The sequence below is a fragment of the Pelomonas candidula genome (assembly GCF_043555985.1).
In the GTDB taxonomy this organism is placed as follows: domain Bacteria; phylum Pseudomonadota; class Gammaproteobacteria; order Burkholderiales; family Burkholderiaceae_C; genus Pelomonas; species Pelomonas candidula.
On record NZ_JBIGIC010000001.1, the window covers coordinates 330,043 to 551,489 of the forward strand.

At 70.4% G+C, this 221,447-nt stretch carries 208 protein-coding genes and 1 pseudogene (1 of these 209 running past the window's edge); 122 read left to right on the forward strand and 87 right to left on the reverse strand.

The features are described 5' to 3' along the window. The 3 genes from ACG04R_RS01600 to ACG04R_RS01610 form a co-directional block, all read left to right on the forward strand. On the forward strand, positions 1-317 hold the 3' portion of the coding sequence (locus tag ACG04R_RS01600; RefSeq protein ID WP_394405907.1) for a sensor histidine kinase. The gene continues 736 nt to the left of window position 1, outside the view; the window shows 317 of its 1,053 coding nt (coding positions 737-1,053); its start codon lies beyond the left edge, outside the window; the stop codon is at positions 315-317. Next, complete coding sequence (locus ACG04R_RS01605; protein ID WP_394405909.1) at positions 314-1,072, forward strand: LytR/AlgR family response regulator transcription factor; 759 nt, start codon at positions 314-316, stop codon at positions 1,070-1,072. The genes ACG04R_RS01600 and ACG04R_RS01605 overlap by 4 nt, the downstream gene beginning before the upstream one ends. Positions 1,073-1,179: 107 nt before the next feature. Continuing rightward, positions 1,180-2,901: a M14 family metallopeptidase gene (locus ACG04R_RS01610; protein ID WP_394405911.1), complete on the forward strand. Its 1,722-nt coding sequence runs from the start codon at positions 1,180-1,182 to the stop codon at positions 2,899-2,901. Between the two features lie 49 nt (positions 2,902-2,950). Here ACG04R_RS01610 and ACG04R_RS01615 read toward each other — a convergent pair whose 3' ends face one another. From ACG04R_RS01615 to ACG04R_RS01635, 5 genes are read right to left on the reverse strand one after another with little or no spacing between them, the layout of a single operon-like run. Next, positions 2,951-3,619, reverse strand: coding sequence for an alpha/beta hydrolase family protein (locus ACG04R_RS01615; protein WP_394405913.1), 669 nt, complete (start codon positions 3,617-3,619; stop codon positions 2,951-2,953). 37 nt (positions 3,620-3,656) lie between these two features. Further along, positions 3,657-4,370 (reverse strand): queuosine precursor transporter, encoded by a 714-nt coding sequence (locus ACG04R_RS01620; protein ID WP_394405914.1) that lies wholly within the window; start codon positions 4,368-4,370, stop codon positions 3,657-3,659. A gap of 28 nt (positions 4,371-4,398) precedes the next feature. Beyond that, complete coding sequence (locus ACG04R_RS01625; protein WP_394405916.1) at positions 4,399-7,707, reverse strand: PAS domain S-box protein; 3,309 nt, start codon at positions 7,705-7,707, stop codon at positions 4,399-4,401. 2 nt (positions 7,708-7,709) lie between these two features. Next, positions 7,710-8,513 (reverse strand): orotidine-5'-phosphate decarboxylase, encoded by an 804-nt coding sequence (pyrF, locus tag ACG04R_RS01630; protein ID WP_394405918.1) that lies wholly within the window; start codon positions 8,511-8,513, stop codon positions 7,710-7,712. A gap of 24 nt (positions 8,514-8,537) precedes the next feature. After that, positions 8,538-10,757, reverse strand: coding sequence for a putative bifunctional diguanylate cyclase/phosphodiesterase (locus ACG04R_RS01635; RefSeq protein WP_394405920.1), 2,220 nt, complete (start codon positions 10,755-10,757; stop codon positions 8,538-8,540). A gap of 84 nt (positions 10,758-10,841) precedes the next feature. On the opposite strand from ACG04R_RS01635, the gene ACG04R_RS01640 reads away from it, so the two are divergent. Continuing rightward, the gene (locus tag ACG04R_RS01640; RefSeq protein WP_394405922.1) at positions 10,842-11,351 is read left to right on the forward strand and encodes a GNAT family N-acetyltransferase; all 510 of its coding nucleotides are present in this window, start codon (positions 10,842-10,844) and stop codon (positions 11,349-11,351) included. Here ACG04R_RS01640 and purB read toward each other — a convergent pair. Genes purB through ACG04R_RS01655 form a run of 3 tightly spaced genes read right to left on the reverse strand, consistent with a single transcriptional unit; the run spans position 11,348 to position 14,992 of the window. Further along, complete coding sequence (gene purB, locus ACG04R_RS01645; protein ID WP_394405924.1) at positions 11,348-12,724, reverse strand: adenylosuccinate lyase; 1,377 nt, start codon at positions 12,722-12,724, stop codon at positions 11,348-11,350. The genes ACG04R_RS01640 and purB overlap by 4 nt on opposite strands. A 34-nt stretch (positions 12,725-12,758) precedes the next feature. Continuing rightward, on the reverse strand, positions 12,759-13,808 hold the full coding sequence (locus ACG04R_RS01650; protein ID WP_394405926.1) for a M48 family metallopeptidase: 1,050 nt from the start codon (positions 13,806-13,808) through the stop codon (positions 12,759-12,761). Continuing rightward, entirely contained in the window at positions 13,808-14,992 is a 1,185-nt protein-coding gene (locus ACG04R_RS01655) for a YjgN family protein (RefSeq protein ID WP_394405928.1), read from the reverse strand. Before ACG04R_RS01655 ends, ACG04R_RS01650 begins: the two co-directional genes overlap by 1 nt. Positions 14,993-15,190: 198 nt before the next feature. On the opposite strand from ACG04R_RS01655, the gene ACG04R_RS01660 reads away from it, so the two are divergent. Continuing rightward, positions 15,191-15,814: a glutathione S-transferase family protein gene (locus ACG04R_RS01660; RefSeq protein WP_394405930.1), complete on the forward strand. Its 624-nt coding sequence runs from the start codon at positions 15,191-15,193 to the stop codon at positions 15,812-15,814. 124 nt (positions 15,815-15,938) lie between these two features. Here ACG04R_RS01660 and ACG04R_RS01665 read toward each other — a convergent pair whose 3' ends face one another. Both ACG04R_RS01665 and ACG04R_RS01670 read right to left on the reverse strand, forming a co-directional pair. Next, the gene (locus ACG04R_RS01665; protein WP_394405932.1) at positions 15,939-16,586 is read right to left on the reverse strand and encodes a response regulator; all 648 of its coding nucleotides are present in this window, start codon (positions 16,584-16,586) and stop codon (positions 15,939-15,941) included. Between the two features lie 97 nt (positions 16,587-16,683). Further along, positions 16,684-18,336 (reverse strand): FMN-binding glutamate synthase family protein, encoded by a 1,653-nt coding sequence (locus ACG04R_RS01670; protein ID WP_394405933.1) that lies wholly within the window; start codon positions 18,334-18,336, stop codon positions 16,684-16,686. A gap of 85 nt (positions 18,337-18,421) precedes the next feature. Between ACG04R_RS01670 and sppA the strand changes: the two genes are divergently transcribed. Next, a complete protein-coding gene (gene sppA / locus ACG04R_RS01675; protein ID WP_394405934.1) occupies positions 18,422-20,302 on the forward strand; it encodes a signal peptide peptidase SppA in 1,881 nt (626 codons plus the stop codon). A gap of 4 nt (positions 20,303-20,306) precedes the next feature. Here the strand turns inward: sppA and ACG04R_RS01680 are convergent, their stop codons facing one another. Beyond that, on the reverse strand, positions 20,307-20,933 hold the full coding sequence (locus ACG04R_RS01680; protein WP_394405935.1) for a glutathione S-transferase family protein: 627 nt from the start codon (positions 20,931-20,933) through the stop codon (positions 20,307-20,309). A gap of 122 nt (positions 20,934-21,055) precedes the next feature. Here ACG04R_RS01680 and ACG04R_RS01685 point away from each other — a divergent pair, with 122 nt between their 5' ends. Beyond that, a complete protein-coding gene (locus tag ACG04R_RS01685; protein ID WP_394405936.1) occupies positions 21,056-21,691 on the forward strand; it encodes a DUF6515 family protein in 636 nt (211 codons plus the stop codon). Between the two features lie 155 nt (positions 21,692-21,846). Here the strand turns inward: ACG04R_RS01685 and ACG04R_RS01690 are convergent, their stop codons facing one another. From ACG04R_RS01690 to ACG04R_RS01700, 3 genes are all read right to left on the reverse strand, one after another. Then, positions 21,847-22,827 carry an XdhC family protein gene (locus ACG04R_RS01690; RefSeq protein ID WP_394405937.1) on the reverse strand — a complete coding sequence of 327 codons (981 nt, stop codon included), beginning with the start codon at positions 22,825-22,827 and terminating at the stop codon, positions 21,847-21,849. Positions 22,828-22,913: 86 nt separating this feature from the next. Beyond that, positions 22,914-24,665 carry a hypothetical protein gene (locus ACG04R_RS01695; protein WP_394405938.1) on the reverse strand — a complete coding sequence of 584 codons (1,752 nt, stop codon included), beginning with the start codon at positions 24,663-24,665 and terminating at the stop codon, positions 22,914-22,916. A gap of 89 nt (positions 24,666-24,754) precedes the next feature. After that, positions 24,755-25,291 (reverse strand): DUF924 family protein, encoded by a 537-nt coding sequence (locus ACG04R_RS01700; protein WP_394405939.1) that lies wholly within the window; start codon positions 25,289-25,291, stop codon positions 24,755-24,757. Between the two features lie 78 nt (positions 25,292-25,369). Between ACG04R_RS01700 and ACG04R_RS01705 the strand changes: the two genes are divergently transcribed. Next, entirely contained in the window at positions 25,370-25,657 is a 288-nt protein-coding gene (locus ACG04R_RS01705) for a hypothetical protein (protein WP_394405940.1), read from the forward strand. Between the two features lie 14 nt (positions 25,658-25,671). Here the strand turns inward: ACG04R_RS01705 and ACG04R_RS01710 are convergent, their stop codons facing one another. Further along, complete coding sequence (locus ACG04R_RS01710) at positions 25,672-26,574, reverse strand: hypothetical protein (RefSeq protein WP_394405941.1); 903 nt, start codon at positions 26,572-26,574, stop codon at positions 25,672-25,674. A 238-nt stretch (positions 26,575-26,812) separates the two neighbouring features. On the opposite strand from ACG04R_RS01710, the gene ACG04R_RS01715 reads away from it, so the two are divergent. The 6 genes from ACG04R_RS01715 (at position 26,813) to ACG04R_RS01740 (ending at position 34,072) form a co-directional block, all read left to right on the forward strand. Continuing rightward, complete coding sequence (locus ACG04R_RS01715; protein ID WP_394405942.1) at positions 26,813-27,133, forward strand: BON domain-containing protein; 321 nt, start codon at positions 26,813-26,815, stop codon at positions 27,131-27,133. A gap of 131 nt (positions 27,134-27,264) precedes the next feature. Beyond that, positions 27,265-28,347 (forward strand): acyltransferase family protein, encoded by a 1,083-nt coding sequence (locus ACG04R_RS01720; protein ID WP_394405943.1) that lies wholly within the window; start codon positions 27,265-27,267, stop codon positions 28,345-28,347. 217 nt (positions 28,348-28,564) lie between these two features. Then, positions 28,565-30,547: a ferritin-like domain-containing protein gene (locus ACG04R_RS01725; protein ID WP_394405944.1), complete on the forward strand. Its 1,983-nt coding sequence runs from the start codon at positions 28,565-28,567 to the stop codon at positions 30,545-30,547. Next, positions 30,528-33,302 carry an ATP-binding protein gene (locus ACG04R_RS01730; protein WP_394405945.1) on the forward strand — a complete coding sequence of 925 codons (2,775 nt, stop codon included), beginning with the start codon at positions 30,528-30,530 and terminating at the stop codon, positions 33,300-33,302. Before ACG04R_RS01725 ends, ACG04R_RS01730 begins: the two co-directional genes overlap by 20 nt. A 15-nt stretch (positions 33,303-33,317) precedes the next feature. Continuing rightward, positions 33,318-33,719 carry a DUF488 domain-containing protein gene (locus ACG04R_RS01735; RefSeq protein ID WP_394405947.1) on the forward strand — a complete coding sequence of 134 codons (402 nt, stop codon included), beginning with the start codon at positions 33,318-33,320 and terminating at the stop codon, positions 33,717-33,719. Next, the gene (locus ACG04R_RS01740; RefSeq protein ID WP_394405948.1) at positions 33,716-34,072 is read left to right on the forward strand and encodes a cupin domain-containing protein; all 357 of its coding nucleotides are present in this window, start codon (positions 33,716-33,718) and stop codon (positions 34,070-34,072) included. The genes ACG04R_RS01735 and ACG04R_RS01740 overlap by 4 nt, the downstream gene beginning before the upstream one ends. Positions 34,073-34,188: 116 nt before the next feature. Here the strand turns inward: ACG04R_RS01740 and ACG04R_RS01745 are convergent, their stop codons facing one another. Next, complete coding sequence (locus tag ACG04R_RS01745) at positions 34,189-34,866, reverse strand: helix-turn-helix transcriptional regulator (protein ID WP_394405949.1); 678 nt, start codon at positions 34,864-34,866, stop codon at positions 34,189-34,191. Between the two features lie 75 nt (positions 34,867-34,941). Between ACG04R_RS01745 and ACG04R_RS01750 the strand changes: the two genes are divergently transcribed. Then, the gene (locus ACG04R_RS01750) at positions 34,942-35,142 is read left to right on the forward strand and encodes a hypothetical protein (RefSeq protein WP_394405950.1); all 201 of its coding nucleotides are present in this window, start codon (positions 34,942-34,944) and stop codon (positions 35,140-35,142) included. A gap of 101 nt (positions 35,143-35,243) precedes the next feature. Here ACG04R_RS01750 and ACG04R_RS01755 read toward each other — a convergent pair whose 3' ends face one another. Further along, positions 35,244-35,639 (reverse strand): VOC family protein, encoded by a 396-nt coding sequence (locus ACG04R_RS01755; protein ID WP_394405951.1) that lies wholly within the window; start codon positions 35,637-35,639, stop codon positions 35,244-35,246. Positions 35,640-35,722: 83 nt separating this feature from the next. Here ACG04R_RS01755 and ACG04R_RS01760 point away from each other — a divergent pair, with 83 nt between their 5' ends. Then, positions 35,723-36,301 (forward strand): TMEM165/GDT1 family protein, encoded by a 579-nt coding sequence (locus ACG04R_RS01760; RefSeq protein WP_394405952.1) that lies wholly within the window; start codon positions 35,723-35,725, stop codon positions 36,299-36,301. 75 nt (positions 36,302-36,376) lie between these two features. Beyond that, positions 36,377-36,703 (forward strand): DUF805 domain-containing protein, encoded by a 327-nt coding sequence (locus ACG04R_RS01765; RefSeq protein WP_394405953.1) that lies wholly within the window; start codon positions 36,377-36,379, stop codon positions 36,701-36,703. Between the two features lie 61 nt (positions 36,704-36,764). Here the strand turns inward: ACG04R_RS01765 and ACG04R_RS01770 are convergent, their stop codons facing one another. Together ACG04R_RS01770 and glpK are read right to left on the reverse strand one after the other, a co-directional pair. Next, positions 36,765-37,871 (reverse strand): SGNH/GDSL hydrolase family protein, encoded by a 1,107-nt coding sequence (locus tag ACG04R_RS01770; protein WP_394405954.1) that lies wholly within the window; start codon positions 37,869-37,871, stop codon positions 36,765-36,767. 211 nt (positions 37,872-38,082) lie between these two features. Next, positions 38,083-39,582, reverse strand: a complete 1,500-nt coding sequence (gene glpK, locus ACG04R_RS01775; RefSeq protein WP_394405955.1) for a glycerol kinase GlpK — start codon at positions 39,580-39,582, stop codon at positions 38,083-38,085. Between the two features lie 23 nt (positions 39,583-39,605). On the opposite strand from glpK, the gene glpD reads away from it, so the two are divergent. Next, positions 39,606-41,099, forward strand: a complete 1,494-nt coding sequence (glpD, locus tag ACG04R_RS01780; protein WP_394405956.1) for a glycerol-3-phosphate dehydrogenase — start codon at positions 39,606-39,608, stop codon at positions 41,097-41,099. A 7-nt stretch (positions 41,100-41,106) separates the two neighbouring features. Here glpD and ACG04R_RS01785 read toward each other — a convergent pair whose 3' ends face one another. Further along, a complete protein-coding gene (locus tag ACG04R_RS01785) occupies positions 41,107-41,778 on the reverse strand; it encodes a hypothetical protein (protein ID WP_394405958.1) in 672 nt (223 codons plus the stop codon). A gap of 76 nt (positions 41,779-41,854) precedes the next feature. Here ACG04R_RS01785 and ACG04R_RS01790 point away from each other — a divergent pair, with 76 nt between their 5' ends. Beyond that, positions 41,855-42,817: a DMT family transporter gene (locus tag ACG04R_RS01790; RefSeq protein ID WP_394405959.1), complete on the forward strand. Its 963-nt coding sequence runs from the start codon at positions 41,855-41,857 to the stop codon at positions 42,815-42,817. Positions 42,818-43,021: 204 nt separating this feature from the next. Here ACG04R_RS01790 and ACG04R_RS01795 read toward each other — a convergent pair whose 3' ends face one another. Genes ACG04R_RS01795 through ACG04R_RS01805 form a run of 3 tightly spaced genes read right to left on the reverse strand, consistent with a single transcriptional unit; the run spans position 43,022 to position 45,480 of the window. Next, positions 43,022-43,789: a metallophosphoesterase gene (locus ACG04R_RS01795; protein ID WP_394405961.1), complete on the reverse strand. Its 768-nt coding sequence runs from the start codon at positions 43,787-43,789 to the stop codon at positions 43,022-43,024. A gap of 54 nt (positions 43,790-43,843) precedes the next feature. After that, positions 43,844-44,605 carry a UPF0149 family protein gene (locus ACG04R_RS01800; RefSeq protein WP_394405962.1) on the reverse strand — a complete coding sequence of 254 codons (762 nt, stop codon included), beginning with the start codon at positions 44,603-44,605 and terminating at the stop codon, positions 43,844-43,846. 20 nt (positions 44,606-44,625) lie between these two features. Further along, positions 44,626-45,480, reverse strand: coding sequence for a 23S rRNA (adenine(2030)-N(6))-methyltransferase RlmJ (locus tag ACG04R_RS01805; protein WP_394405963.1), 855 nt, complete (start codon positions 45,478-45,480; stop codon positions 44,626-44,628). 113 nt (positions 45,481-45,593) lie between these two features. Here ACG04R_RS01805 and ACG04R_RS01810 point away from each other — a divergent pair, with 113 nt between their 5' ends. Next, positions 45,594-46,685, forward strand: coding sequence for an alkene reductase (locus ACG04R_RS01810; RefSeq protein WP_394405964.1), 1,092 nt, complete (start codon positions 45,594-45,596; stop codon positions 46,683-46,685). On the opposite strand, the gene ACG04R_RS01815 is transcribed toward ACG04R_RS01810, so the two are convergent. Continuing rightward, positions 46,682-47,839: a hypothetical protein gene (locus ACG04R_RS01815; protein WP_394405965.1), complete on the reverse strand. Its 1,158-nt coding sequence runs from the start codon at positions 47,837-47,839 to the stop codon at positions 46,682-46,684. The genes ACG04R_RS01810 and ACG04R_RS01815 overlap by 4 nt on opposite strands. Before the next feature lie 86 nt (positions 47,840-47,925). Here ACG04R_RS01815 and ACG04R_RS01820 point away from each other — a divergent pair, with 86 nt between their 5' ends. Next, positions 47,926-49,290 carry a pyridoxal phosphate-dependent decarboxylase family protein gene (locus ACG04R_RS01820; RefSeq protein ID WP_394405967.1) on the forward strand — a complete coding sequence of 455 codons (1,365 nt, stop codon included), beginning with the start codon at positions 47,926-47,928 and terminating at the stop codon, positions 49,288-49,290. Here the strand turns inward: ACG04R_RS01820 and ACG04R_RS01825 are convergent. Beyond that, complete coding sequence (locus ACG04R_RS01825; RefSeq protein WP_394405968.1) at positions 49,262-49,828, reverse strand: MOSC domain-containing protein; 567 nt, start codon at positions 49,826-49,828, stop codon at positions 49,262-49,264. The two genes, ACG04R_RS01820 and ACG04R_RS01825, sit on opposite strands and share 29 nt — an antisense overlap. 108 nt (positions 49,829-49,936) lie before the next feature. Here ACG04R_RS01825 and ACG04R_RS01830 point away from each other — a divergent pair, with 108 nt between their 5' ends. Both ACG04R_RS01830 and ACG04R_RS01835 read left to right on the forward strand, forming a co-directional pair. Continuing rightward, complete coding sequence (locus ACG04R_RS01830) at positions 49,937-51,193, forward strand: cation:proton antiporter (protein WP_394405969.1); 1,257 nt, start codon at positions 49,937-49,939, stop codon at positions 51,191-51,193. Next, positions 51,190-52,305 carry a YbdK family carboxylate-amine ligase gene (locus tag ACG04R_RS01835; protein WP_394405970.1) on the forward strand — a complete coding sequence of 372 codons (1,116 nt, stop codon included), beginning with the start codon at positions 51,190-51,192 and terminating at the stop codon, positions 52,303-52,305. The genes ACG04R_RS01830 and ACG04R_RS01835 overlap by 4 nt, the downstream gene beginning before the upstream one ends. Here ACG04R_RS01835 and ACG04R_RS01840 read toward each other — a convergent pair. Further along, positions 52,302-53,162 (reverse strand): LysR family transcriptional regulator, encoded by an 861-nt coding sequence (locus ACG04R_RS01840; protein ID WP_394405971.1) that lies wholly within the window; start codon positions 53,160-53,162, stop codon positions 52,302-52,304. The two genes, ACG04R_RS01835 and ACG04R_RS01840, sit on opposite strands and share 4 nt — an antisense overlap. Positions 53,163-53,236: 74 nt before the next feature. On the opposite strand from ACG04R_RS01840, the gene ACG04R_RS01845 reads away from it, so the two are divergent. Beyond that, entirely contained in the window at positions 53,237-54,121 is an 885-nt protein-coding gene (locus tag ACG04R_RS01845) for a DMT family transporter (protein ID WP_394405972.1), read from the forward strand. A 7-nt stretch (positions 54,122-54,128) separates the two neighbouring features. Here ACG04R_RS01845 and ACG04R_RS01850 read toward each other — a convergent pair whose 3' ends face one another. Further along, entirely contained in the window at positions 54,129-54,758 is a 630-nt protein-coding gene (locus ACG04R_RS01850; RefSeq protein WP_394405974.1) for a TetR/AcrR family transcriptional regulator, read from the reverse strand. 123 nt (positions 54,759-54,881) lie between these two features. Here ACG04R_RS01850 and ACG04R_RS01855 point away from each other — a divergent pair, with 123 nt between their 5' ends. The 14 genes from ACG04R_RS01855 to ACG04R_RS01920 all read left to right on the forward strand — a co-directional run bounded on the left by ACG04R_RS01855 (position 54,882) and on the right by ACG04R_RS01920 (position 71,682). Next, the gene (locus ACG04R_RS01855; protein ID WP_394405975.1) at positions 54,882-56,195 is read left to right on the forward strand and encodes an NAD(P)/FAD-dependent oxidoreductase; all 1,314 of its coding nucleotides are present in this window, start codon (positions 54,882-54,884) and stop codon (positions 56,193-56,195) included. A 5-nt stretch (positions 56,196-56,200) separates the two neighbouring features. Continuing rightward, positions 56,201-56,956: a DUF1365 domain-containing protein gene (locus ACG04R_RS01860; RefSeq protein ID WP_394406486.1), complete on the forward strand. Its 756-nt coding sequence runs from the start codon at positions 56,201-56,203 to the stop codon at positions 56,954-56,956. Continuing rightward, positions 56,953-58,209, forward strand: coding sequence for a class I SAM-dependent methyltransferase (locus ACG04R_RS01865; protein ID WP_394405976.1), 1,257 nt, complete (start codon positions 56,953-56,955; stop codon positions 58,207-58,209). Before ACG04R_RS01860 ends, ACG04R_RS01865 begins: the two co-directional genes overlap by 4 nt. A gap of 41 nt (positions 58,210-58,250) precedes the next feature. Further along, entirely contained in the window at positions 58,251-58,751 is a 501-nt protein-coding gene (locus tag ACG04R_RS01870; RefSeq protein ID WP_394405977.1) for a chalcone isomerase family protein, read from the forward strand. Positions 58,752-58,755: 4 nt separating this feature from the next. Then, positions 58,756-60,021: an MFS transporter gene (locus tag ACG04R_RS01875; protein ID WP_394405978.1), complete on the forward strand. Its 1,266-nt coding sequence runs from the start codon at positions 58,756-58,758 to the stop codon at positions 60,019-60,021. Then, positions 60,018-60,554 carry a DUF3833 domain-containing protein gene (locus ACG04R_RS01880; RefSeq protein WP_394405981.1) on the forward strand — a complete coding sequence of 179 codons (537 nt, stop codon included), beginning with the start codon at positions 60,018-60,020 and terminating at the stop codon, positions 60,552-60,554. The genes ACG04R_RS01875 and ACG04R_RS01880 overlap by 4 nt, the downstream gene beginning before the upstream one ends. Before the next feature lie 4 nt (positions 60,555-60,558). Next, on the forward strand, positions 60,559-61,335 hold the full coding sequence (locus tag ACG04R_RS01885; RefSeq protein WP_394405982.1) for an SDR family NAD(P)-dependent oxidoreductase: 777 nt from the start codon (positions 60,559-60,561) through the stop codon (positions 61,333-61,335). 15 nt (positions 61,336-61,350) lie between these two features. Continuing rightward, positions 61,351-61,785 carry a nuclear transport factor 2 family protein gene (locus ACG04R_RS01890; protein WP_394405983.1) on the forward strand — a complete coding sequence of 145 codons (435 nt, stop codon included), beginning with the start codon at positions 61,351-61,353 and terminating at the stop codon, positions 61,783-61,785. Between the two features lie 31 nt (positions 61,786-61,816). Then, positions 61,817-62,863: a tRNA 2-selenouridine(34) synthase MnmH gene (gene mnmH / locus ACG04R_RS01895; protein WP_394405985.1), complete on the forward strand. Its 1,047-nt coding sequence runs from the start codon at positions 61,817-61,819 to the stop codon at positions 62,861-62,863. A 9-nt stretch (positions 62,864-62,872) separates the two neighbouring features. Further along, the gene (gene selD, locus ACG04R_RS01900) at positions 62,873-63,943 is read left to right on the forward strand and encodes a selenide, water dikinase SelD (protein ID WP_394405986.1); all 1,071 of its coding nucleotides are present in this window, start codon (positions 62,873-62,875) and stop codon (positions 63,941-63,943) included. 364 nt (positions 63,944-64,307) lie between these two features. Then, complete coding sequence (locus ACG04R_RS01905; protein ID WP_394405988.1) at positions 64,308-65,816, forward strand: family 43 glycosylhydrolase; 1,509 nt, start codon at positions 64,308-64,310, stop codon at positions 65,814-65,816. Between the two features lie 344 nt (positions 65,817-66,160). Beyond that, a complete protein-coding gene (locus tag ACG04R_RS01910) occupies positions 66,161-68,047 on the forward strand; it encodes a phosphoenolpyruvate carboxykinase (GTP) (protein WP_394405991.1) in 1,887 nt (628 codons plus the stop codon). Between the two features lie 113 nt (positions 68,048-68,160). Next, positions 68,161-68,844, forward strand: a complete 684-nt coding sequence (locus ACG04R_RS01915; RefSeq protein ID WP_394405992.1) for a CAAX prenyl protease-related protein — start codon at positions 68,161-68,163, stop codon at positions 68,842-68,844. Positions 68,845-68,982: 138 nt separating this feature from the next. Beyond that, positions 68,983-71,682 carry a carboxypeptidase regulatory-like domain-containing protein gene (locus tag ACG04R_RS01920; RefSeq protein WP_394405994.1) on the forward strand — a complete coding sequence of 900 codons (2,700 nt, stop codon included), beginning with the start codon at positions 68,983-68,985 and terminating at the stop codon, positions 71,680-71,682. Between the two features lie 19 nt (positions 71,683-71,701). On the opposite strand, the gene ACG04R_RS01925 is transcribed toward ACG04R_RS01920, so the two are convergent. After that, entirely contained in the window at positions 71,702-72,460 is a 759-nt protein-coding gene (locus ACG04R_RS01925) for a helix-turn-helix domain-containing protein (protein WP_394405995.1), read from the reverse strand. A 126-nt stretch (positions 72,461-72,586) separates the two neighbouring features. Here ACG04R_RS01925 and ACG04R_RS01930 point away from each other — a divergent pair, with 126 nt between their 5' ends. From ACG04R_RS01930 to ACG04R_RS01975, 10 genes are all read left to right on the forward strand, one after another. Beyond that, positions 72,587-73,810 carry an amidohydrolase family protein gene (locus ACG04R_RS01930; protein ID WP_394405998.1) on the forward strand — a complete coding sequence of 408 codons (1,224 nt, stop codon included), beginning with the start codon at positions 72,587-72,589 and terminating at the stop codon, positions 73,808-73,810. Positions 73,811-73,929: 119 nt separating this feature from the next. Beyond that, on the forward strand, positions 73,930-74,382 hold the full coding sequence (locus ACG04R_RS01935; RefSeq protein WP_394406000.1) for a YiaA/YiaB family inner membrane protein: 453 nt from the start codon (positions 73,930-73,932) through the stop codon (positions 74,380-74,382). A gap of 22 nt (positions 74,383-74,404) precedes the next feature. Then, entirely contained in the window at positions 74,405-74,827 is a 423-nt protein-coding gene (locus ACG04R_RS01940; protein WP_394406002.1) for a hypothetical protein, read from the forward strand. Then, positions 74,824-75,609, forward strand: coding sequence for a DUF2145 domain-containing protein (locus tag ACG04R_RS01945; protein WP_394406004.1), 786 nt, complete (start codon positions 74,824-74,826; stop codon positions 75,607-75,609). The genes ACG04R_RS01940 and ACG04R_RS01945 overlap by 4 nt, the downstream gene beginning before the upstream one ends. After that, the gene (locus tag ACG04R_RS01950) at positions 75,606-77,504 is read left to right on the forward strand and encodes an MFS transporter (protein ID WP_394406006.1); all 1,899 of its coding nucleotides are present in this window, start codon (positions 75,606-75,608) and stop codon (positions 77,502-77,504) included. The genes ACG04R_RS01945 and ACG04R_RS01950 overlap by 4 nt, the downstream gene beginning before the upstream one ends. Next, positions 77,501-77,758 (forward strand): hypothetical protein, encoded by a 258-nt coding sequence (locus ACG04R_RS01955; RefSeq protein ID WP_394406009.1) that lies wholly within the window; start codon positions 77,501-77,503, stop codon positions 77,756-77,758. The genes ACG04R_RS01950 and ACG04R_RS01955 overlap by 4 nt, the downstream gene beginning before the upstream one ends. Next, the gene (locus tag ACG04R_RS01960) at positions 77,755-78,483 is read left to right on the forward strand and encodes a prolipoprotein diacylglyceryl transferase (RefSeq protein ID WP_394406010.1); all 729 of its coding nucleotides are present in this window, start codon (positions 77,755-77,757) and stop codon (positions 78,481-78,483) included. Before ACG04R_RS01955 ends, ACG04R_RS01960 begins: the two co-directional genes overlap by 4 nt. Next, the gene (locus ACG04R_RS01965) at positions 78,480-79,955 is read left to right on the forward strand and encodes a radical SAM protein (RefSeq protein ID WP_394406012.1); all 1,476 of its coding nucleotides are present in this window, start codon (positions 78,480-78,482) and stop codon (positions 79,953-79,955) included. The genes ACG04R_RS01960 and ACG04R_RS01965 overlap by 4 nt, the downstream gene beginning before the upstream one ends. 137 nt (positions 79,956-80,092) lie before the next feature. Then, positions 80,093-80,923: a phosphate/phosphite/phosphonate ABC transporter substrate-binding protein gene (locus ACG04R_RS01970; RefSeq protein ID WP_394406016.1), complete on the forward strand. Its 831-nt coding sequence runs from the start codon at positions 80,093-80,095 to the stop codon at positions 80,921-80,923. Positions 80,924-80,933: 10 nt separating this feature from the next. Continuing rightward, positions 80,934-83,150, forward strand: coding sequence for a sensor histidine kinase (locus ACG04R_RS01975; RefSeq protein ID WP_394406017.1), 2,217 nt, complete (start codon positions 80,934-80,936; stop codon positions 83,148-83,150). A 6-nt stretch (positions 83,151-83,156) separates the two neighbouring features. Here ACG04R_RS01975 and ACG04R_RS01980 read toward each other — a convergent pair whose 3' ends face one another. Continuing rightward, positions 83,157-83,654, reverse strand: coding sequence for a hypothetical protein (locus tag ACG04R_RS01980; RefSeq protein WP_394406019.1), 498 nt, complete (start codon positions 83,652-83,654; stop codon positions 83,157-83,159). Between the two features lie 72 nt (positions 83,655-83,726). Here ACG04R_RS01980 and ACG04R_RS01985 point away from each other — a divergent pair, with 72 nt between their 5' ends. Next, positions 83,727-85,196 carry a tetratricopeptide repeat-containing sulfotransferase family protein gene (locus ACG04R_RS01985; protein ID WP_394406021.1) on the forward strand — a complete coding sequence of 490 codons (1,470 nt, stop codon included), beginning with the start codon at positions 83,727-83,729 and terminating at the stop codon, positions 85,194-85,196. A gap of 9 nt (positions 85,197-85,205) precedes the next feature. Here the strand turns inward: ACG04R_RS01985 and cysC are convergent, their stop codons facing one another. After that, positions 85,206-85,802 carry an adenylyl-sulfate kinase gene (gene cysC / locus ACG04R_RS01990; protein WP_394406023.1) on the reverse strand — a complete coding sequence of 199 codons (597 nt, stop codon included), beginning with the start codon at positions 85,800-85,802 and terminating at the stop codon, positions 85,206-85,208. Positions 85,803-85,812: 10 nt separating this feature from the next. Next, positions 85,813-86,940 carry a tRNA guanosine(34) transglycosylase Tgt gene (gene tgt / locus ACG04R_RS01995; protein WP_394406025.1) on the reverse strand — a complete coding sequence of 376 codons (1,128 nt, stop codon included), beginning with the start codon at positions 86,938-86,940 and terminating at the stop codon, positions 85,813-85,815. Between the two features lie 36 nt (positions 86,941-86,976). On the opposite strand from tgt, the gene ACG04R_RS02000 reads away from it, so the two are divergent. Next, on the forward strand, positions 86,977-87,750 hold the full coding sequence (locus ACG04R_RS02000; protein WP_394406028.1) for a substrate-binding periplasmic protein: 774 nt from the start codon (positions 86,977-86,979) through the stop codon (positions 87,748-87,750). Positions 87,751-87,776: 26 nt separating this feature from the next. Next, a complete protein-coding gene (locus ACG04R_RS02005; protein WP_394406029.1) occupies positions 87,777-88,382 on the forward strand; it encodes an IMPACT family protein in 606 nt (201 codons plus the stop codon). Here ACG04R_RS02005 and queA read toward each other — a convergent pair. Next, entirely contained in the window at positions 88,334-89,398 is a 1,065-nt protein-coding gene (gene queA / locus ACG04R_RS02010; protein WP_394406031.1) for a tRNA preQ1(34) S-adenosylmethionine ribosyltransferase-isomerase QueA, read from the reverse strand. The genes ACG04R_RS02005 and queA overlap by 49 nt on opposite strands. 119 nt (positions 89,399-89,517) lie before the next feature. Between queA and ACG04R_RS02015 the strand changes: the two genes are divergently transcribed. The 3 genes from ACG04R_RS02015 to ACG04R_RS02025 all read left to right on the forward strand — a co-directional run bounded on the left by ACG04R_RS02015 (position 89,518) and on the right by ACG04R_RS02025 (position 91,184). After that, positions 89,518-89,889 (forward strand): TraR/DksA family transcriptional regulator, encoded by a 372-nt coding sequence (locus ACG04R_RS02015; protein ID WP_394406034.1) that lies wholly within the window; start codon positions 89,518-89,520, stop codon positions 89,887-89,889. A gap of 23 nt (positions 89,890-89,912) precedes the next feature. Then, the gene (locus ACG04R_RS02020; RefSeq protein WP_394406036.1) at positions 89,913-90,281 is read left to right on the forward strand and encodes a hypothetical protein; all 369 of its coding nucleotides are present in this window, start codon (positions 89,913-89,915) and stop codon (positions 90,279-90,281) included. A 144-nt stretch (positions 90,282-90,425) separates the two neighbouring features. Then, the gene (locus ACG04R_RS02025; protein ID WP_394406038.1) at positions 90,426-91,184 is read left to right on the forward strand and encodes a substrate-binding periplasmic protein; all 759 of its coding nucleotides are present in this window, start codon (positions 90,426-90,428) and stop codon (positions 91,182-91,184) included. A gap of 6 nt (positions 91,185-91,190) precedes the next feature. Here ACG04R_RS02025 and ACG04R_RS02030 read toward each other — a convergent pair whose 3' ends face one another. The 3 genes from ACG04R_RS02030 to ACG04R_RS02040 are packed head-to-tail and all read right to left on the reverse strand — an operon-like array spanning position 91,191 to position 92,944. Beyond that, positions 91,191-92,039, reverse strand: coding sequence for an anti-sigma factor family protein (locus ACG04R_RS02030; RefSeq protein WP_394406040.1), 849 nt, complete (start codon positions 92,037-92,039; stop codon positions 91,191-91,193). Then, positions 92,036-92,551, reverse strand: coding sequence for an RNA polymerase sigma factor (locus tag ACG04R_RS02035; RefSeq protein WP_394406042.1), 516 nt, complete (start codon positions 92,549-92,551; stop codon positions 92,036-92,038). The genes ACG04R_RS02030 and ACG04R_RS02035 overlap by 4 nt, the downstream gene beginning before the upstream one ends. A gap of 15 nt (positions 92,552-92,566) precedes the next feature. Next, positions 92,567-92,944 carry a COG4315 family predicted lipoprotein gene (locus tag ACG04R_RS02040; RefSeq protein ID WP_394406044.1) on the reverse strand — a complete coding sequence of 126 codons (378 nt, stop codon included), beginning with the start codon at positions 92,942-92,944 and terminating at the stop codon, positions 92,567-92,569. 81 nt (positions 92,945-93,025) lie between these two features. On the opposite strand from ACG04R_RS02040, the gene recG reads away from it, so the two are divergent. Continuing rightward, entirely contained in the window at positions 93,026-95,086 is a 2,061-nt protein-coding gene (gene recG, locus ACG04R_RS02045) for an ATP-dependent DNA helicase RecG (RefSeq protein WP_394406046.1), read from the forward strand. 32 nt (positions 95,087-95,118) lie between these two features. Next, complete coding sequence (locus ACG04R_RS02050; protein ID WP_394406049.1) at positions 95,119-95,640, forward strand: DUF3237 domain-containing protein; 522 nt, start codon at positions 95,119-95,121, stop codon at positions 95,638-95,640. A gap of 10 nt (positions 95,641-95,650) precedes the next feature. On the opposite strand, the gene ACG04R_RS02055 is transcribed toward ACG04R_RS02050, so the two are convergent. The 6 genes from ACG04R_RS02055 to ACG04R_RS02080 form a co-directional block, all read right to left on the reverse strand. Further along, positions 95,651-95,845 (reverse strand): hypothetical protein, encoded by a 195-nt coding sequence (locus tag ACG04R_RS02055; RefSeq protein WP_394406051.1) that lies wholly within the window; start codon positions 95,843-95,845, stop codon positions 95,651-95,653. A 115-nt stretch (positions 95,846-95,960) separates the two neighbouring features. Continuing rightward, a complete protein-coding gene (locus tag ACG04R_RS02060; protein WP_394406053.1) occupies positions 95,961-97,082 on the reverse strand; it encodes a 6-phosphofructokinase in 1,122 nt (373 codons plus the stop codon). A 28-nt stretch (positions 97,083-97,110) separates the two neighbouring features. Next, positions 97,111-97,833, reverse strand: coding sequence for a LytR/AlgR family response regulator transcription factor (locus ACG04R_RS02065; RefSeq protein WP_394406055.1), 723 nt, complete (start codon positions 97,831-97,833; stop codon positions 97,111-97,113). Continuing rightward, positions 97,830-98,876, reverse strand: a complete 1,047-nt coding sequence (locus tag ACG04R_RS02070; RefSeq protein ID WP_394406057.1) for a sensor histidine kinase — start codon at positions 98,874-98,876, stop codon at positions 97,830-97,832. Before ACG04R_RS02070 ends, ACG04R_RS02065 begins: the two co-directional genes overlap by 4 nt. Positions 98,877-98,895: 19 nt before the next feature. Beyond that, positions 98,896-99,795 (reverse strand): alpha/beta fold hydrolase, encoded by a 900-nt coding sequence (locus tag ACG04R_RS02075; RefSeq protein ID WP_394406058.1) that lies wholly within the window; start codon positions 99,793-99,795, stop codon positions 98,896-98,898. Between the two features lie 120 nt (positions 99,796-99,915). Further along, complete coding sequence (locus ACG04R_RS02080; protein ID WP_394406060.1) at positions 99,916-100,626, reverse strand: peptidylprolyl isomerase; 711 nt, start codon at positions 100,624-100,626, stop codon at positions 99,916-99,918. Positions 100,627-100,766: 140 nt separating this feature from the next. Here ACG04R_RS02080 and ACG04R_RS02085 point away from each other — a divergent pair, with 140 nt between their 5' ends. After that, positions 100,767-101,249, forward strand: a complete 483-nt coding sequence (locus ACG04R_RS02085) for an FKBP-type peptidyl-prolyl cis-trans isomerase (RefSeq protein WP_394406062.1) — start codon at positions 100,767-100,769, stop codon at positions 101,247-101,249. Here ACG04R_RS02085 and panC read toward each other — a convergent pair. Then, entirely contained in the window at positions 101,242-102,078 is an 837-nt protein-coding gene (panC, locus tag ACG04R_RS02090; RefSeq protein ID WP_394406064.1) for a pantoate--beta-alanine ligase, read from the reverse strand. The two genes, ACG04R_RS02085 and panC, sit on opposite strands and share 8 nt — an antisense overlap. A 2-nt stretch (positions 102,079-102,080) precedes the next feature. Next, positions 102,081-102,887: a 3-methyl-2-oxobutanoate hydroxymethyltransferase gene (gene panB / locus ACG04R_RS02095; RefSeq protein ID WP_394406066.1), complete on the reverse strand. Its 807-nt coding sequence runs from the start codon at positions 102,885-102,887 to the stop codon at positions 102,081-102,083. 63 nt (positions 102,888-102,950) lie between these two features. Here panB and ACG04R_RS02100 point away from each other — a divergent pair, with 63 nt between their 5' ends. The 14 genes from ACG04R_RS02100 to ACG04R_RS02165 all read left to right on the forward strand — a co-directional run bounded on the left by ACG04R_RS02100 (position 102,951) and on the right by ACG04R_RS02165 (position 120,173). Further along, positions 102,951-103,871: a hydrogen peroxide-inducible genes activator gene (locus tag ACG04R_RS02100; RefSeq protein ID WP_394406068.1), complete on the forward strand. Its 921-nt coding sequence runs from the start codon at positions 102,951-102,953 to the stop codon at positions 103,869-103,871. 90 nt (positions 103,872-103,961) lie between these two features. Then, the gene (locus ACG04R_RS02105) at positions 103,962-104,444 is read left to right on the forward strand and encodes a hypothetical protein (RefSeq protein WP_394406069.1); all 483 of its coding nucleotides are present in this window, start codon (positions 103,962-103,964) and stop codon (positions 104,442-104,444) included. Continuing rightward, a complete protein-coding gene (locus ACG04R_RS02110) occupies positions 104,441-104,899 on the forward strand; it encodes a hypothetical protein (protein ID WP_394406071.1) in 459 nt (152 codons plus the stop codon). The genes ACG04R_RS02105 and ACG04R_RS02110 overlap by 4 nt, the downstream gene beginning before the upstream one ends. A gap of 122 nt (positions 104,900-105,021) precedes the next feature. Further along, a complete protein-coding gene (locus ACG04R_RS02115) occupies positions 105,022-107,829 on the forward strand; it encodes a hypothetical protein (protein WP_394406073.1) in 2,808 nt (935 codons plus the stop codon). An 81-nt stretch (positions 107,830-107,910) separates the two neighbouring features. Further along, the gene (locus tag ACG04R_RS02120; RefSeq protein WP_394406074.1) at positions 107,911-108,405 is read left to right on the forward strand and encodes a Dps family protein; all 495 of its coding nucleotides are present in this window, start codon (positions 107,911-107,913) and stop codon (positions 108,403-108,405) included. 5 nt (positions 108,406-108,410) lie between these two features. Beyond that, positions 108,411-109,160 carry a substrate-binding periplasmic protein gene (locus ACG04R_RS02125; RefSeq protein WP_394406076.1) on the forward strand — a complete coding sequence of 250 codons (750 nt, stop codon included), beginning with the start codon at positions 108,411-108,413 and terminating at the stop codon, positions 109,158-109,160. A gap of 54 nt (positions 109,161-109,214) precedes the next feature. Next, positions 109,215-110,843: a peptide chain release factor 3 gene (locus tag ACG04R_RS02130; protein ID WP_394406078.1), complete on the forward strand. Its 1,629-nt coding sequence runs from the start codon at positions 109,215-109,217 to the stop codon at positions 110,841-110,843. Between the two features lie 41 nt (positions 110,844-110,884). Next, the gene (locus tag ACG04R_RS02135) at positions 110,885-111,979 is read left to right on the forward strand and encodes a PQQ-dependent sugar dehydrogenase (RefSeq protein WP_394406081.1); all 1,095 of its coding nucleotides are present in this window, start codon (positions 110,885-110,887) and stop codon (positions 111,977-111,979) included. 157 nt (positions 111,980-112,136) lie between these two features. Then, complete coding sequence (locus tag ACG04R_RS02140) at positions 112,137-116,213, forward strand: hypothetical protein (protein WP_394406084.1); 4,077 nt, start codon at positions 112,137-112,139, stop codon at positions 116,211-116,213. A 34-nt stretch (positions 116,214-116,247) separates the two neighbouring features. Beyond that, entirely contained in the window at positions 116,248-116,745 is a 498-nt protein-coding gene (locus ACG04R_RS02145) for a hypothetical protein (protein WP_394406086.1), read from the forward strand. Between the two features lie 107 nt (positions 116,746-116,852). Continuing rightward, a complete protein-coding gene (locus ACG04R_RS02150; RefSeq protein WP_394406088.1) occupies positions 116,853-117,428 on the forward strand; it encodes a PAS domain-containing protein in 576 nt (191 codons plus the stop codon). Positions 117,429-117,466: 38 nt separating this feature from the next. Next, positions 117,467-117,967: a YgjV family protein gene (locus tag ACG04R_RS02155; RefSeq protein ID WP_394406090.1), complete on the forward strand. Its 501-nt coding sequence runs from the start codon at positions 117,467-117,469 to the stop codon at positions 117,965-117,967. Positions 117,968-118,025: 58 nt separating this feature from the next. Beyond that, a complete protein-coding gene (locus tag ACG04R_RS02160) occupies positions 118,026-118,817 on the forward strand; it encodes a hypothetical protein (protein ID WP_394406092.1) in 792 nt (263 codons plus the stop codon). A gap of 258 nt (positions 118,818-119,075) precedes the next feature. After that, positions 119,076-120,173 (forward strand): alpha-hydroxy-acid oxidizing protein, encoded by a 1,098-nt coding sequence (locus ACG04R_RS02165; protein ID WP_394406094.1) that lies wholly within the window; start codon positions 119,076-119,078, stop codon positions 120,171-120,173. Positions 120,174-120,177: 4 nt separating this feature from the next. Here the strand turns inward: ACG04R_RS02165 and ACG04R_RS02170 are convergent, their stop codons facing one another. Next, positions 120,178-121,119, reverse strand: a complete 942-nt coding sequence (locus tag ACG04R_RS02170; protein ID WP_394406096.1) for an MBL fold metallo-hydrolase — start codon at positions 121,117-121,119, stop codon at positions 120,178-120,180. A 266-nt stretch (positions 121,120-121,385) separates the two neighbouring features. Here ACG04R_RS02170 and ACG04R_RS02175 point away from each other — a divergent pair, with 266 nt between their 5' ends. The 15 genes from ACG04R_RS02175 to ACG04R_RS02245 all read left to right on the forward strand — a co-directional run bounded on the left by ACG04R_RS02175 (position 121,386) and on the right by ACG04R_RS02245 (position 137,803). Beyond that, positions 121,386-123,575, forward strand: coding sequence for a TonB-dependent receptor (locus ACG04R_RS02175; protein WP_394406098.1), 2,190 nt, complete (start codon positions 121,386-121,388; stop codon positions 123,573-123,575). A 92-nt stretch (positions 123,576-123,667) separates the two neighbouring features. After that, positions 123,668-125,176, forward strand: a complete 1,509-nt coding sequence (locus tag ACG04R_RS02180; protein ID WP_394406100.1) for a sigma-54 interaction domain-containing protein — start codon at positions 123,668-123,670, stop codon at positions 125,174-125,176. Beyond that, positions 125,169-125,801: a hypothetical protein gene (locus ACG04R_RS02185; protein ID WP_394406102.1), complete on the forward strand. Its 633-nt coding sequence runs from the start codon at positions 125,169-125,171 to the stop codon at positions 125,799-125,801. Before ACG04R_RS02180 ends, ACG04R_RS02185 begins: the two co-directional genes overlap by 8 nt. A 204-nt stretch (positions 125,802-126,005) precedes the next feature. Next, a complete protein-coding gene (locus tag ACG04R_RS02190; protein WP_394406104.1) occupies positions 126,006-127,208 on the forward strand; it encodes a substrate-binding domain-containing protein in 1,203 nt (400 codons plus the stop codon). Positions 127,209-127,221: 13 nt separating this feature from the next. After that, complete coding sequence (locus ACG04R_RS02195) at positions 127,222-127,965, forward strand: ABC transporter ATP-binding protein (RefSeq protein ID WP_394406107.1); 744 nt, start codon at positions 127,222-127,224, stop codon at positions 127,963-127,965. After that, positions 127,962-128,699, forward strand: coding sequence for an ABC transporter ATP-binding protein (locus ACG04R_RS02200; protein ID WP_394406109.1), 738 nt, complete (start codon positions 127,962-127,964; stop codon positions 128,697-128,699). The genes ACG04R_RS02195 and ACG04R_RS02200 overlap by 4 nt, the downstream gene beginning before the upstream one ends. Beyond that, a complete protein-coding gene (locus tag ACG04R_RS02205; protein ID WP_394406111.1) occupies positions 128,696-129,367 on the forward strand; it encodes a hypothetical protein in 672 nt (223 codons plus the stop codon). The genes ACG04R_RS02200 and ACG04R_RS02205 overlap by 4 nt, the downstream gene beginning before the upstream one ends. Beyond that, positions 129,364-130,338: a branched-chain amino acid ABC transporter permease gene (locus tag ACG04R_RS02210; RefSeq protein ID WP_394406113.1), complete on the forward strand. Its 975-nt coding sequence runs from the start codon at positions 129,364-129,366 to the stop codon at positions 130,336-130,338. The genes ACG04R_RS02205 and ACG04R_RS02210 overlap by 4 nt, the downstream gene beginning before the upstream one ends. Then, the gene (locus ACG04R_RS02215) at positions 130,338-131,420 is read left to right on the forward strand and encodes a branched-chain amino acid ABC transporter permease (protein WP_394406116.1); all 1,083 of its coding nucleotides are present in this window, start codon (positions 130,338-130,340) and stop codon (positions 131,418-131,420) included. Before ACG04R_RS02210 ends, ACG04R_RS02215 begins: the two co-directional genes overlap by 1 nt. Next, positions 131,417-132,259 (forward strand): alpha/beta fold hydrolase, encoded by an 843-nt coding sequence (locus tag ACG04R_RS02220; RefSeq protein WP_394406118.1) that lies wholly within the window; start codon positions 131,417-131,419, stop codon positions 132,257-132,259. The genes ACG04R_RS02215 and ACG04R_RS02220 overlap by 4 nt, the downstream gene beginning before the upstream one ends. A gap of 60 nt (positions 132,260-132,319) precedes the next feature. Further along, positions 132,320-133,090 (forward strand): ABC transporter ATP-binding protein, encoded by a 771-nt coding sequence (locus ACG04R_RS02225; protein WP_394406120.1) that lies wholly within the window; start codon positions 132,320-132,322, stop codon positions 133,088-133,090. Between the two features lie 738 nt (positions 133,091-133,828). Further along, positions 133,829-134,542, forward strand: a complete 714-nt coding sequence (locus ACG04R_RS02230) for an ABC transporter ATP-binding protein (RefSeq protein WP_394406123.1) — start codon at positions 133,829-133,831, stop codon at positions 134,540-134,542. A 24-nt stretch (positions 134,543-134,566) separates the two neighbouring features. Beyond that, positions 134,567-135,763 (forward strand): ABC transporter substrate-binding protein, encoded by a 1,197-nt coding sequence (locus ACG04R_RS02235; RefSeq protein WP_394406125.1) that lies wholly within the window; start codon positions 134,567-134,569, stop codon positions 135,761-135,763. A 160-nt stretch (positions 135,764-135,923) separates the two neighbouring features. Continuing rightward, positions 135,924-136,811: a branched-chain amino acid ABC transporter permease gene (locus ACG04R_RS02240; RefSeq protein ID WP_394406128.1), complete on the forward strand. Its 888-nt coding sequence runs from the start codon at positions 135,924-135,926 to the stop codon at positions 136,809-136,811. Next, positions 136,808-137,803, forward strand: coding sequence for a branched-chain amino acid ABC transporter permease (locus ACG04R_RS02245; protein WP_394406130.1), 996 nt, complete (start codon positions 136,808-136,810; stop codon positions 137,801-137,803). Before ACG04R_RS02240 ends, ACG04R_RS02245 begins: the two co-directional genes overlap by 4 nt. Here the strand turns inward: ACG04R_RS02245 and ACG04R_RS02250 are convergent. Further along, positions 137,724-138,647: a DMT family transporter gene (locus ACG04R_RS02250; RefSeq protein ID WP_394406133.1), complete on the reverse strand. Its 924-nt coding sequence runs from the start codon at positions 138,645-138,647 to the stop codon at positions 137,724-137,726. The genes ACG04R_RS02245 and ACG04R_RS02250 overlap by 80 nt on opposite strands. 101 nt (positions 138,648-138,748) lie before the next feature. On the opposite strand from ACG04R_RS02250, the gene ACG04R_RS02255 reads away from it, so the two are divergent. The 3 genes from ACG04R_RS02255 (at position 138,749) to ACG04R_RS02265 (ending at position 140,669) form a co-directional block, all read left to right on the forward strand. Next, positions 138,749-139,651: a helix-turn-helix domain-containing protein gene (locus ACG04R_RS02255; RefSeq protein ID WP_394406135.1), complete on the forward strand. Its 903-nt coding sequence runs from the start codon at positions 138,749-138,751 to the stop codon at positions 139,649-139,651. Between the two features lie 93 nt (positions 139,652-139,744). Further along, positions 139,745-139,879, forward strand: a complete 135-nt coding sequence (locus ACG04R_RS02260) for a hypothetical protein (protein ID WP_394406137.1) — start codon at positions 139,745-139,747, stop codon at positions 139,877-139,879. Between the two features lie 79 nt (positions 139,880-139,958). Then, entirely contained in the window at positions 139,959-140,669 is a 711-nt protein-coding gene (locus ACG04R_RS02265; RefSeq protein ID WP_394406138.1) for a tetratricopeptide repeat protein, read from the forward strand. Positions 140,670-140,766: 97 nt separating this feature from the next. Here ACG04R_RS02265 and ACG04R_RS02270 read toward each other — a convergent pair whose 3' ends face one another. Both ACG04R_RS02270 and ACG04R_RS02275 read right to left on the reverse strand, forming a co-directional pair. After that, complete coding sequence (locus ACG04R_RS02270) at positions 140,767-142,881, reverse strand: xanthine dehydrogenase family protein molybdopterin-binding subunit (protein ID WP_394406139.1); 2,115 nt, start codon at positions 142,879-142,881, stop codon at positions 140,767-140,769. 191 nt (positions 142,882-143,072) lie between these two features. Beyond that, positions 143,073-143,558: a (2Fe-2S)-binding protein gene (locus ACG04R_RS02275; RefSeq protein WP_394406140.1), complete on the reverse strand. Its 486-nt coding sequence runs from the start codon at positions 143,556-143,558 to the stop codon at positions 143,073-143,075. Between the two features lie 188 nt (positions 143,559-143,746). Between ACG04R_RS02275 and ACG04R_RS02280 the strand changes: the two genes are divergently transcribed. The 3 genes from ACG04R_RS02280 (at position 143,747) to ACG04R_RS02290 (ending at position 145,570) form a co-directional block, all read left to right on the forward strand. Next, positions 143,747-144,487 carry a hypothetical protein gene (locus ACG04R_RS02280; RefSeq protein WP_394406141.1) on the forward strand — a complete coding sequence of 247 codons (741 nt, stop codon included), beginning with the start codon at positions 143,747-143,749 and terminating at the stop codon, positions 144,485-144,487. Between the two features lie 36 nt (positions 144,488-144,523). Beyond that, entirely contained in the window at positions 144,524-144,910 is a 387-nt protein-coding gene (locus ACG04R_RS02285) for a YfeK family protein (protein ID WP_394406142.1), read from the forward strand. A gap of 69 nt (positions 144,911-144,979) precedes the next feature. After that, on the forward strand, positions 144,980-145,570 hold the full coding sequence (locus ACG04R_RS02290) for a hypothetical protein (RefSeq protein WP_394406143.1): 591 nt from the start codon (positions 144,980-144,982) through the stop codon (positions 145,568-145,570). 6 nt (positions 145,571-145,576) lie between these two features. Here the strand turns inward: ACG04R_RS02290 and ACG04R_RS02295 are convergent, their stop codons facing one another. Next, positions 145,577-146,374: a hypothetical protein gene (locus ACG04R_RS02295; protein ID WP_394406144.1), complete on the reverse strand. Its 798-nt coding sequence runs from the start codon at positions 146,372-146,374 to the stop codon at positions 145,577-145,579. Between ACG04R_RS02295 and ACG04R_RS02300 the strand changes: the two genes are divergently transcribed. After that, entirely contained in the window at positions 146,351-146,953 is a 603-nt protein-coding gene (locus ACG04R_RS02300; RefSeq protein ID WP_394406146.1) for a response regulator, read from the forward strand. The genes ACG04R_RS02295 and ACG04R_RS02300 overlap by 24 nt on opposite strands. Before the next feature lie 62 nt (positions 146,954-147,015). Here the strand turns inward: ACG04R_RS02300 and ACG04R_RS02305 are convergent, their stop codons facing one another. After that, on the reverse strand, positions 147,016-147,765 hold the full coding sequence (locus tag ACG04R_RS02305) for a hypothetical protein (protein WP_394406147.1): 750 nt from the start codon (positions 147,763-147,765) through the stop codon (positions 147,016-147,018). 219 nt (positions 147,766-147,984) lie between these two features. Between ACG04R_RS02305 and ACG04R_RS02310 the strand changes: the two genes are divergently transcribed. The 5 genes from ACG04R_RS02310 (at position 147,985) to ACG04R_RS02330 (ending at position 151,612) form a co-directional block, all read left to right on the forward strand. Next, positions 147,985-148,203, forward strand: a complete 219-nt coding sequence (locus ACG04R_RS02310; RefSeq protein WP_394406149.1) for a hypothetical protein — start codon at positions 147,985-147,987, stop codon at positions 148,201-148,203. A 150-nt stretch (positions 148,204-148,353) separates the two neighbouring features. Next, on the forward strand, positions 148,354-148,788 hold the full coding sequence (locus tag ACG04R_RS02315; protein ID WP_394406150.1) for a hypothetical protein: 435 nt from the start codon (positions 148,354-148,356) through the stop codon (positions 148,786-148,788). Next, a complete protein-coding gene (locus ACG04R_RS02320; protein WP_394406151.1) occupies positions 148,785-149,669 on the forward strand; it encodes a DUF2145 domain-containing protein in 885 nt (294 codons plus the stop codon). Before ACG04R_RS02315 ends, ACG04R_RS02320 begins: the two co-directional genes overlap by 4 nt. A 13-nt stretch (positions 149,670-149,682) precedes the next feature. Beyond that, positions 149,683-150,141, forward strand: a complete 459-nt coding sequence (locus ACG04R_RS02325; RefSeq protein ID WP_394406153.1) for a hypothetical protein — start codon at positions 149,683-149,685, stop codon at positions 150,139-150,141. A gap of 133 nt (positions 150,142-150,274) precedes the next feature. Next, positions 150,275-151,612: an aminotransferase class I/II-fold pyridoxal phosphate-dependent enzyme gene (locus tag ACG04R_RS02330; RefSeq protein WP_394406155.1), complete on the forward strand. Its 1,338-nt coding sequence runs from the start codon at positions 150,275-150,277 to the stop codon at positions 151,610-151,612. A 239-nt stretch (positions 151,613-151,851) separates the two neighbouring features. Here the strand turns inward: ACG04R_RS02330 and ACG04R_RS02335 are convergent, their stop codons facing one another. Beyond that, positions 151,852-152,559: a glutathione S-transferase N-terminal domain-containing protein gene (locus ACG04R_RS02335; protein WP_394406156.1), complete on the reverse strand. Its 708-nt coding sequence runs from the start codon at positions 152,557-152,559 to the stop codon at positions 151,852-151,854. Positions 152,560-152,643: 84 nt separating this feature from the next. Next, entirely contained in the window at positions 152,644-153,045 is a 402-nt protein-coding gene (locus ACG04R_RS02340; protein WP_394406157.1) for an OsmC family protein, read from the reverse strand. 75 nt (positions 153,046-153,120) lie between these two features. Here ACG04R_RS02340 and ubiA point away from each other — a divergent pair, with 75 nt between their 5' ends. Beyond that, positions 153,121-154,026 (forward strand): 4-hydroxybenzoate octaprenyltransferase, encoded by a 906-nt coding sequence (ubiA, locus tag ACG04R_RS02345; protein ID WP_394406159.1) that lies wholly within the window; start codon positions 153,121-153,123, stop codon positions 154,024-154,026. Between the two features lie 93 nt (positions 154,027-154,119). Continuing rightward, positions 154,120-155,718 carry a S41 family peptidase gene (locus ACG04R_RS02350; RefSeq protein WP_394406160.1) on the forward strand — a complete coding sequence of 533 codons (1,599 nt, stop codon included), beginning with the start codon at positions 154,120-154,122 and terminating at the stop codon, positions 155,716-155,718. A 115-nt stretch (positions 155,719-155,833) separates the two neighbouring features. Here ACG04R_RS02350 and ACG04R_RS02355 read toward each other — a convergent pair whose 3' ends face one another. The 5 genes from ACG04R_RS02355 to proC form a co-directional block, all read right to left on the reverse strand. Continuing rightward, positions 155,834-156,868, reverse strand: a complete 1,035-nt coding sequence (locus ACG04R_RS02355; protein WP_394406161.1) for a Gfo/Idh/MocA family protein — start codon at positions 156,866-156,868, stop codon at positions 155,834-155,836. Beyond that, positions 156,858-158,003 (reverse strand): HPP family protein, encoded by a 1,146-nt coding sequence (locus ACG04R_RS02360; RefSeq protein WP_394406163.1) that lies wholly within the window; start codon positions 158,001-158,003, stop codon positions 156,858-156,860. The genes ACG04R_RS02355 and ACG04R_RS02360 overlap by 11 nt, the downstream gene beginning before the upstream one ends. Positions 158,004-158,085: 82 nt before the next feature. After that, complete coding sequence (locus ACG04R_RS02365) at positions 158,086-158,634, reverse strand: hypothetical protein (RefSeq protein ID WP_394406165.1); 549 nt, start codon at positions 158,632-158,634, stop codon at positions 158,086-158,088. Positions 158,635-158,811: 177 nt separating this feature from the next. Next, positions 158,812-159,351, reverse strand: coding sequence for a chorismate--pyruvate lyase family protein (locus tag ACG04R_RS02370; RefSeq protein WP_394406166.1), 540 nt, complete (start codon positions 159,349-159,351; stop codon positions 158,812-158,814). A 5-nt stretch (positions 159,352-159,356) separates the two neighbouring features. Next, positions 159,357-160,169 carry a pyrroline-5-carboxylate reductase gene (proC, locus tag ACG04R_RS02375; protein ID WP_394406167.1) on the reverse strand — a complete coding sequence of 271 codons (813 nt, stop codon included), beginning with the start codon at positions 160,167-160,169 and terminating at the stop codon, positions 159,357-159,359. Between the two features lie 81 nt (positions 160,170-160,250). Here proC and ACG04R_RS02380 point away from each other — a divergent pair, with 81 nt between their 5' ends. Together ACG04R_RS02380 and ACG04R_RS02385 are read left to right on the forward strand one after the other, a co-directional pair. Then, positions 160,251-161,261: an alpha/beta hydrolase gene (locus ACG04R_RS02380; RefSeq protein WP_394406169.1), complete on the forward strand. Its 1,011-nt coding sequence runs from the start codon at positions 160,251-160,253 to the stop codon at positions 161,259-161,261. Positions 161,262-161,333: 72 nt separating this feature from the next. Beyond that, positions 161,334-162,347 (forward strand): DUF1444 domain-containing protein, encoded by a 1,014-nt coding sequence (locus ACG04R_RS02385; RefSeq protein ID WP_394406170.1) that lies wholly within the window; start codon positions 161,334-161,336, stop codon positions 162,345-162,347. 5 nt (positions 162,348-162,352) lie between these two features. Here the strand turns inward: ACG04R_RS02385 and ACG04R_RS02390 are convergent, their stop codons facing one another. Continuing rightward, complete coding sequence (locus ACG04R_RS02390) at positions 162,353-164,209, reverse strand: ABC transporter ATP-binding protein (protein WP_394406171.1); 1,857 nt, start codon at positions 164,207-164,209, stop codon at positions 162,353-162,355. Positions 164,210-164,409: 200 nt separating this feature from the next. Between ACG04R_RS02390 and ACG04R_RS02395 the strand changes: the two genes are divergently transcribed. Both ACG04R_RS02395 and ACG04R_RS02400 read left to right on the forward strand, forming a co-directional pair. Beyond that, on the forward strand, positions 164,410-164,841 hold the full coding sequence (locus ACG04R_RS02395; protein WP_394406173.1) for a C40 family peptidase: 432 nt from the start codon (positions 164,410-164,412) through the stop codon (positions 164,839-164,841). Further along, positions 164,838-165,314: a hypothetical protein gene (locus tag ACG04R_RS02400; protein ID WP_394406175.1), complete on the forward strand. Its 477-nt coding sequence runs from the start codon at positions 164,838-164,840 to the stop codon at positions 165,312-165,314. The genes ACG04R_RS02395 and ACG04R_RS02400 overlap by 4 nt, the downstream gene beginning before the upstream one ends. Before the next feature lie 3 nt (positions 165,315-165,317). Here the strand turns inward: ACG04R_RS02400 and ACG04R_RS02405 are convergent, their stop codons facing one another. From ACG04R_RS02405 to ACG04R_RS02435, 7 genes are all read right to left on the reverse strand, one after another. Next, entirely contained in the window at positions 165,318-169,397 is a 4,080-nt protein-coding gene (locus ACG04R_RS02405) for a hypothetical protein (protein WP_394406176.1), read from the reverse strand. Between the two features lie 85 nt (positions 169,398-169,482). Continuing rightward, complete coding sequence (locus ACG04R_RS02410; RefSeq protein WP_394406178.1) at positions 169,483-171,363, reverse strand: polysaccharide lyase family protein; 1,881 nt, start codon at positions 171,361-171,363, stop codon at positions 169,483-169,485. Between the two features lie 105 nt (positions 171,364-171,468). Then, complete coding sequence (locus ACG04R_RS02415; protein ID WP_394406180.1) at positions 171,469-171,741, reverse strand: DUF2164 domain-containing protein; 273 nt, start codon at positions 171,739-171,741, stop codon at positions 171,469-171,471. Continuing rightward, positions 171,738-172,169, reverse strand: coding sequence for a hypothetical protein (locus ACG04R_RS02420; RefSeq protein WP_394406182.1), 432 nt, complete (start codon positions 172,167-172,169; stop codon positions 171,738-171,740). Before ACG04R_RS02420 ends, ACG04R_RS02415 begins: the two co-directional genes overlap by 4 nt. 37 nt (positions 172,170-172,206) lie before the next feature. Beyond that, positions 172,207-172,602, reverse strand: a complete 396-nt coding sequence (locus tag ACG04R_RS02425; RefSeq protein ID WP_394406184.1) for an MAPEG family protein — start codon at positions 172,600-172,602, stop codon at positions 172,207-172,209. Positions 172,603-172,647: 45 nt separating this feature from the next. Next, complete coding sequence (locus ACG04R_RS02430; protein ID WP_394406185.1) at positions 172,648-172,926, reverse strand: DUF2277 domain-containing protein; 279 nt, start codon at positions 172,924-172,926, stop codon at positions 172,648-172,650. Positions 172,927-172,939: 13 nt separating this feature from the next. Continuing rightward, on the reverse strand, positions 172,940-173,113 hold the full coding sequence (locus tag ACG04R_RS02435) for an oxidoreductase-like domain-containing protein (protein ID WP_394406187.1): 174 nt from the start codon (positions 173,111-173,113) through the stop codon (positions 172,940-172,942). Between the two features lie 87 nt (positions 173,114-173,200). Between ACG04R_RS02435 and ACG04R_RS02440 the strand changes: the two genes are divergently transcribed. The 3 genes from ACG04R_RS02440 to ACG04R_RS02450 are packed head-to-tail and all read left to right on the forward strand — an operon-like array spanning position 173,201 to position 174,227. Beyond that, complete coding sequence (locus ACG04R_RS02440; RefSeq protein ID WP_394406188.1) at positions 173,201-173,527, forward strand: YbjQ family protein; 327 nt, start codon at positions 173,201-173,203, stop codon at positions 173,525-173,527. 3 nt (positions 173,528-173,530) lie between these two features. Then, complete coding sequence (locus ACG04R_RS02445) at positions 173,531-173,821, forward strand: hypothetical protein (RefSeq protein WP_394406189.1); 291 nt, start codon at positions 173,531-173,533, stop codon at positions 173,819-173,821. After that, positions 173,814-174,227, forward strand: coding sequence for a hypothetical protein (locus ACG04R_RS02450; protein ID WP_394406191.1), 414 nt, complete (start codon positions 173,814-173,816; stop codon positions 174,225-174,227). Before ACG04R_RS02445 ends, ACG04R_RS02450 begins: the two co-directional genes overlap by 8 nt. On the opposite strand, the gene ACG04R_RS02455 is transcribed toward ACG04R_RS02450, so the two are convergent. Beyond that, positions 174,211-174,531, reverse strand: coding sequence for a hypothetical protein (locus ACG04R_RS02455; RefSeq protein WP_394406193.1), 321 nt, complete (start codon positions 174,529-174,531; stop codon positions 174,211-174,213). The two genes, ACG04R_RS02450 and ACG04R_RS02455, sit on opposite strands and share 17 nt — an antisense overlap. An 85-nt stretch (positions 174,532-174,616) precedes the next feature. On the opposite strand from ACG04R_RS02455, the gene ACG04R_RS02460 reads away from it, so the two are divergent. The 7 genes from ACG04R_RS02460 (at position 174,617) to ACG04R_RS02490 (ending at position 179,584) form a co-directional block, all read left to right on the forward strand. Next, the gene (locus tag ACG04R_RS02460; RefSeq protein WP_394406194.1) at positions 174,617-175,825 is read left to right on the forward strand and encodes a helix-turn-helix domain-containing protein; all 1,209 of its coding nucleotides are present in this window, start codon (positions 174,617-174,619) and stop codon (positions 175,823-175,825) included. 36 nt (positions 175,826-175,861) lie between these two features. Further along, the gene (locus ACG04R_RS02465) at positions 175,862-176,515 is read left to right on the forward strand and encodes an NHL repeat-containing protein (RefSeq protein ID WP_394406196.1); all 654 of its coding nucleotides are present in this window, start codon (positions 175,862-175,864) and stop codon (positions 176,513-176,515) included. A gap of 78 nt (positions 176,516-176,593) precedes the next feature. Beyond that, a complete protein-coding gene (locus ACG04R_RS02470; protein ID WP_394406197.1) occupies positions 176,594-177,346 on the forward strand; it encodes a DUF899 domain-containing protein in 753 nt (250 codons plus the stop codon). Positions 177,347-177,350: 4 nt separating this feature from the next. Beyond that, positions 177,351-177,986 (forward strand): hypothetical protein, encoded by a 636-nt coding sequence (locus ACG04R_RS02475; RefSeq protein WP_394406199.1) that lies wholly within the window; start codon positions 177,351-177,353, stop codon positions 177,984-177,986. Beyond that, a complete protein-coding gene (locus ACG04R_RS02480; RefSeq protein ID WP_394406201.1) occupies positions 177,907-178,440 on the forward strand; it encodes a DUF2867 domain-containing protein in 534 nt (177 codons plus the stop codon). Before ACG04R_RS02475 ends, ACG04R_RS02480 begins: the two co-directional genes overlap by 80 nt. 8 nt (positions 178,441-178,448) lie before the next feature. After that, positions 178,449-178,826 (forward strand): DUF7674 family protein, encoded by a 378-nt coding sequence (locus ACG04R_RS02485; protein ID WP_394406202.1) that lies wholly within the window; start codon positions 178,449-178,451, stop codon positions 178,824-178,826. A 107-nt stretch (positions 178,827-178,933) separates the two neighbouring features. Continuing rightward, entirely contained in the window at positions 178,934-179,584 is a 651-nt protein-coding gene (locus ACG04R_RS02490; RefSeq protein ID WP_394406204.1) for an MSMEG_1061 family FMN-dependent PPOX-type flavoprotein, read from the forward strand. On the opposite strand, the gene ACG04R_RS02495 is transcribed toward ACG04R_RS02490, so the two are convergent. Both ACG04R_RS02495 and ACG04R_RS02500 read right to left on the reverse strand, forming a co-directional pair. Then, on the reverse strand, positions 179,578-180,357 hold the full coding sequence (locus tag ACG04R_RS02495) for a hypothetical protein (RefSeq protein ID WP_394406205.1): 780 nt from the start codon (positions 180,355-180,357) through the stop codon (positions 179,578-179,580). The two genes, ACG04R_RS02490 and ACG04R_RS02495, sit on opposite strands and share 7 nt — an antisense overlap. Before the next feature lie 41 nt (positions 180,358-180,398). Then, complete coding sequence (locus ACG04R_RS02500) at positions 180,399-183,953, reverse strand: L-glutamate gamma-semialdehyde dehydrogenase (RefSeq protein ID WP_419964739.1); 3,555 nt, start codon at positions 183,951-183,953, stop codon at positions 180,399-180,401. A gap of 87 nt (positions 183,954-184,040) precedes the next feature. Here ACG04R_RS02500 and ACG04R_RS02505 point away from each other — a divergent pair, with 87 nt between their 5' ends. Then, entirely contained in the window at positions 184,041-184,511 is a 471-nt protein-coding gene (locus ACG04R_RS02505; RefSeq protein ID WP_394406206.1) for an Lrp/AsnC ligand binding domain-containing protein, read from the forward strand. Between the two features lie 189 nt (positions 184,512-184,700). Continuing rightward, the gene (locus ACG04R_RS02510; RefSeq protein ID WP_394406207.1) at positions 184,701-185,891 is read left to right on the forward strand and encodes a DUF4382 domain-containing protein; all 1,191 of its coding nucleotides are present in this window, start codon (positions 184,701-184,703) and stop codon (positions 185,889-185,891) included. Positions 185,892-185,917: 26 nt separating this feature from the next. On the opposite strand, the gene ACG04R_RS02515 is transcribed toward ACG04R_RS02510, so the two are convergent. Then, positions 185,918-186,526: a uracil-DNA glycosylase family protein gene (locus ACG04R_RS02515; protein ID WP_394406208.1), complete on the reverse strand. Its 609-nt coding sequence runs from the start codon at positions 186,524-186,526 to the stop codon at positions 185,918-185,920. 9 nt (positions 186,527-186,535) lie between these two features. Continuing rightward, complete coding sequence (locus tag ACG04R_RS02520) at positions 186,536-187,231, reverse strand: dienelactone hydrolase family protein (RefSeq protein WP_394406210.1); 696 nt, start codon at positions 187,229-187,231, stop codon at positions 186,536-186,538. An 80-nt stretch (positions 187,232-187,311) separates the two neighbouring features. Between ACG04R_RS02520 and ribA the strand changes: the two genes are divergently transcribed. The 3 genes from ribA (at position 187,312) to ACG04R_RS02535 (ending at position 191,047) form a co-directional block, all read left to right on the forward strand. Continuing rightward, positions 187,312-187,926 (forward strand): GTP cyclohydrolase II, encoded by a 615-nt coding sequence (gene ribA, locus ACG04R_RS02525; protein WP_394406211.1) that lies wholly within the window; start codon positions 187,312-187,314, stop codon positions 187,924-187,926. Positions 187,927-188,012: 86 nt separating this feature from the next. Further along, entirely contained in the window at positions 188,013-189,740 is a 1,728-nt protein-coding gene (locus tag ACG04R_RS02530; RefSeq protein WP_394406212.1) for an ABC transporter permease, read from the forward strand. 11 nt (positions 189,741-189,751) lie between these two features. Then, entirely contained in the window at positions 189,752-191,047 is a 1,296-nt protein-coding gene (locus ACG04R_RS02535) for an ABC transporter ATP-binding protein (RefSeq protein WP_394406213.1), read from the forward strand. A gap of 22 nt (positions 191,048-191,069) precedes the next feature. Here the strand turns inward: ACG04R_RS02535 and ACG04R_RS02540 are convergent, their stop codons facing one another. From ACG04R_RS02540 to ACG04R_RS02595, 12 genes and pseudogenes are all read right to left on the reverse strand, one after another. Continuing rightward, positions 191,070-191,354 carry a hypothetical protein gene (locus tag ACG04R_RS02540; protein ID WP_394406214.1) on the reverse strand — a complete coding sequence of 95 codons (285 nt, stop codon included), beginning with the start codon at positions 191,352-191,354 and terminating at the stop codon, positions 191,070-191,072. A gap of 148 nt (positions 191,355-191,502) precedes the next feature. After that, positions 191,503-192,024: a DUF1697 domain-containing protein gene (locus ACG04R_RS02545; protein ID WP_394406216.1), complete on the reverse strand. Its 522-nt coding sequence runs from the start codon at positions 192,022-192,024 to the stop codon at positions 191,503-191,505. 53 nt (positions 192,025-192,077) lie between these two features. Then, positions 192,078-196,190 carry a PAS domain S-box protein gene (locus ACG04R_RS02550; RefSeq protein WP_394406218.1) on the reverse strand — a complete coding sequence of 1,371 codons (4,113 nt, stop codon included), beginning with the start codon at positions 196,188-196,190 and terminating at the stop codon, positions 192,078-192,080. An 86-nt stretch (positions 196,191-196,276) separates the two neighbouring features. Beyond that, positions 196,277-196,399: a hypothetical protein gene (locus tag ACG04R_RS02555; RefSeq protein ID WP_394406220.1), complete on the reverse strand. Its 123-nt coding sequence runs from the start codon at positions 196,397-196,399 to the stop codon at positions 196,277-196,279. 58 nt (positions 196,400-196,457) lie between these two features. Then, positions 196,458-197,075 (reverse strand): HD domain-containing protein, encoded by a 618-nt coding sequence (locus ACG04R_RS02560; protein WP_394406221.1) that lies wholly within the window; start codon positions 197,073-197,075, stop codon positions 196,458-196,460. Beyond that, positions 197,072-197,436: pseudogene (locus ACG04R_RS02565) on the reverse strand (VOC family protein). Before ACG04R_RS02565 ends, ACG04R_RS02560 begins: the two are co-directional and overlap by 4 nt. A 675-nt stretch (positions 197,437-198,111) precedes the next feature. Further along, entirely contained in the window at positions 198,112-198,678 is a 567-nt protein-coding gene (locus tag ACG04R_RS02570) for a nucleotidyltransferase family protein (RefSeq protein WP_394406223.1), read from the reverse strand. Continuing rightward, positions 198,675-200,336 (reverse strand): long-chain-fatty-acid--CoA ligase, encoded by a 1,662-nt coding sequence (locus ACG04R_RS02575; RefSeq protein WP_394406224.1) that lies wholly within the window; start codon positions 200,334-200,336, stop codon positions 198,675-198,677. The genes ACG04R_RS02570 and ACG04R_RS02575 overlap by 4 nt, the downstream gene beginning before the upstream one ends. Next, positions 200,333-201,217: a DMT family transporter gene (locus ACG04R_RS02580; RefSeq protein ID WP_394406226.1), complete on the reverse strand. Its 885-nt coding sequence runs from the start codon at positions 201,215-201,217 to the stop codon at positions 200,333-200,335. Before ACG04R_RS02580 ends, ACG04R_RS02575 begins: the two co-directional genes overlap by 4 nt. A 22-nt stretch (positions 201,218-201,239) precedes the next feature. Beyond that, positions 201,240-201,470 carry a cysteine-rich CWC family protein gene (locus tag ACG04R_RS02585; RefSeq protein WP_394406229.1) on the reverse strand — a complete coding sequence of 77 codons (231 nt, stop codon included), beginning with the start codon at positions 201,468-201,470 and terminating at the stop codon, positions 201,240-201,242. Then, the gene (locus ACG04R_RS02590) at positions 201,467-202,156 is read right to left on the reverse strand and encodes a hypothetical protein (protein ID WP_394406230.1); all 690 of its coding nucleotides are present in this window, start codon (positions 202,154-202,156) and stop codon (positions 201,467-201,469) included. The genes ACG04R_RS02585 and ACG04R_RS02590 overlap by 4 nt, the downstream gene beginning before the upstream one ends. A gap of 80 nt (positions 202,157-202,236) precedes the next feature. Further along, on the reverse strand, positions 202,237-203,577 hold the full coding sequence (locus ACG04R_RS02595; protein WP_394406232.1) for a DUF4397 domain-containing protein: 1,341 nt from the start codon (positions 203,575-203,577) through the stop codon (positions 202,237-202,239). 180 nt (positions 203,578-203,757) lie between these two features. Here ACG04R_RS02595 and ACG04R_RS02600 point away from each other — a divergent pair, with 180 nt between their 5' ends. Then, entirely contained in the window at positions 203,758-205,821 is a 2,064-nt protein-coding gene (locus ACG04R_RS02600; RefSeq protein ID WP_394406233.1) for an oxidoreductase, read from the forward strand. Between the two features lie 16 nt (positions 205,822-205,837). On the opposite strand, the gene ACG04R_RS02605 is transcribed toward ACG04R_RS02600, so the two are convergent. From ACG04R_RS02605 to ACG04R_RS02620, 4 genes are all read right to left on the reverse strand, one after another. Next, entirely contained in the window at positions 205,838-206,044 is a 207-nt protein-coding gene (locus tag ACG04R_RS02605) for a hypothetical protein (protein WP_394406235.1), read from the reverse strand. Between the two features lie 217 nt (positions 206,045-206,261). Beyond that, positions 206,262-206,948 (reverse strand): DNA alkylation repair protein, encoded by a 687-nt coding sequence (locus ACG04R_RS02610; protein ID WP_394406236.1) that lies wholly within the window; start codon positions 206,946-206,948, stop codon positions 206,262-206,264. A gap of 50 nt (positions 206,949-206,998) precedes the next feature. Then, positions 206,999-215,833: a YDG domain-containing protein gene (locus tag ACG04R_RS02615; RefSeq protein WP_394406238.1), complete on the reverse strand. Its 8,835-nt coding sequence runs from the start codon at positions 215,831-215,833 to the stop codon at positions 206,999-207,001. A 19-nt stretch (positions 215,834-215,852) separates the two neighbouring features. Continuing rightward, on the reverse strand, positions 215,853-217,511 hold the full coding sequence (locus tag ACG04R_RS02620) for a ShlB/FhaC/HecB family hemolysin secretion/activation protein (RefSeq protein WP_394406487.1): 1,659 nt from the start codon (positions 217,509-217,511) through the stop codon (positions 215,853-215,855). A 264-nt stretch (positions 217,512-217,775) separates the two neighbouring features. Here ACG04R_RS02620 and ACG04R_RS02625 point away from each other — a divergent pair, with 264 nt between their 5' ends. Further along, positions 217,776-218,525 carry a response regulator transcription factor gene (locus ACG04R_RS02625; RefSeq protein ID WP_394406240.1) on the forward strand — a complete coding sequence of 250 codons (750 nt, stop codon included), beginning with the start codon at positions 217,776-217,778 and terminating at the stop codon, positions 218,523-218,525. A 109-nt stretch (positions 218,526-218,634) separates the two neighbouring features. Further along, on the forward strand, positions 218,635-220,194 hold the full coding sequence (locus tag ACG04R_RS02630; protein ID WP_394406242.1) for a thioredoxin family protein: 1,560 nt from the start codon (positions 218,635-218,637) through the stop codon (positions 220,192-220,194). On the opposite strand, the gene ACG04R_RS02635 is transcribed toward ACG04R_RS02630, so the two are convergent. After that, positions 220,191-220,397, reverse strand: a complete 207-nt coding sequence (locus ACG04R_RS02635; protein ID WP_394406244.1) for a hypothetical protein — start codon at positions 220,395-220,397, stop codon at positions 220,191-220,193. The two genes, ACG04R_RS02630 and ACG04R_RS02635, sit on opposite strands and share 4 nt — an antisense overlap. Positions 220,398-220,491: 94 nt before the next feature. Further along, the gene (locus tag ACG04R_RS02640; RefSeq protein ID WP_394406245.1) at positions 220,492-221,376 is read right to left on the reverse strand and encodes a LysR family transcriptional regulator; all 885 of its coding nucleotides are present in this window, start codon (positions 221,374-221,376) and stop codon (positions 220,492-220,494) included. Positions 221,377-221,447: the final 71 nt, after the last annotated feature.

Below are 221,447 nucleotides of genomic sequence, written 5' to 3' on the forward strand. Positions count from 1 at the left end.
GGCTCGCCTTCGAGATCGACGTGCCGGCCGGCGTCGAGGCCCAGCTGCCACCTGGCGTCGTGCTGACGCTGGCCGAGAACGCCATCGCCCACGGCATCGAGCCGCAGCTCCAGGGCGGGCACATCGCCATCCACGCCCGCCACGACGGTACGCACCTCGTGCTGACGGTTCGCGACGACGGCCCCGGCCTCGCCACCGGCTGGGCCGAGGGCGTGGGCCTGTCCAACACGCGCCGCCGCCTGCGGCAGGCCTGCCCCACCGCCACGCTGACGCTGGCGGACGCCCATCCCGGCTGCATTGCCACGCTGACGCTATGACCTCCATCACCGCCCTCATCGCCGACGACGAGGAAGCGCCCCGCGAGCAGCTGCGAGCCGCGCTGGCCCGGCTGTGGCCCGAGCTGCACGTCGTCGCCGCCAGCACCAACGGCGCCGAAGCCTGGGACGACTGCCTCGAACACGAGCCCGCCATCGCCTTCCTCGACATCCGCATGCCCGGCCTCACGGGGCTGGAGGTGGCACGCCGGCTGTCGGCGCTGGCCGCGCCGCCGCTGATCGTGTTCGTGACGGCCTTCGACGACCATGCCCTCGCCGCTTTCGACGCCGGCGCGGTGGACTACGTGCTCAAGCCCGTCGACGACGAGCGTCTGGCCCAGTCGCTCACGCGACTGCGGGCCAGGCTCGCGCAGCCCACGCCCGACACGGCCGCGCTGCAGCGGCTGCTGGCCAGCCTGCCGCAGGCGAAGCCGAGCATGCGCCCCATCCAGGCCAGCGTGGGCCGCGAGGTGCAGCTGATCCCGCCCGAGGAGGTCGTCTACTTCGAGGCCGATGCGCGCTACACCCGCGTCGTCCACGAGGGCGGCGAGGCGCTGATCCGCACGCCGCTGCGCGAGCTGCTGACCCAGCTGGACCCGGACCAGTTCTGGCAGATCCACCGCAGCGTGCTCGTCAACAGCCGCTGCATCGCGCGGGCCATCCGCGTGGACGAAGGCACCATGGTCGTCACGCTGCGCGGTCGGGACGACAGGCTGCCGGTGTCGCGGCAGTTCCAGGGTCTCTTCAAGGGGCAGTAGGCCGACCGGCCCCGGGCAAACCCTGGGGTTGGCGTCTGGGCGAGTTCGGAGAATCCGCGCCACCGACAAGGCCCCGTTCGCGGGCCACACAAGCCAGAGAAGCCCCCATGCCCAGCGCCCTGCCCTCCCCACGCTTCGACCACTTCTACCGCTACGACGAGCTGACGGCGCTGCTTTTCGCCTACGCCGAGGCCCGCCCCAACCTCGTGTCGGTGCGGCCCATCGGCAAGAGCTACGAAGGCCGCGACATCTGGGTCGTCGTCGTCACGAACCTGGCCAGCGGCATGGACATCGACAAGCCGGCGATGTGGATCGACGGCAACATCCACGCCGCCGAGCTGACCGCGTCGACGACCTGCCTGTACTACCTGCACCAGGTGCTGAGCCTGCATGGCGGCACGTCGCCCGAGGCGCAGCAGATCAACCGCCTGCTGGACACGCGCACGCTCTACATCGTGCCGCGCCTGAACCCCGACGGCGCCGAGCTGGCGCTGGCCGACCGGCCGCGCCACATTCGCAGCTCCACGCGGCCCTACCCCTACACCGAGGAGCCGGTCGATGGCCTGACGGTGGAAGACATCGACGGCGACGGCCGCATCCTGACGATGCGCGTGCCCGACCCGCACGGCGGCTACAAGAAGCACCCCGCCGACCCGCGCCTGATGGTCGCGCGCGAGCCCGGCGAGCAGGGCGGCGAGTACTACCGCCTCATCCCCGAGGGCTTCATCAAGCAGCACGACGGCCTGACCGTGAAGGTCAACGGCGACCGCGAGGGGCTGGACCTGAACCGCAACTTCCCCGGCGAGTGGCGCCAGGAGTTCCAGCAGCAGGGCGCCGGCCCGTTCCCGACCAGCGAGCCCGAAGTGCGAGCGATGGTCGAGTTCATCACCAGCCACCCCAACATCGGCGCGGCCATCAGCTATCACACGCACAGCGGCGTCATCCTGCGCCCCTGCGGCACGCGCAGCGACAAGGACATGGCCACCGACGACCTGCGGCTGTTCCAGCAGTTCTCGGCCCTGGGCGAGAAGCACTCGGGCTACCCGGCCATCAGCATCTACGAGGACTTCCGCTACGACCCCAAGGACGTCATCAGCGGCACGCAGGACTGGGTCTACGAGCACCTGGGCGCGCTGTTCTGGGTGGTCGAGCTGTGGTCGCCCAAGAAGGAGGCCGGCGTCGCCGACGCGGGTGGCTGGATCGACTGGTACCGGGACCACCCCGTCGAGGACGACCTCAAGCTGCTGCGCTGGAGCGACGAGCACTGCGGCGGCCAGGCCCACGTGGCGTGGACGCCGTTCCAGCACCCGCAGCTCGGCGCCGTCGAGATCGGCGGCTGGGACAAGATGAACTACTGGCGCAACCCGCCGCCGGCCCTGCGCGAGCGCGAGGCCGCGCGCTTCCCCGCGTGGATGACGCAGATCGCGATGAGCCTGCCCAGGCTGGAGCTGATCCGCACCGAGGTGCGCGCGCTGGGCCCCGACATGTGGCGCGTGCGCCTGGCCGTGGCCAATGCCGGCTACCTGCCGGCCAGCGTCACGCAGCGCGCGCTGGAGCGCAAGACGGTGCGCGGCGTCATGTTCGAGCTGCACCTGCCCAGCGGCGACCCGGCCATCAGCCTCGTCAGCGGCAAGGAGCGGATGGAGGGCCCGCACCTCGACGGCCACGCGCCCAAGCAGAGCCAGCTGGCCTTCCTCGCCAACAAGCAGCCCACCGGCGACCGCGCGGTGGCCGAGTGGGTCGTGCGCGCGCCGGTAGGCACGCGGCTGGCGCTGAGCGCGAGCGCGGAGCGGGCGGGCGTGGTGCGGACCGAAGTCGTCCTGGATTGACGATCAGGCCGGCAGGCGGCCGCCTCTGCGGCGGGCGCCTCGGGAGGGCTTATCCCACCGGCCTTTCGTTCTCCTGCGCGGCGATCAAGGCCTCGCGCCACAGCCGCGCGGGGATGAAGGTGCGCAGCTGCTCCATCGCCTTGGCGATGAGCGCCGGGTGCAGGCCGTGGTCCAGGTGCGGCAACAGGTCGGCCGTCACGTCGGCACCCAGGTCGACAAGGGACTGCGCCGCGTCGACGACGTTGCGGTACGGATAGCGCTCGTCGGCCAGGCCGTGCAGCAGGTGCACGCAGACGTCCTGCGGCGCATGCTCGGGCCGCGACAGGTAGCCGCCGGCAAAGGCCAGCACGCGGCCGGCGAGTTCGGGCTCCGCCTGCAAGGCCTCCAGCGCCAGCAGCGCGCCGTCGCCCAGGCCGGCCAGCGCCACGCGCTGCCAGGGCAGGTCCAGCTTGGCGGCCTCGCGGCGCAGCCGGTCGATCAGGTGCGGCAGCGCCGCGGCCACGCCGTCGGGGCTGGGCTCGGCCTCCAGCCACCAGCGGCAGCGGCCTTCGGCGTCACGCAGCGGCGCGTGCAGCGTCAGCGTGGCGGCGTTGGGGTACTGGGCCTGCAGCGCGGCGGCCAACGGCGCCAGCGTGTCAGGGCCGTCGGGGGCCAGGCCGCTGTCGGGCAGCAGCGCAAACAGCAGGTCGGGCGCGGTCGCGTCGGGAGAGGAACTCATGGCGGCATTGTGAGCCGTCGCGGCGCGGCCAGGGCCTTCAGACCTTGATGCGGAACGGGTTGAAGTTGGTGCCGCGGTCGTAGAAGTCCACGCCCTCGGCACGCTTCAGGAAGCCGACCACCTTGGCCGTCACCGGATACATGACCGCTTCCCAGATCGTCTTGAAGAGGTACTGCGTGACGATGACGGCGAACAGCTGGTCGTTGGGCCAGATGCCGTAGAAGGCGATCAGGAAGAACACGCCCGTGTCGACCAACTGGCCCACGACGGTGGAGCCGACGATGCGGGCCCACAGGTACTTGCCCTGGGTGGCGATCTTCATCTTGGCCAGCACGAAGCTGTTGGCGAAGCTGCCGCAGGCGAAGGCGATCATGGAGCCGGCGACGATGCGCCAGGTGTTGCCGAACACGGCCTCCAGCTGCGGCTGGTAGACGGCCATGAAGTCGTTCTTGGCCGGCGGCAGGTGCACGACCACGAAGGCCATGAAGGCCGAGAACAGCAGCGCGCCGAAGCCCGCCCACACGACACGCCGGTCACGCCCGTAGCCATAGACCTCGGTCAGGATGTCGCCAAAGATGTAGCTGATCGGGAAGAAGAACAGGTCCGCGCCGAAGGTGACGGTGCCGATGACCGGCAGCGTCAGCTGCGCCGCCTTGGCCGCGCCGATGAGGTTGGAGCACAGCAGCACGCAGACGAAGGCCGCCATGATCAAGTCGTAGTACCTGAACTGGCGTGGCGTGTTGGCGTTCATCGGGCTCCTCCGGGTGAGGGCGGCATTGTCAACGCTTGGCCGTGAGGCGCAACAGCGTCTGATGAAGCTTGAGCGTGTCGATGGGCTTGGTCAGGAAGTCGTTCATGCCGGCCGCGAACGCGTCGTCGCGCTCGGAGACCAGTGCCGCCGCCGTCAACGCGACGATGGGCAGCTGCTCGGCGCTGAAGTGCTTGCGCAGCTCGCGCGTCGCGTCGTGGCCGCCCATGACGGGCATCTGCACGTCCATCAGCAGGATGTCGAAGGGCTTGCCGACGCTGGCGGCGGCATGCACGGCCTCGATGGCCTGGCGGCCGTCGCTGGCCTGGGCGACCTCCATGCCCCACTGCTCCAGCTGTGCGACGGCGATGAGCATGTTGACCGGGTGGTCCTCGGCGATGAGCACGCGGCGGCCGTGCAGGCCGTCGAGGGCGGCGCCAGGCGGGCGCGTCTCGCGCGGCTGGTGGGCCATGGGCGCGGGCGCGCCGGGCAGCGGCAGCTCGGCCCAGAACGTCGAACCCACGCCGACGGTACTGCGCACGCCGACCTCGCCGCCCATCAGCGAGGCCAGCTCGCGGCAGATGGACAGGCCCAGGCCCGTGCCGCCGAAGCGCCGCGTCGTCGATTCGTCCGCCTGCGTGAACGGCTGGAACAGGCGCTGCTGCTGCTCGGGCGCGATGCCGGCGCCGGTGTCGCTGACCTCGATGCGCACCCACTCGCCGGCGCTGCCGTGGCTGTTGCGGTTCAGCGCCTTCACGGTGACGGTGATGCCGCCATGGGCCGTGAACTTGAGCGCGTTGGTCAGGTAGTTGGACAGGATCTGGCGCGTGCGCAGCGGATCGCCGAAGACCCAGCCAGGCAGGCCCGGGTCGATCTCGACGGCAAACGTCAGGCCGCGCGCCTGCGCCAGCGTCAGGTAGGCCAGCCGGATGGAGGCCAGCAGTTCGCGCAGCGAGAACGGCTGGCTCTCCAGGGTCAGGCGGCCGGCCTCGATCTTGGAGAAGTCCAGGATGTCGGAGATCAGGCCCGAGAGGCTCTCGGCGCTGTCCATCATCTGGTTCAGGTAGTCGCGCCGCTGGGCCTCGGAGATGTCGGGCTGCTGGGCCAGCCGGCCCAGGCCGAGCAGGCCATTCAGCGGCGTGCGGATCTCGTGGCTGGTGTTGGCCAGGAAGGCGCTCTTGGCGCGGTTGGCGGCCTGGGCCTCGTCCTTGGCGTGGGCGAGCTGGTCCTCCACGCGGCGGCGCTCGGTGATGTCCTCGATGATCCAGATCGTGCCGCCGCGGCTGGGATGGGCAGGGTCCACGGCCTGGGCCAGCAGGCGGGCCAGGAAGGTGGTGCCGTCGCGGCGCCGCATCATGCGCTCGGCCTCGGCCTGCTGGCCTGCAGCGAGCGACGGGCCCAGGTCGCGGCCCACGGCCTGCCAGTCCTCCACGGTCGGCCAGACGACGCTGCCGTGCTGGCCGATCAGCGCGCCCCGCGGCCAGCCGAACATGGCCTCCACCCGCGGGTTGGCCAGCACGAACTGCTGCTCCCGCGTCAGTGCGATGCCGATGGACGCGTTCTCCAGGATGGCGCCGTGCACGAGGCGGGTGCGCTCGCTGTCGCTGATGTCGCGCCCGTACAGCACGAGGTAGTCCTGCCCGTCCAGCGCGAACGGCGCCACCGACACCAGCATGGACACCGTGCTGCCGTCCCTGCGGCGGAAGGCGATGGGCCGGTTGCTGGCCATGCCGTCGCGGCGGATGGCCTCGCGGATGGCTTCGCGGTCGGCGGGGTTCTGCCAGATGTTGATGTCGAGCGAGGTGCGCCCGATGACTTCGGCGCTGCTCCAGCCCATCAGCGACTCGAAGGCCTTGTTGACCATCGAGTAGCGGCCGCTCTCAGCCTCCGTCAGCGTGATGAGGTCGGGGCTGGTGGCCACGAGATGGGACAGCAGGCTCTCGCTGCGCCGCAGCGCGCCCTGCGCGCGGCTCTGCTCGGTCTGGTCGGTGAAGAAGGTCAGCGTGGCCGGGCCCGAGGCCGTCTCCACGCGCACGCTGGTCGCCTGCACGAGGCGGCGGCGGCGCGACAGCGTGCGCAGCCGGTATTCGGCCATCGGCTGCATCGCGCCGGGCGCCTGGCCCTCCAGGCGCGCAGCCTGCTGGCGCGCGGTCTCGTCGTCGCCAGGCTCGTAGTGGCTGAACAGGTCCTGGCCGATCATGCTGGAGCGCTGCGCGTAGCCGAACATGGCCATGGCGGCCGGGTTGGCATCGACGACGCGACCCCAGCGGTGCAGCACCAGCGGCGACGGCGAGCGGCGGAACAGTTCGCGGTAGCGCGTCTCGGTGGCGTGCACGGTCTGCTCGGCGGCGACCTCGTGCGTCACGTCGCGGCCCACGCCCCAGTAGCCGCGGAAATTGCCCTGCGCGTCGAAGCGCGGCTCGCCGCTGATCGACACCCAACGCGGGCTGCCGTCCTTGCCGACGCGCCGCGCCACCATGCCATGGAAGGCGCGGTGCGATTCGAGGTCGGCACGGTGAGCGTCGAGCTCGTCGTCGCTCAGGCCCATGCCGTCAATCTCCCACGGCGTCTTGCCCAGGCGCGCGCTCAGGTCCAGGCCCGACATGCCCGGCCGTTCCTCGGCCACATGGGTGAAACGGAACTCGCGGTCCATCTCCCAGTACCAGTCCACCGCCATGCCCAGCAGGCCGCGAAAGCGCGCGGTGCGCTCGTCCGCCTCGGCCAGCGAGCGCTTGACCATCTTCAGCAGGCCGATGCCGGCGATCAGCCCCGAGCCCAGCAGCGCCGCCTGCACGAAGACGCGCAGCAGCAGGCCGGAGGCCCCCATCGGGTGCGTCGCCCAGCCCCAGGCCTCTGCCAGCGCCATGCCGGCCAGTGCCAGGGCGGCCAGCGCCGTCAGCACGATGCCGGAGAACAGCCCCAGGAGCCCGGTGCCGAAGGCGACGATGAGGCTCATCAGCGGCAGGTTCAGCGACCACAGCCCCTGGTCGCGCGACACCGCGATGACGACCGGCAGCGCCAGCACCAGCACCATCAGCCCCAGCGACAGCAGCGGCCCCTCGCGGGAGCCCGGCGCACGGGCCATCAAGGTCAGCCGCAGCAGCGCCAGCACCGAGATCAGCAGCGCCAGCCCGGGCGGCAGCCAGCCCCCCTGCCACTCCTGCGCCTGGCGCGTGGCCCACAGCAAGCCCGACACCGGCACGAAGACGGGCCCGCAGGCCAGCAGGAACACGCGCGAGCCTTGCCAGCGCATGCTGCTGTGCAGACGCTCGCGCTGCTGCTCGGGCGGTTCGGCGTGGCCAACGAGGCTGCTGAGTTCTTCGCTGGCGCCGCGCGGCATGGTCAGGTGAGGCTGGTGCGGGTGGCTTCGGCCACCGCGCGGGCGCGCTGGGCGAAGTCGGCCCCGCTGCTCGCATAGAGGATGGCGCGCGAGGAATTGACCACCAGCGGTGCCGTGCGGCCGGCGGCCTGCACGACGGCCGCCGCGTCGCCGCCCTGGGCGCCGACGCCCGGCACCAGCAGCGGCAGCGTGGGCGCGAGTTCGCGCACGCGGGCGATCTCGGCCGGATAGGTGGCGCCCACGACCAGACCCAGCTGGCCGTTGCGGTTCCACTGCGACTCGGCCAGGTGGGCCAGGTGCTCGAACAGCCGCGGCTGACCCGGCACGTCGGCCAGGCGCTGCATCTGCCAGTCGTCGCCGCCCTTGTTGGACGTGCGGCACAGCAGGATGGCGCCCTTGCCCTCGTAGGCGAGGTAGGGCTCCACCGAGTCGAAGCCCATGAACGGCGACAGCGTCACCGCGTCGGCCTGGTAGCGCACGAAGGCCTCGCGCGCGTACTGCTCGGCCGTGGAGCCGATGTCGCCGCGCTTGGCGTCGAGGATGACGGGCACGCCGGGCGCCACGTCGTGGATGTGGGCGATCAGGCGCTCCAGCTGGTCTTCGGCGCGGTGGGCGGCGAAGTAGGCGATCTGCGGCTTGAACGCACAGACGAGGTCGTGCGTGGCGTCGACGATGGCGGCGCAGAAGTCGTAGATCTTGCTGGCGTCACCGGCCCAGGCGCCGGGCAGCTTGGACGGCTCGGGATCGAGGCCCACGCACAGGCGGGATTGCGGGGTGAGGGTGTGGAGCTGGGAGACGAAGGTCATGGGCAGCGATTGTCGATGCAGGCCTCAAACGGTCGCCAGCGCCCCGGCGCGCACGAACTCGACGAAGGCCTCCGCGGGCAGCGGCCGGCTGAACAGATAGCCCTGCACGGCCAGGCAGCCCTGGCGACGCAGGAAGGCCAGCTGGCCCTCGGTCTCGACGCCTTCGGCCAGCGTCTGCAGCCCCAATGCGCCGGCCATGCGGATGACGGCGTCGACGATGGCGCGGTCTTCCGCGTCGTCGGTCAGGTCGCGCACGAAGGACTGGTCGATCTTGAGCTTGCTGACGCGGAACTTCTTCAGGTAGCTCAGCGACGAGTAGCCGGTGCCGAAGTCATCGATGGACAGGCGCACGCCGCGCGCATGCAGCTCGTTCATGACGGTGATGGCGACAGCCGGGTTGTCCATCGCGGCTCCTTCGGTCAGCTCCAGCTCCAGCCGCTCGGCCGGCATGCCCAGCTCGCCCAGCACGCGCTCGACGAGTTGGGGCAGGTCGTCGTGGCGGAACTGCACGGCCGACAGGTTCACGGCCATCGACAGTTCGGGCAGGCCCGCGTCGTCCCAGCGGCGCAGCTGCGACAGCGCCTCGACCAGCACCCACTCGCCGATGGGCAGGATGAGGCCGGAACTCTCGGCGATGGGGATGAACTCCGCCGGCGACACCCAACCCAGCTCGGGGTGGTGCCAGCGCAGCAGCGCCTCGGCGCCGACGACACGGCTCTCGCCGTCGGCGTCCAGCGAGAACTGCGGCTGGTAGTGCAGGCTGAGCTGGCCGCGCTCCAGCGCCCGGCGCAGCGCGTTCTCCAGCAGCAGCGCGCGGGCCGACTGGGCCTGCATCTCGCTCGTGAAGAAGCGATAGGCGTTGCGGCCGTCACGCTTGGCGCGGTACATGGCCGCGTCGGCGCACTTGCACAGCGTGTCGAAGTCGTCGCCGTCGGTCGGGAACATCGCGATGCCCATCGACGGGGTGACGGTCAGCTCCTGCTGCTCGACCTGGAAGGGCGCGCTGGCCAGCGCCATCAGCTTGGTGGCGAGGTGGGCGGCGCCGGCCACGTCGGTCAGCGGCAGCACCAGCACGAACTCGTCGCCGCCGGTGCGGGCCACCGTGTCCTGCTCACGCACGGCGCCGCGCAGGCGTGCGGCAAGCTGGCTCAGCAGCGAGTCGCCAATGCGGTGGCCCAGCGAGTCGTTGACGTTCTTGAAGTGGTCCAGGTCCAGGAACAGCACGGCCAGCGGCTCGTCGCTGCGGCGGGCGATGTCGATGGCCTGGCTGGCGCGGTCGGCCAACAGGTGGCGGTTGGGCAGGCCGGTCAGGCCGTCGAACAGCGCCAGCCGCTCGGCGCGCGCCTCGGCGGCCTGCTGCTCGGCGACCTTGCGCTCCAGCGCCGCGACGGTTTCCTTGAGTTGCTGCGTGCGCTGCTCGACAAGCATCTCCAGCTGAGCCTTGGCCTGCTCCAGCGCCTGGGCGGCCAGCTTGCGGTCGGTGATGTCCTGCACGATCCAGATCGAACCGCGCGACAGGTCGGCGCTGTCGATGGCCTTGCTGCGGATTTCGCACCAGACCGGCGTGCCGTCCTTCTTGGCCAGCAGCATCTCGCCCTGGAAGGCCTCGCCGCGCGCCAGCGGTTCGTAGAGGATGTTGCCGGCCGCCTCGAAGTCGGCATCGCTGCGGTAGACGATGCGGGCCAGCTGGCCGTCCATTTCGCCGGGATCGAAGCCGAACAGCTGTTCCAGCGCCCGGTTGCAGCGCGTCACGCGGCGCCGGCGCAGGTAGAGGATGCCGACCATCGCGTGGTCGAAGATGAGCTGCTGCTCGGCGTGCAGGTCGGCCAGCGCGGCGTCGGCGAGGCGGCGCTCGTGAATGTCGTCGACGATCCAGATTGAGCCGTCGGCCGGGTCGGCGGGGTTGATGAGACGTCCGGTCAGATGGGCCCAGAACTGCTCGCCGCTCTGGCGCCGCATCAGCTGCTCGACGCGGAAGGTCTCGCCGGCGGCCAGCACCGGGTAGGCGCGGCGGCCCAGGCTGCGGGCGGCGGCCTCGCTCTCGTACAGCTCCACGCTGCTGCGGCCGACGGCGGCCTCCGGGCTGGCGAAGCCGTAGATCTCGGCGTAGCGCTGGTTGCAGCGCACCAGCGTCTTGGCCTTCACGAAGACCACGCCCACGCCCGCGTTGGCCAGGATGACGTCCAGCTCCCGCAGCGCCTGGCTGAGGGCGGGGTTGTCGCTGGGATCTGGCACGAGGCTCATGAAGGGCGAGACGTTGAAGCGAGGGGGCGAAGGTCTGGCGGGCGGCGGAGTATCTAGGGAACGAACCGGCTATTGTCTGGGTCCATGCACATCCTGGACACCCAACGCCTGTCGCTGCGTGAATTCACACCGCTGGACGCGCCCTTCCTGCTCGAGCTGCTCAACGAGCCGGGCTGGATTCGCAACATCAGCAACCCCGGCGTGCGCACGCCGGACGACGCGCTGGCCTGGGCCGAGGGCCGGCTCTTCAAGGTCTACCGTGAACTGGGTCACGGCTTCTGGGCCGTGCAGCGGCGCAGCGACGGCGAGCTGGTCGGCATGTGCGGCCTGTTCAAGCGGCCCGCGCTGCCGGAGCCCGACCTGGGCTACGCGCTGCTGGCCCGGCACGAGGGTCACGGCTACGCGCTGGAGGCCGCGCGCGGCTGCGTGGCGCTCGCTCGCGAGCGCTTCGGCTGGCCGGTGCTGATGGCCATCACGGCCGTCGACAACCCGGCAAGCGTCGCGCTGCTGGCCAGGCTGGGCTTCGTCGAGCAGGGCCAGAAACAACTCGAGGGCTACAGCGAGCCCTCGAGAGTGTTCAGCTTGAAGCTTTAGACCTTTTTGGCGAGGTCCGCTGCCAGACCCGTGTAGGAGCCCGGCGTCATCTTCAACAGCCGCGCCTTCTCGGCCTTGGGCAGGTCCAGGCCCTCGATGAAGGCGCGGATGGATTCCTGCGTGATGGCCTTGCCGCGCGTCAGTTCCTTGAGTTGCTCGTAGGGGTTGGGCAGGCCGAAGCGGCGCATGACGGTCTGGATGGGCTCGGCCAGCACTTCCCAGGCGGCGTCGAGGTCGTCAGCCAGCGCGGCTTCGTTGACCTCCAGCTTGCCCAGGCCCTTGGCCAGCGAGTCGTAGCCCAGCAGCGCGTAGCCCAGACCCACGCCCATGTTGCGCAGCACGGTGGAGTCGGTCAGGTCGCGCTGCCAGCGGCTCACCGGCAGCTTCTGGCTCAGGTGCGTCAGCACGGCGCTGGCCAGGCCGAAGTTGCCCTCGGCGTTCTCGAAGTCGATCGGGTTGACCTTGTGCGGCATCGTCGAGCTGCCGATCTCGCCGGCCTTGGTCTTCTGCTTGAAGTAGCCCAGCGAGATGTAGCCCCACACGTCGCGCGACCAGTCGATCAGGATGGTGTTGGCGCGCGTGAACGCGTCGAACAGCTCGGCCATGTAGTCGTGCGGCTCGATCTGGATGGTGTACGGGTTGAAAGTGAGCTTGAGCTGCTTCTCGATGACGTGCTTGGAGAAGGCTTCCCAGTCATGCCGGGGCCAGGCCGACAGGTGGGCGTTGAAGTTGCCGACCGCGCCGTTCATCTTGGCCAGCGGCTTGACGGCGGCGATGCGCGCACGGGCGTTGACCAGGCGGGCCACGACGTTGGCGATCTCCTTGCCCACGGTCGTCGGGCTGGCCGTCTGGCCGTGCGTGCGGGAGAGCATCGGCGTGGCGGCGAACTGGTGCGCCATCTTGCGCAGCGTGGCGACGATGCCGTCCAGCGCCGGCAGCATCACTTCATCGCGCGCGGCCTTCAGCATCAGCGCGTGGCTGGTGTTGTTGATGTCCTCGCTGGTGCAGGCGAAGTGCACGAACTCACTGGCGGCGAGCAGCTCGGGCTGGCCCTCGAAGCTGCGCTTGATCCAGTACTCCACGGCCTTCACGTCGTGGTTGGTCGTGCGCTCGATGGCCTTGATCTCCTCGGCATCGGCCTCGCTGAACTTCTTGACGAGGCGACGCAGGCGCGAGCGGGCGCTGCTGGACAGCGGCTTGAACTCCTTGAAGCCGGCGTCGCTCAGCGCGATGAACCACTCCACCTCCACCTGCACGCGGCGGTGCATCAGGCCGAACTCGGACAGCAGCGGGCGCAACGCGGCGACCTTGGCGGCGTAGCGGCCGTCCAGCGGCGAGAGGGCGCTGATGGCGGAGTAGTCGGAGGTGGTCATGGCGGGCCGGGCAGATCGTGGAAAACCCGCGATTCTAGTTTTTGGGGGCTGCCGCGGCTTCTTGCTTGAAAAAGGCAATCCGCTCGGCGTCGGCAGGGTGGGTGCTGAAGGCGATGGCCAGCGGGTTGCTGCCCACGGTGGCCGCGTGCTTCTGCGCCAGGCGCTCGAAGAACACCGCCATGCGCGACGCGTCCACGCCGCCGGCGCGGGCCAGCGTGCGGCCGTAGAGGTCGGCCTGTCGCTCGTTGTCGCGCGAATAGGCATTGCTCGCCAGCACGGCCGGCGCGGCGGCCAGCAGCGACGAGAAGTCGCCCACGATGACCGAGGCGACGATGCCGACCGCACCCGCATGCATCAGCATGCGCAAGCCGTGGCGGTGCTGCACATGGCCCAGCTCGTGGGCCAGCACGGTCAGCACCACGTCGGGCTCATCGTCCAGCAGCTTCAGCAGTTCGTCGGTGACGACGATGTCGCCGCCCGGCAGCGCGAAGGCATTGGCCCCAAGCGCCTTGCCGCCGTCGCGGAAGTGGATCTCGAAGTACGGCGGCACCACAGGCCCGCCGTTCGCGCGTGCCCTGGCGATGACGGCCGTCCAGCGCGTGCGCCAGGCCTGCTGCTGCGTGGCATCGAGGCGGCTGGGCTGGAGCCAGTCGCGGTCCAGCCCGGCCAGCAACTGCTGGCTGATGGCGTGCTCGGCGGACACGGGCAGCGCATCGACCGCCCGGTCCACCGCCCAGGGCAGGCCCCAGCGGTAGGCCGCAGCCAGGCCGGCGACGAGCAGCACCAGCGACAGCGACGCCAGCCGCCAGCTCTGCTGCCAACGCACGACGACGCTGTCGCCACGGCCCGACGCCAGCGCCCAGCCGTCGAAGGCCGCCGCATCGGCGAAGCTCAGCAGGCCGCCGCCCGGCAGCAGGATCTGCCGCTGGCCGTGGCGCTGGCGCTCGGGCCAGGTCACGCCGCGCAGCGGCGCGCTGTGGCCGCCGAAGTGCAGCGTCGCACCATCGCACCAGACCTCCACCGGCCGCGCGCGGGCGCTGCGGCCGTCGAACCAGTCCGCCGTCAGGCGGGGCGCCTCTGCCATCAAAGCCCCATGTCGATGCCGAAGAAGTCGCCGGCGATGTCGCCCGTCGCGTCGGCATGGCCGGCCTGGACGGCGGCAACCCAGTCGGCCGGGTCTTCCTGGCTGGTGATCGTCACGGCCTCCAGCCGCAGCTTCGCCGTCGCGACCGCGGCGAAGGGGCGGTACAGGCTCAGCGTCAGCGCGGTCAGCAGCCAGTTCTTCAACGTCAGGCCGAACAGCGAACGGAACTTCAGCGTGCTCCTGAAGCTCAGCGCCTCGCTGCGCGTGCCGTTCCACGCCAGGTTCTGCATGCGCGCGGCGCCGTAGGGCATGACGACGACGAACATCAGCAGGTAGCAGATCGACATGGCCACCATCACAAGCATGGTGCCAACGGCGGCACCGCCATCGCCCAGGCCGTACGCCACACCGAGGATCACCGCCGCGAACACGCCGGCCACGAACATCGGCAGCATGGCCACGCCCCAGGTCTTCAGGCCCAGCAGGTAGACCGTGGCGACCGACAGCTTGACGCGACTGCGCTGGCCGGCAATGCCGTAGCCGTTGTGCTGGTAGCGCTTGAACAGCGTCAGCGACCACGGCGCGAACACGAACAGGCACAGCGATGCGAGGCTGTACAGCATCAGGGCCGGCGTCATGCCGCCGGCGGCCTTCATCGCCTCGGGGTCCAGCCCGCGCGCGCTGGCGACGAGGATGAGGGCCGGCACGTAGCTGGGGACGCAGGCCAGGTAGGCCCCCTTCAGCGGCCCCTCGAAGCGCATGCGCAGGCCGCGCCAGCTGGTGTTGCCGAGGCGGAACTGCAGCGAGGCCCGCCATAGCGCCGGCCAGACGAGGCACAGGATCAGGAAGGCGACGACGGCCGCCACGGCCGACACCTTGCCGGCGATGCTGTAGGCGCCCATCAGCACGACCAGCAGCACGAAGCCGCGGAACATCTTCCACGGGTCGCCGTGGAAGCTCAGCGCCTGACCGTCGACCAGCGTGTTGGCGTAGAAGTAGCGGATGCGCCGTGCCTTGGCGAACGGCAGGTACAGGCCCAGCGTGACGAGGATGAGCAGCAGATTGACCGCCCAGATGCGGAAGTACTCGCTGCCCGAGCCCGTGAAGCGGATTTCGAGGACACGCGGAACAGCGACGGGCAACGGCGAAGACGCCGCGTCAGAGGCGGCGTTGAGGTCGGACATGGAATCTCCCTGGTGAACACGCCACCGTCTGCTGCAGTGGGCCGGGCGACACTTTGGGGGCGCCACGCAGGGCTGGCAACCCCTTTTTCCCAGGGCCTGTCGGGCCATGCCGACAGGCCTTTTTCACGGGCAGATCGTCAAGGGCCGCTGGCTAGAATCGTTTCGACTTGTGACCCCCGTGTTTGCCCTATGACTGCGATGAAGTTGATCGGTTCGCTCGCCAGCCCTTATGTGCGCAAGGTACGCATCGTGATGGCCGAGAAGAAGCTCGACTACCAGTTGGTGCTCGAAGACGTCTGGGGCAGCGACGCCATCCTGAAGATGAACCCGCTGGGCAAGGTGCCCTGCCTGGTCATGGAAGGGCAGGACTCGATCACCGGCGCGGTCTTCGACTCGCGCGTCATCGTCGAATACGTGGACACGCTGTCGCCGGTCGGCAAGCTCATCCCCGACCGCGGCCGCGAGCGCTGCGAGGTGCGCACCTGGGAGGCGCTGGCCGACGGCGTCATGGACGCCGGCGTCCTCGTGCGCCTGGAGCGCACCTGGGTGCACCGCCCGGACGAACAGCGCAGCCCCGCGTGGATCGACCGCCAGCTGGTCAAGGTCAATGCCGGCCTGGCAGCGATGAGCCAGGGCCTGGGCGACAAGGCCTGGTGCTCGGGCAACCATTTCTCGCTGGCCGACATCTCGGTCGGCTGCGCGCTGGGCTGGCTGGAGTTCCGCTTCCCGGAGATCAACTGGCGCGAGGACTACCCCAACCTGGCGCGTCACATGGACAAGCTGTCGCAGCGCCAGAGCTTCGCGGACACGATCCCCGCCTGATCCATCTGAGGGCTGCAGCCGCCGTCGCGAGCGGCCTCAGGGTGGGTCGAGCAGCACAGCCGTACACCCGTACGGCGAGCAGCGCAGGCCCGCCATGTGGCCGCGCAGCAGGCGGATGCGGCCCTCAGGCGATCAGCAGTTCGCGTGAGCGCACATGCAGCAGGCGCACCAGGCGCCAGATGCGGGCTTCGATCTCGGCGATGCCCAGCTTCCACAGCGACGCGATCTCGGCCAGCAGCAGGCCCTGCGCCAGCAGCGTCAGCAGGTGGCGGCTGGACTGGTCGATCTGACGGCCGGCGGGCGTGGTGTCCAGCGCCGCGGCCCCCTGGCAGGCCATCGCCAGCGGGCTGCGCTCGATGCCGAAGGCGGCCAGCGCCTGGCGGGCCAGTTGCGGGCTGAGCATGGCGCGCCGGTCGTGCAGCCGCGTCAGCGCCTCGACGAGGCCGGCGCCGCTGCCGTCATCCACGTGATACGCGTTGGCACCGGCGCTCAGCGCGGCGAAGAGTTGCAGATCGTCGGCCGTAGGCGTCAGCAGCAGCAGCTGCGGCCGCACCGGCAGGCGGCCCAGCTCGGCCGCGACGCGCATCGCATGGCTGTCCACCAGGCGCAGGTCGCTGGCGACGATGTCGGGCGCGAGCGAGGCGATCTCCCCCAGCGCATCCGTCAGGTTGCTCAGGCTGCCGGCCAGTTCGATATCGCGCGCCTGCAGCAGTTGCGAGCGCGTGCGCTGCAAGGTGGGCTCGCTGAGGCGGAGGAGGTAGACGGTTGGCATGGCGGCGGTAACAGCGCCGCGCATTGTGCGCCCCAACCCCCTAACTTGCAGTGCCCGAAACCGGATAACCCCCACGTCCAGGCGGTTGCCCCCCGAGTCAAGGTGAGCGCTGGATGTTGCCCTGTGGCGCGAAGCTGTGCGCGCTGGCCAGCGGCCAGTAGACGCGGAAGGTGTTGTGCGGCAGCTCGCCGCGCAGCACCGAGCCGGGCTCGACGAAGGGGATCAGGTTGGCCAGCAGCCGCACCTCGTGCTTGTCCAGCCGGTGCACGATGTGCTGCGCCGTGATCTCCTGCGGGTGGCACAGGCCGGCGGCCTCCACCAGCTCCTTCAGCGCCTTCAGCGTGTTCTGGTGGAAGTTGGCGACGCGCTCGGCCTTGTCGGGCACGACGAGGGCGCGCTGGCGCACCGGGTCCTGCGTTGTCACGCCGGTCGGGCAATGGCCGGTGTGGCAGGCCTGGGCCTGGATGCAGCCCAGCGCGAACATGAAGCCGCGGGCGGAGTTGCACCAGTCGGCGCCCAGCGCCATCAGCCGCACGATGTCGAAGGCGGTCGTGACCTTGCCGGCGCAGCCGATCTTGATCCGATCGCGCAGGTTCAGGCCCACCAGCGTGTTGTGGATCAGCAGCAGGCCCTCCTGCAGCGGCGCGCCGACATAGTTCGTGAACTCCAGCGGTGCCGCGCCGGTGCCACCCTCGGCGCCGTCGACGACGATGAAGTCCGGCGTGATGCCGGTCTCCAGCATGGCCTTGGCCAGCGCGAACCACTCCCACGGGTGACCGATGCAGAGCTTGAAGCCGGTGGGCTTGCCGCCCGACAACGTGCGCAGCCGTTCGATGAACTGCATCATCTCCACCGGCGTGGAGAACGCACTGTGGCGGGCCGGAGAGATGCACGCCACGCCCTCCGGCACGCCGCGCGCGGCGGCGATCTCGGCCGTGACCTTGGGGCCGGGCAGCACGCCGCCGTGGCCCGGCTTGGCGCCCTGGCTGAGCTTGAGCTCGATCATCTTGACCTGCGGGTCGACCGCGGCGGCCTGGAACTTCTCGGCGCTGAACGAACCGTCGTCGTTGCGGCAGCCGAAGTACCCCGAGCCGATCTCCCAGATCAGGTCGCCGCCGTGCACGCGGTGGTGGGCGCTGATGGAACCCTCGCCGGTGTCGTGCGCGAAGCCGCCCTGCCTGGCGCCCTTGTTCAGCGCCAGGATGGCGTTGGCGCTGAGCGCGCCGAAGCTCATCGCCGAGATGTTGAAGACGCTGGCCGAGTAGGGCTGGGCACGGCCAGCGCCGATGGTGATGCGGAAGTCGTGGCTGCTCAGGTGCGTGGGCGCCAGCGAGTGGTTGATCCACTCGTAGCCGCGCGCGCCCACGTCCAGCTGCGTGCCGAAGGGGCGCTGGTCGGCTTCGCCCTTGGCGCGCTGGTAAACGATGGAGCGCTGGGCGCGCGAGAACGGCGCGGCATCGGTGTCGCCCTCGACGAAGTACTGGCGGATCTCGGGGCGGATGAACTCCAGCAGGAAGCGCAGGTGGCCGATGACCGGGTAGTTGCGCAGGATGGAGTGGCGCGTCTGGCGCACGTCGCGCAGGCCCTGCAGCGACAGCGCGAGGAACACCAGTGCCATCACCCCGTCGGTGAGGCCCATCCTCCAGCGCAAGGCGAAGAACAGCGCGAGCAGCCCGCAGGCAACCCAGCTCAAGTAACGCAGGGGAAAGTGCTCGTTGAGACGTCGGGTCCAGCCGGGCCAAGCAAGCATGAGGTGTCCTCACAACCGTGACCGACGGATGCTAAGCGACTCACCCTCACAATCGCTGCGACTCAATCCTTCAAGGTCGCTGTCGATGAAGTCCCTGTTCTCCTCAATCGGCTGGTTGTTCTCCAAGGCCTGGTGGCTGCTCGACGGCACGCGCCGCGCGCTGACCAACCTGTTCGTGCTGCTGCTGATCGTCATCGTCGTGACGGCCATCCTCGCGCGCGGCCCCAAGCCGCTGCAGGAGAAAACGACGCTGGTGGTCAAGCTCGACGGCGCGCTCGTCGAGCAGTACTCCGGCAGCCCGCGCGAGCAGCTGCTCGCCCAGGCCCAGGGCCGCAGCGTGCCGCACCAGACCCGGCTGCGCGACGTGCTGGCCGTGCTGGACCACGCCGCCAAGGACGACAAGATCAGCGCCGTGCTGCTGGACGTCGACGAGCTGGGCGGCTCCGGCCTGGCCGGCCTGCACGAGGTCAGCGCGGCGCTGCAGCGCTTCAAGGCCTCCGGCAAGCCCGTGTACGCCTATGCCGACGACTACAACCAGCGCGGCTATTTCCTGGCCGCGCAGGCCAGCGAGGTCTATGTGCACCCGATGGGCGCGGTCATGCTGGAGGGCTTCGGCCGCTACCGCACCTACTACAAGGACGCGCTGGACCGCCTGGGCGTGACGGCCCACGTCATCAAGGTGGGCACCTACAAGAGCTTCGCCGAGCCCTACACCGCCAACGGCCCCAGCCCCGCGACGCTGGAGGCGGAAGGCCTGGTCTACGGCGAGCTGTGGAACGGCTTCACGGGCGCCATCGAGTCCGCACGCAAGCTGGAGCCCGGCAGCATCGCCAAGACCATCGCCGACCTGCCCCGGCTGCTCGCCGCCGTCCAGGGCGACGGCGCCAAGCTCGTGCTGCAGGCCAAGCTGGTGGACGGGCTGAAAACGCGCGACGAGATGCGCGACCTGCTCATCGCCAAGGGTGCCAAGGACGAGCAGGGCAAGACCTTCCGTCAGGTCTCGTTGAACGACTACCTGGCCCATGTGCCCGATGCCGCTGCGCCCAACAAGCTGCAGCCGGGCATCGGCATCGTCGTGGCCGAGGGCGAGATCGTCGACGGCGATGCCGGCGCGGGCCGCATCGGTGGCGACTCGACCGGCCGCCTCATCCGCAAGGCTCGCGAGGACGACGCCATCAAGGCCATCGTGCTGCGCGTGAACTCGCCCGGCGGAAGCGCCTTCGCGTCCGAGATCGTGCGCCGCGAGCTGGAGCTGACGCGCAAGGCCGGCAAACCGGTCATCGTGTCGATGGGTGACGTGGCGGCCTCGGGCGGCTACTGGATCTCCACCAGCAGCGACGCCGTCATCGCCGACCCCGGCACCATCACCGGCAGCATCGGCGTGTTCAGCCTGCTGCCGACGGCCGAAGGGCTGATGGACAAGCTGTCGCTGCACACCGGTGGCGTGACGACGACCTGGCTGGCCGGCGGCTACGACCTGCGCCGCCCGCTGGACCCGCGCCTGCAGACGGTCATCCAGTCCAGCATCGACAACGTCTACTCCCGCTTCACCGTGCTCGCCGCGCAGGCGCGCAAGAGCACGCCGGAGAAGATCGACACGGTGGCGCAGGGCCGCATCTGGACGGGTGCACAGGCCAAGGAGCGCGGCCTGGTCGACCGCCTGGGCAGCTTTGACGACGCAGTCCAGACGGCGGCAAAGCTGGGCAAGCTGGAGCTCAAGGACGGCGAGAAGCCGCGCGTGTCCTATGTGGAGCGCGACATGAGCCGCAAGGAACGCCTGCTGGCCTCGCTGACCGACGCCCTGGCGCCGTCAGTGGCCGCAGCCTTCGGCCAGGCGCTGGGGCTGGACGCGCTGCCGGCGCCGGTGGCCGAGGAACTGGCAGCGCTGAAGGACCTGGCGAAGCAGTCGGCCCAGGGGCGCTGGGAGCGCGCCGCGGCGGTGCACTGCCTGTGCGCGGCGCCTTGAGACGTCAGTACACCGGGTCTGCCAGCTTCTCCTTCGCCACCACCCGCTGCGTCGCCGGCCGCTCGAACACGCGCTTCAGGTAGGCACCCAGCGCCGGTCGCGCCTTGGCCGGCCGGGCCTGCATGCGCGTCCAGCGGCACAGCATGAAGGCCAGCGGGTCCACCGCCGTGTATTCCGAACCCAGGAACCAGTCGCCGCCATGGCGCGCGAGCTCGGCGTCCATCTGGTCCAGCATCGTCGCGACCTGCGCCTCGGCGCGGGCCTTCACCTCGGCGGCGTCGGTCGCCATGCGGTCCGGGTAGAAGTAGTGGATCAGCATGGCCTGCAGCGTGTTGGTCAGCCAGACCATCCACTTGTAGTACTGGGCCCGCTCGGGCGTGCCGGGCGCCGGCGCGAAGCGGCCGTGGCAGTCGGCCAGGTGCATGAGGATGGCGGCCGTCTCGTACAGCACCAGGTCGCCGTCCACCAGCACCGGGATCAGGCCGTTGGGGTTGAGCTTCAGGTAGGCCGGCGACTTGTGTTCGTTGTTGGCGCGGTCCACCGTGCGCAGCGTGAAGGGCACGCCCAGTTCCTCCAACAGGATGTGGGGCGCGAAGCTGGCGTTGCTGGGGTAGTAGTGCAGTTCGATCATGGGACGAAAGGCTGGAGAAGGCTGGGCGGCGAACTTTACGTGGCCGCAAAACCAGGGACGTCCACGCCGCGCAGGCTGGCGGCGTTGCATCATTTCCTTCCCGGCTACCCCGTGTGACGATCATGAAGGCTCTGCTCACCCCCTCCCTCGCCGCCGTGCTGGCCCTGTGCGCCACGCTGTCGGCCCCGGCCGCCCACGCCGACGTGCGCGTCAGCGCCAACATCGGCATGGTGTTCGACAACCGCTACCACCACGACCACTACTACCCCGCCCCGGGCTACGTCGCACCCTACGTGCCGCATGGCGCCGTCGTCGTCGGCGCCGGGCCGGGGCGCTACTGGTTCCACGGCGGCGTCTGGTACCAGCCCTGGGGCCCGCGCTACCGCGTCGTGCTGCCGCCGGTAGGCCTGGTCATCCCGCTGCTGCCGCCGTCCTACGTGACGGTCACCATCGGCGGCCTGCCCTACTACTACGCCAACGGCGTGTACTACCGCGCCGTGCCCGAGGGCTACATCGTGGCCGCACCGCCCCCGGAGGCCACGACGGCGGCCCAGGTCCAGCCGGCGCCGCCCCCGCCGCCGCCCAAGGCCGACCCCATCATCTACCCGCGCAACGGACAGTCCAACGAACAGCTGGAGAACGACCGCCGCGAATGCAACCGCTGGGCGACGACGCAGCCCAACGCGCAGGCCGACGCCAGCGTGTTCAACCGCGCCGTCGAAGCGTGCATGGACGGCCGTGGGTACACCATGAAGTAAGTGCCCCTCGCCCAGTCGCGTCTCGCTGAACGCGGACGCGTCTGGTCGGTCCCCCGAGGGGACGGCGATTGCCCGGGCATCGAGCCCGGGCAACATCGCCAGACGAGCCGGCTTGGGGCGGTCCGGCGCTCGGCCCGAAAAAGGGCACTACGCGTTCAAACGATGCAACCGGCTTCGGCCTTGACGCCACCCGCGCGGTAGCGCACGGCGGTCATCTCGGCCAGGATGCTGAGCGCGATCTCTGGCGGCGTGCGGGCGCCGATGTCCAGGCCCACGGGGCCGTGCAGGCGGTCGAGCTGCTCACCGGTCAGGTCGAAGTGCTCGGCCAGGCGAGCCTTGCGCTTGGCCTGGTTGACGCGCGAGCCGATGGCGCCGACGTAGAAGGCCGGGCTCTTCAGTGCCTCCATCAGCGCCAGGTCGTCGAGCTTGGGGTCGTGCGTCAGCGCGACGATGGCGGTGGCGTCGTCCACCTGGAAAGCCATGACGACGTCGTCGGGCATGTCGCGCGTGAGGGTCACGCCCGCGAGCGCGAAACCGTCGGCGTACTCCGCGCGTGGGTCGCACACGGTCACGCCGTAGCCCAGCGCCAGCGCCATCTGCGCGAGGTAGTCGGTCATCTGGCCGGCGCCGATGACCAGCAGCCGCCACTGCGGGCCGTGATGGCTGACGAGCCGGGTATCGGTCAGCTCCAAAGTGTCGGCACCACGCTCGGCGGGCGCCAGCGTCACGGCGCCGGTAGCCAGCTCCAGCACGCGGCGCACACGCTCGCCGCGCGTCAGGCGGGCCAGCAGTTCATCGACGGCCGACTGCGGCCCCAGCGGCTCCAGCATCAGCTCCAGCGTGCCGCCGCAAGGCAGGCCGAAGCGGCGCGCCTCCTCGGCGCCGACGCCGTAGCGCAGCAGCGTCGGACGGGCGAGCGCCAGGCTGCCGGCGCGCAGCTGGGCGACGAGGTCGTCCTCGATGCAGCCGCCGGACACCGAGCCGGCGATCAGCCCGTCGTCGCGCACCGCGACGAGCGAGCCTACCGGGCGGGGCGCCGAGCCCCAGGTGCGGGTGATCGTGCCCAGCACGACGCCACGGGCTTCCGCCCGCCAGCCGGCCGCCGTGCGCAATACGTTGAGGTCGAGGTTGTCCATGGCGTCGTTGCAGGTCGGTCGCGACCATACCGCGAACGCGCCCGCCCTGCAGCCACGAGGCCGGATCACCCACCACTCGCGTCACCTCAGGGGTAGTCCTTCAGCGTCGCCGTGTTGCTGCCGCCCTGGCAGCGCGCCGCGTCGCCGGTGTCGTTGATGATGTGCTCGATGCTGCCCTTGTCGACGAGGCAGACGGTGATCATGTGGTGGAAGCGCACGCCGGGCGCGCGCTTCGGATCCGGCGCCTCGATGGCGCGGTCCAGCACGACGTCGGGCTTCAGGAACACGCTGTAGATGCCCAGCCCCCAGGCCTCGTGGCGCGTCACGGTGTCGGCCACCTTGTACGACGCGAAGCCGCGGCCGCCGGCCGCGTCGGTCCACTCGGCTTGCGTCGGCGGGTCGTAGGGGATCTCGGACTGGTAGAAGTAGACCCGCCCGCCGTTGCCGCGCCAGACGACCTGCTCCTGCTGAAAGTGCTCGACGAACAGGCCGTAGATGGTCACGTCCTCGCCGTCGACGACGAGGCCGTGTACGGACGGGTTGCTCGTCCAGCCGACGCCATCGCCGTGGTCGGCGCGCCAGATCCACGTGTGGTCCACCAGCGTGTCGTGCGCGTGGATGCGCAGCGCCGTGTGAACTCGGCCCGCCGCCACGCCGCCGATGCGGAAGAAGACGTCGTGCAGCACGGTCGGGTCAGCGCGGTGACGGATCTTGCTGCCTTCGCGGCCCACTTCCATCAGCACACCGGCGTCCTGCCTGCCGGCATCCAGGAACAGGCCCGCCAACGTCAGCCCGTCCACGTCGGCCGTCTTCACCAGCGGCGCGCCGTTGTCCGAGCGCAGTGTCGGGAAGCCGATGCCCAGCACGACGGTGCCGGGGCGGCTGACCTGCAGCGGCTGCGTCAGCAGGTACTCGCCCGGCGTGAGCAGCAGGTGCCTGCCGGCGGCCAGCTGGGCGTTGAGCCTGGCCGCCGTGTCGCCGGGCCTGGCGATGAAGAACCGGCCGAGGGGCAGCGTCCTGCCCGGCTCGGCGGCGCCATGCGCCCACGACACGCCGGCGCTGTCGCGCTTGAGCGCCGGCACGCGCACGGCGTAGGCCCCATCCTTGTCGACGAAGAGATAGGGCTTCTCGCGCACCAGCGGCGTCCTGTCGACCTTCGTGAAGCGCTGGCCCGGCGTCGGGAACTCACCGGCCGGCGCCTGCGGCACGCCGACGAAGACCATGTTCCAGTTGGAGCCGGTCCAGCTCGCCCACTCGCTGTTGCGCGACAGCCATTGCTGCTGCGTCGCCGAGTTGACCTGGCCATCCACCAGCACGTCAGAGAACCAGCCGCCGCTGGCCCAGCCGTTCTTCTGGTTCAGCCGCATGTTGCCGCGCACATGCATGCGCCGGAACGGGATGGCCTGCGACACGGCCCACTGCATCGTGTTGTCGCCGATGCCCAGCGTCGGCGTCACCGCGAAGTTCTCGGCGCCGCGCCAGAAGTTGCTCGTCGCGTTGTCGTTGTCCAGCAGCGCCGAGGCGCGCAGGTCGCCGACGACATGCACGTCGTCCGGCTGGCGGCCCAGGCCCAGCACCTGCGTGTAGAAGCCGACGGGGATGCGCAGGTTCTCGTAGGTGCCCGGCAGCAGCAGGATGGCGTCGCGGCGCGGGCCGAAGTGGTTGGGCTGCTGGGCCTCGTAGATGTCCAGGATGCGCTGCTGCAGGCCCGGCGTGGACGGGCTCAGCACGTGGACGTTGGGGCCGAAGTCCGGCGTCGGCGGCGCGGCGGGGCTGGTCAGCGGCGCAGCCAGGGCGCTGGCGGAGAGAAGCATGGCGGCGATGGTCTTGCTGGGCATGTCGGGCGGCAGAAGTGGAATCGGTTCCAATGCCTGCATTGAATCACGACTGCACAGCCGGCCTCGCAGGGCTTGCCCGCGATGCCGGCTCAGAAGCTGGAGCCGGGCTGCGTCAGGAACGCCGCCTCCTCGGGCGTGGACGCACGGCCGAGGATGGCGTTGCGGTGCGGGTAGCGCCCGAAGCGGTCGACGATGGCCTTGTGCTTCAGCTCGAAGTCGTGGGTGTGCGCCGGCGCGCGCGCCTTCATCAGCGGCTCGGCCACCGCATGGATGGCGGCAGACTCGCTGTGCATGTAGGGCATGTAGAGAAAGGCGCGCTGCTCGACCGGCAGCTTCAGGTCGTCACCCGCCGCCACGGCCTCCTGCGCGAGGGCCAGCGCCAGCGGGTCCGCCGCGAAGGCCTGCGGCGTGCCGCGGTGGATGTTGCGGGCGAACTGGTCGATGGCGATGACCTCGGCCAGCCGGCCTTCAGGCGTGGAGCGCCACGAGAACAGCTCGGCGCAGCAGGCCTGGGCGTGCAATGCGCCGAAGCGGGTGCGGATCAGGTCGTCGAAGGCGGGATCGACGGTCCACCACTGGGCGGGTTTGATTTCGTGGAACCAGAAGGCGAGGACGGCGTTGGGCATGATGATGACCCGGTGCCCGGGGCACATTGAGAATTGCCCACGATCATCTCGCCAAGCGAACCACCTCATTCGTCCCCAATGAACTATCGCCTCTACTGTTCATCCGGGAATACTGTCGGCGTCGACGAGTACGTCAGCTACGCGGAAATCGACGCAGACGGCTATTACGTCCGGTACTTGGAAATCAACTCCAACGGCACCGCGCTCCGGTATACCGAAACACATGCGGCAGATCATTTGGGAATTCTTCCGGAAGGCCCATGGGATGACGCAGAAGCCTCGAAGCCGGAATACGGCCATTACTTCGTGATTTCCGCCCAGCTCTTCGAGTCGGTCTGGGCAGCGACGCGAGCAGTCAACGCATAGGCGCCCGACTCAGCTCACCACGCATAGCTCGCCCCCAGCACCCCGTAGTTCGTCCCAACACCGTTCGACGCCCGGCTGCGCCCCACGCCAGGCGTGAGGGTCCAGCCGCCGCCAGCCGCGATCTCGGCCTTCATCTGCACGGTGCGCAGGTTGCCGCCGTCGTGCAGCTTGTCCTGCATCACTTCGCCGTTCAACGCGACACGGTCGCTGACGCGGTAGGTGGCGCCGAGCTGGTGGCTGCGGTCCAGCGCGGCCTCGTCACGGTTGACGGCGGACGTGCTCGCCTGTTGCAGCAGCGGCACGCCGGCCAGCAGGCCGCCGCTGCCGGCGGTCGTCTGCGTCGTCGTGGTGGTCGTGTAGCGGTTGTGCATGGTTGCGCCGTAGACGGTGAAGCGCGGCGTCACCGCGACGGCACCGTGCACGCCCACGCCGTGGCCCTTCACGCGCTGCTCCACCGGCGTGGCGGCGCCGCCGCTGGCCGACGCGACCGTGCCGCGGGCGCGCGCATTGCGCTTCGTCGCGTCGAGGCCCACGACGACGCCGTCGACCGGCTTCCAGTCCACCGTAGCGGCGAGGTCGTTCTGACGCAGCTTGTCGCCGTCGCCGCGATGGCTGGCACTGACGCCGGCCTGCCAGCACTTGCCCGCCACGCCGCCGCCCAGCGACACCTGCTTCGGCTTGTACGTCGTGCCGGTCACGTCGTCGCGGCTCTTCGACTGGCCGACACCAGCCTGCACCCAGGCGCTGTCGCCCACCGGCAGGCTGACGGCCGCGGCGGCGCTCTGGTTGCTCTTGGCGTCGCGCTGCACGGCGAGGTTCAGGGCGCGCTTGTCGGCGTTGGGGGCGGCGTCCTCGGCGTGGGCCAAGCCGGCCAGCAGCAGGGCGGCAGCAGCAAAAGTGGGCTTGAAGGTGTTCATGAGCGGGCTCCTGGTTGTTCGGGTTGTGCGGGTCCGGATGACCCTTTCAAACCGACAACGCCCGCCGTGCCCGAATCCTTCCCGGCGCAGATGTAACGAGGCGCAGCCGCCTGGCGCGCCGTTCTCCTACAGGCACCGGTTGCACCGTCCGGCAGGCGCGCACCGCGCCGCTTCATAGATTGCAGTCCTGCGGTGCGCATCGGGCGCCACCGCTGTCGATGACCTGAAAGGACCCCTGATGAAGACATCCCACATCGCCTCGCTGATCGTCACCGCCGCCCTGGTCGGCCCGCTGGCCGCCCATGCCGACGACAAGCCCGCCAGCCCCGCCAAGGCCTGGGTCAAGGACTCTGTCGTCACCACCAAGATCAAGGCGCAGCTGGCCGCGAGCAAGGTGTCGTCGCTGGCCGTCGTTCACGTCGAGACTGACGCCGACGGCTTCGTGCAGCTGACCGGCAAGGTCGCCACCCAGGCGGACAAGGACCACGCGGAGAGCATTGCCAAGGCGGTGGAAGGCGTGAAGTCCGTCGACAACCAACTGACCGTGACCGGTCAGTAAACGGCAAGCATCAGTTCGTGACGACCTGCAAGTACCGGGTTTCCACCGAAGTGGCGCCGGTACAATTTCACGAGTCCGAAACAACGGGCCTGCCCACGCAGGCCCGTTCTTTTTGTGCCCTGCCCATCGCCATGTCCACCCCCTCCCGCCGACTGCCGCACATCGACGCCCTGAAAGCCATCGCGGCCCAGGTCATCGTGCTGCACCATCTGGTGAGCTACGGCCCCATCGCACGTGCCGCACACGCGGCGCTGCCGCTGCTGGCCGACGCGATGCACCAGTACGGCCGCATGGCGGTGCAGGTCTTCCTCGTCGTCGGCGGCTACCTGAGCGCCCGCGGCCTGTCGCCGCGTGGCGGCGCGATGCAGGCGCGTGTGCCGGAGCTGCTGTGGCGCCGCTACCTGCGCCTGACGCTGCCCTTCCTGGCCGCGCTGATGCTGACGCTGGGCGCCTGCGGCCTGATCGCGTCGTCCTGGCCCGAGATGGTGCCCACCGACATCAGCGTGGGCCAGCTGCTGGCCCACGCGCTGCTGCTGCACGACGTGCTGGGCTACGAGGCGCTGACGGTGGGCGCCTGGTATGTCGCCATCGACCTGCAGCTGTTCGCCGTGCTGGTGGGCCTGCTGTGGCTGGCGCGGCGCGGCTGGCGCCACCCGAGCCGCCTCGTCGTCGGGCCGCTGCTGGTGGCGGCTGCCGCGCTGGCGTCGGCCTTCGTCTTCAACCGCGATGCGACGCTGGATGCCTACGCGCCCTACTTCTTCGCGTCCTACGGACTGGGTGCGATGGTGCACTGGCTGGGCCTGTGGCGGCACCGCCGCGCCGGCCTCGTGCTGCTGGCCGTGGCCTTCGGCGCGGCGCTGTGGCTGGACTGGCGCGACCGCCTCGCGCTGGCACTCGCCACCGCGCTGTGGCTGGCCTGGGCCGAGGCGCGCCAGCAGCAGGGCCGCCCGCTGCTGCCGCAGCGCTGGAACGCGACGCTGGCCGGCTGGGCCACGCCGTCCTACGCGCTGTTCCTGCTGCACTTCCCAGTGCTGCTGCTGACGAATGCGCTGCTGGCCCACTTCGATGGCGCCTCGCCCGCCGTCGGCGTGCTGATGCTCGTCGCGACCTGGGCGCTGGCCAACTGGCTGGCCCGGCCTTTCCACCGCTGGGTGGAGGCCCCCGCCGCGCGCTTCGACCCCCTCGCCTGGCTGCCGCGCCTGCGCACCGCCTGACGTGGAGCCCCTCGTCCAAGGAGTACCTTGGCCGATCCCCCGAGGGGATGGCGATGCTTGCCGGCTCGACCGGCAAGCACATCGCCAGTGCGGGCCGGCTTGGGAACGGCCCGGCGCTCGGCCCGCAAAGCGCGCCCAGGCCTCCTGAAACCCCGGAGGCCCCGCGCGCCCCGCTGCGTTCTAATCTCCCGTGCCGCCTGCTGGAGGAGCCCCCACGATGACGAGCCCGTCGACCGCCGCGGTACCCAGCCGCGAGCAACTGCTGCACAGCCTCTACGAGGCCGCCGAGCTGGAGCACAACCTGATGTGCACCTACCTCTATGCGGCCTTCAGCCTGAAGCAGGGCGAAGCCGAGGGCCTGCAGGCTGACGAGGCTGCCGCCGTCGAGCGCTGGCGGCGCGAGATCATCGCCGTGGCCGTCGAGGAGATGGGCCACCTCGTCGCGGTCTGGAACATCACGGCCGCGCTGGGCGGCGCACCGCGCATCGGGCGCGGCAACTTCCCGCTGGACCCCGGCTACCTGCCGGCCAGCGTCGTCGTCAAGCTCGCGCCGTTCAACGACGCGACGCTGCAGCATTTCATCTTCCTGGAGCGCCCCGAGGGCAGCACCGAGGCCGACGGCCCGGGCTTCGCCGCCGAGCGGGCGTTCACGCGCGCCATCGCCACGCCGCGCGTCACGCCGATGGCGCGCGACTACGACACCGTGGGCCACTTCTACGCCACGCTGTCGGCCGACCTTCAGGCCTTCGTCGCGCAGCACGGCGAGGCGGCCAGCTTCTGCGGCGACCGCGCGCTGCAGCTGGGCCCCGGGGAGCTCAACCTGTGCGGCGCCAGGCCCGTGCTGTGCTCGAAGACGGCGCTGGCTGCCTTCGACGCCATCGTGCGCCAGGGCGAGGGCGCGCCCAGCGACAGCGAGACCTCGCACTACCAACGCTTCGCCGCCATCCGCGGCGAACTGGCCGCGCTGCGCGCCACCCACCCCGGCTTCGAGCCCGCCTGGCCGGCCGCCACCAACCCGGTGCTGCGCCGCCCGCCGCGCCCCGAGGGCCGCGTGTGGCTGGAAGACCCCGCCGCCGCAGCGACGGTGGACATCGCCAACGCCAGCTACCAGCTGATGCTGCGCCTGCTGGCCCAGGCCTACCTGCTGCCGGGCCCGTCGGCCGAGAAGAGCCTGCACGTGGACCTGGCCGTGGGCCTGATGCGCGCCTTCACGCCGCTGGCCGAGCATGCCGCCCGCCTGCCTGCCGGGCCCAGCCACCCCGGCTGCCACGCTGGCGCCAGCTTCACCGCGCTGCGCGACACCGCCGCCATGCCGCCCGGCCCCGGCGCGCGTCGCTTCGTCATCGAGCGACTGGCCCAGTTGGCCGACACCGCCGGCGCGCTGCACACCCAGTTGGGCGCGGAGCGCACCGGCCGTGCCGCCAGCCAGCTGCAGGCGCTGCACGACCGCGCCGCGCGCGGGCTGGACCTGGCCGCCCCGGTCGCCGCCGCGCCGGCCCCCTCGCCCGCGGTCGCAGCGCCACCACCAGCGGCACCGCCCATCGAGGTCCGCGACGGCATCGAGATCGTGCAGGGCGAGAAGCTGGAGCTGCGCTTCGAGGCCAAACGCTGCATCCACGCCCGGCTGTGCGTGACGGGGGCGCCCGAGGTGTTCCTGGCCAACGTGCAGGGGCCCTGGCTGCACCCGGACGCGATGCCCGTCGAGCGCCTCGTCGACATCGCCCACGCCTGCCCGTCCGGCGCCATCCAGGTGCGCCGCAAGGACGGCCAGCCCGACGAGACGCCGCCGCCCGTCAACCTGCTGTCGGTGCGCGAGGCCGGGCCCTACGGCATCCGCGGCGACCTGCACCTGCGCGGCACGCCGCTGGGCACGCGCGCCACGCTGTGCCGCTGCGGCGCCAGCAAGAACAAGCCCTTCTGCGACGGCAGCCACCACGACATCCACTTCGCCGCCAGCGGCGAGCCGGAGACCGGCCTGCTGGGCCTGCCCACCGACATGCCCGTCCGCCGCGACGGCCGCATCGACATCGAGCCCGAGCCCAACGGCCCGCTGCAGCTGCGCGGCCAGGTCGAGGTGCTGAGCGGCACCGGCCGCATGGTCTGCCGCGTCGCGCAGGCCCGGCTGTGCCGCTGCGGCGGCAGCCAGACCAAACCCTTCTGTGACGGGACCCACACGCGCAATGGCTTCAGCGCCGATTGAGGCCGACGAGGCCCGCGACGTGCTGCAACGCATTGCGGCGCGCACGCTGATCTGGATCGTCGTCATCGTCGGCTCGGCGGCGGCGCTGATCGGCGTCGTCGAGGCGGTTTTCGGCTCGCAGGGACGCTGGGACGGCCAGCGGCTGCTGGTGGGCCTGGCGCTGCTGGGCGTGGGCGGCGTCGCGACGCTGCTGTACCGCGCCGCGCTGCCGCGGCTGGCGACCACGCTGGTGCTGGTGGGCACGCTGCTCAGCCTGGTGGCGCACGCGGCCCACATCGGCCTGGGCGTGCACACGCTGATCCTCGCCGCCGGTGCGCTGCTCATCGCGCTGGCCGGCGGCGTGGCCGGCAATGCCGCGGCCATCGTGCTGGCGGTGATCTACCTCGCCGCCATCGGCGTGCTGGCAGCGCTGGAGACGCAGGGCCTGCTGCCCGGCCTGAAGGCGGCCGTGCTGCCCAACGTGCTGGACCGCCTCGTCGCCCACCTGCTCATCGCCGTGGCGGGGCTGGCGTCGGCGCTGCTGCTCAACCGCATCCTGGGCACCGCGCTGGCCCGCGCCATCACCGAGGAGGCCCGGCTGGCCCGCCTGGTGCAGGCCTCGCACAACTGGGCCTGGGAGGCGGACGCGAACTTCCGCGTCACCTGGCTGTCCGACGAGTTCGAGGCGCTGTCCACGCACAAGCGCGACGACTTCCTGCGGATGGGCCAGCCCGATGCCGCCGCCCTCGTGCGCGACGCCGACTACCACGCGCTGGTGGAGGACATCCGCGCCCGGCGCGCTTACCGCGACCGCATCAACGGCTTCCGCACGCCCGACGGCCGGCTGCTGTGGACGCTGAGCTCGGGCGAGCCCGTCTTCGACAACGCCGGCAAGCACGTCGGCTGGCGCGGCGTCAGCCACAACATCACCGGCGAGCGGCTGACGCTGCAGCAGCACGAACGCACCGCCAGCATGCTGGACCGGCTGCTGCGCGCCAGCCCCGACGCCATCTGCGTGGCGCACACCGCCGACGGCCGCATCCGCTTCGCCAACTCGGGCTTGTGCCATCTCATCGGCCGCAGCCGCGACGAGGTGCTCGGCCGCTCCGGCCGCGAGCTGGGCCTGTGGCCCGACAGCCGCGAGCCCAAGCGCCTGGTCACCGAGCTGGCCAGCACCGGCATCGCGCGCGACTTCCGCTCCGCCATCCTCGTGAACGGCGAGTGGCGCGACCTGCTCGTCTCCGCCGCGTCGCTGGACTGGGACGGCGAGCCGGCGACCATGCTGATCGCGCGCGACATCACGGAGCGCGAGCGCGCGCGCATCGAGGCCGATGCCATCCTGGACCACGCCAGCGTGGGCATCGCGCTGACACGAGGCCGGCAGTTCGAGCGCGTCAACCGGCACTGGCGGGAGATCTTCGGCGGCGACGCGCCGGAGCTGCCCGACGTGCGCGTCGCCGCCGATGAGACCCAGGACTTCGAGCTGGACTTCACCCGCCCCGACGGCGGCGTCATCACCGTGCGCCTGGACGCCCGCGGCCTGCCGCCGCTGTCGGGCCGCAGCGAGGCCGAGCGCGCGACGCTGTGGGTGGCCGAGGACGTCACCGAGCACCGCCGGCAACAGCGCGAACTGCAGGCCGCCAAGCAGCAGGCCGAGACCGCCAGCCACGCCAAGAGCGCCTTCCTCGCGACGATGAGCCACGAGATCCGCACGCCACTCAACGGCGTGCTGGGCCTGGCCCGGCTGCTGCAGCAGGGCGGCCCGGAAGACGCCCACCGCGACAAATACCTGGCCCACCTCGCCGCAGCGGCCGAATCGCTCAACGAGATCGTCTCCAACGTGCTGGACCTGTCCAAGATCGAGGCGGGTCATCTGGAGCTGGAGCAGGTCGAGTTCGACCTGCACGCGCTGGCCCAGGCCAGCTTCGAGGGCTGCGCCGCGCTGGGCCGCGAGCGCGGACTGGAGATGCGCCTGGACATCTCGGCCGACCTGCCCCGGCTCGTCATCGGCGACTCGGTACGGGTGCGCCAGATCCTCGCCAACTTCCTCGTCAACGCGCTCAAGTTCACCGAGCGCGGGCACATCCGGCTGAGCCTCACCTCGGCCGGCCCCGACCGCGTGCGCATCGCGGTGCAGGACAGCGGCATCGGCGTGCCACCCGAGCAACAGACGCGGCTGTTCCGCCCGTTCGCGCAGGCCGACGACTCGACGACGCGGCGCTTCGGCGGCACGGGCCTGGGCCTGTCCATCTGCCGCGAGCTGGCCGCGCGCATGGACGGCCATGTCGGCATCGACAGCGACGGCCAGCACGGCTCCACCTTCTGGGCCTCGCTGCGCCTGCCGCGCTCGCTGACCATCGACGACACCGCCACGCGCCGGCGCATCCCCATGCCGCCCAGCCACCCGCTGGCCGGCCAGCGCCTGCTCGTCGCCGAGGACAACCCGGTCAACCGCCTCATCATCACGGCGCTGCTGCAGCGCCTGGGTGCCGAGGTCGTCGAGGCCGAGGACGGCGAGGAGGCCATTGCCATCGCCCGCGACCAGGCCGGGCGGCTCGATGGTGTGCTGATGGACCTGCACATGCCCAAGGTCGACGGCCTCGAAGCCACCGCGCTGCTGCGCGCCGATCCGGCCACGGCCAGGCTTCCCATCCACGCCTTCACCGCCGCCGTGCTCGACCAGGAACGCCAGGCCGCGCTGGCTGCCGGCATGAACGGCTTCATCGCCAAGCCGGTGGCCGAGGCCGAGGTCATCCGAGTTCTCGGAAGAACCTGAGGAGACGGACGCGCCATGCCCATCCGCATCGTCCAGCTCGGCAGCCCGCGCGCGGCCGACGAAGGCCCCCGAATCGGCACCGTGCGCCGCCCGCCGCGGGGCGTGCCCAAGGCCGAGTTCGCCAGGCGCGATTACTACGACACCTGGTTTCCCACCCTCGCACCCAGCCTGGAGACGATGAAGCTGGGTCAGGCAGCCAAAACGGAGGCCGAGTGGAAGGCCTTCAAGAAGAAGTACCGCGCCGAGATGGCCGAGCCCGATGCCCAGCACGCGCTGGCGCTGCTGGCCACGCTGTCGGCGCACGCGAACTTCTCGGTCGGCTGCTACTGCATGGACGAAGCGCGCTGCCACCGCTCGGTGCTGCGCGAGCTGCTGGACGAGAAGGGCGCCACGCTGGCGAAAGACCGAAACGCATGAATCCCATCGTCCTCATCGACGGCACCGACGGCCTCGAACCCACGCTCGACCGCCCGCGCCCCGACCGCCTCGTCGCCGGCAACCCGCTGCGCCGGACCTGGGTGCTGCACGAGGCCGGGCCGATGACGGCCGGCGTGTGGGAATGCGAGCCGGGCCGCTGGCGCATCGTCTTCCCGGCCACGCGGCAGGAGTATTTCCACGTACTGAGCGGCCGCGTGCGGCTGCACGGGCCGCAGGGCGCGACCGACGTCGGCCCCGGCCAGGGCGGCGTGATCCCGCCAGGCTTCGAGGGCGAGTTCGAGGTGGTGGCGCCGGTGCGCAAGCAGTTCGTGCTGGTGGACACGGCCGGCTGAGCCCCCAAGGGGGGCCGTGGGCGATGTGCACGCGGCTCGATGCCGCGTGCATCGCCATCCCCCAGGGGGATCGATCAGGCGCACCCGCGTTCAGCGCGGTGCGACTGAGCGAGGGGTCAACAGTCCTCCCGCCGCCGGTTCATGTCCGCCAGCGTCTTGCCCGGCTCGTCGCGGAAGCTCTCCAGCGCCTCCAGCGTCTCGATGCGGTCGACGCGGAAGCTGCGGAAGTCGTTGCGCAGTTCGCACCACGCGGCCAGCGTCCACACTGGGCCCCAGAACAGGCAGGCCAGCGGCCGCACGATGCGCTCGCTCTTCACGCCGCCCAGGTCCAGGTAGCCCATCCTGAGCTTGCGGCGCGCCTCGGTGGCCTCGCGCAGCGCGGTCAGGTGGGCGCTCGTGGCCGGGTCCAGCGCAGGCAGCGGTGCGTACAAGGCCAGGCTCTCGGCCGCGGCGCGTGCGTCCAGCGGCAGCACGGCGAGGATCTTGGACAGCGCGTTCTCGGCCTGGCGGGCCAGCGCCGCGTCCAGCCGCGACTCGGCCATGCGCACGGTCGCGACCAGGGCTTGCGCTTCCTGCTTGCTGAACATCAGCGGCGGCAGGTCGAAGCCCGCCCGCATGCGGTAGCCCACGCCCGCCTCGCCCTCGATGGGCACGCCCTGCTGGGCCAGCGCGGCGATGTCACGGTAGACGGTGCGCATCGACACCTCCAGCCGCTGGGCGAGGTAGTCCGCCGTCGTGAGCCGGCGGCCACGGATGAGCTGGACGATCTGGAAGAGGCGGTCGGCACGGCGCATGGGTGGGCACTGTAGGGCAGCAGGCACACCCCTTGCTGAAGCCATGTGTCAGCAGTCACGACATCGAACACCACCATGGCCATCTACGCCTCCTCGCACACCCGCGGCACCCAGCGGGTGGATGTGGTTTCACTGGGCGCCATCAGCGCCCCGCAGCTTTCACTCGCACCCGGCCAGCTGTTCGTGGCCCAGGCGCTGCGCCCCAAGGCGGGGCGGGCAGAGGGTGAGAAGGGTTCCAGCGTGCCCGAAAGGGCGTCCCGAAGCGCCCCAATCTAGGCGCAAAGCGCAGCCGCAGTTCGACTGCGGCGAGCATTTGCAACGACGAGTGGGGCGCTTCGGGGCGTCAAGGCGGGCATGCAGGCCCCCCTGTCACCCTCTTAGCCCATCGCCGTGCAGAGCTCGACGAGCGTGCCGTCCGGGCAGCGCACGTAGGCCACCACCTGGCCCCAGGGCTTGGCGAGCGGCGCCGCCAGCGGTTTCGCGCCCGCGCCGACGGCCTTGTCGAAGGCCGCCTGCACGTCCACCACCGTGAAGCCGATCTCCATGCCCAGCGGGCGATCGCTCGTGTCTGCCGCGACGTAGTCGTGCTGCACGCTGCTGCGCGCCGTCGCGTGGTCGACGAAGGCCAGCTTGGCGCCGCTGGCGCCGGTCTCCACCTCGCCGTAGGCGCCGCTCTCGTGCAGGAAGCGCGTCTTCAGGCCGAAGGCACGGTCGAAGAAGGCGAGTGACGCGGCCACATCGGCGACGTAGACGAGGGTGTAGGCGAAGTTCATGGCAAGGCTCCCGGTTGGAAAGCCCGCATGCTGCGCGGGCCGCCTGCCAGCTCATGTCAGCAGCAGCCCGGACAATGCCGCCGATGCAAGCCTTCCTCATCGCCACCGGTCTGGTGGCCCTCGCCGAAATCGGCGACAAGACCCAGCTCCTCGCCTTCATGCTCGCGGCCCGCTTCAAGCGGCCGGGGCCCATCGTGCTGGGCATCTTCGTCGCGACCATCTTCAACCACGCCCTGGCCGGGGCCATCGGCGGCTGGCTGACCCACTTCATCGGGCCGGTGGCGCTGCGCTGGGTGCTGGGCCTGTCCTTCCTCGCGATGGCGGCCTGGATGCTGGTGCCCGACAAGCTCGACGAGGACGACGCGCCCAAGCCCGGACACGGCGTGTTCGTGACGACGGTCATCGCCTTCTTCCTCGCCGAGATGGGCGACAAGACCCAGATCGCGACCGTCGCGCTGGCAGCCCGCTTCCCGGCGGACTTCATCGGCGTCGTCTCCGGCACGACGGCCGGCATGATGTTGGCGAACGTGCCGGCCGTGCTGGTGGGCGGCAAGCTGGCGCAGAAGCTGCCGGTCAAGCTGGTGCACGGCATCGCGGCCGCCATCTTTGCGGCGCTGGGCGTGGCGACGCTGGCGGGCGCGGGCGAGAGTCTGGGTTTCTAGGGGTGCGACCTGGGCGGTGACGCCCTAGCATCCCGGCCGACCCACCACGCCAACCAACCGCTCGAGGGAGAGCCCGTGAACTTCCAGGAATCGATCAAGACCTGCTTCAACAAGTACGCCGACTTCTCGGGCCGCGCCAGCCGCCCGGAGTACTGGTGGTTCGCGCTATTCGTGTTCCTCGGCTGCGTGGTGACGTCGCTGGTCAGCCACTGGCTCTACATCGCCTTCGCCCTGGGTACGCTGGTGCCCCAGCTCGCGGCCGCCGCGCGCCGCCTGCACGACACCGGCCGCAGCGGCTGGTGGCAGCTCATCGCCCTGATCCCGCTGATCGGCACCATCGTGCTGATCGTCTTCCTCGCGCAGGAAAGCAGCAGCGAGGGCGAGGCGCTGATCGGCCAGTAACCGGCCAGCAGGCGCCGCCCAGCGCGCCGCCGCGGCATCCACTTGCGGCGATTGATCCGCTTCAGTGGCGGCCCGCGGGCCAGATGTTCTGCTGCCCGTCGAGATGCCGCGCGAGTGCATCGGCGATCCGGCGGTCGTCCGCGACGCTGGGATGCCAGTCGCAGCCGGCCATGCCCAGCCCGGGTACCGGCACGAAGCCGATGCGCGCGATGCCCGAGCGCCGGGCCTGCTCCACCACGCGCGCCACCTCGGTCTGCACCTCCGAGCCATCGGGCGCCGCGATCCACAACACGATGTAGGCGCCAGGGTGGCGGCGGTGCAGTTGTTCGGCGAAGCGGACGAAGGCGGCTTCATAGGCCTCGCGCAGCTGCTCCCGCGTGGCCCAGGGCTCGCCGGCACGCAGCGGCGTCGAAAAGTCGTTGGTGCCCAGACTGACGGCGATGACCTGCGGCCCCCACCCCGGAGGGTCGGCGGGCTGGCTCCTGTCGAACAGCGCGAAGGGATAGGCCTGCGGCAGCGTGTCGGCCGCGAAGCCGTCGTAGTTGCGCACGACGCCGCGGCCGGAAATGGCGTTGACCTGGTAGTCGGCGTCGTAATGCGCCGCGACGAGGGCGCCGACGCCCTGCGACGTGTCGGTGGTGGCCCAGACCTCGGCGGGCGTGCATTGCCGGACAGTGGAGGTGTTGCCGTAGCCGACCGTATGCGAATCGCCGATGAACTCGATCTGTCGGCTGCGGCCCGGCAACGCCACGGGCTCGGTGCCCGCCGCGGCGAAGAAACCTCCGAACGCCGTCGGCCCGCTCTGGCTTTCGCTGGCGACCGCGACCCGCAGGCGGTGGGTGCCGCTGCGCTTGAAGTGGGAGACGCGGTAGAGGCCGGGCGCCGGCTTGACCAAAGGAATTGCGGCTTCGCCGTCGACGCTCAGGCGCAGGCTGACGTCGCCCGGGCCGACGCGGAAGTAGACCTCGTCGCCGTTGAAGCCGGTCTCGAAGTAGGTGCCGGGCCATTGGCGCAGCAGGGAGCCGTCGGGCTGCTTGGCAACGCGGCCGTTCACGTTCGCTGACCACGGCTTCAGGCCGGCCGGCTCGGCGGCCACGTGGGCGACCTCCTGGGCCATGGCCCCTTGCAGGCACAGCGCGGCGCCCAGTCCCATCAGTGTCTTTCGCATCAATTCGTCCCGTCTGTATTCATTCGATAAGCGCAGCGTTTCACTCGTCGCTCGCTATCTCGTCCAACGCATCACGTGGCGCGACCCTCGCGAGTACAGCGCCTTCGTGTTCGATCACGACCAGGCAATCTTGCAGCGGATCGCCCACTGCGATCGCACTCGCGGGTCGCCGTTTCTGATGCCTGCTGCGCCTGCGGGACGTCATGAAGCCTCACGCGGCCAGCACCTGCCGCACCGCCTTGTCCCACTGCGCCAGCCGCGCAGCGGCTTCATCACGCGACATGCACGGCTCGAAGGCACGGTCCAGTTGCCAGATGGCCCCGATCTCGTCCGCCGACGCGTAGACGCCCGCGCCGATGCCGGCCAGCAGCGCCGCGCCAAGGGCCGTCGTCTCGATGACCTTCGGGCGCAGCACCGGGATACCCAGCAGGTCGGCCTGGAACTGCATCAGCAGGTCGTTGGCCGACGCGCCGCCGTCGACGCGCAGCTCCTTGAGCTGCGCAACTCCCGAACTTGGCAGCGCCGTCAGCCGCTCGGCGGCACCCACGTCGGCATTCATCGCCGACAGCACCGCCGCGCTCTGGAAGGCGATGCTCTCCAGCGCGGCACGGGCGATGTGGGCCTGCGTGGTGCCACGCGTCAGGCCCAGCAGCGCGCCGCGCGCGTCGGCCCGCCAGTAGGGCGCGCCGAGGCCGGCGAAGGCCGGCACGAACATGACGCCGCCGGCATCCGGCACGCTGAGCGCCAGCGCCTGCACCTCGCTGCTGGCGCCGATCGCATGCAGGCCGTCACGCAGCCACTGCACGACGGCGCCGCCGACGAAGACGCTGCCTTCCAGCGCGTACTGCGGCGTCGCGTCCAGCTGCGCGGCGCGCGTCGTTAGCAGGCCTTGCGTGGACGTGCGCGCCTGCGTGCCCGTGTGCATCAGCAGGAAGCAGCCGGTGCCGTAGGTGTTCTTGGCCTGGCCGGGCTGCAGTGCCGCCTGGCCGAAGAGGGCGGCCTGCTGGTCGCCCGCGATGCCGGAGATGGGCACGCCGAATTCAGCCGCCTGACCGTACATGCCCGCCGACGGCCGCACCTCTGGCAGCAGCGCGCGCGGGATGCCGAACAGCGACAGCAGCTCCTCGCTCCAGTCGCCGCGGTGGATGTCGAACAACAGCGTGCGCGACGCGTTGCTGGCGTCGGTCGCGTGAACCTTGCCGCCCGTGAGCTTCCACAGCAGCCAGCTGTCCACGGTGCCGAAGGCCAGTTCGCCGCGCTCGGCACGTGCACGGGCGCCGGGCACCTGGTCGAGCAGCCAGCGCAGCTTGGTGGCCGAGAAATACGGGTCCAGCACAAGGCCGGTCAGCTCGCGCACGCGCGGCTCCAGGCCTTGGCGCTTCAGGTCCTCGCAGAACGCGGCCGTACGCCGGTCCTGCCAGACGAGTGCCTTGTGGATCGGCTCGCCCGTCTTGCGGTCCCACAGCACGACGGTCTCGCGCTGGTTGGTGATGCCGATGGCCGCGACCTTCACACCCGTCTTGGCCACGGCTTCCCGCGCGCAGGCGATCTGCCCTTCCCAGATCTCGTTGGCGTCGTGCTCGACCCAGCCCGGCTGCGGGAAGTGCTGTGTCAGCTCGCGCTGCGCGACGGCCAGCAGCCGGCCGTCCCGGCCGAAGACCATCGCGCGCGAGCTGGACGTGCCCTGGTCCAGCGCCAGCAGTGCTTCCATCGCTTGTCCCTTAGAGTGAGTGCATGGCTGACGATTTTGACGTCGTGGTGGTGGGGGGTGGCATCAACGGCACGGGCCTGGCGCGCGACCTGGCCGGGCGCGGCTGGCGCGTGCTGCTGGCCGAGCGTGAGGATCTCGCCTCGCACACGTCGTCGGCATCGACGAAGCTCGTGCATGGCGGGCTGCGCTACCTGGAGACCTACGAGTTCTCGCTGGTCCGCAAGGCGCTACAGGAACGCGAGGTGCTGCTGCGCAGCGCGCCGCACCTGATCCGGCCGCTGCGCTTCGTGCTGCCGCACGCACCGCACCTGCGGCCGGCCTGGATGATCCGCATCGGGCTGTTCCTGTACGACCACCTCGCCAGGCGCGAGCTGCTGCCCGGCTCGCACGGCCTGCGCCTCGCCGGCGGCGTGTACGGCGCGCCGCTCAAACCTGAGTTCACACGCGGCTTCGTCTACTCCGACGGCTGGGTGGACGACGCCCGCCTCGTCGTGCTGAACGCGCTGGACGCCCAGGCCCGCGGCGCCGAGGTGCTGACGCGCTGCGCCGTCACGCAGGCGCAGCGTGGCGCGGACGACTGGCAGATCACGCTCGGCAACGGCCGCCGCCTGCGCAGCCGCGCCCTCGTCAACGCGGCTGGCCCGTGGGCCGAGCGCTTCCTGCGCGACCACACGCAGGGCGCCAACGGCAGGCCGCTGCCCGCGCGCGGCCTGCGGCTCGTGAAGGGCAGCCACATCGTCGTGGACCAGCGCTTCACGCACGACCACGCCTACATCTTCCAGAACCCCGACGGCCGCATCATCTTCGCCATCCCCTACCAGGAGCGCTTCACGCTGATCGGCACGACCGACGTGGAGCTGCCCGAGCACGAGGAGCCACCAGCGCGCGCTGCCATCGAGGCCGCCGAGGTGGACTACCTGTGCGAGCAAGCCAGCCGCTACCTGGCCCGCCCGGTGGCGCCCGCGGACGTGCTGTGGACCTACGCCGGCGTGCGCCCGCTGCTGGACGAAGGCGGCTCGGCGTCGTCGGTCACGCGCGACTACCTGCTGGAGGCCGACGCAGGTTCGGGCGAAGGCGGCGCGCCGCTGCTCAACGTCTGGGGCGGCAAGCTGACGACCTACCGCAAGCTCGCCGAGGACGGCGCGACGCAGCTGGGCGAGCTGCTGGGCAAGGCCGGCCAGCCGTGGACGGCCGGCACCCACCTGCCCGGCGGCGACCTCGGCCGGCATGGCGTGGACATGGCCGCCTTCACGGCCGAGCTGCAGGCGCGCCATGCCGGCCGCTCGCCGGCCGTCGTCGCGCGCATGGCCCACGCCTACGGCAGTGCCACGGCCGGGCTGCTCGCGTCGCCGGGGCGCGAGATCGCGCCCGGCCTGTTCGAGGCCGAGCTGCAGCATCTGCGGGACAAGGAATGGGCCTGCAGCGCCGAGGACGTGCTGTGGCGGCGCAGCAAGCTGGGCCTGCACTACACGCCCGACGAACGCGCAGCGGTGGCGGCCTGGTTCGACGCGCGCTGAATCGCGCTCAGAACGCGACCTTGAAGCCCGCCGTCATCAGGTGGGCACGGCCGCCGCCCAGGCGACGGCCCAGCGAGGCATCGACGAAGACCCGCTCCGGCACCAGCGCGACGCGCAGCGCCCCGTTCAGCCAGGGCCGGCCATGGTCGTCGCCGAAGACCTCGGCCATGGGCTGCCAGCGGCCCTCGTCGCCCAGGCCGTTGTGCTCGGCGGCCACGGCCCAGTTCGTGCTGCGCTGCCCGTGCACATCGTCGCGCTGGTGGCCCAGCATCAGGTGCATCAACCAGTCTCGCGAGACCGGCAGCGTGGCCGCCAGGTTGAGCACCACGCTGCTGCGTCGCCAGCCCACATCGACATGGTGGTGCGCCAGGCCCCAGGCCAGCGACAGCGCGGCCTCGCCGTCGCGCCAGGGCGCGGCCAGCAGCCGCGTCTTGCCGGCGATGCCGATCTCGCGCGGCTTGAGCACCTGCAGCCCGAGCTCGGTCCGCGCACTCACGCCGCAGGCCAGCTGCAGATAGGTCTGCGGCGTGTCGTCGCCGCCGGTGCGCCAGTCGGTGTAGGCGCCCTCGACCTCGCAGGCGTGCTCGTCGATCACGGGCGCGTCCTCGGACTGCAGCGGGCGCCCGGCCTGGGCGCTGCAGGCGGCGAGGGCGAGGCTCAGGGCGAAGGTGCTGCGCATGGCGCCAGCGAGGCTAGCAGAGCCTCATGTCGCCTGCCCAGGGGTGCAGCCCCGGCTTTGGTGGAAGATGCACGCCATGCTGTTGGGATTGCTGTTCGCCCTCGCCGCGGGGTTGATGTGGGGGCTGGTGTTCGTCGCGCCCGTGATGCTGCCGGGCTATGCGCCGGCGCTGTTGACCGTGGGCCGCTACCTGGCTTTCGGGCTGGTGGCGCTGCCGCTGGCGCTGCTGCTGGACCGCCGCGCGCTGCGCGAGCTGGCCCCCAGCGACTGGTGGGAGGCAGCCAAGCTCAGCCTGGTCGGCAACTTCCTGTACTACCTGTGCCTGTCGGCCGCCATCCAGCGCGCCGGCGCGCCGCTGCCGACCATGATCATCGGCACGCTGCCGGTGGTCATTGCCGTCTGCGCCAACCACCGCAACCGCGTGCGCGACGGCCAGCTGCCGTGGGCGAAGCTGGCGCCGTCGCTGGGCTTGATCGCGGCCGGCCTGGCCCTCGTCAACCGCGACGAGCTGCACGCGCTGCAGGCCGAGGCCGGCGACCCGCGCCGCTACGCCGAGGGGGCGCTGCTGGCCTTCTTCGCCGTGGCCTGCTGGACCTGGTACCCCATCCGCAACGCCGACTGGCTGCGGGCCCACGCCGACCGCTCGCCGCGCGCGTGGGCCACGGCGCAGGGCCTGGTCACGCTGCCGATGGCGCTGATCGGCGCGGTGCTGCTGGCCGCCCTCCACCTCGCCGCGCCGGGCACGCTCATCCCGGTCGGCTACGCCTTCCCGCTCGGCGAGAAGCCGTGGGCCTTCGTGGGCCTGATGGCCGCCGTGGGCCTGTTCGCATCGTGGCTGGGCACGCTGTGCTGGAACGAGGCCAGCCAGCGGCTGCCGACGTCCCTGTCAGGCCAGCTCATCGTCTTCGAGACACTGGCCGCGCTGGCCTACGCCTTCACGTGGAACCAGCGCATGCCACCGCCGGCGACGATCGCGGGCGTCGTGCTGCTGGTGGCGGGCGTGATGTGGGCGTTGCGGATCAAGCCGCAAAAGATCTGACGCCCCTCGTCCAAGGAGTACCTTGGCCGATCCCCCAAGGGACGGCGATGCTCACGGCATTGAGCCGCTCGCACATCGCCAGACGGGCCGGCTTGGTGAACTGGAGTCGGACACAAGCAGTCCCTGCGGACTGCTTGTGCCTACGGAAGGCCATGGGCCTCTGGCCCATGGCAGGCCCGGCGCCCGGCCCGCAAATACCGTGATTCACGGCGTGCCGAACACCTCGACGACGCGCTGACCGTCGAAGCCATCGGCCTCGCCCTTGCGGAAGTGGCCGCGCGCGTTGGCGACGACGCGGGTGTCGCCGAGCCGGTAGTCCTGTCGGCAGTGCAGGTGGCCGTGCAGCCAGAGCTGCGCGCCAGGCATCAGATCCTCGTCGTCGTTGCAGAAGCTGGCCGTGCCGGGCTGGCGGCCGTAGCGCGGGTCGGCGCTCTTCAGGCTGGGGGCGAAGTGAGTGATGGCGACCGTCGCGTCCCAGTCGCCGGTGCGCGCGAGCTCGTTGGCCAGCCAGGCGCGGCTTTCCAGCGCCAGCGCGCGCACGGCGTCGACACCGAAGACCTCGCCGTCGCGCGTGGCCTGCATGACCTTCTGGAAGTAGCCGCCGGCCCGCATCGCGCGGTCGCGGCCCGAGGGGCCGAAGGCGTCGAAGTCGCACCAGCGCGTGCAGCCGACGAAGCGCACGCGCCGGCCCTCGGCGTCGGCGATGACGACGGACTCGTCGTCCAGCATGCGCAGACCGATGGCATTCACATAGGCCCGCAGCGTCTCGCGCGCCTCGTCCACGTCACGACCGTCGAACTCGTGGTTGCCGGGCACGAACAGCACCGGCACCGGCCAGCCGCGGAACAGCTCGAAGCTGCGCCACGTCGTGTCGATGTCGCCAGCCAGGATCAGCAGTTCGGCGCCCGGGGCGGGCACCGGCTGATACGACTCCGTCTCGAGATGAAGGTCTGAAAGAAGCTGGAGTTTCAAGTCAGTGGGGGACAGAGCTTGGCGCTGCGCGCCGGCGGTCCGTCCCGCAAGTCATTAGTTCGCACCGTGGCACTGCTTGTACTTGCGACCGCTGCCACACGGGCACGGGTCGTTGCGACCGACCTTGGGCGTGTCGCGGCGGATGGTCTCGACGCGGTAGCGCTCGGCTTCGGTCAGGTCGGCCAGGTCCGCCACCGTGACGACCAGTTCCTCGATGGCGTCGTCCAGGTCCTTCAGCGGGTACTCGCGGTTCAGCGTCGCGACGACTTCCTTCTCCTCGTCGGTCTCGGCCGGCAGGTGGCGGTACAGCCGGGCCAGCGCGGCGGCGACGTCGTCGTTGGGCATGTCGGCCAGCTCGGGGAAGCACAGCGCCGCGTGCTGGAAGCCGGCGACCCAGGGCATCAGCGAGCGCGACAGCGGACCCAGCGCGTCGTAGCTGGCGCGCGCGGACTTCTCCTCGTCGGTCGCATCCTCGGGCAGCGGCTCGGGGGTCTGCTCCTCGTCGACCTCCAGGATGACGGGGTCGAACCAGCCGTCTTCCACCAGGCCCTTGTTCAGCGCGGCGTGGCGGCGCTCGACGAGCTGGGTCAGGCGATCCAGCCAGGCGGCGTCCACGGTGTCGGGCAGCAGGCCACCGTCGTAGTCGAAGATGTTGGGCAGCCACTCGTCGACGTCGATCAGGCGCGGCTGCACGATGACGCCGCAGAGGTAGCCGTCCAGCATGGAGGCGTCCAGCGGCTGCAGCGGCGCGGGCGTCGCCGCGAGGAGTTCGTCGAGTTCGGCGAACTCGGCGTCGGTCAGGTCTTGGGTGCTCATGGGGCGATTGTCCTTCCGGCTCAGGCGGCCTTCTGCTCCAGCACGAAATTCGCGCCGTCGTACTGGCCCAGGCGCTCCACCAGCAGCGGCAGGCACTCGGCCAGCTCGTCGTGCAGCGTGAACGGCGGGTTGGCGATGAACATGCCGCTGCCCATCATGCCGAAGCCCTTCTCGTCGGCCTGCGTGACGGTCAGGCGCACATGCAGCCAGCCCTTCTTGGCGGCGGCGTCGGCGCTGGCCTTCAGGCGCTGAGCGAGCTGGGTCGATTCCAGCAGCTGCAGCTGCGGGTACCAGATCATGACGACCGTGTCGGCCGCGCGCTCCAGCGCCTCGCGCAGCGCGGCCAGCACCTTGCCGTAGTCGGTCTTGATCTCGTAGGACGGGTCCATCAGCAGCGCGGCGCGGCGTGTGGGCGACGGCAGCTCGGCCTTGATGGCGCTGAAGCCGTCACGGTCGCTGACCTGCGTGTTGGCGCGGCCCTCCAGGTAGCTGGCCAGGATGCGGTGGTCGGTGGAGTGCAGCTCGTAGACGCGCAGCCGGTCGGTCTCGCGCAGCAGCATGTTGGCGATGGCCGGCGAGCCGGGGTACTGGCGCAGCTGGCCGTCGGGGTTGAAGGCGCGCACCAGGTCCATGTAGTCGGCCAGCGGCGCGGGCAGGTCGGTGGCGTCGTACAGGCGCGAGACACCGGTGCCGTACTCGGCGTTCTTCTGCGCGTAGCGGCCCTCGACCGAGTAGCCGCCGGCGCCGGCGTGGGTGTCGATGAGGGTGTAGGGCTTGTCCTTCTCACCCATGTAGCGCAGCACGCGGGTCAGCACGAGGTGCTTGAGGACGTCGGCATGGTTGCCGGCATGGAAGGCGTGGCGGTAGGCGAGCATGGGGTGATTGTCGCTAAGAGGTCGGTAACACAGCCCCATCAACCCCGCTCGGCCGGGGAAAGTGATGCGGCGGCTAGCCTTGCGGCCATCGATTCCGCCCCCATCTCCCCACGATGACCACCCTCTTCGACCCCGTCCGCTTCGGCGACATCCAGCTCGCCAACCGCATCGTCATGGCCCCGCTCACGCGCAACCGCGCGGCGGATCAGACGCCCCACGCGCTGCACGTCGAGTACTACCGCCAACGCGCCAGCGCCGGCCTGATCATCACGGAAGCGACCCAGATCCGCCCCGACGGCCAGGGCTATTTCGACACGCCGGGCATCCACACGCCCGAGCAGATCGCCGCCTGGAAGCAGGTGACCGACGCCGTGCACGCCGAAGGCGGCAAGATCGTCGTGCAGCTCTGGCACGTGGGCCGCATCTCGGTGAACAGCCTGCAGCCGGGCGGCCAGCGGCCCGTGTCGTCCACCACCCGCGCGGCCAAGACCAAGACCTACGCCGCCTACGGCGAGCTGGTGCCCACCGCCGAGCCGCGCGCGCTGGAAACGCACGAGCTGCCGCAGCTGATCGCCGACTACGTGCAGGCCGCGAAGAACGCGATGGCAGCCGGCTTCGACGGCGTCGAGATCCACAGCGCCAACGGCTATCTGCTGGACCAGTTCCTGCGCGACAGCGCGAACGACCGCAGCGACGAGTACGGCGGCAGCATCGAGAACCGCGCTCGGCTGCTGATTGAGGTGATGACGGCCGTGGCCGGTGCCATCGGCGCGGGCCGCACCTCGCTGCGCCTGAGCCCGGTCACGCCCAGCAACGACATCGGCCAGGACAGCAACCCGCAGGCGCTGTTCAACCACGTCGCCGAGCAGTTGGCGCCGCTGAAGCTGGCCTTCCTGGAAGTCGTCGAGGGCGCCACCGGCGGCCCGCGCGACAACGCGCCGTTCGACTACGCCGAGCTGCGCCGCCGCTTCAACGGCCCCTACATCGCCAACAACGGCTACGACCGCGCGATGGCGCTGGACGCCGTGGCCAGCAACCGGGCCGACGCGGTGGCCATCGGCCGGCCGTTCATCGCCAACCCCGACCTCGTCGAGCGCATCCGCGACGACCTGCCTTGGGCCGCGCCGCGCAAGGAGACCTTCTACGGCGGCGGCGCCGAGGGCTACACGGACTACCCGACGGTCCGGGCCACCGAGACCGCCTAGGACTGGAAGGCGCCCGGGTGCCTGGCCGGCCCGGTCAGGGCCACGCTGGTGTGCGGATGCCGGTACTCGCGCGTCGGCGTGAGCCGCACGCCCTCGGCCTCGCCGGCATCCTGGGCCTTGCCGCGCAACGATGACTCCGGCCTGAGCCGGAAGTCGTCGCGCGAGGCGCGCACGAACTCGTCCCATTCGGCCTGGAAGTTCGCGCGGCGCGTCCAGTGGCCTTCGGCGGCCAGCTGGGGGGTGCCGACGAGCAGGTTGTTGGCCAGCACCACGTCGATGTCCCGCGGCGTCACGCGCAGCCAGATGCCGCCACTGGGCTTCTGGTCCACCAGCGTGTTGTTGACAAGATAGAGCGCCTGCTTCGGCCACTTGGCGCCCTCCACGCCGAAGGAGATGACGTGGGGGTTCTCCGTCGTCGAGCTCTGCATGATGAGGTTGCCCATGACGACGGCGACGCCGCCGTTGGGAAACTCCAGCTCGTAGCTCGCGCGGCCGCCGATCTCGTCGGTGAGGCGGTTGTAGAGGATGTGGTTGACGGCCGCGCGGCTCTTCAGCAGGTGGCCCAGCAGGCCGTGGTGGAAGTAGCTGCCGGTGACGGCCAGCCGCTTGATGGCGCCGACGTAGCAGTTGTGCGTGAGGCCGCTGCGCAGCGGGATGGGGCCGAAGTCGCAGTCGACGATGTCCAGCTCGATGCTGTCGTCATTGGCCGTCAGCAGGCCGTTCTCGTTGTCGCGGAAGCCGCAGTCCACCAGCGTCAGCGAACCGGCCTCCAGGCGGATGCCGGCGCCGTTGCGGTCGGGCACCGTGCAGCCGATGAAGTCGAAGCCCTCGATGCGCTGGCGCCGGCCCGACATCACGAACAGGCCCTTGCCCTGCACATGCGCGCCGGCCGCGATGACACGAACCCGGCCGCCCACGGCGCGCAGGGTCAGATCATGCTGCGGCCAGGCGGCGGCGTCGCCGACATAGTCTCCCGCGTCGACCTCGACGACCATGTCGTCACGGGCCTGGCGCGCCGCCGCCGCCAGCGACTTGACGGCGCGGCGCGGGCCAACCTGCAGCACCGGGCCGGCATGCACCAGCCCTGGCGCCAGGCCGGCCATCAGCAGGGTTCGTCGGCGCAGCGCCGGCAGGCAGGCATCGGATCGCATCATGCGCAGGTCGTCACCCGTGTTGAGGAGGGCTGCATTGAAGCATGCAGCCCACAATCGCCGGCATCCGCAAGAGGAGGGCTCACGCCATGAAGGACCTACTCGAAGACGCCGCCCGGCGCGCCATCGGCTACCTGGAGGGCATGGGCGAGCGCCGCGTCGCGCCGGACGATGCCGCCGTGGCCGCGCTGGCGCGCCTGCGCGTGCCGCTGCCCGACGGCCCGCAGCCGGCGGCCCAGACGCTGAGCGAGCTGGACGAGCTGGGCTCGCCCGCGACGCTGGCCATGAACGGCGGGCGCTTCTTCGGCTTCGTCATCGGCGCGTCGCTGCCCGTCAGCATCGCGAGCAACTGGCTGACGACGGCCTGGGACCAGAACGCCGCGCTGCATGCCTCGTCTCCCGGCGTCGCCGTGTTCGAGAGCATGGCCCTGGGCTGGGTGCTGGAGTTGCTGCAGCTGCCCGCCACGGCCGGCGGCGCCTTCGTGACGGGCGCCACCATGGCCAACTTCTCCGCGCTGGCCGCGGCCCGCCATGCGCTGCTGCGGCGCGAGGGCTGGAACGTGGAGGCCGACGGCCTGTTCGGCGCGCCCCCCATCACCGTGGTCATCGGCGAGGAAGCCCACCCCACGCTGCTGAAATCGCTGGGCATGCTGGGCCTGGGGCGCAACCGCGTCGTGCGCGTGCCGGTGGACGGCCAGGGCCGCATGCGCGCGGACCGGCTGCCGGCGCTGCGCGGCCCGACCATCCTGTGCACCCAGGCCGGCAACGTGAACACCGGCGCCTTCGACCCCTTCGAGCCGCTCGTGGCCGCGGCCCACGCGCAGGGCGCCTGGGTGCATGTGGACGGCGCGTTCGGCCTGTGGGCGGCCGCCAGCCCGGCGCATGCGGGCCTGGTGAGCGGCATGGCCGCGGCGGACTCCTGGGCCACCGACGCGCACAAATGGCTGAACGTGCCCTACGACAGCGGCATCGCCCTCGTTCGCGACGCCCAGCCGCTGCGCGCCGCGATGGCCATCTCGGCCGACTACCTGCCCACCGAGAGCGAGTTCCGCAACCCATCGGACTACACGCCCGAGCTGTCGCGCCGCGCGCGCGGCGTGGACGTGTGGGCCGCGCTGCGCACGCTGGGCCGCAGCGGCGTGGCAGCGCTGGTGGAACGCTGCTGCGCCCATGCCCGCCACTTCGCCGACGCGCTGGCGGCCGAGGAAGGCTGCCAGGTGCTGAACGACGTGGTGCTGAACCAGGTGCTGGTGAGCTTCGGCGATGCCGACCGGACGCGGCGCGTCATCGCAGCGCTGCAGCAGGAGGGCAGCCTGTGGGCCGGCCCGACGGTCTGGCAGGGGCGGACGGCGATGCGGCTCAGCGTGAGCTCGTGGGCGACGACCGACGACGACGTGACGCGCAGCCTGGCCGCCATCCGGCGCGTCACACGCGCTTGCGCATCTTCGCCTTGAACAGCTCGGCGATGCCGACCTCGCGCGGCCCGGGGAGCAGCTCGAAGGCCTCGCCCGCCGCGATCGTTCCCTCGCGCTTCACGGCCAGATAGAAGCCGCAGTAGCCGCTCTGCGCCATCATCTTCACGGCGTGCTGGAAGCCCATGTGCGCGTTCAGCTTGAAGCAGGGGTAGCGCGGCTCGGAGACGACGAACTCGCAGTCGGGGAAGCGCAGCAGGTCGCCCTGCCAGACGCGGGTCTCGAGCAGGCCCGTGATCGTCAGGTTCTCGCCGAGGCCGCCCGGCTGCAGCTCGCCATCGACCTGGGCCTGGCGGCGCATCGTGGACCAGATGGCGTAGTGCTCCTGCGGGTAGGCATAGACGGCCTTGGCCGGGCCGCCGTGATGGCGCGGGTCGGCCTGCTCGTCGCCCTCCAGCCCCAGCGGGCCGACGGCGACCCGGCCCGGCCGGGTGCGCTTGTGGATGGCCGATTCGAGGCTCTCGCCGTTGGTCGCCGCGAAGCGCTCGATGCGGGCGGTGTTGACGCTGAGTAGCTGCATGGCCCGCATTGTCCGAGAGGCGCGGTGCGGCATTTCGGCGTCTTGGCCTACACGATTGGTCACAAGTCGCATCTAGTCTCGGGCAGCAAGCTTGAGAAGGGAGAGCGCATGACTGCACTCGACAGTGGCGCCAGGGTGTGGGCCGGTCTGGCCGTCACACCATCCAGCGAATTGATGTTCATCGTCGGCGTGCTGCTGGCCGGTGCGCTGGCTGGCGAATTCATTGCCGCGACGACGCGGCTGCCGCGCGTCGTCGGCTACACGCTGGCGGGCTGCTTCGCCGCCGCCTTCGGCCACGGCGTGGCCATGCCGCTCAACGGCGCGGCGCAGACGGTGACCGATCTGGCGCTGGGCCTGCTGCTGTTCGAGATCGGCAGCCGCGTGAACCTGCGCTGGCTGCGCCGCAACCCGGGCCTGCTCGCCACGAGCCTGGCCGAGTCGCTGCTGAGCGCCCTGGCCGTGGCCTTCGTGCTGCGCTGGTTCGACGTCGGCTGGCAGACGGCCGTGGCCTGCGCCATCCTCGCGATGCCGGCGCCGGCCGCCGTGTCGGGCCGCGTGTCGCTGGAGCTGGGGGCCGAGGGTCAGGTCACGCAGCGTGCGCAGCTGCTGACGGCGCTGAACACGCTGTACGCCGTCGTCGCGCTGACGCTGATGCGCACCTGGTGGGCTGCGGACGACGGCGGCAGCCTGCCGCAGGCGCTGGCCGGCTTGGCCATGTCGCTGCTGACGACGCTGGGCGTGGCCGCGCTGCTGGCCGGCGCCGTGTTCCTCGCCGCACGACGGCTGGACCTGCGCAACGAGAGCGCGGCGCTGCTGCTGTTCGGCCTCGTGGCGTTCGCCATCGTGGCCGCGCGCTCCATCGGCGTGTCCACGCTGCTGATGCCGTTGCTGGCCGGCCTTCTGCTGCGCAACACCAGCGAGCGGCCCTGGGTGTGGCCGCGCCACTTCGGCACGTCGGGCGGCGCGCTGGTGCTGATGCTGTTCGTCATCGCCGGCTCGGCCTGGTCGCCCAAGGTGCTGGTGGCCGGCGGCTTCGCGGCGCTGGCGCTGCTGGCGGCGCGCTTCCTCGCCAAGGCGGTGGCCATCGTCGCACTCGCGCCTGCCGCCAAGGCCAGCTGGCGGCAAGGCCTGGCACTGGCCATCACGATGACGCCGCTGTCCGCTACGGCCCTGGTCATGCTCAGCGAGCTGATGCGCGCCGAACCCGAGCTGGCAGCTGGTGCCGTGCCCATCATCCTGGCCAGCATCGCCGTGCTGGAGCTGGCCGGCCCCATCGCCGTGCAGTTCGCGCTGAGGCTCGCGGGCGAGCTGCCACCGACGCCGAAACGCGCGCCACGCAACAAGGACAGGGAGGTCGGCCCATGAGCCTCGGCGTTTTCTCGACATCGCAGCCGCTCACGCTCGGCGTGGAGCTGGAACTGCAGATCGTCAACAACGATGACTACGACCTCGCGCCCGTGTCGGGCGACCTGCTGCGACTGGTGAAGAAGCACAGCATCCCCGGCAACATCACGCCGGAGATCACCAGCAGCATGATCGAGCTGTCGACCGGCGTCTGCACAGGCTTCAACCAGGTGCTGTCGGAGCTGGGCCAGATCCGCGATGCGCTGGTGGACTGCGCCGAGCGGCTGGACGTGAGCCTGTGCGGCGGCGGCACCCACCCCTTCCAGCACTGGAAGCGCCAGCGCATCTTCGAGACGCCGCGCTTTCACGAGCTGTCGTCGCTGTACGGCTACCTGTCCAAGCAGTTCACGATCTTCGGCCAGCACGTGCACATCGGTTGCCCGAGCGCCGACGAGGCCCTGGTGCTGCTGCACGGCATGAGCCGCTTCATCCCGCACCTGATCGCGCTCGCGGCCTCGTCGCCGTTCGTGCAGGGCGAGGACACGGGCTTCGACTCGGCGCGGCTGAACTCGGTGTTCGCCTTCCCGCTGTCGGGCCGTGCGCCGTTCGTTCAGACCTGGAGCGAGTTCGAGCGCTACTTCACCAAGATGACGCGCACCGGCGTCGTCGCGGGCATGAAGGACTTCTACTGGGACATCCGTCCCAAGCCCGAGTTCGGCACCATCGAGGTCCGTGTGCTGGACACGCCGCTGACCATCGAGAAGGCGGCGGCCATCGCCGGCTTCATCCAGTGCCTGGCGCGCTGGATCACCGTCGCGAAGCCGTTCACGCTCAGCGAGGACGACTACCTGCCGTACACCTTCAACCGCTTCCAGGCCTGCCGCTTCGGGCTGGACGGCACCTTCGTCGACCCCGAGACCGGCGAGCACCGCGTGCTGCGCGACGACCTCATCAGCGTGCTGAGCAGGCTCGACACGCATGCCGGCGACCTGCGCGCCGAGGCCGCGCTGCAATACCTGCGCCGCGAGATCAACGGCGTCGGCAACGACGCGGCCTGGCTGCGCCGCATCGAGGACGAGAACCACCTGCTGCCCGAGGTTGTGCGCCAGGCATCGAGGCGCTGGCACGGCTAGGCGTTCGCCTGCCGCAGCGTCTGCACCAGCATCTGCTGCAGGCTGTCCACCGCCTTGTTGCCCCGGGACGCCTGGCTGCGGTAGACGGCCACCTGCATCGGCTCCAGCGGCCCCAGGCCGTGTTCCAGGCCCAGCACCTGCAGGTGAGGCGGCGCGCTGCACTGCGTCAGCGCGGCGATGGCCAGGCCGCTCTCGACGGCAGCGATCTGGCCGGCGAGGTTGGAGCTGTTGTAGACCACCTTGTACGGCCGGCCCTGCAGGGCCAGCGCGTTGATCGCGCTGCGCCGGCCAAGGCTCGCCTCCTCGTAGACGGCGATGGGCAGCGGGTCGCGCGCCCACACGTCGAACTGCGGCGAGCCCACCCAGACCATGGGCTCGTGGAACAGCAGCGTGCCGCGGCGCGCGTGGTCGCGCGAGACCAGCGCCAGGTCCAGCTCGCCGCGCTGCACGCGCGGGATCAGCGCGGTGGATTGCTCGCAGTCGAGCCGGATCTCTACGCCGCCATGGCGCGGCGCGAAGCGCTTCAGCACCGGTGTGAGGTATTTGCTGGCGTAGTCGTCCGGCACGCCCAGGCGTACGACGCCGGAGATCGCATCCGCCCGCAGCGCCGCCTGCGCCTCGGCCTGCAGGTCCAGCATGCGGCGCGCGTAGCCCAGCAGCGTGCGGCCCTCGTGCGTCAGCTCCAGCAGGCGCGGGCCGCGGCGCAGCAGCGCGTGGCCAACGGCGTGCTCCAGCTTCTTGATCTGCATGCTGACGGCCGGCTGCGAGCGGTGCACCTCGGCTGCGGCGGCAGACAGCGAGCCGGCGTCGACGGTGGCGACGAAGCACTTCAGCCAGTCGATCTGCAGATCCCTCATGGATTCGGTAAGCGAATGAATGCTCGTTGAATTATGAGCTTTTCGATTTGAAGACAGGCCTTCACAGTAACGGCATGTCCTCCCCCTCTCCCGCTCCTGTCGATGCCCGCGCCGGCGGCCTGATGGCGCTGCTGTGCGGGGTCTGGAGTCTGCAGCAGGTCTCACTGAAGGCCGTGACGGGTGACGCCAGCCCCATGCTGATGGTGGCGCTGCGCTCCGGCATCGCACTGGCCTTGCTGGCGCTGCTGATGCACCACCGCGGCGAGGCGCCGCAGCGCGAGCGCTGGAGGCCGGGCTGCGTGGCCGGCGCGCTGTTCGGGCTGGAGTACCTGCTCGTGGCCGAGGCGCTGCGGCTGACACAGGCCTCGCACGTCGTCATCTTTCTCTACACGGCACCGCTGTTTGCCGCACTGGGCCTGCACGCGAGGCTGCCGGCCGAGCGGCTGGCCGCGCCGCAGTGGGCAGGGCTGGCGCTCGCGTTCGCGGGCATCGCGCTGGCCTTCCTCGGCGGGCAGCAGGGCGAAGGCCACGGCGCGCTCGTCGGTGACCTGCTGGCGCTGGGCGGCGGCATGGCCTGGGGCGCGACGACGATCACGCTGCGCGGCTCCAGGCTGGCCGCCGCACCGGCCACCGAGACGCTGCTGTACCAGCTGCTGGGCGCCTTCGCGCTGCTGCTGCCGGCGGCGGCGCTGACAGGCCAGTGGCATTTCGAGTCGACGATGCGTGTGTGGGCGCACCTGGGCTTCCAGAGCCTCGTCGTGTCGTTCGCCAGCTTCCTGGCCTGGTGCTGGCTGCTGGGCCGCTACCGCGCGGCACAGCTGGGCAGCTTTGCCTTCCTGACACCGCTGTTCGGCGTGCTGCTGGGCGTGGGGCTGCTGGGCGAGCGGCCCGACGCCGGCTTCATCGCCGGCAGCTTGCTCGTGCTGGCAGGCGTCGCGCTGGTGGCGAGGAAGCGCTGACGCCGCGTCAGCCCGCGCGGCCGGCCAGGCCGTCGAAGGTGGTGGACGAGACCCAGTCCAGGATCTGCTCGGGCGTGTACTGGCCCGAGTCCTTGAGCAACGCCACGACAGGGTCGCAGGCGCGTGCGAACAGCGTGTAGAGCACCAGCTCCGGCGGCAGCGCGGCGCTCAACTGGCCGCTGGTCTGCGCCTCGGTGATCCAGATGCTGAGCCGGTTGCTGAGGGCCAGCAGCCGGTCCATGTAGTCGTCGTTGGACTGCAGCGACGCGCTGAGGTTGGAGTTGTGCGCCGGCAGCGACGGCATCTCGCCCTGCAGCTGCGTCTGCATGGCCCAGCGCGTCACGGCCTTGAGCTGGTCGACGGGCGTCACCGCCGGGTCGGCCTCGGCGCGGGCGCGCAGTTCGTCGACGAAGGCCAGCGCGCGATCCAGCACGCCCACCATCGCGGCACCGGCCAGGTCTTCCTTGGACGGGAACAGCTTGTACAGGCTGGCCTTGGCCAGGCCGGCGTCGGCGGCCACCTCGTCCACCGTCATCGCGTCGTAGCCCTTGGTGGCCAGCAGGCGGTTGACGGCGGCCACGATGGCGTCCTGCCGCACGCGCTGCAACTGGTCTCGGATCGATGGACGGGCTCCCATGGCGGTGGATTCTAGACCGTCGAGGCTGTCGCAAAAACCCGATAGTGCAATTTTCAGACTCATGAGTTATCGTTTGAACTCATCAGTTCACGTTTTGACCTGATTGGTTCAAAAGGAGTCTTCATGCGCCGTGTTGCAGTGGTCGGGTCGGGGGTGGCGGGTCTCGCCGCGGCATGGCGGCTGGCCACATCGCCGGGCGAGCGGCAGGTAACGCTGTTCGAGGCCGGCGCGTATTTCGGCGGGCATGCCAACACGGTGGACCTGACGCTGGACGGCGTCACGCATGGCGTGGACACGGGCTTTCTCGTCTTCAACGAGCGCACCTACCCGCTGCTGATCCAGCTGTTCGCGGACCTGGGCGTGGCCACGGCCCCGTCGGACATGTCGTTCTCCGTGCAGGTGCCGCGCGCCGATGGCCGCGCCGGCCTGGAGTGGAGCGGCAGCTCGCTGAACACGGTGTTCGCGCAGCGCAGCAACCTGCTGCGCCCGGGCTTCTGGCGCATGCTGAGCGAGATCCTGCGCTTCAACCGCCTGGCGACCGACCTGGCCCAGCGCGGTGACGACGCCGCGCTGCAGGGCGCCATCGGCGACTTCCTCGACACGCACGGCTTCAGCAGCGGCTTCCGGCGCGACTACCTGCTGCCGATGATCGGCTGCATCTGGTCCTGCCCCACCGACCAGATGCTGCGCTTCCCGATCGGCACGCTGATCCGCTTCTGCCACAACCACGGCCTCATCCAGGTCACGGACCGGCCGCAGTGGCACACCGTGCGCGGCGGTTCGCGCGAGTACGTGAAGCGCCTCATCGCAAAGCTGCCGGACGCGCGGCTGAACACGCCCGTGCTGGGCCTGCAGCGCGCCGACAACCACGTGCGCGTGCTGACCCGCCAGGGCGCCGAGTCGTTCGACGCCGTCGTGCTGGCCTGCCACAGCGACCAGGCGCTGGCGCTGCTGGGCGACGGCGCCCGCCCCGAGGAACGCGCCGTGCTGGGCGCCATCCGCTACCAGCCCAACGTGGCGGTGCTGCACCGCGACGCCGCCGTCATGCCGCAGCGCCGCGCCGCCTGGGCGGCCTGGAACTACGAACGCGCCGACGCACCGAGGGAGCAGGCCCAGGTCTGCCTGCACTACTGGCTCAACCAGCTGCAGCCGCTGCCGTGGCAGCAGCCGGTCCTCGTGTCGCTGAACCCGGCGCGGCCCATCCGCGACGAGCTGGTGCACCAGCGCATCGAGTACAGCCACCCGGTGTTCGACGCCGCGGCCGTCCAGGCCCAGCAGCGCCTCGGCGGGCTGCAGGGCCGCCAGCACACCTGGTTCTGCGGCGCCTGGTGCGGCTACGGTTTCCACGAGGACGGCCTGCGCGCCGGCTTCGCCGCGGCCGGAGGCGTGCTGCAGGCCGAGGCCCTCGCGCCGCAACAGGAACGGACGGCCGCGTGACGGCACTGAACAGCCCCTGCATCGGCTTCGGCGCCGTCTGGCACCGGCGCCTGCGGCCGGTCGTGCACGAGTTCCGCTACCGCAGCTACTTCCTGATGCTGCCGCTGCGCAGCCTGCGCACGCAGGACTGGCCGGCGCTGAACCGCAACCGCCGCGGCTGGCTGAGCTTCCACGACCGCGACCATGGCGACGGCGGCGAAGACGCGCTCACGTGGTTCGAGCAGCTGCTGGCCAGCGAAGGCATCACCGACGCCGACGGCGAGGTCTGGCTGCAGACCTTCCCGCGCGTGCTGGGCTACGCGTTCAAGCCCGTCAGCTTCTGGTACGCCCACCGCGCCGACGGCACGCTTGCGGCCGCGGTGGCCGAGGTCAACAACACCTTCGGCGAACGCCACGTCTACCTACTCGCCGGCCCCGACCTGGCCTGGGGCGCGGAGGCGACGGCGCGCAAGGTCTTCCACGTGTCGCCGTTCTGCAGCGTCGACGGCGACTACCGCTTCCGCTTCGAGCGCCAGCCGGCGCATGCGCTGGCCCGCGTCGACCTGCACGACGCCGGCGGCCCGCTGCTGCAGACCAGCGTCGCCGGGGCCCTCGAACCGATGACGGCCGCCGCCGTGCGCCGCGCCTTCTTCGGCACGCCGTTCATGACGCTGGGCGTCGTGCTGCGCATCCACTGGCAGGCCTTGCGCCTGTGGGTCAAGCGCGTGCCCTTCTTCCGCAAACCCGAGCCGCCGCAACAGGCCGTGAGCCGATCCGCATGAGCACCACCACCGCACTCTCCTCGACCGCCCGTTCCTCGCGCCGGCCCGCCGCGGCCCGCCGCGTGCTGCGCCTGCTGGAGCGCCTGCCCGTCGGCCAGCTGGACCTGCGACTGCCCGACGGCACGCAGCTGCGCCTGCCCGACCACGCCGACGGCCCGCGCGCGCAGCTGACCGTGAACGACTGGGCGCTGTTCGACCGCACGCTGAAGTCCGGCGACATCGGCTTCGCCGAGAGCTTCATCGCCGGCGAGTGGGACAGCCCCGACCTCGCCGCGCTGATGCGCCTCGTGCTGCTGAACCGCGAGCACATCGAGGGCGTCATCTACGGCAGCTGGTGGGGCCGCCTGGGCTACCGGCTGCGCCACCTGCTGCGCCGCAACTCCCGCGCCGGCAGCGCCCGCAACATCCACGCGCACTACGACCTCGGCAACGACTTCTACCGCCTCTGGCTGGACCCCGGCATGAGCTACAGCTCGGCCTGGTTCGAGGGGCGCGACGCCAGCGAGCTGAGCGGCGCCGACCTCGTCGCCGCGCAGGACGCCAAGTACCGCCGCGCGCTGCGCGAGGCCGGCGCGGCGCCGGGCGCGCGCGTGCTGGAGATCGGCTGCGGCTGGGGTGGCCTGGCCGAGCTGGCAGCGCGCGAGTTCGGCGCCCGCGTGACCGGCGTGACGCTGTCTTCCGAGCAGCTCGCCTGGGGCCAGCAGCGCATGCAGGCCACGGGCCTCGCCGCCCAGGTGGAGCTGCGCTACCAGGACTACCGCGACCTGCCCGCGCAGCACGCGGCCGAGCCCTTCGACGCCATCGTCTCCATCGAGATGTTCGAGGCCGTTGGCCATGAGTACTGGCGCGGCTACTTCGACACGCTCGCCGCCTGCCTCAAGCCCGGCGGCCGCGCCTGCATCCAGACCATCACCATCCGCGACGACCTGTTCCCGCGCTACCTGACCTCCACCGACTTCATCCAGCAGTACATCTTCCCCGGCGGCCTGCTGCCCAGCCCGTCGGCCTTCGAGGCCGAGGCGCGCCGCGCCGGCTTCGTCGTCGAGAACCGGCTGGCCTTCGGCGCCGACTACGCCGAGACGCTGCGCCGCTGGCGCGACGCCTTCGAGGCGAAGCTGGACGCCGTGCAGCGCCAGGGCTTCGACCGCCGCTTCCAGCGCATCTGGGGCTTCTATCTGGCCTACTGCGAAGCCGCCTTCGACACCGGCAGCACCGACGTCATGCAGTTCACGCTGCGCAAGCCCGCACCATGAACCGCCGCACCGCCGTCGCGGCCGCCCTTTGCCCCCTCGCCATGACTCCAGCCCTCGCCGCCGACCTTCCCCTGCCCACTGAACTGCAAACCGCCCTGCCGCAGGCGCGGCTGCGCGGCACCGGCGTGCTGCGCTTCTTCGGCCTGCGCGTCTACGAGGCGCGGCTGTGGACCGCGCCCGACTTCGACGCCGACGACTACGCCCGCCGCCCGTTCGCGCTGGAGCTGGTCTACGACCGCAAGCTGGAAGGCGCGGCCATCGCCGAGCGCTCGGTGGCCGAGATGCGCCGCGTCGGCCCCTTCGACGACGCGCAGTCCAAGCGCTGGCTGGCGCTGATGAAGCAGGCCTTCCCCGACGTCGTCGCCGGCGACCGGCTGCTGGGCCTCAACGACGGCCAGGGCGACGTGCGCTTCTTCTACAACGCCCGGCCCACGGCGCAGACGATGGACGCCGACTACGCGCGGCTGTTCTTCGGCATCTGGCTGGCCCGCCAGACCTCGGCACCGGCACTGCGCGACGCGCTGCTGGGGACCGCGCGCTGATCCCATGACGGCACTCGCGGCCCCGCAACCGACGCTCGGCTGGCGCCCCGGCCTGGCCTACGCGTCGCTGGGCGTGCCGCTGGCCTTCGTGTCGCTGCCGCTGTACGTGAACCTGCCGCACCACTACGCGTCGGTGCTGGGCGTGTCGCTGCCGGCGCTGGGCGCCGTGATGCTGGCCGTGCGCGGGCTGGACGCCGTCGTCGACCCCGCGCTGGGCCGGCTGACCGACCGGCTGTTCCGCCACGGCGCCGACGCGGCCTGGCGCGCGGCGGCGCTCGGCGCGCTCGTGCTGGCCCTCGCATTCGCTGCGTTGTGGCGGCCGCCGTCGGGCGCCGAGCTGCCGTGGCTGGCCATCGCGCTGCTGGCGAGCACGCTGGCCTACAGCGCCGTCGCCATCGTCCACCAGAGCTGGGGCACGCGCTGGGGCGGCGGGCCGGAACTGCGCGCCCGCGTGGCCGGCTGGCGCGAGGCCGGCACGCTGGTCGGCGTGCTGCTCGCGAGCGGGTTGCCGGCGTGGCTGGGCTGGAATGCGACGAGCGCGGCGCTGGCCGTGCTGCTGCTGATCGGCTTGCTGAGCCTGCGCAGCGGCGGCGTTGAGACCGCGCCGGCGCCCGAAGCCGCGGCGCTCGCCTCTCCCTGGCGCGATGCCGCCTTCCGCCAGTTGCTGGCCGTCTTCATGCTCAACGGCATTGCCAGCGCCGTGCCGGCCACGCTGCTGCCCTTCTTCCTCGCCGACCGGCTGCAATTGCCCGGCTGGCAGGCACCGCTGCTGCTGGCCTATTTCGGCTCGGCCGTGCTGGGCCTGCCGCTGTGGGTGCGCGCCGCCGCGCGCTGGGGCGTGGCGCCGACGTGGCGGGCCGGCATGGCAGCCAGCGTGGCGGCCTTCGCCGCGACGCCCTGGCTGGGCGCGGGTGACGGCGCCGCGTTCGCCGCCGTCTGCATCGCCAGTGGGCTGGCACTGGGCGCTGACCTGGCCCTGCCTGGCGCGCTGCTGACCGGCGTCATCCACGACGGCGGCGCCGGCCGCCGCGGCGAGGGCGCCTACCTCGGCTGGTGGGCCTGCGCCACCAAGCTCAACCTCGCGCTGGCCGCCGGGCTCGCGCTGCCGCTGCTGGCGGCCGTGGGCTACCGCAGCGGCGGCAGCGACGAAGCCGGCCTGCAGGCGCTGGCCTGGACCTACGGCGGCCTGCCCTGCGCGCTGAAGCTGGCCGCCGCCGCCGCACTGTGGCGCGCAGAACACCTGAACCCCCGCTGGAGGGACCGCGAATGAACCACCTCACCCGCCGCACGCTGCTGGCCGCCACGGCCGCGCTTGCGCTCGCCGGCTGCGCCGGCCCCGCCGTGCAGGACTACGCCGCCGAGAAGCCCGTGCTGGACCTGCGCACCTTCTTCAACGGCGACCTCACCGCCAAGGGCCTGTTCACCGACCGCTCGGGCCGCGTCGTCAAGCGCTTCACCGTGACGATGAACGGCCGCTGGGACGGCGACAACGGCGTGCTCGACGAGCGCTTCCAGTACAGCGACGGCACGACGCAGCGCCGCGTCTGGCGGCTGAAGTCGCTGGGCGGCGGCCGCTACACCGGCGCGGCCGACGACGTCGTCGGCGAAGCGCAGGGCGAAGCCGCCGGCAACGCCTTCCGCTTCGTCTACACGCTGGCGCTGCCGGTGGACGGCCGCGTCTGGAACGTCGCGCTGGACGACTGGATGTTCCTGATGGACGAGCGCACGGTGCTGAACCGCTCGGCGATGAGCAAGCTGGGGCTGCACCTGGGCGACGTGACGCTCGTCATCACGAGGAACTGAGCCCATGCCCCTCAATCCGCCACTGCGCGACTGGCAGGGCCGCTGCGCCTGGGTCATCGGCGCGTCGTCCGGCATCGGCCGGGCCACCGCCGCGGCGCTGCATGCGCAGGGCGCGCGCGTCGTCGTCTCGGCGAGGCAGGCCGATGCGCTGGAGGCCTTCACGCGCGAGCACGAAGGCAGCGTCGCACTGCCGCTGGACGTCACGCGCCCCGACGACGTGCACGCTGCCGCGCAGGCCGTGCGGAAGCTGGCCGGCGGCGCACCGGCGCTGGTGCTTTACTGCGCCGGCCACTACAAGGCGCAGCGCGCCACGCAGCTCGACCGCGCCGAGATGGAGCGCCACCTGGACGTCAACTACCGCGGCGTGCTGAACCTGCTGGACGCCGTGCTGCCGATGCTGACCGCTGCATGCGCGGGTCACCTCAGCCTCGTCGGCAGCGTGGCCGGCTACCGCGGGCTGCCGATGTCGCTGGCCTACGGCCCGACCAAGGCGGCGCTGAACAACCTGGCCGAGAACCTCTACCTGGACCTGCACCCGCTGGGCCTGGGCGTGTCCATCGTCAACCCCGGCTTCGTCGAGACGCCGCTGACGGCGCAGAACGCCTTCGCGATGCCCGCGCTCATCACGCCTGAGGAAGCCGCACGGCACATGCTGAAGGGCTGGGCGCAGGGGCGTTTCGAGATGAACTTCCCGCGCCGCTTCACCGCCTGGGTGCGGTTGCTGCGCTGCCTGCCCGACGCCTGGTACTTCGCCGCCGTACGCCGCATGACCGGCGCCTGACACCGACCGACGACCATGCCCGACACCCGCACGACCCGCCTCGTCGACGCCTACACCCAGCTCACACGCGACAACCTGCCCGCGCTGCTGGCGCTGTACGCCGAGAACGCCCGCTTCAAGGACCCGTTCAACGACGTGCGCGGCCACGCCGCCATCGGCCGCGTCTTCACGCAGATGTTCGAGGAGCTGCGCGAGCCGCGCTTCACGGTGCAGGTATCCGCCAGCGAAGGCGACAACGCCTTCCTGACCTGGGAGCTGCACTTCCTGCGAGAGCGCGGCGAGGCCATGGTCATCCGCGGCGCCACTCACATCCGCTACTCGCCCAACGGCCTCGTCCAGCTGCACCGAGACTACTGGGACGCCGCCGAGGAGCTGTACGCCAAGCTGCCCGTGCTGGGAGCACTGATGCGTGCGCTGCGCCGCCGCCTGGCCACGCCGCAGCCGGGGTGAAAAGCCGGCCGGTGTAATCTGCCGGGCTCCCATGAGTCACAAGCCCACCACCGTGAACGAGCTGGGTGAGTTCACGGTCCTCGTCGACGTGCGCTCCCCAGCCGAATACGCGCTCGACCACATCCCCGGCGCGATCAACTGCCCCGTGCTGGACGACGACGAGCGCCGCATCGTCGGCACGATCTACGTGCAGCAATCGGCCTTCGAGGCGCGCAAGATCGGCGGCGCCATGGTCGCCCGCAACATCGCCCGCCACCTGGACGAGCAGTTCCGCGACAAGCCCAAGGATTGGCGCCCCCTCGTCTACTGCTGGCGCGGCGGCATGCGCAGCGGCAGCTTCGTCAACTGGCTGCGCTTGGTGGGCTGGGATGCCCAGCAGCTGCGCGGCGGCTACAAGGCCTGGCGCGCCCACGTCATCGAGCAGATCGCGGTGCTGTCGCCGCGGCTGGACCTGCGCGTGCTGTGCGGCCCCACCGGCAGCGCCAAGACCCGCGTGCTGCAGGCGCTGGCCGCCCAGGGCGAGCAGGTGCTGGACCTGGAAGACCTCGCGGCCCACCGCGGCTCGGTGCTGGGCGCCGTGCCGGGCCGGCCACAGCCGTCGCAGAAGGGCTTCGAGACGCAGCTGATGCACCGTCTGACCGCACTCGACGCCACCCGCCGCGTGTGGGTGGAGGCCGAGAGCCGGCGCATCGGCCGCATCACGGTGCCGGAGCCGCTGCTGGCGCGGCTGCGCGAGAGCGCCGTCGTCGAGATCGCCGCCACGCCGGCCGCGCGGCTGGCCTACCTGCTGCGCGACTACGCCTGGCTGGGCGACGACCCGCAGGGCCTGGCCGACAAGCTCGGCACGCTGCGCGAGCTGCTGCCCCGGGAGGTGCTGGCCGAGTGGCAGGCCTGGGCGCTGGCGAGCGACCTGCCGCCGCTGTTCGAGGCGCTGATGGCCCGCCACTACGACCCGCTCTACGCCCGCTCGCAGGGCCGCCACCTGGAAAGGCTGCCGCACGCCCGGCGCGTGGCCTGCGAGGATCTGTCCGACGAGGGCATCCAGGCCCTGGCCGCCCGCATCGCTTCACTGACCTAGGCGAGTTCCATGACCACTGCTTCGTCCACGCCCGCCGTCCTGCGCCTGACCTCACTGTCCCACGGCGGCGGCTGCGGCTGCAAGATCGCCCCCGGCGTCCTCAGCGAGATCCTGAAGAACACGCGCCAGCTGCCGGTGCCGCCGCAGCTGCTGGTGGGCATCGAGACCGCCGACGACGCGGCCGTCTACCAGCTGACCGACGACATCGCCGTCATCGCGACGACCGACTTCTTCATGCCCATCGTCGACGATCCGTTCGACTTCGGCCGCATCGCCGCGACCAACGCGATCAGCGACGTCTACGCGATGGGCGGCAAGCCCATCATGGCGCTGGCGCTGGTGGGCATGCCGATCAACGTGCTGCCGGTGGACGTCATCGGCCGCATCCTCGCCGGCGGCGAATCCGTCTGCGGCGCGGCCGGCATCCCCATCGCCGGTGGCCACACCATCGACTCGGTCGAGGCCATCTACGGCCTCGTCGCGCTGGGCGTCGTGCACCCCAAGCGCATCAAGCGCAACGCCGACGCGCGACCCGGCGACCGGCTCGTGCTGGGCAAGCCGCTGGGCGTGGGCATCCTGTCGGCCGCGCTGAAGAAAGAGGCGCTGGACGCCGACGGCTACGCGCGGATGATCGCGACGACCACGCAGCTCAACACGCCCGGCCCCGACCTCGCCGCGCTGGACGGCGTGCACGCGATGACCGACGTGACCGGCTTCGGCCTGGCCGGCCACGCGCTGGAACTGGCGCGCGGCGCCGGCGCCAGCGTGGAGCTGGACTGGGCCCGCGTGCCGGTGCTGCCGGGCGTGCGCGAGCTGACCGAACGCGGCTTCGTCACCGGTGCCTCGGGCCGCAACTGGGCCGGCTACGGCACCGAGGTCGTGCTGCCCGACGGCTTCGCCGCCACCGACCGCGCGCTGCTGACCGACCCGCAGACCAGCGGCGGCCTGCTGGTGTCCTGCGACGCCGGCGCCGTCGACGACGTGCTGGCCGTGTTCCACCGCCACGGCTTCGCAGCCGCGGCCGAGATCGGCAGCGTCGCCGCCAACGGGCCGGACGGCAGCCGGCTGCGGCTGCGCTGAGATCAACCCGCTCGTCAGGCGCGCCCGCAGAGCACGGGCGGCTCGCCCGCGCCTGCGCCAGATGCTGAAACGAATATCGGGCGCATGAGAAAAATGATTGGTTCCACCCGTCGTCCGTGACTAACCTGAGCCGGCAGTAAAAAAGTTCGCGCATCGCGAGAAGCGAATGCGACGGCACAGAAACCAAAACCCGGAGACAACTGCAGTACCCCGACGCGCTCGGGCCGTCCTCCCATTCCCGATTTGCCTCGGTACCAGCGACTGATCGAGGACGAATCGAATCGGGAATCAACCCTTGTGGATTCATCGAGCCTGCTGCGCGGGTCGCGCGGAGCCGTGCTCGCCGCTCTTCCATGGAGTGTTCATGAAACGATTGTTTGCATGCATCGTGATGCTGGCCGGGCTGGCTGGCATCGCGCTCCCGGCGCACGCCGCCATCACCATCAACACCAGCGTCCAGTACAAGATCAAGAACGTCAACAGCGGCCTCGTGCTGGGCATCTCGGGCGCCAGCCAGACGGCGGGTTCAAAGGTCGTCCAGTGGGAAGACAACGGCACGGCCGATCACCTGTGGCATTTCATGCCGATGGGCAACGGGCAGTACAACATCGAGAACATGTTGACCCACCAGGTGCTGGGCGTGTCGAGCGCCTCCACCGCCGATGGCGCGCAGATCGTGCAATGGGCCGACAACGGCACGTCTGACCATCTATGGACGGTCACCCAGGCCGCCGACGGCAACTACCTGATCCAGAACGTCAACAGCGGCAAGTATCTGGAGGCCTATCTGGCCAGCACATCAGACACGGCCACGATCGACCAATGGGCTCTGACCAACTGCGCCTGCCAGGAGTGGCAGCTGGTGAACACCAAGGCCACCCCCTACCCGGCTCCGCGCTCCGTTGCCGGCAATGGCATCTATGTGCATGACCCGTTCATGCTGCGCGACGCCAGCGGCACCTACTGGCTGTACGGCACGCACCAGACGGTGGCCACCTCGACCGATGGTGTCAATTTCACGGCCTACACCAACTGCACCACCACACAGCTGGGGGGCTACTCGACCTGCCCGTCGATCGGTCCTGACTTCAGTTCGTGGAGCGGCCTGCAAACACCCAAGGGCTGGAACAGTGGCGCCAACACCGACTTGTGGGCGCCCAGCCTGCTGGTGTCGAACGGCACCTACTACCAGTACTACTCGATACCCTATCTGCCCAGCACCGGCGCGGAGGCCGTGATCGGCGTGGCGACCAGCACGTCGCCGGCCGGCCCCTGGACGGACAAGGGCTTCGTCAAGAAGTCCTGGACCAGCAGCACGACGTCACCGCCATCCGGCTTCTCGGCCACCACCGACAACGCCATCGACCCGGCTCCGTTCACCGATGCCAGCGGGAACTGGTGGATGGCCTGGGGGTCATGGACCGATGGCACCCACCTGATGCAGCTGAACCCCAGCACCGGGCTGCAATCGACGACGAACACGACCGTGTACACGCTTGCGAAGCGCGGCACCGCGGGCGAGGAAGGTCCGTTCATCTACTACTACGGCGGCTACTACTACTTCGCACCGATCAACGTCTGCTGCAACGGCACGGCTAGCACCTACCGCACCATCGTCGGCCGCTCCACCAGCGTGACCGGCCCTTACGTCGACCGCGGCGGTGTTGCGTTGACAGCCGGCGGCGGCACCATCCTGTTGAGCACGCATGGCAACGTCATCGGCTCGGGCGGTGGCAGCGTGTTCACGGACGCCGGCAACGGCAACGCGCCGACCTTCGTCTATCACTACTACGACGGCAACAACAGCGGCCGCGCGACACTGGGCATCAACACGCTCGGCTTCACGTCGGACGGCTGGCCTTACGTCAAGTAAGGGTCTGGCCAGCCGCTGAACGTCGACTACGACACGCGCCGGGTCGGTGACCCGGCGCGTGTCGCATCCCATCACCGGCAGGGTGAGGCGGCCATGGCGGGATCGAAAAAGGTTCAAAAGGTTCACCATGTTTCACGCCCTTTCGTCACGACGCCAGGCCGCCTTCGCCGCTGAAGTGCCTCAGATCTCGCGCCAGCATGGAGTTATTACGGTTTTGCATGGGAACACCCATCCCGGTGGTTACGGCTTGATTACATTGAATTCCACAATGCGCGCCCGAGCCGGTGTGCTTGGGCCAGCTCCGGTGGCTGACCCAAACACATCCACTTGATCGGAGCTTTCCCATGAACCAACCCGCGATGCAGGGCCTGCGCCTGAACCTGCCCGCCTACGTCAAGAACGCCCGGCTGATCGCCTGGGTCGCCGAGATCGCGGCGCTGACCGAGGCCGCCGACGTCTACTGGTGCGACGGCAGCGCCGACGAGTACCAGCGCCTGTGCGATCAGCTCGTTGCAGCAGGCACGTTCAAGAAGCTCAACCCCGCGCTGCGCCCCGGTAGCTACCTGGCCAACTCCGACCCCAGCGACGTCGCCCGCGTCGAGGACCGCACCTTCATCTGCTCCGCCAGCAAGGAAGACGCCGGCCCAACCAACAACTGGATGGCCCCGGCCGAGATGCGCGAGCTGCTGCAGACCGGCGAGCAGGCGCTGTTCAAGGGCTGCATGCGCGGCCGCACGCTGTACGTCGTGCCGTTCTCGATGGGCCCGCTGGGCTCGCCCATCGCCCACATCGGCGTGGAGCTGAGCGACAGCCCCTACGTGGCCGTCAACATGCGCACGATGACACGCATGGGCCAGGCCGTCATCGAGCTGCTGGGCACCGACGGCGAGTTCGTCCCCTGCGTGCACACGGTCGGCGCGCCGCTGCAAGCCGGCCAGGCCGACGTGAGCTGGCCCTGCAACAAGACCAAGTACATCGTCCACTACCCCGAGACGCGCGAGATCTGGAGCTACGGCTCGGGCTATGGCGGCAACGCACTGCTGGGCAAGAAGTGCTTCGCGCTGCGCATCGCCTCCACCATGGGCCGCGATCAGGGCTGGCTGGCCGAGCACATGCTGATCCTGGGTGTCGAGAGCCCGGCGGGCAAGAAGTACCACGTCGCCGCCGCCTTCCCGAGCGCCTGCGGCAAGACCAACTTCTCGATGCTGGTGCCACCCAAGGGTTTCGAGGGCTGGAAGGTCACGACCATCGGCGACGACATCGCCTGGATCAAGCCCCAGGCCGATGGCTCGCTGCGCGCCATCAACCCCGAGGCGGGCTATTTCGGCGTCGCGCCAGGCACCAACCACAAGACCAACCCCAACTGCATGGCCAGCCTGGACCGCGACGTGATCTTCACGAACGTGGCGCTGACCGACGATGGCGACGTCTGGTGGGAGGGCATGGAGGCCGATGCAGCGAACAAGGCGCTGCCGGCCCACCTGATCGACTGGCAGGGCAAGGACTGGACGCCCGAGATCGCCAAGGCGACCGGCGCCAAGGCCGCGCACCCGAACGCGCGCTTCACCGTCGCCGCGACGAACAACCCCGCGCTGGACCCGGCCTGGGACGATGCCGAAGGCGTGAAGATCGACGCCTTCATCTTCGGCGGCCGCCGCTCGACGACCGTGCCGCTGGTGACCGAGGCGCGCGACTGGACCGAAGGCGTCTACATGGCCGCCACGATGGGCAGCGAGACCACCGCCGCCGCCGCCGGCCAGCAGGGCGTGGTGCGCCGCGACCCGTTCGCGATGCTGCCCTTCATGGGCTACAACATGGCCGACTATTTCCAGCACTGGCTGGACCTGGGCGCCAAGCTGAAGGCCAGCGGCGCCAGACTGCCGGCCATCTACTGCGTCAACTGGTTCCGCAAGGGCGCCGATGGCAAGTTCGTCTGGCCCGGCTACGGCGAGAACATGCGCGTGCTGAAGTGGATGCTGGACCGCCTGGAAGGCACCGGCGGCGGCGAGGAGCACGTGTTCGGCGTGACGCCCGGCTACGCCGACCTGAACTGGGACGGCCTGGACTTCTCGCAGGACCAGTTCGACACCGTCACGCGCATCGACGCCGCCGAGTGGCAGGCCGAGATGAAGCTGCACGCCGAGCTGTTCGCGCAGCTGGCCCACCACCTGCCGGCCGAGCTGCCGGCCACGAAGGCGCGCATCGAGGCCCGCCTGGCCGAACTGGGCTGAGCCTTCCTGCTCCATTGAGCGGGCGCCTTCGGGCGCCCGTTCTGCTGGCCCCCTGGGTCTTGGGGGGCCGCAGCCCCGAAGGCGTCATGCCCCGCCGCTAAGCTGGCGCCGACATGCCCGCCCACACGCCTGCGTTCAGCCCCGCCGCCCTCGCGCGCTGCGTTCCCTTCGTGGTCTTCATGGCCCTGCTGGCGCTGCGCGGCTACCTGCCCGACAGCTTCGGCATCGACGCCCGCTGGATCTACGGCGCCCAGACCCTCATCGTCGCCGGCCTGCTGGCCGCATACCGACGCAGCTACGGCGAGCTGGTGCGCCAGACGCTGCCCGACGCGCGCGAGGCCGGCTGGGCCGTCGTCGTCGGTATCGCCGTCTTCGCGGTCTGGGTGCGGCTGGACGCACCGTGGATGCAGCTCGGCGAAGCCACCGCCACGTTCGTGCCGCTGGACGCCGCCGGCCAGCCCATCTGGCCGCTGATCGCGCTGCGGCTGGCCGGCGCGGCGCTGGTCGTGCCGGTCATGGAGGAGCTGTTCTGGCGCTCCTTCCTGATGCGCTGGGTGCAGCACCCCGGCTTCGAGCGCGTGGACCCGCAGACCGTCGGGCTGAAGGCCGTCGTGCTGTCGACCTTCGTCTTCACGCTGGCCCACACGCTGTGGCTGGCCGCCGTCATCGCAGGCCTGGCCTACGGGCTGCTGTACCGCCGCACCGGCAAGCTGTGGACGGCCGTCATCGCGCACGCGGTGACGAACGGGCTGCTGGGCCTCTGGGTCATCTGGAGCGGACGCTGGGAATTCTGGTGACCCCCCGGTCGCGGGGCCTGTGGTTCTAGGGGAGAACCCTGAACGCGGCCGGGCCGCTTCCTACACTGCGGCCGCCTCGCGTCCAAGCGGGGCCGGCGGGCGCCACAAGCGCCCGGCCCGACCACAGAGGGAGTTCCGATGTCATTCAGCATTCAGCGCCTGCGTGGCGCGCTCGCCAGCCTTTGCCTGGCTGCTTTCGTGGCCGGCTGCGGCGGCGGTGGCGGCAGCAGCACCCAGCCTCCGGCGACCCAGGTCCCCGCGGACACCGGCCAGATCACCGGCCAGGTGCTCAGCGCGGCCGATGCCAGCCCGGTGGCCGGCGCCCGCATCACGGCCGCCGGCACCAGCGCCGTCAGCGACGCGCAGGGCCGCTTCTCGCTCAACGGCCTCGCGCCGGCCGACGCCGTCGTGCTGCGCATTCAGGCGGACGGCCATCTCGACGCCGTGCTGCCGCTGCCCGTCCGATCCAACCTGGCCACCAGCATCACCAAGCGCCTCGTCGCCGCCGGCTCGGCGCAGACCTTCAGCGCCACCGCACCCGGCACGCTGAGCGTCGCCAACACGCTGGCCAGTGTGGACCTGCCGGCCAACGGCTTCGTCATCGACGGCAGCAGCACCGCAGCCACCGGCACGCTCAGCGCCCGCCTCAGCGTCATCGACCCCGCGCGCAACCCCGGCGCCATGCCGGGCCGCTACGTCGCCAGCACGGGCCGCGCCATCGAGAGCTTCGGCGCCATCAACGTGGACCTGCGCGACGCCGCCGGCAACAAGCTCAACCTCAAGGCCGGCACCACCGCCACGATCCGCATCCCGCTGGCCAGCCGCTCGGCCACGCCGCCGGCCACCGTGCCGCTGTTCTATCTCGACGAGGCCACCGGCCAGTGGGTGCAGGAAGGCCAGGCCACGCTGAAGGTCACCGCCGACGGCAGCTACTACGAGGGCACGGTCGCCCACTTCAGCAGCTGGAACGCGGACATGGAGATGGACACCATCTTCGTCCACGGCTGCGTGGTCGACAGCACCGGCAAGCCGGTGACCTGGGCGCTGGTGCAGTCCTCCGGCGTGGACTACTCCGGCGTGAGCTACGCCCCCACCGACGGCAACGGCAAGTTCGACGTCGCCATCCGCAAGAACTCGCTGGCAGAGGTGTTCGCCTCCGTCGGCGACCGCGCGACACCGACGGTGAGCGTCGGCCCCTCGGCCACCGACATCACACTGCCCAACTGCCTCGTCGTCGCCGACGCGGTGGCGCCGCAGGTGGTGTCCTCGCCCGCGGACCGTACGGCCGTGGCGGGGCAATACGCCTTCTTCCGCGTCGTCGCCACCGGCGGCGACCTGCGCTACCAGTGGCAGCGCAACGGCGTCGACCTGCCCGGCGAAACCTATGACACGCTGAGCATCTCCGCACGGCTGGCCGACGACGGCGCGCGCTACGGCGTCGTCGTGCGCAACAGCGTCGGCCAGGCCGCGAGCGGCACCGCCGTGCTGCATGTCACCCCGGCCGTGGCACCCGCCATCACCACAGCGCCGCAGGACGCCAGTGCCAAGGTGGGCGACACCGCCAGCTTCACGGCAACGGTGTCCGGCAGCGCGCCGCTGGCCTACCAGTGGCAGCGCAACGGCGTGGACATCGCCGGCGCCACCGCGGCCGTGTACCGCACGCCCGCGCTGACGCTGGCCGACAACGGTGCCCGCTTCCGCGTCGTCGTGCGCAACGCCCTCGGCAGCGCCACCAGCCCCGAGGCGACATTGAGCGTCGCGGACGCCACGCTCGCCGCGCCGGCCATCACCTCGCAGCCGGCGGCCGTGACCACCAACATCGGCCTCACGGCCAGCTTCCTCGTGCAAGGCACCGGCACGCCCGTGCCGACCTACCAGTGGCTGAGGAACGGCACGGCCATCGCTGGCGCCACGGCGTCGGTCTACACCACGCCGGTGCTGACGGCCGCCGACGACGGCGCGCTCTTCAGCGTCAAGCTGACGAACTCGCAGGGTGAGGTGGTCAGCAACACGGCACTGCTGACCGTGCGGCCGGGCGGCAGCGATACCGACCAGGCCAACCTGCTGCGCGTGCTGGGCGCCAGCAGCTGGTGGCTGCAGGCGATGACGTCGCCGCTGATCGTCACGGACGACAACGGCGTGGTGCTGGCCGGCAGTGCCGTGTGCCAGACCGGCAGCGTCAGCGCGACGCTGGGCGGCGCGGCCCTGACCGTGGGCCAGCCGCTGCCCGCCAGTGGCCTGCTGGCCACGCGCTTCACCGACTGCGTCAACGATGGCACCCGCTACAGCGGTGCCGGCACGGCCGACTACCGGTTCAGCGGCCTGAGCATGCCCGTCAACGGCAGCGCCACTGTGACGCTGTCGAGCCTGCGCATGGTGGACGGCGGCAGCGACTACACCGTCGACGGCGGCACCAGCGTCGCGCTGAGCGGCAGTACCGACGCCACCAGCGTGACGCAATCCGTCACCGTGACGCCCGCCGGCGGCGCCAGCATCACCAACAACCTGCTGTCACTCAAGGCCACGCTATCGGGCGGCAGCCTGACCATCGGGTCCACCACCCGCACAAGCGACGGCATGCTGACGGCCACGAGCGTGGGCTACAACAGCATCGCGTTCACGGTGTCTGGCACGCCTTACGTCGCGCAAGGCACGCTCACGCTGACGTTCAACACGTCGACCGGCGGCTACACCAGCGGCTCCGGCGAGATCACGCTGGCCAGCAACGGCACGCAGGTCGGCCGGCTGTACTTCGCCAACGGCAGCCTGCAGATCGAGGTCAACGGCCGGGTGCAGCCGTTCTCGGCGCCGCTGCGCAACCCGAACGCGCGGCGTTGAGGACCGGGGCGGCGGCGCCTCAGCCGCGCCGCTGCCCGAGCCCCGTGCGCTCCAGGTCCCGGAAGGCCTCGAACACCCAGGACCGCAGCCCGATGACGACGCTGTAGGGCCGCTTCTCGGCCGACGGCAGCTTCTGGTCCAGCAGGTGCTGACGCGCGAAATCGTCGGCCGCCCGCTGCAGCCGCTCGGCCAGCTCGCGCGCGTGGCCGGCACCGAACTCGCCGTGCACCAGCGTCAGCAGCTCGCCCTCGCCGTCGAAACCGCCGGCGAAGAAGTCGGCCATCACGCGCTCTCGGAAGAACGTCATCACCGGCCCCTGCGGCCGCCAGCGCAGCGTCTTGGCGACCTTGAGCTTGTAGCGGTTGTTGGGCCGCAGCTCGATGACGCCCAGCCGGTCCAGCTTCACCAGCGCCGCGACGGCGTCGACCTCGCTGAGCCGGTAGCGCGCCAGCACGTCCTCCAGCGCCCACAGGCTCAGGCAGCAGATGGCGACAAGCAGCAGCTTGGGATCAGCGACGACGGCCTTCTCCTGCTCCAGGCTCAGCTCGCGCTGCGCGGGCGACTGGGCTGCCATGCGAGCGGCCAGCTCGGCGAACTCCAGCTTCAACACGCGGCAGATCTCGTCCACGCGCGACAGCGGCATCTCGCCGCCAGGCGCCAGCATGCGCTTCACGCTGGACTCGGACAGGTCGAGCTCCCGCGCCAGCTCGGCATAGCTCAGGCCCTGGCTCTTCAACTCGGCCTTGATCAAGGCCACGAGGGATTGCGTGCTCGACATGGGCGCGAACGGTAGCGCATGGCGGCACCGCCGGGCGCAGCCGCCGCGCCACCGGCACAAAAACGGCTGCGCTACGGCAGGCGGCCGCGACAGTCGCGCCCCGTCCCAACCGCCCCAGTCGTCGCCATGCTCACTCGACGCCATTTACTGTGCTGCGGCGCCGCCGCCGGCCTGTTCACCTCGCTCGCCGGCCCGGCACGCGCCGGCATGCTCAACCCCTGCCGAAGCGGTATTCCCGAGACGCTGAAGCCGCTTGTCGAACGCGCGTTCGACGGCCTCGACCCGACCCAGCTCTGGGACGTCCACACCCACCTGCTCGGCACCGGCGACTCCGGCTCGGGCTGCTCCGTCAACGCGCAGCTGAGCCAGTGGTGGCACCCGGTCGAAATGCTGCGCAAGCGCTTCATCCTGAACGCCGCCTGCGTGCCGGCCGACGCGCCCAGCGTGGACCGCGCCTATGTGCAGCGGCTGCAGGCGCTGGCGGCGGACTTCCCCGAAGGCGCGCGCTGGATGCTGTTCGCCTTCGACCAGGCCTGCGACGCCGCCGGCTGGCCCGACACGACACACACGACCTTCCACGTGCCCGACGCCTACGCGGCCCGCATCGCCGCCGACACGCCGCAGCGCTTCGCCTGGGTCGCGTCCATCCACCCCTACCGGCCCGACGCGCTGCAGCGGCTGGACGCAGCGATCGCGAACGGCGCCGTCGCACTGAAGTGGCTGCCCTCGTCGATGAACATCGACCTGCGCGACGCGCGGCTGCGGCCCTTCTACGACCGGCTGGCCGCGGCCCGGCTGCCGGTCATCGTGCACTGCGGCGAGGAGCACGCCGTGCCCGGCGCGGGCCGGCAGGAGCTGGGTAACCCGCTGCTGGTGCGCGCCGCGCTGGCGCACGGCGTGCGTGTCGTCGTCGCGCATTGCGCGTCGCTGGGCACGGCGCTGGACCTGGACCAGAAGCGCCCCCGCCTCGCACCGGCCTTCTCGCTGTTCGCGCGGCTGATGGACGAGGACTGGGGCGACCGGTTGCTGGGCGACATCTCGGTCGTGCTGCAGGCCAACCGCAGCGCCGACGTCGCCCGCACGCTGCTGACGCGGCAAGACTGGCACCCGCGCCTGCTGCACGGGTCGGACTACCCGCTGCCCGGCATCCCGGCCGCCATCCGCCTGCCCGCCGTTGCCAGCGCCGGCCTGCTGGACGCCGCCGACCTGCCGGCGCTGGAAGCCTTGCGCGAGCACAACCCGCTGCTGTTCGACCTGGCCCTGAAACGGCTCGCCCGGTGGCGTGACATACGCCTGTCTCCGGTCGTTTTTTCGACCCGACGCCACTTTGAGCGGCCGGCGGTGGCGTGAAACGCTACCTGACGTCGCTCGCCGCGCGCCTCGGAACTATTCCCGAGGCCACCCATCGAGGCATCGCGCAAGATCGCGCCCATTCAAAACCGACAGGGAGTTCTTCGATGCCGTCCCCCATGACCATCCGCCGCGACACCGGTGCCTGGCGCCTGCAAGTCTGGCTGTCGTTCGGCCTCAGCGTCATGCTGTGCGGCTCGGGCCTGGCCTGGTTGCCCGGCGCCGACCTGGACCGCGCCTTCATGATCATGGGCTACGTCTTCTGCCTGTCCACGGCGTTCGCGCTGGCCAAGTTCATCCGCGACAACCAGGACCGCCAGGTCGACACGCCGATGTGGCGCCTCGTCGTCTGGACCGGCTTCGCGCTGGCCATGGGCCTGACGGGCTGGGGCCTGTACCGCATGGAAGTCCAGCCGGTGTGGAAGGCCTACCTCGGCGTCTGCTGGCTCTACCTCATCTCCAACGTCTTCACGCTGGCCAAGATGCTGCGCGACGCCCACGAGGCCGACATGCTCGAAGCGCGCCTGCAGGGCCGCCGTGAAGCGCTGGCCGGCGACAGCCCAGCCCAGTGATCGACATCCTCAGGAGCCCGTCATGAAGCCCGTCCTTGCCGCCCTCACGCTATCCCTCGCGCTGGCTGCGCACGCGCAGTCGGAGGTGAGCGCCATCTCGCTCGCGCCGGTGGCCTTGTCCGTCACGGCCATCAGCGCCGGCGGCGTCACGCTCAGCGCCGTGCCGGCATCCCTCCTCGTGGCAGGCGTGACGCTGGTGGTCGTCAGCGTCGAGGTGGTCGGCAGCGCGACGGTGTGGGTGCTGGAGCGAGCGTCGGACGGCGTGCGCATCAGCCTGCGCACCGCCGGCCAGCTCGCCAAGGGCGTCGTCGTGTCGGCCGGCACGGTGGTCACGGTGTCGGTCATCGGCGCCGGTGTCGTGCTGTCCGCAGCCGGCGAGGCCATCGCCTTCATCCCCAACGAGATCGGCAAGGCCTTGCTCTACAACGAGCAGGTGAGCCGGTGAAACCGCTCGCCGCGGCGCTGCTGCTCGCGGCAGCGGCGACGGCAGCCCACGCCGGCCGGCCCTGCGAGGAGAAGCCGCCGACAGCCCGCCAGATCGAGCAGGGCCTGAACCTCGCCCAGGCCACGGCCCGCCAGCTCGACGCGAGTGGCGCGCAGGTCGTGCTGCTGGCCCGCGCGGGGCAGGACCTGTCCAAGCACGGCCTGCAGTGGTCGCACCTGGGCTTCGTCTACAAGGACACGACGCAACAGCCCGCCGTCTGGCGCGTCATGCACAAGCTCAACCATTGCGGCACCGACCACGCCGCGCTGTACCGCCAGGGGCTGGGCGAGTTCTTCCTCGACAACCCCCAGCGCTACGACGCCGCCTTCGTCGTGCTGAGACCTGAGCTGCAGCAGGCGCTGCTGCCGGTGCTGACGGACAACCGTCGCGTCGCCCGCTTCAACGAGCGCCGCTACAGCATGGTGGCCTACCCGTTCGCGACGACCTACCAGCAAAGCAACCAGTGGGTGCTGGAGACGCTGGCCGGCGCCGCAGCGCCGAACATCGGCAACCGTCGCGATGCGCAGGCCTGGCTGAAAGCCCAGGGCTACCAGCCCACCGACCTGCACCTGTCCACCTTGACCCGCCTGGGGGGCCGGCTCACGCAGGCCAACATCGCTTTCGACGATCATCCGAGCGCGCGCCGTTTTACGAGCCACATCGACACGGTCACCGTCGACTCGATGTTCGCCTGGCTGCCGCGCGCCAACCTGTCCGACTCGCCACAACAAATCCAGAAATGAGCACCGAACATCCCAACCAGTTCGCCCTGCTGGGCCAACGCCGCTTCGCGCCCTTCTTCTGGACGCAGTTCCTCGGCGCCGCGAACGACAACGTCTTCAAGTTCGCGTTCACGCTGATGGTGACCTACCAGCTGCAGCTCAGCTGGCTGGCTCCGAAGATGGCGGGCCTGGTCATCGGCGCGCTGTTCATCCTGCCCTACGTGCTGTTCTCGGCCACCAGCGGCCAGCTCGCCGACAAGCACGACAAGGCGCGGCTGATGCAGCTCGTGAAGAGCCTCGAGATCGCCATCATGGCCATCGCCGCCTGGGGCTTCTGGACCGCCAACGTGCCGGGGCTGCTGTTCTGCGTGTTCCTGATGGGCCTGCACTCCACGCTGTTCGGCCCCGTCAAGTACGCCTACATGCCGCAGCAGCTCAGCGAGCGTGAGCTGACCGGTGGCAACGGCATGGTGGAGATGGGCACCTTCGTCGCCATCCTGCTGGGCCAGCTGGCCGGCGGCATCCTCGTCGACACGCCGGTCGTCGGCCCGCAGCACGTGGCCATCGCCTGCCTGGTGCTGGCCGTGCTGGGCCGCGCGACGGCGCAGGCCATTCCCGCCAGCCCGTCGACCGACCCGAACCTCGTCATCAACTGGAACCCCTTCACCGAGACCTGGCGCAACCTCAAGCTCGCGCACGAAGGCGTCGCCGTGTTCCGTTCGCTGCTGGGCATCTCGTGGATGTGGTTCTTCGGCGCCGTGTTCCTCAGCAACTTCCCGGCGTTCGCCAAGGAAGTGCTGCACGGCAGCCCGCAGGTCGCATCGCTGCTGCTGGCGGTGTTCTCCATCGGCATCGGCATCGGCTCGCTGATGTGCGAGATGCTGTCCAAGCGCCACGTCGAGATCGGCCTCGTGCCGCTGGGCGCCATCGGCATGAGCGTGTTCGCCATCGACCTCTACTTCGCGGCGACCGGACTGCCTGCCAGCGCCCCGTACACCGTCGGCGGCTTCCTGGCCGTACACGCCCACTGGCGCGTGCTGGCCGACCTGACGCTGCTGGCGCTGTTCGCCGGCCTGTACAGCGTGCCGATGTACGCACTGATCCAGCTGCGCGCCCAGCCCAGCCACCGCGCCCGCATCATCGCGGCCAACAACATCCTGAACGCGGTGTTCATGATCGCCAGCTCCGTCATCGCTGGCGCGATGCTGGGCCAGGGCCTGACGATCCCGCAGGTCTTCCTGGCCGTCGGCATCGCCAACGCGGTCGTCGCGTTCTACATCTTCCTCATCGTGCCGGAGTACCTGCTGCGCTTCGCGGCCTTCGTGCTGACGCGCATCGTCTACCGCTTCCGCGTCGTGCATGACGAGCGCCTGCCGACGACCGGCGCGGCCGTGCTGGTCTGCAACCACGTGAGCTTCGTCGACGCCGTGCTGCTGATGGCCGCCAGCCCGCGGCCCATCCGCTTCCTGATGGACCACCAGATCTTCAAGATCCCCGTGCTGGGCTGGATGTTCAAGCTCGCCAAGGCGATCCCCATCGCCCCGCAGAAGACCGACCCGGCCACCTACGAGGCCGCCTTCGCCGCCGCCCGCGCGGTGCTGGAAGACGGCGAGATGGTCTGCATCTTCCCCGAGGGCGGCATCACGCGCGACGGCGAGCTGCAGCCGTTCAAGGGCGGCGTCATGAAGCTCATCGACGGCATGCCCGACGTGCCCGTCATCCCGATGGCGCTGGGCAATCTGTGGGGCAGCTTCTTCTCGCGCGTGGAAGGCGGCAAGGCGATGACCAAGCCGCTGCGCCGCGGCTTCTGGAGCCGCATCAGCCTGACGGTGGACGCGCCGATGAAGCCGGCGGAGGTGTCGCCGGATGCCCTGCAGCAGCGCGTTCGCACCTTGCTTGGCGGAGCGGCGGCATGAGCGAGGGGGCGGGCTCCGTCCTCGCGCGATTCGTCCTGCTATGCCTGCTCGCGGTGGCGACGCTGGGTTTCGGTGCGGCGGGCCTGTGCGGCGCGGTGTTCACCTTCATGGGCACCATCGGCTTGTTCCAGGGCGGCCCGGAGAACTTTTCGGCGGCCATCCTGGTCATCTCCGTGCCCAGCCTGCTCATCGGTGGCGCGCTGGCCTGGTGGCTTGGTCGCAAGTTCTTCAGAGCATCGACCGCTGACCCTTGATCGCCGACGTCACCACCGCCGGCTGGGTACACAGCACCTTCGCCTGGGCCGGCATGGCGCTGGGCGCTGCGATGTGGCGCCGCACGCTGAGGCAGCAGCACCGCGGCGGCGCGCTGGCGCCCGGCAACTTCGGCGTACTCGTCGGCCTGCTGCTGGGCGCGGCCATTGGCAACAAGCTCGTCTTCCTCGTCGAGCGGCCCGACGTGGCGCGGGCCATCTGGCTGAGCCACGAGCTCATCGTGCCCGGCCAGAGCATCGTCGGCGGCCTGCTGGGAGGCCTCGTCGGCGTGGAGATCGCCAAGGCCCTGACCGGCCGGACCCGCAGCACCGGCGACGCGATGGTGCTGCCCATCGCCCTGGGCCTCGCCATCGGCCGCGTCGGCTGCTTTCTCGCCGGCCTGCATGACGACACCTACGGCCTGGCGACGTCGCTACCGTGGGGCGTGGACTTCGGCGACGGCACGACGCGCCACCCGACGCAGCTCTACGAGATCGCCGTCGTGCTCGCTCTCGGCACCGCGCTGCACCGCGCGCGCTTGGCGACACCGGGCCTGGCGTTCAAGCTGTTTCTCGCCAGCTACCTGCTGTGGCGCTTCTTCGTGGAGTTCCTCAAGCCGGTGCCGGTGGCCTGGCCGCTAGGGCTGTCGGGCATCCAGTGGACCTGCCTCGTCGCGCTGGCCGTCTACCTGCCCCTGACGTTGCGCGCTGCCTGCAAGACCACATGACCCGCAAAGTCCGCCCCTACCTGTTCTACGACACGACGCAGTCCGTCTGCACGACCTGCCTGCGCCCGGTGGAGGCCAAGATCGTCATCAAGGACGGGCAGGTCTTCATGGACAAGTGGTGCCCGGCACACGGCACCGAGCGCGTGCTCGTCAGCGACGACGCGGCCTACTACCGGCAGTGCCGCGAGGTGTTCGTCAAGCCGCCCGAGATGCCGCAGCGCTTCGCCACGCCCATGACATACGGCTGCCCCTACGACTGCGGCCTGTGCCCCGACCACATGCAGCACAGCTGCCTGTCCATCGTCGAGATCAGCGACCACTGCAACCTGCGCTGCCCCACCTGCTATGCGGCCTCCGGGCCGGAGCGGCTGACGCACCGCTCGCTGGACGAGGTCATCGCGATGCTGGACGCCATCGTCGCCAGTGAGGGCGAGGCCGACGTCGTGCAGATCTCTGGCGGAGAGCCGACGCTGCACCCGCAGTTCTTCGACATCCTCGACGCGGCCAAGGCCCGGCCCATCAAGCACCTGATGGTCAACACCAACGGACTGCGCCTCGCGCAGGACGCCGCCTTCGCCGAGCGTCTGGCGACGTACGCGCCGGGACTGGAGGTCTACCTGCAGTTCGACTCGCTGCGGCGCGAGGCGCTGATGGACCTGCGCGGCGCCGACCTGCGCGGCCCACACGAGGCGGCGCTGAAGCGGCTGGACGCACTGGGCCTGTCGACGACGCTGGTCATGACGGTCAAGCGCGGCGTCAACGACGACGAGATCGGCGACGTGATCCGCCACGGCCAGTCGTTCGCCTGCGTGCGCGGCGTGACGCTGCAGCCCATCCAGAACGCCGGCCGCGTGGACGCCTACGACGCCGCAAAGCACCGCCTCACCGTCAGCGAGCTGCGCCGACGCATCGCCGAGCAATCGGGTGTGTTCACGGCTGCCGACGTGCTGCCCGTGCCCTGCAACCCCGACACGCTGGCCATGGCCTACGCCATCCGCGGCGAAGGTGGCCTCGTGCCGCTGACGCGCTATCTCGATGCCGCCACGCTGCTGTCCGGGGAGCGCAGCACCATCGTCTTCGAAGGCGACCCGGCGCTGAAGGCCGCGGTCTTCAAGCTGTTCTCCACCAACCATTCGCCCGAGAGCCAGAGCAACTGCCTGTCCGAGCTGCTGTGCTGCCTGCCGAAGATCGCCGCGCCGCAGCTCAGCTACCGCGACGTGTTCCGCGTGCTCATCGTGCAGTTCATGGATGCGCAGTCGCTGGACATCCGCGCACTGAAGAAGAGCTGCATCCACATCGCGCGGCCCGACGGCCGGCTGATCCCGTTCGAGGCCTACAACCTGTTCTACCGCGACGAGCGCCAGGTGGAGCTCGCCGCCATCCGCGCCGAAATCGACCAGGGCCGGGCGGCCCGGCAGGCTGCGGGGCGGCCGGCGCCCGTTGCCGTAGCCCGGGTGTCCGTGCCGGACTGACCCCGCCGGCAGCGGAGAAGTTCACGCTCCGGCCGCCGGCCATCTCGATCGGCGGCCTTTTCACCACGACACGCACTGGGAAAGTGCGGCCCGCTTGCCCACAATCGGTTCACCATGGCGTGGACGCTGGAGGACCGATGAAAGCCATTGCCCTGCTGCTGGCCGCCGCCAGCCTTGCCCTGCCCGCCCGCGCGCAGACGGAGTACCGCTTCTCGCCGGTCAACCAGGCCAACATCACGACGGCGGCGTCGTACTGGAACCCCATCGTCGCCTACGTGTCGGAGAAGAGCGGCGTGAAGCTGTCGCTCAAGCTTGGCCGCACGTCGGCCGACACGACCGCCTTCGTGCTCGCACAGGAGGTGGAGTTCGCCTTCACCAACCACCTGTTCAGCCCGGAGCGGGATCAGCTCGGCTGGAAGGTCTTCGGCCGCCGCAACACACCGGCGCTGCATGGGCAGATCGTCGTCGCGGCCGACTCATCCATCACCAGCCTCGCCCAGCTGGAAGGCAAGGAGATCGGCTTCCCCGGCCCCGAAGCCTTCATCGCCTACAAGACGACCTATGCCCAGCTGCTGCAGCAAAGGATCAACGTGCGCACCGTCTTCGGCGGCAACATGGACGGCGCCTTCGCCCAGCTGTTCAGCGGCAAGGTGGCCGCGGTGGGCGCCAACTCGCAGCTCGTCGAGGGCTATGCCAGGCGCGAGGGCAAGCAGTTCCGCGTGCTGTGGAACTCCGAGCCGTACTACGACCTGGCCCTGATGGTGTCGCCCAAAGTGCCGGCGCGCGACGCGCAGGCCGTGGCCAAGGCCTTCACCGGCATGGCCCAGGACCCGCAGGGCCGCGAGATCCTGGCGGCCGGCGCCAAGCTGATCGGACTGCCGGCGGAGGCCTACTTCGTCGCCTCGGACGGACACGAGTACGCGCCCTACCGCCGCTTCTACCAATCGGCCCCGGCCCAGCTGCGCTGAGCAAGCCCGCATGAGCCGCTTCACCGCCCTGCTGCCGCGCAGCCTGGTCCGCCGGGTGCTGCTGCTGTACGTGGCGTCCCTGGCGCTGCTGGTGACGGTCGCCTTCGCGGTCTTCATCGTCTACGAGTTCGGCTCCACCCTCGACGACGCGGAGGCGGACTCCCAGGCCATGCTCGCCACGCTGGCGCCGGTGGTGGCCGATGCGGCCGTGATCGGCGACTACGACACCATCAAGCGCACGCTGGACCGCGCCATCGCCCACCCGCTGTTCGAGCGGGCCACCTTCATCGACCTCAAGGGCGGCCGGCTGGAAGTGATCCGGCAGGACCATCCCGACATCAGTCCTCCGGCCTGGCTGGTGAAGCGCATCGCCGCACAGCTGGAACCCGTCAACGCGCCCATCAACGTCGGCGGGCGGGACTACGGCGTCACGCGGCTGACGCTCTGGAACGAGCGGCTGGCGGCCGACATCTGGCAGGCCACGCGGGTGGCGCTGCTGTTCGCGGTCGTCGGCACGCTGGGCGGTGGCGTGCTCGTGGGCTGGCCGCTGCGGCGCTGGCTGGGCCAGCTCGACCGCGTGCGCGACCTGGGCGAGCGGCTGCGGCTGGGCGGCCAGGGCCTGCAGCCCATGCGCACCGACGAAGCGCCACTGGAGTTCCAGCGCACCTTCGAGGTGGTCAACCAGGTCGCCGCGTCGCTGCAGGCCGAACGGGCCCAGGCCGCCGTCACGCTGGCCTCCATCGCCGAGGGCGTGGCCACGCTGAACCGGGCCGGCGTCGTCGTGCTGGCCAACCCGGTGCTGGGCCGGCTGCTGGGCAGTGACAACGCGGCGATGCTGGGGCAACCGATCCCGCAGCTGCTGCCCGAGCTGCAGCTCGACCCCGCCACCACCGACGGCTGGCGCGGCCGCCGCTTCGAGCGCGGCGAGCGGGTGCTGGAGGCCAGCCTCGCGCCGGTACGCTCCGACCAGGGTGAGCCCGCCGGTGCGGTCATCGTGCTGCGCGACGTGACCGAACAGCAGGCGCTGGAGGACCGGCTGCGCGCCGAGCTGGAGGCCCGCTCACACGCGATGGAGGCCATGAGCGAGATGCTCGGCTCGGCCGGCTCGGCGCCGGAGGGCATGCGCTCGGGCGCCATCGAGCAGCTGTCCAGCCAGGTGGGCGACATGGTCACCCGGCTGCGCCGCCAGACCGGCCAGCTGCACGCCATCTTCAACCTCAGCCCGGACGGCTTCATTGCCTTCGATGCCGAACGCCGCGTGCAGTTCGTCAGCCCGGCCTGCGCCTTCCTGACGATGCTGTCGGACCGCAACGTGCTGGGCCAGGACGAGCCCGGCCTCGAAGCGCTGCTGCAGAGCCGCTTCGCGCAGCCGGACATGCAGCGCCCGCTGCGCCTGCAGGAGCTGCGCGACACGCCGCGCATCGTGCAGATGGCCAAGCCCATGCAGCGCATCCTGTCGCTGGCGCTGCACGACGGCGGCGGCGCCGAGACGCCGCAGCTGCTGCACATCCGCGACATCAGCCAGCAGTTCGAGCTGGACCGGCTGAAGAGCGAGTTCATGTCCACCGCTGCGCACGAACTGCGCACGCCGATGACCAGCATCTACGGCTTCGTCGAGCTGCTGCTGCACCGCGAGTTCTCACCGGAGCGGCACCGCGACCTGCTGCAGCGCGTGCACCGGCAGAGCCGCGCCATGATCGACATCCTCGACGAACTGCTGGACCTGTCGCGCATCGAATCGCGCCGGGCGCTGGACTTCCAGTTCCAGCCCGTCTGCCTGGGCGAGCTGCTGCGCCAGACGCTCGACGACTTCGGCACGCCGCCAGGCCGAGAACCGCCCGCGCTGGCACTGGCCGCCGAGCCGCTGTGGGTGCACGTGGACGCCAGCAAGCTGGGCCAGGCGCTGCGCAACCTGCTGTCCAACGCCTACAAGTACTCGCCCGGTGGCGGGCCCGTGGCGATGCGGCTGCAGCCCGTGGACGAGGAGCACGTCGACATCGAGGTCCAGGACCACGGCATCGGCATGACGCCCGAGGAGCTGGAGCACGTGACCGAGCGCTTCTATCGCGCCGACCGCTCGGGCGCCATCCCGGGCACGGGCCTGGGCATGGCTATCGTCAAGGAGATCATCGAGCTGATGGACGGCAGCCTGGAGCTGCAAAGCGAGCCGGGCCGCGGCACGACGGCAACGCTGCGGCTGCGCCGCATTGCGGCACCGGCGGGCTGAGCCGGCTCAGCGGCTCCGCCAGCGGCGTGCCCAGCGCCCCAGCCGGAGCTTGACGGCTCGCGCCATGCGCCACACGGCGCTGGCACGCACCCAGGCCAGCAGCTCGGCCTTCCAGGCCGTCCAGCGTGCGTAGAAGCGGGCGAACCAGGGCAGCTGCATCAACGCCGGCTGGATGAGCTGAAACAGCCAGGCCAGCAGCGCCGTGCCGAACAGCTTGGCGGCGATGATGACGCCCACGCCCAGCAGCGCATGCCCCTTGGCCACCAGCCAGACGGCGGCCAGCTTGATCGGCAGGATCAACAGGCTGGGCAGCAGCAGCACGACGAAGGCCCAGCGCGGCGGCAGGCGCTTCAGGCCGGCCTCGATGTGGCGGATGACCGGCAGCTTCGCAATCAGCGCGAAGACGCGCCGCAGCGGCTCCCAGCCCCATTCCTCGAACAGGATCAACAGGGCCAGGACGACCCGGATCAACCAGCGCAGTGGCGCGAACAGCGTTTTCAGCATGGGCGCCGATCATGCCAGTGCGCCGGCGCGGTGACAGAATCTCGGCCCATTGCGCCGGCCCACCTTCAAACCATGGATGACCCCATTGACCAGCTCCGCGACGCCGCCACCGGGCACCTGTCCGCCGGGCGGGTGCAGCCGGCGATCGCGGCCTACGAGGCACTGTTGCGCGTCACGCCCGGTGTGCCGGACGACTGGTTCAACCTGGCCTATCTGCAGCGCGAGAACCGCGACTTCCAGGCCGCACTGGCCTCTTACGGTCGCGCACTGGCGCTGGGCGCCACGGGCCCGGAGGAAATCCACCTCAACCGCGCCGTGATCCTGGCCGAAAACCTGCGCCGCGAAGACGACGCCATGGCCGAGCTGGCGCGGGCGCTTGCATTGGCGCCACGCTTCCTGCCGGCGCTGGTCAACCTCGGCAACCTCCACGAGCGCCGCGGCGAGCGCGCCCGGGCGCAGGAGCGCTACGAGCAGGCGCTGGCCGTCGAGCCCGGCCACGCGCTGGCGTTGTCGCGGCTGGCGAACCTGCGCCGATTTCATTCGCCCGACGACGTGCTGATCCAGCGCCTGCGCCAGGCGCTGCAGGTGCGCGGCCGGCATCCGTCCGAGCACGCTGACCTGGCCTACGCGCTGGGCAAGGCGCTGGACGACGCAGGCGCCTACGACGACGCCTTTGCCGCCTACTTGCATGCCAACCAGGCGGCCCGCTTCAGCCACGGCCGCACGCCGCTGCGCTACGACCGCGAGGCGCACGAGCGGCTGGTCGACGCGTTGATCCGGCAATCCCTGCAACCCGCGCCGCCTTCGGTTGCCGGGGAATCGGCGCCGCCGGTCTTCGTCTGCGGCATGTTCCGCTCGGGTTCGACCTTGCTCGAACAGATCCTCGGCAGCCACCCGGACGTGACGCCCGGCGGCGAGATCGACCTGCTGCCGGCGCTGGCCCGCGAGCATTTGCTGCCGCGGCTTGCGCAGCCGGACCGGCCACTACCGGCCGAGCTGGCCGAGGCCATGCGCCACGAGTACCGCAGCGGCATCGCTGCGCGCTTTCCCGACGCCACCTTGCTGACGGACAAGCGGCCGGACAATTTTCTGTTCATCGGCCTGCTCAAGCAGCTGTTCCCTACCGCCAAGATCCTTCACACGCGCCGCGCAGTGCTGGACAACTGTCTGTCGGTGTTCTTCCTGCACCTGGGGCCGGCAATGGCCTATTCGCTGGACCTGGCCGACATCGCACACTGGTATCGCCAATACCGCAGGCTGATGGGCCATTGGCAGTCGCTCTATGGCGAGGACATCCACGACGTGGACTACGACGCCTTGGTGGCCGATCCGCGCCCGCAGATCGGGGCCGCGCTGAGGCACTGCGGGCTGGGCTGGAACAATGCCTGCCTCGATTTCCACGCCAGCAAATCCAGCGTCGCAACGCCCAGCAACTGGCAGGTGCGCCAACCGCTGTACCAGCGCTCCTCCGGGCGCTGGCGCAACTACGAGCGCCACCTCGGCGCGTTGCGCGACGCGCTGGCCGGCCTGGTCGACGACTGACGCGTCGGCTCAGCCACTGAAGAGGCCGGCCGCACGCAGGTGCTCGAACACCGCAGCAGCGGCCTCGTCAGGCGACAGCGTGGCTGTGGGCAAATACAGCTCGGGCGAGGCCGGCGGTTCGTAGGGCGAGTCGATGCCGGTGAAGTCCTTCAGCAGACCGGCGCGGGCGCGGCGGTACAGCCCCTTGGGATCGCGCGACTCGGCGATGGCCAGTGGCACGTCCACGTGCACCTCGAAGAACTCGCCCGGTGCGAAGCGCTCGCGCACCGCCTGGCGATCAAGCTGAAACGGCGAGATCAGCGCGACGATGACGATCAGGCCCGCATCGGCCATCAGCCGCGCGACCTCGCCCACACGGCGCACGTTCTCGGCACGATCCGCGGCGCCAAAGCCCAGGTCGGCGTTCAGCCCGCCGCGCAGCAGGTCGCCATCCAGCAGATAGGTATGCAGGCCGCGGGCGTGGAGGCACTGCTCCAGCCGGTCGGCGAGCGTGGACTTGCCGGCGCCCGAGAGCCCCGTCAGCCAGACCACCGCGCTGCGGTGGCCCGTGAGCCGACTGCGGGCCTCGCGGTCCAGACGCAGCTGCGGAGCGAGGGCCGAGCTCATCCGGCGGCCTTCAGACGCCACGGGCCCGGTCCGCATGGAACTGCGCCCGCCAGGCCTCGAAGCGGCCGGCGTCCAGCGCATCGCGGATCTCCTGCATCAGGTTCAGGTAGTAGTGCAGGTTGTGGATGCTGGTCAGCATCGGGCCCAGCATCTCGCCGCAGCGGTCGAGGTGATGCAGGTAGGCGCGGCTGAAGCCCTTGCAGCATTCGCAGGTGCAGGTCTCGTCGACCGGCTTCTCGTCGGCCTTGTAGCGCGCGTTGCGCAGGCGCAGGTCGCCGAAGCGCGTGAACAGGTGGCCGTTGCGCGCGTTGCGCGTGGGCATGACGCAGTCGAACATGTCGATGCCCTGGCTGACGCCTTCCACCAGGTCTTCCGGCGTGCCCACGCCCATCAGGTAGCGCGGCTTGTCAGCCGGCAACTGGTGGCCCGTGTGTTCGAGGATGCGCTGCATCTCGGCCTTGGGCTCGCCGACCGACAAGCCACCGATGGCGTAGCCCGGCAGGTCCAGCTCCTTGAGGCCGGCCAGCGACGCGTCGCGCAGGTTCGTGTACATGCCGCCCTGCACGATGCCGAACAGCGCGTTGGGGTTGTTCAGGCGGTTGAACTCGGTGATGCAGCGCTTGGCCCAGCGCAGGCTCAGCTCCATCGACTGCTTGGCCTCGCGCTCGGTCGTCAGCACGCCCTTGCTCTCGTAGGGCGTGCACTCGTCGAACTGCATGACGATGTCGGAGTTCAGCACCGTCTGGATCTGCATGCTGACCTCGGGCGTCAGCAGCAGCTTGTCGCCGTTGACGGGCGATGCGAACTTGACGCCTTCCTCGCTGATCTTGCGCATCGCGCCGAGCGACCAAACCTGGAAGCCGCCGCTGTCCGTCAGGATGGGCTTGTTCCAGCTCTCGAAGCGGTGCAGGCCGCCGAACTGCGTGACGACGTCCAGGCCCGGCCGCATCCACAGGTGGAAGGTGTTGCCGAGGATGATCTGCGCGCCCATCTCCTCCAGCGAGCGCGGCGTGACGCCCTTGACCGTGCCGTAGGTGCCCACGGGCATGAAGATGGGCGTCTGCACGACACCGTGGTTGAGCGTGAGCGTGCCGCGGCGGGCGCGGCCTTCGGTCTTGAGGAGGTCGAACTTCAGCATGGTGGCAATTGTCGCTGCCGCGCCTAGACTCGCTGCATGCGCTGGCGCTGGGTCATGGGGCTGACGGGTCTGCTGCTGGCCGGCCCGGCGCTGGCGGTCTGCGGCCGCTACCGCGTCGCCTTCTACGAGTACGCCGCGCTCTACTACCGCGACGCCCAGGGCCAGTACCAGGGCATCGACAAGGACGTGATCGAGGAACTGGCGCGCCGCACCGGCTGCCGCTTCGACGCCGTGACCGAGTCCCGCGTGCGCATCTGGGCCTTGCTGGAGCAAGGGCAGCTCGACCTGGCCACGTCGGCCATGCCCACGCCGGAGCGCGAGCGCAGCTTCGAGATGCTGCCCTACGTTCAGTCGCGGCAGTTCACGGTCTTCCACCCCTCGGTTGAACGGGTGCCGCCTACGCTGGCAGCCTTCAATGCCGACACGCGGCTGCGGTTGCTGGTGGTGCGCGGCTTCCACTTCGTACCGACGCTGGACGCCTGGGTCGAGCAGCTGCGGGCCGACAAGCGCGTCGTCGAGGCGCCCGACCAGCCGAGCGCCTTGCGCGCGCTGAAGGCCGGACGCGTCGAGGCGATGCTGATCGGCGGCAATACGCTGGCGCTGACGCGCCGCAGCGACCCGGAGTTCGAGCACTTCGCAACGGCGTCCTACGCGCCGGACGAGCATTCGGTCGGCGCGCTGGCCCTGTCCCGCCAGCGCATCAGCGCGGCGGACCGCCAGCTCATCCGCCAGGCGCTGGCGGACATGCAGCAGGACGGCAGCCTGGCCGCCATCCTGCGCCGGCACCTGGGGACAGTGATGCCGCCGTGAGCGCCGCGGCGCCGACAATCGGCCCAATGCCACTGACCCTCGCCACCCCGGCCGAGCACGAACTGATCGTCAAGAAGAGCCGATTCCTCGGCCGCGTGGAACCCTGCGCCAACCGCGCCGCGGCGCTGGCCCGCGTCGCCCAGTTGCGCGCCGAGCATCCGGGCGCCGCTCACGTCTGCTGGGCGCTGCTGGCCGGCGGACATTCGGCCGCCAACGACGATGGCGAGCCCGGCGGCACCGCCGGCCGGCCGATGCTGGACGTGCTGCGTCATCAGGGTCTGGACGGCGTGCTGGCCACGGCCGTGCGCTACTGGGGCGGCGTGAAGCTGGGCGCCGGCGGGCTGGTGCGCGCCTACACGGACTGCATCGCGCAGGCGCTGTTGACGGCCGACAAGATCGAGCGCGTGGCGCAGGCCGAGCTGGGCTGCGAGCTGCCCTACGAGCTGGAAGGCCGGCTGCGGCGGCTGGCCGAGCAGCACGCGGCGCAGCTGCTGGACGTGCGGCACGAGGCGCGCGTGCACATGCGCTTCGCGCTGCCAGTCACGTCACGCGCAGCGTTCACGGCCGCTGTCGACGAGGCCGGTCAGGGGCGAATCGCCTGGGCGCGCGAGAGCAGCATCGCGTCGCCATAGCTGAAGAAGCGGTATCGCTGCGCAATCGCATGGCGGTACAGCGCCATGACCTGGGCGTGGCCGGCCAGCGCGCTGACCAGCATCATCAGCGTGCTCTTGGGCAGGTGGAAGTTCGTGACGAGGCGGTCGACGACGCGGAACTCGAAGCCCGGCGTGATGAAGATGTCAGTCTCTCGCGCACCGGCCTGCAGCGTGCCGCCGCGCGCGGCGGACTCCAGCGCGCGCAGCGTCGTCGTGCCGACGGCCACGACCTTGCCACCCCGAGCGCGGCAGGCGGCCACCGCGTCCACCGTGGCCTGCGGCACCTCGAACCATTCGCTGTGCATCTTGTGCTCGTCCAGCCTGTCGACGCGCACCGGCTGAAAGGTGCCGGCACCGACATGCAGCGTCACATGCGCCTGGCTCACGCCGCGCTCGACCAGGCGGGCGAGCAGGGCCTCGTCGAAGTGCAGCGCCGCCGTCGGCGCGGCGACGGCGCCGGGCTCCTTGGCAAAGACAGTCTGATAGCGGCGCTCGTCGTCGGCGCTGTCGGCATGCTCGATGTAGGGCGGCAGCGGCACGTGGCCGTGGGCCTCCAGCAGCGCGAACGGGTCGCCGGCAAAGCGCAGGTGGAACAGCCCGTTGTCCGGCCCGCAGCGGCCCAGCACCTCGGCGTCGAAGGCATCGGCGAAGCGCACGCGGCTACCGGGCTTCGGGCTCTTGCTGGCGCGCAGATGCATCCAGACTTCCTGCGTGCCGGGCAGCACGCGCTCCACCAGCGCCTCGACGCTGCCGCCGGTGGCCTTCACGCCGTAGAGCCGAGCCTTGATGACGCGGGTGTTGTTGAAGATCAGCAGGTCGCCGGGCGACAGCAGCCCGGGCAGCTCGCGGAACACGCGGTCCACGGGCTCGGGGCCGCTGGCGTCCAGCAGGCGCGAGGCCGTGCGTTCGGCGGCCGGGTGCTGGGCGATCAGTTCGGGGGGGAGGTCGAAGTCGAAATCGGCGACCGTGTAGGCCGTTGCTGCGGGGGAACTCATGAGTGCGTTTGAGGGCCTGACAGACCCGTGCCAAAGGGGCCTGCATTGTCCTCGCTCACCCTTGATGCATCTCAAGGCGCCGACCGTCCGGCGGTGGGAGCATGGTTCCAGGAGGTTCCATGAGCACTGCCCTCACACCCGGACAGCACGCGTTGCTGCAGACCGAACTACAACTGGCCCGCCAGCGGGCCGAGGCCGCGTTGCAGGCCCAGCGCGAGGGCAGCGACCGCCCGACGCATGCCGCCGCGCTGGTCGGCGACGACCCGCGGGAGCTGCGCGAGCACGAGGCCGACCGCGAGCTGGACCAGGCCCGCGACGCCCACCTGCTGGCCGAGCTGCAGGCCATCGACGACGCGCTGGCACGGCTGGCGCAACCCGGCTACGGCCGCTGCATCGACTGCGCCGCCGCCATCCCTTTCGACCGCCTGCAGCGCCAGCCCCAGGCGTTGCGCTGTGTCGAGTGCCAGTCCGCCGCCGAAGCGGCGCGCTGAATCCTTTTTCCAGGAGAAGCCTGATGTTCCACGCCGTCGTCCACCTCGACCACCACCACGCCCAGGTGCTGCATTTCGATGCCCACCAGGTCCACGCCGCCCGCATCGAAGCGCATGACCGGCGGCCTCACGGCCATGACGAACGCGCCGAGCACGCGCTCTTCGAGGCCGTCTGCCAGGCCGTGCAGGACACGCCCGAGGTGCTCGTCACCGGCCCGCACGTCGTACTCGGCCAGCTGCGCCACTACGTCGAGGCGCACCGGCCGCAGCTCGTGTCCCGCATCGCCGACTACCGCCCGGCCGCACCGCTGAGCCAGGGCCAGCTGCTGGCGATGGCGCGTCAGTTCTTCACCTCCTTCGACCGCATGGCCGGCGTGCCGACGCCGAGCTGAACGGCTCGACCCGGTCGCAAGTCGTGCGGTATTGCACGGCTGCGGCCTCGGGCTTGGCGTCGTAAGCGCCAGTTCACATGACAGTGGTTCGATGCGCAGACAACGCAGTCCTGCGTCCCCAGCACCCGTCCACTGTCCACGTCCGTGAAGCGCCGCGCCTGTCTCGTCCTGCCCTCGCTGATCGCCGGCCTCTCGCCGGCGGCCGCGACCGCGGCGGCGCCGCCCGTCAAGCTGACGGGCATCACGGAGAACCTGCCGCCGCTGAACTACCTCGACGAAGACGGCCCGCAGGGCTTCAGCGTCGAGTTGCTGCGCCTGATGGCGGCCCAGGCGGGTTTTGGCCTGGAGATCCAGGTGCTGCCCTGGGTGCGCGCCGTTCAGCTGGCAGAGGTGGACCGGAACAGCGTGCTGTTCTCGCTGACGCGCACACCCGAGCGCGAGGCGCAGTTCCAGTGGGTGGGGCCCATCGCCGAGCGGCGCATCCTGCTCTACAAGCTCGCCAACCGGGCCGACCTCAAGCTGACCCAGCTCGGTGACCTGGGCTCGTCACGCATCGGCGTGGTGCGCGATTCCGCCGCCGACCGGCAGCTGCAGGCCCAGGGGCTCAGACCCGGGCAGCAGCTGGAGCACGGCCTGGACGATGCCACCAACCTGCGCAAGCTGCTGGCCGGCAGGATGGAGTACATCGTCCTGCTGGACTGGGCCGCCGCCTGGAACCTGCGCCAGCTGCAGCTGCCTTACGACACCCTGCAGCCGGTGCTGACGCAGGACAACTCGCGCAGCTACTACTACGGCCTGCGGCCCGACGCCAACCCGGCCCTGGTGCGGCGGCTGCAGGCGGCGCTGGACTCGCTGCGCCGGGACGGCCGCTACGACCGCCTGCGCCAGCGCTACTTCCGCTGACGGCGCTCAGCCCGCGAGTTGCTCGTGCACCCGCTGCGCCAGCGGCTGCAGCTCGACGGCTGGCGAGGCGCTGAGGGCGTAGCCGAAGTCGCCGTCGACCCAGTACAGCGTCGCGCGGCCGTCCTGCTGCAGCACGCGGAACTCCGTGCCTGCCGGCGCGGCGCCGGGCGCGAAGACGGCCACGTAGAGCGTCAGCCGGTCGCCACCCGCGTTCTCGTACATGAACTGCGCGCGCGGGCTGCCGGGCTGGCTCGCGTCGCCGGGCAGCAACCGGCCACCCAGCAGCGCGTAGCCGCGATCGGTCAGCACCGGCACCTGCAGCGGCCGGCCCAGCCGCTTGCTGAGCCACTGCACGAGGTGGGCCTGCTCGGCCGCCGTCACCTCCACCGGATGGCGCTTCTCGGCGCTGTAGACGGCAAAGGCCACCCCCGCCTCGCGGGCGAAGCCGGGCACCGTGGCCGCACGGCCCGCCGGCGCGGCGGGCCAGGCCGGCGCGCCGGCTTCGTGCCGGCCCCACTGGTAGCCGCCCGTCACGCCCAGCGTCAGCAGCAGGCCGGCGGCCAGCGCCTGCGGCAGGTGGTGGCGCCAACGCTGCGCGGCGGCGGCGCGCAACACGATGCCGCTGAGCTCGGGCGGCGTCTCGTCCAGCGGCCAGTTGCGGGCCAGGCTGCGCAGCGTCATGCGCTGGGCCTGCCACTGCGCCACGCGGGCGGCGGCGGCGGGGTCGGCGGCCAGCTGCTCCAGCACGGCCAGGCGCTCCTCGGGCGGGAGCTGGTCGTCGACGAAGGCATGCAGACGGGCCTCGCCCTCGGGCAGCGACGCCGAGGCGGGCGGGGGCGGGAAGGGCTGGTTCATCGCTTGGCTCGCGGCAGGGTCAGGATCTGGGCGCTCGCCGGCGCCACGGGTGGCGCCAGCAGCAGCCGCAGGGCCTCTCGCCCGCGGTGCAGGCGCGACATGACGGTGCCCACGGGCAGGCCCAGGATGTCGGCAGCCTCGGCATAGGTGTACTCCTCGACGACCACCAGCAGCATCACCGCCCGCTGGCCCGGCGGCAGCGCGGCCAGCGCGCGCTCCAGGTCCAGCCGCTCGCCGGCCGGCGCCGCGGGGTCGGGCCGCTCGGGCAGGTCGTCCAGCAGCGCGTGGCCGTCGTCCAGGTGCCAGTCGCGCAGCTGGTTGAGGTGCAGGTTGTGCATGATGGACAGCACCCAGGGCCTCAGCGCCGTGCCCGGGCGCCACAGGCTCCACTTGCGGCAGGCACGCTCCAGCGTGTCCTGCACGAGGTCGTCGGCGCGCGTGGCGTCGCCGGTCAGCAGCCGGGCATACCGGCGCAGGGCCGGGATGTGGGCGAGCAGCTGTTCGACGGCCACGGCGTGCGTCGCTGGTCAGGGGCGGGCCAGCTGCCAGACCTTGTTGAAGCCGTCGCCGGTGCGGTCGCCCGGCTTCTGGTCCTTGGCCCAGAAGTACAACGGCCTGCCCTTGTAGGCCCACTGGCGGCTGCCGTCGTCGCGGGTGATGACGGTCCAGTCGCCGCTGGCCGACGCGCCGGCGGCCGCAGCCAGCGGCGGCCAGTTGGTGGCGCAGGGGCCGTTGCAGACGCTCTTGCCGCTGCCGGCGGTGTCCTTGTCGAAGGTGTAGAGCGTCATGCCGTTGGCGCCGACGAGGACGCCGTCGGCCGGCTTGGCGGGAGCCGTCGGCGTGGCGGCGCACGCGGCGAGGGCGAGGGCGAGGGCGGCAGCCCAGGCCAGGGGACGGAAGTTCATGTCGGCACCCAGGAAAGTTGAAGGGACATGACGGTAAACACGCCGGGGTCGCCAACTATTCCATGCCGCCAAAATGCGGTCATGCCCGAGGCCCAAGCCGCCGCTCCCGCCCCCAAGCCGAACAAGTCCGCGCCGCAGAAGGCGATGGAGAAGCTCGGCCTCCTGCGCGACATCGACCTGGCACTGCACCTGCCGCTGCGCTACGAGGACGAGACGCGCATCACGCCCATCGGGGCGCTGCAGGACAACGAACCGGCACAGGTGGAAGGCGTCGTCACCGACTGCCAGATCGAGCTGCGCAGCCGCCGCCAGCTGCTGGTGCGCGTGCAGGACGATTCGGGTTCGCTGCTCTTGCGCTTCCTGCACTTCTACCCGTCGCAGCAGAAGCAGATGGCCGTGGGCGCACGGCTGCGGCTGCGCGGCGAGCCGCGCATCGGCTTCTTCGGCCGCGAGATGGTGCACCCGGTCGTCAAGGTTGTCGACGACGATACGCCGCTGGCCGCATCGCTGACGCCCGTCTACCCCGCCTCGGCGCAGCTGCCGCAGGCCTATCTGCGCAAGGCCGTGGCGTCGGGCCTGGCGCGGGCGGACCTGCGCGAGATCCTGCCGCCCGGCGTCGTGCCGCGAGGGCTGCCCAGCCTGAAGGACGCGCTGACCTATCTGCACCACCCGCCGCCCAGTGCGTCGCAGGAGGCGCTGCACGAGCACCACCACCCGGCCTGGCACCGCCTCAAGTTCGAGGAGCTGCTGGCGCAGCAGCTGTCACAGTTGCAGGCCCAGCGCGAGCGGGCGCTGCTGGTGGCGCCGGCCCTGAAGGCCCGCCCCGGCGGCCTGCACGAGAAGCTGCTGGCGGTGCTGCCCTTCCAGCTGACCGCCGCGCAGCAGCGCGTGTGCGAGGAGATCGCGCAGGACCTGGCCCGCCCCCAGCCCACGCACCGGCTGCTGCAGGGCGACGTGGGCTCGGGCAAGACCGTCGTCGCGGCGCTGGCGGCTGCCATCGCCATCGACGCCGGCTGGCAGTGCGCGCTGATGGCGCCCACCGAGATCCTGGCCGAGCAGCATTTCCGCAAGCTCATCGGCTGGCTGGAGCCGCTGGGGCTGAAGGTGGCCTGGATCACCGGCAGCGTGAAGGGCAAGGCGCGGCAGAAGATGCTGGACGCCGCGGCGTCGGGCGAGGCGCAGCTCATCGTCGGCACGCATGCCGTCATCGAGGACAAGGTGAAGTTCGCGCGGCTGGGCCTGGCCGTCATCGACGAGCAGCACCGCTTCGGCGTGGCGCAGCGGCTCGCGCTGCGCAACAAGCTGAAGGCGATGGATCTCGAACCTCATCTGCTGATGATGAGCGCGACGCCCATTCCGCGCACGCTGGCGATGACCTATTTCGCCGACCTGGACGTGTCCACCATCGACGAGCTGCCGCCCGGCCGCAGCCCCATCGTGACCAAGGTGTTCACGGAGTCCAAGCGCCATGACGTCGTCGACAAGATCCGCATGGCGGTGGCCGACGGCGCGCAGGTCTACTGGGTCTGCCCGCTCGTCGAGGAGAGCGAGGCCGTGGACCTGCGCAACGCGACCGAGACGCACGCCGAGCTGAGCGAGACGCTGGCCGGCACGTCGGTGGGCCTGCTGCACGGCCGCATGTCGCCGGCCGACAAGGCCGCGGTGATGGCGCAGTTCTCCAGCGGAGCGATGAGCGTGCTGGTGGCCACCACCGTCATCGAGGTGGGCGTGGACGTGCCCAACGCGAGCCTGATGGTCATCGAGCATGCCGAGCGCTTCGGCCTGGCGCAGCTGCACCAGCTGCGCGGCCGTGTCGGGCGCGGATCGAAGGCGAGCGTGTGCGTGCTGATCTACAGCCCGCCGCTAAGCGACACCGGCAAGTCGCGGCTGAAGGCGATGGCCGAGACGACCGACGGCTTCGAGATCGCGCGGCGCGACCTGGACATCCGCGGCCCCGGCGAGTTCATGGGCTCGCGCCAGAGCGGCGCCGAGCTGCTGCGCTTTGCCGACCTGCAGGAGGACGCGCCGCTGCTGGTGGCCGCCCGTGAGTTGGCGCCGTGGCTGCTGGACGAGCATCCCGAGGCCGCGCGGCGTCAGGTCGCGCGCTGGCTCGGGACCAAGGCTGAATTCCTGAAGGCCTGAACGGCCCGAACTTCCACGACGAGGACCCACGCATGAAGCTTCCTGTCCGGCCATCCGCTCTGGCGCTCACGGTGGGCGCGCTGCTGTGGGGCGCCGCCGCCCATGCGGCCGAGGAGGTGGCACCCTCGGGCCCGCAGGCCGAATTCGTGTTCGAGGAGGTGGTCACGCTGGCGCCGACCGTCCAGGTCGGCCGCACGCCCCAGGGGCAGCGCCAGTACGTCCCCATCACGGGCGGCCGCTTCAAGGGGCCGAAGATCCAGGGCCGGGTGCTGCCCGGCGGCTGGGACTGGCAGCTCGCCCGGCCCGACGGCCACATGGATCTCGACGCCAGCTACATGATCCAGGCGGACGACGGCACCGTCATCCACGTGCGCAACCGCGGCACGCTGTTCAAGCGGGCCGACGGCAGCTACGACATCAAGACCATGGCGGAGTTCGACGCCCCGCTCGGCCCACACCAGTGGCTGGGCGAGGGGGCTTTCATCGGCACGCTGGGCCCGCCGCCCGAGGGCGGCGAGGCAGCCGTGCGGCTGCGGTTCTACCGCCTGCGCTGAGCCATCGGCCTCACTTGCAGCTGAAGCTCTTCGCGCTGACTTCCTTGACGTTGCCGGCACCGCAGGCGATCAGCGCGCGATCGCTGTTCTTGGCCAGGGTGTCGGCGTCATAGGCGTTGGACGAGCTGGACGGCGGCGCGAAGACGCAGGCGCTGAGCAAGGCGGCGGCGGACAGGGCAATGCTGAGGGAAGCGATACGGGTCATGACGAAGTTGTCGTTGGAGTTGAAGAGGTGCGCAGCCTAAGGGACGGCACGACGGGCGTCGCGCGACCTGCGACGGGCTGCACGATGGCGGGGACAGGCCGCAGCCGCAGCGGGCTCAGGCGCCCAGGCAGATGCCCAGGTCGCGCGCCGTGGCCAGCGTGTCGCCGTCCAGCGGCACGGCCTTCATGCGGCCGGCCACGTCGGCCAGCGGCACGGGGCGAACATCGCTGCCGGCCAGCGCCACCATGATGCCGTGCTGCCCCGCGGCCAGCGCACGCACCGCCGCCGCGCCGAAGCGCAGCGCCGCGACGCGGTCGAACGCCGTGGGGCTGCCGCCGCGCAGCAGGTGGCCCAGCACGACGCAGCGCGCGTCCTTGCGCGTCAGCCGGCCCAGCGCCTGGCTGACCTGCTCGCCCATGCCGCCCAGCCGTTCGGCGTGGCCGGCCTCGGCCGGGGCGCGCAGCGCGAGCGCGCCGTCGCGCGGGCGGGCGCCCTCGGCGACGACGACGATGGAGTAGGCCTGCCCCTGCGCCTCGCGCTGCTCGATCAGCGCGGCCACGGGCGCGAGGTCGAAGGGCAGCTCCGGCAGCAGGATGGTGTGGGCGCCTCCGGCCAGCCCGGCGTGCAGCGCGATCCAGCCGGCGTAGCGGCCCATCACCTCGACGGCGATGACGCGGTGGTGGCTGGCGGCGGTGGTGTGCAGGCGGTCGATGCACTCGCTGGCAAAGGCCACGGCGGTGTCGAAGCCGAAGGTGGTGACGGTGCCGTCGAGGTCGTTGTCGATGGTCTTGGGCACGCCCACCACGCGCAGGCCTCGCTGCGCCAGCCGGTGGGCGATGGCGAGCGACCCGTCGCCGCCGACGGCCACCAGCGCGTCCACCTGCTCGCGGGCCAGCGCGTCCAGCAGATCCTGCGAGCGATCGACCAGCGCGACGCTCCCGTCGGGCTGCGGTGTGGGGTAGGCGAAGGGGTCGCCCTTGTTCGTGGAACCGAGCAGCGTGCCGCCCAGCGCGCCGATGCCGTCGACGCGCTCGCGCGTGAGTTCCACGCAGCCGTCGCCCGGGCGGTAGCGCTCGGGGCGCAGCAGGCCGTCGTAGCCATCGCGGATGCCGACGCAGGTCCAGCCGCGCTGCAGCGCGGCGCGCGTGACGGCCTGGATGACGGCGTTCAGGCCAGGCGCGTCGCCGCCTCCGGTGGTGATGGCGATGCGGCGGATGGGTGGGGCGACGTCAGGCATGGCGGCAGTCTGCCACCGGACGGCGGCGTCAGAGTTCGAGCTTCTCGCGCAGCAGCTTGGCCTGACGGCGCGACACCTCGACCTGGTGGCCGTCGCGCAGCGTGACGCGGTAGCCGTCGTTGCTCCACGGCTGGATGTCCTGCACCCAGCGCAGGTTGACGAGATGGCTGCGGCTGGCGCGGAAGAACAGCTGCGGGTCCAGCTTCTCCTCCAGGCTGGTCAGCGTGCGGTTGATGAGCGGGCGCTGGCCGTCGAACCAGGCCTGGGCGTAGTTGCCGCAGGACTCGAAGCCGGCGATGTCGCCCAGCCGCACGAACCAGCAGCGCTCGCCGTCGCGCAGGAAGACCATGTCGTCGGCGCCCTTCAGGGCCGTGGTCGGCGACGCCACCGCCGGCGCGGGCCGCAGCCGCGCACGGGCCTTGTCCAGCGCCGCCTCCAGCCGCCCGGGGTCGATGGGCTTGAGCAGGTAGTCCAGCGCGTTGCGCTCGAAGGCGGCCAGCGCGTGCTGGTCGTAGGCGGTCGTGAACACGACCAGCGGCAGGTGCTCCAGCTGATCCAGCAGGTCGAAGCCGGTGGCACCGGGCAGTTCCACGTCAAGCAGCAACAACTCCGGCTGGAGCGTCTCGATGGCGTCGCGTGCCGGCGCCAGCTCGGCAGCCTCGCCGACGATGTCGGCATCAGGGATGGCAGCCAGCAGCGTGCGCAGCTCCTGGCGCGCCAGCCGCGAGTCCTCGACGATGAAGATCTTCATGCCGCCAGTGTCACGCAGACCTGCACGCGGCCGTCGGCAGCGGCGATGCGGCAGTCCGCACCCTCGCCGCCGGCGCGCGCGAGGCGCTCGCGCAGGTGCGCCAGGCCCAGGCCCGTGCTGGTGGGCGCGTCGGGCTCCAGCTTCCACTGGCCAGGGTTGTCGACGGCGATCTGCAGCCGCTCGCCGTCACGCGCGATGCGGATGTCGACCACGCCGCCGCCCGGCGTGCGCGCGATGCCGTGCTTGATGGCGTTCTCCACCAGCAGCTGCAGCAGCATGGGCGGCACGCTGGCGTCGGTGGTGGCGGGGGCCACCTGCCAGTCCACGCGCAGCCGCTCCTCGTGGTGCAGCTGCTCGAGCGCCACGTAGTCGCGCACCACGGCCAGTTCGTCGGCCAGCGGCACGCGCTCCTTGGCGCTGTGCTGCAGCGTGTGGCGAAGCGTGTTGGACAAGCGGCTCAGCATCTCGCGGGCGCGGACCGGGTCTTCGTTGATGAGGGCGCGCAGGTTGTTCAGCGCGTTGAACAGGAAGTGCGGGTTGATCTGGGCGCGCAGCACCTGCAGCTCCAGCTCGCGCGCCGCGGTCTCGGCCTTCCACTTGGCAATCTCGCCGGAGCGCCAGCGCTGCAGCATGGTCACGCCGACCCAGACGGCCAGCCACAGCCACAGCAGGATGGCATTGTTGAGCGCGTAGGTCAGCAGCACCATCCAGCCCCGCGGCGTCCCCGGCGGGAAGGCCAGCAGCCCCAGCTTCACGCCGGCCCCGTTGACGAGATAGACCAGTTCCTGCAGCGCCAGCGCGCACAGCCACGGCGCCAGCAGCAGCCTCAGCAGCAAGGCGCGCGGCGGCAGATCCAGCCACGCACGGCGCAGGGCCAGCGCGCGCAGCGCCTCGCTGGCCACCCACAGCCCGGCACCGACGAACACCATCGTGAAGACCATGGAGCCAGTCAGGATGCCGAAGTTGGCGATCATCACCAGCGAGACGCCGGCGTAGAAGCTCCACAGCAGCGCCTGGATGACGCTGCGTTTGCGCGTGTTCATGCGCCTCCCCTGGGTTGCTTTATCGGCCGGAAACCAGGAAGGCCTTGACCTCGCCCACCAGCCAGTCGGCATCGTCCCACATGAGGAAGTGGTAGCCGCGCTGGCTCATCTCGATCTTCACGCCGGCCAGGCCCGCGTACTGGGCCTCGAAGATCTTGCGCGTGCTGTCCAGCGTCGACCCCATCGGCTCGTACGCCGCCCACGCGCCCAGCACCAGCGTCGGCGCGGTGATGCGCGGCAGCAGCGGGCGCAGGTCGTCGCCCCACAGCTCGGACATGGCCTGCACCGTCGTCGCACGGTCGCTGGCCAGGCCCCAGGCGACGACGCGCTCGGCGTTGGCCGGGTTGCGGCTCATGCCGCCCGCACCCTGCCGCGTGCCGGCCTCCCACTGCTCTTTCGTCGCGGCCAGCATCTGCTGGCGCATGCCGGCGGCCATGCCCTGGGCCTGCTCGGGCGTCATGCCGCGCAGGCCGGCCAGGAAGGGCAGCGAGTCGACGATGACGAGCTGCCCGATGCGGCCCGGCTTCTCGGCCGCCATCCGCAGCGCCAGCACGCCGCCCAGGCTGTGGCCGATGACGACCGGCTTGTCGAGCTTGCGGTCGTCCAGGTAGGCCAGGAGGCGGTCGCGCATGGCGAGCTGGAAGTTCTCCGTCGCCACCGCCGGTGCGCCGGCAAAGCCGGGCAGCTGGACGATGTGGCATTGCACGCCGGGCTGCAGTGCCGCGCAGGTCTGGTCCCAGGTGCTGGCCGCGCTGTTCAGGCCCGGGATCATCAGCACCGGGCGGCCGCTGCCGACGACGTCGACACGCAGGTCGCGGAACTCGACCGGCGCGGCGTGGCAGCTGCTGACGTAGAGCGCCGTGAGGATGCCGACGGCGGCGCCGAACAGGCCGGCCCAGGAACGCTTGCTGCGGAACATGGAGACTCCATCGAGGTTGCGATGGACGGCATGTTGCCGGGGCCACCCGGCGCCCGCATCCGCCGGATGACGAACGGCAGGCGGCGCTGACGAATGGCGCGCCGCCGGGGCGGATGGGGCCTACTTCAGCCGCTGCATCCAGTACACCAGCACCTCGGTGCGCGGCTCGATGTCCGTCGGGCTGTAGGTGTAGGTCGGCACGACGTTGATCGCGTCCAGCGTGTTGAGGCCCGAGATGATGCGGCCGAAGACCGCATAGCCGGGGCTGGCGGCGCTCTGGTAGTCGAGGCTGGTGTTGTCGACGACGTTGAAGAAGAACTGGCTGGTGGCCGAGTCGGCGTCGCTGCGGCGGGCCATCGCGATCGTGCCGCGCAGGTTGGACAGGCCGTTGTTGCTCTCCAGCTTGATCGGCGCATACAGCGGGGTCTTGGCCACCATGCCGCTGGTGTAGCCACCGCCCTGCACGACGAAGTCGCGGTCCACGCGGTGGATCAGCGTCTTCGTGTAGAAGCCTGCGGCAACGTATTTGTAGAAATTGGCAACCGTCTGCGGCGAGTAGGTGTCGTACAGCTCGACGACGATCTCGCCGCTGCTGGTCAGCATGCAGACCGTGGGCCAGGTGCTCGCCGCCGAGGCCGCCAGGCCCGCGGCGCTGCACGATTGCGTGGGCGCGTTCGGCACAGGGTTGGGCACGGGGTACGGCGTGCCGCCACCACCACCTCCTCCACCGCCACCATCGACCTCGACGGACACGCCGCCCCCACAGGCGCTAAGCAGCACGGTCGTGCAAGCGGCAAGAGCAAGACTGACAAGGCGGCGGGGCAGGCGCATGGGCATCTCCGTGAACGAGGGCTCAACGCCAGGTGGTACTTGGCGTTGACAGTGACTTACAAGGCTTTACATGCGCTGGCTATATTCCGCCCCGCCGCTCCCCGGAGCGGCATTTTCATTCACCCTCCAGCTGCACCGTTATGCCCGCCACCCGTTCCCGTCGTCATGCCCTTCAGCTCGCGGCCAGCGCGCTTCTCATCGGCCTCGGCCTCACCGCCTGCGGCGGTGGCGGCAGCAGCGATTCGAGCAGCGGTGGCTCCACCGACTACTCGGCCTACGGCTGGTCCAACGTGACGGCGCTGAAGATCGTCGACACCACCGTGGGTACCGGCGCGTCTGCCACCACCGGCTCGAAGGCCACGGTGAACTACACGCTCTACCTGTACGACGTGCGCGTCAGCGACACCAAGGGCACGAAGATCGACGCCGGCACGGGCTTCCAGTTCACGCTCGGCGCCAACCAGGTCATCTCCGGTTTCGACACCGGCGTCAACGGCATGAAGGTCGGCGGCTCGCGCACCGTCACGATCCCGGCCAGCCTGGCCTACGGCAGCACCGGCCAGGGCAGCGTCCCCGCCAACGCCGCCCTGGTGTTCGACATCACGCTGACCGCCGTCAACTGACCTCGAGGTTGTCGATGAGCCGCGTGGTGCCCAGCCGCGCGGCGGCCAGCGCCACCAGCGGCTGGCCCGCCAAGGCCTCGCCGAGGTCGTGCTGGCGGCGCAGCGTCACGTAGTCCGGCGCCCAGCCCGCATCGCGCAGCGACTGCATCGCGTCAGCTTCCAGCGCGGCCACGTCGCGCTCGCCGGCCTGCCAGCGTGCGATCAGGCTTTGCAGCGTGCGCGACAGGCGCAGCGCCTCCACCTTCTCTGCATCGCTGAGGTAGCCGTTGCGCGACGACAGCGCCAGGCCCTCGGCGCTGCGGCGCGTCTCGCCGCCATGGATGGCGATGGGCAGCGCCATCTGCGCCGTCATGCGGCGCAACACCATCAGCTGCTGGTAATCCTTCTTGCCGAACACGGCCAGCGTCGGCTGCACGATGTTGAAGAGCTTGTGCACGACCGTGCAGACGCCGGTGAAGAAGCCGGGGCGGAAATGGCCTTCGAGGATGTCCGCCAGCTCGGGCGGCGGCGTGACCTTGTAGCCCTGCGGCTCGGGGTACAGCTCCTTCTCGCTCGGCGCGAAGACGATGTCGCAGCCGGCGCCTTCCAGCAGCTCGCAGTCGCGCGCCAGCGTGCGCGGGTAGGTGTCGAAGTCCTCGTGCGGCGCGAACTGCAGCCGGTTGACGAAGATGCTGGCGACCACCGCGCCGGCCGGACCGACCAGCTCGCGCGCCTGCTTGACGAGGGCCAGGTGGCCGTCGTGCAGATTGCCCATCGTCGGCACGAAGCCGCGCTGGCGGTGGATGGCGAGCGCGTCGCGCAGCTCGGCAATCGTGTGGATGACTTGCATGGTCAGAACCCGTGGATCTCGTTCACGGGGAAGGTCCCCGCTTTCACCTCGTCCACATAACCCTTGATGGCGGCCTGGACGGATGTCTGGCCCTCCATGAAGTTCTTGACGAAGCGCGGCTTGCGGCCCGGCGTGATGTTGAGCATGTCGTGCAGCACCAGCACCTGGCCCGACGTGCCCACGCCGGCGCCGATGCCGATGACGGGCACCGGCGACGCGGCCGTGATCTCGGCGGCCAGCGCGGCGGGCACCATCTCGTACAGCAGCATCGCGGCGCCGGCCTCGACGGCTTCCTGCGACTCGCGCTTCATGCGCGCGGCGCTCTCCTCGTCGCGCCCCTGCACCTTGAAGCCGCCCAGCGCGTTCACCGTCTGAGGCGTGAAGCCCAGGTGCACGCAGACCGGGATGCCGCGCTCGCTGATGAAGCGCACGGTCTCGGCCGTCCAGCCGCCGCCTTCGAGCTTGACCATGTGGGCACCCGCCTTCACCAGCGCAGCGGCGCTCTTCCAGGCCTCTTCCTTGCTGACGTGATAGCTGTCGAACGGCAGGTCGGCCACGATCCAGGCCCACTTGTGGCCGCGCGACACGCAGAACGTGTGATAGACCATGTCCTCGAGGCTGACCGGGGCGGTGGAGCCGCGCCCCTGCAGCACATTGCCCAGCGAATCGCCGATCAGCAGGATGTCGACGCCGGCCTCGTCCAGCAGGCTGGCGAACGCCGCGTCGTAGCAGGTCAGCATCGTGATCTTCTCGCCGCTGGCGTGCATCTGCGCCAGGCGCGGCAGGGTCATCGGCTTGCGATCTGTCATGGGGTACCTCGGTATAAACCCTGGGAGCCCTCGTGGGGCGGCGGCAGTGTAGCGTTCGGCCCTATGACCCTGACCGAGTTGCGCTATATCGTCGCCGTCGCCCGCGAGCGGCATTTCGGCCGTGCCGCCGAGGCCTGCTTCGTGTCGCAGCCGACGCTGTCGGTCGCCATCAAGAAGCTGGAAGAAGAGCTGGACCTGAAGATCTTCGAGCGCGGCGGCACCGAGGTCAGCGTCACGCCGCTGGGCGAGGAGATCGTGCGCCAGGCGCAGTCGGTGCTGGACCAGGCCGGCGCGATCAAGGAGATCGCCAAGCGCGGCAAGGACCCGCTGGCCGGCGCGCTGCGGCTGGGCATCATCTACACGATCGGCCCCTACCTGCTGCCCGAGCTGGTGAAGCACACCATCGAGCAGTACCCGCAGATGCCGCTGATGCTGCAGGAGAACTTCACGGTGAAGCTGCTGGAGATGCTGCGCACGGGCGAGCTGGACTGCGCCATCATGGCCGAGCCCTTCCCCGACACGGGCCTGGCCACCGCACCGCTGTACGACGAGCCCTTCGTCGTCGCGCTGCCGGCCGCCCACCCGCTGGCCACGCGCGAGACCATCAGCGCCGAGGAGCTCAAGCGCGAGACCATGCTGCTACTCGGCACGGGGCACTGCTTCCGCGACCACGTGCTGGAGGTCTGCCCCGAGTTCGCCCGCTTCTCCAGCGACGCCGAGGGCATCCGCCGCAGCTTCGAGGGCTCGTCGCTGGAAACCATCAAGCACATGGTCGCCTCGGGCATGGGCGTGACCGTCGTGCCGCAGTTGTCGGTGCCACGCGACCCGTCGCCGCATCTGGCCTTCGTGCCGTTCAGCGAGCCCATCCCCACACGCCGCGTCGTGCTCGCATGGCGGCGCAGCTTCACGCGCTACGAGGCCATCGCGGCGCTGCGCAATGCCATCTACGCCTGCGAGCTGGGCGGCGTGACGCGGCTGTCCTGAACCGACGGCGCTTCCCAACTTTTGCGGAGGCGGGCGTCGCCGCCACACCGCATGCTTCCTGCTTCCGCCAATAAGCCCCGGAGGACGGACATGCCGACACGCGAAAAGGCCATCGCCTTCCGAGACGACATCATCACGCCCACGTTGCAGGCCATTGGCCTGCACAGCGACGCGGCCGTCGAGCTGCTGTTGGGCACCGCGCTTCAGGAAAGTAAGCTGGTCTACCGCACCCAGATCGGTGGCGGCCCGGCACGCGGCCTGTTCCAGATGGAGATGGCCACGCACGACGACATCTTCGACAACTATCTGAAATACCGGTCGACGCTGCGCAACGCCGTGCTGCAACTGAAGTCGGCGCCCGACGCCGATGCGGAGGAAGAGTTGACGAACAACGACGCCTACGCGGCGGCAATGGCGCGGGTGCTCTACAAGCGAGCGCCCGCGGCCCTGCCATCCGCTGGCAAACTGAGCGACATGGCCGCCTACTGGAAGCAGTACTACAACACCCTGTTCGGCGCCGGCACGGTGAGCCAGTACATGAACTCGTGGAACTCCGTGATGGGGGCAGCTTGAAACTCGCGGAGGCGTCTCTGCGCCTGCTCTGCTTACTCGCCGTATGCGGCACCGCGGCGGCCGATGGCGCGCCGGTGACCGTCGACATCACCTCGCAGGGCTGGCACTTTGCAGCGTCGGCGCCGAGCACGCAGCAGGCGCTGGAAGCTGACTGGGGGCAGTTCGAGATTCGCCTGCCGGTCAAAGGCTTTCCGCTCCCGGCACCGAACTGCCGCGACGAGATCCGGCTGCGCTGGGTGGCCATTCCCCCCAAACAGGCAGATCGCGCGGCAGCCCTTCAGCGGCGATGGGAATTGCTGCAACGCCTGAAGACGCTGCGGGAACACGGCGACAGCGCCGCGCCAGAAACGGTAAGGCTCGATACGGTGCACTACGTTCAACGCGCATCGAACGGCCAGCTGCAGCTCAAGTACTGCAACGCCTTCGCGGTCGACAACGCGGCTGTGGCGCCGTAGCCCCGTCCGCAGGGCCGGGCGTGCGCGACGTGCCAGCTCCGCAATTCTGGTGATGCCCCGGCGGCGAGGGCGCCGGAGCATGGCGCCCTCGCCGCACAGACGGCCGTCTCAAGGGGCTCACCATGACCACCACCCTCATGCGCCGCTGCCCGGCGCCCGTCCTCGCCTCCTCGCTGCTGGCCAGCGCCGCGCTGCTCGGTGGCTGCGGAGGCGGCAGCGACTCATCAACGACCGCGCCGCCACCGCCTCCCCCCGCGCCCACCGCCGTCAGCGTCACCGGCAAGGCGGTGGACGGCCCGCTGTCCGGCGCCACGGCCTGCTATGACCTGAACGACAACGGCGTCTGCGACAGCGGCGAGCCCGTCTCCACAGCCACCGGCGCGGACGGCGCCTTCACGCTCTCGGTCCAGCCGGCCGACGCCGGCAAGCACCGCATCGTCGTGCAGGTACCGGCCACCGCGGTCGACGCGACCACCGGCGCCGCCGTCGGGACGGCCTTCACGCTGCAAGCGCCGGCCACCGGCACGACGACGGCGCACAGCGTCTTCGTCAGCCCGCTGACGACGCTGGTGCAGGGGCATGTCGACGCGACCGGTGCGACCGTCGCCGAGGCCACGGCGCTCGTGCAGGCGCAGGCCGGCCTGGCCGTCTCGCCGCTGGCCGACTTCACCGCCGCGAGCAGCGCCGACAACACGCAGGCCGCCCTCGTCGCCCGCCTGGTGCAGGCCACGACGCTGGCCCAGGCCGACGCGCTGAAGACCGTGGCCGGCCAGACCGACCTCAGCGGCGCCACCGCCACCGCGGCCGACGTCGCCAGGCAGGTCGTCAGCGCCGTCGTCGGCGCGCTGCCGGCCATCGCCGGCAAGACGGCCGAGAGCAGCCTCACCGGCCTCAGCGGCACGGCGCTGACGACCGCACTGAACGACGCCGCCAAGGCCGTCGTCGCGCAGGCCGGCGTCTCGGTCGACGAGGCCAAGGCCAACATCGGCACGGCCAAGCTGCCGGCCGACACGTCGGCCACGACGGCCGTCGCCTCCGCGCAGCTGACGCTGCTGCGCTACACCAGCGCCGGCGACTGGCTGGTGCGCACACTGCAGAACAGCGCCGCCGACAACACGCCCGACGCGGCCAACCTGATCCGCTACACGTCGGTCTTCATGCAGGCCCAGGGCAACAACTACAACAGTGCCACCAACGTCCAGGCCTGGGCGCAGGGCAACACGTTTGCCCGCAGCGGCGACCTGCACTGGAACGGCAGCGCCTGGGTGGCCTGCAAGCTGGGCGACCGCTACACGTCGACCGTGCGAGACGCGCAGGGCCGCTCGACCTACAACGTCTGCGACGGCCTGGAGAAGGGACGCAGCGCGCGCAGCGCCGTCGACCTGGCCGGCCAGAGCCTGGCGAGCGTGTTCACGAAAATCCGCACGCTGCCCGGCGGCGCCAACGGCCTGGCCTACGTCAACTGGGGCCCGGCCGATCCCGTCGCGGCCTTCGGCACGGCGACCTTCCCGACCGGTGCCAAGCTCTACTACCAGATCAACACGCCCACCGAGACCGCCATCGGCTACGACGTGCAGACCACCGGCGTCGTGACCGGCTTCTCCGCGGCCATCGCCGCCGGCGGCGACGCGCGCAGCACGGCCAACCTGGCTTGCGCCGGCACGACGACCGCCGAGACGCTGACGACGCTGGAGGACCTCGTCGCCCGCAACCCCGGCAAGGCCTGCGTGTTCGCCAAGTCCACCGTGGGCACCGATGCGAGCCTGGACCCCAACGAATGGTGGAGCAACTCCACGGCTAGCCTGGCCGTGCTGGCCGGCGCGGCGACGAAGCCGGCCGGCACCGGCGGCTGGTACAGCGCCGACCTGCGCCTGCGCGTGGCGTTCGCGGGGGGCGACAGCAAGGCGACGAGCTACTACAGCTGCCTGAGCCGCGCCAGCAACGGCAGCGCGCGCAACTGCGTGCTGCTGGCCACCGGCGCCTACGCCATCAAGACGCTGGGCGACGCCCGCGTGATGACTTTCACCGGCCTGCCATCGGCAATGCAGCAGGCCGGCTACAGCCGCGTCTTCGTCGAGCGCAGCGGCAAGGTCTACTACGGCTACCAGCAGCCGGCCGGCAACAGCAGCAACCTCGTGCGGCTCAATCTCGAGGCCGCCAACGCCGTGATGGCCGCGCTGCCCGGCCTGCCCGCCATCAACCCCGCCACGCGCTACGCCGACCTGTCCACCGCCAGCCAGGCGGCACTGACGACGGCGAAGGGCGTGTGGGTCGCCAGCGACGGCGCGGACGTGGCCGTGCTGCGCATCGGCGACAGCGGGCGCTACCTGTTCGGCCAGGCCACGGCAGCCACTGGCACCGCGCAGACCGGCCATGAACTGGGCTGGCTCAGCTACGACGCCGCCAGCCAGAACTTCACCAGCCTGGTGGAGAGCAACTCCGCTGGCGAAGGCGGCATGCTGCGCCGAAGCCTCGCGGAGCAGGCCAGCGAGAAGCTGACCATCAGTGCCACGCAGATCGGCAGCTCGCTGGGCACGCAGTTCAGCCGCGCCAGCAGCGACGCCACCGGCATCGTGGGCCTGTGGGCGCTCTCGGCCACGGACTTCAACGCGCAGCACTTCCTGTTCCTGCCCAACGGCAAGCTGCTGATGGTCGACGCGCTCGGCGACACCGAGGCCGGCGTCTGCCAGACCGAGCACATGGGCCCGGCAGGCGGCGAGTACAGCAGCTACACCTGGGACAAGGCCGCCGGCACGCTGAGCGTCACCGGCAAGATCTACGACACCAACGGCTGCGCCGGCATGTTCGACATCGGCACCAACGCCAACACCAGCTTCACGGCCACCGTGCAGCTGTCGTCCGACGGCAAGACCGCCACCGTCACGGCACCCGACGGCAGCATCACGCTCTACCGCATCGCCACCCAGTGAGGCCAAGGGAGAGAGCGGCGCGGCAAGTCAAACCCTTGGGTTAGGCTTGTCGCGTCACGTCTCTCAACCCCGGAGCCCCCCATGGCCAAGAAACCCTCCGCCCCTTCCATCAGCATCGGCATCAACGACAAGGACCGCGCCACCATCGTCGCCGGCCTGTCCAAGCTGCTGGCCGAGACCTACACGCTGTACCTGACCACGCACAACTTCCACTGGAATGTCACCGGGCCGATGTTCAACAGCCTGCACGCGATGTTCATGGCCCAGTACACGGAGCTTTGGAACGCGGTGGACCCTGTGGCCGAGCGCATCCGCTCGCTGGGCCATCCGGCGCCCGGCAGCTACGCGCAGTTCGCCAAGCTCAGCGGCCTGCCCGATGCACCCGCCACGCCGCCCAAGGCGCTGGAGATGGTGCGCATCCTCAAGGAAGGCCACGAAGCCGTTGCCCGCACCGCCCGCCAGCTGTTCCCCGCCGTCGAGAAGGCCAGCGACGAGCCCACCGCCGACCTGCTGACCCAGCGCATCACGGTGCACGAGCAGACGGCCTGGATGCTGCGCAGCCTGCTGGAAGACTGACGCCCGTGGTCTCACGACGCCGTCTGCTGGCAGGCGGCTCCCTGCTGGGCCTGCTGCCGGCCGCCGTGGCGCAGCCGCTGGAACTGCGCATGGCGTTCGGCGAACACATCCCGCCGTTCTGCTTCCCGGACACCGACTCCGGCATCGAGGTCGAGGTGTTCCGCGAGGCGCTGGGCCACAAGGGCTACCGGCTGCACGCGGTCTACCTGCCGCTGGGGCGCATCCCCGCGGCCTTCCGCAACCACGAGGTCGACGCGACGATGACCGACCTGGGCGAGGACCTGGCCCGGCAGGGCGGGCACTATGGCAACACGGCCGTGCTGTACGACAACGTGCTGTTCACGCTGGCCGAGCGCGGCCTGAGCCTGAAGCGCCCGCAGGACCTGGAGGGCCTGAGTGTCATCGCCTTCCAGGGCGCCGTGCGCCGCTACCCCGACTGGCTGGGCCCCGTGCGCGAGGCGGGCCGCTACACCGAGATCAACGACCAGACCGCCCAGGTGCGCACGCTGATGCGCCGCCGCTACGACGTGGTGCTGGCGGACCGCAGCATCTTTCGCTACTTCTCGCTGCAGCTCAAACGCGCCGGCGAGCCGCTGCTGCCGGTGACCGAACACGCCTTCACGACGCCCAACCCGCTGGACTACCGGCCGGTGTTCCGCAGCCCGAAGGTGCGCGACGACTTCAATGACGGCCTGCAGTGGCTGAAGGCCAGCGGTCGCTACCGGGCCATCTACGCACGCTACCTGACCGAGTGAGCCGCCGCCGGGGCCGGCTGGGATAATCGCGGGTTAGCCCGCCAGAAGAACTCCATGTCCGAACCCACCGCCAGCCGCATCGAGACGGAAGTCCGCCGCCGCCGCACCTTCGCCATCATCAGCCACCCCGACGCCGGCAAGACCACGCTGACGGAGAAGCTGCTGCTGTTCTCCGGCGCGATCCAGATCGCCGGCTCGGTGAAGGCGCGCAAGGCCTCGCGGCACGCGACCTCGGACTGGATGGAGATCGAAAAGCAGCGCGGCATCTCGGTGGCCTCGTCGGTCATGCAGATGGAGTACCGCGACTGCGTCATCAACCTGCTGGACACGCCGGGCCACCAGGACTTCTCGGAAGACACCTACCGCGTGCTGACGGCCGTGGACGCGGCGCTGATGGTCATCGACGCGGCCAACGGCGTCGAGCCGCAGACGCGCCGCCTGCTGCAGGTCTGCCGCGCGCGCAACACGCCCATCCTCACCTTCGTCAACAAGATGGACCGCGAGGTGCAGGAGCCCCTCGCGCTGATGGACGAGATCGAGCGCGAGCTGGGCATGACGGTCGTGCCGTTCACCTGGCCGGTCGGCATGGGCAAGCAGTTCCACGGCGTGATGGACCTGCGCCAGCAGCGCATGCGCGTCTTCGCCCCCGGCGAGGACCGCGTGGCCGGCACCGAGGAGGTGCTGGAAGGCCTGGACAACCCGGCCTACGCCGAACGCTTCGGCATGCAGTACGACAACGCGCAGGGCGAGATCGAGCTGGTGCGGGAGGCCGCGCCCGAGTTCAGCCTCGACGACTTCCTGACCGGCAAGCAGACGCCGATGTTCTTCGGCTCGGCCGTCAACAACTTCGGCGTGCAGGAGGTGCTGGACGCCCTCGTCGAGCTGGCACCGCCGCCGGACAAGCGCGTCGCCATGCAGCGCACCGTGCAGCCCGAGGAGCCCAAGTTCACCGGCGTCGTGTTCAAGATCCAGGCCAACATGGACCCGGCGCACCGCGACCGCATCGCCTTCGTGCGCGTGGCGTCGGGGCGCTTCGAGCGAGGCATGAACCTGAAGGTCGTGCGCTCGGGCAAGAGCCTGCGCCCGAACAGCGTGGTGACCTTCATGAGCCAGAAGCGCGAACTGCTGGACGAGGCCTTCGCCGGCGACATCATCGGTATCCCCAACCACGGCGTGCTGCAGCTGGGCGACACCATCACCGAGGGCGAGGCCCTGCAGTACACCGGCCTGCCCTTCTTCGCGCCGGAAATGTTCCGCAGCGTCGAAGTGGCCGACCCGCTGAAGACCAAGCAGCTCAAGGCCGGCCTGCAGCAGCTCGGCGAAGAGGGCGCCATCCAGGTGTTCCGCCCCATCGCGGGCAGCGTGCTGCTGCTGGGCGCCGTGGGCCAGCTGCAGTTCGAGGTCGTCGCGCATCGGCTGGAGCATGAGTACGGCGTCAAGGCGCGCATCACCGGCAGCCGCTTCCAGGTGGCGCGCTGGGTGACCTGCGACGACCCGCAGGAACTCAAGCGCTTCATCGACGCCAACGACCATCGCATGGCCTACGACGCGGTCGACGCGCCGACCGTGCTGGTGGAGTACGCGCCCGAGCTGCGCGCCATCGAGAGCAACTGGCCCAAGATCAAGTTCCACGCGCTGCGCGAGCACGCGGGGCTGGTGTTCCAGCAGCGGCTGGACGGCTGAGGCCCGGCGCCGCCAGCCTGCAGGCTTGGCATGATGCGCGGATGAACACACGCGCCCTGCTCCTCGCCACCGCGCTGGTGGCTTCCGCCGCCCACGCCGCCCCGCAGCTCGAAACCGTCGTCGAGGGCCTGAAGACCCCGTGGGCCGTCGCCTTCCTGCCTGACGGCCAGTTCCTCATCACCGAGCGCGATGGCACCATGCGCACCGCCAAGGCCGGCGGCAAGCCGGGCGCGCCCATCCAGGGCGTGCCGGCCGTCGTCGCCGAGGGCCAGGGCGGCCTGCTGGATGTGCAGCTGGACAGCGACTTCGCCCGCAACCGCACGATCTACTTCTGCTTCGCCGAAGCCGGCGCCGACAAGTCCACCAACAGCACGGCGCTCGCCCGCGCGAAGCTGAGCGACGACCTCAAGCGCCTGACCGACGTGAAGGTCATCTTCAGCCAGCAGCCCAAGGTGGACAGCAAGCTGCACTTCGGCTGCCGCATCGCCGAGTCGCCGGACGGCAAGCTCTTCCTGAGCCTGGGCGAGCGCTTCAAGTTCATGCAGAGCGCGCAGACGCTGGACAACCACCTCGGCAAGGTCGTGCGCATCAACAAGGACGGCAGCGTGCCGGCCGACAACCCGTTCGTGAAAACGCCCGGCGCCTTGCCCGAGATCTGGACCTACGGCCACCGCAACTCGCAGGGCCTGACGTTCGACGAGAAGGGGCGCCTGTGGGAGCTGGAACATGGCCCGCAGGGAGGCGACGAGCTGAACCTGCTCAGCCCGAAGCTCAACTACGGCTGGCCCGTCATCACCTATGGCGAGAACTACGGAGGCGGCAAGATCGGCGACGGCATCTTCGCCAAGGCCGGCATGGAGCAGCCCCTCGTGAAGTGGGTGCCGTCCATCGCGCCGTCGGGCCTCACGAAGCTCAGGAGCGCCAAGTACGGCCCGGCCTGGCAGGGCAACTTCTTCGTCGGCTCGCTGAAGTTCGGCTACCTGGAGCGCGTGAAGCTGGACGCGAACAACCGCCCCGTCGAGCAGGAAAAGCTGTTCGAAGGCGCCGGCCGCATGCGCGATGTGCGCGAGGGCCCGGACGGCCTGCTGTACCTGCTGCTGGAAACCAGCGGCCGGCTGGTGCGCGTCAAGCCCTGAGACGACGGCCCGTCTGCGGTGTCGCGCCTCGCGCCACCGCGGGCAGCGCGAGGCGCGCCCGTGGAAAAGCCACGCCGGCCGCGGCCTGGCGCTGTGTTGGAATCCCCGGCAATTTCGGTCCCGCCCGACGCGGGCCGACGCACAGGGAGACGACACGATGAAGCGCTTCACGACGCTGCTGCTGTGGCTGTTCGCAGGCCTGGCCGCCCAGGCGGTGCAGGCCGCGCCGCTGACGCCCGCCGAACTGCCCGCCGCGCTGCGCGACTGGCTGCCCTGGGCCCAGCAGGGCCAGCCGCCGCTGGGCTGCCCGGCGCAGCCGGAGGGGGACGCTGCCTGCGTCTGGCCCGGCCGGCTGCAGCTGAGCGCCGGGGCGCGCGAGGCGACGTTCAGGCTCGACGTGCAGGTCTTCGGCGCGCCGGCGCGCGTCGCGCTGCCGGGCGAGGCCGGTGCGTGGCCACTGGACGTCAAGGCCGGCGGCAAGGCCTTGGCCGTCACTGAAGTCGACGGCCAGCCCGCGGTCTGGCTGCCGCCCGGCGCCCATGTCGTCGAGGGGCGCATGACCTGGCCCCGGATGCCGCAGAACCTGGCCGTGCCCGGGGGCCTGGGCGCCATCGTCGTGACCAGCGACGGCGCGACGCAGAGCCGCGCGCCCGACGGCGACGGCCGGCTGTGGCTGCGCGCCGTCGTGAACCCCGAGGACGCCAGCGACAGCATGACGGTGCAGACCACGCGCCTCGTCGACGACGACCTGCCGCTGACCGTCACCACCGCCATCGAGCTGCGCGTGGCCGGCCGCGCCCGTGCCGTGGAGCTACCGCTGGCGCTGCTGCCGGGATTGCGCGCGATGCAGCTGGACAGCCCGCTGCCCGCCCGCCTGGCCGATGACGGCCGCCTCGTCGTGCAGGCCCGGCCGGGCCAGTGGCACATCGAGCTGCAGGCGCGGCTGATGGCCCCGGTGCAGGCGCTGCAGCTGCCGGCCGGCGCACCCGACGAGGAAGTCTGGGCCGTCAAGGCCGAGCCCGCGCTGCGGCTGATCCGCCCCGAAGGCCCGGCCAGCGTGGACCCGCGCCAGGTCGAGATGCCCGAGCCCTGGCGCGCGCTGCCGGCCTTCCGCCTCAAGCCCGGCGAGACGCTGAAGCTGACCGAACTGCAGCGCGGCAATGCCAAGCCGGCACCCGACGCGCTGAAGCTGGCGCGGCGGCTGTGGCTGGATTTCGATGGCCGCGGGCTGACGGCGAGCGACGAGTTCTCGGGCCAGCTGTCCTCCAGCTCGCGGCTGATGATGGCCGCGCCGGGCCAGCTCGGCCGCGCAGCGCTGGCCGGTGAAGATCAACCCATCACGCGGCTGGCCGCCGACGGACCGGCCGGCTTCGAGGTGCGCCAGAGCGACGCCCACATCGAGGCCGACAGCCGCTGGCCGCGCGACGGCGTACTGCCCGCCAGCGGCTGGACCACGCCCGTGGACGAACTTGCGGTGTCGCTGCAGCTGCCGCCCGGCTGGCGCCTGCTGCACGCGCAAGGCCCCAGCAGCGCCGAAGGCAGCTGGGTATCGATGTGGACGCTGTGGGACTTTTTCTTCGTGCTGCTTGCCGCCCTCGCCGCATTCCGTCTGCTGGGCTGGCGCGTGGGCATGCTGCTGGGCGTGGCGCTGGTGCTGACCTGGCACACGCCGGGCAGCCCGCCGGCCGTGCTGTGGTTCGCGCTGCTGGCGCTGACGGCGCTGGCGCGCGTGCTGCCGGCCGGCAAGGGGCAGCGTCTGTTGGCTCGCGGCCGCATCGCCGTGGCGGCGCTGCTGGTGCTGGTGCTGCTGCCCTTCGCGGTGGACGAGATCCGGCAGGCGATCTACCCGAGCCTTGACCAAGGCGGCTTCATGATGGCCGAAAAGGCGCCGGTGCCTGCTGCCGACCCCGCGTTCGTGCCGCCCCCTGAGTTCCAGGAGACGGCGCCGGCCGAGAAGCGCAAGGCGGTTCGCGAGCCGGCATCACCGGGAAAGTTCAGCTCGACCTACGCCAACAGCAGCGACCTCGCCCGCATCGACCCCGGCGCCCGTGTGCAGACCGGCCCCGGCCTGCCGACGTGGCGCTGGCGCAGCCACCAGCTGACCTGGAGCGGCCCCGTCACGCCCGAGCAGACGCTGAACCTGTGGCTGCTGCCGCCGTGGGCCACGGCGCTGTTGAAGGTCGTGGGGCTGGCACTGCTGTCGGCGGCGCTGGCGGCCGTGGCCGGCTGGAAGCCGCCGCGCCTGCCACGCTGGCCGCGCACGGGCAGCGCGGTGGCTGCGGTCGTGCTGCTGAGCCTGGCCGGCATGCCCACGGCCAGTGACGCGGCCCCGCCGAAGCCGGACACCGCCACGCCGGCGGCGGACGGCATGCCCTGGCCCAGCGACGAGCAGCTGCAGGCGCTGCGCGGCAAGCTCGCTGCACCGCCGGACTGCCTGCCTCACTGTGCCGACCTGGCCCGGCTGCTCGTCAGCGCGCAGGGTTCGGCCGTGCAGCTGCGTGCCGAGGTCCATGCGCAGGCGCTGGTGGCCGTGCCGCTGCCCGGCCAGGGCACCGGCTGGCAGCCGGCCAACGTGCTGCTGGACGGCCAGCCCGCCGCCACGCGGCGCGACACCGACGGCCGGCTGTGGGCCGCAGTGCCGGCCGGCGTGCATCAGTTGCAGCTGGCTGCCGACGTCGGCAACGCCAGCAGCCTGGACATCGCGCTGCCGCTGCCGCCACGCACGCTGCAGACGGCGCTGCAGGGGTGGACGCTGTCGGGGCTGGACCCGAGCGGCCAGGTCACCAACGCAGTCTCGCTGAGCCGCGAGGTGGCTGCAGGCGGCGCCCGGGCCGAGGACGCCGGCACGCAGCGCGACGCGCTGCCGCCGCTGGTGCGCGTGGACCGGCGCCTGGGCCTGGGCCTGCGCTGGCAGGTGCAGACGCACATCGAGCGCCTCGCGCCAAGCCGCGCGCCGCTGCGCGTGCGCTGGGCGCTGCTGCCCGGCGAGGCCGTGAACGACGCTCGCGTAACGGTGGACGGCAGCGTGGCCAGCCTGCAGCTGGGCGGCGACGAGGCCATCGACATCGACAGCAGCCTGCCGCCCGCCGAGGCGCTGGCGCTGACGGCCGGCAAGGAGCCCAACCAGGTGGAGCGCTGGACGCTGGCCGCGTCGCCGCAATGGCATGTGGACGCCAGCGGCCTGGCCGCGACGGCGCTGCAGCAGGACGGCCAGTGGCAGCCCGAGTGGCGACCCTGGCCGGGCGAGACGCTGAAGCTGGCCGTCCGCAAACCCGCCGGCGTGGGTGGGCAGACGCTGACGCTGGACAGTGTGAAGACCGCGCTGGAGCCCGGCGAGCGCAACACGGCGGTGAGCGTCGACATGAAGCTGCGCGCCAGCCTCGGCGGCCCGCATGCGCTGAAGCTGCCGGCCGGCGCCGAGCTGCTCTCCGTGCAGATCAACGGCCAGAAGCTGGCGCTGCAGCCGCGCGACGGCACGCTGAGCCTGCCGCTGACGCCCGGCGCGCAGCGCGTGGAGATCCGCTGGCGCGCACCCGAAGACATGGGCGCGTGGTGGCGCCACGAGGGGCTGGCGCTGGGGCTGCCGGGCGTCAACGACGCGCTGCAGCTCACCGTGCCGCAGGACCGCATCGTGCTGGCCGTCGGCGGCCCGCTGATCGGGCCGGCGGTGCTGATCTGGGGGGCGCTGCTGCTCGTGCTGGTGCTGGCCTGGTTCGCGCCGCGCGGCGTGCCGGGGCTGATGGGCCGGCCGGCCTGGCTGATCCTCGCGCTGGGCGTGGCACCGGTGTCGCTGTGGGCACTGGTGGCGCTGGCCGGCTGGTTCGGACTGCTGGAGGCGCGGCGCCGCTGGGGTGGGTTGACCGGCGCGCGCTGGCTGCGCATCGCCGTGCAGCTGGGGCTGATGCTGTGGACGCTGTTCGCCATCGGCGCGCTGCTGGACGTGCTGCGCACCGGCCTGCTGGGCTACCCGGACCTGCTCGTCGCCGGGCCAGGCTCCAGCAGCCACCTGCTGAGCTGGGTCAACGACCGCTTCGCCGAGCACACGGCGGGCGCCTGGGTCGTCAGCGCGCCGGTGTGGGCCTACCGCGCGCTGATGCTGGGCTGGGCGCTGTGGCTGGCGGTGTCGCTGCTGCGCTGGGTGGGCTGGGCCTGGCGCTGCTTCAGCGAGGGCGGCGCATGGCCGGAGAAGGCGGTGGTAGCCGTGAATCCGGCGGACGGACCGGCGGAACGTTGAAGGCCCTACAGTCCGCGCATCCAGGGAGAACTCGATGAGCCAAGAAAACCCATACGCACCGCCGACGGCCGCGGTCGCGGACATCGGAACTGCCACGGCGGCTCCACGTCCGCCGCTGTGGAACCCGGGCGCCGCGGCGTCGTGGAGTCTGCTGTTGAGCCCCGTCTTTGGCGCCATCCTGCACATGAAGAACTGGCAGGCGATGGGCGAACCCGAAAAAGCCGCGACCTCGAAAACCTGGGCCATCGCAACGGTGGTCCTCTTCTCGATCAGCGTCGTGCTGTCGGTCGCCCTGCCCGACTCGAAGGCGGTCGATCTGCTCAGCCGCCTGGGGGGCTTCGCGCTGCTGATCGCGTGGTACTACGCCATCGGCAAGTCGCAAAGCCCCGCCATCCTCGCGCGCTACGGCGACAACTACCCCCGCAAGGGCTGGGCCAAGCCGCTGGGCTTGGCGCTGGCCGCCTTGCTCGCGTTCGTCGTCCTCGCCACGTTGGTCGGCTTCGCCGCCGCCACGCTCAGCGGCAACGCCTGACGCCTCTTCCGGATCGGGCAGCGGATTGACGACGCTGTCGTGACGACTGCCACGCCGGCATACACCGCCCACCGCGGGCGGCCATGGCACACCCTCACAATCCCACCATGCAGAGGTGGCAGCAAACGGTGGGAACGCGTTGTCGGCAGGCCATGGACTCGGGCGAGCTGGGGGTCTGGGACCTGCGGCTGGATCTCGAGACCGTTCACTACTCGCCGCAATGGAAGCTGCGGCTCGGGTTTCCTGAACCCCACAGCGCCGACAGCACGCACTTCTGGCGCTGCCGGGTGCATCCGGGCGACCTGCCAGGCATGCTGACCGCGATCCGCGCCCACATCAGCGGCGACGCCCCCGACTACGAGGCGGGCTTCCGGCTGCGCAGCAACGGCTCGGGCTATCGCAGCGTCCACTCCCGCGGCCGCGCCATCGAGCGCGGTGCCGACGGGCGGGCGGTACGCATGATCGGCACGATGCTGGACCTGACCGAGCGCCCGCTCACACCGGCCGGCGGCCTGCCGGAAGGCCCCCGTGGCGGGATGGAGGGCTCGCCACTGGCACTGCCCTTCCACGTGCTGCTGAGCGGCGAACGGCCTGGAACGGAAGCCGAGCGCCATCGCGTGCTGGGCCTGGTGGACGATCTGCTGCAGGCGACGCTGGCGCAGCTGGAGGGCTTGCGCGCGTAGCCAGGACGCCGCCGGTTCACGCATCGACAATCCGGTCGATGTCCGCCTGGTATTCCCCCGCCCAACTCTTCGGCTACGTGGCCTTCGTCCTCGGTGTCGGCTGCTTCCTGCAGACCAACGACCGCCGCTTCAAGTGGTTCATGACCGGCGAATGCCTCGCCTACGTCGTCCACTTCTCGCTGCTGGGCAATCCGACAGCGGTCGCCAGCTCGCTGATCTCGATGACGCGCTCGCTGCTGTCGCTGCGCACACGGGCGAAGTGGGTGGCGGTGGCGGTCGTGTGCGCCAACGTCGGCTTCGGCCTCGCCATCGCGACCCAACCCAGCGACTGGCTGCCGCTGACGGCTTCGTGCCTGGGCACCATCGCGCTGTTCACGCTGGAAGGCGTGGCTATGCGGCTGCTGATGCTGTGCGGCACGGGCCTGTGGATCGCCAACAACGTCATCGTCGGCTCCATCGGCGGCACGGCGCTGGAGATCGTCATCGCGGCGATCAACCTGACGACGATCGCGCGCATGCTGCGCGCCCAGCCAGCCTGACGCGCGCCGGGTTCCATGCCCTCCGGCAGGGGGGCTGCGGCTTCCTAGACTGGCGCGCATGACACGCCACCCCTGGCCCCTCGCGGCCGCCCTGCTCCTGACCAGCACACTCGCCGCGCAGGCCGCCCCGGGCCGGGTGCTGCCGCTGCACCTGGACGGCGGCCTCGCATGGGTGGACGCCCGCATCGACGGCCGCGATGCGCGGCTGCTGATCGACTCCGGCGGCGCCGCCTCGCTGGCACTGCGTGCCGACTGGGGCCCGGCGGCCACAGGCGCCGCCGCGAGCGCGACGACCTCGCAGGACGCGCAGGGCCGGCAGCGGGTCAACGCCGTGCTGCAAGTAGGCGACGTGATGCTGGCCGGCCAGGCGCTCGTGCCGGCGCCCGCCGCACAGACCTGGGCCAAGGCCCGGCGGCCCGCCGGTGTCGACGGCTACCTGGGCTGGGGCTGGTTGCGCGAGCAACGCTGGGTGGTGGACTACCCGGCGCGGCAGTTGCACCTGCTGGGCGCCGACGAGCCGATGCCGGCCGGCTGCGGCGACGCGCCGCTGCCCTTCGAGCTGTTGGGCAGCCTGCCGGTGGTGCGGCTGCACGGCGCGGCGGGAGAACTGCTGACGCTCGGCCTGGACACCGGCGCGTCGCGCAACGTGATCCGCCCCGCACTGGCCGGCGCCGCCTCGGCGGGCCCGCTGCGCGCGGGGGAGCGGCCGATCGCGGCCGGCGGCTTCGCCACCGTGGCGCTGCAGGCGCCGGGGCTGGACGGCTTCCTGGGCCAGGACTTCTTCAGCCGCCACCGGGTCTGCGTGGACCCGGGCCGCCGGCAGCTGTGGGTGCAGCCGCTGGCGGAGTGACGGCCAGGCCGGGTCAGCGGTTGGTGGAGTCGTTCACCGACAGCCAGGTCCGTGAGGTCGCCCGGAAGACGACCTTCCGGCCCTGGCTCCCGGCGATGCCATTGCTCACGCCGGAGGGCCCGTCGCTTCGGCCCACGATGCCGCGCGGCACCCGCCGCTGAAACAAACGAAACCCGCTGCCTGGCGCACTGAAGCGCCGCTGCAACCACCGCCACCGACCATGCCTGAGGCCCGCTTTCGTGCCGAAGGACGTACCTCATGGATCTGCTGGACATCGACCGCCCTACCGACCACCTCAACGACCGCCCCACCGCGCTGGAACGCGCCCCGGACAAGCGCCGACGCGACCCGCTGCGCCTGGCGCTGGCCCCGGCCCATGAGGCGCGCGGCCTGTCCGGGCTGGATGGCGTGCACCTGATGCACGACGCGCTGCCGGAGCTGGATCTGGAAGACGTGAGCCTGGAGGCCCGGCTGTTCGGCCAGGCGGCACGCACACCCTTCTACGTGACCGGCCTGGCCACGGGCCGCACCGACGCCGCGACGCTGAACCGCCGGCTCGCCCGGGCCTGCGCCCGCCGCGGCTGGGCGATGGGCGTGGGCCTGCAGCGCCGCCCGGCATCCGGCCCTGACGAGCTGCCCGGCGCGGCCGACGCCTGGCAGCGCCTGCGCGACGCCGCGCCCGGGCTTGCACTGATCGTCAGCCTGGGCCTGAGCCAGGTCGCCTCGGCACCGCTGCCGCTGCTGCGACGCATGCTGCAGTCGACCGAAGCACAGGCGCTGGCGGTGCACCTGAACCCGTTGCAGGAATGCCTGCAGGCCGACGGCATGCCGCAGTTCCGCGGCGGGCTGGCGGCACTGCGCGAGACCTGCGCAGCCCTGGGCGTGCCGGTGGTGCTGAAGGAGTCGGGCTGCGGCTTCTCGCCACGCACGCTGGCCAGGCTGCAAGGCCTGGACCTGGGCGCGCTGGATGTCGGCGGCCTGGGTGGCACGCACTGGGGCCGCATCGAGGGCGCGCGCGCCGAGGAGGGCAGCTTGCCGGCGCTGGTGGCGGGGACGTTTGCAGACTGGGGCGAGTCGACCGTGGGCTCGGTGCGCGCGGCCACGCGGCTGCTGCCGGACGTGGAGTTGTGGGCCAGCGGCGGCGTCCGCTCGGGGCTGGACGCGGCCAAGCTGGTCGCGCTGGGCGCTGAACGCGTGGGCTACGCCAAGCCGGCGCTTCAGGCAGCGCTGTGGGGCGACGCGGCGCTGGACGACTGGATGGCGCGCCAGGAGCAGGAGCTGCGCATCGCGCTGTTCTGCAGCGGCGCGGCCACGCCCGCCGAGCTGCGCCGGCTGCATGCCGGCGCGCTGGCCTGAACGATCAACGGTTCGTCGAGTAGTTCACCGGCAGCCAGTCGTAGCCCTTGCCGTCCACGCGCAGCTTGCCGATGCCCGGGAACGACACGTGGGCTGCGGCCACGTAGTAGCCATCCTTGGCCGCGGCCGCGTAGGCCTGCTCGCGCGCAGGGCGGGCGGCCTTGGGGTCGGAGTCGAAGTTCACGGTCACCGACGGGTTCGGGAACTGCACGGCGGCCACATGCATCAGGTCGCCCCAGAACACGATCTTCTGGCCCTTGCTCTCGGCCACGTAGTTGCTGTGGCCGGGCGTGTGGCCGTAGGCGGGCACGGCCTTCACGCCGGGCACGATCTCCACGCCGTCCTTGCTGCCGTCGAAGGGCTTGAAGCGGCCGGCATCGGCGAAGCCCTTGACCAGCGCGGCGATGGCCTTGCCGCCGTCACCGCCCTTGGCCACCTGCTCGGGCGTCAGCCAGAAGTCGCTGTCGCGCTTGTCGATGCGCAGCTCCGCGTTCGGGAACACCGTGCTCGACGCACCGCCGATGTGATCGCCGTGCATGTGCGTGATGACGATCTCGTCGACCTGCTCCGGCGTGTAGCCCGATGCCTTCAGGTTGGCCAGCACGCGGCCGGCCGTGGGGCCGAACAGGCCGGCGGTGCCGGTGTCCACGAGGACGACCTTGCTGCCGGTGTTGATCAGGTAGGCATTGACCGACGTCTCCAGCGGCACGCCCAGGTAGGCGTGCTGCAGCGCGCGGATGGTCTTCTCGGCGGGTTGCTGCATCAGCTTGTCGACGGGCAGGTCGATGCTGCCGTCGGACAGCGCGGTGATCTCGAAGTCGCCCAGCTGCAGGCGATACCAGCCCGGCGCCTGCCCCTTGAGCTGCGGGCCGGCAGCGAGGGCCGAAGCACTCAGGCTGGAACCGATGGCGAGGGCAAGGAAGGCGGGCAACAGGCGTTTGAGCATCTCGGGTCTCCAACAAGGGGGGTGGGAAGCGACAAGCGCCGCAGCATAGCCACGGCCCGCCACCCCTGCAGCCCCCAGGGCTGCTGTCTGCCGGCTGGACAGCGGCGGCGGCGCCAGATGACTGGAATCCGGACAGTGTTCAGCCAGCGACAGGCTGTTTCGCGGGTCAACCCGCAAGGGTTTGCACCCGATCCGCCCCAGCCTGGGACGGGCATGGCTCTTGCGCAAAGGCGGCTGGCACCACAAAGACCACCAGGAGACAAGCCATGCCCCGACGCCTACCGGCGCCCTCGCGCCTGCATTTCGCCGTCCTCGCCGCCCTCGCCGCCGCGCTGCCCGCCGCCGCCCAGACCGCGCCGGGCAACGACACCGCGGTCCAGACGCTGGAGACCGTCAAGGTCACGGCGCGCAAGCGCGAGGAGTCGCTGCAGGACGTGCCCGTCGCCGTCACGGCGCTGACCGCCGAGCAGCTGGACAAGCTGGCCATCAAGGATCTGGGCGACCTGCAGGGCCAGGTGCCCAACCTGACCGTCTACGCCGCGCGCGGCAGCAACACGACGATCACGACCTTCATCCGCGGCGTGGGCCAGGCGGACCCGCTGTGGGGCGTGGACCCCGGCGTCGGCATCTACTTCGACGACGTCTACATCGCCCGCCCGCAGGGCGCGCTGCTGGACGTCTACGACGTGCAGCGCGTGGAGGTGCTGCGCGGCCCGCAGGGCACGCTGTACGGCAAGAACACGGTGGGCGGCGCGGTGAAGTACGTGTCCAAGCCGCTGCCGCAGCAGACCGAAGGCGCCGTGACGATGGCCATGGGCAGCTACGGCCAGGTCAACGCCAAGGGTGCGGTGGGCACGGCGGTGAACGACGGCCAGTTCCGCTTCCGCCTGGCCGGCGCCAGCCTGAACCACGACGGCTACGGCAAGAACCTGACCGACGGCAGCCCCGTGAGCGACCAGAACACCACCAGCGGCCGCTTCTCGGCCGGCTGGTTCCCGACCGGCTCGACCTTCAACGCGCAGGTGTCGGTGGACCGCACCATCGACGCGTCGCACATGCGCGGCTTCCAGCGGCTGAACGTGAACCCGTTCGACCCGGCCAAGACGCCCGCGACGACCGGCCGCTACGACATCGCCAGCGGCATGCCCAACGCCAACCGCACGAGCAGCGAGGGCGAATCGCTGACGCTGAACTGGGGCGTCAGCAGCGACTGGAGCCTGAAGTACATCCTGGCCCACCGCGCCTCCGACACGAACACGAGCATCGACTTCGACGGCCTGCCCAACAAGATCGCCGACGTGCGCGCCGAATACCACGACAGCTCGCAGAGCCACGAACTGCAGGCCATCTACGAGGGGCAGGACAGCTCGGGCGTCGTCGGCCTCTACTACTTCGACGGCCGCGCCGGCGGCACGGTGCGCAACAACTTCTTCAACCTCAGCTTCGGCACGACCAATGGCACCGTCTACACCGAGGGCAAGGCCTTGTTCGCCGACTGGAGCTGGCGCCTGACGCCAACGTTCTCGGTCAGCACCGGCCTGCGCTACACCGACGAGAGCAAGCGCGCCGTCGTGCTGAACCAGACCTTCGCGAACGACACGTTCAGCGGCACGCCGCTGACGACGCCGGCCAACTTCGACAACACGCGCGCTGTGAAGAACACGTCGCCGCGGCTGTCACTGGAATACAAGGCCAGCAAGGAGGTCAAGCTTTACACGACCGCGTCGCGCGGCTTCAAGAGCGGCGGCTACAACATCCGCGCCAACACGCTGGCCTTCCCGACGTCCGGCAAGCCGTTCGACGACGAGAAGCTGGACTCGCTGGAAGTGGGCGCCAAGATGGTCCTGGCCGACGGCCGGCTGGAACTGAACACCGCGCTGTTCCACAACAAGTACAAGAACGTGCAGTTGTCAGTGTTCACGAGCTACACGACGGCCAGCGGCCAGCCGGGCTTCTTCGGCGACTTCACCAACGCCGGCAAGGCGACGCTGAACGGCGGTGAGTTCGAGTTCCTGTGGATGCCCGCCACCGACTGGCGCATCAGCGGCCACGTGGCCTACCTCGACGCCAAGTACGACGAGTACATCGACCGCGGCGTCAACGTGGCCGACCAGAAGAAGTTCACCAACACGCCCAAGACACAGGTGGGCCTGAACATCGAGAACACGATGAAGCTGCCGGTGGGCCTGCTGCGCTCGCGGCTGGGCGCGACCTACCGCAGCAAGGTCTACCCGACGACGGACCTGTCCGAGTCGCTGGCGCAGAACGCCTACACGCTGGTCAACGCCGGCCTGATCTGGGAGAAGAGCGCCAAGCTGAGTTTCTTCCTGCAGGGCAGCAACCTGGCCGACAAGGCCTACAAGACCGACGGCTACAACATCGCCGCTCTAGGCGTGCTGAACGCCTACTACGGTCCACCGCGCACGGTGACAATCGGCGGCACCTACAAGTTCTGAACACGGTGAAGCCCAACGGCTTTGCGGGCGGCCCGGCGGGCCGCCCTTCCGCGCTTCAGGACGGCTGGCCGGCGCGGTACATTGCGCCGGCCATGCCACTGTCCAAATCCCAGACACCCGCACCGGCCACGGACATCCCCCAGGACGTCGACGGCCTGCTGCGCCTGGCCGCGCAGTCGATGTTCGACGTGCTGGCCCGCTCGACGGAAGGGATGATGGTCATCGACCGCGGGCACCGCGTCGTCTGGATCAGCGACGGCTACAAGCGCTTCCTGCCGGCGCTGGGCTTCAACGACGAGCACGAGTTCGTCGGCCGGCGTGTCGAGGACGTCGTGCCCAACACGCAGATGCTGCAGGTGCTGGAGACCGGCAAGCCGGTGCTGGTGGACCTGCTGACCAACAAGGCCGGCACCTTTCTCGTCAGCCGCCTGCCGCTGAGGAACGACGCGGGCGAGGTCATCGGCGCGCTGGGCCTGGTCCTGCTCGACCATCCCGAGACGACGATGCAGCCGCTGATCCAGAAGTTCGCGCGGCTGCAGCAGGAGCTGGAGGACACGAGGCGTCAGCTCGCCGCGCAGCGCCGGCCCAAGTACACAATCGCCAGCTTCATCGGCGCCAGCCCCGCGGCGCTGGAAGTGAAGCGCCAGGCCCGCCGCGTCGCGCAGACCGACTCGACGGTGTTGCTGCTGGGCGAGACCGGCACCGGCAAGGAGCTGCTGGCCCACGCCATCCACTCGGCGTCGCGCCGCGCGCACCGGCCGCTGGTGAGCGTCAACATCGCCGCCGTGCCCGAGACGCTGCTGGAGGCCGAGTTCTTCGGCGTCGCGCCAGGTGCCTACACGGGCGCCGACCGCAAGGGCCGCGACGGCAAGTTCAAGCTGGCCGACGGCGGCACGCTGTTCCTCGACGAGATCGGCGACATGCCGCTGGCGCTGCAGAGCAAGCTGCTGCGCGTGCTGCAGGAGCAGGAGGTGGAGCCGCTGGGGTCCAACACCGTCATGCGCGTGGACGTGCGCGTGATCGCCGCCACCAGCCGCGACCTGGCCGCGATGGTCGCGGCCGGCCAGTTCCGTGCCGACCTCTACTACCGGCTCAACGTGCTGCCCATCCGCGTGCCCGCGCTGCGCGAGCGGCTGGACGACATCGAGGCGCTGGCCGAGGCGCTGGGCGAGGACATCGCGCGCCGCAGCGGCATGCCGCAGAAGCTGCTCAGCCCCGACGCCATCGAATGGCTGATGCAGCAGCCCTGGCCCGGCAACATCCGCGAACTGCGCAACACGCTGGAGCAGGTCAGCCTGATGAGCGACGACATGCAGCTGACGGCACAGAGCTTCCAGGGCGGGTCGGCCGTGCAGGGGCTGGCACCGGCGGCGGCCGAAGCGCCGATGCCTGCGCCCGCAGCGCCCTCGCTGGCCACGGTGCAGGCCGTCGCGCCGCTGCCGGAGCTGATCGAGGCGCTGGAGCGCGACGCCATCGCCCGCGCGCTGCAGGCCACCGGCGGCAACCGCATGGCCGCGGCCCGGCTGCTGCAAATTTCGCGGGCGTCGTTGTACGAGCGTTTGGCGAGGTGGCCCGAACTGGAGAGGAGCGTCGATGGTTAATCGCATTTCACGATCCCTGGCATCCGTGCTGCTCTGCACGGCCGCGACGAGTGCCAGCGCCGCTTGCCCGGACACCGACAAGGTGAGCGTGTTCGCGAGCGCCTCCTTCGATGGCTTTCACCTCTACCACCTGCTCGGCCCACGGACGTATCGGCTCACCATTCCCGGCAAATCCTTCCGGACGGACACCCAACAGATTCCGGGCCATGTGCTGTACATGGTGGACGACAAGGTCGTTCAGTCCGAGCACGTGGAGCGCAGGTTCTTCGCATCGTTCGTTCGCGGCGACGGCGAGGTTGCGACGCTGGATGCCCAGGCGCGCTACGAGCAGAACTTCATCGGCAGCCAACTGCCCGATGCCAAGATCACGGAGCTCGGCACCCGCAACCGGACGTCCGGCGGCGACAGCAAACCCAAACTGTTCCGTCTGTGGAAGTACGAGGTGCCAGGCGTCGCCGGCGCTCGCACCTACTTCCTCAGCACACTGCTCGATGCGGACACCGTCATCATGGTGACGCTATGGGAGCCCGAGACTGAAGATCAGGCGCTGGAAGAGTTGCGGTTGATCGCCGGCTCTTTGCAGCCCGTGCCGGCCGAGCATTGCGACAAGGTGAAGTGGCCGTGAAGAAGTCGCCCGGCCCCTCTGATCGAAATCCAGGCAACGCCTGAAAGTCAGACACTCGCCCCGTCCCTAACGGCCAAAAACCTCGGGACAACCCGCACGAAAACCGCGTCTGGCGCCCCTTCCCCGCCGGGCACGGCCCTTGCAAAAAGGGGAGTTGAACGTCTGCCGACAGAGCAGACCGCTGAACTTCAGGAGACAAGCCCCATGCGCCTCACCACGCGCCGCTTTGCCCTCGCCGCCGCCACCCTCGCGGCAGTCGCCCTGCCCGGCCTCACCTTCGCCGCCGGCAGCGAGATCCGCATCGCCCACGTCTACAGCAAGACCGGCCCGCTGGAGGCCTACGGCAAGCAGACGCAGATCGGCTTCATGATGGGGCTGGACTACGCCACGGGCGGCACGATGACCGTGGCGGGCAAGAAGCTCGTCGTCATCGAGAAGGACGACCAGGGCAAGCCCGACGTGGGCAAGAGCCTGCTGGCCGCGGCCTACGGTGACGACAAGGCGGACATCGCCGTCGGCCCCACGTCCTCCGGCGTGGCGCTGGCCATGCTGCCGGTGGCCGAGGAATACAAGAAGATCCTGCTGGTGGAGCCCGCCGTCGCCGACTCCATCACCGGCGACAAGTGGAACAAGTACATCTTCCGCACCGGCCGCAACTCGTCGCAGGACGCGCTGGCCAATGCGGTGGCCTCCGACGTGGCGGGCCTGAGCATCGGCATCCTGGCGCAGGACTACGCCTTCGGCCGAGACGGCGTGAAGGCGTTCAAGGAAGCGCTGAAGAAGGCCAAGGTCGTCCACGAGGAATACCTGCCGACGCAGACGACCGACTTCACCGCCGGCATCCAGCGCCTCGTCGACGCGCTGAAGGACAAGCCCGGACCCAAGGTCATCGCCGTCGTGTGGGCGGGTGCGACGACGCCGTTCCCCGCGTTGGCCGCACAGGACCTGCAGAAGCGCTATGGCATCGCCGTCGGCTCGGGCGGCAACATCCTGCCGGCCATGGCAGCCTACAAGCAGTTCCCGGGCATGGAAGGCGCGACCTACTACTACTTCGGCATCCCGAAGAACCCGGTCAACGAGTGGCTGGTGTCCAACCACTACAAGCAGTTCAAACAGCCACCCGACTTCTTCACGGCCGGCGGCATGAGCGCGGCCATCGCGCTGGTCGAGGCGCTAAAGAAGACCGGTGGCGACGCGACGACGAACAAGCTCATCAAGACGATGGAAGGCATGAGCTTCGAGACGCCCAAGGGCAAGATGACTTTCCGCGCCGAGGACCACCAGGCGATGCAGTCGATGTACCACTTCAAGATCAAGGTGGACCCGGCCTTCCCATGGGGCGTGCCGGAGCTGGTGCGGGAGATCAAGCCCGAGGAAATGCAGGTCCCGATCCGCAACAAGCGTTGAACGCGGACGGCCCGTGCTCGAGACCAAGAACCTGACGATCCGCTTCGGCGGCCATGTAGCCGTCGACGGCGTGTCGTGCGCCTTCCAGCCCGGCACGCTGACGGCCATCGTCGGCCCCAACGGCGCCGGCAAGACGACCTACTTCAACCTGATCTCGGGCCAGTTGCCCGCGAGCAGCGGCGAGGTGTGGCTGGATGGCGAGAACCTCACCGGCCAGCCGGCGCCAGTGCGCACGCGGCGCGGCCTGGGCCGGGCCTTCCAGCTGACGCAGCTGTTCGCGCACCTGACGGTGCTGGAGAACGTGCGGCTGGCCGTGCAGGCAAGGCACGGCCTGGGGCTACGGATGCTGTCGGTGTGGCTGTCGCACCGGGAGCTGATCGACGAGGCGCGTTCGATCCTGGAGCGCGTGAGGTTGGCCTCACGCGCCGACGACCTGGCCGCCAGCCTGCCGCATGGCGACCAGCGCAAGCTGGAGGTGGCGATGCTGATCGCGCTGGACCCGAAGGTCTACCTGTTCGACGAGCCGACCGCCGGCATGAGCGTGGACGAGGTGCCGGTGGTGCTGGACCTGATCCGCGCGCTGAAGGCGGAGAAGAAGCACACGCTGCTGCTGGTGGAGCACAAGATGGACGTCGTGCGCGAGCTGGCCGACCGCATCATCGTGCTGCACCAGGGCAAGCTGGTGGCCGACGGCGACCCGGCGACGGTGATCGCCTCGCCGATCGTGCAAGAGGCTTATCTCGGGGTGGCAGCATGAGCCCGTTGCTGTCGCTGAAGGGCGTGCACACGCACGTCGGGGCGTATCACATCCTCCACGGCGTGGACCTCGACGTGCCCGCAGGCCAGGTGACCATGCTTCTCGGCCGCAACGGCGCCGGCAAGACCAGCACGCTGCGCACGCTGATGGGCCTGTGGACGGCGAGCAGCGGCACGGTGACCTTCAAGGGCCAGGACATCACCAAGCTCGCCACGCCCGACATCGCGTCGCACGGCATCGCCTACGTGCCCGAGACCATGGGCATCTTCGGCGAGTTGACGGTGGCGGAGAACCTGCTGTTGGCGGCGCGTTGCGCGAAGAAGCTGGCCGAGCTGGACACGACGCGGCTGGACTGGCTGTTCGGCTTCTTCCCGGCGCTGAAGACCTTCTGGTCGCATCCGGCCGGCAAGCTGTCGGGCGGGCAGAAGCAGATGCTGGCCATCGCCCGCGCGCTGATCGAGCCACGCGAGCTGCTGGTCATCGACGAGCCGAGCAAGGGGCTGGCGCCGGCCATCGTCGAGAACCTGATTGCGGCGCTGCGAGAGCTGAAGAAGACGTCGCAGACGACGGTGTTGCTGGTGGAGCAGAACTTCCGCGTCGCTGCGGAGTTGGGTGATTCGGTGGCCGTGATGGATGACGGAAGGATCGTGCATCGCGGGGCGATGGCCGAGTTGATTGCAGATGCGGAGTTGCAGCAGCGACTGCTTGGGTTGTCGTTGGGGGCGCATCAATGATCCGTCTCGACAAGCCTTCGGGCTCGCTACTTCTGGTGGGTGGCGCGTGTGGTGCCGGGAGTCCCGCCCGGCGGCGGGGTAACTTTGGCTTCGCCGAAACCTTCGGTTTTCTTCTGCGGGGCCAGAAGAAAGTCACCAAAGAAGAGGCCCTGAACCGCACTCGACCGCGACGCCGCGACGAGCGGCGCGCGAAAACATCCGTCGGGGATCACTCGACGAAGCGAACCGCTGCGCTCTCGCGTCTGACTTGTCACGCCGGCCAGCCATCGAACCTGTGGCCCGTCCGACGCGCGGCTGCACGCCGTGCTCATCAAAACAGCCCAATGCAGCGCCGCTCGGGCGGCGCGGCCGATCACCACGGCTCGTGCCGTCGCCCCAGCGACGCGGCAATTCCTGGTGAGCCCGGCGTGCAGCCGGCGTTAAGCGGCATGAAGGGCCGATGGATGGCGATCGTCATAAGGACAGCAGCGAGAGCGCAGCGGGTCGCGTCTTCCCGCAATGACGGTGTGCGTTTTCGCGCGCTGCCGATGGCGGTGCCGCGCTGGTGTGCGGTTCAGGGCCTCTTCTTTGGTGACTTTCTTCTGGCCCCGCAGAAGAAAGTTACCCCGCCGCCGGGCGGGACTCCCGGCAACCGCACTCGCCACCAACCAGAAGCAGTGAGCGCATGAAGCTCGACCCCAAACCACTGGCGCTGCTGGCAGCCATCGTGCTGCTCGCCCTGCCCCTGACCGGCAGCCCCAGCACCTGGCTCAACCTGACCCTCGCCGGCCTCGCCATGGGCCTCATCGTCTTCGTCATCGCCTCCGGCCTGACGCTGGTCTTCGGCCTGATGGACGTCCTCAACTTCGGCCACGGCGTGTTCATCGCGCTGGGCGCCTTCATGGCCACCACCGTGCTGGCCGCCCTGGCGCCTTGGGCGTCGAGCGCTGACGTGCTGCCCAACCTGGCAGCGCTGGCCGCCGCCTGCCTCGCCGGCATGGCCATTGCCGGCGCGGTGGGTGTCGTCTTTGAACGGGTGCTGGTCAGACCCGTCTACGGCCAGCACCTGAAGCAGATCCTCATCACGATGGGCGGCATGATCATCGGCGAGGAGTTGATCAAGGCCAGCTGGGGCCCGGCGCTGATCCCGCTGCCGCTGCCCACCACGCTGAACGGCATCTTCCTGGTCGGCGATGTGGCGGTCGAGAAGTTCCGCGTGCTGGCCATGCTCATCGGCATCGCCGTCCTCGTCGGGCTGCTGCTCGTGCTGAACCGCACCAAGATCGGCTTGCTGATCCGCGCCGGCGTGCAGGACCGCGAGATGGTCGAGGCGCTGGGTTATCGAATCAGGCGCCTCTTCGTCGGCGTGTTCGTCACCGGCTCGGCCCTCGCCGGCCTGGGCGGCGTGCTGTGGGGGCTCGTGCAGCAAGGCGTCACACCGCAGATCGGCGGACAGGTGAACCTGCTGCTGTTCATCGTCATCATCATCGGCGGGCTGGGTTCGACGCTGGGCTGCCTGGTGGGCGCGCTGCTGGTCGGGCTGGTGGCCAACTACGTCGGCTTCCTCGCGCCAAAGGCGGCGCTGTTCTCCAACATCGGGTTGATGGTCGCCATCCTGCTGTGGCGCCCGCAAGGCCTCTATCCGGTGGGAGCGAAGTGATGATCCGCACGCTGCTCTCCCACGACCTGCCGCGCAGCCGCCTGCTCGCGGCGCTGCTGGTGGCCTGCTTCGTCGGCCTGCTCGGTGCGCCGTTCATCTTCCCTGGCACGCAGGCGCTGAACGTCGCGGCCAAGATCCTCGTCTTCATCCTGCTCGTCGCCAGCTACGACCTGCTGCTGGGCTACACCGGCATCGTCAGCTTCGCGCACACGATGTTCGTCGGCATCGGCGCCTATGGCATCGCCATCGCGTCGACGCGGCTGGGGGCGGACTGGGCCTCGCTCGCCATCGGCTTCGCCGCGGCGCTGGCGCTGAGCGCCGTGCTCGCGCTGGCGATGGGCCTGGCCAGCCTGCGCGTGAAGGCGATCTTCTTCGCGATGATCACGCTGGCCGTCGCGTCGGCGTTCATGACGCTGTGCTCGCAGCTCAGCGACTTCACCGGCGGCGAGGACGGGCTGAACTTCCAGCTGCCCGAGGTGCTGCGTCCGTCGACGGAGTTCCTGGAAGAGCCGGTGTTGGGTGTCGCACTGGACGGCCGGTTGCTGACCTACTACCTGCTGTTCACTGCCGTCGCGACCTTGATCGCGCTGCTGCTGCGAATCGTCAACTCGCCGTTCGGCCGCGTGCTGCAGGCCATCCGCGAGAACGAGTTCCGCGCCGAGGCGATTGGCTACCGCACGGTCGTCTACCGCACCGGCGCCAACGTCGTCGCGGCCCTGCTGGCCTGCTGCGGCGGGGCGCTGATGGCGCTGTGGCTGCGCTACACGGGCCCGGAAACGGCCATGAGCATGGAGATCATGCTGGACCTGCTGCTCATCGTCGTCATTGGCGGCATGGGGTCCATCTACGGTGCCGTCATCGGCAGCGTGCTGTTCATCGTCGCGCAGAACTACCTGCAGGCACTGCTGAAGCTGGCGGGCTCGGCCGTCGAGGGCGTGCCGGTGCTGAACACGCTGGTGTCGCCCGACCGCTGGCTGCTGTGGCTGGGCCTGCTGTTCGTGCTGGCGGTCTACCACTTCCCCGGCGGCATCGTCGGGCGGCTGCGGCTGGCCGCCTGGACGCGAGGGAGAGCAAAACCATGAGATCTCGCTACGTCAACTGCCTGGGCCGTGAGCTCCATATCACCGAGTGGGGCGACCCGGCCGCGCCCCCAGTCATCGCCTGGCACGGCCTGGCGCGCAGCGGCCGCGACTTCGACGACTTCGCCGCCGCACTGGCCGCCCGCTGGCACGTCGTCTGCCCGGACACGCTGGGCCGCGGCCTGTCGCAGTGGGCCGTGGACCCCGGGCGCGAGTACTGCCTGGAGTTCTACGTCGAGCAGGCCGAGGCGCTGCTGGACCAGCTGGGCCTGCAGAAGGTGCACTGGGTCGGCACGTCGATGGGCGGCGCCATCGGCACGCTGGGCGCGGCAACGCAGCTGCGCGGCCGCATCAAGCGGCTCGTGCTGAACGACAACGGCCCCGAGCTGGCCGCGCCGGCGCTGGCCCGCATCAAGGCCTACGCCGGCCAGCCGCCCAGCTTCGCGACCGTCACCGAGCTGGAAGGCTATTTCCGCGAGATCTACGCGAGCTTTGGTCACCTGAGTGACACGCAGTGGCGTCATCTCACCGAGACCTCGCTGCGCCGCCTGCCCGATGGCCGCGTGACGACGCACTACGACCCCGCGATGGCTGACCAGTTCGACAATCACCCCGACGACTACTCGCTGTGGCAGGCCTGGGACCAGCTCGACCTGCCGGTGCTGTGCCTGCGCGGCGAGGACTCGACGCTGCTGACGGCGGAAACCGCCCAGGCCATGCGCGAACGCGGCCCGCGCGCGGCGGTCGCAGTCATTCCTGGCTGCGGCCATGCACCGGCGTTGAACACGCCGGAGCAGATCGGTTTGATCGAACGTTTCCTCTCCGCCGACCAAACCCCGTGAATGCCCGTAAGCCAGCGTCAGGGCTGAGGCCCTAGAGTCGCGCAGCAACCTCGGAAGTCCATGAGCGAAACCATCCTCGAGACCCAGGACCTGACCAAGGAGTTCAAAGGCTTCACGGCCGTGGACGCCGTGAACCTGCAGGTGCGGCGCGGCCACATCCACGCGCTGCTGGGCCCCAACGGCGCCGGCAAGACGACCTGCTTCAACCTGCTGACCAAGTTCCTCACGCCGACGCGTGGCCGCATCGTCTTCGCGGGCGTCGACATCACGGGCGAGACCTCGGCGCAGATCGCGCGGCGCGGGGTCATCCGGTCGTTCCAGATCTCGGCCGTGTTCCCGCACCTGACGGTGCTGGAGAACGTGCGCATCGGCCTGCAGCGCTTCACCGGCACGAGCTTTCATTTCTGGAAAGGCCTGACGGGGTTGAAGACGCTGGACGCCAAGGTGCTGGCACTGCTGGAGCTCGTCGACCTGCGCGACATGGCCCACCTGAAGGCCGGCGACCTGCCCTACGGCCGCAAGCGCGCGCTGGAGATCGCGACGACCATGGCGATGGAGCCGCAGCTGATGCTGCTGGACGAACCGACGCAGGGCATGGGGCACGAGGACGTGGATCGCGTCACTGCGTTGATCAAGCGGGTGGCGGAGGGGCGCACGGTGCTGATGGTGGAGCACAACATGAAGGTGGTCTCCAGCATCGCCGACCGCATCACCGTGCTGGCGCGTGGCGCGGTGCTGGCGGAGGGGGATTACGCGACGGTATCGAAGCATCCGGCGGTGTTGGAGGCTTACATGGGCACCGAGGCGACTGAGTTGGTGGGGGCGCATTGATGATGCTTGCTCGCTCGGTACTTCAAGTTGATGGCGAATGTCGTGCCGGGAGTCCCGCCCGGCGGCGGGGTAACTTTCTTCTGCGGGGCCAGAAGAAAGTCACCAAAGAAGAGGCCCTTGAACCGCACACGAGCACCAGGATGCCAGGAGCGGCGCGCGAAAACACTCGATCGTGTGACGCCACGATGCGACCCGCTTCTCTCTCGCATCTGACTTGTCACGAACGCGCCTCATCGACCCACCTGCCCGTCCGACGCGCGGCTGCACGCCGTGCTCACCAGAACGTCCGAATGCAGCGCCGCTCGGGCGGCGCGACGACCGGTGGCATCTTCGTAGGTTGGGGTGAGCCTGGCGAACCCCAACAGCCATTGCACCGCTCGACGTTGGGGTTCGCTACGCTCACCCCAACCTACCCGCCACAAACCGATGGAGCGTCGCCCCAGCGACGCGGTATTCCTGATGAGCCCGGCGTGCAGCCGGCGTTAAGCGGCATGAAGGGGCGATGGATGGCGCTCGTCACAGGGACAGCAGCGAGAGCGAAGCGGGTCGCGTCTTCCCAGAATGACAGTGCTTTTTTTCGCGCACCAGTCATGGGGGCACGCAGGTCGTGTGCGGTTCAGGGCCTCTTCTTTGGTGACTTTCTTCTGGCCCCGCAGAAGAAAGTTACCCGCCCGCCGGGGCGGACTCCCGGCACGGCACTCGCCACCAACCAAAAGCAACGAGCACGCTGACAAAGCCATGGCCACCCCAGCACTCGAAATCAGCAACCTCCACGCCTGGTACGGCGAAAGCCACATCCTGCACGGCATCAACCTGAGCGTGCAGCCGGGCCAGGTCGTCACGCTGCTGGGCCGCAACGGTGCCGGCCGCACGACGACGCTGCGCGCCATCATGGGCCTGACCGGCGCGCGCAAGGGCTCCATCAAGATCCACGGCGAAGAGACGATCAACCTCCAAACACATCGCATCGCCAACCTCGGCCTCGGCTACTGCCCCGAGGAGCGCGGCATCTTCGCGAGCCTGACGACCGAAGAGAACCTGCGCTTGCCACCACCGCTGAAAAGCCGGCGCGGCAAGGTGATGTCCGAGCAGGAGATCTACGCGATGTTCCCCAACCTCGCGGAGCGCCGCCACAGCCCCGGCACGCGGCTGTCCGGCGGCGAGCAGCAGATGCTGGCCGTCGCACGCATCCTGCGCACGGGGGCCGACATCCTCTTGCTGGACGAGATCAGCGAAGGACTCGCGCCCGTCATCGTCCAGGCCCTGGCCCGCATGATCCGCGCGCTCAAAAGCCAGGGCTTCACCATCGTCATGGTCGAGCAGAACTTCCGCTTCGCGGCACCGCTGGCCGACCACTTCATCGTCATCGAGCACGGCGAGGTCGTGCTCTCCTTCCCCGCAGCCGACCTGCCGGCCCACCAGGCCCAGATGGACGAGCTGCTCAGCGTCTAACCCGACACATCACTGGAGACAACCATGAAGAAGACCCTCATCGCCGCCACCCTCGCCGGCTGCGGCCTTGCAGCCCACGCGCAGATCTCCGGCGACGTCGTCAAGATCGGCTTCCTGACCGACATGTCCAGCGTCTACGCCGACATCGACGGCGCCGGCGGCGTGGAGGCCATCAAGATGGCCATCGCCGACATGAAGGGCATGGCCGCGGGCAAGAAGATCGAGTTCATCTTCGCGGACCACCAGAACAAGGCCGACATCGCGTCCGCCAAGGCGCGTGAGTGGTTCGACACGCAGGGCCTGGACCTGCTGGTGGGCGGCACCAACTCCGGCACCAACCTGGCCATGGCGACCATCGCCGCCGAGAAGAAGAAGCCCTTCATCGCCATCGGTGCCGGCTCAGCCCGCCTGACCAACGATGCCTGCACGCCGTACACGGTCCACTACGCCTATGACACCGTGGCGCTGGCCCGTGGCACGGTCAACCCGATGGTCAAGGGCGGCGGCAAGACCTGGTACTTCCTGACCGCCGACTATGCGTTCGGCGCGTCGCTGCAGGGCGATGCCACCGAGGTGATCCAGAAGGCCGGCGGCAAGGTGGTGGGCTCCGTCAAGCACCCGCTCAATGCCAGCGACTTCTCGTCCTTCCTGCTGCAGGCCCAGAGCAGCGGCGCGCAGATCCTGGGGCTGGCCAACGCGGGGGGCGACACCATCAACTCGATCAAGGCGGCCAACGAGTTCGGCATCGTCAAGACCATGAAGCTGGCCGGCCTGCTGATGTTCATCAACGACGTGCACTCGGTGGGCCTGAATGCCGCGCAAGGCATGTACGTGACCGACTCCTGGTACTGGAACCAGACGCCCGAAGCGCGCGCCTGGAGCCGCCGCTTCTTCGACAAGATGAAGCGCATGCCGTCGTCGCTGCAGGCAGCCGACTACTCGGCCGTGACGCAATACCTGAAGGCCGTGGACGCACTCAAGTCCGATGACGGCGACAAGGTCATGGCCAAGCTGAAGTCCACGCCCATCAACGACTTCTACGCCAAAGGCAACATCCGCAAGGAAGACGGCCGCTTCGTGCACGACATGTTCCTGATGCAGGTGAAGTCGCAGAAGGAATCGACCGAGCCGTGGGACTACTACAAGGTCGTCACCCGCATCCCGGGCGACGAGGCGTTCACGAAGCTGGCGGACAGCAAGTGCCCCTTGGTCAAGAAATAAGCGTGAGCCCCTCGCCCAGCCTCGCGCCGCTGAGCGCGCGCGTGTCTAGTCGATCCCCCGAGGGGACGCCGATCGATGCCGGCGCGGGCCGGCATCGACATCGGCCCTGGCCGCCCTTGGGAGCGGCCCGGCGGGCGTCCAGGATCTGAATGCAAATGCCATGACAGAAATCTTCGGTATTCCGCTGCCGGCCTTGCTCGGCCAGCTGCTGCTCGGCCTGGTGAACGGCTCGTTCTACGCGATGCTGTCGCTGGGCCTGGCCGTCATCTTCGGCATGCTCAACATCATCAACTTCGCCCATGGGGCGCTGTACATGATGGGGGCCTTCTTCGCCTGGATGGGGCTGGAATACCTGGGGCTGAACTACTGGTTCATGCTCGTCCTCGCGCCGTTCGCGGTGGGGCTGATCGGCATCGTCATCGAGCGCACGATGCTGAAGTGGCTCTACAAGCTGGACCACCTCTACGGCCTGCTGCTGACCTTCGGCCTCACCCTCGTCATCGAAGGCGTGTTCCGCTCGTTCTACGGCGTGTCCGGCCAGCCTTACCAGGTGCCCGACCAGCTCGCTGGCGCCACCAACCTCGGCTTCATGATCCTGCCCAACTACCGCGGCTGGGTCGTCGTCGCCTCGCTCGTGGTGTGCTTCGCGGTGTGGGCGCTGATCGAGAAGACGTCGCTGGGCGCCAAGCTGCGCGCCGGCACCGAGAACCCCAAGCTCGTGCAGGCCTTCGGCATCAACGTGCCGCGCATGGTGACGCTGACCTACGCCGGCGGCGTGGCGCTGGCGGCCTTCGCCGGCGTGCTGGCCGCGCCCATCCTGCAGGTGTCGGCGCTGATGGGCAGCAACCTCATCATCGTGGTGTTCGCCGTCGTCGTCATCGGCGGCATGGGCTCCATCCTCGGCTCCATCCTGACCGGCCTCGGGCTGGGCATCGTCGAGGGGCTGACCAAGGTCTTCTATCCCGAGGCGTCCAACACGGTCGTGTTCGTCGTCATGGCCATCGTGCTTCTGGTTCGCCCCGCGGGCCTCTTCGGCAAAGAGAAATGAACAAGAAGCTCATCGGCTACGCCGCCCTGTTCGCCGCCATCGCGATGCTGCCGGCGCTGGGGGTCTACCCCGTCTTCGTCATGAAGGTGCTCTGCTACGCGCTGTTCGCGTGCGCCTTCAACCTGCTCATCGGTTTCACGGGGCTGCTGTCCTTCGGGCACGCCGCCTTCCTCGGCACGGCCGGCTACGTCTGCGGCCATGTGCTGAAGGTCTGGGGCCTGCCGACGCCGGTCGGCCTGCTCGCCGGCATGGGCGGTGCGGCGGTCGTGGGCCTGGTGTTCGGCCTGCTGGCCATCCGGCGCTCGGGCATCTACTTCTCGATGATCACGCTGGCGCTGGCGCAGATGCTGTACTTCTACTTCCTGCAGGCGCCGTTCACCGGCGGGGAAGACGGCCTGCAGTCCGTGCCGCGCGGCCATTTCCTCGGCCTGGACCTGACCAGCGACCTGACGCTGTTCTACGTCGTGCTGGGCCTCTTCATCGCCGCCTTCTGGCTGATCTACCGCATCGTGCACTCGCCGTTCGGCCAGGTGCTCACCAGCATCCGCGAGAACGAGGCCCGCGCCACGTCGCTGGGCTACGACACGGCCCACTTCAAGCTGCTGGCCTTCGTGCTGTCCGCCGCGCTGGCAGGCCTGGCCGGCGCGACGAAGACGCTGGTGCTGGGTTTCGCGACGCTGACCGACGCGATCTGGACCACCTCCGGCATGGTCATCCTGATGACGCTGGTGGGTGGCATGGGCACGTTGGTGGGCCCGATGGTCGGCGCGCTGGTCATCATCGCGCTGGAGAACAAGATCGGCGACCTCGGCAACCTGCTGGCCGACCTGACCGGCATCGCCTGGTTCAACAACCTCGGCGAATCGGTCAGCCTCGTCACCGGGCTGATCTTCATCGTCTGCGTGCTGGCCTTCAGGCGCGGGCTGGTGGGCGAGACGGTGGCGCTGTGGGAGCGCTGGTCGGCGCCGGCGAAGAAGCGGCCCGCCGCCTGAACACGAGCACGTTGCCCGCCATGACGAGCGCCAGGCCCGCGAGTGCCGGTGCCGTCCACCGGTAGCCCTCCGCCCACGCCGACACGTTCAGCGCGACGACCGGGAACAGCACCGTGCTGTAGGCAGCACGCTCCGGGCCCAGCCGGCCCACCAGCGTCAGGTAGGCCGTGAAGCCGATGACCGAGCCCGGGATGGCCAGATACAGAAGCGCGCCGACGTAGCGCGCGCTCACGTCGAACACGAGCGGCACACCGGCCACGAGCGCGTAGCCCGTCAGGATGGCCGTGCCGACGGCCATGCCCCAGGCGTTGGTCTGCACCGGTTTGAGCCCCTGGCCCTGCAACGCCGCCGACAACAGGTTGCCCGTCGAGAAGCACAGCGTGCCGCCCAACGCCCAGGCCAGGCCTGCCGCCGTGGCGTGACCAGCGCTGATCTCCGGCCAGAACAGCAGCACCAGCCCGCTCAAGCCCAGCGCCCCGCCGGCCAGCACCTGCGGCGCAATGGCCCGCCCATGCACCACGCGCGCCAGCAACGCGTTCCAGAGCGCCGCGCTGGAGAACACGACCGCCACGAGGCCGCTGGCCACCGTCTGGCTGGCGTTCAGGAAGCAGACGAAGTTCAGGCAGAACAGGCACAGCCCCTGCGCCAGCACCCACATCAGCGCCTTGCCGCGCGGCACGACCAGTTGGCGCCGCCACAGCAGCCACGCGAACAGCACCAGCGCCGCCAGGCCGAAGCGGTAGGCGATGGACAGCGCGATCGGCACCACCCCCAGCTGCCACTTCAGCGCGATCCACGTCGTACCCCAGATCAGCACGACCAGCCCGTACAGAAAAGCATTCATGCCGCCATCGTGGCGCCACCGCCGCCGACGCGATTGCATATTCCTGCGCATCGTCGCCCCCGCCACTGCACTGGAAAGGCCATCGGCCCTAGCATCCCGACATGCCCGACCTGACCTCCGGAGCGACCGCCGACCAGCCCGTCTTCGACGTGCTGGGCCGCTCCAGCGCGCGCCGCGAACGTGAGCTGGCGCTCGCCGACGGCCTGCGCCTGGTTCAGTGGCGCAACCACGGCGGCCGCATGGACTACCAGCGACCGGGCCACCACACACTGTCGGTCTACCTGCAAGGCGGGCACAGCACCCACCTCATCGAGACGCCGCGCGAGACCGGCCACCCCGGCTGCCACTGCATCCTGCCCGCCGAGCACGAGTCGCGCTGGAACGTCGCCGGGCCACTGCGCTTCGTGCACCTCTACCTGTCGGCCGATGCGTGGGCGGACCGCATCGTGCGCCTGCTGGACGCCGAGCCGCGCGCCATCACGCTGGAGCAGCGCATCTTTGGCGAAGACGCCGTACTGGCCGCCTGGGCGCAAGGCGTCGCCTCACGCGACTGGCTGGACCCGGCCGAACGCCTGCGCATCGACACGCTGAGCCATGCCGCACTGGACCACCTCGTGCTGCAGGCCGCTCGGCCGCGCCAGCGCGAGCGGGCCGAACGCGAAGGACGAGCGCAGGGCGGCCTGTCGGGCGCCGCGCGCCGCCGCGTGCTGGCCTTCGTCGATGCACAGCTGGACAGCGCCGACCTCAGCCTGCCGCGCCTGGCCGCCGAGGCCCACCTGTCGGAGTTCCACTTCGCCCGCATGTTCCGCGTGTCGATGGGCTGCAGCGTGCACGACTGGGTCGCCGCTCGCCGGCTGGACCGCGCCCGCGCGCTGCTGCGCGAGACGGCCCTGCCGCTGGCCGACATCGCCGCCGCTTGCGGCTACGCGGGCGCGAGTCATCTGAGCCGCCACGTCAAGACCGCCACCGGTGCCACGCCGGGCGAGTTCCGCCGCGCGCGCTAAGCGCGGCAGCTGTCGACTGCTGCCAACACGTCGTCAGCATTTACTGGCGAACTAGGGGGCGCGCGCGGCGGCGCTGTGTCCCACTATCGAGCCATGGCCACGTCCGCCCGCTTCAAGTTCACCGCCACGCTCGTCGTGTCGGTGCTGGGCTTCGTCATGACGCTGGTCGTCCTGCCGTCCAGCGAGTTGCTGAACGAGCCGCTGGCGCTGCTGGCTCCACCTCGCTGAGCTGCGCCCCCCGAGGTTAGGGGTATCGTGAGCCGGGCCGATCGATTGGCCTGAGCCGACAACTTCCGAGCCTCGCACCATGAAGCAATTGCTGGCCATCAGCACCGCGGCGCTGTTGACCGTCGCGTCCAGCCACGCGTCGGCAGACTGGTTCACATCCTCCGAGACCAAGGCCTTGATCTCCAAGGCAGAAGCCGGGGACGCGCAAGCCCAATTCAAGGTGAGCGTCGCTTTCGACTACGGCAGAGGTGCTCCGCGGGATGGCAAGGAAGCGATGAAGTGGTACCGCCTTGCCGCCGATCAAGGCCTGGCCGAGGCACAGAACAGCGTCGGCAGCGGGCTGCAGGCCGACAAGCGGTTTGCCGAGGCAAGGCCCTGGTACGAAAAGGCGGCGGCGCAGAGGCATGCGCTCGCCACCAATAACCTGGCCTATCTCTACGACCTGGGGCTGGGCGTGCCACAGGATCGCCAGAAAGGTTTCGAGCTCTATTTGAAGGCCGCCGACCTCGGCTGGGCCGAGGCGATGTGGAACATCGCGAACATGTACGGCGCCGGCCAGCTGGGTGAGAAAGACCTGGTCAAGGCCTGCATCTGGGCCTGGCGTGCGCGCCGCTTCACATCGCCCGAGCAGGAGCAACTCCAGAAATTTCTTGATCGCATGGTGCCCCGGCTGGAAAGCCAGCTGACGACCGAACAGCAGGCGGCCTGCGACAAAGATGGGGGCGACTGGCAGCCCACGACTCAGGGGAGCCCCGGTTCATCGAGCGAGGCGCATCCGCCTCCCACATGAGCGACCCGCCCTTGCTCGCGCATGCGCGGGCGACGCAGCAGCCGGAAGACACAAGCTAGCGGACCGCTGTGCTGCGGCGTCCCGCCTGCAATGCACCTCAGCTCCAGCGCAGATCCGCCCCCGACAGCGGCAGCTGCCGCACCCGGTGCCCCGTCGCCGCGAAGATCGCGTTGCAGACGGCTGGGGCCAGCGGCGGGAAGGCCGGCTCACCCAGGCCGGTGATCGCGAAATCGGTTTTCAGGAAGTGCACGTCGATGCGCGTGGGCGACTCGGCGAGGCGGATCAGCGGGTAGTCGCCGAAGTTGCTCTGCACGATGCGGCCGTCCTCGATGTCCAGCCGGGCGTGCAGCAGCGTGCCGAGGGCGTCGATGACCGAGCCCTGCACCTGGTTCTCGGCGCCGCTGAGGTTGACGATCTGGCCGCCGATGTCGCTGACGACCGTCACGCGGTCCACCTTCAGCTCGCCGTCACGCGAGACGGTGACCTCGGCCACCTGGGCGATGTAGCCGCGGTGGCTGAAGTGGAAGGCGATGCCGCGACCCCGGCCTTTCGGCAATGGCGTGCCCCAGCCGGCCCGGCGCGCCACCTCCTGCAGCACATGGCGCATACGGCCGACGTGATAGGGCTGGCCGCGGCCGTCGCTGGCGGGCTTGGTCTCTTCCTGGCCCAGCAGGTCGAGGCGGAACTGCAGCGGGTCGCGGCCGGCGGCGTGGGCCAGCTCGTCGATGAAGCTCTGGAAGACCCAGGCGAACACGTTGCTGCCCGGCGCCCGCCACGGGCCCATCGGGATGCCGCATTCCAGCGGCGTCTGCTCCAGCAGGCAGTTGGGCACCCAGCGGCCAGGGAACTCGTCGCCACTGAGCGCCGCGCCGCTGCCGGGTTGCAGCTGGCTGCGGCCGTCGCGTTCCACGCGGTTGGCAAAGGTGACGAAGTGGTCGTGCCAGGCGACGACGCGCCCGTCGGCATCCACGCCGCCGCGCAGGAAATGGAAGCCGCCGGCGCGGAAGTGGTCGTGCTGCAGGTCGTCCTCGCGCGTCCACACCAGCTGCACGGGGGCCGCGACGCGCCTGGCGATGGCGGCGGCCTCGACGATGTAGTCGGAACTCAGCCGCCGCCCGAAGCCGCCGCCGCTGCGGGTGATGTGCAGCTTGATCTGTTCCTTGGGCAACCCTAGCGTGCTGGCGACGAGGTTCTGCCCGGCACCGGGGTTCTGCGTCGGTGCCCAGATCTCCATGACGCCGTCGTGCCACCAGGCGGTGCAGTTCTGCGGCTCGATGCTGGCGTGCGAGATGAAGGGGTACTCGTAGCGCGCCGTGACGGTCTTGGCGGCGCCCTGCAGCGCGGCGGCCACGTCGCCATCGCGCCTCAGCGTGGCGGCACCGGGCTGCGGGCCCAGCGTGTCGGCCTGCTGCACGAACTGGCGCCAGCTGTGCTGGGCGTAGCGGCCTTCGTCCCAGTCCACGCGCAGCTGCTTGCGTGCGCTGAAGGCGGCCCAGGTGTGGTCGGCCACGATGGCCACGCCGGGCAGCAGGCCGCGCAGGTCGCCCGTGCCGCCCTCGACGACGAAGGCGTCGCGCACGCCGGGCAGCGCCTTGATGGCGTCCAGGTTGGCGCCGCGCACCTTGCCGGCGAACACCGGCGACTTGACGAACACGGCGGTGAGCTGCCCGGGCTGGCGCACGTCGAGGCCGAACAGCGGCTTGCCGGTGACGACGGCCGCGTTGTCGACGCCGCCCACACGGGTGCCAAGCAGCTTGTACTGCCGCGGGTCTTTCAACTTGACCTCGTCGGCCTTGGGCATGGGCAGCTGCGCCGCGGCCGGCACCAGCGCACCGTAGCCGATGCGCCGCTTCGACGCCGCATGCACGACCTGCCCGCCCTCGGTGGCGAGTTCGGCCTCGGGCACCTGCCACTGCGCCGCCGCGGCACGCAGCAGCAGCAGGCGGGCGGTGGCGCCCAGGCGCTGAAAGTCGGTGTAGTTGTTGGGCGTGGACGTGGAGCCGCCGGCGCTCTGGTTGCCGTAGGCGGGGTCGAGGTCGCCCTGCTCGATGCGCACGTCCTGCCAGCGCACGTCCAGCTCCTCGGCCAGCACCATGGGCAGCGAGGTCTTGATGCCCTGGCCGATCTCGGGCTGCTTGGAGATCAGTGTCACGACGCCGGAGGTGGTGATGCGGATGAAGGCGTTGGGCTTGAATTCGGCGGCGCTGTCCATGCTGGCCGGCTTGCCGACGGCCTCGCCCGCGGCCGTGGACGCGCCTGGCAGCCATAGCCCGAGCAGCAGACCGCCGCTGCCCTGCAGCAGTTGCCGACGCGATGTGAGGACAGCGTTTCCTGGTGCACCCTTCGCGCTTCGCGCTGTCCCGCCAGGCGGGAGTTGAGCCCCTTCGGGCGGCCGTGCGGCGCTCATACCTTCTTCCCCTGGTGGTCCTGCGCGGCGATCTCGGCGGCACGGTGCACGCCGGCGCGGATGCGCACGTAGGTCGCGCAGCGGCACAGGTGACCATTCAGCGCGGCGTCGATGTCGGCGTCGGTGGGCTTGGGCGACTGCTTGAGCAGCGCGGCCGCCGTCATCAGCTGGCCGGCCTGGCAGTAGCCGCACTGCGGCACGTCCAGCTCTTGCCAGGCCCGCTGCAACGGGTGGTTGCCCTTGGCATCCAGGCCCTCGATGGTCGTGATGTCCAGGCCGGCTGCACCAGAGACGGGAAGCAGGCAGCTGCGCTGCGGCGCGCCGTTGACGTGGACCGTGCAGGCCCCGCACTGGCCGACGCCACAGCCGTACTTGGTGCCGACGAGGCCGAGCTGGTCGCGCAGCACCCACAGCAGCGGGGTGTCGGCAGCTACCTCGACGGCGTGCCGCTGCTGGTTGATGCGAAGGTTGTATCGGGGCATGAGCTGGCCTGGTTGACGGGGATGTGCCGTGGCGGGCGCGCGAAAGGATAGGTTGCCCTCGGACCCATGGCAAACGCGCTTGCTCGAAAAATGCAACCGCCACAGACGCAAAGTGCGCTTGGCGGCAAGGCTTGGCGAGCGCCGCGCCCACGCACAGAATCGCCAGGCCCTTGCTGCCCGGCTCGCCCATGAACCCACGCGTCCCTGCGGCCACACGCCGCACGACCCGGCCCGTCTTCTATCTGGCGCTGGCCTGCGTCTACGTGCTGATCACGGTGATCGGCTTCTCGCGCCGGTATTTCCTGCCCCTGTCGGACGGCAGCTTCACCGCGCCCGCCATCGTCCACGTGCACGGCATCATCACGTTGGGTTGGGTGGGCTTCGTGGTGCTGCAGTCCGCACTGGTGGCGACGGGGCGCACCTCGCTGCACAGGAGCCTCGGGATGGCCGGCATCGCGCTGGGGGCGCTGCTGGTGTTCACGGCCACGGAGCTCGTCCTCCTCCAGCTCGCGCGCGGACTCAAAGGGGATGGTCCGGCGCCACGGGAATTTGCGGCGCTGATGCTGTCCACACTCGTACTCATCGCCACGCTGTTCGGGACCGCCATTGCCCAGGTGAACCGCCCCGAGATCCACAAGCGCCTGATGACGCTGGCCACCATCGTGATCCTGACGCCGGCACTGGCCAGAATCATCCAGCTGGGGGCGCCATCGCTGAGCCGCCTGGCCCGCAATGACCTTGCGGTGTGTGCGAGCGACGCCCTCGCCCTCGCCGTCATCACCATCGACGCCCGGTGGCGCGGCCGGCCGCACCCGGCCTACCTGCTCGGCGGAGCCGGTATCGTCGCGGTCCAGCTGGCTGCGCTGCTGCTGCGTTCGACCCCGCTCTGGCGCAGTGCCACCGACTGGCTGGCCAGCCTGGTCGGCTAGGGCCGTGTTCCCCCAACTTCTGCATCCGTTCCGTCCATGCGCTTCGTCCACTTCCACCTCGTGTCGCTGGCCCTTGCCGCCGGTCTCGCCAACGCCGCGCCACTGCCGGCACCGGCCCGCGCCGAAGTCGACGCGCTGCTGGCCCGCCTGCAATCGTCCGGTTGCGAGTTCAACCGCAACGGCAGCTGGTATGCCGGTGCCGACGCCAAGGCACATCTGCTGAAGAAGCTGGACTACCTGGAAGGCAAGGACCTGGTGAAGACCGCAGAGCAGTTCATCGAGCTGGGCGCGTCCACCAGCAGCATGAGCGGCAAACCCTACCTGGTGCGCTGCGCCGGCAAGGCGCCGGTGGAGAGCGCCAAATGGCTGACGGCCGAACTGCAGCAGGTGCGCGCGGTACGGGCTGCATCCAGCCCGCGCTGAAGCTGGCCCTTTGCCCTAAGCTCACGGTCGGCCGCAAGACCGGCCTGGCAAAACAACTCAGGGAGAACCATGCGCCTCGCCATCGCCCCACTGCTGTCTCTGTGCCTGCTCGGCCCCTGTGTCGCCGCCGACACCGCCGCCGAAGCGCCCACGCCGCCCGCGTCCGCCGCCTCGGAAGCCGCCAAGCCAGGCCCGACACTGCACCAGCGCGTCTACCAGCTGCAGCACCGGCTGATCCCCAACTGGGTGCACAAGAGCTCGGGGGCGTTCTACACGGCGCTGGCCGTCGGCGACCTGGCACGGCTGCGTGAGGTCGCCAGCGAGCTGGTCTCGCCCGAGTACGCCGCGGGCATCAAGGTCACGCCCTACCCGGCGCTGGAGGGTGTGCTCATCGAGTACCCCACGCCGCAGACGTCGCCGCTGTGCTATTTCGAGTTCGTGCACGTCAACGGCAAGAGCAGCACCGGCTACGAGATCTACACCTACGAGAAGACGCTGAAGCTGCCCGGCCTGGACTACGGCTACGGGGTCGTCGGCAGATGGACGCCCGAGGGCGCGCACGCCAACATGGGCGGCCGCAACTATCAAGACGCTGAGTCTTTTGTGCGCGACCTCAAGCTCGACAAGGAACCGAGCAAAACTGCCGAGAAACCGACCTGACGACCGTCAGGCCATCCGCCCTTCGCTAAGCTGCCATGCTTGGCCCCGAAGATGCAGCCATAGCTGCCCGAGCGGCCCTCCGATATGAATGAGCTGTTGACCTGGATCCTGGCCGCCGCGCTGGCGGTGGTTGTCTTGTTGCTGTTGTGGCTGGGCCGTCGGCGCCAGCAGCGTGCGCTCGACGCCGCCGAACACCGCGAGGCCCAGCGCATGGCGCTGGAGCAGGCCGAACACGTCGCACGCGCCCAGCGCCTCGCGACCGAGCGCGACGAAGCGCAAGCCCCCGACGAGCCGCCGCTGGAAGCCGCGGCAGCAGCCCGCCGGCTGGCCGATGAAGCGCTCCAGCACGCCGACGCCGAGCGTGAAGCCGACGAAGTCACCCGCCGCATCGCCGAAGCCGAGGCCACCCGCCTGGCCCGCGAGCAGGCCGAACACGAAGCCGCCCGCGCCGCCGAGCAAGCCCGCGCGCAGCAGGAGGCCGAACGCGAGACCCGTGAACGCGCCGAGCGCGAAGCCGCTGAGGCAGCGCGCCAGGCCGCTGAGGCCGAGGCCGCCCGTGTCGCCGCCGAAGCCCAGGCCCGTGAGGAGGCCGAACGGCTGGCCCGCGAACAGGCCGAACGCGAAGCCGCGGAACACGCCGCGCGTGAGGCTGCCGAAGCGGAAGCTGCCCGCCAGGCTGCAGAGGCCGAGGCCGCCCGCGCTGCCGCCGAAGCCCAGGCCCGTGAGGAGGCCGAACGGCTGGCCCGCGAACAGGCTGAACGCGAAGCCGCGGAACGTGCAGTGCGTGAGGCCGCTGAAGCGCAAGTCGCTCGCCAGGCAGCAGAGGCCGAAGCCGCCCGTGTTGCCGCCGAAGCCCGGGCCCGCGAGGAAGCCGAACGGCTGGCTCACGAGCAGGCCGAACGCGAAGCTGCGGAACGCGTCGCGCGTGAAGCCGCCGAGGTCCAGGCGGCGCGCGAAGCCGAAGCTGCCGCTGCGGCCGCAGCCCCCACGCGTGAGCTGCGCGCCGACGAAACGCTGGTGCTGGTCGCCGACGATTCCAAGATCGTGCGCGTCAAGCTCAGCCGCCTGCTGGCGGCCCAGGGCTACCGTGCCGCACTGGCCGAGAGCGGCGAGCAGGCGCTGGAGCTGATGGCCGCCGAGCGCCCGCACCTGCTGATCACCGACGTCGAGATGCCGGGCATCGACGGCTTCGAGCTGACGCGCCTCGTGCGCGCCGCGGCCGACACGGCAGCCCTGCCCGTCGTCATGATCACCGGCTCCGACGACAAGCAGGAGGAAGCCCGCGCCGCCGGCGTCACGCAGTTGCTCGGCAAGCCCTATTCCGAAGAGGCGCTGATCGCCGCCATCGAAGCCGCGCGCCTGGCGGTCAAGGTTCCGGCCTAGGCCTTCGCGGCCTTTGGTCTACGAGCCGCGGGGCGCTGGTGCGCCCGCGACGGAACCTGCCGTCAGTCCAGCTCGAACTGCACGCCCATCTTGAGCACCCAGCGGTCCGCGCCGCCCGACGTGCGCAGCGCCTGCCCCACGCCCAGGTTGAGCCGGCCGAAGGACGCCTGCCGGTCCCACACCGCGTACAGCGTCTCGTCGCGTCTGGAGCCAGTCAGCGGGTGGCGCAGCGGGCCCCAGTCGCCGTAGTACTCGGCGCCCACTTCGTCCTGCTGCGACGCCCGAACGGCGACCTTGGCCGAGGGCTGGAAGCGCACCGGTCCTTCCCCCCGCTTCAGCGGGCTTTCCAGCGAGGGGTTGAGGACCACGCGGTAGCTGCCGCCCCGGTAGCCGACGATGGGGTTCACATCCAGGTGCGCTTCCGCTTCGGCCTCGTAGACCGAGGCGGTGCGCCCCACGTCGGCCCGCACGCCCCAGAACCAGCCGGCGTCCTCGTCGTGCGGCGCCACGTACTGCAGCTCCACCGCCAGCCCCTCGACCTTGTGTCGCCCCGAGGTGTAGGTGTAGGGCAGCTCCAGCCCCACGGCCCACCCGTTGGCGATGCCGTAGTTCACCTCGCCCAGCACCTGCCCGACCCGACGCGGCAGGCCCGACCCGGCGCGCGTGTGCGCCAGCGAGGCGACGGTCTCCACCTCCACCTCGCCCGGCGCCGCGACATCGTCCGAATAGACCACCAGCTCGAAGGGCGCGGCCAGGGCCGCCGTCGTGGTGCCGAGTGCCAGCAGGCAGGCGGCCGTGATGCGGGGGATCATGAGGGTCAAGATGCCGGCAGGATGGGTTGCGCGAGGCGCGGATTCTCAGCGCGGCGCGCCGACCGCCAGCCGTCCCGGCCCGGGCCGGCCTGGGCAGACGGCTTCGCGCAAGCGTGGGGCGCATCAACGCAACACTGCGACACACACCGCCGTCATGCGCCGAAGTAGAGTTTTCTGCCGTCGGCCGCACCCGGCTGGCAACACTTCCAAGGATTCAAGATGACTTCCACGACTCTGCTGCGCATCGCCCTGGTCTCCGCCGCCCTGGTGACCAGCTCCTCCCTGACGTTCGCCGCCGGACCGCGCCAGAACCATCACTGCAAGCTGGCCGACGGCACCATGGACATGGCCAAGACCAAGAAGGCCTGCCTCGCCGACAAGGGCACCTGGGTCAAGGACGCCCCGGCCGCCGACGCCGCCTCGGCGCCCAAGAAGTAAGGCCGCCACGGGATCGGGGTCGGCAGCGCGCCGCCCCGTCCCCGGTCGTGCGCGCCTGCGCGCCGGCCCTGTTCCCGGTTGAAACAGCGCAGACACCTTCGGGTCTCGCTGTCGCGCTATCGTTGGCGCTTCCACCTCCGTGAGTCCCCGATGCGCCTTGCCCTCCTGACCGTCCTGGCCCTGGCCGCCGCCACCGCTGCCAACGCCAGTTCCTTCGCCTCGTCCGCCGCCGATGCCGGTTCCTCCGCATCGGGCAGCGTGTCCGACTCGTTCAAGGCCTCATCCAACAGCAGCGGCGGCGGTGGCGACAGGTATGCCGAAGGCCGCTACCGCGTCACCGAGGTCGCCCAGGCCGACGCCGGCAAGCTGACGTTGAAGATGGCCCGCGAGGGCGCCGATCCCGTCGAGCTGACGCTGCCGCAGCAAGCGCTCGCCGCGCGCGCCGTCAACGTCGGCGATGAGGTGCAGGCCACGCCCCAGCCCTACGGCGTCGCCTTCGCCCATGCCGACACGGGCCAGGCCTTCTTCCTCGTGCTGGAGGACACCTGGCACCGCGAACTGGCCGCGCACGTCGTCAAGCCTTGATCCGGGCCGCGCTGGCGGCGCTGGGGCTGGTGGCCGCGGGCGCCGCCCAGGCCGGCTCGCTGCTGCCGCAGGGATGCAGCCGCCCGGTCGCCGTCAACGCCGTCCAGCAGGACCGCCTGCTGCGCTTCACCGCCGTCGTGCGCGACGCGCTGGCCGCGTCGGGCGCCCGGGCCGCGCTGATCGCCCGCTCGGGCACCGACCTGTCGCGCCTGGGCCTGCGCTACTCGCACGCCGCCGTCGCGCTGGCCGACGGCCTGGACACGCCCTGGGCCGTGCGCCAGCTCTACTACTCGTGCGACGAGGGCCAGCCGCGCCTGTTCGACCAGGGCCTGGCCGGCTTCGTGACCGGCAGTGACGACATCCACCTCGGCTTCATCAGCGTGCTGCTGTTGCCCCCCGAAGCCGCCGGCCGGCTGGCCGACGCCGCGCTCGACAAGCCGCTGGCGCTGGGCCTGCTGAACGCCCGCTACAGCGCCAACGCCTACCCCTTCAGCACGCGCTACCAGAACTGCAACCAGTGGGTGGCGGAGCTGCTGGCCGCGTCCGTGGCCGGCACCGCCTCCCGTGCGGACGCCCAGGCCTGGCTGAAGCACGAAGGCTATGCACCCGAGCCGGTGCACGCGCCGCCGTGGCTGATGCTGGCCGGCCTCTTCGTGCCCTGGGTCCATGTCGACGACCACCCGCGCGAGCTGCTGGACGCGGGCACCGTGATGACCAGCCTGCCGAACAACCTGGAGGCGTTCGCGCAAGCGCGCTGGCCCACCGCGCGGCGCCTCGAGTTCTGCCACGGGCCGCAGGGCGTCGTGCAGCGGGAAGGCGGCGCGCCGCTGGCAGCCGGCTGCGTGCCGCAGGACGGCGACCGGGTGACCGCGTTGAACTGAGGAAGCCGCGCCGATGCCGACCGACCCCACCGCGCGCCAGGTGGCCGACCTCATCGCCCGCTACACGCCCGAGATGGCCGACGCCATCACGGCCTGCCGACGCAAGCTGTGCGCCCGCGTGCCGCGCGGCTACGAGCTGGTCTACGACAACTACAACGCACTGGCCATCGGTTATGCCTGGGCTGACAAGGCCTCGGCCAGCCTCGTGTCCATCGCGGCCTACCCGCGCTGGGTGACGCTGTTCTTCCTGTACGGCAAGGACCTGCCCGATCCCGACGGCCTGCTCGAAGGCGATGGCGTGCGCGTGCGCAGCATCCGCCTCGATGCACCCGGCGACCTGGACCGCCCGGCCGTGCGCCGGCTGCTGGATCTGGCGCTGGCGCCGCACGAGGCGGACTTCGCTGCCGCGCCACCGCTGAAGACCGTCATCAAGGCCATCACGGCCAGGCAGCGCGAGCGCCGGCCGGCCTGACCGGCCGACCCGCGCCGCGAGGTGCCGGGTCTTGCCGACACGCCAAAAACTCGACAGAACTGCGGATGCCAGGTGGGCCGCCGCTGCGCACAGTCCATCCCCACAACACCGACTCATCTTGCTGGGGGCAGCCATGGACGATTTGCTGGAACACGCCGTCGAGACGGCGACGCATGAACACGCGACCGACGCACCGGAGCTGCGTGGCTCGTCGTTCGACTACCTGACGCAGCCAGGCACCGACCTGGCCGCCAAGGCCCAGGCCTTCCACGCCTGGGCGCAGACGCGCGTGAGCCACGGTGTGTTCCCATACGCCAAACGCCTCGGCGGCCGGCCGGGCGCGACGGCCGAGCTGACGCTGCTGGACGGCCAGCGCCATGCGGGGCTGAACTTCTCGTCGCAGGAGTACCTGTCACTGGCCCGCCACCCGCTGGTCTGCGCGGCGGCACAGCAGGCCATGGACCGCTTCGGCGTGCACAGCGCCGGCTCGACGGCGCTGGCCGGCAACGTCGAGGAGGCCGCGGCGCTGGAGGCCGAGCTGGGCGAGCTGCTGCGCACGCCCGAGGTGCTGCTGTTCCCGACCGGCTGGGCCGCCGGCTTCGGTGCGATCAAGGGCCTGGTGCGCGAGACCGACCACATCGTCATCGATCAGCTCGCCCACAACTGCCTGCACGAGGGTGCCCGTGCGGCGACGCCCAACATCCACCTGCACCGGCACCTGGACGTGGACCACGTCGAGCGCCTGCTCAAGCGCGTGCGCCAGCGCGACCCGCGCAACGGCATCCTCGTCGTCACCGAGGGCTGCTTCTCGATGGACGCCGACTCGCCCGACCTGCGCCGGCTGCAGCTGCTGGCGCGCGAGCACGGCGCGCTGCTGATGGTGGACGTGGCGCACGACCTCGGCTGCCTGGGCCCCGGCGGCACGGGCCAGCTCGGGCTGCAAGGCATGCTGGGCCAGGTGGACCTGGTGATGGGCTCGTTCTCCAAGACCTTCGCGTCCAACGGCGGCTTCGTCGCCAGCCACGACCCGGCGATCAAGGAGTACCTGCGCTTCTACGCCGCGCCCAACACCTTCTCCAACGCGCTGTCGCCGGTGCAGGTAGCCATCGTGCGCGCCTGCCTGGCCATCGTGCGCAGCGGCGAGGGCCAGCAGCGGCGCGACCGGCTGATGCAAGCCATCGTCGGCCTGCGCGGCGCGCTGACCGAGCAGGGTGTCACCGTGCTGGGGCACCCGTCGCCCATCGTGCCGGTGATGCTGGGCCCGGACGCGCTGGCCCGCGTGGCCTGCCGCGAGATGAGCCAGGCCGGGCTGCTCGCCAACGTCGTCGAGTACCCGGCCGTGTCGCTGAACAGCGCACGGCTGCGCATGCAGGTCATGGCCGACCACACGCCGGCGCTGTGCCAGACGGCGGCCCGCATCGTGGCCGACTCACTGCAGCGCGCGCGGGTACTGACGGGCGAATTCCACTGAAGAGCGGCGACGCCTTGCGGGCCGAGCGCCGGGCCGCTCCCAAGCCGGCCCGCCATAGGCGATGTGCTTGCGGCTCGATGCCGCAAGCATCGCCGTCCCCTCGGGGGCTGAGGCCGGACACGACAAGTCCTGAGGACTTGTCGTGCCTGCCGAAGAGCAGCCGCTCTGCCGGCTGCGCGGTCTGCAAGACCGACTGGGCACGCCCGCGTTCAGCGCGGCGAGACCATGCGAGGGGCACTTCACCCCCGTGCTGGGATGTTGAGCCCGCGCTGCACGGCCGGCCGCGCGAGGAAGGCCTGCAGCACGCGGTCGACCTCCTTGAAGTCGGCATAGCCCACCAGCTCGCCGGCCTCGTAGAAGCCGGCGAGGTTGCGAACCCACGGAAAGATGGCGATGTCGGCGATGCCGTACTCGTCGCCCACCACCCAGGCCTTGCCCTGCAGGTGCCGGTCCAGCACGGCCAGCAGGCGGCGCGACTCGGCCACGTAGCGATCGCGCGGACGCTTGTCTTCAAACTCCTTGCCGGCGAACTTGTGGAAGAAGCCGACCTGGCCAAACATCGGCCCGATGCCGCCCATCTGGAACATCAGCCACTGCAGGGCCTCGTAGCGCCGCGCCGGGTCCTGGGGCAGCAGCCGGCCGGTCTTGTCGGCAAGGTAGATCAGGATGGCGCCGCTCTCGAACAGCGGCAGCGGTTCACCGCCCGGGCCGTCGGGGTCGATGATGGCGGGAATCTTGTTGTTCGGGTTCAGCGACAGGAACTCGGGGCTCAGCTGGTCGTTGGTGTCGAACTTCACCAGATGCGGCTCGTAGGGCAGGCCCAGTTCCTCCAGCGCGATCGACACCTTCACGCCGTTGGGTGTGGGCAGCGAATAGAGCTGCAGAACGTCGGGCCGCGTCGCGGGCCACTTCTTCGTGATCGGGAACGAGCTGAGCTTGTCGGTCATGGCGTCGGGGGGACGGGGCTGAGGTCGCCGCGACTGTAGGGGCGGCGCATTGCCCCTGCACCGGCCAGGACTTGGCGACCGTGCTCAGGCCCAGGGCAGGCGGCGGACCTGCCCGCCGGCACGCAGCGTGTTGTGCACTTCGGCGACGGCGTCGGTCTCGCGCAGCAACTGCTCGATCAGCTCCGCCGCGGCCGGCGACACGACGCGGGCGCGGTAGGCGATGTCGCGCGCCGCCAGGCCGATGCCGTCGAACTCGGCGCTGGCCTCGACCTCCACGGCGGTCAGCTCGATCCGCAGCCGCGCCGCCTCTCGGTAGAGGTCGTTGCAGTAGCAGGTGGCCAGCGCCAGCATCAGAAACTCACCGCCATTGACGGCCGAGCCGCCACCGGCGCGGCCGTCAATGGCAAGCGGCTTGGCCTGGCCGGCGGTCGCGACGTGGACGGCATGGCTGGCGGCGGTGTTGCTGACTTGCGCGGTGATCTGCATGCGGGCTCCCGGTGGACGCGCGCCGGAGTTTGCGCCAGTGACGGGCCGACGCCCACGCCGCGTGAAAATCCACGCATGACCTCCACCGTCCCTCCCGCCACGCCCCCCTCGCGGCTGACCCTCTACCTGCAGCTGATCCGCTGGGACCGCCCGGCCGGCTGGTTGCTGCTGCTGTGGCCGACGCTGGCCGCGCTGTGGATCGCGGCGGACGGCTTTCCCGGCTGGCATCTGGTGGCCGTGTTCACGCTTGGCACGGTGCTGATGCGCTCGGCAGGCTGCTGCGTCAACGACGTGGCAGACCGCGAGTTCGACCGCCACGTGAAGCGCACCGCCGGCCGGCCGGTGACGACGGGCGCGGTGTCGGTGAAGGAGGCGCTGCTGCTCGGCGCAGCGCTGTCGCTGGCGTCCTTCGGCCTCGTGCTGACGACCAACCCGCCGGCCATCCTGTTGAGCTTCGCGGCGCTGGCGGTGGCCATCGCCTACCCGTTCGCCAAGCGCGTGCTGGCGATGCCGCAGGCGGTGCTGGGCATCGCGTTCTCGTTCGGCATCCCGATGGCGTTCGCCGCGGCGCTGGGCGGCACGGAGTGGAACCTGCGCGCGGTGCCGCTGTCGGCCTGGGCGCTGCTGGTCGCCAACCTGTTCTGGGTGCTGGCCTACGACACCGAGTACGCCATGGTGGACCGCGACGACGACCTGCGCATCGGCGTGCGCTCGTCGGCCATCGCGCTGGGCCGCTGGGACGTGGCCGGCATCATGATGTTCTACGCCACCTACCTCGCGATGTGGGCCGGCCTGGGCCTGCGGCTGGGGCTGGGGCGCTGGTTCCTGGCCGGCATCGCGGTGGCCGCGGCGCAGGCGCTGTGGCACTACACGCTGATCCGCCACCGCCAGCGCGCCGAGTGCTTCACCGCCTTCCGCTCCAACCACTGGCTGGGTTTCGCGGTGTTCGCCGGCACGGTCGTGGACCTCGGCCTGCGCTGAGGTGAAAAGTAACAACTCCTCCCAGCGGAGCGCTTTCGTCACCTCGCCGTCACAGCGCTTACATTGCCCCGCGAATCACAGGGAGTGAGAGCAATGACGAGAACGATCCGCGGGGCCGCGCTGCTGGCTGCCGCACTGGGGCTGGCGCTGAGCGGTTGCGGCGGTGGCGGTGGCAGCGGCGGTAGTGTCGGCGCGCCGGTGGTGGGCAACCCCGACACCCCGCTGTACGGCCCGGCCGGGCCGTCTTCCAGCTTCGCGCAGCAATGCGCATCCAACAACACGCTGGCCGCGGGCAACCTGCGCACTGCGTCCCTCTCCACCGAGAAGAGCTGGCTGCGCGCCTACTTCGACGAGGCCTACCTGTGGCGCGACGAGGTGCCCAGCGTGAACCCCAACCTCGCCAGCTACAGCGGCAGCGACACCTACGTCGCGATGGACAACTACTTCGAGGCGCTGAAGACGACCGGCGTGACCGGCAGCGGCCAGCTGCGCGACCGCTTCAGCTTCACCTACCCGACGACCGAGTGGCAGGCGCTCAGCGGCAGCGGCGTCGAGGCCGGCTACGGCATCGAGTGGACGCTGGCGAGCGTGACGCCGCCGCGCCAGATCCGCGTCGCCTACGTGGAGGCCGGCAGCCCGGCCGACCTGGCCGGCATCGTGCGCGGCGACCAGCTCGTCACGGCCGATGGCACCAGCGCCGACACGACCTCCAACACCGGCACCGACGCGCTGAACGCAGCGCTCTACCCGGGCCAGGCCGGCACCGCGCACAACTTCACGTTCACGCGCAACGGCGGCGCCACGATCACCCGCAGCCTGACGAGCGCGGCCGTCACGCGCACGCCGGTGCCCATTGCCAAGGTCGTGACGACGCCGCTGGGCACCAAGGCCGGCTACGTGCTCTTCAACGACCACAACGCGCCGTCGGAAGCCCAGCTCATCACCGCGATGCGCAGCTTCCAGACGCAGGGCGTGCAGGAACTGGTGCTGGACCTGCGCTACAACGGCGGCGGCTACCTCTACATCGCCAGCGAGCTGGCCACGATGATCGCCGGCACCACGCGCACCGCCGGCCAGGCCTTCGAGACGCTGAAGTACAGCGCCAAGCGCAGCAGCGAGAACACGACGACGCCGTTCTTCACCACGTCCTGCAACCTCGTCGGCAACAGCTGCACGACGCAGGACGCCCTGCCGACGCTGAACCTCGCCCGCGTCTACGTGCTGGCGCAGTCGGGCACCTGCTCGGCCAGCGAATCGGTCATCAACAGCCTGCGCGGCGTGGGCGTGGACGTGGTGCTGGTGGGCGGCAAGACCTGCGGCAAGCCCTATGGCTTCACGCCCCGGGACAACTGCGGCGTCACCTACTTCCCGATCGAGTTCGCCGGCGTCAACGCGCAGGGCTTCGGCGACTACGCGGACGGTTTCGAGCCGAGCGCCACCGGCACGGCTGGCACGCGCTTCGTCAAGGGCTGCACGGTGGCCGACGACATGGGCCACGCGCTGGGCGACACGAGCGAGTCCATGCTGGCCTCGGCGCTGGGCCACGTGGACCGCGGCAGCTGTCCGGTGCTGGCGAGCGGCAGCAGCGCCACGGTGCACGCGCAGAGCGCGGCCAGCGGCGAGGGCGGCAGCGCGGCGCTGACGCTCAGGCGCAACCCGGCGCGCAACAACCGGATCTGGCTGGGCCGTTAGCACCTCGCCCAAGGAGTACCTTGGTCGGGACCACTCTGCGGCCAGCGGCCGCAGAGCTTCGGCAGGCACGACAAGTCCACAGAACTTGTCGTGTCCGGCCTCAGCCCCGAGGGGACTAGCCCTTCTTGTTCACGCCGCCAGGGAACTTGGCCCGGATCGCGTCGGACCAGCGCAGCAAGCCCAGCGTCTCCTCGTGCGGCATGCGCGGGCTCTCCAGCAGGCCGGCGCGGATGCAGGCCTGCGCTTCGGCGATCTCGCCCTCGAAGCCGTTGACGACGTGCGGCGCGTCGAAGCGCCGGGCCGGCTCCTTGCGCGTGACCAGCTCGACGGCCTCGGAGCCCCAGAAGTCCACCGGGAAACGCAGCCCGGCCTTGGAGCCCAGTGCCTCGAACGCGTTGACCGACGACGCGTCGAAGCCGCAGCGGAACTGCGACGTGATGCCGCCAGGGAAATGCAGCGTCGCCGTCACGGACGCGTCCACGCCGGTGGGCGCCAGCGTCGCCGCCACGTCGATGGACAGCGGCTCCGGGCAGGCGCCGCCGTTGAACTGCTGCAGCACCCAGCGCGTCACCACGAGGTTGTAGATGCCGATGTCCCACAGCGAGCCGCCGGCCAGCGCCGGGTTCCAGTTGCGGTGCTCGGGGTCGTAGCCGGACGAGAAGCAGAAGCTCGACTGCATCGCCCGCAGCTCGCCGATGGCGCCGTCGCGCAGCATCTGGCCGGCGAGGTCGTAGGCCGGCAGGAAGCGCGTCCACACCGCCTCCATCAGGAACACGCCCTTCGCGCGCGCCAGGTCGATGAGTTCCTGGCCCTCCTCCAGCGACGTGACCAGCGGCTTCTCGCACAGCACCGGCTTGCCCGCCTCCAGCGCGGCGCGGATGTACTCGCCATGGTTGGAGTGCGGCGTGGCGATGTAGACCGCGTCCACGGACGTGTCGGCCAGCAGGTCCGCCAGCGCTGTCGTCACGCGCGCAGGCGCACCGTCGCGCTTCCACTGCTCGGCGTAGGCCTGGCCTTTCGCCGCGTCACGCGCGAACACGGCGGCCAGCCGCGCGCCCGGCACGGCGGCCAGCGCCCCGGCAAAACGGTTGGCGATGCCGCCGGGGCCGATCACGCCCCAGTTGAAAGTCTGCTTGTCGTCATGGGCCATGGCTGAGTGCCTTCACGAGGTCGGATTGAGTCAGGATGCCGACGAGACGAGCCTGCTCGCCGACGATGGGAAGGTGGTGGTGGCCGCTGTCCGAGAACAGCGGCACCAGCTCGGCGATGGCGCGGTCGGCACTGGCCACGCGCACCTGGCGTGTCATGATCTGGCCGACGACCTCGGGCTTGCTGGAGTGCGTGGTCGGCGAGGCCTTGAGCAGCGTCTGCAGCCGGCCGGCCAGGCCCTCGCGCTGCTGGCCTTCAGCGGCACGCATGAAGTCGGCGCGCGTGACGATGCCGACGATGCGCTGCACGCGGTCCACGACCGGCAGCGCCTTGATGCGGTGCTGCTGCAGCAGCGCCCAGGCCTCGGCCAGCGGCGTGCCGAACTCGACGGTGACGACGGGGCTGGACATGATGTCCGCGCAGCGCAGCCCGCCCAGGCGGTTGCGGTAGCTCAGCAGCTCGGCCTCGTGCAGCAGGCCGGCAAGGTCGTCGCGCGGCACGTCCAGCACCTGGTTGTAGCGGGCCAGCACGGCGTCCAGCTCGGCATCGCCAAAGCGCGGCGGCGCGACCGTCGCGCCCTGGGCCGGCGCGGGCGCCTGCTGGGCGTGCGGGTAGCGGCGGCCGGTGAGCGTGTTGTAGGCCATGCCGGCCGTCACCAGCAGCAGCGAGTTCAGCGCCACCGGCGCGAAGGCAAAGTGCCAGTCGTGCGTGGCCGTCAGCACCATCAGCAACCCGGCCGCGCCGCCGGGCGGGTGCAGGCAGCGCAGCAGAAACATCGCGCCGATGGCCAGCGCGACGGCGACCGCCGCCGTCTGCAGCGGCGGCAGCGGCAGCCAGTTCATGCAGGCGATGCCGGCCAGCGCCGACACCGTGTTGCCGCCGACGACGGCCCAGGGCTGGGCCAGCGGGCTGGCCGGCACGCCGAACACCAGCACCGCGCTGGCGCCGATGGGGGCGACCAGCCACGGCAGCCCCGCGGGCAGCGTCATGCGGCTCAGCAGCGCGGCGATCAGCAGCCCGAGAAGGGCGCCGAGCACGACCCGCAGCCGCTCGCGCGCATTGACGGCCTGCGGCGCAGGCCGCAGCGCGTTCAGCAGAGCGATGACACGATCAGGCAGGGAAGCAGCAGTAGACATGGGCGGCGGCTGGGCTTGAAGCCAAGCCGCCGATTGTGTGCGCCACCAGCACCCGCCCCGGTTCAACCGGGTTTCAGATGACTCAGGCTTTCCCGAGCAGCCCGCTCATCTGCACCTTCAGCACCTGCGCCTGGGCGCGGCGCTCCTTGGTCGCGGCACGCTGGTAGGCGGCCTCGGCCTTCTCGCGCAGCGCGATGGCACGCTCCAGCGCCTCCTGGTAGCGCTCGATGGTGTAGGTGTTTTCGGTGCCGATGTAGACGCTGCGCGCCAGCGGCGTGTCGCCGAAGCGGGGCAGGGTTACCGCGAAGCTGCAATCACGGACACGACTTCCCGCACGCTGGCGAACGATGGGGCCGGAGATGCCCGACGGCAGGTCGCTCTGCTTCTTGCGGCTGGGCGTGCGGCGCAGGCGCGATGGCGCCGGCATCGTCGCGATGCGTTTCAGCAATTCCTTGGTCGCCAGCGCCAGTGCGCGCCGCGCGCCGCTGCCGTCCTGGCTGTGATCGGAAAACAGCTTGGTGCCGCCATAGCGCAGCTGCCAGCCATGGGTGGAAAGATGGTCGATGCGCTGAATGCACTGCGGCACGAGAAAACGCTCGCCAGTGAAGATCGCCACGTCACGGGTCTTCATGTTGTTGCCCCACTTCTTCTGCCCGCCTGCTGTACGCGGCAGGTCGTCTAACGCCCCTCTGCTACGGCACAGTTTATGGGCGTTCTTTGATTTGCCGCTAATTTATGACTGCGTGAAAACATTTCCACTGCCAAAAGTCAGCTCGCGGACAGCTAAAACGTCCCCGCAATCAAGGGGTCAGCGCCGCCGCCCCGGGCGTTGACCGGTCAAACCCGGAGCGAACAGCTCCATCACGCGCAGCTGCGCGCCGCTGCGGCTGAAGACGGAGTTGCGCGACCACAGCATCTGTGCCGGCATGGCCGCGCCCGTGGCCGCCTGCCACTGGCGCGCGGCGTGCCGGCGCGTATGGCCGTGGCGCGAGAGCCGGCGCGGCTGCAGCTCGCTGCGGTGGATGCGGTAGTCGTCGTACAGCAGATGCGCCAGCGGCTTGGCGCCCAGGCCCTTGAGCGCCCGCCAGGGGCCGATGGTGGCGCGCTGGTGCACGGCCGAGCGCGCCCAGATCAGCGGCTCGCCGTCGACTCGCAGGATGACCTCGCGCACGACCGTCAACCCGCGCGGCGGCAGGCCCAGAGCGGCGCGCTCCAGTGCGCGGAACGGCGCGACGCGCTGGCGCAGCACCTGCACGCTGAAGCGCTCGCCCAGCCGGGCCAGCCGCCGGCTCAGCGAGCCGGGCGCCCGCAGCCAGTCGCGCAGGCTGTCGCGCGTGGCGATGCCCATCGGGCTCAGCCGAACTCTTTGCCGAGCTCCGCGGCGCGCTTCTGCGCCGCCAGCACCGCGCGGCGCACGGCGGCGTCGACGCCGTCGGCCTGCATCGACGTGATGGCCGCGTACGTCGTGCCGCCCTTGCTCGTCACGCGCTCGCGCAGCGTCGTGGGCGACTCGTCGGACGCCAGCCCCAGCGCGGCGGCGCCGCCGCAGGTGGCCAGCGCCAGGCGGCGGCCCTGCTCGGCGCTCAGGCCCATGTCGACGGCCGCGGCCGTCATGGCCTCGACGAAGAAGAAGAAGTAGGCCGGGCCCGAGCCCGACAGCGCGGTCACCGCATCGAGGTCGTCCTCGCGGTCCACCCACAGCGTCTGGCCGGTCGGCGCCAGCAGCCGCTCGACGGCCGCACGCTCGTCGGCCGACACCGCCGGCCGCGCGTACAGGCCCGCGATGCCCTGGCCGATCAGCGCCGGCGTGTTGGGCATGCTGCGCACGACGCGCTCGCTGCCGGTCGCGGCCACCAGAGAATCGGTGCGGATGCCGGCCATGACCGACAGCTGCAGCGCGCCGGAGAGCCACGCCTTCAGCGGCGCGGCGGCCTCGGCGAAGAGCTGCGGCTTGACGGCCCACACGACCGTGGTCGCGCGCGCCAGGCTGGCATCGCCGGCGGCCAGCGCCTGCAGGCCGAAGTCGCGGGCGAGCTTCTCGCGCTGCGGCTCGTGGGGTTCGACGACAAGGATCTGGGCGGCGCTCAGGCCGGCTCGCAACAGCCCGCCGATGATGGCGCTGGCCATGTTGCCGCCGCCGATGAAGGCGATCTGTTCTGCACTCATGGGGCGGAAGTCTAGGGGAGGCGCATCGGCCGTGTTTCCACCGAACAAAGCAGCAACAAGGCCGGGCTATGGTCACGGTCCATGAGCCTCGCCCGCCCCGACCGCCGCACGCTGCTGTTCACCGCCCTGTCGCTCACGCTGGCCGGCTGCGCCAGCGGCCCGCCCGCCCCCAAGCCCTGGGCCGAGGTCGCGACGCGCGAGCTGGGCCTGTCGCTGGCCGGCTTCGAGGTGCTGGGCCGCCGCGTGACCGTCACGCGCAGCGCCACGGCCGCCGCCGCGACGCCCGTCGTCGTCTATCTGCCGGGCCTGGGCCAGGCGAGCGACGCCGGCCAGCGCTGGGCCACCGTGTGGGCGCAGGCCGGCTACACGGTACTGGCGGTGCAGCCGCTGGAGGCGGATGAAGCCGCCTGGCGGTCCGAGCTGTCGCGCACCGGCGAGTTCCGCGAGCTGGGCCTGCTGCATTACGGCAGCGCGTTGCGCGCCGACCGCCTGGCCGCGCTGCGCCGCCTGCTGCCGGCGATGCAGGCGGCCCAGCCCGCGCTGGACTGGCGCCACGCCGCGCTGGCCGGCTACGACACCGGGGCACAGACGGCGCTGGACGCGCGCGGCGACGCCGGCTGGCAGGCCGTCATCGCGATCAGCCCGCCGGCCATGCAGGCGCCCGCCAGCGGCATGGCGACGCTGGTCGTCACCAGCGACGTCGACCAGGACCCGCTGGGCCTGCTGCACAGCCCCGCCGAACGCCGCCAGGCCTTCGACTCGCTGGCGCCGGGCAGCGGCTGGCTGCTGAACCTCGGCGGCGTGCCGCACGCGGCGCTGGCCGGCACGCTGGCACCCGACGGCTGGCACGAGCAGGACCAGCACCACAGCCAGATGGGTGGCGGAATGGGCGGTGGCATGGGTGGCGGCCGCGGTGGCCAGCAGGGCCCGCAAGGTCCGATGGGCGGCGGCGCCCGCGGTCCGCGCAGCGGCAGCGCGACCGAGGCGGCGCAGGCCGACCTGCGCGATGGCTTCCGCGTCAGCCGCGCCTTCCTGGACGCCCAGCTGCGCGGCGCGCCGATGCCGGCCGGGCCGCCGCTCAGCGCGCGGTGAATATGTCCGCCGGGCCGGGATGAGCATCCGCGTCCCTACACTCCCGCCCGTCCAAGAGAGGGGGCGAGAGCGATGGATGCGACAACGGATGAGCTCGATGAACTGCTGGTGCGCGATGCGCAGTTGCAGGCGCTCGTGACGCCGGTGTGGGTGCTGGCCGCGCTGACGGTGGCGGCCACGCTCGGCCTGGTCGTGCACGCAGCGGCAATGTCCGTCACCTGCTGGATCGGCAGTTGGCTGGTCGGCCCGTGGGTCATCAGCCGCGCTGCACCGCTGCTGCGCACGCCACCTCTACTGAAGTACCTGCTGTTCCTGAGCTGTGCAATGCCGCCGCTGAGCCTGGCAGCACCGCTCTACCTGTGGCGGGCCTGCCGCAGCACGCGAGACGAGGTGCAGACACGGGTCCGCGAGCGCCAGGCGCGCGCGCGGCGTCGGGCGTCGGCACCGGGTGCTGCACCGGCAGCCGCGCCCACCGTGGCCACCGCCAACGTCGCCGCACCGGTGGCCCCCGTCCAGGCCGCGCTGCCGGTGCTGCGCGCGGTCAGCGCGGGCATGGGCGATGGCCGCGAACTCGAGTTCCGCATCGCCGACCCGGCGGCCGCCGCCAAGGCCCCTGGCGCGTCGCTACCCCCGTTGCGCTCGGCACTGGACATGTTCGCCGTGGGCTATCACGTCGATGCCGGCTCGCACTGGACGTCCTTCACCCGCGACGACATGAAGGCCGCCGGCCTCGACCTGAACGCGCTGCACCGCCAGGCGCTGTCCAACCTGATGAAGCTCGTCAAGGGCCAGCCGGGGCTGCGGCTCGTCGAGGGCCACGCCTACAACGGTGTGCTGCTGGACGGCGACCACGAGGCTTGCCTGGTGCTGCTGGACGGCATCTGGGAAGCACTGTTCGCCGACAAGACGCCCAACGGCGCCGTCGTCAGCATCCCGACCCGCGACGTGCTGGCCTTCTGCGATGCCCGTTCGGCCGAGGGCATCGCCGCGCTGCGCGAGGCGAATGCCCGGTTGAAGGACGCCAAGGGCGCCGTCTTCCAGGGCCTGCTGCTGCGCCGCGACGGCCGCTGGTCCGTCCTCGACTGAAGCCTTCAGTCCTCCAGCCCCAGGAACCCGCCGCTCTGGTGCGCCCACAGGCGCGCGTAGATGCCGTTCATCGCCAGCAGCTCGGCATGCGTGCCCTGCTCGACGATGCGGCCGGCGTCCATGACGATGAGGCGGTCCAGCGCCGCGATGGTGGACAGGCGGTGCGCGATGGCGACCACCGTCTTGCCTTCCATCAGCGTGTACAGACTCTGCTGGATGGCGGCCTCGACCTCGCTGTCCAGCGCGCTGGTGGCCTCGTCCAGCAGCAGGATGGGTGCGTCCTTCAGCATCACGCGGGCGATGGCGATGCGCTGGCGCTGGCCGCCGCTGAGCTTGACGCCACGCTCGCCGACGAAGGCCTCGAAGCCGGTGCGGCCCTTGGGGTCGGACAGCGTCGCGATGAACTCGTCGGCATGCGCGCGCACCGCGGCGCGCCGCATGTCCTCGGCGCTCGCGTCGGGCCGGCCGTAGAGGATGTTCTCGGCCACCGAGCGGTGCAGCAGCGACGTGTCCTGCGTGACCATGCCGATGTGGCGGCGCAGGCTGTCCTGCGTCACGCGCGAGATGTCCTGGCCGTCGATGAGGATGCGGCCGCCGCCCTCGGGCAGGTCGTACAGGCGCAGCAGCAGGTTCACCAGCGTGCTCTTGCCGGCGCCGCTGCGGCCGACAAGGCCGATCTTCTCGCCGGGCTTGATGACGAGGTCGAGCCCTTCGACGACGACCTTGCCGTTCGGGTAGGCAAAGCGCATCTGCTCGAAGCGCACCTCGCCCTGCGTGACGGCCAGCTCGGTCGCGCCGCTGGCATCGGCGATGGTCTGAGGCTTGCTCAGCGTCGCCAGACCGTCCTGCACCGTGCCGATGTGCTCGAACAGCGACGCCATCTCCCACATGACCCAGTGCGAGATGCCGTTGAGCCGCATCGCCATCGCCGTGGCCGCCGCCACCGCGCCGACGCCGATGGCGCTCACGCCCCACAGCCACAGCGACAGCAGCGCCGTGCTGCCCACCAGCAGGCCCGACAGCGTCGCATTGACGACCTCGAAGCCCGTGACCAGGCGCATCTGGCCGTAGGCCGTGGTCATGAAGTCCTGCATCGCCGACTTGGCGTAGCCGGCCTCGCGCCGCCCGTGGGCGAACAGCTTGACGGTGGCGATGTTGGTGTACGCGTCGGTGATGCGGCCCGTCATCAGGCTGCGCGCGTCGGCCTGGGCCTGCGCGATCTTGCCCAGACGCGGCACGAAGTAGCGCAGCGCGACGATGTACAGCGCCAGCCAGGCGGCGAACGGCGCCATCAGCCACGCGTCGAAACTCGCGACGATGGCGACCAGCGTGCCGAAGTAGACGCCGACGTAGACGAGGATGTCGACGACGATGAGCCAGGTGTCGCGCACGGCCAGTGCCGTCTGCATGACCTTGGTGGCGATGCGGCCGGCGAACTCGTCGCCGAAGAAGGCCAGGCTCTGCGACAGCATGCGGCGGTGGAAGAGCCAGCGCAGCCGCATCGGGAAGTTGCCGAACACGCCCTGGTACTTCATCAGCGCCTGCACGGCCGCGAACGCGACCAGCGCGCCCAGCACGACCACCAGCTTCACGACGACTGGCTGCGGCGTGGCCCACAGCTCGGCCGGCTTCATGCCGGACAGCCAGTCCACCAGCGAAGCCATCAGACTGAACAGCAGCGCCTCGGCCGCCGCGATGCCCGCCGTCAGCAGCATGACCGCCAGCAGGTGCTGGCGCACGCCATCGGCACAGCGCCACAGGAAGGCGAAGAAGCTGGCCGGCGGCGCGTGGCCGGCAGTCTCGGGATAGGGGTCGACGAGGCGCTCGAAGCGCGAAACGAGCGGTTGGAACAGCGAAGCCATCCCGCTAGTGTCGCTTGGTAGCGCTGTCAAGCCAGTCGTCATCGGCACCAGCAAGAGGTGCCGAATCACCGCACGATCTGTCACGGACAACGACAAGCTGGCGCATTACATTGCCGGCCGGACGCGCAGGCGCCCCCTCTCACCGGAGTACACAAGACATGGCAGATACCAGCGCCGCTCAGGCCGTCACCGGACAGGGCGTGGCCGCCAAAGCCCTAGAAGTCGGCACCACGATGGCGGGCATCGGCTACACCTGGGGTGGCAAGACCACCGCAGGTTTTGATTGCTCGGGCTTCGTTTCGTACGTGCTGACGCAGTTGTTCCCGAACGCGCCTTTCACGGGTGACGTGGCCAGCTACATCGCCAGCCCCCGCTTCGTCGACGTAGCAGACAGCGAACGCCGCGCGGGCGACATTGTGATCTTCCCGGCCAGCGGTGGCGCCGTGAACCACATCGGCATCGTCATCGATGAAAGCCGCTGGATCGGCAGCCAGTCCAGCACCGGCGTGAAGGCGGTGTCATTCAGCAATCCTTACTGGGGCAGCCGCCCGCGCAAGATTCGCCGCCTGGTGGCCCTGTCCGCCGCGGCCGTTCAGCTGGGGCTGGCCCTGCCTGAAAGTATGCTGGCATGAGGCCGTCGCACATCGTCACCTTGCTCGCGCTGGCCACGCTACAGGCCTGCGCCCAGCCCCCCACTCAACCCCTTTTCGCCAAGACCGACTGGACGGTGAGCGCCGTGTCCTGCCCTGCGGGTTGCTCGGCGCTAACGCGAGACTTTCTGCAGAAGCAGCTGGGCCAGCACATCACGCTGGACGACAACCACTTCGATGCCCCTTTCGTGGACCGATGCGCCGGCTCGCTGCGCTACCTGCCGCGCCAGCAGCCCGTGGCCGACGTGCTGGCCGAACTGCGCCGGGCAGCGCCGCCCAACGCCAAGCCGCTGACGCCGGCAAGCCTGGGGGTCGCCGGCGACGCTCGACTCACGACGGCCACCGCGCTGTGCCGCGAGGCGGCGGGCGAGATGTCCTACCAGCGCCTGCTCGCCATCGAGCCCGGCCGCGTGCTGGTGCTGTTCGAGGAGCAGTCGGTGATCGAGCTGCGTTGAGGCTCAGGCTGCGCGCGACCAGGACAGGTCGAGGACGTAGATGGCGATGAGCTGCCGGGCACGCTCGTCCAGCTCCGCCTCAAGCGCACGACGCAATTGTTCGGCGGAGTCGGGGGTATCGCCTCCCGGCGAGCGCTGGGTCTTGCGCCCGAACCAGAACACCAGGTAGACCCCGTAGGCACCGGCGCGCGGGTCGATGGTGTAAAGCCGCTGCAGCTGTTCCCGCCAGGCGGTCCAGAGGTCTTTGTGGCTGTCCTTCTTGGCTTCCACGGGCAAGCTCAACGCGGCGCGCCCCGGCACGGTGAAGGTCAACTTCATGTCCATGCGCTTGAGATCGGCCGCCGCCACTTCGGGCTCCACCAGGACACCCAGGGGCTCCAATTTCACCCGCAATTTCTCCAGCAGCAAGTCGCGGCATTCGTTCTCCTCGCGCGGCAACCGCTGGTCATTCCAGAACTGGGACAGCGCAAAGCTGTTGCTGCCCCGAAGTTCCTGGGAGATTGCGTGCAGATGGTCGAGCAGCAAGGCGCGCAGATCGGCCTGATGAGCCGGCGCCTTGTTCGCCAACGCGCAGGCAACTGCGTCTGGCGAGGCGACTTCAAACCGGGACTGGCGGGAGGCAGAACGCTGGGCTTGCAGGCTGTACTCCGCCACCAACTGCCATCCATGCGGCGGCGCGACGGATACCAACTCCTGCAGGGCCTCCGCCGCAGCAGAGGAAGGCAGTTGCGCTAACCGGTTGAACATCGCTCGAACCAGGTCTTCCCGTTGTTCCGCTGGTCTCACCCAAATGGCGCCGGAAGTCCGATCCCTTTGCTTGGTATGCGGCGCCAAGGCCGCGATCAGGACTTTCAGCGTCTGTGCTTCGTTGGGCAGCGCTTGCGCCGACAGCACACCTTGGCGGTACAGCGCCTCCGCCAGTGCCAAGCGGCGCGGTCGGCTGCTGGCAACGCAGGCATGAATGTCGTCAATTGCCGTGGCTCGGTAGCGCAGGTCTGCAACCAGCCAACTGAGGCGCACCCGAGGGCTGAGCGACGCGTCGCTCAACGCTTCGGCGATGAGCGCAGACGCCTGCGCAGAAGGCAACCGAGTCAACGCCGACAGCAAGTCACCATCCAGGCTGCGCCGAACCTCGGCGCTGGCCCGCTTCGGTAAACGACGCAGCACCTCTGGCAGCACCTGGGCCGTGACGGCCTCGTGCCCGTCCTCCCGGAACAAAGCGCCCAGCATTGAAATATCCACCGGATTCGCCGGAGGCGGCTGGACATGGTCCATCAGGACTGACGCGACGATCTCGGAACGCTCCCGCGCCAACAGCCGATACCAGTACGGTCTCTCGCCATGGCCACTCACCAAGTGAGCCGCCACCAGCGTTTTGCACAAGGACTCGCTCCAGCCAAGGGGCGCAGACCTGTCGACAACGCAGGCCTGGTTGGCCGCCACCAAGGCCGGTAGCGACAACAAATATTCGCGTCGTTCTTCTTTGGCCAACGCCAGGATTTCAGACCCTTGGGGCAGGTCACTGCGCGTCAAGGTCCGATAAACCGCGTCCATGACGGCTCGTGCACTTGCCATGTCCACGCCCAGCAGGTCTCGGACCTTGTCTTCCACGGGCTCGCCTTGCAAGCCGCTGCTGCGACCACGCATCAACTTCGCGACCTGGTGCACCAGCTGGACATCGGGATGTGGGGCATCGACTGTCGTCAGTGCGACAGACCAGGACTTGTGGCGCTCAACACGCTGCTCGGCCTGTTTGCGCCGGTACTCCTGATTTCGTCGATGCTGGTTCCCCTGCCAATGGTCCAGGGGCCATGTGGTCAGCTCGGACAGCCATTCGAGGTAGGGCATGGCATCGGTGTGGTGCTCGGTTGCCCAGGCAGAAAGCGACTCCAAGCTCGGCACGTCGAACTGATCGCCGGGCTTCATCACAGCCCAGATCACCTGCATGAGCACATGCCGAGCCACCTCAGGATCGTGCGTCGGCCCACAAACATCGCGAAGAAGCCGATCCTGATGATCTCGCGGCAGTTGGGCCCCCAACAGCCGCTCCTCGGCCCGCCAGAAGGGGCGTTGTGCTGACGGGCCTTCCGGCAGCGCTTGGTCGTAGCCGATCTTCAACACGGCATAGATCCGGTCAGGCCGCGCACTCAGCCAAGCCAGCACTTCTGCAAGGCTATCGGGAGCCGGAGTGTGAATACCGTATTTGTCCAGCCCGATCTCCAACCATGCATACAGCCGGTCGTCGGAAAGCTGTTCTCCCGACTCCGTCAGAGCGCGTGCGAGCAACTTCCCGCTCAAGGAGCGCAACTCGTCATGCCCCGGCTCCGCTTCGCACGCCGGGAACAACTGGAGCCACCGCTCGACCAGCGTCGCGGCATCGCCCGGCCGGGTCTTGCTCAAGAAGTGCAGCTCCCAAAAGGAGTCGTATCCGTCAAGCTGGCGGCGATCACGCCTCAGCTTCAAGTAGTCCAGCACCTCAGCCGGGCCGACACGGCCGGGATACGCCTCGCACAAGAGTTCGCCTGACAAACGACCGGAAGGATCGGGGAACTGCCCCTTCTTCATCGCATCCAGCCAGGCCCGCTCCTGAGTTGCTTGTTCGGGCACGGGGCAGTGGCGTCGCCAAGCCCGCAGCGCAATCACGCGATTGCCCTCGTCCGCCAACGGGTCGGCAACCCAACCCGCCAACGCCGGCGCCAGAGAGGGCATCAAGTCGCAATGCAGCAAGGCGTCCAGCAAGCAGTCCACAAAGGCTTGATGCCCGCGATCACGCTGGGGACGACACAAGATGGCGCGGATGTCCTCCGCCATGTCCGTCGTGAGCAACGCACCGAACGGATGGCTCTGCCAGGCGTCGCGCCGGAACCAGGGGTTCGCTGCCGCCTGCTCGGCCAGCGCCTGAAGCAGTTCCAACCGCTGCGTAGTGCGGAGCCGGGCCGGGTCGCCGTTGAGGACAAAGCCGAGCGGGTCCAATCGCAGCAACCGGCTGCGCGACGGCACGTGCGCCGCCACCAGCCAGGCCAGCAGCCCTCGCAGGGCCTCCACCGGCTGGCCGTCAAAGCCCTGGACCAGCGCCAGCACGCGACCGAGTGGCAAGCCGTCGTCGAGACGGCGGGCCAGCGCCCGGGCCGCCAGGTATTCGGCAATGCTGCGGTGGCGGGGCTGGGCCTGGCCGGCTGGCGCGATGAAGACCTTGGTGGCCAGCGCGGCGGCGGCTTCTGGCAGATCCAGCTCCGGCGGGAGGTGTTCCAGGGCGAGGGTCGAAGTTGAGGCCGGGGTGTGACTCGACACCAATGCGGACTTGCCGCTGAGCAGCAGGAGCGCGCAGAGCAAGCCGGCAGTGTTGAGAAGCTCCGCGTGATACCCGGCCTTCGGAGGGCGCGCTGCCAGATGGACCTCTGACGTCTCGCGCACCAGACGCTCGCAGGCCGCTTCGTAGACCTCCCAGCGCGTATGCGGCCACTGGCCGCCTCGCTCGGCCACGGCATCCACCATCAGGTCCAGCAGCAGCGGGTTGCCGAACAGCGCCGTCATCTGGCGTTCTTCAGCAGCCTGCCAGAAGGCGCTGGCGTCACCGATCTCGGCCTCGCGTCGCTGCAACAAGACGAGGGCCTCGTCCTTGGTGAGCGGCTCCAACTGCAGCACGGTCACCTGCCCATCAGGCGAGACCCTCGCGAGCTCACCCTGCTCGGCGGCACCGAGCCAATCGGCCTCACGGCAGGACAGCCGGAACCCGGCCGGCCTGGCCTTGTTCAGCCACGCACGAATGCTGCCCAGGGCGCCCAGCCCCTGCGCACGGCCGTTGGCCTTGATCTGGTCCAGGCCGTCGATGAACACGACGCGGTCACGCCAGCCCTCGACGCTTTCCACGCCGTCCGCAATGTCGCTGGCCTCCACCAACGCGGCGCCCTGCGCCAGCGCCTCGGCTTTGAAGCTGGTCGACTTGCCGGCACCGGGGTCGCCCAGCAGTACGTAAGCGACTTCCGCCCGCCAGCTCGCCAAAGGCTGCAGCAACGGCTCGCCGGAGATGCGGCGAGCGTGGCGTGGCAGGGGGTGGTCGTCAGGCGAAGCCGGGCGGGTCATGGCTGCGAAATCTACAGCCCACCGGCCAGCTGCCGTGCTATCGGCAACGCGAGGGATTCACCGCAACGGCCAGGGCCCCGCGCCCTCACTTCGACAACGTCGCCCCCGCGGCCTCCAGCCGCAAGTAGTCGTACTGCGTCGTGCCCGGCTTGCCCTTGACCGCGACCTGGGCCAGCGTGACGGTGTTGGCGCCCTGCTTCAGCAGCCCGGCCGGGATGGCGATGCGCGTCTCGGCGAACGCGCCGTGGCTGCCCAGGCGCACCGGCGCATGGCTGGGCTGCGGCGCCTTGTAGCGGGCGACCTCCGTACCGTTGACGGTGATGGCCAGCAGCGACTCCGACGACGCCAGCGCGACGACCAGCGACACGGGCGCGTCCTTGGGCGGCGCGGCAGCCAGCGTGAAGTCGATCATCCACGGCGCCGTGCCGAACTGCGCGTAGCGCCAGTCCTTGCGCCAGTCGCTCCTGCCGACGGTGTAGGTCAGCGGCGCGGCCTCGGCGACGGCCTTCTGGTAGGTGGCCCACCGCGAGTAGTCGAAGGCGCCGTCGGCGAACTCCTGCGTGTCGCGGTCGGGGATGCCGATCTCCCACAGCGTCGGCGCCACGCGCGGCGGCGCCCATTGCACGGTACCCAGGTCCAGCGCCTTGCCGGCCTGCACGTCGACGCTTGCGCGCTTGAAGGTGCCGATGTTGCCGGCGCCGAAGGCCAGCAGCTGGTAGCGGCCGGGCAGCACGTGCGGGATGCTGAAGCGGCCGTCCGCGCCGGCCTTGACCCAGAACTGGTAGGTGCGGCCCTGCAGCTGGAAGTCCGTGCCGCCATCGTCGGGCGCCAGGCCAACCCAGGCGCCTGCGGCCTTTGCGGCGGGGTTGCCGGGGTCGCTGACAGTCAGCGTGCCGCTGACGGTGCCGCGGCCGCTCTCCTGCACGTAGTCGGCATTCCTGAACCAGGTGTACGGCCACGCGGCGCGCTCGGCGTCGGCCTGGGCCTGGGCGTCCTTCCACAGCGATTGGGTGACCTTCTCGGTCGGGTCGGTCGCCGCGCCGGCGTAGCGGTTGGCGTAGACGAAGAACGGGCCGTAGGTCTTGCTGAACTCGCGGCCGGCGTCCAGCACCAGCTGGTTGCCGATGTTGTAGTGCGAGCCGTTGAGCATGTTCAGCAGCGTGTGGCCCATGTGCACGGTCAGCTCGCGCTTCATCGGGCCGCCGTTGTAGTACTCGTGGCTGGGCACGGTCATCCAGATGCCGACGCGCTTCGTCGTGCTGCTCCAGCCCCAGACGTTCACGTCGCCCAGGTCGACGCTGTAGGAATACTTGCACTCGTACTGGCCGGCGTAGCGGCCGCTCGTGAGCTGCGTGACCTCCTTGGGCGCGCCAGGCACGCGCACCGACGCGGCCATGTCCTCTTCGGTGGGCATCAGCCGCTGGCGCTTCGCGTCGACGCTCAGCCAGTCGAACATCGGGCTGACATAGGCGTTGGAGCGCCACTCGCCGATGTCGACCTTCGGGTACGCGGCCGGGTGGCGCAGCACGGCCGCGGCGTAGTAGCCATGTGCGCCGCGCTTGAGGCTGAAGTAGATGTCCACGTCCATCGCCGCCTCGCCGGCCTTGCCGGACCAGGGGCTGTGGATCTTCACTTCGGCGTAGTCGCCGTGGGTGGCCGCGGGCTCGACCGTCGCCGCCGACTGGCCCCGGGGCCCGCCGTAGGCCGGCGCGTTCCAGCTCCAGTAGAACCGGCCGCCCTGGTGGCCGCCGGCGAACAGGTTGCTGCCCTGGTAGTTGAAGCTGCTGATCGTCGCGTCCGCCTTGTTGACGCGGATGGCGACGATGCCGTTGTCCAGCACGATGGCGCTGCCTTCGTCCTTCAGCGTGACGTCCGGGCCGGCGCCGGTGCCGCCGCCGGCAACGTTGGCGGCGCAGAGGGCCGGCGCCAGGGCCAGAACCAAGATGGGCAGGCGGGTGAGCGTCATGGAGGTCGATTCCGTCGGGAGGGAGGAGCCACCCTCAACGACGCGCCCGCCACGACGGCCGACACCGCATCGCTCAAGGCGTTGCGCGATTTGCCGGCGGCCCCGTCAGCGCCGCTGCGGCCGGGGCGTGCGGCGGCTCCAGTACTGGAAGGCGTCCTCGTGGATCTCCACGTCCACCTCGGCGACGCGCTGCGTCAACCGCTCCTGCACCTCGGCCACCGCCTGGTTGTAGACCAGCGGCGCGATCTCCTCGAGGAAGAAGCCCAGCAGCGCGCCGGCGGCCAGGTTGCCGACGTGTTCGTCCAGCTCGGCCTCCAGGTAGCGCTGCAGCGACGCGACGGCCTGCTCGCGCTCGGCGCGCTCCAGCTCGATGGTCACGGCGCCACCGCGCTGGCCGCCGACGCCGACGCGCCGGGCTGGGGCACGACGACGCCCGGCGTCAGCGAGATCTCGTCCACCAGCGTGACGCCGGTGACAAAGTAGCGCGTCTCGCCGAAGCAGCTGCCCGGCAGGCCGACCTTTTCCTCGTAGTGCAGGTTCACGCGCCGGCCCATCACCTTGTTGATGGCCTGGGCGGTGGCCTCGTCGTGCACGGTGAACTGGAACTTCTCGACCGTGCTGGTGCCCGGCAGCGACACCAGCGCCTGCTCACCCTCCCAGGTCTTGCAGATCCAGCCCTTGCGCGAGAACTTCTGCACCCAGCCGGCGCGCTCGCCCTCGGAGTAGCTCCAGTGCCAGGCGAAGACGAACCAGGCCGCGACAAGCAGCAGCAGGGCGGCGATGGACAGGGCGATCTTCAGGCGCATGGCGGGGTCAGCGAAGCCGGAGCGCGGCGATTGTGCGTCAGCTCATGCCGGCGACCATCATCCCCAGGCCCACGATGCTGACCGCCCACACGCCGGTGCGCAGGAACGGGATGCCCGCCACGTAGACCGGCAGGTAGACGATGCGCGCCCACAGGAAGACCTGGGCACCCAGCAGCACACGCTCACCGGTCGCGCCGGCGGCTTGAGCGACGAGGGCCAGCGCTGCGAAGAAGACGAAGTTCTCGACGGTATTGGCGGCTGCGCGCACCGCCCGGCCGCCCAGCGGCGTGGCCTCGGGCAGGTTGTCGCGGTTGCCGAAGGCCAGCATCAGGCCGGTGGGCGTCCAGGCCCGCGCGCGGATCAGGCTCGCGACGACGACGGTCGCCCACGTGAACACGGCCATGCAGACGACGAGGGACAGCAGCTTGGGCATCAGATTCCTCCGGTGGGTGGCAGCGTCGGCGCGACGCGCCGCGCATCATCCGCCCGGCTGGCCGAAGCGCGCCTGCGAGCGAACCCGTGCCTTCTCGGCCTCGACGTCACGGTTTTTGGGTTCGGCCGTCGTCACCAGCGCCGCGATCAGCCGGCGAGCCTCGTCGGCGATGGCCGCCACCGCGTGGTCGAACGCCGCCTCGTTGGCCTTGGACGGCACGTTGAAGCCGCTCAGCTTGCGCACGAACTGCAGCGCCGCGTCGCGGATCTCGACCTCGGTGGCGGGCGGCTCGAAGTTGAAGAGGGTGCGGATGTTGCGGCACATGGTGGGCCCTCGCTCAGGCGGCGTCGGGATGCCTTTCGCGCCACGCGCGCAGCGCGCGGCGGTAGTCGTCCATCGCCAGGTCGTACAGGTCGAAGATGCAGGGGTCGCAGCCGTTGCCGCAGCAGTTGTCCAGGTCGGGCTGCGGCGGGGGCTCGGGTTTCGGGTCGGGATCGGGCAGGTCGGTCATCGCGGTGAATTGTCCGGCGGCGTTCCTAACGGTTTCCTGATGCCCGCCCGCCTAGGATGGATTCACCCCATCCCGAAGGAGAACCCCGTGCTCATCGTCACCACCGAGAACCTCGCCGGCCACCGCGTCACCGAGGTCAAGGGACAGGTCTTCGGCGTCGTCGTGCGCAGCCGCGGCCTGGCCGGCAACATCCTCGCGGGGCTGCGCTCCATCGTCGGCGGCGAGATCACCGAGTACACGCAGTTGCTGGAGGAGGCACGCCGCCACGCCGTCGACCGCATGGTCAAGAACGCCAGCCTGATGGGCGCCAACGCCGTCGTCATGATGCGCTTCGACTCGTCGGAGATGGGCCAGACGATGAGCGAGATCGTCGCCTACGGCACGGCCGTGGTCGTCGAGAAGCTGCCGGCCTGAGCCATGTTGCGAACCGTGGTGTTCATCATGGCGCTGACGGTCGGCCTCGTCGGCGTCGGCGCCCGCCTGGCGGGCCATGCCGAGGCGACGCCAGCCGCGTTGTGGGGCGTCCTCATCGCCGCGGCCTTGCTGGTGGAGCGCTGGCGCTACCGTGCCTCCGCCGCTGCGTCTCCGGACGATGGCTGGCAGAAGACCGACGAGCGCTTCGTCGACCCCGAGTCCGGCCAGACGATGCGGGTGCTCTACAACCCCCGCACCGGCGAACGCCGCTACGAGCACGACACCCTTGGCTGACTACGCCCTCAAGGCCGAGATCGCCGACCCGCGGGCCGGCGCCTGGGACTTCCCGGCGCAGAAAACGATGTACGGCGGCCGGCGCATTGCGGTGGGCGACGTCGTCTACCTGTTCGCGAGCGAGAACGAGGGCGGCACTGGGCTGGTGGCGCGCGGCATCGTGACGGCAGCCGAGGCGACGCCGCCGCGGCCCGGCATCGAGCGCCAGACGCCACGCGTCGGCATCGCGGTCACCCGCACCGCGCTGGCGAAGCGCCGCCTCGGCCGCGCCGAGCTCAAGCCGTTTGCCGACTGGGACGACGGCCGGCCCGAGACCGAGCTGAACTTCAAGTGCTACCGCCAGGCCACGAACAAGATCGTCGGCCTGTCGCCCGAGGCGGCCGCCTTCCTCAGCGGCTTCTTCTGAAGCGCTCGGCGTACTTGATGCCCTCGATGGCCTTGTGGATCTTGCGCAGATCCTCCAGCGGCTTGGACTTGGCCTGCTCCTCGGCGGGCAGCCGCTCGGCCAGCTCCAGCAGCAGCTCGGTGATGGTGCCGAGCTGATCGCCATAGCTCGCCACGTCGAAGGCCTGGGCCTCGATGCGTGCGTCGCCCGACGCGGGCTTGATGCCGCGGAAGAAGGCGTCCAGGCGCGGCTCGATGTCCTGCGCCACGTCGCCGCTGAAGGGCAGCCGCACCTGAGGCGCCCAGAACCAGACCCAAGGAAACATGCTCGTCCTCCCGAGCGCCCATGACCGCAGGCGCGTGCCGCCATCGTGGCCGAGTGCCGGCGCCGAGACAAGCTAGCCTTTGGGGATGGACTCGCTGATCTCCGCCGCCGCCCGCGCGCTCGCCACCGGGGACGCGCTGCTGGCACTCAAGCACGTCGCGCTGCGCAGCGACCCGCCGGCGTTGGCGCTGCGCGGCATCGCGATGGCGCAGGTGGGCGAGCTGGCGCGCTCGCGCGAACTGCTGCGGCAGGCGGCGCGCGGCTTCGGTGCGCAGGAAGCGACGGCGCGGGCGCGCTGCGTCGTCGCCGAGGCCGAGGTGGCGCTGGCACTGAGAGACTTCGCCGACCCGCCGCGCACGCTGGCCGACGCGATGGCCACGCTGGAAGCGCGCGGCGACCGCGCCAACGCACTGCAGGCGCGGCTGGTCGCGGCGCGGCGCTGGCTGCTGCTGGGGCGGTTGGACGACGCGGCGGCGCTGCTCGCGCCGGTGGACACGCAGGGTCTGCCGCCACTGCCGGCCGCCGTCGCGGCGCTGGCGACGGCCGAGCTGGCGCTGCGGTCGCTGCGCATCGCCGACGCGCAGGCGGCACTCGCGCGGGCTGAGGATGCAGCGGGGCGGACCGGCATCGCCGCGCTGCAGGCCGAGGTCGCGCAGGCGCAGGGTCTGCTGGGCCAGCCCGCCGCACGCGTGGGCGGCGCCGAGCTGCGGCTGCACGAGGTGGCCGCGCTGCTGGATTCGGGCGCACTGGTCGTGGACGCCTGTCGCCACGGCCTGCGCGCGGGCGGCGCCTGGCTGCCGCTGGCGCGGCGGCCCATCCTGTTCACGCTGCTGCGCGCGCTGGCCGAGGCCTGGCCGGGCGACGTGGGGCGCGACGCACTGATCGCCCGCGCCTTCCGGCTGCGCGAAGCCGACGACACGCACCGCGCGCGGCTGCGCGTGGAGCTGGGCCGGCTGCGCGCGCTGGTGGCGGGGCTTGCCGATATCGACGCCACGCCGCGCGGCTTCGTGCTGAAGCCGGCGCAGGGCCGCGACGTGGCCGTGCTGGCGCCGCCCGTGGAAGGCGGCGCGGGCGAGCTGCTTGCGCTGCTGGCCGACGGCGCGGCCTGGTCCACGTCGGCACTGGCACTCGCCCTGGGCGCCAGCCAGCGCACGGTGCAGCGCGAGCTGGCCGAGCTGGAGGCCGCGGGCCGCGTGCGCGCCATCGGCCAGACGCGCTCGCGCCGCTGGCTGGCGATGCCGCTGACGGGTTTCACGACGATCTTGTTACTCCCCGCCGCGCTGCCGCTTGCGTAGATTCGCGGTCATGCACTTCAGCCCACGGAGCCCGCGATGACCACCCCCAAGACCCAGCCCGCCGAGATCGTCCGCGAGTACGGCCCGTTTGCCGGCGTCGACAAGGTCGGCGGCGTCACGCACGACGGCGAGCGCGTCTGGGCCGCCACCGGCCAGGCACTGATGGCCTTCGCGCCCGACAGCGGCGAGGTGGTGCGCCGCATCGACCGAGCCGCCGACGCCGGCACCGCCTTCGACGGCCATTACCTGTACCAGATCGCCGAGGCCCGCATCGACAAGATCGACCCGGCCAGCGGCGCCGTCGTCGCGTCCATTCCCGCGCCGGGCCATGGCGGCGACTCGGGTCTGGCCTGGGCCGAAGGCAGCCTGTGGGTGGGCGAGTACCGCGAGCGCCGCATCCACCAGATCGACCCCGCCACCGGCGCCATCCAGCGCACCATCCAATCCGACCGCTTCGTGACCGGCGTGACCTGGGTCGACGGCGAGCTGTGGCACGGCACCTGGGAGGGCGACGCGAGCGACATACGCCGCATCGACCCCGGCAGCGGCGCCGTGCTGGAGCAGCTGCAGATGCCGGACGGCGTGAACGTCAGCGGCCTCGAATCCGACGGCGCCGACCTGTTCTATGCCGGCGGCGGCGGCACCGGCAAGGTCCGCGCCGTGCGCCGACCCAAGCGCGCCACCGCCTGATTTCCCCACCCGCAACGACCACCCGACGCAGGGTGGAGCCGCTGCATGGCCTTTTGCCCCCCAACCCAGGAGATTCCGATGACTGCCACCACACACCCCATCGTCAGCCGTGACCGCTGGATCGCCGATCGCAAGGCGCTGCTTGCGCAAGAGAAGGAGCTCACCCAGGCGCAGGACCGCCTCGCCGAGGCGCGCCGCGCGCTGCCCTGGGTGCGGCTGCACACCGACTACGTCTTCGACACCGTGGACGGCCCGCGGGCGTTGAGCGATCTGTTCCAGGGCCGGCGCCAGCTGCTGGTGCAGCACTTCATGTTCGGCCCCGGCTGGGAACAGGGCTGCAAGAGCTGCTCCTTCATGGCCGACCACCTCGACGGCATGGCTCTCCACCTGGCACACCGCGACATCGCGCTGCTGGTGGTGTCGCGCGCACCGCTGGCCGACTTGCAGCGCTTTCGCGCGCGCATGGGCTGGCAGTTCCCGTGGGCCTCGTCGAACGGCAACGACTTCAACCGCGACTTCCACGTCAGCTTCGCGCCGGAGGACCGGCAGGACGGCGAGGTCTATTACAACTTCCACCTGACGCCGTTCCCGCAGACCGAGGCGCCCGGCATCAGCATCTTCTACAAGGACGATGCGGGCGACGTCTTCCACACGTATTCGACGTTCGGCCGCGGCGTGGAGGTGATGATGGGCACGTACGGCCTCGTCGACCTGACGCCCAAGGGCCGCGACGAGGCGGGCCTCAGCTACACGATGGAGTGGGTGCGGCACCACGACCGCTACGAGGACACGCCGGCAGGCGCGGCCTGCTGCGGCGGCGCCAAGGCCTGATGCCATGAGCGGCGCCGCCAACCTCTGGCCCTGGCTGGCCGTGGCCGGCGCCGGCGCGCTGCACGGGCTCAACCCGTGTTCGGGGTGGGCGCTGGCAGCGGCCCGAGGCATCCGCTCAGGCCAGGCGCGGCAGGCCTTGCTCGCGCTGCGGCCGATTGCGCTCGGCCACGCGGCGGCTGTCGTCGCGGTGGCAGGCCTGGTTGCTGTCAGTGGCGCGCTGGACGCCCTGCCGCTGCTCGCGGCCGGTGCCGGGCTCGGGGGAGCGACGCTGTTGCTGTTGAAGCGGCGCGGCGGGCTGGCGGCCAGCGCCTTCGTCACGGCGACGCTGCAGGGCAGCGGGTTGATGCTGGTGCCGGCGTTCATCCCGTTATGCCTGAGCGCCTCGCCGGCGCGCGAAATCACCGCGTCGGGCTCGCTGCTGCTGGCACTGGCGGCCGTGGGGGTCCACATGGCGGCGATGCTGGCCGTGACGGCCGGCGTCGCGTGGGCCGCCTGTGACGCGACGGCCCGGCTGCGCGGTGCAGCCACTAGGATGCGGGAACTCCACGGACCAGCCCGTCATGACGCCCACGCCTCAAGAGACCACCGCCCCGTCGAACAGCCTCATCGCGAAGCTGGTGCCCGGCTCGGACTTCCATGACGCCTGGGCCGTGCCGGCGGGCGACGCCGGCCTCACGGCGCTGGGCCAGTTCCTGAAGGCCGCGGGCCAGACGCCGCGCTGGGTGTCGGCCTGCATGTCGCTGCGCAACCGTGTCGTGTCGCTGTTCGGCCTGAAGAACCTGGGCGGCCTGGAGAACCTGCCGCGCGGCAAGGCCGAGGCCGACTACCGCCCCGGCGACCGCGTCGGCATCTTCACGCTGTTCGAGAACACGCCGGGCGAGGTGCTGCTGGGTGACCGCGACAAGCACCTGGACGTGACACTGTCCGTCCACGTGACGCCGCAGCCCGCGGGCGGCGCGTCGCTGATCACGCTGACGACGGTCGTGCGCGTGCACAACCTGCTGGGCCGCGTCTACATGCTGCCGGTCACGCCGATGCACCGGCTGATTGCGCCGACGGTGTTGAGGGCAGTGGGGCAAGTGCCATCGATCTGACGGTAGCCATGAACACCGTTGCGGATCTACACCAACAAGTTAGGCGCCAGTTCCCGAGCATCGCTGGACTGGCAGACCGCTTCCACGAAAAGCGGTGGGAAGGCATGGTGGACGAGGTTGGCGAGTACGCCTGGTTCGAAGCGCTTGCGGACGCGCTCAACGATGAAATGCGCCGGCAGGTTCCCTTCGACCAACATCGGGCAGTTTTTCAGATGCTGGCCCGCGCATACGCCAGCGGCTCCGATGAGGTGCGCGGATGCATCGACGTGTCATTCGTCGAGAACTTGTTCTGGACCGTATCCAGCGCGAAGAGCCTCCCGTATTGGGAGCGACTTCCTCCTGCCCTGAAGCAGCTCTACGTCGACTTTCATCGACGGGAGCCATGAAGCGGGGGAGCCGGCTTGCGCGGATGAGTGGCCGCCACCACGTCTGACGACGCGATCGGCGCTGCGTCGATCCCACAATGGCCCACCACTCGCCCCCGACTCGCCCGATGACTACGCCGCCGACGCACCGCCTCACCGCCGACCTCATCCACACCGAAGCGCAGCTGCGCGTGTTGATCGGCGAGCCCGCCGCGCTGACCTGCGCCAAGATCACCGACCGGCTGAATGCCGCGACACGCGTGTTCGTCGAGCGCTCGCCGTTCGTCTGCATCGCCACCAGCGACGCGACAGGCCGCTGCGACGTCAGCCCGCGCGGTGACCCGGCGGGCTTCGTGCGTATCCTGGACGACCGCACGCTGCTGCTGCCGGAACGCCCCGGCAACCGCCTCGCGGACACGCTGCGCAACGTGCTGGCCAATCCGCACGTCGGGCTGATCTTCGTCGTGCCCGGCGCGACGGACACCTTCCGCGTCAACGGCCGCGCCGTGCTCACGACGGATGCCGTGCTTCTGGCCCCATGCGCGCTGGAAGGCCGCACGCCGAAGCTGGGCCTGCTCGTCGACATCGAGGAGGCCTACACGCAGTGCTCCAAGGCCTTCCTGCGCTCGCAGCTGTGGGACCCGACGCGCTTTGTCGCCCCCGATGTGCTGCCGACAGGCGGCCAGGTGCACCGCGCCATCCAGGGCGAAGCCTTCGACGCGACCCGCTATGACACCGAGCGCGCGGAGCGCTACCGCCGCCGCGAAGGCTTCTACTGAGCGATATGCGGTGACGAGGTCGGCCCGCAAACTCCCAGCGCGTCGAGTCCGCCGGCACCCAAGTAGACCTCGTCCTCTTCCCGCTTCTCGGCACAACGCATGGCGAGCACTCGGCTCGCGACCCGTTGTGCCTCTGCCCATGCCGCACTTTGGCGAGGAAGGACGGAGCCCGTTCGAGCGTCGAGCGCCAGCCCGACGTACTTCGGCGGGTTTGCCGGCGTCAGCGCCTCGACATCGGCTGTGGGAATCATGACCTGCAGGATCAATTGCTCGCCGTCGGCGGAGAAGGCGTGGGCGCCGCCCCAATGAATCGAACTCACCGAGCGAGGCAGCACGTACACGTACGGCTTGGGCAGGAAGTCGGTCAGTGCGAGCTTGCGCGCCTCGTGCCCTTCGCGGTCGTAGAGCACGAGCAGGGCGTCTTCCGAGCGATTCCGGCTGAAGGTTGCAACCCGGCCATCGTCTGAGACCACCGCGTCGCTTGGGCTCTCATCGGTAAGCCACGCCTGCCACGCCGATTGCCAACGGCCCTGGTCCAGGTGTTCCAGAGTCCCTCTCGCGCGACTCCAGGATCGAGGGCGTCCATCACCGAGTTGGATCTCGTCGCGACGACAGCGTTCAAAGGTACCTGACCCACCGGGCACCACCACCAGACGCCATTGCCCACCGGGCGAGAGGAATGCTTTCGGACAGGGCGGCAGCGTGACATCCGCATGGACCGACAAGCCCAGGACACCCAGCATCGCCAGTACGCCCGACCGCAGCCACGCCATAGGTTCTCCCAGGTTTCCCTGGGTTCGAACAATAGCCCGGCTCAGTGCACCCCCGCCAGCAACGCCGCATTCCCCCCCGCCGCCGCCGTGTTGACGGTCAACGTCTGCTCCGCCGTGAAGCGGTAGAGCTGGCGCACATGGCCGGCCGCCGTCACCAGCGGCAGGATGGCGCCGGGGCGGGCGGCGAGGGCCAGGGCCAGCGTGTGGGCGGCGTCGGCGTCTGACGAGGCCAGCGCCACGCCGGCCAGTTGCGGCGCGGCGAGCAGGCCCGGCAGCGCCGTGTCGGGCAGCAGCGTCAGCGCGTTGACGGGCAGGCCGGCACGCAGCAGCGCCTGGCGGGAGCGTTCGTCGTCGCCGAGCCAGATGGCGCTGTTGCCGGCGAGCAAGGCGCTGACGACGGCCGCGAGGCCGGCATCGCCGCGGCCCAGCACGACGAAGGCGCCGCGGGCGTGATGGCGCAGCGTGTTGCTCTCGCCGGTGGGGCCGGGCAGCACCACGTCGGCGAACTGCGTCTGCGCCGCACCGAACAGGCCGCGCAGGGCCAGCGCCGTGGAGGCGTCCAGCGTGTCGGCCGCGCGGCGCAGCGTGGCGATGCGTTCGGCCAGCGGCGTGTCGCGCCAGGTGGCGTCGGCGGCCACGGCGAGTGCGGCGCTGCGGCCGTCCAGCGTGAGCGCCGGCGCAGGCGCGTCGATGCGCGGCTCGGCGCAGAAGCGGCGCAGGTAGTCGGGGCCGCCGGCCTTGGGGCCGGTGCCGGACAGGCCTTCGCCGCCGAACGGCTGCACGCCCACCACCGCGCCGATGATGTTGCGGTTCACGTAGACGTTGCCGATGCGCGCCTCGTCGGCCAGGCGCTGGGCGCGGCTGTCGATGCGCGTCTGGATGCCCAGCGTGAGGCCGTAACCCAGCGCGTTGATGTCGCGGATGACCTCGTCGACGGACTCGTCGAAGCGCACGACGTGCAGCACCGGGCCGAAGATCTCCTCGCCGAGGTGGGCGATGCGCGGCAGCTCGAAGGCGACCGGGCGGATCTGGCGCGGCATGGCGTCGGCGACCGGCGCCTCGGCGATGAGGCGGGCCTCGCGCTTCAGGCGCTCGACATGGCCGGCGATGTTGGCGTGGGCCTCGTCGTCGATGACGGGGCCGACATCCGTCGCAAGGTCGGCGGGCCGGCCCACGTGCAGCTGCTGCAAGGCACCCTTCAGCATCTCGATGACGCCGTCGGCGATGCTGGACTGCACGCACAGCAGGCGCAGCGCCGAGCAGCGCTGGCCGGCGGAGCGGAAGGCGCTCTGCACGACGGCGTCGATGACCTGCTCGGGCAGCGCGGTGGAGTCGACCACCATCGCGTTCAGGCCGCCGGTCTCGGCGATCAGCGGGAGGGGCGAGTTGGGCTTGGCGGCCAGCGCCTTGTTGATGATCTGCGCCACGGCGGTGGAGCCGGTGAAGCAGACGCCAGCCGTGTGCGCGTGGGCCACGAGGCCGGCGCCGACGGTCTCGCCGGGGCCGTGCAGCAGGGCCAGCGCATCGGCCGGCACGCCGGCAGCGTGCAGCAGCTCGACCATCTTCAGCGCGACGTACGGCGTCTGCTCGGCGGGCTTGGCGGCCACCGTGTTGCCGGCGACGAGCGCAGCGACCACCTGGCCCGCAAAGATGGCCAGCGGGAAGTTCCACGGGCTGATGCAGACGAACACGCCACGGCCGCGCATGCCGGGCGCGTCGGCCTCGGCTTGATCAGCGTAGTAGCGCAGGAAGTCGACGGCCTCGCGGACTTCGGCGACGCAGTCGGCCTGGGTCTTGAAGGCCTCCTTGACGAGCAGCGCGCAGAACTCGGGCAGGCGCGCGTCGAGATCATCGGCGGCGCGGCGCAGGATGGCGGCGCGGGTGGCAACGGGGCGGGTGTTCCATGCGGTGAAGCCGGCGTGCAGGCGCTGCATCGCGGCGTCCACTTTCGCGGCGGTGGCTTCGGGCACGGCGCGCACCGCATGCGCCTCCAGCGCGGCCTGCAGCGGCGCGCGCTGGCTTGGGGCGGTCAGGTCGGCGCCGGTGGAGTTGGCGCGGCCGCGGCCTTCGCTGTCGAGGTAGAGCGCGGGCGGCAGCGGCAGGGCCGGCGTGGTGCGCACGTCGGCCAGCGGCGAGCCCAGCAGTTCGGGCACCTGCACGCTCGGGTCGGCCAGTTGGTGCACGAAGGACGAGTTGGCGCCGTTCTCCAGCAGGCGGCGCACGAGGTAGGCCAGCAGGTCGCGGTGCTCGCCGACGGGGGCGTAGACGCGGCAGGGAATGCTGCCGTCCTTCAGCACCTCACGGTAGACGCCTTCGCCCATGCCGTGCAGGCGCTGCATCTCGAAGGGCGCACCGGTCGCACGGGCCATCTGCACGATGGCCGCGATGGTGCCGGCGTTGTGGCTGGCGAACTGCGGATAGATGACGTCGGCGTGCTGGATCAGCGCCCGGGCGCAGGCCAGGTAGCTGACGTCGGTGTGCTGCTTGTGCGTGAACACGGGGTAAGCGCTAAGGCCCAGCTCCTGGGCACGCTTGATCTCGCCGTCCCAGTAGGCGCCCTTCACGAGGCGCACCATGAAGCGCAGGCCGTGCTTGCGGGCGATGGCGGCCACCTCGTCGACGACGGCAAGCGCGCGCGTCTGGTAGGCCTGCACCGCGAGCCCGAAGCCGCGCCACTGCGGGTAGCGCAGCGCGATGCGCGCGGCCAGCGTGTCCAGCACGTCCAGCGACAGCTCCAGGCGGTCGACTTCCTCGGCGTCGATGGTCAGGTTGATGTTGGCCTCGGCGGCCAGCTCGATGAGCTGCCACACGCGCGGCAGCAGCTCGGCGAACACGCGCTCGCGCTGCAGCACCTCGTAGCGGCTGAACAGCGCGCTGAGCTTGATGGAGATGCCGTCCGACGCTTCGGGCGACTCGGCGCGGCGGCCGGCCGCGATGGCCTTGATGGCGCCGATGTAGGCCGCCTGGTAGCGGCGCGCATCGTCCTCGGTGCGGGCGCCTTCGCCCAGCATGTCGTAGCTGAACCTCAACTGCTTTTGCGCCTTGCGCGCGTCGTCGGCCTCGCTCATCGCCTCGCCGATGTTGCGGCCCAGCACGAACTGCCGGCCCAGCAGCTGGATGGCGCGCACGGTGGCCGCCACGACGGTCTGCGCGCCCAGGCGCTTGAACAGGCCGCCCTCATCCTCGGCGCCCGGCAGGAAGCGCTTGGACATCGAGATGGCCGAGGCCGACAGCGCGGCCAGCATCTTGTGCGGGCTGCCTTCGCTGGCACCGTCGAAGTCTGCGCGGCCCAGCTGGTCGGCCGTCAGCGCGATGGCGGTGGGCGCATCGGGCACGCGCAGCAGCGCCTCGGCCAGCCGCATCAGCGCCAGGCCCTCGCTGCTGGTGATCGGGTACTCGCGCAGCAGCGACTCCATGGCCCAGAACGGCGCCGGGTTCTTGCGCACCTGTTCCACCCAGGGCGATGCCATCGCGATGACGCCGGGCCAGTCCAGCGCCGCGCCGACACGCGCCGCCAGCGACTGCACGACGCCGGCCTCCGCGCGGTAGGGGTCCGGCAGGCGCGGTTGCTCGGGCGGGGCGGTGAACGTGGGCATGGCTTACTCCTGGTGAGATCAGCAATGTATTCAGCCGGTTCTTGAATTAAATTTCGATGATTGATTGATTGGGTGAGAAAAATCCAGATGACTGACGAGACCCGGCTGGACAAGATCGACGAACGCATCTTGCGCGCCTTGCAGGCCGATGGGCGCATTTCCAACCTGAAGCTCGCCGAAACGGTGCACCTCTCGCCCACCGCCGTGCTGGAGCGCGTGAAGCGGCTGACGCGCGACGGCTACATCCTGGGCTACGAGGCGCGGCTGAACCCGGCCAAGCTGGGCGCGGCGATGCTGGTGTTCATCGAGGTGCACCTGGACCGCACGGTGCAGGACGTGATGGACACCTTCAAGGCCGCCGTCCAGGCCCGCCCCGAGATCCTGGAATGCCACCTCGTGGCCGGCGGCTTCGACTACCTGCTCAAGACCCGCGTGCGCGACATGGGCGCCTACCGCGAGTTCATCGGCAGCGTGATCTGGACGCTGCCGGGCGTGCGCGAGACGCGCACCTACGCGGTCATGGAAGAGGTGAAGGCGACGAATGCGTTGCCTTTCTGAGCACGGCGTTGCAAGTCAGATGAGTCGGTTGCGCAAGCTACAACCGCACACCACGAGCAAGTTCTCCGACAGCCGCCAGTCGCCCCGTCGAGCCTAGAGTTTCTGGCGTCGATGGGGCGCAGATGGCTTGGGCCATTTGCGATGCGGGCGGAGACGACATCCGCCGTACAGAGAAGAACGGAGCGCACGATGAACACACAGCGCAGACTTTTTGCGGCCCTGGCGGTCGCCGGCTTGACCCTGCTCACCGCCTGCGGCGGCGGGGGCAGCGACAGCGGATCGAGCACGCCGATGAATGCCGGCACGCTCAGCCTCTCGCTGACCGACGCGCCCAGCTGCGGCTACGACCACGTCAACGTGACGATCCAGAAAATCCGCATCAACCAAAGCAGCACAGCCAGCGACACCGATGCCGGCTGGACCGACCTGACACTGGCGCCCGCCAAGCGCGTCGATCTGCTGACGCTGAGCAACGGCGTGCTGGCCTCGCTGGGCCAGATCCCGCTGCAGGCTGGCCACTACTCTCAGCTGCGCCTGGTGCTGGCGGCCAACGACACCACCAATCCGCTGCAGAACTCGGTCGTGCCCACCGGCGGCGCCGAAGTGGCGCTGACGACGCCGAGCGCCATCCAGACGGGCATCAAGCTCAATGCCGACATCACGATCGCGGCCAACCAGCTGGCCGACTTCGTGCTCGACTTCGATGCCTGCAAGTCCGTCGTGTCCGCGGGCGCGTCCGGCAAATACCAGCTCAAGCCGGTGGTCGCCGTGACGCCCAACTACATCTCCGGCGTCAGCGGCTATGTCGACGCGTCGGTCGCCAATGGCAACACCCTGGTCTCGGTCCAGCAAGGCGGTGTCGTCGTGAAGGCCACGGCGCCGGACAGCACCGGCAAGTTCCTGCTGCAACCGGTCGCACCGGGCAGCTACGACCTCGTCGTCACCGCACCGGGGCGGGCCAATGAGGTCGTGACCGGCCTGACAGTGACCGCATCCACGGTGACGACGCTGAACGCCGCTGCGGCGCCGCTGGTGCTGTCGGCATCGCTCAACGGCACTGCGGCCGGCACCGTGAGCACCGGTACGACACCGATAGACGCGAACGTGCGGGCGCTGCAGACGCTCTCCAACGGCGACAAGGTGGAGATCCTCAGCCGCACTGTCGACACGACGACCGGTGCCTACAGCTACGCGCTGCCCGTCGGCGGCACGATGGTGGCCGCCTACGTGGCGCCGCTGGGCTCGCTGAGCTTCAGCGCGGACATCGCGGCCACGGCCAAGTACGGCCTCGAAGCCAGCTCGGCCGGCGTCGTCAAGACCGCGGGGCCCCTCACGCTGAGTGCCGGCGCGACGACCACGACGAACTTCACGTTCCCTTGACGCAGCGGCGCCCGCGGCCGCGGGCGTCATTCCTTGCGCGCGCCATGGTGGCGCACGGCCAGCGCCTGTGCCACCTCCTCGCGTAGCGCCGGCAGCACCTCCGCCTCGAACCAGGGCCGGTCCCGCAACCAGCGCTGGTTGCGAGGGCTGGGATGCGGTAGCGGCAGCAGGCCGTGGGCGAGCCCTTCTCGCCACCCGGCCACCAGCTCGTCCACCGACGCCTTGCGCCGCAGATGCCAGCCCAGCGCATGCGAACCGATGGCCAGCGTCAGCCGGATGCCCGGCAGCGCCGCCAGCACGCGGTCGCGCCACAGCGGCGCGCACTCCGGCCGCGGCGGCAGGTCACCGCCCTTGCCGGTACCCGGGAAGCACATCCCCATCGGCACGATCGCAAAGCAGCGCGGGTCGTAGAAGGTCTCGCGCGGCACACCCAGCCAGGCGCGCAGGCGGTCGCCGCTGGCGTCGTCGAAGGGCCGGCCTTTCTCGTGGGCGACGCGGCCCGGCGCCTGGCCGGCGATGAGGATGGGCGCGCGCCGGTCGAGCTGGAAGATGGGTTTGGCGCCCAGCGGCAGGTGCGGCTCGCAGACGGCGCAGGCGCGCAGCTCGGGCAGCAACCGCTGCAGCGCCGTCGCCACGGCGTCGCCTCAGGCCAGGTGCTGCCCGAAGAACCGCATCGCCCGGTCCCACGCCTGCTGCGCCCAGGCCGCGTCGTACTGCGTCTTGGCGATGCGTCCTGGCCCCTGCGCCGTCTCGTTGGCGAAGGCGTGGTGGGCCAGGTAGCGATGGCCTTCGTAGCTCACGCCGGCCTCGGCCAGCCTGGCCTCCAGGCCGTCCACGCCGGCGATGGCGAAGAACTCGTCCTGCGTGGCCCAGTGGGCCTGCAGCGGAATCTTGATCTTGCCGGCGTCCACGTATTCCAGCGGCGGCATGCCGTACCAGACGACGGCCGCATCGGCCTCGGGCACCAGCATCGAGGCCAGCAGCGTCAGCGCGCCGCCCATGCAGTAGCCGGTCACGCCGACCTTGCCGCTGCCCAGCTTCAGCCCCTTCAGGTAGCTCACCGCGCCGCGCACGTCCTGCGCCGCGGCGTCGCCGAAATTCAGGCCCGTCATCAGGTGGTGGGCCTCCTCCTCCTCGACGGTGCTCTGGCCGCGGTAGAGGTCGGGCACCAGCGCCGTGAAGCCGGCAGCCGCGAAGCGGTCGGCGACGCCACGGATCTGGTCGTTCAGGCCCCACCATTCCTGGATGACGACGACGGCGCCCACCGGCTGCGCGGCTTCGGCCAGGTAGCCGGTGACGGCGGCGCCATCGGGGCGTGAAAAGTTGACGGTCTCGGCCATGTCGGACTCCTGCGTTGGAGGCCGCAGTCTGCCCTGTTTGACGCGGGTTTTCCCGTGCGGGGCGACAATGCCGCTTCATCATGAAGATCGAACGCATCGTTTCCACCCGCCTGCCGACGCCCTACGGCGAGTTCGCCATCCACGGTTTCCGTGAGAGCGACAGCGGGCAGGAGCATGTCGTGCTCAGCATGGGCGACCTCGTCGGCCAGCCCGGCGACGAGCCGCCGCTGGTGCGCGTGCACTCCGAGTGCATGACCGGCGAGGTGTTCGGCTCGCTGCGCTGCGACTGCCGCCCGCAGCTGGAAAGCGCGATGAAGAGCATCGCCGCCCGGGGCCGCGGCGCCATCGTCTACATGCGCGGCCACGAGGGCCGGGGCATCGGCCTGGTGCAGAAGCTGCGCGCCTACGCCGAGCAGGACGCCGGCAAGGACACCATCGAGGCCAACGCTGCCCTGGGTCTGCCCATCGACGCGCGCCGCTACGACGCCGCCGCCTGCATGCTGCGGGCGCTGGGCGTGCACCGCATCCGCCTGCTGACGAACAACCCGCTGAAGATGGCCGCGCTGGCCGAGTTCGGCATCGACGTGGTGGAACGCGAGGCGTCGCTGACGCGCCCCGGCCCCGAGAACGAGAAGTACCTGCGCACCAAGGCCGAGTCGATGGGTCACCACGACCTCGGCCACCTGTTCGAGTAGCGCAAGTCGCGTGCAAGCCTCGGGACAGCGTTTTCACGAGGCTATGACAATGCCCCCGTAGGCTGCCGGTCGCTATAAAACAGACCATGTCCGACCGCCGCTTCTTCCCCCGCCCCGCCATCGAGGCGACGTTCAATCGTTGGGACTGGGCGCTGCTGCCCCTGGTGCTGGCGGTGCTCATCCTGCTGGCGCTGGCCGCCTCGCAGATGGCCAAGCCCTTCCACCTCGGCGAGCAGCTGCCGCTGAGCCTGGACGTCGCCTACCTGCCCTACTACCTGCTGCGCACCACGCTGCGGATGTTCATCGCGCTGGCCGCGTCGGTGGTGTTCGCCTGCGTGTTCGCGGTGCTGGCGGCCAAGGTGCGCGCGGCCGAAAAGGTGCTGGTGCCGCTGCTGGACATCCTGCAGTCCATCCCCATCCTGGGCTTCCAGGCCATCGCGGTGGCGCCCTTCATCGCGCTGTTCCCGGGCAACCTCTTCGGCGTGGAGCTGGCGGCGCTGTTCGCCATCTTCACCAGCCAGGCCTGGAACATGGCGTTCAGCCTCTACCAGTCGCTGCGCACGGTGCCGAACGAACTGCAGGAGGCGTCGCGCATCTTCCAGCTGTCAGGCTGGCAACGCTTCTGGCGCCTGGAGCTGCCGTTCGCGATGCCGGGGCTGCTGTGGAACATGATGATGAGCATGAGCGGCGGCTGGTTCTTCGTCGTCGCGTCCGAGGCCATCTCGGTGGCCGGCCAGGACATCAAGCTGCCCGGCGTGGGCTCCTACATCGCACTGGCCATCGAGGCCAAGGACCTGGGCGCCATCGGCTGGGCCATCCTCGGCATGCTGATCGGCATCCTGCTGTACGACCAGCTCTTCTTCCGCCCGCTGCTGGCCTGGGCCGACAAGTTCCGCTTCGAGGAGTCGGGCAGCGAGAACGCGCCGCAGTCGTGGCTGCTGACCTGGCTGCGCCGCACCGAGTCGCTGCAGAAGCTCGGCGAATGGCCGGCACGCTGGATCACGGCCAGCTTCCGCCCGATGCGCAAGACCTACGACGGCCGCTCCATCCGCGCCAAGAGCAAGCCGGCCAATCCGCTGTGGGCACGCGGCTGGGACGCGCTGGTCGCCGCGCTGGTGCTGTTCGCGCTGTACCGCATGATCAGCTTCATCCACGCCGAAGTGGGCTGGGGCGAAGCGGCCCATGTGTTCAAGCTCGGGCTGTACACACTGGCCCGCGTGCTGCTGCTGATCGCCGTCGCGTCGCTGATCTGGGTGCCCGTGGGCGTGTGGATCGGCCTGAACCCGCGCATCGCCGGCCGCGTCCAGGCCGTCGCGCAGTTCCTGGCGGCCTTTCCGTCCAACCTGGTCTTCCCGGTCGCGGTGCTGCTGATCGTCAAGTGGGGCCTCAACCCCAACATCTGGCTGTCGCCCCTCATCATCCTGGGCACGCAGTGGTATCTGCTGTTCAACGTCGTCGCGGGCGCGTCCACCATCCCGACCGAGCTGCGCCTGGCCGCGCAGAACCTGGGGCTCAAGGGCTGGCTGGCCTGGCGGCGCTACCTGCTGCCGGCCATCTTCCCGAGCTTCGTGACCGGGGCCATCACGGCCAGCGGCGGCTCGTGGAACGCCAGCATCGTGGCCGAGTACGTGACCTGGGGCGACACCCATCTCCAGGCCGCCGGCCTGGGCAGCTACATCCAGCAGATGACCACCGCTGGCGACTTCCCGCGCATCGCGCTGGGCATCGGCGTCATGTGCATCTTCGTGATGGCACTCAACCACTGGGTCTGGCGGCGGCTGTACCGCATCGCCGAAGACCGCATGCACTTTTGAAGGAAGCCGCCGTGACCGCCTTGATCGACCTGAAAGACGTGGCCAAGGGCTTCAAGTCCGCCGACGGCAGCCTGCGCTCGGTGCTGGAGGATGTGGACTTCACGCTGGCCAAGGGAGAGATCGTCGCACTGCTGGGCCAGAGCGGCTCGGGCAAGAGCACGCTGCTGCGCATCATGGCCGGGCTGATCCCGGCCGACGCCGGCGACGTGCGCTACCGCGGCCAGCCGCTGTTCGGGCCGGCGGCCGGCATCGCGATGGTGTTCCAGAGCTTCGCGCTGTTCCCGTGGCTGACCGTGCAGCAGAACGTCGAGCTGGGCCTGGAAGCCGCCGGCGTGGCCGAGGCCGAGCGTGCCGAGCGTGCCGAGAAGGCCATCGAGCTGATCGGCCTCGCCGGCTTCGAGGGCGCGCTGCCGCGCGAGCTGTCGGGCGGCATGCGCCAGCGCGTGGGCCTGGCCCGGGCACTGGTGATGGAGCCGCCGGTTCTGCTGATGGACGAGGCCTTCTCGGCCCTGGACGTGCTGACCGGCGAGCGCCTGCGCAACGAGATCCTCGAACTCTGGGACGGCGGCAACATGCCCACCCAGGCCATGCTGGTCGTGTCGCACAACATCGAGGAGGCCGTCATGATGGCCGACCGCGTGCTGATCTTCGCGAGCAACCCGGGCCGCGTGCGTGCCGAGCTGCCCATCACGCTGCCGCGCCCGCGCCGCGCCGACAGCCCCGAGGTGCGCCTGCTCATCGACGAGGTCTACCGGCTGATGACCAGCGCCACGACCGTGACAGGCGCCCCCGAGGAGGCACCCAAGCCCCACCTCAGCGACCGCCTGCCCGAGGCCGACGTGGGCCGCATGGAGAGCCTGCTGGAGCTGCTGGCCGACGACCAGTTCAAGGGCCGCGCCGACCTGCCCCAGCTCGTCGAGGAGAGCGAGCTCACCGACGAGGAGGTGCTGCCGCTGGCCGACGCGCTCAACCGCCTGGGCCTGGCCCAGCTCAGCGGCGGCGACCTGCTGATGACGCCGCTGGGCCACAAATACGTGGACGGCAGCCACGAGTTCCGGCGCCAGGTCTTCGGCCAGCAGCTGCTGGAGCATGTGCCGCTGGCCGCCTTCATCCGCCACAGCCTGGAGCAGGAGACCGACGGCGAGTTGAAGGAAGAGCCCTTCCTGAAGCTGCTGATGGACAGCATGGACACCGCGGAGGCCGAGCGCGTGCTGCGCGTGGCGATCGAGTGGGCGCGCTATGGCGAGGTGTTCGAGTACGACTACCACACCGGCCTGATCCACCTGCCGGAGTCGGACGAGGACTGAGCGCGGCGGCCCGCGCCTCAGCTCAGTGCTGCGTCAGCAGATGGGCGATGCCGGCGCTGGCGTAGACGGCGCGGACGGCGTCCGAGACCGGGTGGTCGGCGTTGGGCTCGGTGCTGCGCACCAGGCCGCCCTGGTCCAGGATGCGGCGCAGCTCCAGGGCCCGCTCCGACTGCTCGGCCTGCGCGCGCGACGGGTCCTCGAACGCGTCCAGCAGCGGGAAGGCATTGGCCCACCAGGGGGCGGGGTACCAGGTCTGGTCCCCGGCCTTCAACCAGAACCTGGGGGTGAACTTCAAGCTTTCTGCCATGGCCCGGTCCTCTCTTGCGCCGACTGCACTGGCTGGAAATTCTTCCGGGCAGCACCGGCCGCGACGAGTGAAATCTCTCCGGCCGGAACGGTGAAGAAGACCGCGCCCCTCCCCCACGAACGAGGGCCGCGCGCCGCGGCAGGCGCGCCTACGCGACGGCGCACTTGGCGACGGTGTCCCAGGTGCGTGTCGTGATGTCCTTGCCGAAGGTGCCTTCCAGCAGCTGCATGAACACCGGCCCCTTCTCGTCGGGCACGTAGACGGACAGCACCTCGCTGCCCACGCGCTTCAGGATGCAGGCGTCGTGCCGCGCCAGCGGCAGCTCCACATACCCCACGGCACCGGGGCTGCGCAGAAAGGTCACGACGCGCTTGCCGCCCGGCGGCAGTTCGAACTCGGCGAACGGGTCGGACTGGATGAACTGCTGAAGCTGCGTGCTGGTGCGCACGACGGCCTGGAAGCTGCGGCCCAGACCGTCCTTCATCGCCTTCTCCACGCGCTTCTGCACCACCGCCGCGGGCAGCGACCGCGCGATCGTGAAGGCCACGTTGCCGCTGCTCAGCAGCGTCTTCACGTCGGCCAGGCCGGCGGCCTCCAGGCTGCGCTTGAGGTCGGGCATGCTGCAGTTCATCGGGCTGACGCCTCGGAGCAGGGCAACGTAACGGGGCATGGTCGGGGGTGACGGGTGGAGGCCAGCCCCCTACGCTAACTCATTCGCGCAGCCTAGGCGGCCAACGCCAGCCGGGCCTGCTCAACGAAGCGCCCGAGTTCGTCGAGGATGCGGTCGGCATGGCGCCGGACCGCCTCGGACGACGTGCCCAGGCGTGCCGCTTCGGCCTCGAAGTCCCGCAGCTCGGCCTCCAGCCGGACCAGGCCGACCGACGCGCAGGCGCCGCGCAGCGAATGCGCCGCCGCGCGATCCAGCACCTGCACCCCGCCACCATAGACCTCGACGAAGCGTTGCAGCACGCGCTGCAGCAGCTCCGGCCGGTCGCAGACGCCGCTCAGCGCCCGCTGCAGGTCCAGGCCCTCGACGCCGCCCAGCCGCTCCTGAAGCCCGCGCCGGACCGGCGGCGTGGCGGCCTGAGGCAGCCAGCGCGCCAGCGTTGCTTGCAGCAGCCCGGGATCGACCGGCTTGGCGATGTGGTCATCCATGCCGGCATCCAGGCAGGCGCGGCGGTCCTCGCTGAAGGCATTGGCCGTCATCGCAATGATGGGCAGGTCCGTCAGGCCGGCGGCGCGGATGCGGCGCGTCGCCTCCAGCCCGTCGACGCCGGGCATCTGCATATCCATCAGCACCAGGGCATGGCCGCCGGCCAGCGCGGCCTCGACCGCGGCCTGGCCGTCGCCAACGATGTCGACTTCCAGGCCCATCACGCGCAGCAGCTCCGCGGCGACCTCCTGGTTGACCGGGTTGTCCTCGGCCAGCAGCACGCGCCGGCCACGCAGCGCGCCCTGCTGCGCCTGGGGGTCGGTGCTGCCACGGGCCTGCGGCGTCGGCAGCGCGTCAGCGCCCACACCCAACCAGGCCGTGAACCAGAAGCGGCTGCCTTCGCCGGGGTGGCTGTCGACGCCGGCCTCGCCCCCCATCAACTCGGCGATGTGGCGGGTCAGCGCCAGGCCCAGACCGGTGCCGCCGAAGCGGCGCGACGTGGAGCTGTCGGCCTGCTCGAAGGCCTGAAAGAGGCGCACCTGGGCCTCGGGCGCGATGCCGATGCCGGTGTCACTGACCTCGAAGCGCAGCAACCGTCGCGAGCCATCGCTGCGCAGCAGACGCACGAACAGGCCGATCTCGCCGCGCTCGGTGAACTTGACGGCGTTGCTGAGCAGGTTGAGCAGCACCTGGCTGAGTCGCGTCGGGTCGCCGCGCAGGCGAAGCGGTGCATGGTCGGTGTCCATGCGCAGCGCCAGGCCTTTGCTGCGTGCGCGCGGCGCCACCATCTCGATGGCGTTGTCGAGCAACTCGCCAAGGCCGAACTCGGTCTCTTCCAGCACCATCTTGCCGGCCTCGATCTTGGACAGGTCGAGGATGTCATTGATGAGCTGCAGCAGGTGCCGCGCGGCGGTGTCGAGCTTGGCGAGACGGCCGCCCAGCAGAGGGTCGGCCGCGTCGCGCGCCATCAGGTGGGTGAGGCCGAGGATGGCGTTCATCGGCGTGCGGATCTCATGGCTCATGTTGGCCAGGAAGGCGCTCTTGGCCCGCGTCGCGGCCTCGGCCTGCTCGGCACGCCGCGCCAGCTCGCGCTGCATGGCCTCGATCTGCTGCTCGCGCGCCTTGCGTTCGCTGTTGTCGAACATCACCGCCCGGTTGCTGACCGGGCGGCCTTCGGCATCCCTGACGACGACGGCATTCACCAGCACCGGCAGCACGCTGCCGTCCTTGCGCACGAAGTCGAAGTCGAGATCCCTCAGCTCTCCCAGCTCCCGGAAGCGCAGAAAACGCTCGCGGAACAGCGCCTGGCTCTCCGGTGTCATGAACCGGGTGAGTGGCTGCCCGATCACTTCGGCACGCTCGCGCCCCAGCATGGTGAGCTCCCTGGCATTGATGGCGACCACCTCACCGCCGTCAACGCTGAGGGAGTGGTAGCCGCAGGGCGCGTTGTCGTAGAGGTCGGTGATGGCGCCCGCGCGCTCGGCCAGCATCGCGTTCGCGGCCGTGAGCTCTGCCGTGCGCTGCGCCACCTGGCGCTCGAGCTCGGCCTGCTGGCGCTCCAGCGCGCGTCTTGCACGCTGCTGGTCCGTCACGTCGACCAGCATGGACAGTGCATGGGGCCTGCCGAAGATCTCGACGCGACAGGCCGAGTAGGACACGTCGACATCCGCACCCGACCTGGGATGCAGCCGGGCGGGCAGGGCTTCCAGCCTCGGCTGCACCTCCAGCTCACGGTAGATCTCATCCCGGAACATTTCGTCCGGCCACAGGCCGAAGTCCGCGCTGCTGCGGCCGATGACCTCGCTGCAGGTGTAGCCGGTCAGTGCCTCGAAAGCGGCATTGACCTCGACGAAGCGGCCATCCTCCATGCGGGAGACGGCCATGGCCACGGGAGCGCTCTGGAACAGCATCGCGAAGCGCTCGTGCGCCTCGCCGGCCTCGCGCAGCGCGCGCTGCTGCTCGCCGATGTCCTCGGTCGAGACGATGATGCCGCAGACCGCGCCCTGGTCCGTCCAGGGCTGCACCACCCAGCGCAGCCACTGCTCACTGCCGTCGGCGCGGCGCCAGACCTCGCCATCACAGCGCACGGTCTCGCCGGCCAGGGCGCGACCGTGGGCGTCCCGCCAGGCTTTGGGCATGTCGCTCAGCAGCGCGTCGTGGTTGCGGCCGGCCAGCTCGCCCAGGCCCTGGCCGAACTGCCGCGCCCACAGGCCGCTGGTCGCGAGGTAGTTCATGTCGGCATCGAGCAGCGCAATGCTGTGAGGGGCTTGCTGCACAAAGCCTTCCAGCTGCGCACGGGAGCGCCGCAGGGCCTCCTCGGCGCGGCGCCTCTCGGTGACATCGTGATGCAGGCCCAGCATGCCGATGAGTTCGCCGGCCGGCGTCAGCACGCGCATGCCCACGGACTCGGCCCAGAACTCGCTGCCGTCACGGCGCAGATAGCGCAGCTGGTAGCGGCCCCGGGTCGGCGACTCGGCGAGCGTGAAGCGGGTGCGCCCGAGCTCGGCATAGTCCGCCGGATCGGCGTAGAGCATCTCGGTGGTGCGTCCGCAAACCTCCTCTGGCGTGTAGCCGAACAAGGCGGTGAAGGCGGGATTGATCGTCTGGATGCGACGCGAAGCGTCGGTCAGGACCATGGCGTCGGGCAGGCCTTGAAACATCGCGCGCAACGTGGCCTCGCTGCACTGCAGCGCCCGCTGGGCGGCGTCACGCTCACTATCGGCCGCGACCAGGGCCTTGCGGGCGGCGTCCACCTCGGCAATGGCCGGACCTGCAGACCCCGTCGCCTCACGGCTGGCCAGCGACGCCACCGCGCGGGAGAGCCCCCGGCCGCCACGGCGCCCGGCCAGCAGCCCCATCAGGACCGCGCCGCCCACCAGGCTCGACAGGCCGGCCCCCACGGCCAGCATCGGCGCCAGCCTCTGGGCCGGCTCGACCTCGACGGCCAGGCTCCAGCGCCCCGCGGCGCTGGGCACGCTGAAGCGTGTGGCCCCGTCACCTGGCGCGGGTCGCCCCGCCACCAGAGCCCCCTGGCTGTCACGCAGGACGACATGCCAGCCCTCGGGGATCGCTGCCGCATCGATCAGCGCCTCGAAGCGCTGCACATCAATGGGCGTGAGCAGCACGCGGGGGGCCGCACCGACGCGCAGCACCGGCACGGCGACAGCCACCATGGACTGATGCGCGACCGGGCCGACAAAAAGGTCCCCTACCTCGGGCTTGCCGCTGGCCAGGGCCGCCGGCGCAGCCCCGTGGCCGCCGGGCCGCGGCAGGCTGGGCAAGGCATCGCCGAGTTGCCGCGCGGTGTGCAGCAACATTCGCCCCTGGTTGTCGGCCAGCACCACCTCGCCGCCGACAAGGTCGCGCAGCGCACGCGCCCGGCGGTGGAAGTCGGCCAAGTCGGCCTCGTCCAGGCGCGGCGAACTGGCCAGCAACTGCAGCGCCAACTCGCGGTCGCCCAACAGCTCGTCGACCTGGCCGGCCAGATGCTGGGCCAGCAGTTGGGCGGCGCGGTCGTCCGCGGTATGCAGGCGGCGTACTTGATCGACAGCCAGCCAGGTGGACAACAGGGCCAGCGGCAGCATGGACCACCAGACCCAGCGGCGCAGGTAGGCGCTCAGCGACAGCGGCACCGACGCGGGCAACGCCTGCGCGGATGCCTGGACCTCGTCGACTGCCGCCATAGAAAGCCCCCATTCCGGATGGACCCACCATAGGTGTCCCCGCGCCGCCGGCCCTTGATTCAGGTCAAAGGCCGCCCGGCCCTACGTCACGGCGCAAGCCGGTCTGATGAGCCTCGACCGTCAGTAGCGGCCGACGCGCTGCGCATCACCTCGTCCGCCGGGAACAGGTGCTCCACTTTCGGCGACGCCAGCGTGATATCCAGCGTCATGGCGAAGCTGGTGATGGGGCCATCGGCGCGCAAGTCGCTGCGTAGCGCCCCGGTCGCCTCAGCCTGGGCTGGCGATGGCCTGCCGCAGGTTGGCGCGCGCGGCGGCTTCGAAGCGCGCATGCAGTGCCGCCGTGCCATACAGCACAGGCCTCGCCAGGAAGCCCGCCAGGATGGCGCCGCGCTTCTCCTTGAACACCGCTGGCGGCACGAAACCGTATTCGACGCGGATCTGCGCCTCGTATTCGGCAAAGCGCGCCGGCGCGGCGCCAAGGATGGCGAGGTCGATGTCGACCAGCAGTTGTTCGTCGACCGTGGCCGGCGCGGCGCTGTGGCGCGTGGCGAGCACCAGCGCGGCGACGCGCCCGGCCACGTCGGGCGACGCACCGGCATCGAGCAGCGCCGTACGCGCCCAGTCGGCACTGACGGCCTCGTTGTCGTGCCGATGCACGTCGTAGACCGCGTCGTGGAACCACAGCGCGATCTCGACCTCCGCCGGCCGCTCGGCCAGCGCGCGGAACTCGTCGAACAGCGCCAGGCATTCGGCCAGGTGCTGCTGCGTGTGATACGCCCGGTGCGGCTCGGCATAACGGGACAGCAGCGCGGCGTGCAACGCGTCGTTGCCGGTGCCGCCGAGTGCTTGCCACGCGGCGCGCCAGCTGGCGAGATCAAGGCTCATGCGGTGGGCTGCCCGAACATCATGCGATGCCCGTCGACGGTGCGGATGCCGAACTCCCGCATGCTCCAGGGTTCGTCGCGCAACGGCTTGATGAACTCGACACCGCGCGCCTGCCATTCCGCGTGCAGGGCGTCGATGGCCTCGACCTGCACATAGGCGAAGTAGCCGTGGTCGCCCAGCTGCGCGGGCGGCAGCGCGTCGGGGCATTCGCCGGCCATGATGACGCAGGCATCGCGCTCCAGCCAGCACCAGCCGGGTCGCCCATGTCGTGGACGGTGAAGCCCAGCACGTCGCGATACCAGGCCGCGGAGCGGGCTAGATCGGGCACGGCGAGGACGTAGCGGCAGTGGGTCAGTGGCATGGGGGGATGGTAGGCAGGCTGAGCTGCCCACCAAGGGAGCCTGCTCCTCAGGCTGAAAGCGGACTTCGTCACTAGGCCGGCGATAGCCGGCGCGGGCCTGCTTTGGCGATGCTCTGGGGCGCACCGCTAATCCGTGCAGATGCTCACCAGCTCTCCCTTCTCGACCGTCGTTCGACAGCCGTAACCAGAAGAGAAGCGGTCACATTGGCCATCCACCCGAGCACCTGCGTTCCCGGACTGCGGAACACATGAATATCCTCCGCATTCGCTCGACGACTTGCACGGCGCGCCGGCCTTTGGATTGGGCAATTCGCAGGAATACTCGTTGGAAACGGGACGCATGGGGCTGTAGGGGTAGGTGCTCTTCCACCAACCGCCCTTGGCAGCACATTCCTCCTCCGGCTTGCTGGGCAGCTTAGGTGTCTTCTGGCGTGGAGACGAGGCCGCGCGATCACCAGCCGTGGTCTGCGTTGGCGTTGCCGTCGGAGGCTCTGCCCGGACACCACAACCCAAGAGAAGCATGCCTAAGAACAGGACAACAAGCTCAATAGACTTCTTTCCGGTGTGTGTCTGATGCATTGGTCGCCCCCTTCTCATCCTCGCCCTCACGCCGAAATCATGATGGGTAGGCGCATTCTCAGCATGGTATGACCGCTATCGCTGGCGGCCCCAAGTTCACGCCTCCTCCACCACCACCCTCGGCCAGCGCTCGACGTAGCGCTTGCTCTCACACCGCTGCCGGTAAGTCTCGGCGCTGACCCGCGCCGGGTTGCGGCGGATGCGCATGCTCAGCAGGTCGTCCAGGCCCAGCGGCGCGATGACGTGCAGCGCGTCGCGGTCGCCCAGCCACACGCCCACGGCGGTGGCTGGCTCGGGCCAGCTGGCGAGGGCGTCTTCCAGCGAACGCAGCGGTTCAACGGCATCGCCGAAGCAGCGCTCGAACCACAGGTGCACGCCGGCCTGGTTGGTCACCTCCCAGGGCAGCTCGGGCAACTGCTCGGCCAGGCGGTGCTGCAGCGCCGCGTCGCGCTCGGGGCTCAGGTCGGCAGCGCAGAAGTAGACGAGGTCCACATCGGCCAGCGGGGTGGGCGGCAAGCCGTGCAGCGCGTCCCACACGAGCGTGCGCAGCGCGCCGGCGCCGATGCACCAGTGCGTCAGGCCCAATGAACGGCCGGCGCGCAGGGCAGCCATGAACCAGGGCGTGGCGCGCACCAGTGCGACCACACGCTCAGCGTCGGTCATCGCGCCTTCTCGCGCTCCTGCAGCGTGCGCCACATCACCTTGCCCGCCCCGCTCTTGGGCAGGCTGGCCGCGAACTCGATGAGTGCAGGCACCTTGTAGGCCGCCATGTTGGCCTTGCACCAGTCGCGCAGCTGCTCCTCGGTCAGCGCCTCGTGGCCCGCGCGCTTCACGACGAAGGCCTTGACGGTCTCGCCGCGGTAGGCGTCGGGCGCGGAGACGATGCAGGCCTCGGCGATGCCGGGGTGGGCGTGCATGAGGTTCTCCACCTCGGCCGGCCAGACCTTGAAGCCGCTCGCGTTGATCATGCGCTTGAGGCGGTCGGTCATGAAGAAATAGCCGTCGGCGTCAACGTAGCCGATGTCGCCGGTACGGAAGAACTTCTTGCCCTCGAACTCGATGAACGCGGCCGCCGTGGCCTGCGGATGGCGCCAGTAGCCATCGAACACCATCGGGCCGTGCACGATGATCTCGCCCGGCTCGCCGACGGGCAGCTCGCGCAGCGTGTCGGGGTCGATGACACGGGCATCGCAGCTCATGTACGGCACGCCCAGGCATTGCTGCTTGGGCGCTTCGTTCGGGTTGCTGTGGCTGGGCGCGGCGGTCTCGGTGAGGCCGTAGCCTTCCTGGTAGCTGAGGCCCCAGCGCTGGCGCAGCCGCTCGGCGATGGCCTGCGGCATGGCCGCGCCGCCGCCGCCGATGTAGACGAGGCTGCTGAGGTCGAACGTGTCCACCTGCGGGCTGGCCAGCAGGTCGATGACCATGGTCGGGATGTTGGTCCAGCGCGTGACGCGCCAGTCCTTGATGAGCCGGGCCGCGTACTCGCGCTGCCAGCGCGGCATCAGCACCAGCGTCGCGCCGCCCACCAGCGTGCCGTGCAGAACGACGACCATGCCGGTGATGTGGAACATGGGCACGACGCCCAGCACCACGTCTTCCTGGCTGGCGTTGGCCCACAGCGTGCCGGCGAAGACGTTGTGCTGCAGGCTGCTGTGCTTGTGCATGCAGCCCTTGGGGTTGCCGGTGGTGCCGCTGGTGTAGCCCAGCAGCGCGAGGTCGTCGGCGCCGACCTCCGTGACCGGCGGCGGGGCCGTGCAGGCCAGCGCCTCGGCCCACGGCGTGGCGCCGGCGGGCAGCGCGATGTCGGTGTTGAGCCAGTCCGCCCAGCCGGCCGGCAAGCCCTCACCGTCGGCGCGGCCGCCGGGCAGCACCTCGGCCAGCCGCGTGACGAGCAGGTCCTGGGCCGGCATGCCGGCCGCCAGCCACTCGGCGCTGAGATCCGTGCTGGTGATGGCCAGCCGCGCGCCGCTGTCCTCGATGAGGTGCTTGAGCTCCGCCGCCTTGTTCATCGGGTTGACCGGCACGAGCACGGCGTTGGCGCTGAAGATGGCGTAGTGCGCGATGACCAGCTGCGGGCAGTTCTGCAGGTCCACCAGCACCCGGTCGCCCTTCTTGACGCCGCGCTGCGCCAGCCACGCGGCCAGCCGGGACACCTGGGCGGCCAGCTCGGCGTAGGTCGTCACCTGGCCCAGGAAGATGAGCGCCGGGCGGCCCGGGAAGCGGCGCGCGCTGACGACGAGGTTGTCGGCCAGCGACGTGGCCGGCGTGGTGATCGCGTGGGGCAGGCGGGCGGGCCAGAACTTGTGGTGGGCTCGGGTCATGGTCGGGGCGTCTCCGGTTTCCTCGCGACGACGAGATAGACACCCAGCAGCGTCACACCCATGCCGGCGATGGCTTGTGCGCCGAGTGTCTCGCCGAACAGCAACCACGCCATCACCGAGGTGACAGAGGGCACCAGATACATCGTGCTGGTGACGGCCGTGACGCGGCCGTGGCGCAGCATGTAGAACATCAGGCTGATGCCGCCGGCGGTCAGCACGAGCACGCTCCAGGCCATCGCGATGAAGACGTCGCGGTGCCACTCGATGTGCATGGGCTCGACCAGTGCCGCCGCCGGCAGCGTGACCGCCAGCGCGGCGGCGAACTGCACGACCTGGCCGGTGCGCAGGTCGAAGTGCGGCACGAAGCGCTTCTGGTACAGCGTGCCGCCGGTGATGGCCAGCAGCGCCATCAGGCACAGCAGCAGCGGCGGGCCGAAGCTGGTGCCGACGTTGAGCTTGTGCCAGATGACGAGCACGACGCCGGCCAGGCCCAGCGCCACGCCCAGCCACTGCCGCGGTGCGACGCGCTCGCCGATGAGCGGCGCCGCTGCTGCAACCAGCACCGGCTGCAGGTTGACGATGAGCGCCGCCGTGCCGGCCGGCAGACCCTGGCGGATGGAGACCCACACGCCGGCCAGGTAAAGCGCCTGGATGCCAATGCCGGCGACGGCCAGGTGCAGCACGTTGCGCCTCGTGGGCCACGGCGCGCGCGCTGCGACAGCCAGTGCGAGCATCAGCACGACGACACCGGCATAGCGCCAGCACAGGAAGGTCAGCGGGTCCGCATGCGGCGCGGCCAGCTTGGCGACGATGTAGCCGGTGGCCCAGATGAAGATGAACAGCGGCGGGGCGAGGCGGTCGAGCAGGGAGGTGGCGCGCATGAGGCGGCCATCATGCCGCCGGTCAACCGGCCGTGCCGTTCGTCTGGCGATCCGCGTCGGCGGCCGTCACCTCGCGCAGGCAGCGCAGGCACAGGCAGCGGCCTGGGTAGCGCTCGGCGAGTTCGGCTCGCAGCCTGTCGGTTAGCCGGATGCCGAAGCAGTCGCAGTGCCCGGCATTGGCGCCGCACTCGAAGCCGCCGCCGCAGCGCGGGCAGCTGGCATCGAGCATGGGGCCGGTAGGGATGGGGTTCACAGCGGGGATTGTGGATCGTCGTCCGGCGGCGCCAGCGGCGTGGCGCGGGCCAGCGCCATCCAGGTGGCGAAATCGGGCTTGCAGGCGCGCTTGGGAGCCGGGCGGGCGAGCTCCAGATGGCTGGGGTGGCCGATCAGCACGCCGTATTCGGCGGGGATCTCCTCGGGCTGGGCAATGCCCGCCTTGACGACGAACCAGCACTGGCCGCACAGCGCGCGGTAGGCGGCGGACTTGGCCGGGCGGCGCAACTCGCCCAGCAGGTCGGCGCGGCTGACCTTGATCTCGTGGATGGCGGGTTCGAGGTAGTCCTCCACCGTGCTGTGGCGGATGGAATAGACGTCCGGCATGGCATTGACCCATTGCATCCGGCCGTCGTCCTGCGGCAGGCCGGCACGCAGCGTGAGCCCGCGCCAGGCGATGCGGCCGGCACGCTGCATCTCGACGGCGACGCGCTCGACGAGCTGTTCGTGCGCGTCGCGGGCGGCCCGGTTGCGGCTCAGCGATTGGGCGATGAGGGCCACGCCCTCGTCGGTCACACGCAGACGCTCGCGGCCGCCCGGTTCCGCCAGGCGCTCGACCCAGCCGGCGGCCAGCAGTTCGATCTCGACGAGGTCCTGGCTGGGCCAGCCGGCGCTACGCCACAGCTGGCGCAGGCGCTGCAGGTGGAGACGAGTGGGGGCGGGCATGGCGCCATCTTCGCGCCAGAAAGCAAAAAGCCCCCGGCCGGAAGGCACGGGGGCTGGGTCTGGCTGAAGCCGCGTGAGGCTTAACGCTCGCGCTTGGGCAGGCCTTGCATGAAGGGCACCGGGAAGTTGCTGGTAGTGTCGGGGTTGGCAGTCGTGTTGGGCACCGCGAAGAACGTCCACACGCTGTTGGACGCGATGGCCAGGTTCGACTTGGTGTAGATCGGCGTCGCCAACGTCGGCACCACCACATCCACCTGCGAGGAGGCCGTGGAGGCGATGCTGACGGGCGTCGACGTGGTGCCCGGCGTCACGTTGGAGGCGCGCGCGGTGTAGTCGATGTTCAGCGACACACCGGCTGTCTGCGTCGGGATGGCGTTGATCAGGCGGACCTTGGCGTTGCCGCTGACGGTGGGGAGGCGGTTGTCATCGTTCAGCACGGCCAGGTTCGGCGCGGCCGGGTCACCCCAGACCATCAGCGTGGTGTCCTTGCCGGCGCCCAGCGTCGGCACCGGGAAGCTGACATTGGCGCCGTTGACGGCGAGGGTCATCGTCGTGGGCGTGCTGGTGCTGGTGGCGTTGACGGTGACGTAGGAGCCGATCAGCGGGCTGATGGCGCCCGTCAGCAGCGTCTGGCCGTTCAACGTGCCGCTGACCGTGCCGCCATTCGTCAGCGCGGCAACCGCGCGCACGCGGCTCTGCGTGTTCAGGAAGCTGGTGGCCGCGCCTTGCTGCACCAGCGAGATGCCGTTAACCAGCACGCCGCCGTCTGTGGCGGTCAGGATCAGCGTGTTGACACTCTTCGAATCCAGCGTGATGGCCGGGATGGCCAGGCGCAGGTCGGTGCGGTCGTTGTAGCCGGTCACGCAGACACGGAAGGTGCCCGAATTGAGCACGATGTACCCGCTGCCCGTGCCGCCGGCGAGGTTGGTCGTCAGCGCGGTTTCGGAGGCGAGGCTGCAGTCGGAAGCGCTGGTGACGTAGACGTCCATCGCGCCAGCATCGGGAGCCAGGTTGTAAACGAACAGCTTGGCCTTGTTGGCGTCGGCGGCGTCCTGGTTCTCTTCCAGCAGCGTCGTGCGGATGGCACCGGCGAAGCCGAAGGTGATGTAGGTGTAGTGGCTGTTGGCATTCAGCCCCGGCGTGGTGGCGCTGATGCTGGTGCCGACGTCGCTGGTCAGGACCTTGGAGGCCGTATCGCTGGTGCTGACGCCGCCATAACTGCCCACCGCGGCGTAGCCGATGCCGCTGTTGATGGTCTTGTCGTTGACCGTCAGGTCCAGCGCGGAATAGGAGCGCGTTGCGTTGAGCAGGCGCACTTGGGTGTCGGAGCCGCTGCCGCTGCCGCCGCAGGCGGTCAGAAGCGCAGTGGCCGACAAGCTCAGCGTCAAGGCTAGCCGGGTAGCCCAGGGGGTGAATCGCATCGAAAACTCTCCGAAAAAACCAAACCGCCGGGCCAAATCCCAAAAACGCGGACGCGCGATTAGAACCCAAGCTGCGGGTTGCGGGATTGCCGCCTTCTAGCGCCGGGTGAAGAAACGTTGCTGCAACCCCGTCGCCACTGAGGAGAACCCTCCAATTTTCAAGCAGTTTCACTGGGTAGCATGGACCGGATGAACTACCCGCACCTGCTCGCCCCGCTGGACCTGGGCTTCACGACGCTGAAGAACCGCGTGCTGATGGGCAGCATGCACACCGGCCTGGAAGACGGCCGAAAGCACTTCGAACGCATGGCGGTGTTCTTCGCCGAGCGGGCCCGGGGCGAGGTGGGGCTGATCGTGACCGGTGGCTTCGCGCCCAATATCGAGGGCTGGGCCAAGCCCTTCGCCGGCACGCTGGCGACCTCGGGCGCGGCGCGGCGGCACAAGATCATCACGGACGCCGTGCATGCCGAGGGCGGCAAGATCGCGCTGCAGATCCTGCACACGGGCCGCTACGGTTATTCGCCGCTGTGCGTGGCGCCGTCGCGCATCCAGTCCCCCATCAGCCCGTTCACGCCGCGAGAGCTGTCGGCCCGGGGCATCGAGCGGCAGATCCGCGCCTTCATCCGCTGCGCGAAGCTGGCCCGCGAGGCCGGCTACGACGGCGTGGAGATGATGGGCAGCGAGGGTTATTTCATCAACCAGTTCCTCGTCACGCACACCAACCAGCGCGACGACGGCTGGGGCGGCTCGTACGAGAACCGCATGCGGCTGCCGCTGGAAATCCTCGCGCGCATGCGCGAGGCGGTGGGGCCGGACTTCATCATCATCTACCGGCTGTCCATGCTGGACCTGGTGCCCGATGGGAGTTCGTGGGAAGAGGTGGTCGAGCTGGCGCGGCGCGTGTCGCGCAGCGGCGCGACCATCATCAACACCGGCATCGGCTGGCACGAGGCACGCATCCCGACGATCGCGACCAGCGTGCCGCGGGCGGGCTTCGCGTGGGTGACCGCCAAGCTGCGCGCGCAGCTCCGAGCGGAGGGCATCACGACGCCGCTGATCACGAGCAACCGCATCAACACGCCGGAGGTCGCCGAAGGTGTGCTGGCGGACGGCTCGGCGGACATGGTGTCGATGGCGCGGCCCTTCCTGGCCGACCCGGAGTTCGTCAGGAAGGCGAGGCTGGACCGCGCCGACGAGATCAACACCTGCATCGCCTGCAACCAGGCCTGCCTGGACCACACCTTCGCGCAGAAGATCTCGACCTGCCTCGTGAACCCACGCGCGGCGTACGAGCAGGAGATCGTCGTGAAGCCGGTGGCCGGCGGCGCGAAGAAGCGCATCGCCGTCGTTGGCGCCGGCCCGGCCGGCCTGGCCGCGGCGACGACGCTGGCCGAGCGCGGCCACGCGGTGACGCTGTTCGACGCGGCGGCCGAGATCGGCGGTCAGTTCAACATGGCCCGACGCATCCCGGGCAAGGAGGAATTCAGCGAGACGCTGCGCTACTTCCGCCGCCGCATCGAGGTCACGGGCGTCGAGCTGAGGCTGGACTGCCGCGTGTCCGCCGACGACCTGAAGGGCTTCGACGACGTGCTGCTGGCCACTGGCGTCAGCGCGCGCGATCCGAAGATCAAGGGCCAGGCCGACGGTGCGGCGCGCGGCCAGGTGCTGAGCTACATCGACGTGCTGAGGCATGACAAGCCGGTGGGCGCACGCGTGGCCATCGTCGGCGCGGGCGGCATTGGCTTCGACGTGGCGGAGTACCTGCTGGAGGCCGGCCATTCGCTGACGCTGGACCCGGCGGCGTGGCGTCGCCACTGGGGCGTGGGCGACCCGGCCGAAGTGCGCGCCGGGCTGCTGCGGCCGGCGCCCGAGGCGCCGACGCGCCAGGTCACGCTGCTGCAGCGCAAGGCCGGCAAGCCCGGCGCCGGCCTGGGCAAGACGACCGGCTGGATTCACCGCGCGGCGCTGAAGATGAAGAACGTCGACATGCTGGCCGGCGTCAACTACGAGCAGATCACGCCGGAGGGGTTGTGGGTCAGCTACGGCGAGGATCGCAAGGACGCCCAGCTCATCGAGGCCGACACCATCGTGCTGTGCGCCGGCCAGGAGCCGCTGCGCGAGCTGGAGGCACCGCTGCGGGCGGCGGGCGTCAACGTGCACCTGATCGGCGGCGCGCTGGAGGCCGGCGAGCTGGACGCCAAGCGCGCCATCCTGCAGGGCACGAAGCTGGCCTGCAGCCTCTGACCAGCCAGCACGGGGCTCAGCTCCTGGACAGCTCCCACAGCTGGTACAGCGTGTCGTTGTCGTCCTCGTGAACGTCCAGGCCGTGGGCAAGATCGAAGCTGGAGTCGTACCAGCCGCAGTCGAGCTTGCCCGCGCGCCCGGCGCCGACCGGGCCACGCGGTGCCACGATCTGCGGCAGCTTGGAATTCACGAAAGGGAACTGCGAGGAGCTGAAGAATTGCATGGCGATCTCCGGTTCTGGGGCGTTCGACGTCGTGGAAAACGTCACGCCCTCAGCATCGGCGCCAGGCCCCGCGGGGGGTATCACCCAGAGGGTGGAACGAGGGGGGATGAGGTCAGCGCGTATCCCCCCAACTCCCTCCAAAGAGGGATATGAAAATGGGGTCAGGTTCGATTTCTGGCGGCGCTTGTCACTGCACCTAACCGGTCACCCAGTCGATTTAAATCGAACCCGACCCCATTTTTAGAAGCTCCCGGCGGGCATCGCTGCCTATCCAGCGTGCCGCTTTCTCGCTCCGCGTAGAAAGTCGTTCCGCCACAGTGAGCGCCGGCTCACGCAGCGCGGCGCTGCGCTTGCCGATCTGCCGCAGCGCCCAGTTGACGGCCTTCTTGACGAAGTTGCGGTCGTCGTCGGCCGCCGCTTCGATGAGCGGCAGGCGGGCGAGAAAGTCGTCGTCCGGCCGCTGCTTCTGGTGCACCGCGGCCACCGCCAGCAGCGCGAAGCCGGCGCGCTTCTCGAACTCGGGCTCGCGCGCCGCCCAGCGCGGGATGGCCTCCCAGGCCAGCGGGCTCTTCACGAAGGCGTTGGTGCAGGCCTGGTCGCAGACGTCCCAGGCACGCATGCCGGCGACCCAGTGATCCATCTGCGCGACGGTCAGCTTTGCCGGCTCGGCGACCATGCCGGCCAGGATCTGCGCGTCGGGAATGCCGGTGTTCCACAACGCCAAAGCCAGCTCGTGGTCGCGCCGGAACTTGCGGGCCAGCGCGCGCAGCGTCGGCACGGCCAGGCCCAGGCGGCCTTCGCCGGTGAGGCCGAAGCGGGCCATCGCATCGATCGCGTCAGGCCGGGCGTGTCGCCGCAGCGCGGCCAGGGCTTCGTTCAGGCGTTGCGGGTGCGATGGCGGCATGCGCGGATTCTGGCCGCGCTCCAACGCCACGGCATCCGCTGCACGCCCGTTCAACGCAATTCGATCGACAGCTCCGCGGTCTGGTGGTTGCCCAGGTTGATGTACAGCAGCACGGGCAGGCCGTCGGCCGGCATGGCCGTGGCCGTGAAGCGCATGGCCTGGGCGTCGTACCGCAGCCAGTCGGGCATGGGCCGGCCATCGGCAAGCTGCACCCGGACCGTGCCCGCCGCAGCCCGGATCGCGCCCCGCAGGCTGATCGGCAACGTGAACGCAAAGTTGCGTCCGGCCAGTTCACGAGGCACGTACAACTGGTAGTCGCCGCCACGCAGTGCAGACGGCTCGCGCAACACGCGCACGTCCAGATCCCTCGACGCCAGGGGGCCGCTACCCGGCGATGCGAGCGACGGCGCCCCGGCCACCAGGACGTCGTTGCCGAAGTCCAGCACGGGCGGGACGATGCCGGCCGCGACGGGCAGCAGCGGCAGGTTGAACGGCGTCATCAGCACGGGTGGCCGCGCCAGGATGGAGGCCGTCGCCGTGGCAGTCGTGTCGGCCAGCAGGTAGTTGCCCGCGTCCGTGCCGCCCAGGCTGATGCCGGTGATGGCCACGGGCTTGTTCAGCCCAGGGTGCGCGTTGTCGAACAGCCCATTGGCCTGGGCCACGGTCAGCACGTCGCCTGAGAACTTGCCGTTGAACACGGCGCCGTCCGTCGCCAGCGTGGCGATGGCGTTGCCGTCTTCGACCTTGTTCAGCGCGACGATGCCCGTCACCTGGGTCAGGGTTGCCCGGCTGATGTCCGCGCTGGCCGTCGTGACGGGCAGCGAATAGTTGCCGGCATCCGCGCCTCCCAGCGTGACGGCCACGGTCACCACCTTGCCGGTGCCGACGTTCTTGTTGGCAAAGGTCCCGGTGGCGCCCGCAACGCTCACCACATCGCCCGGCAACACGCCGGTCAGCTTAGCCGCCGTCGAGTCCACCGCGGCCGTCGTGGTCGCGTCGTAGACCTTGCTGGCCGCCGTGATGCCGTTCACCGCGCTCAGCGGGGCCTGGGTGATGTTGGCGGTTGTCGTCGCGGTGCTGCTGGCCAGCGTGTAGTTGCCGGCGTCGGTGCCGCCCAGTGTCAGCCCAGTGATGGCGACCGTCTTGCCGTTGGCCGCGTTCTTGTCGCTGAAAGCGCCGGTGGACGTCGCCACGTTGAGCACGTCACCGCTGACCATGCCCGTGAAACCCGCGGCACTCGTGCTGAGCGTGGCGGCCGCGGTCGTGTCGTAGACCTTGTTGGCCGCCGTGATGCCCGTGATCGCCGAGATCGTCGCCGGCGTGATGTTGGCCGTCGTGCTCGCGGTGGTGCTCAGCAGGTTGTAGTTGCCGGCGTCCGTGCCGCCCAGTGTCAGCCCCGTGATGCTGACCGTCTTGCCGTTGGCGACGTTCTTGTCGCTGAAGTTGCCGGTGGCCGTGGCCACGTTGACCACGTCGCCGGCCAGCAGCCCCGTGAAGCCGGCCGAGCCGGTGTTCAGCGTCGCCGTGGTGGCGCCGTCGTAGACCTTGTTGGCCGCCGTGATGCCAGTGATCGCGGCCATCGCCGCCTTGGTGATGTCGGCCGTCGTCGTCGCGACGCTGCTGGCCAGCGTGTAGTTACCCGCGTCGGTACCGCCCAGCGCCAGCCCGGTGATGTTGACCGTCTTGCCGGTCGCGGCGTTCTTGTCGCTGAAGGCGCCGGTGGCCGTCGCCACGTTGAGGACGTCACCCGTGACCATGCCGGTGAAGCCCGCCGAGGCGGTGCTCAGCGTCGCCGCCGTGGTGGTGTCGTAGACCTTGTTGGCGGCCGTGATGCCGGTGATGGCCGAGATCGTTGCCGGGGTGATATTGGCCGTCGTGCTGGCCGTCGTCGAAGTCAGCGTGTAGTTGCCCGCATCCGTGCCGCCCAGGCTCAGCCCGACGATGCTCACCGTCTTGCCGTTGGCGACGTTCTTGTCGGCGAAAGTCCCGCTGCCGGTGGCGACGTTCAGCACGTCGCCGCTGACCATGCCCGTGAAGCCCGCCGCGCCGGTGTTCAGCGTCGCCGTGGTGGCGCCGTCGTAGACCTTGTTGGCCGCCGTGATGCCCGTGATCGCCGCGATGGTGGCCGGCGTGATGTTGGCCGTCGTCGTCATGGCGCCCGTCGGCAGCGCATAGTTGCCCGCATCCGCACCGCCCAGAACCATGCCAGAGACGGTCACCGTCTTGCCGTTGGCAACGTTCTTGTCGCTGAAGTTGCCGGTCGCAGCGGCCAGGTTCAGCACGTCGCCGGACAACAGGCCGGTGAAGCCGGCACCTGTCGTCGTCAGCACCGCGCTGGTGTTGCCGTCGTAGACCTTGTTGGCCGCCGTGATGCCCGTGATCGCGGCGAGCGGGGCCTGGGTGATGTCGGCGGTGGTCGTGGCCGTGCTGCTGGCCAGCGTGTAGTTGCCGGCGTCGGTGCCGCCCAGCGTCAGCCCGGTGATGTTGACGGTCTTGCCGGTCGCCGCGTTCTTGTCGCTGAAGGCGCCGGTCGACGTCGCCACGTTGAGCACGTCACCGCTGACCATGCCGGTGAAGCCCGCCGAGGTGGTGCTCAGCGTCGCCGCGGTGGTGGTGTCGTAGACCTTGTTGGCGGCCGTGATGCCCGTGATCGCCGAGATCGTCGCCGGCGTGATGTTGGCCGTCGTGCTGGCCGTCGTCGAGGTCAGCGTGTAGTTGCCGGCATCGGTGCCGCCCAGCGTCAGCCCGGTGACGGCGACCGCCTTGCCATTGGCGACGTTCTTGTCGCTGAAGTTGCCGGTCGACGTCGCGACGTTGAGGACGTCGCCGCCGAGCAGCCCCGTGAAGCCGGCGGCGCCGGTGCTGAGCGTGGCCGTCGTGCTGCCGTCGTAGACCTTGTTGGCTGCCGTGATGCCGGTGATGGCCGAGATCGTCGCCGGCGTGATGTTGGCCGTGGTGCTCGCGGTGCTGCTGGCCAGCGTGTAGTTGCCGGCGTCGGTGCCGCCCAGTGTCAGCCCGGTGACGGCGACCGTCTTGCCCGTGGCCGCGTTCTTGTCGCTGAAGGCGCCGGTGGACGTCGCCACGTTGAGCACGTCACCGCTGACCATGCCGGTGAAGCCTGCCGAGGCAGTGCTCAACGTCGCCGCGGTGGTCGTGTCGTAAACCTTGTTGGCGGCGGTGATGCCCGTGATCGCCGAGATCGTCGCCGGCGTGATGTTGGCCGTCGTGCTCGCGATGGTGCTCAGCAGGTTGTAGTTGCCCGCATCAGTGCCGCCCAGCGTCAAGCCGGTGATGCTGACCGCTTTGCCGTTGGCGACGTTCTTGTCGCTGAAGTTGCCCGTGGCCGTGGCCACGTTGACCACGTCGCCGGCCAGCAGCCCCGTGAAGCCCGCGGCGCTCGTGTTGAGCGTGGCCGTGGTGCTGCCGTCGTAGACCTTGTTGGCCGCCGTGATGCCCGTGATCGCGGCGAGCGGGGCCTGGGTGATGTCGGCGGTGGTCGTGGCCGTGCTGCTGGCCAGCGTGTAGTTGCCGGCGTCCGCGCCGCCCAGCGTCAGCCCGGTGATGGCGACCGTCTTGCCCGTGGCCGCGTTCTTGTCGCTGAAGGCGCCGGTCGAGGTCGCGACGTTGAGCACGTCACCCGTGACCATGCCGGTGAAGCCCGCCGCCCCGGTGCTCAGCGTGGCCGCGGTGGTCGTGTCGTAGACCTTGTTGGCCGCCGTGATGCCGGTGATCGCCGAGATCGTTGCCGGCGTGATGTTGGCCGTCGTGCTGGCCGTCGTCGAAGTCAGCGTGTAGTTGCCCGCATCCGTGCCGCCCAGGCTCAGCCCGACGATGCTCACCGTCTTGCCGTTGGCCACCGTCTTGTCGGCGAACGTGCCGCTGCCCGTGGCCACGCTCAGCACGTCGCCGCTGACCATGCCGGTGAAGCCGGCCGCGCTGGTGCTCAGCGTCGCCGCCACCGCGCCGTCGTAGACCTTGTTGGCCGCCGTGATGCCCGTGATCGCCGCGATGGTGGCCGGCGTGATGTTGGCGGTCGTGCTGGCCGTCGTCGAAGCCAGCGTGTAGTTGCCGGCATCGGTGCCGCCCAGCGTCAGTCCGGTGATGGCGACCGTCTTGCCATTGGCGACGTTCTTGTCGCTGAAGTTGCCGGTCGACATCGCGACGTTGAGAACGTCGCCGCCCAGCAGCCCCGTGAAGCCGGCTGCACCTGTGCTCAGCGTGGCCGCGGTGGTGGCGTCGTAGACCTTGTCGGCCGCCGTGATGCCGGTGATGGCCGAGATCGTCGCCGGCGTGATGTTGGCCGTCGTCGTGGCCGTGCTGCTGGCCAGCGTGTAGTTGCCGGCATCCGCACCGCCCAGCGTCAGTCCGGTGATGGCGACCGTCTTGCCATTGGCGACGTTCTTGTCGCTGAAGTTGCCGGTGGAGGTCGCCGCCGTCAACACGTCGCCGCTCACCATGCCGGTGAAGCCGGCCGAGGCGGTGCTCAGCGTGGCCGCGGTGGTCGTGTCGTAGACCTTGTTGGCCGCGGTGATGCCCGTGATCGCCGAGATCGTGGCGGCGTTCACGGTCAGCGTGCCGGGCGCCGTGTAGCTGAGCGCGTAGCCGAGCGCGTCGACCGCGCCGGACGCGGTCAGCGAATGCGCGCCGACGACCGGGTTGCCCGAGGTGGACAGCGTGCCGCCAACCGCCACGCTCGGCGCGGTGCTGAAGATCTGGCCTGCCGTATCGCCGTTCTGCACGCCCGTGAGGCTGGTGGTGGCCGCGACGGCCGTGCCGTAGGTGCGGGTCAGGTTGTCGGCCGTGATCGCGACGGTCGGCTGTTCCCGGTAGACGGCGTTGACGCCGGCGCCCAGCGCCGCCGAGAAGTTGGTGGTGCTCTCGTCGCTGTCGTAGCGGAAGCGGCCGCTGCCGCTGCCCACCAGCGCGGTCAGCCCGGTGCTTCCCGCCACGGTGCCGGAGTACAGCGTGGCCCGGCCGCCGCTGCCGACGCTGACCGTGCCGCTGCCCGTGAGCATCAGGTTGCCGCCCGCGCCGGTGCCCGCCGCGGCCGCACTGCCGGCGTTCAGCACCACGGCATTGCTGAGGGTGCTGGTGCTGCTGACGGCCTCGCCGAGCGTCATGTCGCCGCTCACGGTGCTCAGATTGACGGTGCCGCTGCGCGTGATGCCGATCGTGTCGCCGGCGTTCACATTGCCCACCGTCAGCGCGCCTGCGTTCACATAGGCGATGGCGCCCGCCCCGGTCTTGGCGCCGATGGTGTTGACGGCATTGCCGACATTGGTGAGCGTGTAGCTGCCGGCGCCTTCCAGGCTCAGCTCGTTCGCCGTGATGGCCCCGGTCTGGGTCACGGCACCGGCGGAGGAAAGCCGCAGGAACAGACCCACGTTGGTGGTGCCCAGCACCGTCGCCGTGGTGCTGAAGATCCCCATGTTGCCGGCATCGCTGCCCGACACCATGACCGTATCGCCGGTCAGCGCAGTGCCCAGCGTCCCGGTGACCGAGTTCAGCGTTGCGTCGAGCGTTCCGGCCGCGACGGCGTTGACGCCGGTACCGCCGTTCACACTGACGGTCAGGTTGTTGGCGGCCTTCAGGCTCGTGTAGGCGCTGCTGGTGGCGGACACGGCGCCGCCGAAATCGTTGCTGGCATTCGTCAGCGTGATGTTGCCGGCGCCGGTGCTGAGGGTGGTGGCGCCGCCGACGATGACGGCGCCGGTCTGTGTCACGTCCTGGTTGGTGGTGGTGACGCTGAGGCTGGACGCGGCCGCACCGAGGCCTGTCGCGCCGATGGGGCCCAGCACCGTGGCGACGGTGTTGACGACGGTCACGTCGCCGCGCCCCGGGGCGCTGATGGCGCCGGCCAGCTGGTTGCCCGCATCGTTCAGGGTGACGGCCGCACTGCCGGCATTCACGGTGGTGGCGCCCGCCACGTAGGCGGTGCCGCTCTGCGTGACGGCGCCGTTAGCCGTGGCCGTGAGGCTGGCCGCTGCGTTGCCGCCGCCGGCCGCGCCGATGGGGCCGAGGTTGAGGGCTTGGGCGTTGACCAGGGTCACCGCGCCGCTGCCGGTGGAGCTGACCGCGCCGGTGAGCTTGTTGTTGGCGTTGTCCAGCGTGACGGCACCGGTGCCGGCGCTGACGGTGGTGCTGCCATCGACATAGGCCGTGCCCGCTTGCGTGACGACATCGTTCGTCGTCGTCACGCTCAGGCTGGTGGCGCGGCTGCCGCTGCTGCCGATCTGGCCCAGGATGGTGGCCACGCTGTTGGCCAGGGTCACCGCGCCGCTGCCGACGGTCGTGATCGTGCCGACGAGCTGGTTGCCCGCGTCGTTGACGGTGATGGCGCCGCCGGTGTCGGTGCGCAGCAGCGTGGTGCCGCCGACCAGGGCCGCGCCGGTCTGCGTGATGCCGCCGCTGGCGGTGCGCACGCTCAGGCTGGCGGCCGGGCTGCCGCCAGTGCCGACGGCCCCCAGCACCAGGTCCACCGCATTGCGCAGCGTGACCGCCCCGGTGCCGCTGGAGCTGACCGCGCCGGCAAGCTGGTTGCCGGTGTTGGTCAGCGTCACGGCGCCGCTGCCCGTCGCGAGGGTGGTGGTGCCGGCGACGTAGGCCGTGCCGCTCTGGCCGACGTTGTCGTTGCTGGTGGTGACCGAGAGGCTGGCCGCCGCGGCACCGTTGGTGCCCAGCGTGCCCAGCGTGGTGGCGATGTCGTTGGCCAGCGTGACGGCGCCGGTACCGGTGGAATTGAAGGCGCCGGTGAACTGGTTGCCCGCCTGGTTGAGCGTGACGGCGCCGCTGCCGGCGCGCACGGTGGTTTCTCCGGTCACATAGGCCGGGCCGCTTTGCGTGACGGCGGCGTTGCTGGTCGTCACGTCCAGGCTCAGGGCCGAGCCGCTCGACGAACCGATGGCGCCGAGGTTGGTGGCACCGGTGTTCTTGATCGTCACGGCACCGGTGCCGGTGGAGCTGATGGCGCCGCCGAGCTGGTTGGCGGCGCTGTTGAAGGCCACCTCGCCGCTGCCGGCGTTCACGGTGGACGCCCCGGTCACCGTGAGCGCGCTGCCGGTGACCTGGGCGAAGGCGCCGTTGTTGGTCGTCACGTTCAGCGCGCCGCCCACGGTGGCATTGGCCAGGGTCACATCGCCCTTGGAGATGGCGGTCAGGTTTCCGCTCAGCCCGGTGTTGATGGACGTGCCCGAGGCCATCGAGATCTGGCTGGCCGAGCTGCCGGGCGAGGCTCCGCCGAGCAGGGTGCCGGCATAGAGGTTGACGTGCAGCGTGCGGTCGGTGCCGCCGGCGGCAACGGAGCCGCCGGTGGCGAAATTGATGTCGCCCTGGGCCGCCAGCGTCAACGTGGCCGTTTGGGCCGCAGCGAGCGAGGTGGTGATGGCGCCGTTGACGGTGATGTCGCCATGGCCGAGGTTGGTGCCGGCGTTGTTGGTCTGCACGACGACGTTGGAGCCGTTGGTCAGCGCCGCCGCCAGCGACGTGGTGCTGAGGAAGGCATCGTCGTCGGTCGTGCCGAAGCTGCCGGAGACGTTGGTGTCGGTGACGGCGCCGATGGTCAGGTCGTTCGGGTCCAGCAGCCATGTGCCGCCGCGGCCCTTGCGGGCACTGACGTCGACCAGGCCGGTGCGCACGGTCAGCACCTGCTTGCCGGAGGTCTCGACTTGGCCGCCACTGCCCCCCAGCAGGCCGCCGCGCGCGGCGATGCTGCCGTCGAACGAGGTGTGGTCGTTGGACCAGACCACCACGGTGCCGCCGTCGCCGAGTCGCGTGGCGCTGGCGTCGATGCTGGCGCCGCGGGCGACCGACGTGGTGCTGACGTTCCACAGCTCGCCCTGGCCCTGGTTGCTGCCGCCCAGGTTGATCTGGCCGCCGCCGGTGGCGCCGGTCGCCGTGATGCTCGCGCCCGCCGCGATGTCGACATGGTCGGCCTCGAGCACGATGCGCCCGCCCCGGGCCACCAGGCTGCTGGCCGACAGCTCGCCGCTGTTGCGGATCACGCTGCCCTGCAGCGCCTGCGCGGCGCGCGCCGACATCAGGATCTGACCGCCCGGCGCCAGCACGGCCTGGCGGTTCTCGATCAGGGTCGCGACATCGGCCGGCGTCACGCGCAGCTTGGCCAGGCTGCCGCCGTCGAACTGCAGCTCGATGGCCTCGCCCGCCGCCAGCGCCACCGTGCCGGCCTGGGCCCGCACGACGCCGCCGTTGCGCACCTCGGGCGCCAGCAGCGCCACGTAGCCGCCGGGAGCCGCCGTGATCTGGCCCTCGTTGTCCACGCCGGCGGTGCTGCCGGCGCGCCCGAACACCAGCCGGCCGGCCATGAAGTCGTCCAGGCCCAACTGGTGCGTGGTGGCCACCAGCGCGCCCACGTCCACCTGCGCCGTCGGGGCGAAGTAGATGCCACTGGCGTTCGTCAGGAAGACCTGGCCGTTGGCGCTGAGGCGCCCGAAGATCTGGCTCGGCGCGCCACCGAGCACGCGGTTCAGCGCCACGCTGGAGGCGTCCGGCTGCCTGAACACCACGCTGGCGTTGCTGCCGATGTCGAAGCTGCGCCAGTCGATGGCTGCACGTGCCGAAGACTGGTTCACGACGAGGTTGGCGCCCCTCTGCTGCCAGCTGGCCTGGCCGGCCACGAGCTGGCCGCCCTGCGGCGTCGCGTCGGATGCCGGCGCCGGGCGCGACACGGCGACTGCGGACTGCGCCTGCGCGCCGAGCGCGCCAGCCCCCAGCGCCAGCAGCGTGACGACGGCGCGCAGGCCGGCGCGGCGCCCGCTGCGGCCGGCCTTGCCCCGGCCGCGGGCCCGCTCGTGGACGGCCACCCAGCAACCCTGGGCGACGCTCCAGACCAGACGGAAGATGCGATTCATGCTGGCGTGTTCGTGCATGGTGGGCCTCCCTGGGCTCTCAGAACTGTTGGCTGGCCAGCAGCCAGAAGCGGTTGCGGCGCAGCGAGCCGTCCAGGTCGCGGCCCTGCGCGTCGGCCAGCGGATTGCTGCCGATGCGACGCGCCCAGACCCCGTTCAACGACGTGCCGCCCGGCGTCGAGTAGTCGACGCTCAGGCCGCCGCCCTTGAGCGAGTAGCGGCTGGGCGCCGTCGCGCCGACGAAGCCGTCGTCGACATAGGTCCGGATATGACCCCAGTCGCCGAACGCTGCGAGGCGCCAGCCCCCGCCGAGCCGCACGCGCAGCTCGGCACTGACGAGCTGGCCGCTGGCGCCACCGCCCTCGCTGACCGGGTAGGCCCGCACGCCCTGCGGGCCGCCGAGGTAGAACTTCTCCGACGAGTCCAGGTTGCGGTTCGCCCACTGCCCCTGCAGCGAGACGAAGGCCGACCACTCGCCCAGCAGCGCCTGCTCGCGCGCCAGCTGATAGCGAAGCTTGCGGAAGCTGCCGTCGGTGCGCGGGCCGGCGGCGTCGAAGGCCTGGCTGGGCGAGCCGTTCAGGTCCAGGCGACCGAACTGCGCGCCCACGTAGCCGGTCGTGGTGCCGGCGCCGCCGTGCTCGTCCACCTCGTTGGCACTGAGGGCCACGGTCCAGACCTGCGAGTCGTAGACGGACGCATCGGCGCCGTTGGCCTTGTTGTGGAATCGCTTGTCGTCGACCCCCGCCTGAAGCAGCAGGTTGACATCGCGCAAGCGCACCAGCGGATGGCTCACATCCAGGCCCCAGGCGCTGGCCGTGCCGCGCGCGTTGAGGGCTTCGAAGTCGCCGACCAGGTGGTAGCGCAGCGCATTGCCGCTGAGCCCGATGCGTGTGCCGGCCGGCCCCACGGGCATGGACGCACCGAGCTGCACGAAGCTGCTGCCCCGGCTCGCGCTGGCCTGGGCCGTCCAGAGGTCGCCCAGGCCCATCGCGCCGTTGAGCGCCATCGACGCGTTCACGCGCGCCTCGCCGGTCGAGCGCGTGCCACCGTTGTCGATGCCCGCGGCGCCCGACACGGTGGGCTTGTCTTGCAGGTTCAACACCACGGCGGTCTCGCCGGCAGCGCGCCCCGGCACCAGGCTGGCACCCGCCTGCACGCCAGGGAGGTCGCCCACCAGCAGCAGGGCCCGGTCCAGCGCCACCAGGTCCAGCGCCTGCCCCGGCTGCTGCCCCTGCTCCAGCATTGCCAGCGCCCGCTCGGTCGACACATGCTGGCCGCTCTGCGCCACCTGCGTGCCACCGTAGCGGGCCTCGAGCACCTGCAGGGTCACGACGCCCTCGGTGACGTCCTGCGCCGGCAGGAAGACCCGCGCCAGACGGCCCGCGGCCGTGTAGCGCTTGGCCACCAGCGCGGCGGCCTCCTGCAGCTCCGCGAAGCTGATCGGGCGATCGAGATAACCCGTCACCATGCGCTGCAGCTGTGCGTCGCTCAACAGCGTGTTGCCCTGGAACCTGAACGACTTGACCGTGACCGTCGCACCCGAGGCCACCTGCAGCGTGGGCGGCGGCGTCGCCACGGTCGCGCCCTCGCCGGGCCTGGGCAGCACTGCGGCCTTGTTGCGCTGGTTCTGCTGCAGCAGCTGGCCCGCATCGGGCGCGGTCTGCGCGCCGACGGGCCCGCCCACCAGGCCGATGAGCATGGCCACGCCCCAGGCAGCGGCCGTCGGATGTCGGTCCGCTCGGCACGGGAATCGGAGGACTGTCAGGCGATGCGCTGCTGCCGGGTGTGTCGTTCGCACTTGGTGTCTCCCACTGACAAGCCAGTGCCAATCCTTGCCCGCCGGCCAGAGCGCGCTTCTCACAAACTGCTACAAAACTTTTCCATTTCGTTCTTGCGCTGGCTAGCATCGCTCGCCTCAGCACGATTCGCAGGTTCGATGTCCCGAACGTTCGCCCCCGCACCCATGCCGGCTGACGCCCTGGTGCGCCGCCAGCGTGTGCTGGTGGTGGCAGGCGATCTGGGAGAGCTGAAGGCCGTGACCGCGTTGCTCGGCGAACGCTTCGCGCTGTCGTTCGCCACCGACGGTTTGGGCGGCGTGCACCGCGCGCAGGGGCAGAGGCCAGACCTGATCCTGACGGATACCTGTCTGCCCGGCGTGGTGGACGGCTTCGTGGTCTGCCGCCTGCTGAAGGCCGATGCGCTGACCGCGGACATCCCGGTGATCTTCGTGTCGGCGCTGACCGCGCCCGGCGACCGGGTGCACGGCCTGGAGGTGGGCGCGGTGGACTACATCTGCAAGCCGCTGTGGCCCGCCGAAGTGCTGGCTCGCGTACAGGTGCACCTGCCCGGCTCGGCCCCCCCGGCTCCGACGGCGCGCGACCTGGACAGCGCCTTCGTCGAGGCCGCCAAGGCCTTGATCGACTCTCAGCTCAGTGCGCTGCCCTGCGCAGACCGGCTGGCCCGCGACGTGGGCCTGAGCGCGCGGCGGCTGTGCGAGATGTTCCGCCGGCACACGGGCATGACACTGCAGGCCTACATCAGCGAACAGCGCATACGCGCCAGCCTGCATCTGCTGGAGCGCACGTCCATGAGCGTCCACGCGGTGGCCTACGAGGTGGGCTTCCACACGCCGGGAAACTTCTCGACGGCCTTCCGGGCCCGCACCGGCATGACGCCACTGGCCTGGCGCCGCCAGCGCACGCTGGACTACTGAGTCCGCGCGCCAGCCGCGCGGCGCATACGCATATTCGGCACCTGCAGAACCGGCCACCCGGCGGCGGCAGACAATGGCGCATCGACACAATCGACCCACCGCAGGCCCGATGAAGCACAACCCCTGTTTCGCCGCCCTGGTGACCGCGCTGCTGCTCGTCACCGCCCCCGTCAGCCAGGCCAGCACCGGCCCTGGCGTGTCCTGGCAGGCCGCCGCCGCCGACGCCGACATCGACCGCGCCTTCGGCGACGCCAAGGCATCGAAGAAGCCCGTGCTGCTGTACTGGGGCGCCAAGTGGTGCCCGCCGTGCAACCAGCTCAAGGCGACGCTGTTCAACCGCGCGGATTTCATCGAGCAGAGCAAGGCCTTCGTCGCCGTGGGCATCGACGGTGACGCGCCCGGCGCGCAGAAGCTGGGCACGCGCTTCAAGGTGCGTGGCTACCCGACGCTGATCCTGTTCAGCCCCAACGGCAGCGAGATCACGCGCCTGCCCGGCGAGGCCGACGCGGGCCAGGTCATGAAGGTGCTGCAGCTGGGCCTGTCCAGCGGCCGGCCGGTCAAGGCCGTGCTGGCCGACGCCAGGGCCGGCCGCAAGCTCAGCGCCAACGAGTGGCGCCTGCTGGGCTTCTACGGCTGGGACACCGACGAGCAGCAACTGCTGCCAGCCAGCCAGCGCGCCGCGACGCTGGCCCAGCTCGCCAAGGCCAGCGAAGGTGTCGATGCCGAGGCCACGACGCGGCTGTGGCTGAAGTCCATCGGCACGTTGGCCGGAGGCAAGGCCAGCGCCCCCGCCCAACTGCCGCGGCTGCGCGGCGTGCTGGCCGATGCCGCGCAGTCACGCGCGCAGATGGATGTGCTGACCACCGAGGCGCCCGACCTCGTCAAGGCCGTCGCGCCTAGCACCGGCGGCACGCGTACGCAGCTCGTCGCCGAGTTCGACGCCGCGCTGAAACGGCTCAACGAGGATGCGACGCTGTCGCGCGCCGACCGCCTCAACGCGCTGCAAGGCCGCATCGACCTGGCCCGGCTGGACGTGGCCAAGGACGAACCGCACCCGCAGAACCTCCCTGCCCCGCTGCTGGCCGACGCCCGCGAGCAGGCCACCCGGGCCAACCGCGAGATCACCGACGGCTTCGAGCGCCAGGCCGTCGTGACGGAAGCGGCCTACCTGCTGGGCCGCGCCGGGCTGTGGAAGGACAGCGACGAGCTGCTGCAGTCGGCACTGGCGCGCAGCCACTCGCCCTACTACCTGATGAGCCAGCTCGGCGGCAACGCAAGGAAGCAGGGCCGCAAGGCCGATGCGCTGCGCTGGTACGAGGAAGCCTTCAACAAGAGCGAGGGCCCGGCGACGCGGCTGCAGTGGGGCGCCAACTACCTGACCGCCCTGGTCGAGCTGAGCCCGGAGGACACGCCGCGCATCGAGAAGACCGCGGGACAGCTGTTCGCCGAGGCGGCCAAGGACCCGGGCTCGTTCTACGAACGCAGCGAACGCTCGCTGAAGAAGGTCGCGACACAGCTGGCCGACTGGAACAAGAGCCCCGTGCAGGCCGCCGCCGTGGGCCGGCTCAAGGCGCAGCTCGACGGCGTCTGCGGCAGGCTGGACGGCAGCGACGCCAAGGCCAAGTCGGCCTGCCAGGGGCTGTTGGCGCCGGCCGGCAAGAAGGCCTAAGCGGCGTCCGACAGCAGCGGCTCTCGCCGCAGGTCGGCATCCACGTCCATCAGCACGCTGGCCAGCTCCAGCGTGCGCCACAGCCCTTCGGGCATGGCCAGGATGGCCTCGGGGGTGCGCGCCCGGCTGACCCAGGCGCCGATCTCGGCATGCTGCTCGTCGGTCAGCAGGCAACGGTCACGCATCTCGTCGAGTGTCTGCACGCGGGGCCTTTCATCGCGGGGGGACCGCTCATCGGGAGGTCGGAACAAGGAAGGCCGCAAGGCCCCTAAAGCGCATTGCAACATACGCCGCTCATCAGGCGTTCGAGATCACCTGCCGAAAGGCGGCGATGAAATCCGCCACCGGCCGGGGCGAGCGCAGGCCCTGCGGCTGCACGGCGCGCACCTCCACCGGCACCTCGGGCAGCAGCATGCGCACCTGCAGCCCCTCGCCCGTGGCGGCCTGCGCCGTGAATGAGTCGATGATGGCAGGGCCGAAGCCTTGCTCGGCCATGACCATGGCGATGTGATGCGTCTGCACCGTCATGCCGGCCTTGGCGGTCAGGCCCAGCCGTGACCAATGGTCGGCCAGCACGGCGCCCAGCGGGTCGCGCTCGTCGATGCGGATGAAGGGCTCGCGCAACACCTCCTGCAGCGTCACCGTCGTGCGCTTGTCGGCGCGCGTCTTGCGGGCGGAGACGCACACCAACCGGCCGGTGGCCACCAGCTCGTCCTGCAGCGCCGGGTGGGACAACTTGCCGTAGACGATGCCGACGTCGGCCTCCTGCAAGGCCATCGCGCGGGCGATGTCGTTGGAGTGCAGCGAGCGCACCGAAACCTCCATGCCGGCATGCACCTTGCGGAAGATGCGCAGCGCGTCCGGCAGCGCACGCACGGCCAGCGACGGCACGATGAGGATGCGGAACGGGCTGTCCTGGCCCTCGCGCAAGGCCGCGGCCATGCGGCGCAGCGACTCCAGCTGCAGCATCAGTGCCTGCACCTCCGGGTACAGGGCCTGGGCCTCGCGCGTGGGCACGAGCCGGCGCTTCTGGCGGGTGAACAGGGCGTAGCCCAGCTGCAGCTCGGCATGCTGCAGCGTCTGCGTGATGGCAGGCTGGGTCACGTGCAGCAGCTTGGCCGCGGCACCGACGCTGCCCGTCAGCATGACGGCGTGGAAGACTTCGACGTGTTTGATCCTCATGGCGACTTCATTAGTCCAGCTTATGAAGTGGCGGTCAAATGCGATGCACGGCGCGGAGTCGTTTTCCTAGC

What these genes read in the sequence shown, in the direction of transcription:
- ACG04R_RS01605 (WP_394405909.1), top strand. Translation starts at nt 314, where the DNA reads ATGACCTCCATCACCGCCCTCATCGCCGACGACGAGGAAGCGCCCCGC.
- ACG04R_RS01610 (WP_394405911.1), top strand. Translation starts at nt 1,180, where the DNA reads ATGCCCAGCGCCCTGCCCTCCCCACGCTTCGACCACTTCTACCGCTAC.
- ACG04R_RS01615 (WP_394405913.1), bottom strand. Translation starts at nt 3,619, where the DNA reads ATGAGTTCCTCTCCCGACGCGACCGCGCCCGACCTGCTGTTTGCGCTG.
- ACG04R_RS01620 (WP_394405914.1), bottom strand. Translation starts at nt 4,370, where the DNA reads ATGAACGCCAACACGCCACGCCAGTTCAGGTACTACGACTTGATCATG.
- ACG04R_RS01625 (WP_394405916.1), bottom strand. Translation starts at nt 7,707, where the DNA reads ATGCCGCGCGGCGCCAGCGAAGAACTCAGCAGCCTCGTTGGCCACGCC.
- pyrF (WP_394405918.1), bottom strand. Translation starts at nt 8,513, where the DNA reads ATGACCTTCGTCTCCCAGCTCCACACCCTCACCCCGCAATCCCGCCTG.
- ACG04R_RS01635 (WP_394405920.1), bottom strand. Translation starts at nt 10,757, where the DNA reads ATGAGCCTCGTGCCAGATCCCAGCGACAACCCCGCCCTCAGCCAGGCG.
- ACG04R_RS01640 (WP_394405922.1), top strand. Translation starts at nt 10,842, where the DNA reads ATGCACATCCTGGACACCCAACGCCTGTCGCTGCGTGAATTCACACCG.
- purB (WP_394405924.1), bottom strand. Translation starts at nt 12,724, where the DNA reads ATGACCACCTCCGACTACTCCGCCATCAGCGCCCTCTCGCCGCTGGAC.
- ACG04R_RS01650 (WP_394405926.1), bottom strand. Translation starts at nt 13,808, where the DNA reads ATGGCAGAGGCGCCCCGCCTGACGGCGGACTGGTTCGACGGCCGCAGC.
- ACG04R_RS01655 (WP_394405928.1), bottom strand. Translation starts at nt 14,992, where the DNA reads ATGTCCGACCTCAACGCCGCCTCTGACGCGGCGTCTTCGCCGTTGCCC.
- ACG04R_RS01660 (WP_394405930.1), top strand. Translation starts at nt 15,191, where the DNA reads ATGAAGTTGATCGGTTCGCTCGCCAGCCCTTATGTGCGCAAGGTACGC.
- ACG04R_RS01665 (WP_394405932.1), bottom strand. Translation starts at nt 16,586, where the DNA reads ATGCCAACCGTCTACCTCCTCCGCCTCAGCGAGCCCACCTTGCAGCGC.
- ACG04R_RS01670 (WP_394405933.1), bottom strand. Translation starts at nt 18,336, where the DNA reads ATGCTTGCTTGGCCCGGCTGGACCCGACGTCTCAACGAGCACTTTCCC.
- sppA (WP_394405934.1), top strand. Translation starts at nt 18,422, where the DNA reads ATGAAGTCCCTGTTCTCCTCAATCGGCTGGTTGTTCTCCAAGGCCTGG.
- ACG04R_RS01680 (WP_394405935.1), bottom strand. Translation starts at nt 20,933, where the DNA reads ATGATCGAACTGCACTACTACCCCAGCAACGCCAGCTTCGCGCCCCAC.
- ACG04R_RS01685 (WP_394405936.1), top strand. Translation starts at nt 21,056, where the DNA reads ATGAAGGCTCTGCTCACCCCCTCCCTCGCCGCCGTGCTGGCCCTGTGC.
- ACG04R_RS01690 (WP_394405937.1), bottom strand. Translation starts at nt 22,827, where the DNA reads ATGGACAACCTCGACCTCAACGTATTGCGCACGGCGGCCGGCTGGCGG.
- ACG04R_RS01695 (WP_394405938.1), bottom strand. Translation starts at nt 24,665, where the DNA reads ATGCCCAGCAAGACCATCGCCGCCATGCTTCTCTCCGCCAGCGCCCTG.
- ACG04R_RS01700 (WP_394405939.1), bottom strand. Translation starts at nt 25,291, where the DNA reads ATGCCCAACGCCGTCCTCGCCTTCTGGTTCCACGAAATCAAACCCGCC.
- ACG04R_RS01705 (WP_394405940.1), top strand. Translation starts at nt 25,370, where the DNA reads ATGAACTATCGCCTCTACTGTTCATCCGGGAATACTGTCGGCGTCGAC.
- ACG04R_RS01710 (WP_394405941.1), bottom strand. Translation starts at nt 26,574, where the DNA reads ATGAACACCTTCAAGCCCACTTTTGCTGCTGCCGCCCTGCTGCTGGCC.
- ACG04R_RS01715 (WP_394405942.1), top strand. Translation starts at nt 26,813, where the DNA reads ATGAAGACATCCCACATCGCCTCGCTGATCGTCACCGCCGCCCTGGTC.
- ACG04R_RS01720 (WP_394405943.1), top strand. Translation starts at nt 27,265, where the DNA reads ATGTCCACCCCCTCCCGCCGACTGCCGCACATCGACGCCCTGAAAGCC.
- ACG04R_RS01725 (WP_394405944.1), top strand. Translation starts at nt 28,565, where the DNA reads ATGACGAGCCCGTCGACCGCCGCGGTACCCAGCCGCGAGCAACTGCTG.
- ACG04R_RS01730 (WP_394405945.1), top strand. Translation starts at nt 30,528, where the DNA reads ATGGCTTCAGCGCCGATTGAGGCCGACGAGGCCCGCGACGTGCTGCAA.
- ACG04R_RS01735 (WP_394405947.1), top strand. Translation starts at nt 33,318, where the DNA reads ATGCCCATCCGCATCGTCCAGCTCGGCAGCCCGCGCGCGGCCGACGAA.
- ACG04R_RS01740 (WP_394405948.1), top strand. Translation starts at nt 33,716, where the DNA reads ATGAATCCCATCGTCCTCATCGACGGCACCGACGGCCTCGAACCCACG.
- ACG04R_RS01745 (WP_394405949.1), bottom strand. Translation starts at nt 34,866, where the DNA reads ATGCGCCGTGCCGACCGCCTCTTCCAGATCGTCCAGCTCATCCGTGGC.
- ACG04R_RS01750 (WP_394405950.1), top strand. Translation starts at nt 34,942, where the DNA reads ATGGCCATCTACGCCTCCTCGCACACCCGCGGCACCCAGCGGGTGGAT.
- ACG04R_RS01755 (WP_394405951.1), bottom strand. Translation starts at nt 35,639, where the DNA reads ATGAACTTCGCCTACACCCTCGTCTACGTCGCCGATGTGGCCGCGTCA.
- ACG04R_RS01760 (WP_394405952.1), top strand. Translation starts at nt 35,723, where the DNA reads ATGCAAGCCTTCCTCATCGCCACCGGTCTGGTGGCCCTCGCCGAAATC.
- ACG04R_RS01770 (WP_394405954.1), bottom strand. Translation starts at nt 37,871, where the DNA reads ATGCGAAAGACACTGATGGGACTGGGCGCCGCGCTGTGCCTGCAAGGG.
- glpK (WP_394405955.1), bottom strand. Translation starts at nt 39,582, where the DNA reads ATGGAAGCACTGCTGGCGCTGGACCAGGGCACGTCCAGCTCGCGCGCG.
- glpD (WP_394405956.1), top strand. Translation starts at nt 39,606, where the DNA reads ATGGCTGACGATTTTGACGTCGTGGTGGTGGGGGGTGGCATCAACGGC.
- ACG04R_RS01785 (WP_394405958.1), bottom strand. Translation starts at nt 41,778, where the DNA reads ATGCGCAGCACCTTCGCCCTGAGCCTCGCCCTCGCCGCCTGCAGCGCC.
- ACG04R_RS01790 (WP_394405959.1), top strand. Translation starts at nt 41,855, where the DNA reads ATGCTGTTGGGATTGCTGTTCGCCCTCGCCGCGGGGTTGATGTGGGGG.
- ACG04R_RS01800 (WP_394405962.1), bottom strand. Translation starts at nt 44,605, where the DNA reads ATGAGCACCCAAGACCTGACCGACGCCGAGTTCGCCGAACTCGACGAA.
- ACG04R_RS01805 (WP_394405963.1), bottom strand. Translation starts at nt 45,480, where the DNA reads ATGCTCGCCTACCGCCACGCCTTCCATGCCGGCAACCATGCCGACGTC.
- ACG04R_RS01810 (WP_394405964.1), top strand. Translation starts at nt 45,594, where the DNA reads ATGACCACCCTCTTCGACCCCGTCCGCTTCGGCGACATCCAGCTCGCC.
- ACG04R_RS01815 (WP_394405965.1), bottom strand. Translation starts at nt 47,839, where the DNA reads ATGATGCGATCCGATGCCTGCCTGCCGGCGCTGCGCCGACGAACCCTG.
- ACG04R_RS01820 (WP_394405967.1), top strand. Translation starts at nt 47,926, where the DNA reads ATGAAGGACCTACTCGAAGACGCCGCCCGGCGCGCCATCGGCTACCTG.
- ACG04R_RS01825 (WP_394405968.1), bottom strand. Translation starts at nt 49,828, where the DNA reads ATGCAGCTACTCAGCGTCAACACCGCCCGCATCGAGCGCTTCGCGGCG.
- ACG04R_RS01830 (WP_394405969.1), top strand. Translation starts at nt 49,937, where the DNA reads ATGACTGCACTCGACAGTGGCGCCAGGGTGTGGGCCGGTCTGGCCGTC.
- ACG04R_RS01835 (WP_394405970.1), top strand. Translation starts at nt 51,190, where the DNA reads ATGAGCCTCGGCGTTTTCTCGACATCGCAGCCGCTCACGCTCGGCGTG.
- ACG04R_RS01840 (WP_394405971.1), bottom strand. Translation starts at nt 53,162, where the DNA reads ATGAGGGATCTGCAGATCGACTGGCTGAAGTGCTTCGTCGCCACCGTC.
- ACG04R_RS01845 (WP_394405972.1), top strand. Translation starts at nt 53,237, where the DNA reads ATGTCCTCCCCCTCTCCCGCTCCTGTCGATGCCCGCGCCGGCGGCCTG.
- ACG04R_RS01850 (WP_394405974.1), bottom strand. Translation starts at nt 54,758, where the DNA reads ATGGGAGCCCGTCCATCGATCCGAGACCAGTTGCAGCGCGTGCGGCAG.
- ACG04R_RS01855 (WP_394405975.1), top strand. Translation starts at nt 54,882, where the DNA reads ATGCGCCGTGTTGCAGTGGTCGGGTCGGGGGTGGCGGGTCTCGCCGCG.
- ACG04R_RS01865 (WP_394405976.1), top strand. Translation starts at nt 56,953, where the DNA reads ATGAGCACCACCACCGCACTCTCCTCGACCGCCCGTTCCTCGCGCCGG.
- ACG04R_RS01870 (WP_394405977.1), top strand. Translation starts at nt 58,251, where the DNA reads ATGACTCCAGCCCTCGCCGCCGACCTTCCCCTGCCCACTGAACTGCAA.
- ACG04R_RS01875 (WP_394405978.1), top strand. Translation starts at nt 58,756, where the DNA reads ATGACGGCACTCGCGGCCCCGCAACCGACGCTCGGCTGGCGCCCCGGC.
- ACG04R_RS01880 (WP_394405981.1), top strand. Translation starts at nt 60,018, where the DNA reads ATGAACCACCTCACCCGCCGCACGCTGCTGGCCGCCACGGCCGCGCTT.
- ACG04R_RS01885 (WP_394405982.1), top strand. Translation starts at nt 60,559, where the DNA reads ATGCCCCTCAATCCGCCACTGCGCGACTGGCAGGGCCGCTGCGCCTGG.
- ACG04R_RS01890 (WP_394405983.1), top strand. Translation starts at nt 61,351, where the DNA reads ATGCCCGACACCCGCACGACCCGCCTCGTCGACGCCTACACCCAGCTC.
- mnmH (WP_394405985.1), top strand. Translation starts at nt 61,817, where the DNA reads ATGAGTCACAAGCCCACCACCGTGAACGAGCTGGGTGAGTTCACGGTC.
- selD (WP_394405986.1), top strand. Translation starts at nt 62,873, where the DNA reads ATGACCACTGCTTCGTCCACGCCCGCCGTCCTGCGCCTGACCTCACTG.
- ACG04R_RS01905 (WP_394405988.1), top strand. Translation starts at nt 64,308, where the DNA reads ATGAAACGATTGTTTGCATGCATCGTGATGCTGGCCGGGCTGGCTGGC.
- ACG04R_RS01910 (WP_394405991.1), top strand. Translation starts at nt 66,161, where the DNA reads ATGAACCAACCCGCGATGCAGGGCCTGCGCCTGAACCTGCCCGCCTAC.
- ACG04R_RS01915 (WP_394405992.1), top strand. Translation starts at nt 68,161, where the DNA reads ATGCCCGCCCACACGCCTGCGTTCAGCCCCGCCGCCCTCGCGCGCTGC.
- ACG04R_RS01920 (WP_394405994.1), top strand. Translation starts at nt 68,983, where the DNA reads ATGTCATTCAGCATTCAGCGCCTGCGTGGCGCGCTCGCCAGCCTTTGC.
- ACG04R_RS01925 (WP_394405995.1), bottom strand. Translation starts at nt 72,460, where the DNA reads ATGTCGAGCACGCAATCCCTCGTGGCCTTGATCAAGGCCGAGTTGAAG.
- ACG04R_RS01930 (WP_394405998.1), top strand. Translation starts at nt 72,587, where the DNA reads ATGCTCACTCGACGCCATTTACTGTGCTGCGGCGCCGCCGCCGGCCTG.
- ACG04R_RS01935 (WP_394406000.1), top strand. Translation starts at nt 73,930, where the DNA reads ATGACCATCCGCCGCGACACCGGTGCCTGGCGCCTGCAAGTCTGGCTG.
- ACG04R_RS01940 (WP_394406002.1), top strand. Translation starts at nt 74,405, where the DNA reads ATGAAGCCCGTCCTTGCCGCCCTCACGCTATCCCTCGCGCTGGCTGCG.
- ACG04R_RS01950 (WP_394406006.1), top strand. Translation starts at nt 75,606, where the DNA reads ATGAGCACCGAACATCCCAACCAGTTCGCCCTGCTGGGCCAACGCCGC.
- ACG04R_RS01955 (WP_394406009.1), top strand. Translation starts at nt 77,501, where the DNA reads ATGAGCGAGGGGGCGGGCTCCGTCCTCGCGCGATTCGTCCTGCTATGC.
- ACG04R_RS01965 (WP_394406012.1), top strand. Translation starts at nt 78,480, where the DNA reads ATGACCCGCAAAGTCCGCCCCTACCTGTTCTACGACACGACGCAGTCC.
- ACG04R_RS01970 (WP_394406016.1), top strand. Translation starts at nt 80,093, where the DNA reads ATGAAAGCCATTGCCCTGCTGCTGGCCGCCGCCAGCCTTGCCCTGCCC.
- ACG04R_RS01975 (WP_394406017.1), top strand. Translation starts at nt 80,934, where the DNA reads ATGAGCCGCTTCACCGCCCTGCTGCCGCGCAGCCTGGTCCGCCGGGTG.
- ACG04R_RS01980 (WP_394406019.1), bottom strand. Translation starts at nt 83,654, where the DNA reads ATGCTGAAAACGCTGTTCGCGCCACTGCGCTGGTTGATCCGGGTCGTC.
- ACG04R_RS01985 (WP_394406021.1), top strand. Translation starts at nt 83,727, where the DNA reads ATGGATGACCCCATTGACCAGCTCCGCGACGCCGCCACCGGGCACCTG.
- cysC (WP_394406023.1), bottom strand. Translation starts at nt 85,802, where the DNA reads ATGAGCTCGGCCCTCGCTCCGCAGCTGCGTCTGGACCGCGAGGCCCGC.
- tgt (WP_394406025.1), bottom strand. Translation starts at nt 86,940, where the DNA reads ATGCTGAAGTTCGACCTCCTCAAGACCGAAGGCCGCGCCCGCCGCGGC.
- ACG04R_RS02000 (WP_394406028.1), top strand. Translation starts at nt 86,977, where the DNA reads ATGCGCTGGCGCTGGGTCATGGGGCTGACGGGTCTGCTGCTGGCCGGC.
- ACG04R_RS02005 (WP_394406029.1), top strand. Translation starts at nt 87,777, where the DNA reads ATGCCACTGACCCTCGCCACCCCGGCCGAGCACGAACTGATCGTCAAG.
- queA (WP_394406031.1), bottom strand. Translation starts at nt 89,398, where the DNA reads ATGAGTTCCCCCGCAGCAACGGCCTACACGGTCGCCGATTTCGACTTC.
- ACG04R_RS02015 (WP_394406034.1), top strand. Translation starts at nt 89,518, where the DNA reads ATGAGCACTGCCCTCACACCCGGACAGCACGCGTTGCTGCAGACCGAA.
- ACG04R_RS02020 (WP_394406036.1), top strand. Translation starts at nt 89,913, where the DNA reads ATGTTCCACGCCGTCGTCCACCTCGACCACCACCACGCCCAGGTGCTG.
- ACG04R_RS02030 (WP_394406040.1), bottom strand. Translation starts at nt 92,039, where the DNA reads ATGAACCAGCCCTTCCCGCCCCCGCCCGCCTCGGCGTCGCTGCCCGAG.
- ACG04R_RS02040 (WP_394406044.1), bottom strand. Translation starts at nt 92,944, where the DNA reads ATGAACTTCCGTCCCCTGGCCTGGGCTGCCGCCCTCGCCCTCGCCCTC.
- recG (WP_394406046.1), top strand. Translation starts at nt 93,026, where the DNA reads ATGCCCGAGGCCCAAGCCGCCGCTCCCGCCCCCAAGCCGAACAAGTCC.
- ACG04R_RS02050 (WP_394406049.1), top strand. Translation starts at nt 95,119, where the DNA reads ATGAAGCTTCCTGTCCGGCCATCCGCTCTGGCGCTCACGGTGGGCGCG.
- ACG04R_RS02055 (WP_394406051.1), bottom strand. Translation starts at nt 95,845, where the DNA reads ATGACCCGTATCGCTTCCCTCAGCATTGCCCTGTCCGCCGCCGCCTTG.
- ACG04R_RS02060 (WP_394406053.1), bottom strand. Translation starts at nt 97,082, where the DNA reads ATGCCTGACGTCGCCCCACCCATCCGCCGCATCGCCATCACCACCGGA.
- ACG04R_RS02065 (WP_394406055.1), bottom strand. Translation starts at nt 97,833, where the DNA reads ATGAAGATCTTCATCGTCGAGGACTCGCGGCTGGCGCGCCAGGAGCTG.
- ACG04R_RS02070 (WP_394406057.1), bottom strand. Translation starts at nt 98,876, where the DNA reads ATGAACACGCGCAAACGCAGCGTCATCCAGGCGCTGCTGTGGAGCTTC.
- ACG04R_RS02075 (WP_394406058.1), bottom strand. Translation starts at nt 99,795, where the DNA reads ATGTTCCGCAGCAAGCGTTCCTGGGCCGGCCTGTTCGGCGCCGCCGTC.
- ACG04R_RS02080 (WP_394406060.1), bottom strand. Translation starts at nt 100,626, where the DNA reads ATGCGCCTGCCCCGCCGCCTTGTCAGTCTTGCTCTTGCCGCTTGCACG.
- ACG04R_RS02085 (WP_394406062.1), top strand. Translation starts at nt 100,767, where the DNA reads ATGCCCGCCACCCGTTCCCGTCGTCATGCCCTTCAGCTCGCGGCCAGC.
- panC (WP_394406064.1), bottom strand. Translation starts at nt 102,078, where the DNA reads ATGCAAGTCATCCACACGATTGCCGAGCTGCGCGACGCGCTCGCCATC.
- panB (WP_394406066.1), bottom strand. Translation starts at nt 102,887, where the DNA reads ATGACAGATCGCAAGCCGATGACCCTGCCGCGCCTGGCGCAGATGCAC.
- ACG04R_RS02100 (WP_394406068.1), top strand. Translation starts at nt 102,951, where the DNA reads ATGACCCTGACCGAGTTGCGCTATATCGTCGCCGTCGCCCGCGAGCGG.
- ACG04R_RS02105 (WP_394406069.1), top strand. Translation starts at nt 103,962, where the DNA reads ATGCCGACACGCGAAAAGGCCATCGCCTTCCGAGACGACATCATCACG.
- ACG04R_RS02115 (WP_394406073.1), top strand. Translation starts at nt 105,022, where the DNA reads ATGACCACCACCCTCATGCGCCGCTGCCCGGCGCCCGTCCTCGCCTCC.
- ACG04R_RS02120 (WP_394406074.1), top strand. Translation starts at nt 107,911, where the DNA reads ATGGCCAAGAAACCCTCCGCCCCTTCCATCAGCATCGGCATCAACGAC.
- ACG04R_RS02130 (WP_394406078.1), top strand. Translation starts at nt 109,215, where the DNA reads ATGTCCGAACCCACCGCCAGCCGCATCGAGACGGAAGTCCGCCGCCGC.
- ACG04R_RS02135 (WP_394406081.1), top strand. Translation starts at nt 110,885, where the DNA reads ATGAACACACGCGCCCTGCTCCTCGCCACCGCGCTGGTGGCTTCCGCC.
- ACG04R_RS02140 (WP_394406084.1), top strand. Translation starts at nt 112,137, where the DNA reads ATGAAGCGCTTCACGACGCTGCTGCTGTGGCTGTTCGCAGGCCTGGCC.
- ACG04R_RS02145 (WP_394406086.1), top strand. Translation starts at nt 116,248, where the DNA reads ATGAGCCAAGAAAACCCATACGCACCGCCGACGGCCGCGGTCGCGGAC.
- ACG04R_RS02150 (WP_394406088.1), top strand. Translation starts at nt 116,853, where the DNA reads ATGCAGAGGTGGCAGCAAACGGTGGGAACGCGTTGTCGGCAGGCCATG.
- ACG04R_RS02155 (WP_394406090.1), top strand. Translation starts at nt 117,467, where the DNA reads ATGTCCGCCTGGTATTCCCCCGCCCAACTCTTCGGCTACGTGGCCTTC.
- ACG04R_RS02160 (WP_394406092.1), top strand. Translation starts at nt 118,026, where the DNA reads ATGACACGCCACCCCTGGCCCCTCGCGGCCGCCCTGCTCCTGACCAGC.
- ACG04R_RS02165 (WP_394406094.1), top strand. Translation starts at nt 119,076, where the DNA reads ATGGATCTGCTGGACATCGACCGCCCTACCGACCACCTCAACGACCGC.
- ACG04R_RS02170 (WP_394406096.1), bottom strand. Translation starts at nt 121,119, where the DNA reads ATGCTCAAACGCCTGTTGCCCGCCTTCCTTGCCCTCGCCATCGGTTCC.
- ACG04R_RS02175 (WP_394406098.1), top strand. Translation starts at nt 121,386, where the DNA reads ATGCCCCGACGCCTACCGGCGCCCTCGCGCCTGCATTTCGCCGTCCTC.
- ACG04R_RS02180 (WP_394406100.1), top strand. Translation starts at nt 123,668, where the DNA reads ATGCCACTGTCCAAATCCCAGACACCCGCACCGGCCACGGACATCCCC.
- ACG04R_RS02185 (WP_394406102.1), top strand. Translation starts at nt 125,169, where the DNA reads ATGGTTAATCGCATTTCACGATCCCTGGCATCCGTGCTGCTCTGCACG.
- ACG04R_RS02190 (WP_394406104.1), top strand. Translation starts at nt 126,006, where the DNA reads ATGCGCCTCACCACGCGCCGCTTTGCCCTCGCCGCCGCCACCCTCGCG.
- ACG04R_RS02200 (WP_394406109.1), top strand. Translation starts at nt 127,962, where the DNA reads ATGAGCCCGTTGCTGTCGCTGAAGGGCGTGCACACGCACGTCGGGGCG.
- ACG04R_RS02205 (WP_394406111.1), top strand. Translation starts at nt 128,696, where the DNA reads ATGATCCGTCTCGACAAGCCTTCGGGCTCGCTACTTCTGGTGGGTGGC.
- ACG04R_RS02210 (WP_394406113.1), top strand. Translation starts at nt 129,364, where the DNA reads ATGAAGCTCGACCCCAAACCACTGGCGCTGCTGGCAGCCATCGTGCTG.
- ACG04R_RS02215 (WP_394406116.1), top strand. Translation starts at nt 130,338, where the DNA reads ATGATCCGCACGCTGCTCTCCCACGACCTGCCGCGCAGCCGCCTGCTC.
- ACG04R_RS02220 (WP_394406118.1), top strand. Translation starts at nt 131,417, where the DNA reads ATGAGATCTCGCTACGTCAACTGCCTGGGCCGTGAGCTCCATATCACC.
- ACG04R_RS02225 (WP_394406120.1), top strand. Translation starts at nt 132,320, where the DNA reads ATGAGCGAAACCATCCTCGAGACCCAGGACCTGACCAAGGAGTTCAAA.
- ACG04R_RS02230 (WP_394406123.1), top strand. Translation starts at nt 133,829, where the DNA reads ATGGCCACCCCAGCACTCGAAATCAGCAACCTCCACGCCTGGTACGGC.
- ACG04R_RS02235 (WP_394406125.1), top strand. Translation starts at nt 134,567, where the DNA reads ATGAAGAAGACCCTCATCGCCGCCACCCTCGCCGGCTGCGGCCTTGCA.
- ACG04R_RS02240 (WP_394406128.1), top strand. Translation starts at nt 135,924, where the DNA reads ATGACAGAAATCTTCGGTATTCCGCTGCCGGCCTTGCTCGGCCAGCTG.
- ACG04R_RS02245 (WP_394406130.1), top strand. Translation starts at nt 136,808, where the DNA reads ATGAACAAGAAGCTCATCGGCTACGCCGCCCTGTTCGCCGCCATCGCG.
- ACG04R_RS02250 (WP_394406133.1), bottom strand. Translation starts at nt 138,647, where the DNA reads ATGAATGCTTTTCTGTACGGGCTGGTCGTGCTGATCTGGGGTACGACG.
- ACG04R_RS02255 (WP_394406135.1), top strand. Translation starts at nt 138,749, where the DNA reads ATGCCCGACCTGACCTCCGGAGCGACCGCCGACCAGCCCGTCTTCGAC.
- ACG04R_RS02260 (WP_394406137.1), top strand. Translation starts at nt 139,745, where the DNA reads ATGGCCACGTCCGCCCGCTTCAAGTTCACCGCCACGCTCGTCGTGTCG.
- ACG04R_RS02265 (WP_394406138.1), top strand. Translation starts at nt 139,959, where the DNA reads ATGAAGCAATTGCTGGCCATCAGCACCGCGGCGCTGTTGACCGTCGCG.
- ACG04R_RS02270 (WP_394406139.1), bottom strand. Translation starts at nt 142,881, where the DNA reads ATGGACAGCGCCGCCGAATTCAAGCCCAACGCCTTCATCCGCATCACC.
- ACG04R_RS02275 (WP_394406140.1), bottom strand. Translation starts at nt 143,558, where the DNA reads ATGCCCCGATACAACCTTCGCATCAACCAGCAGCGGCACGCCGTCGAG.
- ACG04R_RS02280 (WP_394406141.1), top strand. Translation starts at nt 143,747, where the DNA reads ATGAACCCACGCGTCCCTGCGGCCACACGCCGCACGACCCGGCCCGTC.
- ACG04R_RS02285 (WP_394406142.1), top strand. Translation starts at nt 144,524, where the DNA reads ATGCGCTTCGTCCACTTCCACCTCGTGTCGCTGGCCCTTGCCGCCGGT.
- ACG04R_RS02290 (WP_394406143.1), top strand. Translation starts at nt 144,980, where the DNA reads ATGCGCCTCGCCATCGCCCCACTGCTGTCTCTGTGCCTGCTCGGCCCC.
- ACG04R_RS02305 (WP_394406147.1), bottom strand. Translation starts at nt 147,765, where the DNA reads ATGATCCCCCGCATCACGGCCGCCTGCCTGCTGGCACTCGGCACCACG.
- ACG04R_RS02310 (WP_394406149.1), top strand. Translation starts at nt 147,985, where the DNA reads ATGACTTCCACGACTCTGCTGCGCATCGCCCTGGTCTCCGCCGCCCTG.
- ACG04R_RS02315 (WP_394406150.1), top strand. Translation starts at nt 148,354, where the DNA reads ATGCGCCTTGCCCTCCTGACCGTCCTGGCCCTGGCCGCCGCCACCGCT.
- ACG04R_RS02325 (WP_394406153.1), top strand. Translation starts at nt 149,683, where the DNA reads ATGCCGACCGACCCCACCGCGCGCCAGGTGGCCGACCTCATCGCCCGC.
- ACG04R_RS02330 (WP_394406155.1), top strand. Translation starts at nt 150,275, where the DNA reads ATGGACGATTTGCTGGAACACGCCGTCGAGACGGCGACGCATGAACAC.
- ACG04R_RS02335 (WP_394406156.1), bottom strand. Translation starts at nt 152,559, where the DNA reads ATGACCGACAAGCTCAGCTCGTTCCCGATCACGAAGAAGTGGCCCGCG.
- ACG04R_RS02340 (WP_394406157.1), bottom strand. Translation starts at nt 153,045, where the DNA reads ATGCAGATCACCGCGCAAGTCAGCAACACCGCCGCCAGCCATGCCGTC.
- ubiA (WP_394406159.1), top strand. Translation starts at nt 153,121, where the DNA reads ATGACCTCCACCGTCCCTCCCGCCACGCCCCCCTCGCGGCTGACCCTC.
- ACG04R_RS02350 (WP_394406160.1), top strand. Translation starts at nt 154,120, where the DNA reads ATGACGAGAACGATCCGCGGGGCCGCGCTGCTGGCTGCCGCACTGGGG.
- ACG04R_RS02355 (WP_394406161.1), bottom strand. Translation starts at nt 156,868, where the DNA reads ATGGCCCATGACGACAAGCAGACTTTCAACTGGGGCGTGATCGGCCCC.
- ACG04R_RS02360 (WP_394406163.1), bottom strand. Translation starts at nt 158,003, where the DNA reads ATGTCTACTGCTGCTTCCCTGCCTGATCGTGTCATCGCTCTGCTGAAC.
- ACG04R_RS02365 (WP_394406165.1), bottom strand. Translation starts at nt 158,634, where the DNA reads ATGAAGACCCGTGACGTGGCGATCTTCACTGGCGAGCGTTTTCTCGTG.
- ACG04R_RS02370 (WP_394406166.1), bottom strand. Translation starts at nt 159,351, where the DNA reads ATGGGCATCGCCACGCGCGACAGCCTGCGCGACTGGCTGCGGGCGCCC.
- proC (WP_394406167.1), bottom strand. Translation starts at nt 160,169, where the DNA reads ATGAGTGCAGAACAGATCGCCTTCATCGGCGGCGGCAACATGGCCAGC.
- ACG04R_RS02380 (WP_394406169.1), top strand. Translation starts at nt 160,251, where the DNA reads ATGAGCCTCGCCCGCCCCGACCGCCGCACGCTGCTGTTCACCGCCCTG.
- ACG04R_RS02385 (WP_394406170.1), top strand. Translation starts at nt 161,334, where the DNA reads ATGGATGCGACAACGGATGAGCTCGATGAACTGCTGGTGCGCGATGCG.
- ACG04R_RS02390 (WP_394406171.1), bottom strand. Translation starts at nt 164,209, where the DNA reads ATGGCTTCGCTGTTCCAACCGCTCGTTTCGCGCTTCGAGCGCCTCGTC.
- ACG04R_RS02400 (WP_394406175.1), top strand. Translation starts at nt 164,838, where the DNA reads ATGAGGCCGTCGCACATCGTCACCTTGCTCGCGCTGGCCACGCTACAG.
- ACG04R_RS02405 (WP_394406176.1), bottom strand. Translation starts at nt 169,397, where the DNA reads ATGACCCGCCCGGCTTCGCCTGACGACCACCCCCTGCCACGCCACGCT.
- ACG04R_RS02410 (WP_394406178.1), bottom strand. Translation starts at nt 171,363, where the DNA reads ATGACGCTCACCCGCCTGCCCATCTTGGTTCTGGCCCTGGCGCCGGCC.
- ACG04R_RS02420 (WP_394406182.1), bottom strand. Translation starts at nt 172,169, where the DNA reads ATGCGCCTGAAGATCGCCCTGTCCATCGCCGCCCTGCTGCTGCTTGTC.
- ACG04R_RS02425 (WP_394406184.1), bottom strand. Translation starts at nt 172,602, where the DNA reads ATGCCCAAGCTGCTGTCCCTCGTCGTCTGCATGGCCGTGTTCACGTGG.
- ACG04R_RS02430 (WP_394406185.1), bottom strand. Translation starts at nt 172,926, where the DNA reads ATGTGCCGCAACATCCGCACCCTCTTCAACTTCGAGCCGCCCGCCACC.
- ACG04R_RS02435 (WP_394406187.1), bottom strand. Translation starts at nt 173,113, where the DNA reads ATGACCGACCTGCCCGATCCCGACCCGAAACCCGAGCCCCCGCCGCAG.
- ACG04R_RS02445 (WP_394406189.1), top strand. Translation starts at nt 173,531, where the DNA reads ATGTTGCGAACCGTGGTGTTCATCATGGCGCTGACGGTCGGCCTCGTC.
- ACG04R_RS02455 (WP_394406193.1), bottom strand. Translation starts at nt 174,531, where the DNA reads ATGTTTCCTTGGGTCTGGTTCTGGGCGCCTCAGGTGCGGCTGCCCTTC.
- ACG04R_RS02460 (WP_394406194.1), top strand. Translation starts at nt 174,617, where the DNA reads ATGGACTCGCTGATCTCCGCCGCCGCCCGCGCGCTCGCCACCGGGGAC.
- ACG04R_RS02465 (WP_394406196.1), top strand. Translation starts at nt 175,862, where the DNA reads ATGACCACCCCCAAGACCCAGCCCGCCGAGATCGTCCGCGAGTACGGC.
- ACG04R_RS02470 (WP_394406197.1), top strand. Translation starts at nt 176,594, where the DNA reads ATGACTGCCACCACACACCCCATCGTCAGCCGTGACCGCTGGATCGCC.
- ACG04R_RS02475 (WP_394406199.1), top strand. Translation starts at nt 177,351, where the DNA reads ATGAGCGGCGCCGCCAACCTCTGGCCCTGGCTGGCCGTGGCCGGCGCC.
- ACG04R_RS02480 (WP_394406201.1), top strand. Translation starts at nt 177,907, where the DNA reads ATGACGCCCACGCCTCAAGAGACCACCGCCCCGTCGAACAGCCTCATC.
- ACG04R_RS02485 (WP_394406202.1), top strand. Translation starts at nt 178,449, where the DNA reads ATGAACACCGTTGCGGATCTACACCAACAAGTTAGGCGCCAGTTCCCG.
- ACG04R_RS02490 (WP_394406204.1), top strand. Translation starts at nt 178,934, where the DNA reads ATGACTACGCCGCCGACGCACCGCCTCACCGCCGACCTCATCCACACC.
- ACG04R_RS02495 (WP_394406205.1), bottom strand. Translation starts at nt 180,357, where the DNA reads ATGGCGTGGCTGCGGTCGGGCGTACTGGCGATGCTGGGTGTCCTGGGC.
- ACG04R_RS02500 (WP_419964739.1), bottom strand. Translation starts at nt 183,953, where the DNA reads ATGCCCACGTTCACCGCCCCGCCCGAGCAACCGCGCCTGCCGGACCCC.
- ACG04R_RS02505 (WP_394406206.1), top strand. Translation starts at nt 184,041, where the DNA reads ATGACTGACGAGACCCGGCTGGACAAGATCGACGAACGCATCTTGCGC.
- ACG04R_RS02510 (WP_394406207.1), top strand. Translation starts at nt 184,701, where the DNA reads ATGAACACACAGCGCAGACTTTTTGCGGCCCTGGCGGTCGCCGGCTTG.
- ACG04R_RS02520 (WP_394406210.1), bottom strand. Translation starts at nt 187,231, where the DNA reads ATGGCCGAGACCGTCAACTTTTCACGCCCCGATGGCGCCGCCGTCACC.
- ribA (WP_394406211.1), top strand. Translation starts at nt 187,312, where the DNA reads ATGAAGATCGAACGCATCGTTTCCACCCGCCTGCCGACGCCCTACGGC.
- ACG04R_RS02530 (WP_394406212.1), top strand. Translation starts at nt 188,013, where the DNA reads ATGTCCGACCGCCGCTTCTTCCCCCGCCCCGCCATCGAGGCGACGTTC.
- ACG04R_RS02540 (WP_394406214.1), bottom strand. Translation starts at nt 191,354, where the DNA reads ATGGCAGAAAGCTTGAAGTTCACCCCCAGGTTCTGGTTGAAGGCCGGG.
- ACG04R_RS02545 (WP_394406216.1), bottom strand. Translation starts at nt 192,024, where the DNA reads ATGCCCCGTTACGTTGCCCTGCTCCGAGGCGTCAGCCCGATGAACTGC.
- ACG04R_RS02550 (WP_394406218.1), bottom strand. Translation starts at nt 196,190, where the DNA reads ATGGCGGCAGTCGACGAGGTCCAGGCATCCGCGCAGGCGTTGCCCGCG.
- ACG04R_RS02555 (WP_394406220.1), bottom strand. Translation starts at nt 196,399, where the DNA reads ATGACGCTGGATATCACGCTGGCGTCGCCGAAAGTGGAGCACCTGTTC.
- ACG04R_RS02560 (WP_394406221.1), bottom strand. Translation starts at nt 197,075, where the DNA reads ATGAGCCTTGATCTCGCCAGCTGGCGCGCCGCGTGGCAAGCACTCGGC.
- ACG04R_RS02570 (WP_394406223.1), bottom strand. Translation starts at nt 198,678, where the DNA reads ATGACCGACGCTGAGCGTGTGGTCGCACTGGTGCGCGCCACGCCCTGG.
- ACG04R_RS02575 (WP_394406224.1), bottom strand. Translation starts at nt 200,336, where the DNA reads ATGACCCGAGCCCACCACAAGTTCTGGCCCGCCCGCCTGCCCCACGCG.
- ACG04R_RS02580 (WP_394406226.1), bottom strand. Translation starts at nt 201,217, where the DNA reads ATGCGCGCCACCTCCCTGCTCGACCGCCTCGCCCCGCCGCTGTTCATC.
- ACG04R_RS02590 (WP_394406230.1), bottom strand. Translation starts at nt 202,156, where the DNA reads ATGCCCGCCCCCACTCGTCTCCACCTGCAGCGCCTGCGCCAGCTGTGG.
- ACG04R_RS02595 (WP_394406232.1), bottom strand. Translation starts at nt 203,577, where the DNA reads ATGCGATTCACCCCCTGGGCTACCCGGCTAGCCTTGACGCTGAGCTTG.
- ACG04R_RS02600 (WP_394406233.1), top strand. Translation starts at nt 203,758, where the DNA reads ATGGACCGGATGAACTACCCGCACCTGCTCGCCCCGCTGGACCTGGGC.
- ACG04R_RS02605 (WP_394406235.1), bottom strand. Translation starts at nt 206,044, where the DNA reads ATGCAATTCTTCAGCTCCTCGCAGTTCCCTTTCGTGAATTCCAAGCTG.
- ACG04R_RS02610 (WP_394406236.1), bottom strand. Translation starts at nt 206,948, where the DNA reads ATGCCGCCATCGCACCCGCAACGCCTGAACGAAGCCCTGGCCGCGCTG.
- ACG04R_RS02615 (WP_394406238.1), bottom strand. Translation starts at nt 215,833, where the DNA reads ATGCACGAACACGCCAGCATGAATCGCATCTTCCGTCTGGTCTGGAGC.
- ACG04R_RS02620 (WP_394406487.1), bottom strand. Translation starts at nt 217,511, where the DNA reads ATGCTCATCGGCCTGGTGGGCGGGCCCGTCGGCGCGCAGACCGCGCCC.
- ACG04R_RS02625 (WP_394406240.1), top strand. Translation starts at nt 217,776, where the DNA reads ATGCCGGCTGACGCCCTGGTGCGCCGCCAGCGTGTGCTGGTGGTGGCA.
- ACG04R_RS02630 (WP_394406242.1), top strand. Translation starts at nt 218,635, where the DNA reads ATGAAGCACAACCCCTGTTTCGCCGCCCTGGTGACCGCGCTGCTGCTC.
- ACG04R_RS02640 (WP_394406245.1), bottom strand. Translation starts at nt 221,376, where the DNA reads ATGAGGATCAAACACGTCGAAGTCTTCCACGCCGTCATGCTGACGGGC.